A 230,686-nucleotide genomic window follows, 5' to 3' on the forward strand; every position below is an offset into this window, starting at 1 on the left:
TATGTACTCGGTGCGCTGGTCACCGTGGCGCTGCTGGTGTACCTGGTGGTGGCCTTGTTAAAAGCGGAGGAGTTCTGACATGACCTCCCAATCCATCATGTTGCTGATCGCTTTCCTGGCGGTGCTGCTTGTGCTGAGCTATCCGCTCGGAAAATTCATCGTGCAGGTCGCCGGCGGTTCTTCCGACCATGCCCCGGTGCCTGGCTTCGGCTGGTTCAACCGCGTCGAGCAATGGCTGTACCGCTGCGCCGGCATCCAGGCCAAGTCCGAAATGAACTGGAAGCATTATGCGCTGGCGCTGCTGCTGTTTAACACCATAGGCGCGCTGGCGACTTATGCCTTGCAACGCTTGCAGGTCTGGCTGCCGCTGAATCCGCAGCATTTTGCCAACGTCAGTCCCGACTCCTCGTTCAATACCGCGGTCAGCTTCATCTCCAATACCAACTGGCAGGGATATGCCGGTGAAGGCACGATGAGCTACCTGACCCAGATGCTGGTGCTGGCAGTGCAGAATTTTTTCTCCGCAGCCACCGGCATCGCGGTTGCGTTTGCCTTGATTCGCGGTTTTTCGCGTCATTCGGCACAGTCTATCGGCAATTTCTGGACCGACATCACGCGCTCCACCGTCTATATATTGCTGCCGCTGTCGGTGATTTTCTCGGTATTCCTGATCAGCCAAGGCGTGATCCAGAATTTCGACTCCTATAAAGACGCCAACATCGTCCAGTCCCTGGATTATCAGCAGCCTAAGATCGGCGCCGATGGCCAACCAGTCAATGACGCCGCAGGCAAGCCGGTGCTGGAAGCCGCCAACACCAAGGTGCAGACTTTGGCGATGGGTCCGGTGGCGTCGCAGGAAGCGATCAAGATGATAGGCACCAACGGCGGCGGTTTCTTCAACGCCAACTCGGCCCATCCTTATGAAAATCCGACGCCGCTGTCGAATTTCATGCAGATGCTGGCGATCTTCCTGATCCCGGCCGCGCTGTGCTTCACCTTCGGCTTCATGGTCGGCGATATCCGCCAGGGCTGGGCGGTGCTGGCGGCGATGACGGTCATCTTCGTCATCATGACCGCAGTAGTCATGTATGCAGAACAGCAGGCGCATCCCGGCCTGACTGCGATGGGCATCGACCAGGGCCAGAGCCTGCTGCAGTCCGGCGGCAACATGGAAGGCAAGGAAACCCGTTTCGGCATCAGCGCCTCGGCGCTGTTTGCAGCGATCACCACGGCCGCTTCTTGCGGCGCGGTGAATGCCATGCACGATTCGTTCACGGCATTGGGCGGCCTGGTGCCGATGGCTCTGATACAAATGGGTGAAGTGGTGTTCGGCGGCGTCGGTTCCGGCCTGTACGGCATGCTGGTGTTCGCCATCATGGCGGTGTTCATCGCCGGCCTGATGATCGGCCGTACCCCGGAATACCTGGGCAAGAAGATCCAGTCGTTCGAAATGAAAATGACCTCGATCGCCATCCTGGCGACGCCGATGCTGGTACTGGGCGGCACCGCGATTGCAGTGATGGCGACGGCAGGCGTGGCCGGCATCCTGAATCCCGGCGCCCATGGCTTCAGCGAAATCCTGTATGCGTTTTCTTCTGCAGCCAACAACAACGGCAGCGCGTTCGGCGGCCTGTCTGCCAACACGCCGTTCTATAACGTGATGCTGGCAATTGCGATGTGGTTCGGGCGATTCATCATCATCGTCACGATCCTGGCGATGGCCGGTTCGTTCGCCGCCAAGAAGCGGCTGGAACCGAACTCCGGAACCATGCCTACCCATGGCCCGCTGTTCATCGTATTGCTGATCGGTGTCGTGGTGCTGGTAGGGGTGCTGAACTATGTACCGGCCCTGGCGCTTGGTCCCGTCGTTGAACATCTGCAGATGTTTGCACATTAAGATAGAAGAAGGAACATCATGTCTCGCACTAATCTGACGCTCTTCGATTCCGCGCTCATGGGCCCGGCCATCGTTGCATCGTTCAAAAAACTGGCGCCGCAAACGCAGCTGCGCAACCCGGTCATGTTCGTGGTGTATGTCGGCAGTATCCTGACCACGCTGCTGTATTTCCAGGCCCTGACCGGCAAGGGCGAGGCCAGCCCGGCTTTCATCCTGGCGATCTCGGTCTGGCTCTGGTTCACCGTGCTGTTCGCCAATTTCGCCGAGGCGCTGGCGGAAGGGCGCAGCAAGGCGCAGGCGGAATCGCTGCGCGCCTTGAAGCAGACCGTTTCCGCCAAAAAGCTGGAAAACGGCAACAAGCCCAAGGGCCAGCTTAGCAACTGGTCGGCCACCCCGGCCAGCAACCTGCGCAAGGGCGACGTCGTGCTGGTGGAAGCCGGCGACGTGATCCCGGTCGACGGTGAAGTCATCGAAGGCGTGGCCTCGGTCGACGAAAGCGCGATTACTGGCGAATCTGCGCCGGTGATCCGCGAATCCGGCGGCGACTTTTCCGCTGTCACCGGCGGTACCCGCATCTTGTCCGACTGGCTGGTGGTACGGGTCAGCGTCAACCCAGGCGAAGCCTTCCTGGACCGCATGATCTCGATGGTGGAAAGCGCCAAGCGCCAAAAGACGCCTAATGAAATCGCCCTGACCATCCTGCTGGTGGCGCTGACCATCGTGTTCCTGCTGGTAACCGTTACCTTGCTGCCGTTCTCGCTCTTCAGCGTGACCGCCGCCAAATTCGGCACGCCGATCACCATCACGGTATTGGTGGCTTTGTTGGTATGCCTGATCCCGACCACCATCGGCGCCTTGCTGTCCGCCATCGGCGTGGCCGGCATGAGCCGCATGATGCAGGCCAATGTGATCGCCACCTCCGGCCGTGCGGTGGAGGCCGCCGGCGACGTCGACGTGCTGTTGCTGGACAAGACCGGCACCATCACCCTCGGCAACCGTCAGGCTTCAGCCTTCATTCCGGCGCCAGGCATCACCGAGCAGCAACTGGCCGATGTGGCGCAACTGGCTTCGCTGGCCGATGAAACACCGGAAGGCCGCAGCATCGTGGTGCTGGCCAAGCAGCGCTTCAACATCCGTGAACGCGAGATGAATTCCCTGCACGCTAGCTTCGTGCCGTTCACTGCGCAAACACGCATGAGCGGTATCGATATTGGCGACGCCGGCAAAATCCGCGCCATCCGCAAGGGTTCCTCGGAAGCCTTGAAGAACTACATGGCCGAACTGGGCCAGCCGTTCCCGGCCGAAGTGGCGCACAGCGTCGACGACGTCGCCCGCCGCGGCAGCACGCCGCTGGTGGTGGTGGACGAAGGCGTGGTGATGGGTGTAGTCGAACTGAAGGACATCGTCAAGGGCGGCATCAAGGAGCGTTTTGCCGAACTGCGCCGGATGGGCATCAAGACCGTCATGATCACGGGCGACAACCGCCTGACAGCCGCATCGATTGCCGCCGAAGCTGGGGTTGACGACTTCCTGGCGGAAGCGACGCCGGAAGACAAGCTCAAGCTGATCCGCAGCTACCAGTCGGAAGGCCGGCTGGTGGCGATGACCGGCGACGGCACCAACGACGCGCCGGCGCTGGCCCAGGCCGACGTCGCGGTGGCGATGAACAGCGGCACGCAGGCGGCGAAGGAAGCCGGCAACATGGTCGACCTTGATTCGAACCCGACCAAGCTGCTGGAGATCGTCGAGATCGGCAAGCAGATGCTGATGACGCGCGGCGCCTTGTCGACCTTCTCGATCGCCAACGATATCGCCAAATATTTCGCGATTATCCCGGCGGCCTTCATCACCACCTATCCGCAGCTCGCCGCGCTTAACGTGATGCACCTGGCCAGCCCGTCGTCGGCCATCATGTCCGCGGTCATTTTTAATGCCCTGATCATCGTGGTGCTGATTCCGCTGGCGCTGAAAGGTGTCCGCTACCGGGCGGTCGGCGCTGCTTCGCTATTGCGCCGCAACCTGCTGATCTACGGCCTGGGCGGCATCATCCTGCCTTTTATCGGTATCAAGCTGATTGACATGATTCTGTCGGTCATGCACCTGGTGTAATTAGGAGTATAGAAATGAAATCCGCATCCACAACAACGCTGCCGCCGGCAAAACTGGCGGCCAATTCGAAAGTAACAACGTCGAAAACGGCTTCGCAGGGCGTATTGCGCCCGGCACTGGTGCTGTTCGTCAGCCTGACAGTCCTGTGCGGAGTGATCTATCCGCTGGCCGTGACCGGCATCGGCAAGGCGGTCTTTCCTGACCAGGCGTCTGGCAGCCTGATCGTGCAAAACGGCAAGCTGATCGGCTCGCGCCTGATCGGCCAGGAATTTTCGGCGACCAACTATTTCTGGGGCCGATTGTCGGCTACCAGTCCGATGCCGTACAACGCCCAGGCTTCCGGCGGCTCCAATTTCGGGCCTAGCAATCCGGCTTTGATAGACGCGGTCAAGGGGCGGGTCGACGCCCTGAAGGCAGCCGATCCGGGCAACACGCTGCCGATCCCGGTAGACCTGGTGACTGCCTCCGGCAGCGGCCTGGATCCGGAAATCAGCCTGGCGGCTGCCTATTACCAGGCCGGACGCATTGCGCGCGAACGCAAGCTGAGCGTCGATACCGTGCACGGCCTCATCGACAGCCTGCAGCTGCGGCGCAGCCTGGGCTTCTTCGGCGAGCCGCGCGTCAATGTGCTGGCGTTGAACCTGGCGCTTGATCGGGCAACCCAGCGCCAGCAGCCGGCCGCAAACTAAGTTTCGCCACCCATTTCATTCCATAAGGGATAGTGCTCGCAGGACTGGCCGTACAGCGAGCGGCCAGCTTATACACGTCCATGTTTCTTCGGGTTTGAAATAACACCACGCTATCTTTGTCTTATCTGGAACATATGAAGAAAATCATCTATTTTGCTGGCTTGCTTTCCGTCATCGGCATTACCGCCTTCACTGCAAACTGCTCGCAGGCTGAAGAAGCTGTCCCGGACAATTCGCTGACGTTCAATGCCAGCCTTGTCTCCGACTATCGCTTCCGCGGCATTTCCCAGACACGCCTGAAGCCGGCCCTGCAAGGCGGCGCGGACTACAGCAACAATCCTACCGGCCTGTATGTCGGAACCTGGCTGTCGACCCTCAAATGGGTCAAGGACAGCGGCGGCGACGGCAATATCGAATGGGATGTCTACGCCGGCAAGAAAGGCAATTTCACCCAGGACCTGAGCTATGATTTCGGCGTTCTCACGTATATCTACCCATCCAACGATCTGCATCCGGATGCAAATACGACCGAGCTGTACGGCCAGTTGGGCTACGGTCCCGCCTATATCAAGTATTCGCAGTCGCTGACCGACCTGTTCGGTGCAGTTAACAGTAAAAACAGCGGCTACCTGGATATCGGCGCCAATATCGACGTCAGCAACGGTTACACGGTCAACCTGCATGGCGGCCATCAAACCGTGAAGAATAATTCGGCGCTGAGCTATAACGACTGGAAAATCGGCTTGACCAAGGATTTCGGTTTCCTGTCCGGCAGCGTGGCCGTGATCGGCACCGATACCAACAACTATGTGGGGCCGGCGCCGGATCGTAAGAATCTGGGCAAAACCGCGCTGGTGGTATCGGCAACCAAGACGTTTTAATATTGGCCGGCAGGCTGTTTTAACGGTGCAGGCCGGAAGAGACATGGTCTTCCGGCCTGTTCGCCATTGCGGCCGAAGCCTGGCGAACAATTTAAATCGCTTTCAGGGTATCGTGACGGTAGGCGGGGTCTATCTATAATTAATCTACAATTAGCGGTGGATTTTGCATAACCGTATATCGATAGCTTTCATAAGGCAATAAGTGTCTTCACCCTATTCAAACGACGATCTGCGTCCGGATCCGGATGCTTTGCTGGCGCGGCTGCAGGTGCAGGAGAGCCTGGTCGGGCGGGGCAAGCTGCGCATCTATTTCGGCGCTTCCGCTGGCGTCGGCAAAACCTACGCCATGCTCAGCGCCGCGCACAAGCTGCATGGCGAGGGGCGCGACGTCTTGGCGGGAGTGATCGAAAGCCACGGCCGCGCTGAAACCGCTGCGTTGCTGAACGGGCTGGAGCTGCTGCCCATGAAGCAGGTCGCTTATCGCGACAAGCATCTGCCGGAATTCGACCTTGATGCTGCCTTGCAGCGCAAGCCATCGCTGGTACTGGTCGATGAACTGGCGCATTCCAATGCAGCCGGCTCGCGCCATCCGAAACGCTGGCAAGACGTGGAAGAATTGCTGAACGCCGGCATCGACGTTTTCACCACGCTCAATGTCCAGCATCTGGAAAGCTTGAACGACGTGGTGGGCGGCATCACCGGCATCCGGGTCGCGGAAACCTTGCCGGACACTGTATTCGACGCCGCCGATGAGGTGGTGCTAGTGGACCTGCCGGCTGACGAATTGCTGAACCGGCTGAAACTCGGCAAGGTTTACAAGCTGCCGCAGGCAGAGCGCGCCTCGCGCAATTTTTTCCGCAAAGGCAACCTGATCGCGCTGCGTGAACTGGCTTTGCGCCGCACCGCGGATCGCCTGCAGGGCGATGTCCAGGCCTACCGGATCGAGAAATCGATAGGCGCGGTATGGCAGACCGACGCCGCCTTGCTGGCCTGCGTCGGCCCTTCGCCCAATGCCGAACACGTGATCCGCGGCACTGCGCGGCTGGCGACCCAGCTCAACGCCGAATGGCATGCGGTATATGTCGAGACGCCGAAACTGCAGCGCCTGCCTTCCGCCAAGCGCGAGCGCATCCTGAAGACGCTCAAGCTGGCGCAGGACCTGGGAGCGACCACAGCGGTACTGGCCGGCAGCGAAGTAGCTGAGGTCGTCGCAGGCTATGCACGCAGCCACAATTTTTCGAAGATCATCATCGGCCGCAGCCAGCGCCGCTTTCCCTGGCAAGCCAGCCATTCCGCGCGGATCGCGGCCCAGGCGCGCGATATCGACCTGATTGCCATCGGCGCAAGCTCGGCCAGCACTGCGGAAAAAGCGGAGGAGGGCGTCGGCGGCATCCTGCCGCGGCACCTGCCGATGCAGGGCCGGATCGAATGGTGGGGTTACGCCTGGGCGCTGGCGGTATGCGTGCTGGTGACGTTGCTGGCGACGCCGATATTGCCGTTTTTCGACCTGGCCAACATCGTCATGCTGTACCTGCTGGCGGAAGTCCTGATCGCCATCCGCTACGGCCGCGGGCCGGCAATTTTTGTCGCCTTGCTGAGCATCGCTTCCTTCGATTTCTTTTTCGTGCCGCCGCGCTTTTCGTTCGCGGTCAGCGATTTCCAGTACCTGCTGACTTTCGGCGTGATGCTGGCGGTCGGCCTCACCATCACTCACCTGACTTCAGGGCTGCGCTACCAGGCGCGGATCGCCTCCGACCGTGAAGCGCGTTCGCGCGCCTTGTTCGAATTCGCGCGCGCCTTGTCGGGCGTGCTGCAGACGGAACAGATCTTCGAGACCAGCGGCCAGTTCCTGCAACGCAGTTTCCAGGCCAAGACCTTGCTGCTGATACCCGACGAAGCCGGCCGGTTGAGCTTGCCGGCAGTGATACCGGACGATGTGGCCCATGTCGCCGCGGCGCTCGACATGGGTATCGCCCAGTGGGCTTTCGACAATGCCAGCAGCGCCGGCATCGGCACCGATACCTTGCCGGCCAGTAGTTATCTCTATCTGCCTTTGGTGGCGCCGATGCGCACCCGGGGCGTACTGGTGATCTTGCCGCACAACCGGCGCTGGATCCTGATCCCGGAGCAGCAGCAACAGCTGTACACCTTCGCCACCTTGACCGCGATTGCGCTGGAGCGCGTGCATTATGTCGAAGTGGCGCAAGACGCCCTGGTGCGGATGGAGTCGGAACGTTTGCGCAATTCCCTGCTGTCGGCACTGTCGCACGATTTGCGTACGCCGTTGACGGCCTTGATCGGTCTGTCCGAATCGCTGGTGCTGTCGAAACCGCCGTTGCAGCAGCACCAGCAAGTGCTGGCTACCGCGCTGCACAGCGAAATGCTGCGCATGAGCGCACTGGTGACCAACCTGCTGGACATGGCGCGCATCCAGAGCGGCGAGGTCAAGCTGAATTTGCAGTGGCAGCCATTCGAAGAAGTGGTCGGCAGCGCATTGCGCGCCAGCGGTTCGGCGCTGCATGGGCACCAGGTCGAGATCCGGGTTGCGCACGAGTTGCCGCTGGTCCATTTTGATGCCGTGCTGATCGAACGCGTGCTGTGCAATTTGCTGGAGAACGCCGCCAAATACACGCCGGCCGGCTCTCATATTGTGTTGGCTGCGGCAGTCAACGCGCGCTTCCTGACGGTTACCATCGCCGATGACGGGCCGGGACTGCCGAGCGGCATGGAAGACACGATATTTGAAAAGTTCACGCGCGGCGAGCGCGAATCGGCCAAGCCCGGCGTCGGGCTGGGACTGGCGATCTGCCGTGCGATAGTGGAAGCCCACGGCGGCACTATCCGCGCCCACAGCGGCCGCCATGGGACAAGCGGCGCCGAGTTCATCTTTACCATTCCGCTCGGCGCGCCGCCCAGCATGCCGGACCTCGAAGAACATGAACCGAGCGCCGGCAGCATGGAAAAAGACTCGGAGAAAACATGACGATGCAACCGACGCCTGTAGCACTGCTGGTCGAAGACGAACCGCAGATCCGCCGTTTTGTGCGCGCAGCCCTGGAAAGCGAGGGCTGGCAGATTTTTGAAGCAGCCACCATGCAGCGCGGCCTGATCGATTGCGGCACCCGCAAGCCGAACCTGGTGATCCTCGATCTCGGCCTGCCGGACGGCGATGGCGTCGATTTCATCCTGGATGTCAGGAAGTGGTCGCGGGTGCCGATCATCGTGCTGTCGGCGCGGGTCAATGAAACCGACAAAATCAAGGCGCTCGACGCCGGCGCCGACGATTACCTGAGCAAGCCGTTCGGCGTCGGCGAACTGCTGGCGCGGGTGCGCGCCACATTGCGCCGGCAGCACCAGCCGCTGGCCGGCGACGATGGCCTGATCCGCTTCGGCGATGTCACGCTGGACTTGCAGGCGCGGCTGGTGACCAAGGCGCAGGAGCAGGTGCACCTGACTCCGACCGAGTATCGCCTGCTGTCGGTGCTGGTCGCCAACGCCGGCCGGGTGGTGACCAATCCGCAGCTGCTGAAAGAAGTGTGGGGGCCGTCGCATTCGGAGAGCGGGCACTACCTGCGGATTTATATGGGACACTTGCGGCAGAAACTGGAAGACGATCCGGCCCAGCCCAAGCACTTGTTGACGGAAACCGCGGTCGGCTACCGGATCCTGCTGTCCCAATAAAGGCTAATGAACGAGAAAAACGGAGAAGACAATGAGCAGACCGGAATGCATCAAGCACTGGCAAGAGATCCAGGGCGCGGACGACTCCAGCTATCCCGGCAGCGCCGAGCTGATGGCTATCGGTTCGCCGTTCGGCCGTGTTTTCGGCCTGAACCGCCTCGGCATCCATCATGAGTTGCTGCAGCCGGGCCGCCGCACTTCCTGGCCGCACGCCGAGAAGACCGAGGAAGAATTCGTCTACGTCATCGAAGGTACGCCGGATGTCTGGCTGGACGGCCATCTGCACCGGCTGGCGCCGGGAGATGGCGTCGGCTTCGCACCCGGCACCGGCCTTGCGCATACCTTCATCAACAATACCGAGACCGATGTGCGCTTGCTGGTGGTGGGTGACCGCTTCCGCGCCGACAACCAGGTTTATTACGCCCTGCACGCGCAGCGCAATGCTGAGATCGGCGAACAGCTTTGGCTGGATGTGCCGAAACAGCCGCTGGGTCCGCATGACGGTTTGCCGGACAAATTGCGGGAATCCAACGGGCCGTTCTGAAGGTGGGGGAGGCCGATCCGGGACAGCGCAAGTTGTCCTGAAGGGCAAGCAGTCATCGTACCTCCTGCCAAATTCCTGGAATAGGTGTAAACTATCGCTCAGACAGATGCAAACTGCTTGCATCTGTCTTTTTGTTTACCCTACGGTTATCGGCAGTGCCACGTACTCTTCTCATTCCGCTCATTGTCGCCTGCGCGCTGTTCATGGAAAACATGGATGCGACAGTGATTGCCACCTCGTTGCCGGTACTGGCGCGCGACCTCGGCCAAGATCCCCTGACCCTGAAACTGGCGTTGACTTCGTATGTGGTCGGCCTCGGCGTGTTCATCCCGATCAGCGGCTGGGTCGCCGACCGTTTCGGCGCACGCACCGTGTTCCGCGCCGCCATCCTGGTGTTCCTGAGCGGTTCGCTGATGTGCGCCGCTTCGAGTTCACTGGCGGCATTTGTCGCGGCGCGCTTTTTGCAAGGCATAGGCGGCGCCATGATGGTGCCGGTGGGACGTATCGTTATTTTCCGTTCGGTGCCGCGTACCGATCTGGTGAAGGCCATTAGTTACCTGACCATTCCATCCCAGCTGGGACCGGTGATCGGGCCGCCGCTGGGCGGTTTCATCACGACTTATTTCCACTGGCGCTGGATTTTCCTGATCAATGTGCCGATCAGCATCCTCGGCATGTACCTGGCCAGCCGCTATATCGAGAATTACCGCTCCGACGACCTGCAGCCGCTCGACATGAAGGGTTTTGTGCTGTCGGCTATCGGCAGCACCTTGCTGATGCTGGGCCTGTCGCTGATCGACGGCGAGCTGCTGGCGCCGGAGTGGGCATTCGCCATGTGCGTGCTGGGCGGCCTGACCTTGTACGTGTATTTGCTGCATGCAAGGCGCGAACCGTTTCCGCTGCTGGACCTGCGCCTGCTGCGGATTCCGACGTTCCGCGCCAGCGTCATCGGCGGCTCGTTGTTCCGCATCGGGCTGGGCGCGGTGCCGTTCCTGCTGCCGCTGGCGCTGCAGGTAGGGTTTGGCATGAATGCTTTCCATGCCGGCACCATCACTTGCGCCTCGGCCTTCGGCGCGATTTTCATGAAAGCCATCGGCACTTCGGTCTTGCGCCGTTACGGCTTCCGTTCGGTGCTGATCTGGAATGCGGTGCTTGCCGGGCTGGCATTGGCTTCGTACGGCTTGTTCACGCCGACCACGCCTTACCTGGTGATGATGGCGGTGGTGCTGCTGGGCGGGTTTTTCCCTTCGATGCAATTTACCTGCCTCAATACGATGGCTTACGCCGACCTCGATAGCGCCGACGTCAGCCGGGCCACCAGCCTGGCCAGCGTGGTGCAGCAGATTTCCTTGGGTTTGGGAGTGACCATCGGCGGCCTGGCGGTGCATCTGTCGAGCCGTTTGCAGGGGCACTCGACCATCGTGGCGGCGGATTTCTGGCCGGCCTTCATTGTCATCGGCCTGTTTTCGTTGGCGTCGATTCCGGTCACCCGGCACTTGCCTTTGAATGCGGGCTCCGCATTGACCGGACACAAGCCAGCTTGATATCGCCGCCGCTATCGGGACACCGAGGTATCCCGATAGCGGCTTTAACTTAAACTTCCGCGATACGCTTGGCGATATGCGCCAGCGCTTCTTCCACCTGGTCGACCAAGATCAGGCAAAGATCTCCCGGCGCCAGGTGCGACAATGCGGTATCGATGGCGACGAATTCGCCGTTGATTTCTTCGGTTGACGTGGTGCGGCGGGCGTTTTGCAAACCTTCGCGCAACAGGCCGAGCACCTCGCCGTCGGCGCGGCCGCGCTGGCATTGGTCTTGGTACAGGATCACCTGGTCGAAGGCGTCGCCCAGGATTTCTGTCTGGTGGCGGATATCGATATCGCGCCGGTCGCCGGCGCCGCTGATGACCACCGAACGGCGTTTGGCCGGCATGCTGTCGATGGCTTTCACCAGCGCCTGGATCGCATCCGGGTTATGGCCGTAGTCGGCGATCAGGGTCGCGCCGCGGTAGTCGAATACATTGAAGCGGCCTGGTGCGGTAGCGGCATCGTTGATGAAGGTGCTGAGGCCGGCGCGGATCACGTCCCAATCCAGGTCCAGGGCCCAGGCGGCGGCAATCGACGCCATGGCGTTTTCGATCTGGAAGCCGATGGCGCCGTTGCGCGTCAGCGGGATGTCTTGCAGCAAAATCCGGTGTTCCTGCTTGCCCTTGGCGGCGACGATGGCGTTGCCGTCCTGGTACACCACGCGGTGGCCTTGCGCACGATGGGTGGTCATCAGCGGGTGATGGAAATCGTGGGCGAAAAAAGTGACCGAGCCGGTGCAAGATTTGGCCATGCTGGCGACCATGGGGTCGGCCGCATTGAGGATGGCATGGCCGCCAGGCGCGACGTTTTCGACGATCACGCGTTTCACCACGCTCAGGTCTTCCACCGTGCTGATATAGCTCAGGCCGAGGTGGTCGCCCATGCCGATGTTGGTGACCACGGCGACATCGCAGCGATCGAAGCCGAGGCCCTCGCGCAAGATGCCGCCGCGCGCGGTTTCGAACACGGCGGCGTCGACGTCGGGATGCATCAGGACATTGCGGGCGCTGCGCGGACCGCTGCAGTCGCCGGTATCGATGCGCTGCTGCTCGATGTAGACGCCGTCGGAATTGGTCATGCCGACGCGCAGCCCCTTGCGCCCCAGCAGGTGGGCGATCAGGCGCACGGTAGTGGTCTTGCCGTTGGTGCCGGCTACCGCTACCAACGGAATGCGGCCGTTGTCGCCGCTGGCGAACATGGTCGACATGATGGCAGCGCCGACCGCTCGGCCTTTGCCGTAGGAAGGGCTGATATGCATGCGCAAGCCAGGCGCGGCGTTGACTTCGACCACGCCGCCTTCCTGTTCTTCCAGCGGCTGGTGGACGTTGTTGCAGACCACGTCGACGCCGCAGATATCGAGTCCCACCATTTGCGCCGCAGCCACGGCGCGTGCCGCCAGTTCCGGATGGACATCTTCGGTGACGTCGGTCGCGGTGCCGCCGGTGCTCAGGTTGGCGTTGTTGCGCAAGACTACACGCACGCCTTGCTGCGGAATCGAATCCGCAGCGTAATTCTGTTTCGCCAGGGTGGCCAGGGCGATCGCGTCAAAGCGGATCTTGGTCAGCGAAGTGGCATGGCCGTCGCCGCGCAGCGGGTCGCGGTTGACCTGGTCTACCAGCTGGCTGATGGTGCGCACGCCGTCGCCGATCACTTGCGGCGGATCGCGGCGGGCGGCGGCGATCAGCTGGTTGCCGACCACCAGCAGGCGGAAGTCGTGTCCCGGCAGGTAACGTTCGACGATCACTTCCGAGCAGATCTTGGCCGCCACTTCGAACGCAGCCATGACTTGTTCGCGGGCGGTGATGTTGACCGCCACGCCTTTGCCCTGGTTGCCGTCGCGCGGCTTGAGCACCACCGGGCCGGCGATTTCCTGGGTCGCGGCCCAGGCTTCTTCCGCGCTGGACACCACTCGACCCATAGGCACCGGGACGCCGGCGGCGTTCAGCAGTTTCTTGGTCAGGTCCTTGTCCTGCGCGATCGATTCCGCGATGGCGCTGGTATGGTTGGTTTCTGCGGCCTGGATGCGGCGCTGGCGGCTGCCCCAGCCGAACTGCACCATGCTGCCGCTGGTCAGGCGCCGGAATGGAATCCCGCGCATGACTGCTGCCTGCACGATGGAACCGGTGCTAGGCCCGAGGCGGACGTCTTCATCCAGTTCCTGCAAGCTGGCCAGTGCGCCGGCCAGGTCGAACGGCTGGTCGTCCAGCGCTGCCTGGCACAGTTGCTGCGCCAGCTGGAACGCCAGCCGGCCGACTTCTTCTTCGGTATATTCGACGATGACCTGGTAGACGCCGCCTTCCAGCGTCGGCACCGTGCGGCTGAAGGTGACCGGGCACCCGGATTCCGACTGCAGCCCGAGCGCTGCCATTTCCAGCGCATGCGCCATCGACACTACTTCGTTCTTGCTGCCGGCCTCTAAAAAACCGATCTTTGGAAAGCGTTCACGCAGCCTGGCTTCGAAACCGGCGATGCCGGCAATGGCGCGCTCGACATCGGGACAAGACACAATGGCTTCGATAGCGGTATGTCGGCTCCACAGATTGGGGCCGCGAAGTACTCGGATACGTGATACGTCCATCAACAGGTTTTCCCTATTATTACCAATAATTACTAATAAAAAAGCAGGATCGGCAGCAGCCGTCCTGCTTAGCTTTTTAAGCCATTTCGAAGGTCTCTATCCCGGCACGGATCAGATCGTGAGAGATGTCCAGTGCCCATGCTGCCGCCACTGCCGCCAGCACGTTTTCCACCTGGAAGCGGTCCTTGCTGCGGGCAATCAGCGGCACGGTGGTGATATCGGCCAGCAGCATTTCATTCTTGCCGACCGCCAGCATGATCTGGTCGTTGCGGACAAATACTGCACGCTTGTCTTGCTCCAGCTGTTCGGCGATCACCGGCAGGGTAGGGGACAGGCCAAAGAAAATCACTTCGCCGTCGCACAGCGACGCCATGCCCGCTACCAGCGGATCGGCGGCATTCAGCACGGCGACGCCGCTAGGCAGCACGACATCGACCTGAGTGCGGGTGACCTTGACCATTTCCTCGGCGTCGTTGATGTAGTACTGCGGCGAACTGTCGCCGGCGGCGATATTGGTGACGACGCCGACCTGGCAGCGGTCGTAGACCAGGCCTTCCGACAGGATGGTATCGTGGCTGTTCTCGAACACCGCCGCTTCCACCGCACGGTTGATCAGTACCCGTTGCGCCGACTCCCAATTGGCGCGGTCGCCTTTTTCGACTTGGCGTTGGGCGAAATACAGGCCGTCGCCGCAAGCCAGGCCGACGTGGTTGCCGCTCAGGTGCAGCTGCCAGGCAATCAGGCGCGAGACCGTGGTCTTGCCGTGGGTGCCGGTGACGCCGACGATAGGGATGCGGCCATTGTTGGCGGCGGCAAACAAGTGTTCGATGATGGCGCGGCCAACCGGGCGCGGCCGGCCTTCGGCCGGTTTCAGGTGCATCAGCAGGCCGGGGCCGGCATTGACTTCGACAATCGCACCGCGCTGTTCTTCCAGCGGCCGGGAAATATCTTCGGCCACCAGGTCGACGCCGGCGATATCCAGGCCTACCACGCGTGCGGCGAGCGAGGCTGCGGCGGCGACGCTGGGGTGGACCAGGTCGGTAACGTCGATGGAAACGTTGCCGTTGCGCTGGATCAGTACTTGTTTGCCTGCGGGCGGGATCGATTCGCCGTTGAAGCCTTGCCGTTCCAGCTCCACGCGCACCACCGGTTCATCGTCCAGCAGCACCAGGCTAAGCGGGCATTCTTCGAGTTCGCCGCGGCGCGGGTCGGAATTGATCTGGCTGTCGATCAGCTGGCGGATGGTCGACTTGCCGTCGCCGCTGATGGACAGCGGTTCGCCGCGCGCAGCTGCCGCCAAGCGGCCGCCGACGATCAGCAGCCGGTGCTCGTTGCCGCGGATGAAGCGCTCGACGATCACGCTGCTGCCTTCTTGTAGCGCCAGCGTGTAGGCGGTTTCGATCTCGGCCTGGGTATTGAGGTCGATGAAGACGCCGCGGCCATGGTTCGCATCGGAAGGCTTGACCACCACCGGCAAGCCGATGTCTTCCGCCGCTTCCCAGGCTTCGGCGGCGCTTTCCACCAGTTGTCCTTCCGGCACCGGCACGCCGCAAGCCTGCAGCAGGCTCTTGGTCAGGTCCTTGTCGCTGGAGATGCTTTCGGCGATGGCGCTGGTCTGGTCGGTTTCCGCGGTCCAGATGCGGCGCTGGCGGATGCCGTGGCCGAGCTGCACCAGGTTGCCTTCGGTCAGGCGGAATGAGGGGATGCGTCGTTCCTCCGCTGCTTCCACGATGCAGGCCGTGCTTGGGCCCAGGCAGCGCGAATCCACCATGCTGCGCAGTTCGGTGATGGTGGCGGGAACGTCGAACGGCTTGTCTTCAATCGCTGCCATCACCAGGTCGCGTGCAGCGTGCAGGGCGGCGCGGGTGACCTGTTCGTGGCGCGCGCGCACGGCTACCTTGTAGACGCCGCGCACCGAAGTGCTGCGCGCCTTGCCGAAACCGCCGGGCATGCCGGCCAGGTTTTGCAGTTCCAGGGTGACGTGTTCGAGGATGTGGCCGGGCCAGGTGCCGTCTTGCAGGCGCTGGACAAAACCGCCGCGTTCGCCGTAGCTGCAGCGATGTTCGATCAGGGTAGGCAACCAGCTGGTCAGGCGCTGGTTGAAGCCGGGCAGGGTATTCGAAGGGAAATCTTCCAGTTCGCCAATGTCGATCCACGCCTCAAGGGTCGACCGGTAGGTCCAGATGTTTGGTCCGCGTAGCGACATGATGCGGAGAATTTCAATGTTTTTCATGAGTGAGCAATGAGGCTATGCAATGGGGGCTGCGTTAGTGCTGAAAATATTCTTGTTTTTTCTTTATGTCGGTTCAACACCCTGTAACTATTCTTAACGCGCTTATGCGCGCATTGGTTTACAGAAGCTCACTTAAAATAGCAAAATGATAGGAGAATGGTAACGAAATGTAACGTTTCTGAAAAACACGATAGGATATAATACTTGCGGCAGACGATGTGCGCCATTTGAGGCGATTTCACACAAAATTCAATCCGGTCCGTGCATGCGGACACACCATGCCGTTTAGATGAAAAGCAACCCCTTATCCCCTGTGCCTACCTCCGGTAATTATTTATCCTATATCCTCTCCGCCGATTTACGTGCCGAAGTGACAACACTACTGGCCCCGGCCGAAGAGGTATTGGCGTCGCTGCAGGTCGATCTTAACGCTTCGCTGCATTTCGCGCGCGGCACGGTGCTGCTTACCAATCGCCGCGTGCTGGCCAAGATGGAACAGGACAGCAGCTGGCGCGAATGGGCTTACCGGCCGGGTCTGAGCCTGAGCCACCACGACCATGCCGGCGTCGGCAGCCTGGAACTGTACGATGAGCAGCGGCAGCTGGCCTGCTGGCGCTACACGCTCGGCCTCAACCTGGAAGCGCTGCGCCTGATCAAGGTTTTCGAGCAGCAGCGCGACGATTACCTGGCCGGACGTTCCGCCGCGCGCCAGGAGCAGGCGCTTTGCCCGCAATGCCAGGCGCCGCTGCCGCCCGGCAGCGACGAATGCCTGATCTGCCCGGAAAAGGGCGAAGCGCCGTCTTCGACCTGGGCCCTGTTCCGGCTGGCGCGTTTTGCCACGCCGTACAAAGGCATGCTGCTGCTGGGTTTCATCCTGATGCTGATCTCGACCGCCGCCACCCTGGTGCCGCCCTACCTGATGGGCCCCTTGATGGATAACGTGCTGATTCCTTATCAGAACGGCAAGCCGATCAATTACGACCTGGTCAAGCTCTACCTGTCCGGCCTGCTGGCGTCGGCGCTGGTGGCCTGGAGCCTGGGCTGGGCCCGCACCTATATCCTGGCGCTGGTCAGCGAGCGCATCGGCGCCAACCTGCGCACCACCACTTATGAACACCTGCTGCGCCTGTCGCAGGAGTATTTCGGCGGCAAGCGCACCGGCGACCTGATGGCGCGCATCGGTTCCGAAAGCGACCGCATCTGCGTCTTCCTGTCCTTGCACCTGCTGGATTTCGCGATCGACGTGCTGATGATCGTCATGACTGCGGTGATCCTGTTCTCCATCAATCCCTGGCTGGCGCTGGTGACGCTGGTGCCGCTGCCGTTCATCGCCTGGATGATCCACCTGGTGCGCGACCGGCTGAAGCACGGTTTTGAAAAGATCGACCGCATCTGGGCGGAAGTGACCAACGTCCTTGCCGACACCATCCCGGGGATCCGCGTGGTCAAGGCGTTTGCCCAGGAAAAGCGCGAAGCCACGCGTTTCCGCGACGCCAACCAGCACAACCTGCTGGTCAACGACCGCGTCAACAAGATCTGGTCGCTGTTCTCGCCGACGGTCACTTTGCTGACCGAAGTCGGGCTGCTGGTGGTCTGGGTGTTCGGTATCTGGCAGGTCTCGAAAAACCAAATCACGGTCGGTGTGCTGGCCTCTTTCCTGGCTTACATCAGCCGCTTCTATACCCGTCTCGATTCGATGAGCCGGATTGTTTCGGTGACGCAAAAAGCCGCGGTCGGCGCCAAGCGCATTTTCGAAATCCTGGATCACGTATCGAGCGTGCCGGAACCGGCCAACCCGGTGCACCTGGAGCATGTGAAAGGCGCCATCGAGCTGCGCAACATCGGTTTCCGCTACGGCAACCGGGCGGTGATGCGCGACGTCAACCTGACCATCGCGCCGGGCGAGATGATCGGCTTGGTGGGCCATAGCGGCTCCGGCAAGAGCACGCTGGTCAACCTGATCTGCCGTTTCTACGATGTGTCGGAAGGCGCGATCCGGATCGATGGCGTCGATATCCGTTCCATGCCGATCTCGGAATACCGCCGCAACATCGGCCTGGTGCTGCAAGAGCCATTCCTCTTCTTCGGCACCATTGCGGAGAATATCTGCTACGGCAAACCGGAAGCCACGCGCGAAGAAATCGTCGCCGCCGCGCGCGCCGCCCATGCCCATGAATTCATCCTGCGCCTGCCGCAAGGCTACGATTCGCTGGTCGGCGAACGCGGCCAGGCGCTGTCCGGCGGCGAGCGCCAGCGCATTTCGATCGCGCGCGCCTTGCTGATCGATCCGCGCATCCTGATCATGGACGAGGCTACCTCCTCGGTCGACACCACTACCGAAAAAGAAATCCAGAAAGCGCTGGATAACCTGGTGCAGGGCCGCACCACGATTGCGATTGCCCACCGCTTGTCGACCTTGCGCAAGGCGGACCGCCTGGTAGTGCTGGACCGCGGCCAGATTGTCGAAGTCGGCAGCCACGACGAACTGATGCTGCGCGAGGGCGCTTACTACCGCCTTTACCAGGCGCAGCTGCGCAATGCCGATACCGAGCCGACCCTGGTCGATGAAGATAGCGAAGACAGTGACGAGAGGGCCGCATGACCATCCATGATTTCAAACTCAGTTACAACGCCTTCGGCCGTCTGGTGTATACCGCCGCCGGCGGCGAGGTGCATGAAGGCGTGGTGCCGGTGCGCGCCTTTCCTATCGGCGCGCCGGACGATGGTATTTCGCTGGTGAACGGCGACGGCCAGGAGCTGGCCTGGATTTCACGCCTGAGCGATTTGCCCGATGCTACCCGGGCCATGGTTGAAAAAGAACTGGCGAGCCGTGAATTCATGCCGGAAATCCGCCGCATCCAGCGCGTTTCCAGCTTCACTGCGCCGAGCACCTGGTACGTGGAAACCAATCGCGGCGATGCTTCTTTCACGCTCAGGGGCGAAGAGGATATCCGCCGTATCGTGGCGACCAGCCTGCTGATCGCCGACAGCCATGGGGTGCAGTTCCTGATCCGCGATACCCAGGCGTTGGACAAGGCCAGCCGCAAGATTTTGGATCGTTTCTTGTAATTTACACAGGCAGGTATTCAATAATTAACCAGATCGGCGATTTGCTCCCATCACCATGAATCTATTCGCGTCCCCGGTATTTGTACATAACATAGTCGCGATAGTCATGATTATCGTCGTGCTGGTGGTCGGTGTGTTTTACATTCGGGATCTATCCCGGTGCCTGCAGTTGATTAGCCCAAAAAACAGAGCGCTTCCTCCATGGAGTGTCTGGCTGCTGCCTGTGCCCATATTTTCGTTTTTATGGAATTACGTTCTGATTTTCAAAATAGCCAAGTCTTTGCACTCTGAAAATCTTCAACGCAATATCAAAATACAGAAAATCCAAACCGGGCGCGATATCGGCATTATTTACGTAACCGTCACCCTGCTATGCATGTTCGTTCCGGAACAAAAAACGTTCCTGGGCCTGTTTGCCGGGATGTGCTGGATCGGACACTGGATAATTTTACGTCAGCAAATCAATGAATTGCGGCTTGCAGCCAGCTCGATTCCATCGATGGAAGAAGTTGAGCGTAGCTCGCTAAGTTAGGCGGCTCCGAAGCAGGCGAATTAAGAAATTGCCGCCTGGGATCCATATCATCTTAGAACTGCTCGTCCGCGCCAAGGTAACGCCATTGCCCTTCCGGCAAATTTCCCAGCTTCACGCCGCCGATACGCACCCGTTTCAATCCCAGCACCTTGAGGCCGACCATATCGCACATGCGGCGGATCTGGCGTTTTTTACCTTCGCGTAAAGTAAAACTCAACTGGTCGTCGTTCTGCCATTTGACGATCGCCGGCTTGAGCTTCTTGCCGTCCAGCGTCAGGCCGTGGTTGAGGCGGCGCAGTTCGGCGTCGGGCAGCTTGTCGCCCTTGGTGTAGCGCACCCGCACCAGGTATTCCTTGTCGACGCTGGTTTCTTCGCCGATCAGATGCTTGGCGATGCGGCCGTCCTGAGTCAGCACCAGCAGGCCGACCGAGTCAATGTCGAGGCGGCCGGCGGGCACCAGGCTGCGCAACTGGGTCGGATGGAACAGGGTTGGCGAGCGGTCTTCGCTCCAGCGGTTGGCTTCCTTGATCAACGCCACCGCCGGCTGGTAGCCGTCTTCTGCCTGGCCGCTGACGTAGCCGACCGGCTTGTTGATCAGGATGGTGACGCGTTTCGATTGTTCGGCCGCGGCCTGGCGCTCGACGCTGATGCGCTGGCTGGGCAGGACTTTGCTGCCGAGTTCCGATACGACGACGCCGTCGACCCGGACCCAGCCGCGGGCGATCCACTCATCGGCTTCGCGGCGCGAGCATAGCCCGAGTTCTGACATGCGTTTGGAAAGGCGTAATGGTTCGGTCATGAGGTGCAAAAAATAAGAGGGATAAAAATGGATCAGATATGCAGCGCGTCCAGCAGGTCGGTTTCAAGCTGGATCTGCAGGCGCGCATGGTTGAGCGCATTGCCGTCGACCAGGAACACGTCTTCGACCCGTTCGCCGAGCGTCATGATCTTGGCGGTATGCAGGTTGATCTTGTGCTTGGCCAGCACGCTGGCGACCGAAAACAGCAGCCCGGTGCGATCGTTGGCGGTGATCGACAGCAGGTAGTACTGGCCGCGCTCGTCGGGGCGCAGGTCGACCGTCGGCGTTACCGGGAAGGTGCGCGACAGGCGCGACAAGCGTCCCTTGGATGGCGCCGGCAGCGGGCTGTCGGTTTGCAGCATCAGCGTCAGCTCATGCTCGATCAGGTTGATGATGTCGCGATAGTGCTTGGCGAACAGCGGCGCGCTGATCAGGAAAGAGTCGAGCGCGTAGCCGTGCCGGGTAGTCTGGATCTTGGCGTCCAGGATGCTGAAATTCTTGCTGTCGAAATAGCTGCAGATGCGGATGAACAGGTCGTTCCGGTCCTTGGTGTAGACCGCGACCTGCAAGCCTTCGCCGATCGGCGCCAGGCGGCATTTGACGATCGGGCTGGCGCTGTCGGTCTGGTTGTAGAAGGAGCGGGTTTGCCAGGCGATGTCGGACGCGTCGTGGCGCAGGAAATAGGCGACGTCGAGCTGGCGCCACAGGGTTTCGTGGGCGTCTTCCGGCAAGCCGTACAGGCGCAGGGTTTTCAACGCCTCTTCCTGGCGGTTTTTCAGTTCGCGGTCGGCCGACGGCGTTTCGCCGCCGAGCACGCGCAAGGTCATGCGGTACAAGTCTTCCAGCAACTTGCCTTTCCAGGCATTCCATACCTTGGGACTGGTGCCGCGGATGTCGGCCACGGTCAGCAGGTAGAGCGCGGTCAGGTGCCGTTCGTCCTTGACCGTATTGGCAAAGTTGAGGATCACTTCGGGATCCGACAGGTCCTGTTTTTGCGCCACTTGCGACATGGTCAGGTGATGCTCGACCAGGAACACCACCAGCGCCGTGTCCGCCGGCGGCAAGCCGTGCTGCTGGCAGAAGTGCAGGGCGTCGGTCATGCCCAGCTTGGAATGGTCGCCGCCGCGGCCCTTGGCGATGTCGTGGAACAAGGCGGCGACATACAGCAGCCAGGAGCGCGGGAAATTGGCGATCAGCTGGCTGCAGAACGGATATTCATGCGCATGCTCGCTCATCGTGAAGCGGCGCACATTGCGCACCACCATCAGGATGTGCTGGTCGACGGTGTAGACATGGAACAGGTCGTGCTGCATTTGGCCGACGATGCGCCGGAAGTTCGGCAGGTAGCGGCCCAGGATGCTGGTCTGGTTCATGCCGCGCAGCGCGTGGGTGATGCCTTGCGGCGCCTGGATGATCTGGATGAACAGCGAGCGGTTGTGCGGATCGCGGCGGAAGCTGTTGTCGATCTTGACGCGGGCGTGCCACAAGGCGCGCCGGGTGCGCGCGGTCATGTCCTTCAGTTCGCTGTGCTGGGCCAGCAGCAGGAACAGCTCCAGCATGGCCGACGGCGTGGTCTTGAACAGGTCGTCGTGGGCGATGTCGATCAGGCGGTTCAGATGGTTGAAGCGGTCGTTGATGCGTTGCGGCACCATCGGTTGCGGGAACAGTTGCACTTCGATGTTCTGCAGCAGGATGGTGTTGAGCTGGGTCACCGCCTTGGCTGCCCAGTAATAACGCTGCATCAGGTATTCGCTGGCGCGCCGGGTTTCGGTAGTCTGGAAGCCGAGCGCTTCGGCGATCGGGGTCTGGACGTCGAATACCAGCCGGTCTTCGCGGCGGTTGGTGTAGATGTGCAGGCGGATCCGGATATCCTTGAACGCGCGCTCCTGGCGCGCCAGCTGGCGCGCTTCGGCGGCCGTGATCAGGCCGCGCTGGGCCAGCTTGGGCCAGGATTCGCCGAGGCCGGCGGCCTTCGCCACCCACAGGATCACTTGCAGGTCGCGCAAGCCGCCCGGGCTCTCCTTGCAGTTCGGTTCCAGGCTGTACGGCGTATCTTCGTATTTGACGTGGCGCTGGCGCATTTCCAGGATTTTTCCCTGGAAAAAGGCGCAGGCGTCCATGGCGGCGTTGCAGCGTTCCTGCAGCTGCAAGAACAGCGGGTGGCTGCCGCTCACCAGCCGCGCTTCCAGGAGGCTGGTCTGGACCGTGATGTCGGCCGCTGATTCGCTCAGGCATTCGTCCACGGTGCGGATGCTGTGGCCGATTTCGAGGCCGATATCCCAGAACAGCTGCACCAGCTGTTCCAACCTGCCTTTCAGCGCCGCATCCGGGCTGGCCTCGAGCAGGATCAGGACGTCGACGTCGGAATGCGGGAACAGCTCGCCGCGGCCGTAGCCGCCGACCGCCACCAGCGCTGCGCTGGCCGGCAGTTCCAGCATTTTCCAGGCTTGCGTCAGGGCGATGTCGACGCTGCGCCGCAGCGCCGTCAGTAGTTCGCCGGGTTTGCCGTCCGCCAGGAAGGCTGAGATGATGGTTTGCCGCTCGCTTCTAAGCTGGTTTTTGAGTGTGGCGGCAAGAGTCGTCATGTAGGTGCGGGGCGAATACGGCTCAACTAAGCTGCAGCGGCAGCTTGTTGGATGAATGCCGGCGGCGGCGGCGTACCCTCGGAAACGGTCAGCACTTCGTAGCCGGTTTCAGTCACCAGCACGGTGTGTTCCCATTGTGCCGACAGGCTGCGATCCTTGGTCTTGATGGTCCAGCCGTCGCCCATTTCGCGGATATCGCGGCGGCCGGCGTTGATCATCGGTTCGACCGTGAAGATCATGCCGGCTTCCAGCCGCTCCAGCGTGCCCGGACGGCCGTAGTGCAATACCTGCGGTTCTTCGTGGAATACCTTGCCGATGCCGTGGCCGCAGAATTCGCGGACTACGCTGTAGCCGGCTTTTTCGGCGTGCTGCTGGATCACGTAGCCGATATCGCCCAGGTGCGCGCCGGGTTTGATCTTGGCGATGCCCAGCCACATGCACTCATAGGTGATGTCGCCCAGGCGCTTGGCCATGATCGACGGTTCGCCGACATAAAACATGCGGCTGGTGTCGCCATGGTAGCCATTCTTGATGACGGTAATGTCGAGATTGACCACGTCGCCGCTTTTCAGCACCTTGTCGCCCGGGATGCCGTGGCAGATGACGTCGTTGACCGAAGTGCAGATGGCTTTCGGATACGGCGTGTAGCCAGGCGGGCAGTAATTCAGCGGGGCAGGGATGGTGTCTTGCACATTTGTCATGTATTCGTGGCACAGGCGATCCAGCTCGCCGGTGGTGATGCCGGCCTTGACAAAGGGCGTGATGTAGTCGAGCACCTCTGAGGCAAGCTTGCCGGCGATGCGCATGCCGGCGATGTCCTCAGCGGTTTTAATGGAGATGGAAGTCATGAAATAGGAAATGCGTAGGAAAATTCGTAGGAAAAATCGAGAAAATTCGGTGAATTCTTTAGCAAAAGGGGTAAAAACACCCGGATTCAGTCGATATCGGTCTATGGGCGATTATAAACGAGGCCAGCCGGATGCGCTTAAAGATATGCCTCGCGGCGCTTGAAGAAACCCGGGGTTTTGGGTTACAATCTTGGGTTAGCTCGAATTGCTATTGGGCTATATCGATGTTTGTGTAGTTTATTTTATGTGTCAAAACGCGAATTCACTCGAAAAGGGTGCTGTGTTTGTCTCTCGACAAAGGCGGTGACTGAGTGGGTTCCAGACCAAACCCTGGAGAAAATTATGTCCGTAACAATGCGTGAAATGCTGGAAGCCGGTGTCCACTTCGGTCACCAAACCCGTTTCTGGAACCCAAAGATGGCGCCATTCATCTTCGGTCACCGCAACAAGATTCATATCGTCAACCTGGAAAAGACCCTGGGCATGTACCAAGAGGCGATGAAGTACATCCGCCAATTGTCGTCCAACCGCGGCAACATCCTGTTTGTCGGCACCAAGCGCCAAGCGCGTGAAATCGTTGCTGCCGAAGCAGCACGTTCGGGTTCGCCTTTCGTCGACCAACGCTGGTTGGGCGGCATGCTGACCAACTTCAAGACCATCAAGACATCGATCAAGCGCCTGAAAGAAATGGAAGCATCGATCGAAGACGGTTCGGTCGAGAAGCTGAGCAAAAAAGAAGGCCTGATGTTCCAGCGCGAATTGATCAAGCTGCAAAAAGCCATCGGCGGCATCAAGGACATGGGCGGCATTCCTGACGCCATCTTCGTGATCGACGTCGGTTACCACAAAGGCGCCATCACTGAAGCCGCCAAGCTGGGAATCCCGGTCATCGGCGTGGTTGACACCAATCACTCGCCAGACGGCGTGACTTACGTTATCCCTGGCAACGACGACTCGTCCAAGGCAATCGCCCTGTACGCTCGCGGTGTCGCCGATGCTATCCTGGAAGGCCGTGCCAATGCAGTGAACGACGTGGTTGAAGCAATCAAAGGCGCAGCCGGCGATGAGTTCGTTGAAGTCAACGACCAGGCTTAAGCCCTGAATCTGAGGTTTCATACTTCAGAATAAAAAGGGGGCGTGGTTGCCCCTTTTTTTGTATCACTTGCAGGTGTTTTACCCGAATTCATATCTGAATATATTTTGAATGATGGCGCTGGAAGGCCGGCTGCGGATTACTGCGGCGGATAGCTGTACATCACCGGTATAGCGACCGGCACGGCGCCACTTGTTAGGAGAATAGTATGACGGCAATTACAGCAGCACTGGTAGGCGAACTGCGCGCAAAGACTGATGCGCCTATGATGGAATGCAAAAAAGCGCTGACCGAAGCTGGCGGCGACCTGGACAAGGCAGAAGAAATCCTGCGCGTGAAACTGGGCGGCAAGGCTTCCAAGGCCGCTTCCCGCGTGACCGCTGAAGGCGTGGTCGCAGCTTACATCGCCGGCGGCGTCGGCGCCCTGGTGGAAGTCAACTGCGAAACCGACTTCGTTACCAAGAACGACGATTTCCTGGCTCTGGCGAATGCCTGCGCCAAGCTGGTTGCGGAAAACAACCCGGCAGACGTGGCCGCCTTGTCGGCCATGCCGCTCGACGGCAGCACCGTTGAAGCGACCCGCGCTGCCCTGATCGGTCGCATCGGCGAAAACATGTCGATCCGTCGTTTCACACGTTTCGATACTGCCGCCAAGCTGGTTTCCTACCTGCACGGCACACGTATCGGCGTGATCGTCGAATTCGACGGCGCTGACGAACAAGTCGGTAAAGACGTGGCGATGCACATCGCTGCGATGAAGCCGGTTTCCTTGTCTTCGGACCAGGTGCCTGCCGACCTGATCGAAAAAGAGCGTTCGGTAGCGACCCTGAAGGCGGCCGAATCGGGCAAGCCTGCAGATATCGCGACCAAGATGATCGAAGGTTCGGTGCAGAAATTCCTGAAGGAAGTGTCCCTGCTGAACCAGACTTTCGTCAAGAACGACAAGCAAACCGTTGAACAGATGTTGAAGGCAGCCAACACTAGCGTCAAATCGTTCACCATGTTTGTGGTCGGCGAAGGCATCGAGAAGAAACAGGATGACTTTGCTGCAGAAGTTGCAGCGACAGTTGCTGCGGCCAAGCAGGCGTAAGCAAGAATACGGGCCGAAAGGCCCGTTTTTTTGGCTCTGAGGAATTTTCTTCCCAAGCCAAGGACTAAGGGATGCCTTGCTGAATTGCTGCCTCGTATCCAGGGGAAGCCGCAGGAACCGGCGCCGTGCATTCTAAATCGCGGCGGTAGTGGATTTTGCTGCGGTTTGGCCTGACAATGGCGCTGCAGTCCTTCAGCACTACACAAGGCATCGACCAATATTTATTTCAATCGGAAAGCCATAAGGGGCCCAGACCATGACAAAACCAGCTTATAAGCGTGTTCTCCTGAAACTCTCCGGTGAGGCCCTGATGGGCGATGACGCCTATGGCATCAATCGTGCGACGATCGAGCGCATGGTGGCCGATGTCGCCGAAGTGGCCAAGTTGGGCGTTGAACTGGCGATCGTGATCGGCGGCGGCAATATTTTCCGCGGCGTGGCGCCAGGCGCCCAAGGCATGGACCGCGCTACCGCTGACTATATGGGCATGCTGGCCACGGTGATGAACTCGCTGGCGCTGGCAGACGCCATGCGCCAGGTAGGCATCACGGCGCGCGTGATGTCGGCGATCAGCATCGAACAGGTAGTAGAACCATACGTGCGGCCTAAGGCGCTGCAATACCTGGAAGAAGACAAGATTGTCATTTTTGCAGCAGGCACCGGCAATCCGTTTTTCACCACTGACACTGCAGCGGCATTGCGCGGTTCGGAAATCGGCGCCGAAATCGTCCTGAAAGCGACCAAGGTTGACGGCGTCTACAGCGCGGATCCCAACAAGGACCCAACCGCGACCCGTTATTCGCATATCACTTTCGACGAAGCGATCACCAAGCACCTGCAAGTCATGGATGCTACCGCCTTCGCCCTGTGCCGCGACCAGAAGCTGCCGATCAAGGTGTTTTCCATCATCAAGCCGGGCGCGCTGAAGCGTGTCATCCTGGGCGAAGATGAAGGCACTTTGGTCCACGTTTAAATTATTTGCCCAATTTGTAATATTTGTGCAAATCGCTTGCACAAATTGCTGGCGCAAATCGCTGGCATCAATAAGTATGAGTTAATTTAAAAAATCACCCGTTTTCGAAGAGGAGAACAGCATGAGCATTGCTGACGTCAAAAAGAATACCGATCAAAGAATGCAAAAGTCGCTTGAGACTTTGCGCGCCGACCTGGCGAAAGTACGCACCGGCCGCGCCCATACCGGCATTCTCGACCACATCATGGTGGAATACTACGGTAGCCCGACCAACCTGAGCCAGGTCGCCAACGTGACCCTGATCGATGCCCGCACCATCGGCGTGCAGCCGTTTGAAAAGAAAATGGTTGCAGTGGTCGAAAAGGCCATCCGCGAATCCGACCTCGGCCTGAATCCGGCCACCCAGGGCGAAATGATCCGGGTGCCGACGCCGCCGTTGACGGAAGAGCGCCGCAAGGAAATGGTGAAGCTGGTCAAGGGTGAAGCGGAAGATGCAAAAATTGCAATCCGCAATATCCGCCGCGACGCCAATGAAGGCTTGAAGAAGCTGGTCAAGGACAAGGAATGTTCGGAAGACGACGAACGCCGCGCACAGGATGACATCCAGAAGCTGACCGACAAGTTCGTGGCTGAAATCGACAAGCAAGTGATTGATAAAGAAAAAGAGATACTGACGGTGTAATCAGGGCAGATACTGTATCTCCGAGGTACAGTACCTGTCTGCCGCTTTTCCGGTAGTTCTTCTGTTGTTTATTTCATTACCTATGGCCCATACAAGTTCCACGCAAACGCTACCAGCAATTCCGACGGTGCCGCGGCACGTTGCCATCATCATGGACGGCAACGGCCGCTGGGCGACCAAACGGTTTTTGCCGCGTTTCGCTGGGCATGGCAAGGGCGTCGAGGCAGTGCGGACGGTGGTCGAGGCCTGCGTTGCGCGCGGCGTCGAATACCTGACGCTGTTTGCTTTCAGCTCGGAAAACTGGCGCCGTCCGGCCGACGAAGTGTCTCTGCTGATGCGTCTGTTCGTGGTGGCGCTGGAACGCGAAGTCAGCAAGATGCACGCCAACGGCATTCGCCTGAAAGTGGTCGGCGACCTGAGCCGTTTCGACGCCAAGCTGCAGCAGATGATCGATAACGCCGAGCGCAAGACGGCCGGCAACACCACCCTGACCGTGACCGTCTGCGCCAATTACGGCGGGCGCTGGGACGTCATGCAGGCAGTGCAGAAAATGCTGGCCGCGCGCGGCGCCGATTCTGCCCAGGATGCCTCGGTGTTTTCCGAGGAAGAGCTGGCGCAGCACCTGGCCATGGCCTATGCGCCGGAGCCGGACCTGTTCATCCGCACCGGCGGCGAGCAGCGCATTTCGAATTTCCTGCTGTGGCAACTGGCGTATAGCGAACTCTATTTTACCGATACCTATTGGCCCGATTTTGGCGCCGGCGAGCTGGACCAGGCGATTGCCTCCTATCAGCAGCGAGAGCGCCGTTTTGGACGCACCAGCGCACAATTGCTGGAACAGGCCTCCTGATGCTGAGAACGCGCGTCATCACGGCCTTGCTATTATTGGCAGTCCTGCTGCCGATCCTGTATTTCAATTATTTCCCCGCATTCGCCGTCGTTTCGACGCTCTTTTTTGCCGCCGCCATCTGGGAAAGCGCCAGGATCTTCGGCGCTGCTCCTAAAGCAGCCCTGGCCTGGGGCCTGGCGGCGCTGATCCTGTTTGCCGCCATCATGTACTACGGCAGCGGCCCGGATATCCGCCTGCTGTTCATCCTGTGCGTGGCAATCTGGGTTTTGCGTTTTGTGCCGGCGCTGGGTTTCGGCCTGCCGCCGCTGGCCAGTTTCGCCAACCGCATGGTCGCGGGCACCTACGCGATTGCCATTTTCGGCTGTTTCCTGGCGATTGTGGTGCTGTTCCATCACTCGCCCATGTACCTGTTGTCGGTCCTGGTGATCGTCTGGATGGCGGATATCGGCGCTTATTTTTCCGGCAAGGCTTTCGGCCGCCACAAGCTGGCGCCCTCGATTTCTCCCGGCAAGTCCTGGGAAGGAGCCATCGGCGGCTGGATCCTGGTGCTGCTCATGATGTTCGGTTTCAGCCTGGCGCCGGCCCTGTCTGAGACCTTCCCGGTGCGCCTTCTGGCCACCTGGGGCTGGACCGGACTGCTGGCGGCGGCGACCGTGCTGGTGGCCGCCAGCGTGGTCGGCGATCTGTTCGAGTCGCTGCTCAAGCGGCGCGCCGGCATCAAGGACAGCAGCAACCTGCTGCCTGGCCACGGCGGCGTGCTGGACCGGGTCGATGCATTGATCCCGGTATTGCCGCTGGCTGCCTTATTGAGTTTCTGGTTTTAGGTCGTATGCAAAATATTACTATTCTCGGCTCCACCGGTTCGATCGGCATGTCGACGCTGGATGTGCTTGCGCGCCATCCCGAACGCTATTCGGTCTATGCCCTGACCGCCCACAGCCGGGTCGAGCAGCTGGCCGAGCAATGCTTGCGCTTCAAGCCGCAGCTGGCCGTGGTCGGCAGCGCGGCGGCGGCGCAGCAGCTGAGCGCCTTGCTGCAAGAACAGGCGCCCGCGATCGAAGTGCTGTTTGGCGACGCTGCCCTGTGCCAGGTGGCCAGCGCCGAGGCTTGCGACACGGTAATGGCCGCCATCGTCGGCGCTGCCGGCCTGGCGCCCAGCCTGGCTGCGGCCAGGGCCGGCAAGAAGATCCTGCTGGCGAACAAGGAAGCGCTGGTCATGTCCGGCCAGCTGTTCATCGATGCGGTGAAGCAAAGCGGCGCCGTGCTGCTGCCTATCGATAGCGAACACAACGCGATTTTCCAATGCCTGCCGCAAGGCTACCAGCGCCAGCCGGCCGCGCTTGGCGTAGAAAAGATCCTGCTGACCGCGTCCGGCGGCCCGTTCCTGCATCGGGCCGTGGAGACGCTGGAGTCGGTCACCCCGGAAGAGGCGGTCGCCCATCCGAACTGGGTCATGGGACGCAAGATTTCGGTCGATTCCGCGACCATGATGAACAAGGGCCTGGAAGTGATCGAAGCGCACTGGCTGTTCGGCGCCGCCGCCAGCCAGATCGAGGTGGTGATCCACCCGCAAAGCGTGATCCACTCCATGGTGTCTTACATCGACGGCTCGGTGCTGGCGCAACTGGGCAATCCCGACATGCGCACCCCGATCGCCTATGCACTGGCCTATCCGGAACGGATCGCGTCCGGCGTCAGCCCGCTGGACCTGACCGTAGTGGGGCAGTTACAATTTAGCCGTCCCGACCTGCAGCGTTTTCCCTGCCTTAAACTCGCGTATGATGCATTGCAGGCAGGCGGTTCGGCTGCTGCAATATTGAACGCCGCGAATGAAGTGGCTGTCCAAGCTTTCCTAGATGGAAGAATCGGGTTTCGCATGATTGATCAACTGATAGCGCGCACCATGGATACGTTGCCGCTGTGCGCAGTAAGCGATATCGATTTGTTGCTTGAGCAGGATCTTCTAGCGCGCCAGACGGTTCACTCTTTCCTGAACGCATAAATCGTACAAATGGCCCTCCTGCAAACCGTCCTCGCATTTGTCGTCGCCCTTGGCTCCCTGGTCATCATCCACGAGCTTGGCCACTATGTGGTCGCGCGTTTGTGCGGGGTCAAGGTGCTGCGTTTTTCGGTGGGGATGGGCAAGGTCGTTTTCTCGCGCAAGTTCGGCCCCGACCAGACCGAATGGGCGCTTTCCATCCTGCCCCTGGGCGGTTACGTCAAGATGCTCGATGCGCGCGAGCAAGACGTGAGCGGCTTGTCGGCGCAGGAACTGAAGCGCGAATTCACCGGCCAGTCGGTATGGCGGCGCATGGCGATCGTGGCGGCCGGCCCGCTGGCCAATTTTGCTCTTGCCATTTTGCTATTTGCTGGCCTCTACATGCATGGCGAGATGGAGCCGACGCCGAGGATGCGTACCGTCGCCGAGCATACCGCGGCCTACCAGGCCGGCTTGCGCGGCACGGAACTGATTACCGCCGTCAACGGCGAGGCGGTCCAGACCTGGAATGAATTGCGCTGGAAAGTCATGCAGGCGGTAGTCGACAAGGTGCCGGTCCAGCTCGAGGTTCGACGGTCAAATCCAGGGCCTGCGGGCGGCGGACTGCTGGACACGGTCAAGCTGTCGACCGATGGTCTCGGCGCCAAGGACCTGGAGGGCGATTATCTCGGCAAACTGGGCATCAAGCTGGCGCTCGGCAAACCGATCCTGGCCAAAGTCGATCCCGTCGGTCCTGCCATGAAAGCGGGTTTGCTGGCCGGCGACCAGATCACGGCGATCAATGGCGCGCCGATAGCTGACAGCACGGCTTTCATTGCCACTGTAGGCGCTTCGGCGGGCAAGCCTTTGACGCTGACAGGGTTGCGAAATGGCAATATCTTTACTACGGATGTCACGCCGGAAGCGCAGTCGACGAAGGACGGAACGATAGGCCGGATCAAGGTCGAATTGTCGTCCACGATGCCGGAGATGGTGCTGTCCAGCAGCCCGCCGTTGCAAGCTCTTGCCAAAGGGGCAAAACGGACTTGGGACAGCAGTGTCCTGACCCTGAAAATGCTGGGTAAAATGATTGTCGGCGAGCTTTCCTGGAAAAATATCACCGGCCCCATCACCATTGCCGACTATGCAGGCCAGACTGCGCGCATCGGCGCATTCAGCTACCTGAGCTTTATTGCCTTCATCAGCATCAGCCTGGGCGTCATGAATTTGCTGCCCATTCCGGTGCTAGACGGCGGTCATTTGCTGTATTATTCGCTGGAAGTTTTGACTGGACGTCCCATTCCCGAGCGAGTTGGTGCTATTGCACAACGCGCGGGCATTGGTATTTTGATGACGTTGATGATGGTCGCCATGTTTAACGACATCGTTCGGCTCATATTTTAAGTTCTCTCTCTTGTCTGACAATCGTGGCAGGCAAGGACATTGATAAAAAACGATCGCTAATGAAATTACATTCTGAGCACTTCCCTTTGTCGATTCTTCCCCGTCGTTTGATTGCTGCTGCCGCCTTTGCCGTGTGTTCGGGCCAAGCGCTGGCGGTGCAACCGTTTGTGGTCAAGGATATCCGCATTGAAGGTATTCAACGCACCGAGGCCGGCACCGTTTTCAGCTACCTGCCGGTGCGCGTAGGCGAGACCTTCACCGATGAAAAAGGCACGGCGGCGATCAAGGCGCTGTACGCGACCGGTTTCTTCAAGGATGTCCGGGTTGAGTCCGAAGGCGATGTGCTGGTGGTCATGGTGGAAGAGCGGCCATCGATTGCCGGCGTCGATTTTTCCGGCATCAAGGAATTCGACAAAGACCAGCTGACCAAGGCCCTGAAGGAAATCGGCGTTGGCGAATCGCGCATTTTCGATAAGGCCCAGGTTGACCGCGCCGAGCAGGAACTGAAGAAGCAATATCTGTCGCGCGGCCTGTACGGCATGAAAGTGACGACTACCGTGACGCCGATCGAGCGTAACCGGGTCAATGTGACATTTGCAGTGGATGAAGGCGAAGTCTCGCGCATCAAGGAAATCCGTTTCGTCGGCAACAAGGAGTTTTCCGACAGCAAGCTGCGCGACCAGATCAAGCTGCGTTCGCCGGGCTGGTTTACCTGGTACACCAAGGCTGACCAGTATGCAAAAGAGAAATTGTCGGGCGATATCGAAACCCTGCGTTCGTATTACCTGAACCGCGGTTATATCGAGATGCAGGTGGAATCGACCCAGGTCTCGATCACTCCAGACAAGAAAGACATCTACATCACCATCAATATCAACGAAGGTGAAAAATACACCGTTTCCGATATCAAGATGGAAGGCGAGATGTTTGGCCGCGAGGACGAACTGCGAGCCTTGATGGAGCTGAAAAAAGGCGAAGTATTCAACGGCGAAAAGCTCAACAACAGCACCAAAAAGATGTCGGAGCGGCTGGGCAATTTCGGTTATGCGTTCGCCAACGTCAACGCCAATCCGGAGCTGAACCGGGACAAGAAAGAAGTCGCGTTTACCATCATGGTCGACCCTGGCAAGCGCGTCTACGTGCGCCATATCAACGTTGCCGGCAACACCAAGACGCGCGACGAAGTGGTGCGCCGCGAATTCCGCCAGTTCGAGGATTCCTGGTACGACGGTTCGAAGATCAAGCTGTCGCGCGACCGGGTTGACCGCCTGGGCTACTTCAAGGACGTCGGCATCGAAACGCCGGAAGTGCCGAACACTTCCGACCAGGTCGACATCAACATGGCGGTCACTGAAAAACCGACCGGCAACATCCAGGTCGGCGCCGGCTTTTCGCAGCAGGACAAATTGAGCCTGTCCGGTTCGATCCAGCAGCAGAATGCTTTCGGCAGCGGCAACACCATCGGGCTCGACGTCAACACCAGCAGCTACTCGCGGGTGGTTGCGCTGTCCCAGACCAATCCTTACTTTACCGATGACGGCATCAGCCGCACGTACGACGTGTACTACCGCACCGTGCGTCCGTCGCAGTACACCACCGGCGACTACAAGGTGCGGACCATCGGTAGCGACATCAAGTTCGGCGTGCCGTTCTCGGAACTGGATACGGTATTCTTCGGCATCGGCGTGGAAAACACCAGCGTCTCGGCCGATGCTTCCAGCCCGCTGCTGTACCAGCAGTATGTCTCGGACTTCGGCAGCGGCAAGCTGGTCGACAGCGGCCTCGGTTATAGCGTGCTGCAGAACCCGGCGACGGCAACCACCAACAGCTTCCCGCTGACGGCTGCATGGCAGCGCGACAGCCGCGACAGCGCCCTGGTGCCGACCAAAGGCCGCTACCAGCGCGCCAGCCTTGAAATTTCCGCAGTAGGCACCTTGCGCTACTACCGCGCAAGCTACCAGCACCAGTACTTCCAGCCTCTGTTCAGCAATGCCGTGACCTTGGCCATGAACGGTGAAATCGATTATGGCCGCGGCATCGGCGGCAAGCCGTTCCCGGTGTTCAAGAACTACTATGCCGGCGGTATCGGCACCGTGCGCGGTTTTGAAGGCTCGACCCTGGGCGTCGGCACCAACGTCGACCAGTACGGCGATTCGATGGGCGGCGCCTCGCGGGTGTTCGGCAACCTGGAAGCGCAGTTCCCATTCCCGGGTTCGGGCAGCGACCGCACCCTGCGCTGGTTCACCTTCCTCGACGGCGGCCAGGTGTATGCCGACAAGGCGCCGATGCAGTTGAGCGAGTTGCGTTATTCTACCGGCATCGGCTTGAGCTGGGTGTCGCCTATCGGTCCGCTGAAAATCAGCTACGGCAAGCCGCTGAATGCGAAACCTACCGACAAGCAGCAATCCTTCCAGTTCCAGCTGGGTACCGGTTTCTAGTGTGATGCATCAAACAATGAATGGTGCACAATTGCAGATTCTGGCAAGAGTGGCATAATGCACAAGTTGCATCATTTGAATTGCGGAGAATAGTGTTGAAATCTCTAATTAAAACCTTTACATCATTGCCAACCGCCGGATTGCTGGCGGTATGCTTATTGTCGGCGGCCCCGGCGCGCGCAGATGAAGGTTCGAAAATCGCCTTCGTCAGCAGCGAGCGCATCTTGCGCGAGGCGACTCCGGCCAAGGCTGCCCAATCCAAGATCGAAGCCGAATTTTCCAAGCGCGACAAGGACCTGCAAGACCAGGCGACCCGCCTGAAAGGCATGGCAGACAAGCTGGACAAGGATTCGGCCGTGATTTCGGAAACCGAGCGGATCAAGCGCCAGCGCGAGTTGAGCGACCTCGACAAGGATTTCCAGCGCAAGCAGCGTGAGTTCCGCGAAGACCTGAACCAGCGCCGCAACGAAGAGCTGGCGATCGTGCTGGAGCGCTCGACCAAGGCGATCAAGCAGATTGCCGAAGCCGAGAAATACGATATGGTGTTCCAGGAGGGCGGGGTGTATGTCAGCCCGCGCATCGACATCACCGATAAAGTATTGAAAATCCTCAATAAGTAAATTCATTCTGTTAAGGCCACTATGAGCATTCGGCTAAAAGAACTGGTCGAAAGCTTGGGTGGCCAACTGATCGGTGATGCGGATACCCAGGTAACCGGCATTGCGCCGGTGAGCGACGCCAGCGCATCGCAGATTACCTTCTTGTCCAATCCCAAGTTTCGGCCCCAGGCAGCGCAAACGCAGGCGGCGGCCATTATCCTGTCCGCGGCGGACGATGCCGTGGTCGGCGCGGATTACCATGGCGCACGGATTGTCGCCGCCAATCCTTATGCGTATTTTGCGCGGGCGGCGCAGTTTTTTGCTGCCAGGAACGCGATCCCCGTCATTCCCGGCATCCACCCGGCGGCTACTGTCGACCCCGCTGCCCAGGTTGCTGCGACTGCCTATATCGGCGCCAATGCGGTAGTCGGCGCCGGCGCTTCGATCGGCGACAAGGTCCAAGTCGGGGCCGGATGCGTGATCGGCCGCGGCGTCGCGATAGGCGAGGGGAGTTATCTGTATCCCAACGTCACGATTTATGACGCTTGCCAGGTCGGCCAGCGCGCCATCATCCATTCAGGCGTCGTAATCGGCGCCGACGGCTTCGGTTTTGCCAACGATGGCGGGGCCTGGGTCAAGATTCCACAGACCGGGCGGGTGCTGATCGGCGACGACGTCGAAATCGGCGCCAACACCACCATCGACCGTGGCGCCCTGGCCGATACAGTGATTGAAGAAGGGGTCAAGCTGGACAACCAGATCCAGATCGCCCATAACTGCCATATCGGCGCGCATACTGCGATTGCAGCCTGCGCCGGGATTGCCGGCAGCGCCAGGATAGGCAAATATTGCTCGATCGGCGGGGCGGCGATGATCCATGGCCACATTACCATCGTCGATCACGTGCATGTATCGGCGGGTACGCTGGCACTGCGCTCGATTTCCGAGCCAGGCCAATACACCGGTTTTTACCCGATTGCCAAACACGGCGACTGGGAAAAATCTGCTGCTTTGGTGCGCAACCTGAATACAATGCGTGAGAAAATCCGGGCTCTGGAAAAATCCATTCAACAGCTCACCAAACAGTTACCGCAACAGCTTACTGAAAAAGATAATGAATAGTCCAAACCAAACGCTAGACATCAACCAGATCAAGACCTACCTGCCGCACCGTTATCCGCTGCTGCTGGTTGACCGCGTATTGAATTGGGAAAGCGGCAAGTCGATCACGGCGATCAAGAATGTCACGATCAATGAAGAGTTCTTCAACGGCCATTTTCCCAACAAGCCGGTGATGCCTGGCGTCCTGACCATAGAAGCCCTGGCGCAGACCGCCGCGCTGCTGTCGTTCCTGACCGAAGGCCGCAAGCCGGACGAAAATACCGTGGTGTATTTCCTCGGCATCGACAAGGCCCGTTTCCGCCGCCCGGTCGAGCCTGGCGACCAGATCAAGCTGGAAGTCGAGATCGTGCGCGTAGTGCGCGGCATCTGGAAATACAAGGCGGTCGCCAGCGTCGACGGCGAGCTGGCGGTAGAAGCCGAATTCATGTGCACCATGCGCACCGCGGTCAGCCCCGGCGCTGCTGCGACTGTGGTGGTGGATGCCAGCCCGTCAGAGTGACTCCATGACGCGCATTCACCCTACGGCCGTCATCGATCCCAAGGCGGCCCTCGACAGTTCCGTGGAAGTCGGCGCCTATACGGTGATCGGCCCCAATGTAGCTATCGGCGCCGGCAGCAAGATCGGGCCGCATGCCGTGATCGAAGGCCACACCACGATCGGACGCGACAATTCGATTTTCCAGTTCGGCTCGATAGGCGCTGTGCCGCAAGACAAGAAATACGCTGGCGAACCGACCCGGCTGGAAATCGGCGACCGCAATACCATCCGCGAGTTCGTCACCCTCAACCTGGGCACCGTGCAGGATGGCGGCGTCACCCGCATCGGCGACGACAACTGGGTCATGGCCTACGTCCACGTAGCGCACGATTGCCAGATCGGCAGCAATACCACGATCGCCAATAACGCCACGCTGGCCGGCCACGTCCATATAGGCGACTGGGTGCTGCTCGGCGGCTTTACTACCGTGCACCAGTTCTGCCGTATCGGCGCCCACGCGATGACAGCCTTTACCGCTGCGGTCAGCCAGGACATCCCGCCGTTCGTGACGGCCGCTGGCAACCGCGCCGAACCTGCCGGCATCAATAGCGAAGGTTTGCGCCGCCGCGGTTTCAGCAGCGAGCAGATCATGACGATCAAGCGTGCCTACCGCATCATTTACCGTTCCGGCCTGGCGCTGGAAGATGCCTTGGCCGCGCTGGCGCAGGAAGAGCTCAAGGCTCCCGCGTCTGCCGAATACCTGAAGCTGATGCGCGATTTCATCGCCGGTTCCGCGCGCGGCATCATCCGCTGAACATGGCGGACACCGACTCCAGCACAGCAATCGCCATGGTCGCCGGGGAAAGTTCCGGCGATTTGCTGGCCAGCCGCCTGCTGTCCGGGCTGCGGCCGCACCTGCCGCAGGCGCGCATGTACGGCATCGGCGGCGCCAGGATGGCGGAGTACGGTTTTATCAGCGACTGGCCGATGGAAAAACTGTCGGTCAACGGCCTGTTCGAAGTGCTGGCTCACTACCGCGAGCTCAAGGGCATCCAGATAACGCTACGCGATCGCCTGCTGGCGGACAAGCCGGATGTGTTCATCGGCGTCGACGCCCCTGATTTCAATTTCGGCTTGGAGGCGCAGCTGCGCCAGGCCGGCATTCCCACCGTGCATTTCATCGGGCCTTCGATCTGGGCCTGGCGCGGCGGCCGCATCAAGAAGATCGCTCGTGCGGCTTCGCACATGCTGGTCATCTTCCCGTTCGAAGAAGAAATTTATCGTAAAGCCGGCATTCCGGTGACTTACGTCGGCCATCCGCTGGCACAGGTGATCCCGATGGTGCCGGATGTCGCCGCGGCGCGCAGCGCGCTCGGCTTGCCTGCCGATGGCAGGGTGGTGGCGATCATGCCCGGCAGCCGCATGGGCGAGCTGAAGCACAATACGATAGCTTTTGTGCAAGCCGCCAGGATACTGGCGCAGCGTGATCCCGGCATGCGTTTCATCGCGCCCATGGCGGGCGAGAAACAAAGCAGGTTTTTCCGCGAGCTGGTCAGCCAGGCCGGCTTGCAGGACCTGCCTATCCAGCTGCTGGACGGGCAATCGCACACAGCCATGGCGGCAGCCGATGCAGTGCTGGTCGCTTCCGGCACCGCTTCGCTGGAAGTCGCTCTCTACAAGAAACCGATGGTGATCGCCTACAAGATGATGCGCGCCACCTGGGAAATCCTGCGCCACATGAGTTACCAGCCGTGGATCGGCCTGCCGAATATCCTGGCGCGTGAATTCCTGGTGCCCGAACTGCTGCAGCACAATGCCACGCCGCAAGCGCTGGCCGATGCGCTCTGGGCGCAGCTGGAAGATCCGGCGCGCCAGGAAATGCTGCGGCAGCGCTTTACCGCCATGCATCACGCTTTGCTGCGTGACACCGCCAACGAAAGCGCGCAAGCTGTATTGCAAGTGATTGAGCAGAACCGTCGGCAACCTCGACGTACATCGCCGGCCTGATCCGGCGCACCTATTTGTACTGAATGCCGTGACCTTATTGCCGTGAAATTATCCGATCCCAATTTTTCTCTCTTTACCTACGACGGCGAAACCATCTGCGGCGTCGATGAAGCCGGCCGCGGCCCTCTGGCCGGACCGGTGTTTGCCGCCGCCGTGATACTCGATCCGGCACGGCCGGTCAGCGGCTTGCGCGATTCCAAGAAGCTGACTGCCGAACGGCGCGAGCTGCTGGCCGGACAAATCAAGGCCAATGCGCTGGCCTGGGCCATCGCCGAATGTTCCGAAGTTGAAATCGACACGCTGAACATTTTGCAGGCAACCATGCTGGCGATGCGGCGCGCGGTGGAAGGACTGTCGATGCTGCCGACGCTGGCGCTGATCGACGGCAACCGCTGCCCGCAGCTCAGCATCCGTTCCGAAGCCATCGTCAAGGGCGACGACAAGGTGCAAGCCATTTCGGCGGCGTCGATCCTGGCCAAGACAGCGCGCGACGCCGCGCTGCAGCTGTTGCACGAACAATATCCGCACTACGCATTCGATCAGCACAAGGGTTATCCGACTGCGCTGCACATGGAGCGGCTGCGCCTGCATGGTGTGTCGCCAGTGCACCGCAAATCCTATGCACCGGTGCGGGCATTACTGGCGATTGTTCCCGGCGGAGCAGCATCATGAAAAGCATCACCTCGTCCGCCAATCCTTTATACAAGGAACTCAAGCAGCTGGCGACCAGCGCTCAGGCGCGGCGCAAGGCTGGCCGTACGTTGCTGGACGGGATCCACTTGACCGAGTCCTATTTGCAGCATGGTGGTAAGCCAGAACTATGCGTCGCCAGCGAAACTGCGCTGTCGCATGCCGAGGCTGCGGCGGTGATCCGCCAATGCCAGGCAGCGGCGGTGCAGTGCGTGGTGCTGCCGGACGGCCAGTACCAGGCGTTGAGCCAGGTCGAACACGGCGTCGGCCTGCTGTTCGTGATTGAAACGCCGAAAACGGCGATGCCGGCAGCGCTGGCCCAGTCCGCCGTGCTGCTCGACAACCTGCAGGATCCAGGTAATCTCGGTTCCGTCCTGCGCAGCGCCGCCGCCGCCGGCATCAAGCAGATCTATTGTTCGGAAGGCAGCGCGTCCGCATGGTCGCCGAAAGTCTTGCGGGCAGGAATGGGCGCGCATTTCATCCTGGATATCTTTGAAGGCGTCGACCTGGCTGCGCTCATAAAGGCGACGCAGGTGCCGGTATTCGCCACCAGCTCCTATGCCACCCAAAGCATCTACCAGGCCGATCTCAGCGCGCCGCTGGCATGGCTGTTCGGCCACGAAGGCCAGGGCGTTGCGGAAGATCTGTTGCAGCTGGCCGGCCAGCAAGTCGTGATTCCGCATCGCGGCCAGATGGAATCGCTGAATGTTGCTGCTGCAGCAGCGGTATGTTTTTTTGAACAGCTGCGGCAAACCAGTTAGATCTACAAGTAGTTGATATCTTTCTTCCTCTTTAGAACCGCGGGCGCTATCCATCAATAATTTATTACGCCTGCTGTGCTTGCGATATGGCTACATGTCGCCAGTAAACATCACATTCCAATTCTGTTTTTTAATACCATTGTTTGTCAGATTTCCGACTATTACCGCGTAAGTAAATGTCGGATTTTTCATTTCAAAATCTATTATTGTTTTTGTAATTATTCGCCGATTGAAGCGACTATATTGAAGGCCAAGTAGCCAGGTTATCTGGCGTCAGCGCTGCTTTGCCGGCAGTGACGCCGACGGAGTTATGGCAGCCAGAAGCTGCACAAGCAGTAGCGTAATCTGGTAGCAACCCCGGCTGTCCTGCAATGGGACCGCCGGGGTTGTTCAGGCCGTCTATCCATCAGCAGGTGGACCCCAAGCAAGTTTTTCCCGTTTGCCTGACTGATTTTTCCTATTCTGACGAGGTCATGCTCCTTTATTCATTTTAATTGCAACAAGTGCAATAAAATGGATTATTGTTATTGTCGTTTTTCCATTTTTTTGTCACGTATATTTTCTCTTGATCTTAGCTTAAGGAGCAATGAGATTTAATGAGTTCCAATAAAAAGAAATCAGGCGCATGGATCGATCTGGATGAATTTGGCCCCGCAGTTTCGATGGCCGATGCGCTCAGGTCCAATGCACAAAGTCCGGCCAATGACATGTTCGCAGCGGTTGACGGCGTGGCCGCAGGATCCACGTCAGTGCCCGCTGACAGTGTTCGTAAGGATGCTGAACTTGAGGTAGTTCCGGTGAGCCGGGTCGCTGCTCTTGATCGGCCAGCTCCATTGCCGTCCAATGCCGTTACCCATATCTTGGACAACGGCCCGCTGATGAGTTCGGCTTATGTCGACCAAGCCGGCGGCTGGGGAGCCACAATGGCTCCGCCCGGATCGGCGACTGCAGTCGAGTTGGTCGAGGAAGCGGCGCTCCCCGATATTACCGACGAGCCATCATTCCCACCCGTCCAAGGGCCGGAGCGTCCCGGCTTGCCGCCTGTCATCGAGCAGGCATTTGATACTTTCGGCAGAACCGGAGTCGTCGCCAACGGCGGCGCTACGGATGATGTCGCGCCGCTGTTCAGCGGCCAAGCCGAGCCGTTCACCCAGCTGATGATCTTCGACAATGGCGTCCATCTTGGCGACGCCACGACAGGACAGGACGGCCAATGGCGGTTTAACGTGATCGAACCGCTGGCGCAAGGCGAGCACGTATTCACCGTGGCCGGTGCGGGCCTGACGTCCGCACCGTTCACGCTGACGATAGGCGCTCCGGATTCCGCCAGGCCGGTGATCGATCTAGTGCTTGACAACATCGGCGCAACGGCGCAACTGGCCAGCGGCGACACGACCGACGATGCGCGGCCGGCCTTCCATGGCCGTGGAGAGCCAGGCACGCTGCTGGAAATCTACGACCATGGTGTGTTGGTCGGCAGCCTGCCCGTGGGGCTGGATGGCCGCTGGAGTTACACCGATCATTTCGACCGGCTTAGCCCGGGCGAGCATGTATTCACCCTGGTTGGCGCCGGCGTGGCCTCTGAACCGTTTGTGCTGCACGTGGCGAATGTCCCTGCGGCGCCGGCGCCAGTGATCGACAGCGTTGTCGGCCAGGCTGGCGACATCGCCAGCGGCGCTGTGACGGATGACAATCGTCCTGTGTTCAACGGTCGCGGCGAGCCGGATGTGCTGGTGCGGCTATACGATGGCGAACTGTATCTGGGCGCGGCCATTGCCGATGAAAACGGCAACTGGACGTTCCAGCCGGGAGAGCATGCGCCGTTAAGCGATGGTGAGCATGTATTCACTGCCGCTACCGGTGGCGACAGCTCAGCGCTTTTTGTGCTGCATATCGCTACTTCTACAGCAGAAGGGGAGGCGCTTGCCTTGCCGGCAGCTGAAGAGGGACTTGGTAGTTTGGTGTTGGCTGACCTGCTGCAACCCCCGGCAAAGGAATTGTTGGCGGACCAGAAGAGCGGCGATGTTGTAGATACTTGCTTCGTCAAAAACGCAATCGCCGATGGCGTGGTTTTGCCGGTAGCAATGCCGGCGGAGCTATGGCTGCAAGATGCTGCACCAGCCATGACATAGCGCCGACAGATTTTCTGCCCACGCTGAATTTTCTCCTCGGATAATCGATGCCCCGCGTGGGCACAGGTGCCCACCCTACCAAGGCCTGCAGTCGGCCCCGTCGGGTCGCTAGAATGTCCGTATATCCGGCTTGATATCCTGCAAAATCGTCGCCGCGATTTCTTCAATCGACTTGGTGGTCGACGACATCCAGCGTATCCCTTCGCGCCGCATGATTTTTTCCGCTTCGTTCACTTCATAACGGCAGTTCGCCAGCGCCGCATATTTGCTGCCAGGGCGGCGTTCGTTGCGGATCTCCGACAGGCGGTCGGCGGCGATGGTCAGTCCGAAAATCTTTTGCTTGTACGGCAACAGGCCGCTAGGCAGTTTGTCGCGCTCGAAATCTTCCGGAATCAACGGGTAGTTGGCGGCCTTGACGCCGAACTGCATGGCCAGGTAGAGGCTGGTCGGGGTCTTGCCCGAGCGTGAGACGCCGACCAGGATGACATCGGCGTCGGCCAGGTTCTTATGCGACTGGCCGTCGTCATGCGCCAGCGAAAAATTGATGGCTTCGATCCGGTTCTTGTATTCGTCGGTATTGGCCGTGTTGTGGGTGCGGCCGATGGTATGGGTGGACTTCACGCCCAGTTCCCGTTCCAGCGGTTCGACAAATGTCTGGAACAGGTCCATGTGCATGGCCTTGGCCTGCTGGATCACTTTCGACAGGTCGGCTTTGACCAGCGTTGAAAACACGATCGGCAGCTTGCCGTCCGCCACGCATGCTTCGTTGATCTTGCGGGTGGCGTCGTAGGCTTTGTCGAGGGTATCGATGAACGGCAGGCGCACTTGCTTGAAACGCAGCTCGAACTGGGTCAGCACCGAGTGGCCGAAGGTCTCGGCGGTGATGCCGGTGCCGTCGGAAACGAAGAACACGGTGCGATTGGCGGGGACCAGCGGTGCGGGAGCGGCATTTAGCATAATGTTGTCGAAAATAAAGTAAAAATAAAAAGCAAGGCGCCGCCCAAGGACAACGCAAGTACCGCGGCGCCGCCGAAACTTTTAACCGAGCACCGACTCTAGCTTACAGGCCGTTGCATACCGCCATGTGCGCCTGTGAACCCTAAATTGGCATAAAATGGCAGCCAACCGAATATTTAAGCTACCTGACGAAGAATAACAAAAAGCCAAGGGCGGCGAAGGCAATTGTGAAGATTTCTTATCATCAAACTAGAGGTTGTTATGTCCAATGCAATACAGATGGGTGCTACCCAGGGGGCGGCTTACGTCATCTCCTTTGAAAATTTGCGGATGACCGATGTCGATTCCGTCGGCGGCAAGAACGCATCGTTGGGTGAAATGATCAGCCAGCTGGCCGGCGCCGGAGTACGGGTGCCGGGCGGTTTTGCCACCACGGCGCAGGCATTCCGCGACTTCCTGTCGCACAGCACGGATGGCGGCCCGGCCTTGGCCGACCGCATCGCCGAGCGCCTGGCGACCTTGAACATCGAAGACGTGCGGGCCCTGGCGCAAGCCGGCGCCGAGATCCGTCAATGGATCGTGGAAACACCGTTCCAGCCGCGCCTGGAACAGGAAATCCACGCCTTCTACAAACGCCTGGTGGAAGATTCTTCCAGCGAGATGTCGTTTGCCGTGCGTTCTTCCGCCACTGCGGAAGACTTGCCGGACGCGTCGTTCGCCGGCCAGCAGGAAACCTTCCTCAACGTGGTCGGCATTGAAAACGTGCTGGAAGCCATGAAGCATGTGTTCGCCTCGCTGTATAACGACCGCGCCATCTCTTATCGCGTGCACAAGGGTTTTACCCACGCCGAAGTGGCGTTGTCGGCCGGCGTCCAGCGCATGGTCCGTTCCGATGTCGGCGCCGCCGGCGTCATGTTCACCCTGGATACCGAATCGGGCTTCAAGGACGTGGTGTTCATCACATCGAGCTACGGCCTGGGTGAAACCGTGGTGCAGGGCGCGGTCAATCCCGACGAATTCTACGTGCACAAGCCGATGCTGGAGCAAGGCAAGCTGCCTATCATCCGCCGCAACATCGGCTCCAAGCTGATCAAGATGGAATTCACCGGCGAAGCCAAGGCCGGTCTGTCGGTCAAGACCGTCGATGTGCCTATCGAGCTGCGCAACCGTTATTCGCTGAACGATAGCGAAATCGTCGAACTGGCCAAATACGCCACCATCATCGAGAAGCACTATGAGCGTCCGATGGATATCGAATGGGGCAAGGATGGCCGTGACGGCAAGCTGTACATCTTGCAGGCGCGTCCGGAAACCGTGAAGTCGCAGGAAAAATCGACCGACGCCCAGCAGCGTTTCAAACTCAAGGGCATCGGCAACGTGCTGACCCATGGCCGCGCCATCGGCCAGAAGATCGGCGCCGGTCGCGTGCGGGTGATTCATGACGCTTCCGAAATGGAAAGAGTGCAGCCGGGCGACGTGCTGGTAGCCGACATGACCGATCCTAACTGGGAACCGGTGATGAAGCGCGCTTCGGCGATCGTCACCAACCGCGGCGGTCGTACCTGCCACGCCGCGATCATCGCGCGTGAACTGGGCGTACCGGCGGTAGTCGGCTGCGGCGACGCCACCGATGTACTGAAAGACGGCACGCTGGTTACCGTCTCCTGCGCCGAAGGCGACGAAGGCAAGATCTACGACGGCCTGCTGGAAACCGAAGTCACGGAAGTGGCGCGCGGCGCATTGCCTGAGCTGCCGTTGAAGATCATGATGAACGTCGGCAATCCGCAGCTGGCGTTCGACTTCCAGTCGATCCCGAACGGCGGCGTCGGCCTGGCGCGGCTGGAATTCATCATCAACAACAACATCGGCGTGCATCCGCGTGCGATCCTGGAATACCCGAACATCGACGCCGACCTGAAGAAGGCGGTCGAGTCGGTAGCGCGCGGCCATGCTTCGCCCAAGGCGTTCTACGTCGACAAGCTGGCCGAAGGGATTGCCACCATCGCTGCCGCGTTCTGGCCGAAAAAAGTGATCGTGCGCCTGTCCGACTTCAAGTCGAACGAGTACAAGAAACTGATCGGCGGATCGCGTTACGAGCCGGATGAAGAAAACCCGATGCTCGGTTTCCGCGGCGCTGCCCGTTACCTGGCGGCCGATTTTGCCGAAGCATTCGAAATGGAATGCCAGGCGATGAAGCGCGTGCGCAACGACATGGGTCTGACCAACGTCGAGATCATGGTGCCTTTCGTACGGACCCTGGGCCAGGCTGAAAAGGTCATCGGCCTGCTGGGCAAGAACGGCCTGGTGCGCGGTGAAAACGATTTGCGCGTCATCATGATGTGCGAAGTGCCGTCGAATGCCATCCTGGCTGACCAGTTCCTGGATTACTTCGACGGCTTTTCGATCGGCTCCAACGACCTGACCCAGCTGACCCTGGGCCTGGACCGCGATTCCGGCATGGAATTGCTGGCAGCCGACTTCGACGAACGCGATCCGGCTATCCTGGCTTTGCTGGAGAAGGTCATTGCGACCTGCCTGGCCAAGGGCAAGTACGTCGGCATCTGCGGCCAGGGCCCATCGGACCATCCTGATTTTGCCGAGTGGCTGATGAAGCAGGGGATTGAATCGATTTCGCTGAATCCGGATTCGGTGATTGATACCTGGCAGAAGCTGGCTGCCGCACAATAAGCTTTCAGTAAGTGTATAAAAATCCTCCTCGCCTGTATTCAGGCGAGGAGGATTTTTTATGTGCGACGAGTTTGCCGCTTTATAGTTATTCCACGCGCTTTCGCCACATCGCTGAGCGACGCGATAAATACATCGGGATTGTCGTCTGCCGATGCTTCAATAAGATAGGCGGTAATGATTTCATCGTTATCCAGAAATTCCGCAGCGTCGAATGGGAAGAATGTTTGCTTCATGCTTTATTCCTTAATGAACCGAAATCGCAAGCATGTTTGACTTTCTCCTAGTCTTTTAAAATGGTCAAATAATTACTTTGATTTGGGCTTGTTTTAGGGGGAATACTTAGAAAAGTATTCAATGCACTCATCACGCGTTCAATGACCCCTTGCCAGTCTCCTGTTTGCTCCTGTCTGAACAATCTTGCACTCGGATACCAGGGACTATCCTCGCGATCCAGCAGCCAGCGCCAGTCCGGCACCCAGGGCAGCAGGATCCAGACCGGCACTCCCAAGGCACCGCTCAAATGGGCGACGGAGGTGTCGACGCTGATGACCAGGTCGAGATTGGCGATGATCGCGGCAGTGTCGTCGAAATCGGCAATGTCGTGGGCGACCACCCACAGCTTTGGTGTTTGCTGCACATAGGCGTGATCCGAAGCCCTGATGTCTTTCTGCACCAGGAAAAAATCCGCGCCTTCCAGTTGCAGCAGTGGTGCAAATTCCTGCAGCGGCATGGAGCGCCTGTGATCGTTGGTATTGCCGGCGTTGCCTGAACCGACCAGGCCGATTTTCAGTTTGCCGCCGGCGAAATCCTGGCGTTTTCTCCAGCTTTCTTTTTTCCCTGCGTCTGCTGTGAAATAAGAGGGTGGGGCCGGGATGGTCGCCAGTTCGGTCTTGAACACCAGCGGCAGGCTCATCAATGGCGTCTGGTAATCCACCGGCGCGAACTCTTCACCTATGGCGATCACCTGGAAATTTCCCATGGTCTGAGTAATTGTTTTCAGCGCAGGGTCGACCTCCAGCACCACCTCGGCCCCCAGCGCCGCGACCAGCATGGCGTAGCGGCAAAACTGGATGGTGTCGCCCAGGCCCTGTTCCGACCATAACAAGATGCGCTTGCCGCCGATGGCTTGCCGGCCAAGCCACAACGGAATTTCGGTATGGCGCGGAAAATCCGCATTGCCTTTCTTCCATCGGTATTCATAGCTTTGCCAGCCGGCTTCGAACTGCCCCAGCACTAGCTGCGACAACGATTGATTCGACAATGCATCCGCGTAGCCGGCTTGCAGGCCGATGGCGCGCTGGTAGCTGTCGAGTGCTTGCTGGTGGCGGTTCATGCGGCTCAGGGTCAGGCCGTGGTCGCCCCAGGCTTCGGCATTGCCGGGCGCCAGCGCCAGGCCGGTTTCATTGTCGCTCAGGGATTCGGCGTAGCGTTCCAGCTTGTGCAGGATAACCGCACGGTCCAGCCAGTAGGCTGCGGTTTTCGGCGCCAGCGCGATGGCGCGGTCGAGGCTGGCAAGGGCATCGGCATAACGCTCCAGCTTGTCCAGCGCCAGGCTCTTTTTATACCAGCCGTCGGCCATGGCCGGCTGCAGCGCCAGCGCGCGGTCGAAATGAACCAGCGCTTCTTCATGCTGCTGCAACTGGTACAGCAGGGCGCCCTTGTGGGCCCAGCCGTCGGCGTAGTCGGGCCATGCGGCCAGCGTCTGTTCGATGCATTCCAGCGCTTCCCGGCGGCGCTGCAGGCTGAGCAGGGTCACGGCCTTGGCCAGCAGGATCTCGGGCTTGACATAACCCAATGCGATGATTTTTTCATAAGCGCGCAGGGCGGCTTCGAACTGGTCCGATTCAAACTGCACCCGGGCCAGTTTGTAGTACAGCGAGACATTCTTGTCGTCCAGCGCCAGCGCTTGCCCGAACAGCTGCACCGCTTCGCTGCGCTGGCCAGTGGCGGCGCAGATGACGCCGAGGATATGCAGGGCGTCGAAATTCTTCGGCTGGCTCGTCAGGATATCCTTGAGCGAGCGTTCGGCATGGGCGGTATTTCCGTTCTGGAAATCCTTGTATGCTTGCTGGATAAGATGCATCGTACTCATTGCGTGCTCATTTTGTATTCTTGTGTGACTGGTTGAGAGCGGCTTGGGCCAACCGCAATTCATGGAAAGGGGAGCATAGCACCGGATCGGCGGTCATCGGCTTTGGCGGAGCGAACGAAATCCGGTGTGAGTTATTGTAACTTCAGTTGTCAGATGGATTACACTGTGTGTTCTACATAACGGAGAGGGTCATATGGCCGGATGGGTGATGTGGATGTTGGCGGCTGGTCTGCTGGTGGTGATGGAACTGTTCACTACGACCTTGTATTTGCTGATGGTGGCGATTGGGCTGGCCGTCGGCGGCGTCGCCGCGCTGATAGGGTGGGGCGTGGAGTGGCAATTGCTGGTTGCCGCCGTGGTGGCCCTGGTTGCCACTTACCTTTTGCGGCGGAGCAAATTCGGCCGCCGCACCAAGGTCCAGGCTGAGCGCGATCCGAATGTCAATCTCGACATCGGGCAGTCGATCACGGTCGAACAATGGCAGCAGGATGCCGGTGCGGCCGGTTATACGGCGCGTGTCAAGTATCGCGGCGCGATGTGGGATGTCGAACTGGCGCCGACGGCAAATGCGGATGGGGGGCTGTTTTTCATTCACGAGATACGCGGCAGCCGGCTGATTGTCGGCAACAGCCCGGGCCAACACTGATCGGTCTCGGCTTTCGCTGTCATGCGGCGAATGACTGTTTTAATTCATAAGGGAAAAAATCATGTTCGGAAGCGTCTCGTTAGTCTTGCTGGTGATTGTCATCATATTTATTGCCAAGACAATCAAAGTGGTGCCGCAGCAGCATGCCTGGGTGGTTGAGCGCCTGGGCAAATATCATGCAACCCTGGGGCCGGGCTTGAACATCGTGGTGCCGTTCGTCGACCGCGTCGCCTACAAGCACATCCTGAAGGAAATCCCGCTGGACGTGCCGCCGCAAGTTTGCATCACGCGCGACAATACGCAGTTGCAGGTGGACGGCATCCTGTATTTCCAGATTACCGATGCGATGCGGGCATCCTACGGCTCGTCCAACTACATCGCCGCCATCACGCAGCTGGCGCAAACCACGTTGCGTTCAGTAATCGGCAAGATGGAACTGGACAAGACATTCGAAGAGCGTGACCACATCAACACTACCATCGTCAGCGCCATCGACGAATCCGCCGCCAACTGGGGCGTCAAGGTGCTGCGTTATGAAATCAAGGACCTGACGCCGCCGAAGGAAATCCTGCACGCGATGCAGGCGCAGATCACCGCCGAACGCGAGAAGCGGGCGCTGATCGCCGCCTCGGAAGGCCGCAAGCAGGAGCAGATCAATATCGCGACCGGTGAGCGCGAAGCGTCGATCGCCAAGTCCGAAGGCGAGAAGCAGGCCTCCATCAACCGCGCCCAGGGCCAGGCCGCGGCGATCCTGTCGATTGCCGAAGCCAGCGCCGAAGCGATCCGCAAGACTGCGGCTGCGATCCAGTCGCCTGGCGGTTCGGATGCCGTCAACCTGAAAGTGGCCGAGCAGTATGTGGCGGCGTTCGGGCAATTGGCGAAAACCAATAATTCGATCATCGTGCCAGCCAACCTGGGCGATATCAGCGGCTTGATCGCCACTGCCTTGCAAGTGGTCAAATCCCAGACCAAGTCTTAATCGGCAATAAAAAAAGGGCGGGCCGGCGAAATGCATGTTTCGCCGGCCCGCCTTTTTTGTTGCGATCGTTTATTGGCGTCGCTTCAACGCCGGTGCTGCTTCATCGCAGCCTGGACTTCCCGTTCGCCGTCGCGTTGCCGCTCGGTGTCGCGCTTGTCATGCTGCTTCTTGCCCTTGGCCAGGCCGATTTCGCATTTGATGCGGCCGCGCAGGTAGTGCAGGTTAATCGGCACCAGGGTATAGCCGGAACGTTCGACCTTGACGATCAGTTTCTTGATTTCCTCGGCATGCAGCAGCAGTTTGCGGGTGCGCACCGCTTCCGGATGGACGTGGCTGGAGGCGCTGAGCAGGGCGCTGATGTGGGCGCCGAACAGGTAGATTTCGCCGTTGCGGACGATAACGTAGGCTTCTTTCAGGTTGGCGCGTCCGGCGCGGATGGACTTCACTTCCCAGCCATGCAGCTCCATGCCGGCTTCGAAACGCTCTTCGATGAAGTAGTCGTGGAAGACTTTTTTGTTGTCAATAATGCTCATGTATTAGGAAAATCGCGCAGGTCGGTTAAAATTTCAAGTTGTGATTCTATCAAACGGTTGATATTCAATGGCAGTAGTGCATAAAACGGTTCTTTTGGGATATAGCGCTGAACAGATGTTTGCGCTGGTCGACCGGGTCGAAGACTACCCGCAATTCCTGCCATGGTGCGGCGGGGTGGAGGTGCGTGAACGCGATGCCGGCAAGCTGGTGGCGACGCTGAATATACATTACCACGGCATCAAGCAATCGTTTACTACGGAAAACACCAACACGCCGCCTACCAACATGCAGATGCGGCTGGTGGAGGGACCTTTCAAGCAGCTCGACGGCAACTGGAACTTCAAGGCGCTGCGGGCCGACGCTTGCAAGATCGAATTCGACCTGCATTATGAATTTTCCAACCGCATCCTGGAAAAGCTGATCGGACCGGTATTCAGCATGATCGCCAACAGTTTCGTCGATTCCTTCTGCAAGCGCGCCGATGCGGTGTATGGCCGCCATGACTGAGACGGTGGCCGGCGAGATGCTGCTGATACAGATACAGGTCTGCTACGCCAGCCCCGGCGTGCAGGCTTTGAAGCAGCTGTCGGTGCCGGCCGGGACACTGCTGCATGACGGCATCAAGCGCAGCGGCCTGCTGGAAGAGATACGTGAAATCGACCTCAGCTGCTGGCGGGTCGGCATCTACGGCAAGCTGAAGACGCTCGATACCGTGCTGCGCGACCAGGACCGGGTTGAAATCTACCGTCCGCTGATCGCCGATCCGATGGAGTCGCGCCGCAAGCGGGCCGATAAAAAAGCCCGCTGAAGGCGGGCCTGTCGGGGTTTGCTGCCTTATTGGCAATCGTTCAAGGTTTCCCGGTTCTGCGCATTTTGCTGCGCCCGCTGCTGGTCGCTCATGAATGAGCGCTGGCCGTTGGCGTCGGTCTGGGCAACCCTGGCGCCGGAATCCAGGGTGCGCTGGTTGGCGCGGGCGCGGGCGCAATTCTCTGCCTTGTTGGAGGCCAGCTTGGCTTCCTGCTCGGCCTTCTTGTTCTTCTCCGCCAGTTCGGTCTTGCGCTTTTGGAACGCTGCATTCTGTTCGGCGACGGTCGGCGGCGCTTTTGCTTCCGGCTTGCTGTCCGCGGCGGCGTCGGCGGCGGCTCCAGGCTCTTCTTCGGCGGCGCCGCGCGGCAGGCTTTGGCTCGGCGTTTTCAGGATGCGCTTGTTCGGCACCGAGGAGGGCGGCGGCATGTCTGAGTACTGCTTCACGCCTTTTTCATCCAGCCACACGAATTGCGCCAGGGCGGACGTCGCCAGGCTGAGCAAGACCATTGCTGCGGCGGCGGAAAAGACATGTTTCAGGCGGATTGCATTCATTGCTGTTCCTTGGGGCGATAGAAGTAGATTGAGCGCAGATTTCGCCATGTTTCACTAGCTGTGTCAATTGATCGGTAGTGCTTTGTGGAAATATTTTCTCCGTTGTGGCTAAAATTGCGCAACGTTAGGCGAGTTGTCCGGTTTTCTGTATAATTCGCTTTTGCGCCTATAGGAAAAACTATGCGTCTACTTCAGAAAGCACTCACGTTCGATGACGTGCTGTTGGTCCCCGCTTATTCGGACGTCCTCCCCAAAGACACCACCCTTAAAACACGCCTGACCCGCAATATCGATATCAACATCCCGTTGCTGTCGGCTGCGATGGACACCGTGACTGAAGCGCGGCTGGCGATCGCCATGGCGCAAGAGGGCGGCATCGGCATCATCCACAAGAACCTGACCGCGCAGGAACAGGCGCGCGAAGTCTCCAAGGTCAAGCGTTTCGAATCCGGCGTGGTGCGAGACCCGATCACGATTCCGCCCAACATGCGCATCCGTGAAGTGATCGCCTTGTCGGAACAGCACGGCATCAGCGGTTTCCCGGTGGTCGACGGCAACCGCCTGGTCGGCATCATCACCAACCGCGACCTGCGTTTTGAAGAAGAGCTGGAGGCGGAAGTCAGCGCCAAGATGACGCCGCGCGACAAGCTGGTCTACGTCAAGGACGGCGCCGACCTGTCGGAAGCCAAGCGCCTGATGAACAAGCACCGCCTGGAGCGCGTGATGGTGGTCAACGACGCTTTCGAGCTGCGCGGCCTGATCACGGTCAAGGATATCCAGAAATCAACATCGCACCCGCTGGCATCGAAGGATAGCCAGGGCAAGCTGCGGGTCGGCGCCGCGGTCGGCGTCGGCGCCGACAACGAAGAACGCATCGAACTGCTGGTGAAAGCCGGCGTCGACGTCATCGTGGTCGATACCGCGCACGGCCACTCCAAGGGCGTGCTGGACCGCGTCAAATGGGTCAAGCAGAATTTCCCGCAGGTGGAAGTCATCGGCGGCAATATCGCCACCGCTGCCGCCGCCAAGGCATTGGCTGACCACGGCGCCGACGGCGTCAAGGTCGGCATCGGCCCTGGCTCGATCTGCACCACGCGGATCGTGGCCGGCGTCGGCGTGCCGCAGATTTCCGCCATCGCCAATGTCGCGCAAGCGCTCAAGGGCACGGGCATTCCATGTATCGCCGACGGCGGCATCCGCTTTTCGGGCGACATCGCCAAAGCGCTGGCCGCCGGCGCCTCGACCGTAATGATGGGCAGCATGTTCGCCGGCACCGAAGAAGCGCCGGGCGAAGTGATCCTGTTCCAGGGCCGCAGCTACAAGTCGTACCGCGGCATGGGCAGCCTGGGCGCGATGTCGGACGGCTCCGCCGACCGCTACTTCCAGGATTCGGCCAACAAGGCAGACAAGTTCGTGCCGGAAGGCATTGAAGGCCGGGTGCCTTACAAGGGCAGCGTCCTGACCATCTTGTACCAGCTGATCGGCGGCGTCCGTTCTTCCATGGGTTACTGCGGCTGTGCGACGATCGACGAGCTGCGCGAAAAAGCCGAGTTTGTGGAAATCACTTCAGCCGGCATGCGCGAGTCGCATGTCCATGATGTGCAGATCACCAAGGAAGCGCCGAACTACCGTACTGACTGATCGAAGAGATACCGATCTTGTCCAGGAACGCGCCACCTGTGGAGTACACCACAGGTGGCGCGTGCAGTTTAAAGATTCTCATTTTTGCTAAATCAGCTACCAGGCATCCACCATGCACTCAAAAATCCTCATCCTCGATTTCGGCTCCCAGGTTACCCAACTGATCGCACGGCGCGTGCGCGAAGCTGGTGTGTTTTCCGAGGTTTATCCCTACGATGTGTCCGACGAATTCGTCCGCAACTACGGTGCTTCCGGCGTGATCTTGTCGGGCGGCCCGAATAGCGTGACCGACGGCGATACGCCGCGCGCGCCGCAAGCGGTGTTCGAGCTGGGCGTGCCGGTGTTCGGCATCTGCTACGGCATGCAAACCATGGCCGAGCAGCTGGGCGGCAAGGTCGAGATGGGCAAGGTGCGTGAATTCGGTTACGCCGAAGTGCGCGCGCGCGGCCATACCGCGCTGCTGAAAGATATCAGCGATTTCGTGACGCCGGATTCGCATGCCATGCTGAAAGTCTGGATGAGCCATGGCGACAAGGTCAACGCCATGCCGCCGGGTTTCAAGCTGATGGCATCGACCCCGAACTGCCCGATCGCCGGCATGGCCGACGACGAGCGCAGGTTCTACGCGGTGCAGTTCCATCCTGAAGTCACCCACACGGTGCAGGGCGAAGCGATCCTGACCCGTTTTGTCATCGACATCTGCGGTTGCAAGCCGGACTGGAACATGCCGGACTACATCGCTGAAGCAGTCGAGTCGATCCGCAAACAGGTCGGCAGCGACGAAGTGATCCTGGGCCTGTCCGGCGGCGTCGACAGCAGTGTCGCCGCCGCCTTGATCCACCGCGCCATCGGCGACCAGCTGACCTGCGTCTTCGTCGACCACGGCCTGCTGCGCCTGGACGAAGGCAAGATGGTGATGGAGATGTTCGCCCAGAACCTCGGCGTCAAGGTGATCCATGTCGACGCCACCGCGCAATTCATGGGCCACCTGGCCGGTGTCACCGATCCGGAAGCCAAGCGCAAGATCATCGGCCGCGAATTCGTCGAAGTGTTCCAGGCCGAATCGGCCAAGCTGCAGAATGCCAAATGGCTGGCGCAAGGCACGATCTACCCGGACGTCATCGAAAGCGCCGGCAAAGGCAAGAACGCCGCTCACACCATCAAGAGCCACCACAATGTCGGCGGCCTGCCGGAAACCCTGAACCTGCAGCTGCTGGAACCGTTGCGCGAGCTGTTCAAGGATGAAGTGCGCAAGCTGGGCGTCGCGCTCGGCCTGCCGCATGCCATGGTGTACCGTCATCCGTTCCCGGGCCCGGGTCTGGGCGTGCGCATCCTGGGCGAAGTCAAAAAAGAATTCGCCGACCTGCTGCGCCGTGCCGACGCCATCTTCATCGAAGAGCTGCGCAACACCAAGGACGACCAGGACGAAACCTGGTACGACAAGACCAGCCAGGCGTTTGCGGTGTTCTTGCCGGTCAAGTCAGTCGGCGTGATGGGCGATGGCCGTACCTACGAATATGTGGTGGCCTTGCGCGCGGTGCAGACGCAGGATTTCATGACTGCGCATTGGGCTCACCTGCCGCATGAGTTGCTGGGACGGGTGTCGAACCGCATCATCAATGAAGTGCGCGGGATCAATCGGGTGGTGTACGATATTTCGGGTAAGCCGCCGGCGACTATCGAGTGGGAATGATCCGATGTCTAGCACTCGCTAGTACTCAGAAGTAAAAAATGCCTGAAAGCCCGCGTAAATGCGGGCTTTTTTGCTTTTTGGTTCGGCATTGGCTGGTACGCTAACATATAGCTCCAACTGCTCACGGAGCAACAGTCAGGCGGAAATCGTCGTTTAAAGCGTGCCTTCGCTGCTGCGTGAGTCCCCTCGAGGCGGCACCAATTCCTCCCTTCGCGGCCGTCGCTCTATTGCACGCAGGACCGCGCGTAAGAGTGAGTAATCCTATTCAAACGCCCCAAATATTGGCGGAAATTCCTACATTATTTTAAGGATTGTCTGATTGAAATTCATTCTGACATTCTTCACTATTGCAATTAGAAAATTAAATCAACACCTCTCTAAGCAAATAGCTAATGTTGTGACAAGAGACGTTGTATGAAGTTTTTTACAGTGCAACTAGCCGGCATTATTCGATATTTCGGATTTGTTTTCAGACGACGAATACGTTAATAAAGTTGAAAATCTTATGTACTAAATCGGGCTTTATTCAGACTAACCGAGCCGACTGTACTGGGCATCAATCGTCAACACGAAGCGCAAATTCTACTTATTCTGTGCGACGCGGCTCATCTCTAATATCTGACCTCATTGCATAGAGGGCAGATGAAAAAAGAAAAGAATAGGCGGGAACGGTTGGTGCTGCCATATGCTCTTGCGGTTTTTTGCATTCATTGACAGCGATTTTATCTGCGATGGGCCAAAGACGTCTTCGCAAGCAATTTTTCACCACGTAATTTAGCGTAAGACACTGGGAGTACAAGTTTTTCAGACTGTGTTTGCCGCAAGTTATTCACTCGAGTAGATCCATGAATCGCAAACATAGCCGCAAACATGTCAGCCGTTTTCCTTTGTCAGTCGTTTCCGTAGCCGTCTTGAGCACGCTTGCAGCCTGTGGCGGCGGTGGCGGGGGTTCCAGCAACTCCGATGGCGTCCAGCCGCCGGTGCCCACCAACGCGGCGCCAGTCACAGCCGCGCCGAGCGTAACGGTCCCGACCCTGAGCTCCAGCGATCCGAGCAACGCCAATGCTGCGCACGCGCGCGGCATCACCGGGGCCGGCGTGACGGTAGCAGTGGTCGACACGGATTTCAATGTCTCCGATCCGGAGTTTGCCGGACGCTTGACCAAATACGTCTATGCCAGCGGCGGCGCCGGTAATTCGCACGGCAGCGAAGCGGCGGAAGCGCTGGGCGGCAGCAGCTACGGCGTGGCGCCGGCAGTCAACATGCTGGGCGCCGCGGTCGGCACCGGCGGTGAAAACGTCACTTTGAATGCCTCGGTTTACCAGGACTTGTTCAACAAGGGTGCGCGTCTCTTCAACCAGTCGAACGCCTTTGGTTCGATTGCAACCCCCGGCGGTAGTGGCCCGACTTTCTACAATATCTATCAGCCTTTCGTGAGCAAGGGCAGCTTGTTCATCTGGGCCGCGGGCAACGATGGCAGCGCCCATCCCAGCCTGACGGCGGGCTTGCCGGCCCTGTATCCCGACCTGCAAAAAGGCTGGCTGGCGGTGGTGGCGGTGAATGCCGCCGGCGGCGCTCAGGGATACAGCAGCAGCGACACCACGCCGGGGGTGATTTCCAGTTATTCGAACCGCTGCGGCGAGGCCGCCAACTGGTGCCTGGCGGCGCCTGGCGATTTTATCTCGGCCACGGCAGGCCGCCGGGTCTACGGCACCTCGTTCGCGGCGCCGGCGGTAACCGGCGCGGCTGCCCTGGTGCAGCAATCCTATCCCTGGATGAATGCCGACCAGATCCGGCAAACCATTTTGTCCACGGCAACCAGCATGGGCGATACAGCTACTTATGGCTGGGGTCTGCTGAACGCCAGCAAAGCCGCCAACGGCCCAGCCTTGTTCGATACCAGGCTGACCTTGGGCGGTAACTTCGTCGCCAGTTTCGATTCCGCCAGCTCGACCTTCGCCAACAATATCGGCGGCAATGCCGGCCTGCTGAAAGACGGCAGCGGCATGCTGACGCTGTCCGGCAACAACACATACAGCGGCGCCAATGAAATCGCGAAAGGCACGCTGAACGTCACCGGATCGGTTGCTTCCGCAGTTACCATCGACAGCGCCGGCGTGCTGTCCGGCGACGGCGGCCGCATCGGCGGCAGCGTCTCCAACAGCGGCCGTCTCAGCAATACCGGCGGCGGCATGACGATTGCCGGCAACTACACGGCCACCGCCAGCGCGGTGCTGGCCAACCAGTTCAATTCGACCTTGACCGTAGGCGGCAGCGCCACGCTCGGCAATTCGCACCTGGTGGCGACCACGCCGGCCGGCAGCAGCGATCCGTCCGGCTACGTGGCGCAGCAGGTCGGCGTCAAAGGCAAGGTGTTGACCGCAGCCAGCGGCGTATCCGGCGTGTTCCAGGATGTGTCGTTCGAACACGACGGCACGGTTTTCAACCCGGGCACCTTCTTGAACGCGACGCTGGCTTATACCGCCAATGAAGTTGACTTGAGCATTGCGCGCAACGACGTCAAGGCGGTTGCAGCGCACGCGTTTGCCGCCGACCCTACACGCACCAACAGCGCCGCCAACGTCGAGACCGGCCTCAAGGCGGCCGACGCCATGGCTGCCAGCGGCAACACCGGCGGCAACAACAGCGCCTTCCTGAACAGCGCCGCGGCGCTGCAGCGCACGGCGGACATCGCTGCCGCAGCCCAAGTGTTGGACAGCTTGTCGGGACAGATCTATGCCTCGTCGCAGGCGCTGACTTTCCAGCAGTCGCAAGCCATCAACCGTGATTTGTCGAATCGCCTGGCGCTGCTGGGCAGCCCGATTTCATCGGGTGCCAAGGCCGGTTTGTGGGCCAGTGTGATCGGCGCCACCGGTAAGCTCGGCCAGTCCGGCTATTCCTCGGCCGATACCTCGACCTGGGGCGGCCAGTTCGGTTTCGATACGCACCTGGACGACAAAGCGATTGTCGGCGCTGCGCTGTCGTACTCGGAAAGCAAAGCCAGCTTCGACCGTTTCGGCGGCGCCGCCAACAGCCAGGATGCCGGCTTGTCCCTGTATGGCCGCTATGCGCTCAGCCATGACGGCATCTACGTCTCCGGCCGCGCCGGCATCGCCCGCGTGACCAGCAAGATCAATCGCAACGTGATCCTCGGCAGCGAGGTCGACAGCCTGTCCGCCAACCATACCGACAGCATGATTTCGGCCTATGCCGAAACCGGCTACGTGCGCCAGCTGTCGGCGACATCGACCTTGACGCCGTTTGCCGGCATCAGCTACGACCGCCTCAAGCGCGGCGCGTTTACCGAAACCGGCAGTCCCTTCGGCCTCACTGCCGGCAGCAGCAGCTACCACCAGACTGCGAGCGTGCTTGGCTTGCGCGGCGACGCCGGCTTCGACTGGCTGGGCGGCCATAGCAACATACAGGCTTACGCGGCCTGGCAACACGGTTTCAACAGCGGCAATCTGGATTTCAACGCGGCCTTCGTCGGCGCGCCGGCTGCCGGCTTTAACGTGCAAGGCATCGGTCTGGCGCGCAACAGCGGCTGGGCCGGTATCGGCATCATTACTGCAGTCAGCCGTAACTGGAGCTGGTACGGTAATTACGATGCGCAGTTCGGCAAGGGCGGTATAGTCAACAACGTGTTCTCGGTAGGTGCTCGCATGGCCTTCTGACTATGCATATCAATGGTTCCGGCGGTCGTTCTGTGGATCAACACCCGTTTCTGGCGCATTCGATCAAGCTAGGTGCGATCGAATGGGAAAATCTTGCAGTGATGACTGCCAGTATGGTTCGACCTGTCCAGGAAAATGATCCCGCAACTCTAGCTGGATTGCTTGGCGCCGATGTAATGTCGTGATACGACGTAGATATCGACGCCCATTTCACAAGCTGGGCATTCCGGAGGGGGCAGTTACCGGTGCTTGCGTTGTAACGGTGGCATCTGCCTCGATCAAGGCCGCTTCTTGCGGCTATTTTTACGCCCTGATATTGTCGTCTTGCCATGAAAAGCCGCCGGCCATGACCCGCTGCGGCCAGTTTCCCCCCACGCCTGTCCTGGTGACTAAATGAACTGGTTTTAACGCAGTTCGTAAAACCGCCAAGTCCTCAGGCCGCGCGAGGTTCGCGGCAAAATCGATTGCATCACTGGAACGCAAATAACGCAGTTTACATTTTAAAGAGAATGTATTACATTGGTCCAGCCAATAGACCGGTATACGAAGTGGTAGCTGATTAACATGATCAAAAAATAATATTTGGAGACTGTTATGAATCTGGATGAAAAGCAACTTTTTGCTATACCAAAACAGGCGCCGTGGACAATAACGGTAGTAGCGCTCCCCCCAACTGCTGCAACACCTGTCGCGCCGCCACCATCAACTACGCCGCCAGTAGTTACGCCACCTGTTACGCCGCCGGAAGATTGCTGAGTTACCAAAGGATTGGCATAGAAAGCAGAGATATGCGTCGATCAGCCTTTGCGCAATAAGCGGCTGACAATGGATCAAATGACGGTGATCAAAAAAATGGAGATAGATATGACACGACATAAAATAACTACGTTAATTCCGGGGCGCTCCCGAGGTAACACGTCTGTGAGCAACTTGCCCTCGAGCCCGTCGCGTCGAAAGGTATTGACGCAAATTACGGCCATGGCAGCGTCGCCTCTATTGGCTGCCTGCGGTGGCGATGAGAATTCGGCCTCGGCCATGTCCTCTCCTTCCGGCAAAATCGCTACGCAATACAAACCTCTGGTTATGGCGCCTATTGCTGCAATTGCAAATATTGCGAGTCAAAACCTGTTCTATCAGACCGCCGGCAGCGACTGGGCCAGCACCTGGCTGCCGATCGGCAATGGCCGCGCAGGCGCCATGCTGGCGGGCGGAGTGCTGCTGGAGCAGGTGCAATTCAATGAACAGAGCTTGTGGGCCGGCACCAACAATTTTGATGGCGGCGCCTACGACATTTCCGGTTTTGGCAGTTATCAGAATTTCGGCAGCCTGTCGCTGTCCTTTGGCGCCAGCTTGCCGCCGGCGATCAGCTCGCCGAATGTCAGCGCCAGCGCCTCCAGTTCAGGCGAGGGCGTCTTGTCCACCGTGGACGGCAATCTCAGTACGAAATGGTGCATCGTCAGCCCGCCGAACCTGGTCACCTGGCAAGCGGCGCTCTCCGCTGCTGCCGTCGTTTCTGCTTATACGCTGACTTCTGCCAACGATGTGCCGGCAAGGGACCCGCTCCAATGGGTAGTATCCGGTTCCAACAACGGCAGCAGCTGGACCGTGCTGGATAGCCAGAATTTCACAGCCACTCCGTTCGCCGGCCGCGGCCAGACCAATAGCTATGCGTTTTCAAACAGCACTGCTTTCCGCTATTACAAGATCGATTTCACCGTGTCGGCAGCCGCGCTCAACGACGGCCATTTCCAGATTGCGGAAATCGGCCTGAACGGTGTCAACCTGTCGCAAAACCCGTCAACGCAGCCGCTGTATGTGTTTTCGCCGTCCGGTCACGGCATGGGTGCGCTGACCAGCTCCGGCAGCCAGCGCATCGACAGTTCGGTCGACGGCAATGCAAATACCAAATGGTGCGTGTTCGTGAATCCGGGCGACATCGTGCAATGGCAGATCGATCTCGGCGCGGCGCAAGCCATTTCCAGCTACGCGCTGACCAGCGCCAATGATGTTCCCGCGCGCGATCCGCAAGCCTGGACGCTGGCCGGCTCGAACGATGGCGTCAGCTGGACGCCGATGGACAGCCAGTCGAGCGCGCCGTTCGCCTCGCGCGGGCTGCAGAAAACCTTTGCGCTGCGCAGCTCGACCGGCTATCGCTACTGGCGCTTTAATTTCGATACGTCCAAATGTCCGGCCGATGCGGGTTCCGGCGATCCCAAAACCGGCCACTTCCAGGTAGCAGAGATCGTATTGAGCAGCGCGACGTTTACCACCGCGGGCAAAGCCATCGCCTGCGAATACCAGCGCCGCCTGAATCTGCAAAACGGTCTGCAGACCACCAGCTATCTGTATGGCGGCAATTACTTCATCCGCGAGACCTTTGCCAGCAAGGTCGACAATGTGATCGTCATGCAGCTCAGGTCGGAACAGCCGGGCGGCTTGTCCGGCCTGTTGCAGCTGACCTCGGGGCAAAGCGGCGATGCCATAACGGCGCTGGTTTCGGCCGGTGAAGAAAGCCTGTCCTTCAGCAGCAGCCTTGCCAACAATGCTCTCAACTATGCTGCCAAGATACGCTTGATCCGTACCAATGGCAGCGCTGCGCAAAGCGGCGCGGGCATCCAGTTCAGCGCTTGCGACAGCATTCTGCTGCTGCTCGATGCCAGAACCAATTACGCGCCAAGCTATAGCGGCGGCTGGCGCAGCAGCGGCGTTCCGCTCACTGTGGTGAACAGCACCCTGAGCGCGGCCGCGGCGCAATCGTTCGCCGCCATGTATGCCTCGCACTACTCGGATTTCCAACCATTGATGACCGCGGTCGACGCCAACTGGGGCAACAGTAGCGCGACATTGACAAGCCTGCCGACCGATCTGCGCCTGAGTGCTTACAAGAGCACCGCCGGCGGTAAAGATCCGACGCTGGAACAGTCGCGTTTCCACCTGGGCCGCTACCTGCTGGTCAGCTGTTCGCGCAAGGGCGGCTTGCCGGCCAATCTGCAAGGGCTGTGGAACAACTCCAACAATCCGCCATGGTTCAGCGACTACCACAACGACATCAACATCCAGATGTGTTACTGGTCGGCGGAATCGACCGCCTTGTCGGATTGCCACCTGCCGTTGTCCGATTACATCGTCAACCAGGCGCCGGCTCTGCGGGTATCGACGCAGGCAAACTTTCCCGGCAGCAGCGGCTGGGCTGCACGCACCAGCCAAAGCATCTTCGGCGGCGGCAGCTGGGAGTACTTCACCCCGACCAATGCCTGGTACATGCAGCATATGTGGGAACACTATGCCTTCAGCCAGGACATGAATTATTTGCAGACGGTTGCCTATCCAATGATCAAAGAGGTGGCCCAGTTCTGGACCAGTGGCGGGCAGCTCGTCAAAAATCCGGCAGGCCAGTACCTGGTCGCCGCGAAACCCAAGAATGCGAAAGTAAGCAATTCGGGTTCGCCGGAACAGGGGCCGGCCGAAGATGGGGCAATGTTTGGCCAGGAATTGGTGTGGGATGTATTCCAGAATTTCCAGAAAGCCACCAGCGCCTTGGCCAATGCCGGTTTGACTCCTGCCGGCGACAGTGCGTTGCTGGCCACGGTGCAAGCCATGCAAGCAAAGCTTGCACCGAACCTGATCGGCGCCAAAGGGCAGTTGCAAGAGTTCCAGGAAGACTATGAATCCAACCCGACTTTAGAGGCGAACCAGGGATTAAGCCTGACCCATCGCCACACTTCGCATTTGATTGCGCTGTATCCAGGCAGTCAGATTACACCGTCCGCCACGCCGGCCTTGGCGCAAGCGGCCAAGGTTGCGCTGCTGGCGCGCTGCGGCCTGCCGCTGGGAACCGCCTCCGGCCAGGTAGTAGCGGCTGATGTCAGTAGCGACAGCGCCGCCTCGTGGCCCTGGACCTGGCGTTGTGCCTTGTTCGCGCGTCTGGCCGATGCCGAGAACGCGCTAGTAATGATCCAGGGCAGCTTGCAGCGGAACACGATGCCCAACCTGTTCACCGCCATGATGCCGGAAACCTTCCAGATCGACGGCGACCTCGGCATGCCGGGAGCGATGACTGAGATGCTGCTGCAAAGCCATGAAGGCGTGATCGTGCTGTTGCCGGCCTGTCCCGCGGCCTGGCAGACGGCGGGCTCATTCACCGGCTTGCGCGCCCGGGGCGGCTACAAGGTCAGCTGCGCCTGGAGCAACGGCACGGTGACTTCGTACAGCATCATTGCCGACAAGGCGCCGAGCAAAGCGGCGGTAAAGGTCAGCGTCAATGGCGTGGTGAGCAGTATTGTCCCGGCATGACGGTCGCCTCGTGCATCGAGGTTTCGCCGTCAAGCGCAACTCCAATTGGGGCGTAGCCGTCAATGCCTGGCGGAAATTCACGATGATTTATTTTGCAACGTAGCTGTGATAAGGGGAATGAGAGTGAATTAAATTCATTTAGGGGATTCGGCAGCACATGGTGCGTAAGAAAAAATCAGATCAAACAAAATTTAACTATAAGGGAGATGCAACATGACAAAGAATACATTGCAGTGCATGCAGGCGGCGGCCGCCATGCTGATCGGCGCGGCCTGCAGCCAGGCCCAGGCGCAGACCAGCGTCACCATCTACGGCCGGGTCGATGCCGGCATCGATTACCAAAGCAGCGTTGCCCTGAAAGACGCGAATGGCAAACCGACCGGACAGACCGGCGGCAAGCTGGCGGCTTCCGGCAATCAGTGGGGCACCAGCATGATCGGTTTCAAGGGTACAGAAGACCTGGGCGGCGGGCTCGGCGCCTTCTTCCTGCTGGAATCCGGCTTCGACGCCACAAAAGGAGTCACCAACGGCAGCGCCTTGTTCAATCGGCGTTCGTATGTCGGCCTGAATGGCGGCGCCGGTTCGATCAAGTTCGGCAAGAACCTGTTCATCGTCAATGACGTCTGGTATCTCGATCCGACCGGTCAGCAATTCATGGGCACCGCCAGCCTGGTCAAGGGCCGCAACTGGCCCGGCGCCAACAATGTCATCGAATACCAGACGCCGACCTGGAGCGGCTTCAACGCTACTGCCCAGACCAGCCTGGGCGAACAGGCCGGCTCCGCCAAGAATGGCCGCAGCGACGGCATCTCCCTGGTGTACACCAATGGCGGTCTTGAATTGCGCGGGATTTACGACGTGATTCGCGATACCAACGGGCGCTATACCGATATCTATACGGCTTCGAAGGATCTGATCGTCGGCGGCACCTATACGATAGACAAGCTGAAACTATATGCCGGTTACGAGAATATCTCGGCGCCGGACACTGCAGCGCCTTCCGATCCGGACAAGCTGAATCACTACTGGATCGGCGCCAACTATATGCTGACGCCAGCACTGACCCTGATCGGCGGCGCCTTCCACGCCAAAATCAACCATGACGCCGGCAGCGCCAGCCTGTTCATGGTCGGCGCCAACTACAACCTGTCGAAACGCACCTTGCTGTATGCGGCCGTCGGTACGGTGCGCAACAAGGGCAACGCCGACTTCGGCACGGAGTTCGACAGTCCTTTGCCAGGACATGCGCAAAACGGCGGTTATGCCGGCATCAGCCATACGTTCTAAGCCAAGCATCGTTTGTCTCGCCGATCTTGCCGGATCTCCGAGGTTAGAGGCCGCACTTATTCTCCTGAAAGTGCGGCCTCTTTTTTTGATGAAACATGGATCTTGATCTATAAATTAAAACCTTCAATTTGACGGTTTGAGTCAAAGGTCGCCACCCTCGTTGAGCTAGGCCCGCGCCTATTGGCGGCATGGCTTCAAAACAAAAAATCCCGGAAAAAATTGAGTGCTACGAATTTGCTACAGCAAATTCTGGGAGAGATAACTGGCGCAGGGTTTCAGTCGGGGGGATTTTAAAGACTATGGCGTATTTCTCAATACAGACTTCCGCCTAAGGTCTTCGGTCGTTTCCCCATTTCCATCATGTCGCCAACCCGGTGGCTTCAGTAAGCAGGTCAAAACTTCGCGTGCGGTTCGTGCCATTTTCAGATCGTGAGCTAGCTTTCTCCACTCGTCGAATTCGATGACGAGCAGATTGTAAGTTTTGACAGGCGTTACGAATCCGAAGCGACATGGCACATCGGCTCTCTCGCTGATGTACGTACCAAAGAGGCGATCAAAGATAATCAGCACGCCGCCGTAATTTCCGTCTAGATATTCTAGATTCGACGCATGGTGCACGCGATGAGCCGACGGCGTGTTAAGCAGCCACTCCAACGGTCCGAGGCGTGGAATCCAGGTTGCGTGGATCCAGAACTGATATAAGAGATTGAGCGACAAGAACATCATGACAATACGCGGCGGCATGCCGAGCAACGGAGCAAGCATGAAGAACAGTAACGAGCCCGTAAGACGCCCGGTCCATCCAAAACGGTATGCTGCCGACAAATTGAGCTGATTGGGCGAATGGTGAACAGCATGGGTACACCAGAACCATCGCACTCGGTGCGCCATGCGGTGATACCAATAATAGAAGAACTCTTGCCCGACAAAGCATGCAAGCCAGCCACTCCAATGGGACATTGGCAACGTCCATAGCCGATGTCGCCAGAACCAATCCATCATATCAATCCAAAACAGCAATGGGAGCAACCAGTGCAATGGATATTCGCGGATTAGGAAATCGACCACTGATACGCAAGCCGCCTTCCAGTCATAAGCATCTGTCCCTAGCGTAATCGATAGTACGATTGCCTCGACGATTGAAGACAGCAGGACTATGACGACAGAAAATTTGAGGATTGTGGACAAAACGCTCACGGTATTTCACCAGTAAAGAGATGTGGAGAAGCGTAACGCTGAGATTTTTCTATGGTAACTAGTTTCGGGATGAATGTCGCAAGAAGTCGGCTACCTAAAAGAGGCAATGTGGAATCAAAGGACCATCAAGTCCAACTGGAGACTAATTTGCAGTATTTTTTTAATGCGCCTCCCATTTTTTTTTGCAATATTCATATATGTCATTGATTTTATTGACTATGTGATTGTTGTTAATGGAGTCGATCTCGCGCTATCGTGAGTGGTGCCGGATAGCAGGGCGCCGGAAATCAGAGGTTATCGGGGCAGGTCTTTGGCCCAAATCTGTGAATAGCCGGACGTTCTATAGAAATAAAACATGGGCGAAATTTAGGCGAAAACGGAGACGTTTCCAGCTGTCCCCAGACCTAGCTGCGTTTGCGCGGTCGGTGGTGGTCTGGAGTGGCTTGTAATTATGTTTGCCGCATTATCTGCTGATATTTTCAATATGGTATTTTTCATGGTATTTGATGGCGGTGTAACAGGTAGAGTCAATTAAACATTGGGTATTTTCTGTTAATTGATAATTGAGCGGGAATGATCTGATGCAGCTGTCCCAACAGCGGGGCTATGTTCACGCAGGTGCCATAACAAGCATTGTCGACAGTGCTTGCGGGTATGCCGCGTTGACCAGGGCGCCGCCCGGTTGCGATGTGATCACAGCCGAGTTCAAGATCAACTTCATGCGGCCGGCGATTGGCGAACGGTTTTTGGCAATCGGGAAGGTACAGACTTCAGGTAAGCTGCTTGCCGTCTGCACAGGGGAAGTCCGGGCCTTGTCGGGAACTGCGTGGAAAGTGGTCGCTATCATGCAGGCAACGATCGTCAACATCAGTGCTTGACGCCTATGCGCCATCAAGTCGAGAGGAGTGCAAGTATGCCGCAGAGCACGATACACGGATTCGCCCACGATCAATTTTCGGCCGCAAGGGAAGCCTTCGAAGCCAACTTCACCAACGGCGAGGAACTGGGCGCCTCGTTCTGCGCCACGGTGGAGGGCGAGACTGTGGTCGATCTCTGGGGCGGCTTCGCGGACGAGGAGAAGACCCGTCCCTGGGCCCGCGATACCATCGTCAACGTATACTCCACCACCAAGACCATGACGGCGCTGACCGCGCTGCTGCTGGCTGACAGGGGCGAACTCGATTTCACGGATCCGGTCGCCAGGTACTGGCCCGAATTCGCCGCCAACGGCAAGGACCGCATCACCGTGGCCCAGTTGATGAGCCATTCCTCCGGCCTGTCCGGCTGGCGCCCGGCTGTCAGCGGCGCGGATTTCTACGATTGGGACAAGGTGACTTCGATGCTTGCCGCCCAGGCGCCGCTGTGGGAGCCGGGGACGGCCTCCGGTTACCATGTCTACACCTTCGGCTTCCTGATCGGCGAGGTGGTGCGCCGCATTACCGGCAAGAGCCTCGGCACGGTGTTCCGTGAAGAGATCGCGCAGCCGCTGGGAGCGGACTTCTGGATCGGCCTGCCGGCATCGGAAGACCATCGCGTGGCCGACCTGGTGGGGTTTGAGCTGCCGCCCAGCACAGCCGATTTGCAGCTCACCGAAGTCCAGAAAATCACTTTTATCGACACCCAGACCGACGTGCCATCGACCCGCACCCGCGCCTGGCGCGGCGCCGAGATTCCGGCCGCCAACGGCCATGGCAACGCCCGTTCGATTGCCGAGATCCACGCCCTGCTGGCCAATGGCGGCGTCGCCAAGGGCAAGCGGATCATGTCCGAGGCAGGTAGCCGCAAGGCGCTGGAGCAGCAGATTGAAGGGGCCGACCTGGCCATGCGCGGCGTGCAAGTCCGCTTCGGCCTGGGTTTTGGCCTGCCAAGCCCGATCCTGAGGCTCGCGCCGCCACATCCCAACTCTCTTTTCTGGTCTGGCGGCGGCGGTTCCTTCATCCTCATCGATGTGGATGCACGCACCACCTTTTCCTATGCCATGAACAGGATGCAGCGCGCCATGGTCGGCGACGAACGCTCCTTCCGCATCATCCGGGCCATGTGGCAAGGGCTGGATGCCGGGGCAGCTTAAGTCAACGGTTTACACTGAATTTACGATGTACTCGCGCAGCCATTGGTGCGCGGGATCGCGATGGCAACGCTCATGCCAGAGCATGGCCATCTCGTAGCCCGCCACCTCGACAGGCGGCTCGACAACTTGCAGATCACCGGCGTCGCGCACCAGGCGCGAAGGCAGCATCGCCACTAGGTCAGTGTTCGTCAGCACTGACCTGACAAACAGGAAGTGCGGAACGGAAAGCACTACCCGGCGCGCCACGCCTGCCTCCAGCAGCGCTTCATCGGTGACGCCATGAAATCCTCCGCCGTCCGGCGACACGATTACGTGATCAAGCTTGCAGAATTGCGAAAGCGTAGGACGTTTTTTCAGGCGCGGATGACCTGCGCGGCCGACCAGGACGTAGCGCTCGCTAAAGAGCGTTTGACGCCGCAGTCCTGGCGGCGATCCTTCGCTAGTGTGGAAAGCAAGATCAATGTCCCCCTGTTCCGCTTGCCTGGCTATGCGCGGAGGAACCAGCTCAAGGACCGCCAGCCGGGTGCCAGGCGCCGTCGAACGCAAGCCGCTCAACGCAGGCAGTACGATTGTCGATTCGCCGTAGTCGGTCGCGGCAACGCGCCATGTCTGGCTGGCCTGGGCCGGGTCGAAAGGGCTGGCGGGCGATACCGCGTGCTCGAGTGCAGCAAGCGCCAGCCGCAAAGGTTCGCGCAGCTCGTCGGCCCGCGCGGTGGGCCGCATTCCTCGTGGTCCGGGCAACAGCAGCGGATCGCCAAAGATATCCCGCAGCTTGGCGAGATGGACGCTGATCGATGGTTGGGAAAAGTTAAGGCGTTCCGCCGCGCGGGTCACATTGTGTTCCGTCAGCAGGACATCCAGTGTCACCAGCAGGTTCAGGTCGAGTCGTCGGAGATTAATCATGGTAATACCTGGAATATTGAGAATTCATTTTTAATATACCTGACAAAGACCTAAGCTGCTTGTTCCTCATCCTTGAAAGCGCAACCATGAATATCCTTCTCGTCTATGCCCATCCTGAACCAAAGTCCCTGAACGGCTCGCTCAAGGACTTCTCGGTCAAGCACCTTGAGGATGCCGGCCACACCGTTCAGGTATCGGATTTGTACGCAATGAATTGGAAAGCGTCGCTTGACGCGGACGACAGCACGGATCGGCAAGCCCGGCCGCCCGGCATGCGCTTCGATCCGTCGCTTGACTCCAAGCGCGCGTTCGAAAATGGCCTGCAAAGCAAGGACATCGCGCTCGAACAGGACAAGCTGCGTTGGGCGGATGCTGTCATCCTGCAATTTCCCCTGTGGTGGTTCTCGATGCCGGCGATCCTGAAAGGCTGGGTAGAGCGCGTTTATGCCTTTGGCTTTGCATATGGCGTAGGGGAACACTCCGACGCGCGCTGGGGTGACCGCTATGGTGAAGGCACGCTTGCGGGAAAACGTGCAATGCTGGTCGTCACTACGGGCGGATGGGAGTCTCATTACAGCGCGCGGGGCATCAACGGCCCGATAGACGATATTTTGTTCCCGATCCAGCATGGAATACTGTATTACCCCGGTTTTGATGTTCTGCCGCCGTTCGTGATTTATCGCACAGGCCGGACTGACGAAGCGAGATTTGCAAAGATCCGCGATGCGCTTGGCCAGCGTCTTGACGATCTTTGGACGACAGCGCCTATACCGTTTCGCCCGCAAAATGCCGGTGCGTACCACATCCCTGAGCTCACGCTGCGGCCAGATGTTGCGCCGGATGTGGCCGGGTTTGCGGCGCATACCGCATGAGCAGGCTTAACTGATGCCCATTCGCTCGTTCCACTTGGCGATATTGACGCCTTTTGCAAGAAGCCATAGGCACAATGACGATTCGCCGATCAATGGCAGAACCAGGATGGCGGGCGTTATCAGTTCCGCGAACGCCGGGAAAAAAAGCGCGGAAAAGCAGGCGACCAGGTAAGCCAAGCCGGCAAGTTGCATCAATATGCCTATGAATTTGGGCAGGTAGCCTGACCTGAAAATCAGGTAGCCATCGACGAGGCAGCCACAGCCAAAAAATATCAGGGCGATGTTAAAGGCAATGCCATGCGAGGCAAGGGCAAGATCCGCGAGGACTTGCAGCTGCCGCGGTTCAAATGCTTTCAGATAGCCGGCATTGCCCAATATAGGCTCTACCAACAATAGAAACAGCTTGCTGATGGCCTCGGTTGCAAGGGACACCAGGTTAAAAAATACGGAAAGCAGGATCAGGCTCTTGTTTACTGGTCTGAGCAGCAGATAAAACACCCATGTCAGCGCAACGGCGCATAAGGGCACGATCAGGTTGCCGGCGACGCTGAGGCGCCACAGTAGCGGCGAGGCCATGATGTTTTGCGCCGTTGCCGCGGCGTCGCCCGGCATGACCAGCCGGTTCATGACGAATCCCTCGGCGAGTCCGCCCAGCACTATGATTGCCAGGTACAGCATGCCGCCCATGCGTGCGTACACTTGGGGGGAAGCCTCGATGGTTCTATTTGTCATGACAGTTTCGCTTGCTACAGAGAAGATTCAATAGAGCCCTGTGAAAATCCGCTTTTTCGCAGTTCCAACAAACGTTGACGCCCGCGTGAAAGCACGTTTGTGCCGAATCGCTAGCCATGGGGACGATTCTAAGGGGTTTTGCAAGGAATACAGGGAGGAAATGATCTGGCGTCCGGTATTTGTTAATATACGAAGGTGAAAAATGCTCCAAAGCCCACATGAATGCGGGCTTTTTTGTTTTTTGCCGCTAGCCGACAGTACGTTTTCAGGCGAACGCGACAATTTGGCAATGGCGCATATGTTTTGATTCCCTGTGCTTGCCAAGGTTGGCCGGGCCAGGCAGTTCCGTATTTCTAAAATTCACCATGAAAAAGAACATCAAGAAGATCATTTTTTGCTTGAGCTGCGCGTCGCCGGCGCTGCTGCACGCAGCCGAGCTGGAGCAGCAACTGGCGCGCTGCTCGGTATTGGGCGACGCCAGCGCGCGGCTGGGCTGCTTCGATGCCCTGGCCAAGGCTGCCGCGGATGCGCCGGTTCCCGCTGCTGCTGTCGATTCCCAGGCTGTGTCTGCCTCGCCGCCGGCCTCAGGCGTCGCCAAAAAGGCAAGCGAACCGGGCGAGTCGCCGATTTCGCATACCGTGCAGAGCTGGGAACTCGATCCCAGTTCCAAACGCGGCGTGTTCGCCCTCAAGTCCTACCTGAGCAACTACGTATTGCTGGCCAATTACAGCAGCTCCACCAACGACGCGCCGTTCGCCAGCGACGCCAACGGACTCAAACCGCAGCACACGGAATTGACTTACCAGCTCAGCTTCAAGATGAAGATGGCGGAAAACGTCGCAGGCAGCCCGGTCGACCTGTGGCTGGCCTATACCCAGCAAAGTTTTTGGCAGGCATACAACCGGACCGATTCCAGTCCGTTCCGCGAAACCAATTACCAGCCTGAACTGATTGCAACGCTGCCATTGAGCATGAAGATCGGCGATTTCAATTTCCGCTACCTCAATTTCGGGCTGGTGCACCAGTCCAACGGCCAGTCCTCCACCTTGTCTCGCAGCTGGAACCGTTTTTATACTGAACTAGGCGCCGAATACGGCAACCTGGCGCTGTCGGCGAGGATCTGGAAACGCCTCGACAATGCAACCGCCAACAACGACAACATCGATATCGTCGACTACATGGGCCATGGCGATGTGCGCGCCATCTATCGCCAGGACGGTCATGAATATTCGTTGACGGGGCGCCGCAATTTCCGGACCGGACACGGTGCGCTCGAAGCCGGCTGGGCCTTTCCGGTCACGACCAATCTGAAAGGTTACCTGCATCTGTTTTCGGGTTACGGCGAAAGCCTGATCGATTACAACTATTCGCAAAAATCCATCGGCGCCGGCTTTTTGGTCGATTTCTAAAGCGCCGCTCCGGTTCATGGGATGTGCAGATCTGGAAAAATATCGGTCTTGTGAGGTGTATCGCACTGTCGATTTACGGTTTGTGCCTATACTTGTCTCATGGGCAAAATCTATATCGGCATCTCCGGCTGGCGTTATGCACCCTGGCGCGGCGTATTTTATCCGGATGGCCTGAGGCAGGCCGACGAGCTGGCGTTCGCATCGCGCGCCTTGCCGTCGATCGAACTCAACGGTTCGTTTTACGCGCTGCAACGGCCCGAAAGCTACAGCGCCTGGTACCAGGCAACGCCGCCGGGATTTGTCTTCAGCCACAAGGGCAATCGTTTCATCACCCACATCCAGCGCTTGCGCGATATTGAAGGGCCGCTGGCGAACGTGTTCGCTTCCGGCGTCTTCAACCTGCGCGAAAAGCTGGGACCGTTCCTGTGGCAGTTACCGCCCAGCTTTCGCTATGATGCCGAACTGGTCGAACATTTCCTCAGCCTGCTGCCGCACGATACGGAGCAGGGACTTGCGCTGGCGCGTCGTCGTGAACCGCGCATGCACGGCCACAGCGCGCTGGCCATCGACAAGAAACGCAAGCTGCGCCACGCGATGGAAATCCGCCATGACAGCTTCATCGACGAATCCTTCATTGCCCTGCTGCGCAAATACCGTGTGGCGCTGGTGGTGGCGGACGCGGCCGGGAAATGGCCTTACCGGGAAGACGTGACCGCGGATTTCATGTACCTGCGCCTGCATGGAGAGAAAGAATTGTATTCGGGCGGTTATACCGAAGAAGCGATTGAGCGCTGGGCGGAACGGATTCGCGCCTGGAGCAAAGGCGCGCAACCGAGAGAAGGCAAATTGATTTCCGTTACCGCACCGCCGCAGCGGGCCAGCCGTGATATCTACTGCTACTTCGACAACGACGTCAAAGTGAAAGCGCCGTTCGACGCGCGCCGCCTGATCGACAAGCTGGGACTGGAGCTGGACCTGGCGCCGCTCGGCGCTCAGAGCGGCTCGTAGCCTGCCTTCCTTAAAACGCTGATCTGCTGTTTCCCTTGCTTGCGAAGAATATCGTATTCGTAACAATAATCGTGCACCCCATTTTCGTCGGGCTCGCTCTTCTCGATATGGTGCGTGCTCGTAATTTCCATACGTTCCTCTGCGCGTCATGGCGTTTCCTGGATTATACGGCGCGGGCGCGCTCCCGCTGTGCAAGAAAGGCGTAGACTGATATCCCTTTTCATGAACGCACCACACCACATGCCTGAACAGTTTTTTTTACCAGGCTTCGAAGCGCCGCCGCAGCCGACCGACCGCTTGTTCTTCGCGCTCATCCCGCCGCCGGACGCCGCCGCAGCCATCGCCCGGCAGCGAGGATTGCTGCGCGATCAGTATGGCGTCAGAGGGAAGCCGATCGGGATCGGCCGGCTGCATGTCACCTTGAGTCACCTGGGGGATTATCTGAGTTTTCCGCAGGACCTCGTCAATGCCGCGATGACAGCGGCGGCGAGCATCAAGGCAGCGCCGTTCGAGGTGGTGTTCGATCGTGCCGGAAGTTTTCGCGGCAGGCCGCGCAACCGGCCTTTGGTCTTGCTGGGCGGAGATGGTGTCGGCGCTCTGGCAGCATTTCAGCAGGCTCTCGGCGGCGCGCTGGAAACGGCAGGAATCGGTAAAGCCAATGCGCACTACACTCCTCATGTGACTCTGCTGTACGACAATCGTTTTATTCCGATGCAGGCGATTGAACCCATCGCCTGGAGAACCAGCGAATTTGTCCTGGTGCACAGCCTGCTTGGCCAGACGCGCCATATACCGCTGGCGCGCTGGCCGCTGTTGCCCTGATTCAGCCGCGGCCGAGCAGCGCATTGTGCGCTTGTTCTTTGTCGTGCGGTTCCAGCTCAACGAGATATTGGATTCTCCCCGCGATCATGGTCGCGACCGGCAGGCCGTCGCGGAACAGTATGCGGTTGCCGGCCAGCGCCGGGATTTTCTCGCCGGGCAGCAGGGTGCCGGCCAGGTTGAGCGGATCGACCGCCGAGATGCGGACCAGGCTGCCGTCGGCAGGACGCCGCCGTACTTCGCGCAACAGCGGGATGGCTTCCGGCAAGGCGAACTGCTCGCCCGCCAGGCCGCCGACAAAACGTCCGCCGCGGATATTGCCGCGCGCTTCCAGGCGATGAAACACCGGCAGCAGCTCGCGCCATGGCGGCAGCCAGCGTGCTTCCCGTTCCAGCAGGCGCCAGAATACAACGCCGTAGCGGCGCAGCAGTACCTGCGCAATGTGTTCCAGCGCCTCCGGATCGCTGCGCGCTTTCTTGTTGGCGATGGCCGCCAGGCCGGCATTGATGCCGCTGTCTGCACGCCGCACCAAGGCCCAGCGGCCGGCTTCTTCCATGCCGCTGGGCATGGCGCTGCGCCGGCGCCGGCCATGGCTGTTGCGTTTGGCTGCCGGCAGCAGCAAGGCGCGCAGGCCGGAAAAACTGTCGGCGTTGACCAGGCCGGTCGCCACCAGCTCGCCCAGCGCGGTTTCCAGTTCAACCGGCAGCAAATGCGTATCGCTGAGCAGTTCGTCGAAGAACATTGCGCCGTCGCGCAGCAGGGCTGCGTGGACTTTTTGCGCGCGCGGCGATATTTCCGTTTGGCCGGCGAGGTTGGGCAGGCCGTTCCAGATACCCAGCTGGCGCCGCGGCAAGAGCACGATAGGCGTACTGCGCAGCGGCCCGCCCGCAGCGCGCAACGGTCCGGCGATGCGGGTCCAGACCAGTTTGCCGGCGCGGCACAGTTCGTCCAGCCACGCGCTGGAATAGTCGCCCAGCCTAGCGGGCAGCATATCGTTTTCCCAGGCGCCGGCGGCTGCTTCAAATCCCTCCAGCTGGGAAACGATGGAGGGCAGCGCATCCCGTCCTTGCAGCCGTGTATCGGGAGACAGATGCTGCCAGTCGAACAGGAAGCGCATGAAATCCTGCCGTTCGACCGGTTCGATTTCGCGCCGCAGCTGCTTGATGGTGTAGCGATGGATGCGCGCCAGCAGTTGCCGTTCGCACCATTCCTCGGACTCGGCGCCTGGCGTGAAGCGGCCGCGCAGGACATAACCTTCGGCTTCCAGGCCGGCCAGCGCAATGGCTACGGTGGCGGCCGGCAGGCCGAGCGGTTGCGCGATCCTGGCTAAGGTTTGCGGTCCGAAACCGCTCAACCTGGCGCGTACGATTTCGCGGATGGCGTCGTCGCGGTTCCAGTCCTTGCGGTCATGTTCGGGCAGCTGCAGCGGCGGGCTGGAATCCGACTGCGGATAGGCAGCCTGCAGACAGGCCAGGCGTTCCAGCGGCACCCACAAGCTAAGCTCGCGGTCGATTTGCATGCGGGTCGCGCGGCCGCTGCGCGCCAGCGCTTTGAGCCAGTCGTTCCAGCCGTCCTCGGCGCTGGCCTCGGTTTGCGTAATGCAAGCCAGACTCATCAGCGCTTCATGCATTTCGTCGGCATCGCGCACATGCGGCCAGGCTTCCTCGCTGACGCTGGCGATGGCGTCGCTGTCCAGTGCGCTAAGATCGTCGGCCGCCGCCGGATCGCTCCAGCGCCGGCTAAGCACCGCCTGGGTGCGCCGTTCTTCCAGCGGCGCATCGTCGAGGAAGGCGTAAGGCCGTGCGTTCAGCACTTCCATGGCTAGCGGCGACGGCGCCGGCAGGTCGCGCGCGACCAGGTGCAACTGTCCTTGTTCGATGCGTTTTAGCAGAACCAGCCAGCCGTCGCTGTCCATCGCTTCGTGCAGGCAGTCGTCTATGGTTTGCTCGACCAACGGATGGTCCGGCAGTTCGCGTTCGCCCACCACGTTTTCGAGGCAAGCCGCCTGGTCCGGAAATACCGCGGCCAGCAAGTCGTCGCTTTTCATCCGCTGCAGCTGCGGCGCGACCTTGCGTCCGCCGCTATAGCGCGGCAGCGCCAGCGAGGTGGTGGCATTCCAGCGCCAGCGCACATTGAACAGGGGCGCGTCGAGCAGGGCCTGGATCAGCACATGCTCGGCGTTGCCGGAGCGCAGATAGCGCCACACTTCGTCCAGGACGAAACTGTGGCTGGTCGAAAGCGAGAGCACGATGGCGTCTTCGGTGGCGGCCGCCTGCAGTTCAAAATTGAAGGTGCGGCAAAAGCGCTTGCGCAGCGCCAGCCCCCAGGCGCGGTTGATGCGGCTGCCGAAAGGTGAATGCAGTACCAGCTGCATGCCGCCTGATTCGTCGAAGAAACGTTCCATCGCCAGCGTGTCCTGCGTCGGCAGCGCACCCAGCGCGGCGCGGGCGCGCGCCAGGTAATCGACGATCTGGCGCGCCGCGCTGTCGTCGATGCCGACCTGTTCTACCAGCCAGTCGATGGCAGCGTTCAGGTTCGGCGTTTGCTCGCCATTGACTGGGTCGCCCGCGAGCAAATGGTCGATCTCGGCGCGCAGTCGTGCGACGCCGGCTGACAACTCATCGCTGCGGCCGGGCGCCTCGCCCAGCCAGAACGGGATACTGGGCGCGGCGCCATGGGCATCCTCGACCCGCACGCGGCCGGTTTCCACCCGCAGGATGCGGTAGGAGGTATTCCCCAACTGGAACACGTCGCCTGCAATGCTTTCTACCGCGAAGTCTTCGTTGACGGTGCCAATGGCTAGTCCTTGCGGCTCCAGCAGGACGGTGTAGTCGGCGTTGTCGGGAATCGTGCCGCCCGAAGTCACCGCGGTCAGCTTGCTGCCGCGCCGGCCGCGCAAGGTGCCGGCCACCGTGTCGCGGTGCAGGTAGGAGCCGCGCACGCCATGGCGGCTGGCATAGCCTTCGGCCAGCATGTGCAGGATCGCGTCATAGCGCGCACGCTCCAGTCCGGCATAAGGTTCGGCGCGGCGGATCAGGGCGAACAGCGCATCTTCGCTCCATTCCTGGCATGCGACTTCGGCTACGATCTGCTGCGCCAGCACGTCCAGCGGCGCGCGCGGGATGCTCAGCGCATCGAGTTCGTCGCGGCGCACGCAATCGAGCAGCGCCGCGCATTCGACCAGGTCGTCGCGTGAGGTCGGGAACAGGCGGCCCTTGGGCATGCCGCCGACCTGGTGGCCGGAACGCCCCACGCGTTGCAGCAGGGCGGCGATGCTGCGCGGCGAGCCGACCTGGCACACCAGTTCGACATCGCCGATATCGATGCCGAGTTCCAGCGAAGCGGTGGCGATCAATACCCGCAGCTCGCCGCGTTTGAGGCGTTGTTCGGCGTCCAGCCGGTGCTCCTTGGCGAGACTGCCATGGTGGGCGGCGACGGCCGTCGGCCCGAGCCGTTCGGCCAGGTGGCGCGCGGCGCGCTCGGCCATGCGCCTGGTATTGACGAATACCAGCGTGGTCCGGTGCAGCGCCGCCAGTTCCGCCATGCGGTCGTAGACCCGGTCCCAGACGTCGGTAGCCATCACCGCTTCCAGCGGCACCGGCGGCAGTTCAAGCGCCAGGTCGCGGCGGCGGATATGGCCGACATCGACGATGGCGCAATCGCCGGGCGCACCGTCCGTCGATCGCCCCACCAGGAAAGCGGCGACGGCTGACAGCGGTTTCTGGGTCGCCGAGAGACCGACGCGGGTAGGCGGCCTGGGACACAGGGCGTCCAGCCGCTCCAGGCTGAGCGCCAGGTGGCTGCCGCGTTTGCTGCCGGCCACGGCATGGATTTCGTCGACGATTACGGTGCTGGTGGCGGCCAGCATGGCGCGGCCGCTGTCGGAGCAGAGCAGCACATACAGCGATTCCGGCGTGGTCACCAGGATGTGTGGCGCGCGCTTGCGCATGGCCTGCCGTTCCTGTGCAGTGGTGTCGCCGGTGCGTACCGCGGTGCGGATGCCGGGGTCGGGCAGTCCCATGCGCACCAATTCGCGGGCGATGCCTTCCAGCGGCGCCTGCAGGTTGATGCGGATATCGTTGGACAGGGCTTTCAGCGGCGAAACGTAGACCACGCTGGTTGCGTCCGGCAGCACGCCGCCGTGGGCCAGGCTTTTGCGCACCAGTTCGTCGATGGCCGCTAAAAATGCGGTCAGCGTCTTGCCGGAGCCGGTCGGCGCCGCGACCAGGGTCGGACGCCCGCCGAGCAGCAGCGGCCAGGCCTGCTGCTGGGCTTCGGTGGCGCCGGCAAAGGTACTGCGGAACCAGGCTGCGACGGCAGGATGGAACCGCTGCATGACGTCGTTGGTTGGGCGTGCCGGCGGCACCGGCGGACGCAAACATGCATCGTCAGGCAGTGGGAGGGGACGCGGGAGGGCAGCTTTAGATGACGTTTTCACAAGAAGACTTCTCCATGGCGACAATTTTATCGCCGTTTCTGGCCCCAGGCAGAATGACGGCTTGGTCCGCGCATGCGCCTGCCGCCGCAGCCTGCATATCGCGGCGATAGCCTTTCTAGGCTAAAATACAGCGTTTGGCCGGCATCTGCTTATGTATTGATTACGTATTGTTGGCAGAAATGCGGTTTTCCTGCAAACCGGCCACTCTCCCACACCAGCGAAAAATCGTCGTTTTTTGATAGTGAAAATGACGGAAAACTGCGAGTATTGACAGTGTCAGGCCCGATATCCATGCGGATTTTCCGCGGCTGACGAATATATGCGAGAAGCACCGTGACCTACAGCATCAAGGAAATTTTCTACACATTGCAAGGCGAAGGCACCCATGCCGGCCGCCCTGCGGTGTTTTGCCGCTTCAGCGGCTGCAACCTGTGGAGCGGCCGCGAAGAAGACCGCAGCACGGCGGTCTGCCAGTTCTGCGATACCGATTTTGTCGGCACCGACGGCGAGGGCGGCGGCAAGTTCAAGGATAGCGCGGCGCTGGCCGATACCATCAATGCGCTCTGGCCCGAGACTTACGCCGCCAGCAAATTCGTGGTGTTCACCGGCGGCGAACCGTTGCTGCAGCTGGATGCGGCGCTGATAGACAGCATGCACGCGGCCGGTTTCGAGATCGCCATCGAAACCAACGGCACGCTGCTGCCGCCGCCGGGCATAGACTGGATCTGCGTCAGCCCGAAGATGGGTTCGGTGCTGAAGCTGCGCAAGGGCAATGAGCTGAAAGTGGTGATCCCGCAGGTCGGCCAGTCGCTGGCGGCATACGAATCGCTTGATTTCGAACATTTCTATGTGCAGGCCATGGACGGCCCGCAACTGGCGCACAATCTGGAGCTGGCGATTGAGACCTGCAAGCGCAATCCGAAATGGAAGCTGAGCCTGCAAACCCACAAGCTGCTGCAGATTCCCTGAACAGATTTTTTAAAGAACCTTTTTACCTATGCTTACCATCACCCGCAAACTTGAATTCGACGCCGGCCACCGGATTCCCGACCACAAGAGCCAGTGCCGCAACCTGCACGGCCATCGCTATACGCTGGAAATCACTCTGGTCGGCGCCGTGATTGAAGTCGAGGGCAGTTCCGACAACGGCATGATCATGGATTTCTCGGACATCAAGACGCTAGCGAAGCAACATCTGGTGGATGTTTGGGACCACGCGTTCCTGGTCTACGAAAAAGACACGGCGGTGCGCGATTTCCTGGCGACGCTGCCGGACCACAAGACCGTCATCATCGACCGTATCCCGACAGTGGAAAACCTGGCGCGCACCGCCTACGATATCCTCAAGGCGGCTTACAAGGACCATTACGGCACCGGCCTGCACTTGCAAAAACTGGTGCTGCACGAAACGCCCAATTGCTGGGCCGAGATTTCCGAAGACCGTTGAGCGGCCCTGCCTATGACGCGTGACGCCATTTATATGCGGCAAGCCATTTCCCAGGCGCGCAATGCCTGGGCCTTGGGCGAAGTGCCGGTAGGCGCGCTGATCGTGAAAGACGGGCAGATCATCGCCACCGGCTTCAACCAGCCGATCGGCAACCACGATCCCACCGCGCATGCGGAAATCATGGCGCTGCGCGCAGCCGCTGCCATCCTCGGCAATTACCGCCTGCCCGGTTGCGAAATGTATGTCACCCTGGAACCGTGCGCGATGTGCGCCGGCGCCATGATGCATGCGCGCCTGGCGCGTGTGGTGTTTGGCGCCAACGACCCGAAGACCGGCGCCTGCGGATCGGTGCTCAACCTGTTCGAACAGGAGCAGCTGAACCATCACACCGAGCTGACGGCTGGCGTGCTGGCAGAGGAATGTGGCACACTACTCAAAGAATTTTTCGCCGAACGCCGCCAAGCCCAACAAAAACAATCGTGACCGAACCTGTCCAAGCACTTTCCAAGAAATCCATCGGCGTCGCGCTGATCGCACCTGGCGGCTACGCCTCCGACGAAGCAGCGCTGGCGCGCGGCATCCTGGCGTTGCAAAGCCAGGGCTGCGTGGTCTATGACTACTACGATCCGGCCGCCAAATACCAGCGTTTCGGCGGCACCGACGCCGCGCGGGTGGGGCAGATCTACGAGGCAATCGATAATCCGCAAGTACAGATCGTGCTGGCGATACGCGGCAGCTACGGCATGTCGCGTTTGTTGCCAATGCTGGATTTCGAGCGCCTGGCCGCCAGCAAGAAGATATTTGTCGGCCATAGCGACGTCACCGCGCTGCACCTGGCTTTGCTGGCGCAGACCGGAGCGCCCAGCTTTGCCGGGCCGATGCTGTGCAGCGATTTCGGCGAGGCCGAGCTGAGCGAGTTGACGATGTCGCATTTCTGGGAGTGCCTGCGGCAGCCGGAACAGGTGCTGCAAGTCAGCGCCGCCGGCAACCCGACGGTCAACGCCAGCGGCACCTTATGGGGCGGCAATCTGGCGATGCTGAACCACCTGGTCGGTACTCCCTACCTGCCGCAGGTCGACGGCGGCATCCTGTTCCTGGAAGATATCGGCGAGCATCCGTATCGCATCGAGCGCATGATGCTGCAGCTGCAATACGCCGGCATCCTGGAGCGGCAGCAGGCGATTGTACTGGGCGATTTTTCCAACTATCGGCTGGCCGAGCACGACAACGGTTACGATTTCGATGCCATGCTGGCTTACCTGCGCGCCCACATAGCGGCACCGATACTGACCGGTTTGCCGTTTGGCCACATCCGCGACAAAGTGACCTTGCCGGTCGGCGCGCAGGCGCAATTGCTGTCGGATGCAAACGGCTTTCAACTGACCACCCAGAATCCGCTTACCCTGGCGCCCTGATTCCCGCAGGCAGAGGGCGCCTGCTCTCTAATTAATTTGACTCTGACCCTAATTTATTTGGTGGCGGCGAGCAGCCATTCTCTGAAGGCTTGCATCGCGGGGGTGGCTTGTTTTGATTTGAGGCGGGTCAGCCAGTAACTGCCGCTGGCGATTTCGATGTCGAACGGGCGCGTCAAGCGGCCATGCTGCAGTTCGCGGGCGAACATGCGGGCCGGCAGCAGCGCTACGCCGGCGCCTTGGGCGGCGGCTTCGGCCATGGTGAGCGAGGAATCGAATACGGTGCCTCGCAGCAGTGGACAGGGCAGGGCAGCGGCGGCGAACCAGGCGGCCCATTCGTCGGTGCGGTAGGAGCGCAGCAATATTTGTCCGGCGAGGTCGGCCGGGTCGCGCAGGAAAGATGCTACCGCGGGCGAACACATCGGCGACAGCGGCGCCGCCAGCAGCTCTTCGGCTTCCGTCGAATGCCAGGCGCCGTCGCCGAAACGGATGGCGTAATCCAGACCTTCGCCGGCGATGTCGACCCGGTTGTTGTTGGTGAACAGGCGGAAATCGACGAATGGATGGGCTTGCTGGAAATCGCGCAGGCGCGGGATCAGCCAGCCGACGGCGAAGGTGCCGACCGCGCCCACGGTCAGCACTTCGCGCAGCCGGCGGCCGTCGCCAAATTGCTGCAGCACAGCCCCTATGCGTCCGAACGATTCCGCCAGCACTGGCAGCAGGGCGATGCCCTCGTCGGTCAGCGCCAGCCCGCGCGGCAGCCGGCGGAACAGTTGCACGCCCATTCTTTCTTCAAGATTTTTTACCTGCTGGCTGATCGCGGCTTGCGTGACGTTCAGCTCGGAAGCCGCGCGGGTGAAGCTGAGCAAGCGCGCCGAGACTTCGAAAGCGCGCAGGGAATTCAAGGGGAGGTGCATGGTGTTTCTCCATCTTTGCAATAGTATTTCTTATGTCTTGCCTTGGATATTGTAGCTTGAGCGATGGCCGGGTCAACGTTATCGTTGATGCCCTGTTCACTACATCCAGAGGGAAAACATGAAACGACGCCAGTTTGCCGGAAACCTGGGAGCTGCTCTAGGAGCACTGGTCCTGGGTAGCTACACACAGAAATCCTGGGCCTCGGCAGCTGCCGCAGCCAAGCCGGCCGCCGATCCTGTCGCCGGGCAATTGCGCCAGATAGAGGCCAAAAGCGGCGGCCGCCTCGGTGTTGCCATCCTCGACACCGTTACCGGCCAAAGCCATTCCTACCGCGGCGACGAGCGGTTTCCGATGTGCAGCACCTTCAAGTTGCTGGCAGCCGGATTGACGCTGCATCGCGTGGATCAGGGGCGGGAGCAACTGGCGCGGCGCATCCGCTTCGAGAAGGCCGATCTGGTCCCGTATTCCCCTGCCACCGAGAAACATGCCGGCGGCGACGGCATGTCGGTGGCGGAACTGTGCGAAGCAACCCTGACACTGAGCGACAATACCGCCGCCAACCTGCTGCTGCACAGCTTTGGCGGCCCGCCTCAGCTGACGGCCTACCTGCGCTCCCTGGGCGACAAGGTGACCCGGCTCGACCGCATCGAGCCGGACCTCAACCAGGCCACCCCGGGCGATCCGCGCGACACCACCTCGCCCAGCGCGATGCTGTCCACCATGCAACAGCTGCTGCTGGGAAATGCCTTGTCGGCCGATTCGCGCAAACAGCTGACCACTTGGCTGCTGGCGAATAAAACCGGCGACAAGCGCTTGCGCGCCTTGCTGCCGGCCGGCTGGCGCGTGGGCGACAAGACTGGCTCCGGCGCTTACGGCAGCACCAACGACATCGGCATGCTGTTCCCGCCCGGCCGGGCGCCGCTGCTGGTAGCGGCTTACCTGACCGGGACCAAGGCGTCGGAAGCAACGCGTAATGCAACCCTGGCGGAAGTCGGGCGGCTGGCGGCATCGCTGGCGGCGAAGTAAGGCGACAGGCTGGAAATTCGGTCGAATTCATGGAAATAGTGGCGGCAGGCGTTGGTTTTATACCGGTTCATGCAGTGCACAAATGTGGATACCGCGGGGGATACTGTATAATGCCGCGACTATCTAACCCCATGATTCAATTAAGAAAAGACCAAATCAAAGATGTTGTCCACCGCAAATATCACGATGCAGTTCGGCCCCAAGCCGCTGTTTGAAAACATTTCCGTCAAATTCGGCGATGGCAACCGTTATGGCCTGATCGGCGCCAACGGCTGCGGCAAGTCGACCTTCATGAAGATCCTGGGCGGCGACCTGGAGTCGTCGGGCGGCAACGTGATGCTCGATCAGAACGAACGCCTGGGCAAATTGCGCCAGGACCAGTTTGCGTTTGAAGAAATGCGCGTGCTGGATGTAGTGATGATGGGACACACGGAAATGTGGGCGGCGATGGCCGAGCGCGACGCGATCTACGCCAATCCGGAAGCCACCGACGACGACTACATGAAGGCGGCCGATCTGGAAGCCAAGTTTGCCGAATACGACGGTTATACCGCTGAAGCGCGCGCCGGCGAACTGCTGCTGGGCGTGGGCGTCTCGATCGACCAGCATCAAGGCCCGATGAGCAATGTGGCGCCGGGCTGGAAGCTGCGCGTGCTGCTGGCGCAGGCGCTGTTTTCGAATCCGGACATCCTGCTGCTCGACGAGCCGACCAACAACCTCGACATCAATACCATCCGCTGGCTGGAAGATGTGCTGAACCAGCGCAATTCGACCATGATCATCATTTCCCATGATCGCCACTTCCTGAACCAGGTGTGCACCCACATGGCCGACATGGACTACGGCACCCTGAAGGTTTATCCAGGCAATTACGACGACTACATGCTGGCTTCCTCGCAAGCGCGTGCGCAGCAGCTGTCGGTGAATGCCAAGGCCAAGGACAAGGTCGCCGAACTGCAGGATTTCGTGCGCCGTTTCGCGGCCAACAAATCGAAGGCGCGCCAGGCGACGTCGCGCGCCAAGCAGATCGAAAAAATCAAGGTCGAGGATGTCAAGCCATCGAGCCGCGCCAATCCTTTCGTGCGTTTCGACGGCGAGAAAAAACTGCATCGGCTGGCGGTGGAAGTGCAAGGCATCAGCAAGGCCTATGACCGGCCGATTTTCAAGAACTTCAGCATCATGGTTGAAGCCGGCGAAAAAATCGCCATCATCGGCGCCAACGGCGCCGGCAAGACCACCTTGTTGCGCAGCATCGGCGGCAGCGACATCGCTGGCCTGGCGGCCGACAGCGGCCTGGTGAAGTGGGCGGAAAACGCCAACGTCGGCTATATGCCGCAGGATCCGACTGAAGATTTTGCCACCGACAAGACGCTCACCGACTGGATGGGACAATGGACCCAGGAAGGCGACGATGACCAGGCGGTACGTTCCAGCCTGGGCCGCCTGCTGTTCAGCGGCGACGACGTCAAGAAATCGGTCAAGGTGTTGTCCGGCGGTGAAAAGGGCCGCATGATGTACGGCAAGCTGATGCTGGGCCGCCATAACGTGCTGCTGCTGGACGAGCCGACCAACCACATGGACATGGAGTCGATCGAGTCGCTCAACATCGCTCTGGAAAAATATGCCGGCACCCTGATCTTCGTCTCGCATGACCGCGAGTTCGTCTCGTCGCTGGCTACCCGCGTATTGGAAGTCAAGGAAAACGAAGTGGTCGACTTCCAGGGTTCCTACGAGGATTACCTGAGCAGCCAGGGCATCGAGTAAATCGCAGGGCGCGGGAATATTTCTGCGCCATGAAGTAAAAAAAGCGTGGCAGATAAACTCTCTGCCACGCTTTTTTTTTTTATCACCGCATCACTTACGGCTGCGGCCGTTCGCCCAGGTACAGCAGCTGGTCCAGCCGCCCGCGCAGGCTGCGGGCGATTTCCTCGCCCTTGGCCTTGAGCACCGCCTCCAGGTATTGCTGGCGCAGTTCGCGGAAATCCTGGATGCTGCTGGCGCGTTCGACCTTCAGTTGCAGGCCGTAGCCGCGCAAGCCGATCATGCTCTTGATGGTGTCGTTGTAAAAGTGATAAATCGCTTCAAACTGGGTTTGTCCCGGTGGCAGCACCTGCTCGGCCGATGCGGGCGCGGAGGGCGGCGGCACGCTTCTCGATGCGGGGGCTTCAGTTGGGGTAGGGCTGCTGCCTGCGCTTGCCTTGGCGCTGCCGCTATCGGCGCTGGCCTGGATCAGGCCGGCTTGCAGCAACTCGTCCAGGTGTTCCTGGCCCAGGCCCAGGCCGGCTACCTTGCGCAGCAATTCTTCGTTGCTGGTCTTGCCGTCCACCAGCAGCAGCAGCGTACGCAGGCGCGGCGCCACGGCCTGGCCGCGTGTTGCTATTTCGGTACGGCCGCGATCGGTTTTGTCGAAAATTATCATGTTGTCCCTGTGTTCTTATAGTGCATCCAACAAAATGCTCGGACATTCAGCCCGGCAGATTTTTGTTTATGACAATTGTTAAATCATAGTACGGGAGTTCATTCTTGCTTGCAATAAGGATATGCTCACACGCAATGTCAAGGTTGGCGGTAGAATTCCTGTCCCGATGCCTCCCGATTGCTGCTGAAAAATATCTTGTTGCGCCTTCTGTCGTATCATTGCGTATTACCGCAGCTCATGACCCTCTCACCCATCGTAGCCATGCAAACCCACGCCATCAAAACCGTTGAATTCGAGCGGCCGCAAATGGACTCAGGCAGCAGCGCAGGTACTAGCTGTACCGCTCATGCCTGGGCTCGCGTCCCAGATACTCCCACCCCCGACCAGAAAATCGCTCTCAAGGAGCGCATCAAGCGCCTGCTGAAAGAACAGCAGGCGGTGCTGGTCGCACATTATTACGTCGATGGCGATTTGCAGGACTTGGCAGAAGAAACAGGTGGCTGTGTTTCCGATTCGCTTGAGATGGCGCGCTTCGGCCGCGACCATCCGGCCAAGACGCTGGTGGTTGCCGGCGTCAAGTTCATGGGCGAGACCTCGAAAATCCTGAGTCCGTACAAGCGCGTGCTGATGCCCGACCTGGACGCCACCTGTTCGCTCGACCTGGGCTGCCCGGCCGACCAGTTTTCCGCTTTTTGCGATGCGCATCCGGACCGCACCGTGGTGGTATACGCCAACACCAGCGCCGCGGTCAAGGCGCGCGCCGACTGGATGGTGACATCGTCCATCGGCCTCGACATCGTGGCCCACCTGCACGCGCAAGGCAAAAAGATCTTGTGGGCGCCGGACAAGCACCTGGGCGGCTACATACAGAAACAGACCGGCGCCGACATGCTGCTGTGGCAGGGTTCCTGCCTGGTGCATGACGAGTTCAAGGGCGTCGAACTGGAACTTCTGCGTCAGCAGCACCCGAACGCCAAGATCCTGGTGCATCCGGAATCGCCGGAAGCGGTGGTGGCGCAAGCCGATGTGGTCGGCTCCACCACCCAGCTGATCGCCGCGGCCCAGAACCTGGACGCCGACGAATTCATCGTCGCCACCGATAACGGCATCCTGCACAAGATGCGCATGGCGGCGCCGGGCAAACGCTTTATCGATGCGCCGACCGCCGGCAACAGCGCCACCTGCAAGAGCTGCGCCCATTGCCCATGGATGGCGATGAACGGCTTGCAGAACCTGGCCGATGTGCTGGAATTCGGCGGCAATGAAATCCACGTCGACGCTGAAACCGGCCGCAAGGCAGTGGTCTGCATCGACCGCATGCTGGATTTCGCGGCCCAGCGCAAAGCCAATGTGCGCCCGTCCAGCGATCTGGCGCAAGAACAAAAACTGTTTTCAGGAATCGGTCCCGCATGAGTACATCTGTCAGCAACTCGGTTAGCAAATCAGTTAGCAACTTAGAGAATCGTTTCGCGCCGTTTGACGCCGCGCTGCAAACGGCGTTCGACAACAATATCCTTACCGCGATTGCCGAAGACGTCGGCAGCGGCGATTTGACCGGCAAGCTGGTTCCGGAACAACAGATGGTCAAGGCGCGCGTGATCGTGCGCGAACAGGCTGTGCTGTGCGGTGCGCCGTGGTTCGAAGCCGTGATGCTGCAGCTGGATGAGCGCATCCGCATTGACTGGTCATATGCCGAGGGTGACCTGATGAGCGCGGACAGCCAGGTCTGCCTTATCGATGCGCCGGCGCGGGCTTTGTTGACCGCCGAACGCGGCGCCTTGAATTTCCTGCAGCTGCTGTCCGGCGTGGCCAGCGCCACCCGCGTCTACGTCAATGCCATTGCCGACACCAAGGCGCATATCCTCGATACCCGCAAAACCTTGCCTGGCCTGCGCCTGGCGCAGAAATACGCAGTCCGCGTCGGCGGCGGGCACAATCAGCGGCTGGCCCTGTACGACGGCATCCTGATCAAGGAAAACCATATCGCCGCGGCCGGCGGCATTCCCGCCGCGATGCAGGCGGCGCACAAGCTGGATGCGGACGTTACGGTACAGATCGAAGTGGAAAACCTGGTGCAGCTGGATGAAGCGTTGAGCGCTGGCGCCAACTCGATCCTGCTCGACAACTTCAGCCTCGACGCCATGCGCGACGCCGTCAAGCTGACCGACGGCAGGGCATTGCTGGAAGCGTCCGGCGGCATCAATATGGACACGGTGCGGGCCATAGCGGAAACCGGCGTCGACCGGATTTCGATCGGCAGCCTGACCAAGGATATCCGGGCGACCGATTATTCACTGCGGATTATTGGATAAAACGTATTGACTGGCTGCGCAACGGAGGTGTTGCGCTCAGTGAATGAGCTTTGCCGCAGCGAACGCCAGGGCCGTCAATGAGACGGCTGTTCCGATAAACCATCTTAGAAGAGTAGCCTCAAGCTTGGACACATCTTCTTTGGTGGCCATATGGTCCAGGCGTGTTTCAATGCGCGTCAGGCGATCACGCGTTACGCCGGCAAATTCTTCAAGTTTGATGATTCTGCTTTCCATACAGGGATGTTAACTGCGGCTTGTCCCGGGATCAAGCCCTCCAGCCCGCGGTTTGAATCGCTTTAGGTATTTACCGTATAGGCTGGGAAGGGCAAACGACCCAGCCTATACGCTATGTCGCCGGGTATGTTACTGGACTTTCCCTTGAGCAAAATCCATGATCAGCCGCGTCGATAAATACAGGCGCGGGACGATAGTGTTCAGCAAGACGTATTCGGCATCGTTCGAATGTGCGCCGTAACCGCTCAGCCCCATTCCTTCCACCACGGCTGCTTTCGATTTCAACGCCGCGAACGCCGCATCGGTGCCGCCGCCGCTGGCTACGTCTACTACGGTCATCGGCAGGCCCAGTTCCTGGTAGATCTTCTGGCCGTAAGCCGAGACGGCGCGCGAAGCGGCGTTGGTTTCCAGCGGCGGCCGCCGCATTTCAAATGTCAGGTGCACCTTGGCGTCCGGGATCAGCTGTTTCTTGACGCGTTCCTGCAACTGTTCCTGCAACTGCTGGAAGTCGCTCACCTTCAAGGCGCGGGCATCGGCCTGCGCACTGGCGCTGGCGGGAATCACGTTACGGTTGGTGCCGGCCTGCGCCACGGTCCAGTTCAGCTTCAGGCCGCGTTCCGGCTGTGACAAGAAACTCAGCTGCAGCACCTGGTGCGACAGTTCATACAGGGCATTGACGCCTTTTTCCGGCGCCGCCCCGGCGTGCGAGGATTTGCCTTCGACCTTCAGGTAGGCAGCTGCGATGCCGCTGGTCGCCAGCCGCAGCTGGCCCTGGGCGCCGCCGCCTTCATAGGAAAACACTGCGTCCTGTTCGGCGCCCAGCTTGGTGTGCAGGCTGCGGCCGCCGGGCGAGCTGATTTCTTCGTCGCCGTTAATCAATACCGTCAACGTATCGTAGTCCTTGAAACCGATTTTCTGCAGGATGGCGATGGTGTGCAGTATGGTGGCGACGCCTTGCTTGTCGTCGGCGATGCCGAGGCCGTAGGCCTTGTCGCCGTCAACCCGGAACTGCTGGTCCTTCAGCATGCCGCGCAGGTACACCGTATCCATGTGCGCGATCAGCATGATCTTGCGCTTGCCGGTGCCCTTGAAAACCGCGTGTACGATCTGTCCGATCTTTTCCGGGGTGTCGCCCATCCGGTAGATTTCCGGCGCGTCCAGCAGTTCGGCCTTGCCGCCCAGTTGCGTCAGGCGATCGCGGATCAGGGCGGCGATCCTGGCCAAGCCTTCAAGGTCGCCGCTGCCCGATTCGATGTTCACCAGGTCGCGCATGGTGTCCATCATCGCCGGTTTTTCTTTTTGCGCCAGGTCGTACGCCTGCGCCGCCGGCGCCGCGTGCGCCAGGCCGGCGCTCAATGCCAGCGTCGGGAAAAGCAGGGCGGCGAGCAGGTTTTTTTTCAGGGAAAAGGTTGTCTGTTTCAACTTCTGTCTCCGTTGGTTTGAATGAGATACCGCATGAGGCACAGCGTTTTTTGTTGCTAGAGCTGCTGCAGGTTGGCGTCACGCGTCTCGCGCATGCACAGCACCGCCGCCAGGCTGAGCGCCGCAGCCACCGACACGTAGGCGCCGACATAAGCCAGGCCGCCGCGCTGCGCCAGCAATTGCGCGATATAGGGCGCCACCGATGCGCCGAGGATGCCGCCGATGTTGTACGCCACGCCGGCGCCGGTATAACGCACGCTGGTGGGAAACAGTTCCGGCAGCAGGGCTCCCATGGGCGCAAAAGTGACGCCCATCAGGAACAGGAAGATGATCAGGAACAGGGCGATCGCTACGATATTGCCGCTGCCGAACAGCGGTTGCATGGTGAAGCCCGCCGCGATCGCCGCCAGCGTGCCGACGATCAGCACCGGGCGCCGGCCGAAACGGTCGCTGGCCATGGCCGAGAATGGCGTGGCCAGCGCCATGAACACCACGGCCAGGCACAGTAGCGCCAGGAATTCCTGGCGCGGGATATGCAAGGTAGTGACGCCGTAGGACAGCGAGAACACGGTCGCGATATAGAACAAGGTGTAGCAGACAATCATTGCAACAGCACCTAGCATGACTGGCCGCCAGTGATGCTGGAACAGGGTGACGGCCGGCATTTTCACGCGCTGGCGTTTCTCCAGCGCTGCGGCAAACACCGGCGTTTCAGCGATCTTCAGCCGCACATACAAACCCAGCACCACCAGCACCGCGCTGAAAATGAAAGGGATGCGCCAGCCCCAGCTCTTGAACTGTTCATCCGACAGGCTCAAGGCCAGGGCGAGGAACAACCCGTTCGCCATCAGGAAGCCGACCGAAGGACCAAGCTGGGGGAACATGCCATACCTGCCGCGTTTCCCCGGCGGCGCATATTCGGTGGCCAGTAGCGCTGCGCCGCCCCATTCGCCGCCCAGGCCTATGCCCTGGGCAAAACGCAGCACGCACAGCAAGATCGGCGCCAGCGCACCGATAGAAGCGTAGCTCGGCAGGAAACCGATCAGCGTGGTGGCCACGCCCATCACCAGCAGCGACAGCACCAGCGTCGATTTGCGTCCGATGCGGTCGCCGAAATGGCCGAACAGGAAGGCGCCGACCGGGCGCGCGATAAAGGCGATGCCGAAGGTGACGAACGCCGACAGCGCTTGCGCCGTCGGCGAGTCATGCGGGAAAAATACCGGGCCGATGACCAGCGCCGCCGCGGTTGCGTAGACGTAGAAATCGTAGAATTCTATGGCGGTGCCAATGAAGCTGGCGAAGATCACGCGCCTGGCGCTGTTCTGCGCAGGGCTTGGGGCAGATGTGATTTGCTGCGACGCTGCACTCATCGTTTCTCCTCATTATTTTAGTTTGAGGTCCAAGCATAACCGAGATGAAACGGAAGCGACACTGTTGCAGGTTCGACCAGCTAGGTCAGCGGCGCCGGCAGCCGCTGCAGCACCCGTACCTCGGAATCGAAGATGATCCAGGCCTGCACCGCGAAGCCGGCCAGCGCCAGCACCAGGCAGGCCGGTTCGCCCCAGCGCGCGCCGACCAGGCCGCCCAGCGCGGCGCCGATCGGCCGCGCGCCAGTATTGACCGTCAGGAAAATCGCCGATACCCGTCCCAGCATGGCGCCGGGCGTGACGGTCTGGCGCAGCGTGGTCGAGGTGATGACCCAGATGATCGGGCCGACGCCGAACAGGAAGAAGGCCGCGGCCGCCAGCACGCCGCTCGGCACCGCCAGCGTCGCTACCATGGTGAGCGCCGCCAGCACCGAGATCGCCGGACCGATCTGGATCGCGCGGCCGAACGGCAGCCTGGCCACTATCCGCGGCGTCAGCAGGGCGCCCAGCATCATGCCGACGCCATAGGCGCCGAGCGTCATGCCGACTTCGCCGGCGCTCAGGCCGAGCTTGCGCACCGCGTACGGTACATAGGCAGCCTGCAGTACAAACCAGGAGATGTTCCAGGCCACGGCGGTCAGCAGGATCGGCCGCAGCAGGTTGTCGCGCCAGACCATGTGCGCGCCGTCGCGCAGCTCCAGCAGCGGATGGCGCGGCGCTGCCGGCGCGCGATGCGGTTCGCGCAGTTGCAACAGCAGCACGACGGCGGTGCCGGACAAGATCGCCGCCAGCACGAACGCGGTCGAGGCGCCGGCCCACGAAGTCAGCGCGCCGCCGAGGGCAGGGCCGGCGGCAAAGGCAGCGCTGCGCGCCAGCTCCAGCCGGCCGTTGGCTTTCGCCAGCAGCTCGCGTCCTACCAGCGCCGGCACGATGGCAGGCGCGGCGACGCTGAAACCGACAGTGCCGACAGCGCCGATGAAGCCGAGCACCGCCAGCAATCCGATCGAAAGATGGCCGGACAGGAGCGCCGCCAGCACACCCAGCAGAGCCAGCATGCGCAGCACCTCGGCGGTCACCATCAGGCGTTTGCGCGAGGTGCGGTCGGCCAGCAGGCCGAACGGAATCGACAGCAGCAGAAACGGCAGCGACTGCACCGCGGCGAGCGTACCGATCTCGCCCGGCCCGGCGCCCAGCAACAGCACCGCCATGATAGGCGTGGCCGCCAAGCTGAGCTGTTCGGCCGATTGCGCGGCAAGATTGGACCAGGTGAGGGCGACCAGCGAACGGGGCAAGACCTGAGGGAGTTTTGACGTCATGGAATTCTTATGGTGTTCTTGGAGCACGGAAGTGTCGCACCGTCTCCGGCGGCGAGCACTCCGTTTCTTGGTGCGCAATTCGTATGCGTCGCGCGCGCGGACGAGTTAGCGGCGCTCCGGCGTCAGCACGCTAGGCAAAGCCTTGGCCAGCGTTTCCGGGTAATCCTGGCTGTAGTGCAGGCCGCGGCTCTCGTGACGCGACAAGGCGCTCTCGACGATCAGCGACGCCACCTGCACCAGGTTGCGCAACTCGAGCAGATCGCGGCTGATGCGGAAGTGCGCATAATATTCGTCGATTTCTTCCTTGAGCAGGCGGATCCGGTGCTGGGCGCGCTCCAGGCGTTTGTTGGTGCGTACGATGCCGACGTAATTCCACATGAAGCGGCGCAATTCGTCCCAATTATGGGAGATCACCACTTCTTCGTCGGCGTCGGTCACACGGCTTTCATCCCAGGCCGGCAGCGAGACGGCTTTCGGCTTCTCTTGCTGGGCGATGAACTTGGCGGTGGCGCGGCCCACTACCACGCATTCCAGCAGCGAATTGCTGGCCAGGCGGTTGGCGCCATGCAAGCCGGTATAAGCGGTTTCACCAACCGCATACAGACCGGGCAGGTCGGTGCGGCCATTCAGGTCGGTGACGATGCCGCCGCAGGTGAAATGCACCGCCGGCACTACCGGGATCGCCTGCTTGGTGATGTCGATGCCGAGCTCCAGGCAACGGGCATAGATGGTGGGGAAATGTTCTTTCAGGAATTCCGGCGACTTGTGGGTGATGTCGAGGTCGACGTGGTCCAGGCCGCGTTTTTTCATCTCGAAGTCGATCGCTCGCGCCACCACGTCGCGCGGCGCCAGCTCGGCGCGCTCGTCGTGCGACGGCATGAAGCGCATGCCGGCATCGGCGCCTTCGGTATCCGGCAATTTCAGCACGCCGCCTTCGCCGCGGATGGCTTCGGTGATCAGGAAAGACTTGGCGTACGGGTGGTACAGGCAGGTCGGATGGAACTGGATGAATTCCATGTTGGCGACCCGGCAGCCGGCGCGCCAGGCCATGGCGATGCCGTCGCCGGTGGCGCTGTCGGGATTGGTGGTGTACAGGTAGACCTTGCCGGCGCCGCCGGTGGCCAGCACCGTGTGGTTGGCGGCCAGGGTCAGCACCTTGCCAGTCTTGACGTTCTTGGCGTACAGGCCAAGGCAGCGCGGTGCGCTTTTGCCGGTTTCGCCGGTAGCTACCTTCTTCGACGTGATCAGGTCGATCGCATAGTGATCTTCCAGCAGCGTGATGTTCGGGTGGGCGCGCACCTTTTGTTCCAGCGTCACCTGCACCGCATGGCCGGTGGCGTCGGCGGCGTGGATGATGCGGCGCTGGCTGTGGCCGCCTTCGCGCGTCAGGTGGAAGCCCAGCTCGGCGCTGGTGTCGGGTGTAAACGGCACGCCCTGTTCAATCAGCCATTCGATGGCTGCGCGGCCATTCTCGACGATGAAACGGGTCGCGCTTTCATCGCACAAGCCGGCGCCGGCGACCAGCGTGTCGTTGATATGCTGTTCATGACTGTCGCCGGAATCCAGCACGGCGGCGATGCCGCCCTGGGCCCAGTTGCTGGCGCCGTCGAGCAGCGCGCGTTTGGAGATGACGGCAACCTTGTTGTTTTCGGCAAGATGCAGTGCGACCGACAGGCCGGCCAGGCCGCTGCCGATAATGGCGACATCGAATTTCATGATGGATGCTTGGTTATTGTTTTAATCCGGATCGCCCCAGGGTCTGGGGCGATGTCTCTACTACCCTCTGCTACCGTGCTGCCGTGCCGCCAATTATTCCACGATTACCGGTTTGACTTTGGCCGCCGCCTGTTTGGCCCGGATGCGCGCGGTCTCGACATCGTCAGCCGTGGCCAGCGCCACGCCCATGCGCCGGCGCGCAAAGGATTCCGGTTTGCCGAACAGGCGGATATCCACGCCCTGTACCCGCAGCGCGTCGGCCACGCCTTCAAACGCGATGCCCTTGGCGTCATGCTGGCCATAGATGACAGCCGAAGCCGCCGGGCTGCGCAAAGCGACGTTGACCGGCAGGCCGAGGATAGCCTTGGCGTGCAACTCGAATTCGCTTTGCTGCTGGCTGGCCATGGTCACCATGCCGGTGTCGTGCGGGCGCGGGCTCACTTCGGAGAACCAGACCATTTCGTTCTTGACGAACAGCTCGACCCCGAACAGGCCGAGGCCGCCCAGGTTGTCGGTGACTTTCTTGGCGATATCGCGCGCCCTGAGCAGCGCTTCCGGATGCATCGGATGCGGTTGCCAGGATTCGACGTAATCGCCTTGTACCTGGATGTGGCCGATCGGCTCGCAGAAATGGGTGGCGATGCTGCCGTCCTGCTGCAGCGCGCGCACCGTCAGCAGCGTGATTTCATAATCGAAATCGATGAAGCCTTCGACGATGACGCGGCCCGAATCGACCCGGCCGCCGGCGGCGGCATAGGCCCAGGCCGCTTCGATTTCATCGGCACCGTCGATCTTCGACTGGCCCTTGCCGGAAGACGACATGACCGGCTTGATCACGCACGGAAAGCCGATTGCCGAGCAGGCGGCTTTCAGTTCGTCCAGGTTATTGGCAAAGCGGTAGGGCGAAGTCGCCAGCGCCAGCGTTTCGCCGGCCAGGCGCCGTATGCCTTCGCGGTTCATGGTCAGCCAGGCGGCGCGCGCGGTGGGAATCACGGTGACCTTGCCGGCGGCTTCCAGCGCGACCAGGGTTTCGGTCGCAATCGCTTCGATTTCCGGCACCACCAGGTCAGGTTGCTCTAGCGCAATCAGCGCTTCCAGCGCGGCGCCGTCGGCCATGTTGATCACGTGCGAACGGTGCGCGACCTGGTGGCCGGGGGCGTTCGGGTAGCGGTCGACGGCGATCACTTCGACGCCCAGCCGCTGCAGCGAGATGATGACTTCCTTGCCGAGTTCGCCGGAGCCCAGCAGCATGACTTTGGTGGCGGAAGGGGAGAGCGGAGTGCCGAGTGTGGTTGGTGTCTTCATATTGGAAAGGAGTTGCAGCGCCCGGTTGCCCTGCGCCGCGAATGTGCGTTAGTCGTTGATCGGTGAGGTGGGTGAAGGCGGTAAAAAATTCGTAAAGAGGATATTTTATCGTTGGCCAACGCCTGACAATAGCAAATATCAAGGCGCAAGGACAGTTGGCAAAATGAAAAAAGCCGCCAGAATCATCCGGCGGCTCGTCTTGCGCTGCTCAGGCATAGCCGTAAGCATATGCCATATCTTTCATTAGCGCTCGGCTTGGTAGATATCGTAGTCCTTGGTTTCCTTGACAAACAGCATGCCGATCACGAAGGTGGCGATGGCGATGACGATCGGATACCACAGGCCGTAGTAGATATCGCCCTTGAACGCCACCAGGGCGAAGGCGGTGGTCGGCAGCAAACCGCCGAACCAGCCGTTGCCGATGTGGTAAGGCATGGACATCGAGGTATAGCGGATGCGGGTAGGGAACATTTCCACCAGCATCGCCGCGATCGGGCCGTAGACCATGGTCACGTAGATCACCAGGATGAACAGCAGCAGCAGCACCATCGGCTTGTTCATCTGTTCCGGATCGGCCTTGCTTGGATAACCCGCGCCCTTGATGTCGCCGGCCAGTTCAGCCGAGAACGCCTTGTCCTTGGCGGCGGCGTCTTCTTTCGACAGGCCTTTGGCGTCATACGACGTCAGGACCTTTTCGCCGATCTTGATGGTGGCCACCGAACCGGGAGCGCCAACGACGTTCTCGTAGTTCACCGAGGCTGCCGACAGCTTGGCTTTGGCGATGTCGCAGGACGATGTGAACTTCTTGGTGCCGGTAGGATTGAACTGGAACTGGCAGGTGGCCGGATCGGCGGTGACGATCACCGGTGCATTTTTCAGCGCGGCTTCCAGCGCCGGATTGGCGTAGTGGGTCAGGCCGGAAAAGATCGGGAAGTAGGTCAGCGCTGCGATCAGGCAGCCGGCCATGATGATAGGCTTGCGGCCGATCTTGTCGGACAGCGTGCCGAAGACCACGAAGAACGGGGTGGCCAGCAGCAGGGCCAGGGCGATCAGGATGTTGGCGGTCGACATGTCCACCTTCAGCGATTGCGTCAGGAAGAACAGCGCATAGAACTGGCCGGTGTACCAGACCACGGCCTGGCCGGCGGTCAGGCCGATCAGGGCCAGGATCACCAGCTTCAGGTTTTTCCATTGGCCGAAGGCTTCCGTCAGCGGCGCCTTGGAGGTCTTGCCTTCAGCCTTCATCTTGGCGAAAGCCGGCGATTCGTTCATCGACAGGCGGATCCAGACCGATACTGCCAGCAACACGATCGAGACCAGGAAAGGAATGCGCCAGCCCCATGACGAAAACGCTTCTTCGCCGACGGCGCTGCGTACGCCCAGGATCACCAGCAGCGACAGGAACAGGCCCAGCGTCGCGGTAGTCTGGATCCATGAGGTGAATGCGCCGCGCTTGTCGTCCGGCGCATGCTCGGCGACGTAGGTCGCCGCGCCGCCGTACTCGCCGCCCAGCGCCAGGCCTTGCAGGATGCGCAGGGTGATCAGGATGATGGGAGCGGCAATGCCGATCGTGGCGTAGTTCGGCAGGATGCCGACGATGAAGGTCGAGGCGCCCATGATCAGGATCGTCACCAGGAAGGTGAACTTGCGGCCGATCATGTCGCCCAGGCGGCCAAATACCAGCGCGCCGAAGGGACGCACGATAAAGCCCGCGGCAAACGCCAGCAATGCAAAGATGAAGCCGGTATTGGGATCGGTGCCGGAGAAGAACTGCTTGGCGATGATGGCCGCAAGCGAACCATACAGGTAAAAGTCATACCATTCGAATACGGTGCCCAGCGACGAGGCAAAGATGACTTTGCGCTCCTCCGGTGTGATGCCTCGTGCAGCAGGTTTAAGCCCGCCAGCGGTAGGTTGTGTTGTGGCCATGCCGGTCTCCTTGATTATTTATATTTGGTACAGCTGAATTGGAGTGTGCAGGCGAAACCTTACGCGGGACTTGCTTGAAACTTACGAGAAACTTACGCGGGAGAAATGCCGGGAAGGAGAAGTTGCTACCTGTCAACATTGACAGCTATGCGAAAATTCTGGAAGCGCTACAATGGCTACGTCTTCTACAACTCTCCCCGAGTTTGGATTCAGCCCGTGGCCGCAAGGTTTCACGGGCTTTTTTTCGGCTGTCGGCATGGATAAAACCGGCAGTTGTCATGGGGCAGTCATGCCGCTGTCATGTTAGGCGGGTAGGATACGAGGTGTTGATTTAGTGCTCACTTATAAAGCCCGGCCAAGGTTTTTCGACAAGTGTCTTGCCATCAGCAGGTTGGCCGGTAGCCTCGATCACCGGCACCAATTTTGTTGCATCCCGATCAACCCGCCGCCGTAAGGTGTTCGGGTTTTTCGTTTTCCGGCCGTTATAATGTTTTATCCACGGTCCACCGCCGTTTACCCCGGAAAACCATGCAAATTCCAGCAGATGATTTGACCGAGATTGTTTTGCCGGAAATGCCCGAGTCCATTTTCCGGGCCGGTTTGCGTTATTCGGTCGACGCCGGGCAGCTGGACCGGCTGCGGGCCAGCGGCATTGTCTTGCCCGACACCCTGGCGCGAGCTGTGCTGAAACGCCAGGTGGAGTTCGCCGCCGGCAGGTTCTGCGCCCGCGAGGCGCTGCAGAAGCTCGGCCACCACGGCGCGGCGACGCTCGCCATCGGCCAGCATCGGGCGCCGCTGTGGCCCGCCGGCTCCCTGGGCTCGATCAGCCACGGCGATGGCCTGGCAATTGCTGTGGCCACCAGCAGCCGCGAATGGCGCGGGTTGGGCATCGATATTGAGCGGATGCTCACCAACGAAGCGGCGCAACCGCTGCATGAACACCTGATGAAAGCGCCGGAACTAGCCGTCGGCGAGGCAGCCGGCTTGTCCCTCGGCGATTGGCTGAGCCTGGTCTTTTCGGCCAAGGAAAGCCTGTTCAAGGCGCTCTATCCTTTTGTCGGGCGCTATTTCGATTTCCTGGATGCCGAAGTGTGCGAATTGCAAGAACAGCAATCCAGCCTCACGTTAAGGCTGGCGGCAACCTTGTCGCCATCATGCGTCAAAGGCAGCTTGTACAGCATCGGCTACAGTTATTTTTCCGGCAATGTAGCGACGCTGTGCCTGTTCTGACCTTAGCGTCAATTGGCGCCAGGCACTGGATATTTGCGAGGCGGCATCTATAATAAAAAGTCTTCTGGAGGGTTTTATGAAGGCTGCCAAGATCATCGAGATGTGGGGTAGGGCAAGTCGCCAGGTACCGCTCACCAGCGACGACGATATCGTACAGATGTTTGCCAACGAAATCGCAAAATTGTCTTACAAGCTGACAGAGGAAGAACTGTACCGGCTGATCGCGGTGGGAGCGCTGGTTTACCAGCGCGGTTTCCGCGAATTCGACGGCAACATCATGGCGGACCTGCTGATCAGGACCTTGCGCGACGGTGGCCGAGCGTAGAGCGGATCCGGTTCCGCTCCATTCCCGTTTCTCCAATAAAAAAGCCTGCTTCCTCACCGGTCGCAGGCTTTCAGAATGTTGGCTAAAGCTTTGACGGGGTGCCTAGACGGGGTCGCTTAGACCCGTACGATTTTTTCGCCGGTCTGGTCAATCACGAATTTTCCTTCCGCATACGGAGTCAGCGCACGTCCGTCCGCCAGCTTGTAGATTTCACGTCCCGGCAAGGAAGCGACGGTGCCGTTTGCAGCAGCTCTTTCAATCGAGTCTTTGTAGCACTCGACATGATAGGCGTTCCCTGTTTCTTTGCCTTTGGCGTCGAATTTTTCTGTTAAATCCATAAAATGTCTCCTTGTGCGCGAGGTTGGAATACCTGCGGTCACGATACCAGATTTTATTTAACGATTGTAGTAATCAATGCATTCGTCCGGCATCGCGCCTGCCCGCCTGGCCGCTATCCATTGCCGCTATCCTCCGCGGCGCGTACCATGAGGGTCGCAGCAAGGCAAATTCTACAGAGGAAGCAGTAATGAACGACGGTTTGACAAGAGATGAATACGACGCCCTGGAACAGATCCGCAAGGGCGCGCACGGCAGGGTGACTGCCTGCGTGGCAAGGAACACCAAGCGCCTGGCCGGACTCAAGTACATTGCATATGAAAAGAACGGCGGCCTGTCATTGACCGAGAAAGGGCAGCAGACTCTGTTCATCAGGAATTGCATTGAAGGCCTGCGCGCCGTGGCCAGCGATCCTGGCGCCAAGCTGGCGGCAGACGTCGCCATGTTCCTTGGGAAAAAAGGGCATGTCAGCGCCCGGCCTGCCGGCGACGGTTACGATATCACCGAAAAAGGGCGCGAATCCCTGGCGGATATTGATTCTTCGGCTACTTGAACGGCCATAAGGCGGCCGCCAACGTTATGCCCGGAGTATCAAGCTTGTGCGCTTAGTAAAAAGTCATATAAATCAAACACTTGATTAAAATCTTTGCAGGTTATCCACAGGACTGTCCACAATTTCTGTGGGTAACTTTGAGCGATGGCTTATTTGCCTTCCGGGCTGAATCATCATGAATCCACGGAGAACACCATGCCCATGCTGAACATAGGCCTTTTAGGCTACGGCTTTGCCGGCGCCACCTTCCATGCGCCGCTGATCGGGCACTCGGGCCGCACCGCGCTCAGTGCGATCGCCAGCAGCCAGGCCGAGGCCGCCGCCCAAGCCTGGCCGGAAGCGCGCATCGTTGCCGGTCTCGACGCTTTGCTGGCCGATGACGGACTCGACTGCATCGTGATCGCAACGCCGAACGACACCCATTTTGAATTCGCGCGGCGCACGCTGGCTGCCGGCAAGCATGTGGTGGTCGACAAGCCGGTCACCCTGAGCGCGGAAGAGGCGCGCATCCTGGCGCGCACGGCCGCCGACAGCAAGCTGTTGCTGGCGCCGTTCCATAACCGGCGCTGGGACGGCGATTTTCGCACCGTGCAGGCGCTGATCGCCAGCGGCCGGCTTGGCCACATCACGCATTTCGAGTCGCATTTCGACCGGTTCCGGCCTGCGGTGCGGCAACGCTGGCGCGAGGACGCGTCAAACGGCGGCGGCCTGCTGTACGACCTTGGACCGCACCTGGTCGACCAGGCGCTGACATTGTTCGGCGCCCCGCAAAACGTCAGCGCGACTATCGGCACCTACCGCGAACAGGCCAAGGCCGATGACTATGTCCATCTGCAATTGGGGTATGCGGACAAGCAGGTGGTATTGCACGCCAGCGCCCTGAGCGCGCTCGAAGCACCGCGTTTCACCATCCACGGCCGCCGCGGCAGCTATCTGAAAACCGGGCTCGACAGCCAGGAAGACCAGCTCAAGGCCGGTTTGCGCCCCGGGCAGCCGGGCTGGGCCAAAAACCCGCCGGGCCTGATCCGGGAAGTTGAGGGCGAGCTTGACCTGCGTGGCGAACTGAGCACTCTGGATGGCGCTTATGTGGAATTCTATCGGGCGCTGGCTGCCTCGATCCAGGATGGCGCGCCGTTTCCGGTTACTGCTGATGCCGCGGTCGGCGTTGCCGAAATCCTCGAACTGGCGCGCCAAAGTAACGGGGAAGGCCGCCGCCTGCCTTATGCGGCGACTGGATGGTAACGCTATCATCCGGGTGAATAACTGTTATGCGTTAAATAAATTGGCTGTCCTTGGGCCGGGTCTATATAGTTGTACCTGTCTCCTCCAACACCTCCCAAGGTTTGGATTCAAGCCCGCGCCGCAAGGTCTCGCGGGCTTTTTTTTGCCTGTGGGATTTGCGGTAAATGCGCAGCCTTCGGCTTTCGCTTGCATTTCCTGAAAGATCTGTGTATAATTCAGAAATTGCCTGTCGCACATGACGAAGTTTAAAGCGAATTCAAAGCGATCCGGGCCAATACAAGAGTAGATTCATTACACGTCGGAGCCACTTTCCAGATAGGACTGGGTTTCGGGAATCTTCTCCTGTATTGAAGAATATGAAAACCTGCTTACCTCACGGTCGCAGGTTTTTTTGCGTTTTGATACCGTATTTTTACTATATTGCGGTGCGCCATATTTCGCTTTATAGTGGATTCGTCTCCTCCAACCCCCTATGGTTTGGATTCAGCCCGCGCCGCAAGGCTCTGCGGGCTTTTTTTTGCCTGTCGGAAAAGAGAAATCAAGCCAGGGGCTTGGCCCCGGCCGGTGATTTGTTGTCAGGCAGTGACGTTGAGTGAGATTAACTATCACACGTCCCCGCTGTCTGCGGACCTCACTGGTGCGGCTTGATCGTCCGGCTGCGCTGCAATCGGGCGTCGGAACGGGCATTGCGGTTGTAGCTCGACAGGAAACCGCGTGTCTTGAGTTCCTTGTGCAGCAGGAAAGCGGCGAGCAGGGCGGCAAAAGTGATGGAGGCGAGGATGATTAGCATTTTTTGTCTATCTTTCGAGTGATGCCCGATAGCAGCAAAATTCGCGCCAGCTATGCCGTTTCAGCTATCCTGGTGCGCCATCAGGGTATCCAGCAGCCAGCCGCCGGCCGGCCCCAGCCCGCGCTGGCGCGACCATACGGCGTCGACCTGTATGCTTTTCGGCCAGCCGCGCACCTGCAATTCGAGCAGGCTGCCGGCGGCAAAACGCTTGGCCATCCAATGCGGCAGTTCGGCCCAGCCAAAACCCAGTTCCGTCATTTCCAGCAGCAGCAGGTAGCTGGAGGCGGTCCAGCATTTGCCGCGCCGGCGCTGCACAGCATCGTCGGCAAAGGTGCTCAGGCGCAGTTCGCGCGCCGCATGCAGCATCTCGGTCGAGATATGCCTGGCTTTCGCCAGCGGGTGCTGCTTGCCGACATACAGGCCGATCGCCGAACGGTCCGGCACCGATTCAAAGCCGATATCCGGCGGATAATCCGCTTGCGCCGCCACCAGTCCCAGGTTGGCGCGTCCTTCCTGCACCAAAGACACCACGTCGTTACGCTCCGCAATCATGCATTCCAGCTCCAGCTCGGGATAGCGCTGTTCGAAACTGGTGAGGATATGCTCGAAGCGGTCCGACTGGTAGGTGTCGGACAGCACCAGCGTCAGTTGCGGCTCCAGTCCGCCCGCCAGCCGGTGCGCCGATCGTTGCAGCCGGTCGGCGGCCTCCATCACCTGCTGCGCGTGGACCAGCATGGCCCGGCCTTGTTCGGTCAGCGTCGGGCGGCGGGTGCTGCGATCGAACAAGGTCAATCCAAGGTCGATTTCCAGGTTGGCGATCGCTTCGCTGACGGTGGATTGCTGTTTGCCCAGTTTGCGCGCTGCGGCGGAAAACGAACCCAGCGTGGCGGCTTCGGCAAACATGAAGAGCGTTTCCAGCGAATGGCGCATGGCTTTCCTATATATCGGTTTATCCGATGGTTATCAGTTTTATAGTATCAGGAAAGTCGAAGAAAATAACCCCATCGGATCTTTCTGAGCAATGGAGGTTATATGAATGCGAATAAAACATGGCGCGAGCGTGCCGTCCACGCGCTGATTTTCGAGGTGCTGGCGGTGGCGCTGACCGCGCCGGTATTGTCGTGGGTGATGAAGATGCCGATGGCGCACGCAGGTTTGCTGACGCTGATGATCTCGCTGGTGGCGATGACCTGGAACATGATTTTCAACAGCCTGTTCGACCGCATCGAGCGCCATTGGCGCCTGGTCCGCACCATGGCCATGCGCATGGTGCACGCCACCGCGTTCGAAGCCGGACTGGTGGCGATCGTGGTGCCGCTGGTGGCGTGGTGGCTGGACATGAGCCTGCTCGATGCGCTGATCCTCGACATCGGCTTGCTGCTTTTTTTCCTGCCTTACACCTTTGTCTTCAACCTGGCGTACGACAAGCTGCGCGCTACCCTGTTGAAGAAGCGCATATTTGCCGGCTCGTGACTATCCATCGCATGCAGGTAATGCATGCGGTGGAACAAAAGCAGGGCCTTGGAATTACTGGAAGTAGCCGCTGCCGATAACCAGCGGCTTGCCGACGATACCGGCGCTGATCAGACGCCGTGCGACGCCTTCGATTTTGGTCTGGAACGCCCGGTAGGTGCCGAGCAAATCGAGCTTGGGGTCTTTCGAATGCGACAGGTCCGAGAGTGTGGTTGCCGGCACCAGGCATTGATACTGCTGGAATTCGACCGTCACCGAAAACAGGATGCCGGCATTGGTCAGGCGAGGTGCGGCAAGTACGTTGTCCATCATGGTCTCCACGATAATACGGTTGCGCAGAGTCAGACGGGATCGATAGGGCAGACTATCTGGCTGCTTATCCATGATGCCCGGAAACCTGCCGGCTGGCAAGGACAATACGGGGTTGCAGGCTGCAGCTGGAGAGGCTGCCGGATCAGTGCGCCATGCAGTAGCCATCCAGCTCCAGCAACAGCTGCTGTTTAGCGGCTGCCGGCAGGAATGTAGCTTCGAACGCATTCCGCGCCAGCATCACCAGCTCGGTGCGGCTCAAGCGCAGCGACGCCGCCACCGCCAGGAAATTGGCGTTCATGTAGCCGCCGAAATAGGCCGGATCGTCGGAGTTGACGGTGACCGCCAGGCCGGCGTGCAGCATGCGCGCCAGATTGTGCTTGCGCATGTCGTCCACCACGCACAGCTTGAGGTTGGACAGCGGGCACACCGTCAGCGGAATGCGCTGCTGCGCCAGCCGCTTCATCAGGGCCGGATCTTCCTCGCTGCGCACGCCATGGTCGATACGCTCCACATGCAATACATCAAGGGCGTCCCTGACGTACTCCGGCGGACCTTCTTCGCCGGCATGGGCCACCAGGTGGAAACCGAGTTCGCGGCAGCGCGCGAAGACGCGGGCGAATTTTTCCGGCGGATTGCCGCGTTCAGCCGAATCCAGGCCTATGCCTATCCACAGGTCGCGATACTGGGCGCGCAAGGGCAGCGCTTGCTCCAGCGTGGCGAACGCTTCTTCTTCCGACAAGTGGCGCAGGAAGGACATGATCATGGCGCTGCTGAAACCGTGCCTGTCGCGCGCTTCGCGCAGGGCGCGGGCGATGCCGGCGAATACGACGTCGATGCCGATGCCGCGTTCGGTATGGGTTTGCGGATCGAAGAAAATCTCGGAGTGGCGCACATTGTCTGCCCGTGAGCGGGCAATGTAGGCCATCGTCATGTCGTAGAAATCCTGTTCAGTCTGCAGCACGGCGGCGCCGGCGTAATACAGGTCGAGAAACGATTGCAGGTCGGTGAAGGCGTAGGCGGCGCGCAGCTCTTCTACCGAGGCGTAGGGCAGTTCGACATTATTGCGTTGCGCCAGCGCGAACAGCAATTCAGGTTCCAGCGTGCCTTCGATATGCAGGTGCAATTCCGCTTTCGGCAAACCTTCGATGAAGGAGATCAGGTCGGCAGCGAGCGGCGGGGTGGTGCTGATTGAATTCATGAGTACGTCCATGGTTAACGGGAGAAAATCAGGAGAAAATCAGGAGCCAATCCTCAATTTTACAGAATTGCGATACAGCCCCCTCCGTTTACCAATTTCCGGTCAACTTTTCTTCAATGCGATGCCCCCAGAAACTGCTGCAGTTCGATGGTCTTGGGGTTGGCGAAAATTTCTTCCGGCGGCCCGATTTCATGCACTTTCCCTTGGTGCATGAACACCACGCGATCGCAGACTTCGCGCGCAAACCGCATTTCATGGGTCACCATCAGCAAGGTCATGCCTTCCTCCGCCAGCCCGCGCACCACCGCCAATACTTCGTTCACCAGTTCCGGGTCGAGCGCAGAGGTGATTTCATCGCACAGCAGGGCTTGCGGCTGCATCGTCAATGCGCGTGCGATCGCCACCCGCTGCTGCTGGCCGCCGGACAGCTGGTCAGGATAGGCGTCGAATTTTTCCGCCAGGCCGACCCGCGCCAGGTTCTCCTGCGCCGACTTGCGCGCCTCGCTCTCCGTGCTGCCCTTGACGATCATCGGCGACAGCATCACGTTGCGGCCGACCGTCAGGTGCGGAAACAGGTTGAACTGCTGGAAGATCATGCCGACTTTCAGGCGCAGCGCCCGCAGCTCCAGCTCAGTCTTGCCCAGGTGCGCGCCGGCGACGCTGATATTGCCTTCGTCTATGCTTTCCAGACCGTTGATACAGCGCAGCAGGGTGCTTTTGCCGGAGCCGCTCTTGCCGATGATGGCGATCACTTCACCGGCTTCGACATCGAGCCTGATGCCCTTCAGCACCTGGTTGTCGCCGAAGCTTTTTTTTACGTTGTCAATGGCGATTAGCGGCATTGAATTTCCTTTCCAGAGACTGGCTGTATTTGGACAGCGGCCAGCACAGCGCAAAATACATCAGCGCCACCAGTGCATACACGGTGAACGGCTGAAACGTGGCGTTGGTGATCATGGTGCCGGCTTTCGACAGTTCGACGAAGCCGATGATGGAGGTCACCGCCGTGCCTTTGACGATCTGCACGCTGAAGCCGACCGTAGGCGGAATCGCGATGCGCAGCGCTTGCGGCAGGATCACATGGCGCATCTGTTGCATGTAGCTCATGGCCAGGCAAGACGATGCTTCCCACTGGCCGCGCGGGATGGCGTCGACGCAGCCGCGCCAGATTTCCGCCAGGAAGGCGCTGCTCCAGCACGTCAGCGCCAGCGCGGCGGCCAACCAGGCCGGCACTTCCAGGCCAAACAGGGCGAGGCCGAAAAAAGCCAGGAACAGCTGCATCAGCAAGGGCGTGCCCTGGAACAGCTCGATGTACATCTTGGTCAGGCGGCGCAGCCAGGCTTGCTTCGAGGTGCGCATGAACAGGACGATCAGTCCCAGCAGGCCGCCCAGGGCGAACGACGCCAGCGACAGCAACACCGTCCAGCGCAGCGCCAGCAGCAGGTTGCGCACGATATCCCAGACAGAGAATGTAATCATGTAGCCTCCCTGGCTGCGGGCCGGCCGAACAGACGGTCGCCGGCCAGCCGCAGCAGCTGCCGCAGGCCGATCGCCAGCAGCAGGTAGATCGCGGTCGACAGCAGGTAGGATTCAAACGAACGGAAATTGCGGCCCTGGATGAAGTTGGCGGCATACGCCAGTTCTTCCACCGCAATCTGCGAACACACGGCGGAGCCGAGCATCACGATCACTACCTGGCTCGACAGCGCCGGCCAGATTTTTTGCAGGGCGGGGGGCAGGATCACATGCCGGAATATCTGCATCCTGGTCATCGCCAGGCTCAGGCCTGCTTCGACCTGGCCGCGGGCGACGGCAGCGATGCCGGCGCGGATGATTTCGCAGCTGTAGGCGCCGAGATTGATCACCATCGCCAGCAGCGCCGCTTGCATTTCGCCGATCTGCACGCCTATCCCCGGCAGCCCGAAGAAAATGAAAAACAGCTGGATCAGGAACGGCGTGTTGCGGATCAGCTCAACATAGGCGCTGACCAAAGGCCGCAACCAGCGCGGTCCCTGGGTGCGGGCCCAGGCGCCGAAGATGCCGACCGCCACGCCCAGCACGCCGCCGATGGCGATCAGTTCAATCGTCACCAGCACGCCTTTGACCAGCACGGCGGGATAATCGAACGGCGCCAGGAAATCGAAGTGATAACTCATGTCTGCCTTAGGCTAGTCAATGCGGCAAGCGGCGCTTACAGGTTGGCCGGTAAAGGCAGGCCCAGCCACTTCACGCTCAGCGCATTCAGCTCGCCATCCTTCTTGGTCTGCGCCAGGATCGCGTTGACCTTCTCCAGCAGTTTCGGTTCGTCCTTGCTGAGGCCGATCGAGCATGGTGAATTCTTGATCAGGAATTTGGTTTCGGGTTTCTTCGGCGGATTCTTGGCGATGATTGCTGCCGCCACCACGTTGCCGGTCGCTACCAGCTGCACCTGACCCGAGAGGAAGGCGCTGATGGTGCCGTTGTTGTCTTCGTAGCGCTTGATGGTGGCGCTGGCAGGAGCAATCTTGGTCAGTTCCAGGTCTTCCACCGCGCCGCGGGTCACGCCCACGGTCTTGCCGGCCAGGTCGGCCGCGCTGCTGACCTTCTGGTCGGCGCCGCCGAACACGCCGTTATAGAAGGGAGCATAGGCGTCGCTGAAGGCGATCACTTTTTCGCGTTCCGGGTTTTTACCCAGGCTGGAAATGATCAGGTCGACTTTCTTGGTTTGCAGGTAGGGCACGCGATTGGCGCTGGTGACCGGGATCAGTTCGATCTTCACGCCCATTTTCTTCGCGATCAGGGTGGCGACGTCAATATCCAGGCCCTGCGGCTTGAGGTCGCTGGTGACCGAACCGAACGGCGGGAAATCCTGCGGCACGGCGACTTTCAGTACGCCGCTCTTGACGATGTCCTCGAGCGCATCGGCCCGCGCAGTGCTGCTGAACAGGGTGGCAGCAGCAGCCAAGGCGAACAAAATTTTTGGAAACTTCATGTTAAAACTCCTTCAGCGGGGGTGATGTTGCAAAGTCGGCATTCTCGGAAAGCGGGGCCAGCGCCTGTCGTAGCGGCGACAGGGAATCGCTGCGCAGCGATTGGTCCAGGCCTGCTTCGACATTGCATAAATGGTTGTGCATCAGTTGTTCCGCCAGTTCCAGGTCGCCGGCTTCCAGCGCGGCGACGATGCCGACATGTTCGGCGCAGGATTGCCGGGCGTGGTGCGAGGACTGGTATTGCATGGCGGTCAGGGTAGTGCGGGTAGTGAGGTCGCGCAGGGTGTCGGCCAGCAGGGTATTGCCGAACGATTCGCACAGGCAGACATGGAAATCGCCCAACAGGAAGCTGCGCGTGGCGACATCCTCGCCTTCCAGCGCAGCCTGTTCGCGCTCGACATGCTGGCGCAGCTTGCGGATGGCGTCGGCGCCGATCGGCCGCGCATGGCGCAGCAGCCCCAGCTCCAGCACCCGGCGCGCTTCGAAAGCGTCGCGCGCATCTTCCGGGGTCGGCTCGATCACATACCAGCCGCGGCGCGCGCTGACGGTGACGATGCCGCGCGTCACCAGGCGCGTCAAGGCCTCGCGGATCTGGGTGCGGCTGACCCCGAACAGTTCCGCCAGCTGCTGCTCTCCCAGCCGGGTGCCGGGAGCGAGCTTGCGCGCCAGCATCGCTTCGGTAATCCGTTCGGCGATTTGGGTGGACGATTTGGCGGCGGCGGTCATGCTGCTGTATCAGCAAGTCGTATGCCAGCCGCCTTCCTGGACTGATGCACCTATCTGATATACAAGATTGGTGTATCAGTTCACCAAATTGGTTAGTGCTGCCGATTATTGTCACTAAAAGTCACTAAAAAGGGGCGCGGCTGCGCTTTTTTGGCACTTCATTCGGCACCTGTCAGCATTGCCCGCCGCTGATATAAAATCGGAAACATCAATCAATACTGAACCAGGACCAAGAACATGACTCAGATAGTGAACGCCGATTTTGCCAATGCCCGCCACGCCAGCGCCATCGTTGAACTGTTGAACGACTACGCCATGGATGCCATGGGCGGCGGCCAGCAACTCGCCGATTTTGTCAAAAGCAACCTGATCGCCGCCATCAGCAAAAGGAAGGATGTTCACGTGGTGCTGGCTTTTGTCGACGACGAGCCGGCGGGAGTGGCGATCTGCATCGAGGGTTTTTCGACATTCGCCTGCCAGCCGCTGCTGAATATCCATGACCTGGCGGTCGCCGGAAAATTTCGCGGCCGCGGGATTTCCAAGCTGCTGATGGCGCAGGTGGAGCAGGTGGCGCTGGGCCTGGGTTGCTGCAAGATCACGCTCGAAGTGCTGGAAGGCAACCTGCGCGCCCAAGCGCTGTACAAGTCGACCGGGTTTGCCGGCTACGAACTCGATCCGGCTATGGGCAAAGCCATGCTGATGCAGAAAAAACTTTAGTGTCCTGAGTTAGAAGTTCGTCGAAGAAAAGCGATGAAATCGGTGCCATGCGTCGTTGCAAATACTCGCAAGGGGCCACACCCTTGCTCCGTTTTGCGCCTAGCCTGACACCGATTTCATCACTTTTCTTATTCAACGAACTTCTAACTCAGGACACTAATCCGACGCCAGCCGGGATCAGCGGAGGCGGCGCCGGATTTGACCAACCAATGGAAGTCCATGGATGAATCCGAGCATTTTCCCTGAACTGCAATATCTGGAAACCAGCCTGTATGTGCTTGGAGCCGCCTTGCTGGCAGCAGTGCTGGCCGGCGTGCTGCATCGCGTCGGCATCATGCTGCTGCGGCGGCTGGTGCGCAACCGGCCCTACATCACCAACGCCAGCTTTATCGCTTACCGCGCCAGCCAGGTGTGTCTGATGCTGTTCGCGGTGCGCCTGGTGCTGACCGGGGCGCCGGACGATACGCCATGGCTGGTGCCGCTGTCCTACCTGACCTCGGTGGCGCTGATCGTCGCCTTGACCTGGCTGGCGATGCGCTGCATCCGCGCCTTGAGCGCCACCGTTGTCCAGCTCAATCCGGTCAGCGCCGCCGACAACCTGAAAGCCCGCCGCATCCTGACCCAGACCAGGGTGCTGACGCGCAGCGCCTACTTCATTGCGGCGCTGCTTGGCCTGGGGTTTGTCTTGCTGACCTTGCCCGGCGCGCGCCAGTTCGGCGCCAGCCTGCTGGCCTCGGCCGGGGTGGCGGGACTGGTCGCCGGTATTGCGGCGCGGCCGGTGCTGGGCAATTTCATCGCCGGCATGCAGATCGCGTTTTCGCAGCCGATCCGCATCGACGATGTCCTGATCGTCCAGGGCGAGTGGGGGCGGGTCGAAGAAATCACCGGCACCTTCGTGGTGGTGCGGATCTGGGATGAACGGCGCCTGATCGTGCCTTTGCAGTGGTTTATCGAAAATCCCTTCGAGAACTGGACCCACACCTCTTCCACCATCCTCGGCACGGTGTTCCTGTGGCTGGATTTCGGCGTCCCGGTGCCGGCGGTGCGCGCCGAGTTCGAGCGCATCTGCAAGCAATCTTCCTTGTGGGACGGCCGGGTTTGCGTCTTGCACGTGACCGACGCCAACGAACGCGCCATGCAATTGCGGCTGCTGGTCAGCGCCAGGGATTCCGGCACCGCCTTCGACCTGCGCTGCGCCATCCGCGAAGCCATGCTGGCGTTCATCGCCGGGAACTATCCGGACAGCCTGCCGCGGTTGCGCGCGGCGCTCGATGCGTAGGGTGGGCAAGTTTTTTTGCCCACGCGTGAACTCACACCACGTACATGCCATTCCGGTGCCGCAGTATCTACTCCGGGTCACGCGTGGGCACAGGTGCCCACCCTACGCAAGCCTGCCACACTCACCGATGATCCACTGGCGGAACAAGTCGATGGCGGCGGTCGTCCGCTGTGCGTTGGGGCGCACCAGGAAGTAGCCATTATCGGTTTGCACCGGGCCGGCGGCGGCGCGCACCAGCTGGCCGCTGCGCAGCAAATCCTCGACCAGCGGCAGCCAGCCTAGCGCCAGGCCCTGTCCGGCGATGGCGGCCTGGATCACCAGCGGATAGTTGTTGAAACTGAGGTCGTGTGCGCCATCGCTGGCCGCCAGCCGGTGGCGGGCGAACCAGCTGTCCCAGCTCAGCCAGCGCGTCGGCTCTTCGCTTTCCAAATGGAGCAGCGGTAATGCGGTCAGTCTGCTGATATCTTCGCCTGCGGCATGGCTGGCCAGGAAACCCGGGCTGCATACCGGAATCACGATTTCGGGCAACAGCAGTTCCGCCTCGCAGCCCGGCCAGTGGCCGGCGCCGAAAGCGATCGCGACGTCGACCGCTTCCTCGCGGATATCGAAAGGCTTTTGCGAAGTCACGATGCGTACATCGAGGTCGGCCACCAGTTTGCGCAGGGCGCCCAGCTGGGGCATCAGCCAGTAAGCCGCGAAGCCGAAGTCGGTCGCTACCGTCAGCACCCGGCGCGAACGCTGTGCGCGGATGTGCGCCACGGCGGCGCCGATGGTGCCGAGGCTTTCGTGCACTGCCTCGAACAGCCGCACGCCGTCGGCGCTCAGCGAAACGCCACGGTGGGCGCGCTTGAACAGAGGTACGCCCAGGTCTTCTTCCAGCAAGCCGATGCGGTGGCTGACCGCCGGCTGGGTGGTGCCGAGTTCTTGCGCCGCCGCGGTGAAATTCAGGTGGCGGGCTGCGGCTTCGAAGAACACCAGGCTTTGCAAGGGTGGTAGGCGGTGCGGTTTAGCCATAATCTCTCTTTATGGATGCATAACGATTTGTGGGCTTCACACCCATGAAATCACGATGCTAGACTAACTCGTCGCATAAAGCCAATCAATGCCAGGAGAGAGAACGATGAGCCGCAAGCCGAATATTCTGATCTTGATGGCAGACCAGCTGACGCCTGCCGCACTGGCGGCATATGGCAACCAGGTCTGCCAGACGCCCAACATCGATGCGCTGGCGGAGGGTGGCGTGGTGTTCGATTCCGCCTACACCAACAGCCCGCTGTGTGCGCCGTCGCGCTACGTGTTCATGGCGGGCAAGCTGCCTTCGGCGATCGGCGCCTACGACAATGCCGCCGAGCTGGGCGCGGAGGTGCTGACCTTCGGCCATTATTTGCGCCACGCCGGCTACCGCACCATCTTGTCCGGCAAGATGCATTTCTGCGGCGCCGACCAGTTGCACGGCTTTGAAGAGCGGCTGACCACCGACATCTATCCGGCGGATTTCGGCTGGACCCCTGACTGGGACCATCCAGATCAGCGCCCGAGCTGGTACCACAATATGGGCTCGGTGATCGACGCCGGGCCTTGCATACGCACCAACCAGCTCGATTTCGACGAAGAGGTGGTCGCCGCCGCCCGCCAGAAACTGTTCGACATTGCGCGCGATGGCGATGAGCGCCCGTTTTGCATGCTGGTCTCGCTGACCCACCCGCACGACCCCTACGCCATCCCCGAGCAATACTGGAACCTGTACCGGGACGAAGACATCGACATGCCGCGGGTACACCTGGCGCCCGGACAGCTCGATCCGCACTCCCGGCGCCTGCGCCACGTCAGCGACATGGACCGCACCCCGGTCACGGAACAGCAGGTGCGCAACGCCCGCCGCGCCTACTATGGCGCGGTTTCCTACGTCGACGAACAGATCGGCCGCATCCGGCAGACGCTGGAGCAGACTGGCATGGCCGACGACACCGTCATCCTGCTGCTGGCCGACCATGGCGACATGCTGGGCGAGCGCGGACTCTGGTACAAGATGAATTTCTTTGAAGGCGCCGCCCGCATACCGCTGATCGTGCATGCGCCGGAGCGTTTCCGGCCACGGCGGGTGGCGGCGTCGGTCTCGCTGGCCGACATCTTGCCGACCCTGGTCGACCTCGCTTTCGACGGCGCCGCGCCGCCGTATCCCGAAACTATCGACGGCCGCAGCCTGCTGCCGCACCTGCAAGGCAGGGCCGGGCATGACGAAGTGATCGGCGAGTATTGCGGCGAGGGAGCGCTGGCGCCGATCGTGATGATACGGCGCGGCCCCTACAAGTTCATCCACTCGCCGGTCGATCCCGACCAGCTCTACCATCTTGCGCGCGATCCCGACGAGTTGAAGAACCTGGCGACCGATCCGGAATCCATGGCCGTGCTTGAGCAATTCCGCCAGGAAGCCGGCCATCGCTGGAACCTGTCCAAGCTGCATGAGCAGGTAGTCGCCAGCCAGCGCCGGCGGCGCTTCCACTTTGCGGCGCAAAGCACGGGCACGGCGCGGCACTGGGATTACCAGCCGGTGCAGGACGCTAGCCTGCGTTTCATGCGCAACCATATCGACCTTGACGCGCTGGAGGCGATGGCGCGTTTTCCGGCGGTTTCGGGTAAATAAGCAGGTAAATAAGCAGGTAAATAAGCTGGAGGGCAGCATGCCAAGAAAAGGTATTCCATCGGGTATTCCAGTGATGCTGGCCTGCCTGCTGTTTTTGCATCAGGGCGCTTTTGGGGCGGAGGCTGACGCTTGCAAGCTAGTGCGCATGGCCGATCCCGGCTGGAGCGACATTACCGCAACCAATGCCATCGCCGGCATCTTGCTGGATGCGCTCGGTTATGAGCAGAAGGTGGACCACCTGTCGGTTCCCATCACTTTCGTCGGCTTGAAAAAAGGCCAGATCGATGTCTTCCTCGGCAACTGGATGCCGGCGCAAAAGCCGCTCATGGAAACCCAGCTCAAGGATGGCGCCATCGACGTCCTGCACGCCAACCTGGTCAATGCCAAGTTCACGCTCGCGGTTCCCAGCTACGTCGCTGCCGCAGGCGTCAAGTCTTTCAGCGACCTTGCCAGGTTCGCCGACAAATTCGACAGCAAGATTTACGGCATCGAAACCGGCGCGCCGGCCAACCAGAACATCAAGACCATGCTGGCGGCCAAGTCGTTCGGGCTGGACAACTGGAAACTGGTGGAGTCGAGCGAGCAAAGCATGTTGAGCCAGGTCGCGCGCAAAGTCTTGGCCAAGGAGTGGATCGTATTCCTGGCCTGGGAGCCGCACCTGATGAACACCCGTTTCCAGCTCACTTACCTGGATGGCGGCAATGCCTATTTCGGCCCCAACTACGGCGGCGCCACGGTGAACACGCTGGCGCGCAAAGGTTATGCGGCGCAGTGCCCGAACAGCGGCCGGCTGTTCAGCCAGCTTGAGTTCAACGTCGACCTGGAAAACAAGATCATCAGCGACGTGCTGACGCAGAAAGTGGATGCGAAGACCGCCGCGGCGCGGCAGTTGAAACAGCACCCCGAGCTGTTGCAGGCATGGCTAAATGGCGTCAAGACACGTGGCGGCGAAGATGGTTTGCCGGCAGTGAAGAAGATGCTTGGCTTGAACTAGCGGCAGTCTCGCAGTAGGGTGGGCAGGTTTTTCTGCCCACGCGGACGCTCGAGCTCAAACGAGCAAGATTCCGCGTGGGCACAGGTGCCCACCCTACATGGAGCCCGTCAACCCGTATTGCGCAAACCGGCGGCGATGCCGTTGATGCTCAGGTGGATGCCGCGTTTGACCCTTTCTTCCGTCGTGCGGCCGGCCGCGGTCACGCTGCGGTGGCGCTTGATCAGTTCCACCTGCAAGTGGTTCAGCGGATCGAGGTAGGCGAAGCGGTTCTTGATCGAACGCGCCAGCAGCGGATTGCCCGACAGGCGGTCCTTGGAGCCGGTGATGGCCGACAGGATGCTGCTGGTGCGCTCGTGTTCATCGACGATGCGCTTGAAGATGCTGTTGCGCAGCTTGCGGTCGGTGACCAGCCCGGCATAGCGCGAGGCCACAGCCAGGTCGGTCTTCGACAGCACCATGTCCATGTTCGACAGCAGGGTGGCGAAGAACGGCCATTCCTTGTACATGGCGCGCAAGGTCGCCAGCTTCTGGGTCTTGAGCTTGCTGTCCTTTCCCTCTTCCAGCCAGCTTTCGATGGCGCTGCCGAAGCCGTACCAGCCCGGCAGCAGCAAACGGCACTGGCCCCAGGAAAAGCCCCAGGGAATCGCGCGCAAGTCTTCGATGCGGCGCGTCGATTTGCGCGAGGCAGGGCGCGAACCGATGTTCAGTTCGGCGATCTCGGCAATCGGCGTCGCCGCAAAGAAGTAGTCGGTGAAACCGGGGGTTTCATAGACCAGGTTGCGGTAGGACTGGTAAGCGCGTTCCGACAAACCATCCATCAGCTGTTCGAATTCGCCTAGCTTCTTGGTTTGCCTGGCGTCGGCATTGTTAGGCATCAGGCTCGCTTCCAGCGTCGCCGCCACCAGCAGCTCCAGGTTGCGGCGGCCGATTTCCGGGTTGGAAAACTTGGAAGCGATGATCTCGCCTTGCTCGGTCAGGCGGATCTGGCCGTTGACGGTGCCCGGCGGCTGCGCCAGGATCGCCTGGTAGCTCGGGCCGCCGCCGCGGCCGACGGTGCCGCCGCGGCCATGGAACAGGCGCAGCTTGACGCCGGCGCGGTCGAATACGCGCACCAGCTGGATCTCAGCCTTGTACAGCTCCCAGTTGGAAGTCAGGAAACCACCGTCCTTGTTGGAGTCGGAATAACCCAGCATCACTTCCTGCAGCTTGCCTTGCTTGGCGATCAGCCGCTCCACAGGCGCCAGGGCCATGAACTGCTCCATGATGGCGGCGGCGCGGCGCAGGTCGGGAATGGTTTCGAATAGCGGGATCACCATGACTTCCAGCTCGCCGACGGCAGCCTTGCCCTTGCCCGCAACGGCATCAGGCCGCAGCAGGCCGGTTTCTTGTTGCAGCAGCAGGACTTCCAGCAAGTCGGACACAGTCTCGGTGTGCGAGATGATGTAGTTGCGGATCGAGCGCGCGCCGTAGCGCTGGCGCATCTCGCCGGCGGCGCGCAGGATCGACAGTTCGGACACGGTCTCGTCGGAATACTCGATGTACGGCGAGTACAGCAGGCGCGGCTTGGCCAGTTCGGCCAGTAGCAGGTCGATCTTCTGTTCTTCGCTGAGCTTGTCGTAAGCGCCTTCCACCTGGGCCTGGGCGAACAGCTCGGTCAGCACCCGTTCGTGGACGTCGGAACTCTGGCGCATGTCGAGCGAGGCCAGGTGGAAACCGAAAATCTCGGAAGCGCGCTTGAGCGTCGCCAGCCGCGGCTTGACCAGTGCGCTGCCGTGGTGGGCGCGCAGCGAATCTTCGACGATCTGCAATTCCTGGGTAAATTCCTGCGGCGTCGCATAGTGGGCGGCGGCGCCGACTTCCTGGCGCAGGATGTTGGTGGCGCCCAGCTCGCGCGCGGTCGAGGCCAGCCGTGCGTAGATGCCGATCAGGGCGCGGCGGTAAGGTTCGTCGGAACGATGGTCCGAGGTGTCGGGCGAACTTTCCGCCAGCGCCAGCAGTTCCTGGTTGACGCTGACCATCAGGGTCGAGACCGACAGCTCCGCGCCCAGCGCATGTACTTCTTCCAGGTAAAAATCAAAGATGGTGGTCGATTGCCGCGACAGCGCGCGCTGCATGGTGCCGGCGTTGACGTTGGGATTGCCGTCGCGGTCGCCGCCGATCCAGCTACCCATCTGCACGAAGGGCGCCAGTTCGGCATTGGCGCCGCCGCTGGGCTGGCGCGCGCGGGTCGGGAACTGGGTGGCGATTTCGCCTTCGATGTCGTCATACAGCGCCGGCAGTTCGCGCAGGAAGGTGATGCGGTAGTAGGACAGGGCATTCTCGATTTCGTCCGCTACCGTCAGCTTGGTATAGCGCAGCATGCGGGTTTGCCACAGGGTGGCGATGCGGCCGCGCAGCAGTTCGGTGTTGTCGCGCAGTTCTTTCGCGGTCAGGGGACGGTCGCGCTCGGCCAGCAGGCGGGCGATCTCGCGCTCCGCATCGAGGATGCTCTTGCGCTGCACTTCGGTCGGGTGGGCAGTCAGGACCGGCGAAATCAAGGCATCTTTCAGGAAGCTGCGCACGGTGGCGCCGGAGACGCCGGCGTCATCCAGCTTGCTCAGGGCATGCGCCACGCTGCCGGGCTGGGCTGCCGATCCGGCCAGCAAGTGGGCGCGGCGGCGCCGGTTATGGTGCTGATCCTCGGCGATATTGGCCAGGTGCGAGAAATAGGAAAATGCGCGCACCACCGAATTGGTCTGGTCGCGCGTGAGTTTCTTGAGCAGCTTGTCGAGGTCGGCGCCGGCCTGCGGATCCGATTCGCGCCGGAAGCGTACCGCCGTCTGGCGTATGGTTTCCACCACTTCAAATACCGCGTCGCCCTCCTGATCGCGCAGCACGTCGCCCAGCAAGCGGCCCAGCAGACGGATATCTTCTTTGAGCGGAGCATCTTTATTGGGAGCGGGTTTTTTTACCTGGACAGCAGAATTCAATTGTTTTGCCATAATGAACGAGTGCAATCAGTTTTTCTGGGGTGGGGACGAAGGGTTTGGAACCGGTTGGGCGGGTGCTGTCTATATAAGTCTTTTGATATAAGCTGAACTGAGGCAATGCGCTGGAACAGTACACTGCACATGCTAAAATCCAGTGCGCCGCCTAGTTAAAATCTGAAAGAACTTGTGTCGAAAATATCCCCCCCTTCCAAGTTGGTGATCGCATCGCGTGAAAGCCCGCTGGCCATGTGGCAAGCGGAACACGTGCGCGAACGGTTATCTGCATTATATCCAGACTGTAATATAGAAATCCTCGGTATGACCACCCGCGGCGATCAAATTCTTGATCGTACCCTGTCCAAGGTCGGTGGCAAGGGCCTGTTCGTCAAGGAACTGGAAGTGGCGATGGCGGAAGGCCGCGCCGACCTGGCGGTGCATTCGCTCAAGGACATGCCGATGGAGCTGCCGCCCGGATTTGTGCTCAGCGCCGTGCTGGAGCGCGAAGATCCGCGCGATGCGTTTGTGTCGAACGACTACGCCAGCCTGGAGCAGCTGCCTGCCGGCGCCATCGTCGGCACCAGCAGCCTGCGCCGCCAGGCCTTGATCGCCGCGCGCTTCCCCTTGCTGCAGATCAAGCCCTTACGCGGCAATCTCGGTACCCGCCTGGCCAAGCTCGACCGCGGCGAATATGCCGCCATCATCCTGGCCGCGGCCGGCCTCAAGCGGCTTGGCCTGGCCGACCGCATCACGGCCCCGATCGAGCCCGAGCAGAGTTTGCCGGCGCCGGGGCAGGGCGCGATGGCGATCGAGATCCGCGCCGACCGCGCCGACCTGCAGGAAATACTCGCGCCCCTGAACCATTTGCCTACGGAACTGGCGGTCACCGCTGAGCGCACCTTGTCGCGCGCCTTCGGCGGCAGCTGCCAGGTGCCGCTGGCGGCGTTTGCCACCATCGACGGCGACCAGATGCGCTTGCGCGCAATGATCGCCACGCCGGACGGCCTGCGGGTCGCCGTTGCCGACGCCAGCGGCGCCGCCGACGCACCGGAAGTGCTGGGAGAAACCATTGCCGCAGCGCTGGAGGCGCAGGACGCCGGAGCCATCCTGGCGCTGTGCAAGGAGGCCTAGTGCCACTAGCGCCGCCAGCGGGCAACTCTGCCTTGCGCCCGGTCATCATCACCAGGCCGCTGCAGCAAGCCTCGGCGCTGGCGCGGCAGATCGCGGCGCGCGGCCGCCAGCCGGTGGTTTTCCCCTTGCTGGAAATCCTGCCGCTAAACGATAACGCGCCGTTGCAAGCCGTCCTCGGCGAGCTCGCCGACTTTGCGCTAGTGGTGTTTGTCAGCCCGAACGCCATCGATGCCGCATTTCGCCATATCGCCGGCTGGCCTCGGCAGTTGCCGATCGGTATCGTCGGCGAGGGCAGCAGGGCGGCGCTGGCGCGCCACGGCCTGACGGCGCACAACACCACCATCTTCAGCCCGCCCGATCCGGCCAGGACCGATTCCGAAGGTTTGCTGCAGGCGCTCGACCTTGATTCCTTGCGCGGCCGCCAGGTATTGCTGGTGCGCGGCGAAAGCGGCCGCGAATTTTTTGCCGACAGCTTGCTGGCGGCGGGTATCAAGGTGCAGGCCGTAGCTGCTTACCGACGCCAGGCGCCGGTGCTCGATGCCTCCTTGAGAACCCGCCTGCAATTCCTGCTGGATACCGAAAACGACTGGATATTGACCAGCTCGGAAGCGCTCAGGCACCTGGTCGACCTGGTGCAAGCGCTTGCGGGCGGCGCCGGTGTTGCAAAAATCCAACAGCAGAAACTCCTTGTCCCGCATGCCCGTATTGCCGAAACGGCACATACGCTTGGATTTACTGACGTTACTCTGACCGGCTCAGGCGACGAACGGCTACTCGACGCGTTACAATTCCCGCTATGAACGAATCGATACCCACCCCAGAATCGAACCAGCCTGCTGGTCCTGCCGTCAGCGCCACGGCATCGCCACCGTCGCAGCCGGTGCTGCAGCCTTACAAGTTCACCCAGGACAAGAGTCCGAAGCGCTCGCTTGGCCTGGTGTACGGCATATTGCTGCTGCTGGCCCTGCTGCTGGCGGCGCAATGGTGGGTGATGCACAACGAGAACGGCAAGCTGCGCCAGGAACTGGCGCGCCGCCTGCAGGCGGGCGACAGCATCAATACGGAAACCAAGGTGCTGGTGAAGTCGGTGCAGGACGAGTCGAAGGAACTGCAAGGCAAGGTCAGCGTGCTGGAAAACAAGCAGGTCGAATCGCAAAGCCAGCAACTGGCGCTGGAGCAGCTGTATAAAGACCTGTCGCGCAACAGCGATGACTGGACCCTGGCCCAGGTGGAAGACGTGCTGTCGACCGCCAGCCAGCAATTGCAACTGGCCGGCAACGTCCAGGGCGCACTGATCGCACTGCAGAACGCCGACAAGAACCTGTCGCGCTCCGACAAGCCGCAATTCATCATCGTGCGGCGCGCCATCGCCAGCGACATCGAAAAACTGAAGGCCTTGCCGACGCTGGACGTCACCGGCATCGCCGTGCGTCTCGACAGCATCATCGGCCAGATCGACGGCATGCCCTTGCTGTCCGATGAAAAACCGATCGTCGGCATCAGCAAGCCGAATAACCAGGCCGTGGTCGGTGGGCCTAAGGCCGCCGGTTCCGGCAATATCGCCAAAACCCAGGTGGCGGCGGATGCCGTGGTGACCGACTGGAAAAACAGCCTGAAGGACAAGTGGCAAAGCTGGAGCAGCGAGATGTGGACCGAAATCAGCCAGCTGATCAGGGTGCGCACCGTCGATACCCCCGACGCCTTGCTGCTGTCGCCGACCCAGGCCTACTATGCCCGGGAGAACCTGAAGCTGCGCCTGCTCAATGCCCGCCTCGGCCTGCTGTCGCGCAACGAATCAGCATTCCGCAGCGACCTGATCGCCGCCCAGGAAACCATCACCAAATATTTCGACACGCGGGCCAAGCAGACCCAGACCGTGCAGACCTTGCTCAAGCAGGTCCAAAGCAGCAATCTTTCGATCACCATGCCGGCGCTGGATAGCCCGGCGGCGATCCGTACTTACAAAGGCAAGCCATAGTCCTATGCGATTCTTTCTCCGGCTTGTTGCTCTGTTTGCAGTCGCCATCGGCCTGGCCGTGCTGGCGCGTTACAACCCCGGTAATGTGGTGATGTTTTTCCCGCCGTACCGGATTGACCTGTCGCTGAATTTTTTCGTCATTTCGCTGGCGATCCTGTTCATCATCCTGTACGTGCTGATCCGGGCGATCCGGGTCACCCAGAAATTGCCGGGGCGGGTGATCGGTTACCGCCGCCACAAACGCGAAACCACCGCCAACAACGCCTTGCGCGATGCGCTCAAGTCCCTGTTCGAAGGCCGTTTCGGCCAGGCTGAAAAAGCCGCCACGCGCGCCGCCGAACTGCAGGACAACCTGGGCGTGGCAGCCTTGATCGGCGCCCGCGCCGCCCATCGCATGGGGCAGCCGGAACGGCGCGACATCTGGCTGGCCAGCATCGAAGACGACGAGCCGCTGAAAACCGCGCGCCTGATCACCACCTTGGATCTGCTGGTGGATGAGCACAAGTCGCAGGAAGCACTGCACACCGTCAATGAATTGAACGCGCGCGGTACGCGCCATATCCACGCCTTGCGGCTGGCGCTGAAAGCCAACCAGCAAGCCAAGAACTGGCCGGAAGTACTGCGCCTGGTGCGCACCCTGAACAAACACGACGCCTTGCATCCGGCCCTGTCGACGCGCCTGCGCGAGCTGGCTTACGACGGCTTGCTGTCGGATGAAGCGCACGACGCCGAATCGATCACCCGGCTGTGGGGCACGGTGCCGAACGAAGACCGCACCAAGCCATTCATCGCCATGCGCGGCGCCCAGGCGTTCAACAAGAGCGGCCTGCACGCTGAAGCGCGCGCCCTCGTCGAAAAATCGCTGGCGACAGAGTGGGACCAGCGCTTGCTGGCAGTCTACCGTGACGCTGCTGCGGCTGAGGCATCGCCCGAGCTGTTGTCGCAAATCGAGCACTGTGAACACTGGGCCGTCAGGGCCCCCAACGACCCAGAGCTGGCGCTGACCCTGGGCACATTCTGCTTCAAGCAAAAATTATGGGGCAAGGCCCAGCGCCATCTGGAGCAGGCTTTGTCGGATGCGGTAGCGCCGGCCACGGTGCGCGAAGCGCATCTGAAACTGGGACAATTGCACGAGGCGATCGACCAGCAGGCGCTGGCAGCCGAGCATTATCGCCAGTGCGCGCTGGCTACCACGCTGTAACGGAAACATCGCTGTAGCCTTGCGCTACGCTGAAATGGGGCAGGGGTGATTACGCAGTCTGGGAGCGTAAGACCCTGTCCCTTTTTTCTTGGCCGCCGCTGTTTTCAAAGATTGAGTTGCTGCGATTTTGTTGAAAGCGCAATCGTCGCCTATACTTGTAATCCGTCATTACCCATGAAAGAGATTCATTGAACAACCTGTTATTGGTTATCGCAGCATTATTTCTGGTAGCGCTCAACGGCTTTTTTGTTGCTGCCGAATTCGGTTTAGTCAAATTACGCCAGACCCGTATCCGCGCCATCGCCAAGACCCAAGGCCTGCGCGGGCGCATCCTGGCGATAGTGCATCGCCAGCTGGACGCTTACCTGTCCGCCTGCCAACTCGGTATCACGCTCGCCTCGCTGGGCCTGGGCTGGATCGGCGAACCGGCGTTCGCCAGCCTGCTGCAGCCGGTGTTCGGCTGGATCGGCATCAGCTCGCCGGAACTGATACACGGCATTTCCTTCTTCTTCGCCTTCTTCCTGATCTCCTTCCTGCACATCGTGATCGGTGAACTCGCGCCCAAGACCGTCGCGATCCGCAATCCCGAAGTGATAGGGCTGTGGTGCGCCTTGCCCTTGTACGGTTTTTACTGGGCCATGTACCCGGCGATCTGGGCGCTCAATGCCAGCGCCAACTGGATCCTGCGCATGGCCGGCCTGGCTGGCGCTCACGGCCATGATGCACAGTATTCGGCGGATGAGCTGAAGCTGATCCTGCGCGGCAGCCATGCCGGCGAAAAATTCAACCGCGACGAATGGAACGTGCTGGCGCAATCGCTGGATTTCAGCGAGCTCGAAGTATCCGACCTGATGCGGCCCATCAACGAGATCACGGCCCTGCACCAGGCGCGCAGCTTGCAGGAAAACCTGCAGACCATCTATCGCCACCGCTTTAGCCGCTATCCTTATTTCGACCAGAGCGGCGTCAATGTGCTGGGCGTGATCCATCTCAAGGATCTGTTCATCGCGCAGCAGGAAGGCAAGTCGATCGAGAGCCTGAACGCTTATCTGCGGCCGGTGGAATACGTATCCTCGCGCATGCCGGCGCTGGAACTGTTCCGCCGCTTCCGCACCGGCGCGCCGCATTTCGCCATCATCGGCAAGAAGGGCAGCAAGCCGGAAGGCTTCATTACGCTGGACAACCTGCTGGGCGCGATGGTGGGCGAGATCCGTGACGAATTCCGGCGCAACGACAACGAATGGAGCCGCCTCGACGACGGCACTCTGCTGGGCAAGGGCAGCCTGCCTATCTTCAGCCTGGAGCGGATACTCGGCATCGACGTCGCGATCGAGGGCGATGAAGATGTCGATTCGGTCGGTGGCCTGATCATGGCCAAGCTGGGCGACCTGCCGCATGAAGGACAGAAGATCGGGTTCGACGGTTTTGACATCGTGGTCAAGAAAATGAACGGGCCGCGGATCGTGCTGGTCAAGGTTTATCCGGCGGCGCGTGCGGTCGATGCTGAATAGGCACCATGCTGATTGCGATTACATCGAAGAATATCCATAGTTGATTCGTCCCTGAAAAAGAAGGGACCGGGGTTGACAGCCTGAATTGCAAAAAACGCACAAGCCGCGCAATGCGGTGGCGGGGAGCCTTGGGGCTGCTGGTTTTACTTTTTGCACCGGTCTGTCAACCTTGCCATCTGCCATCCCCTCAGTCTGAATGTGGAAAGCGGCCTCACAGCGACTCTGGAGATCGCTATAACCTGCATCACACGTCCCCCCAATTTTCGCAATAGTCGCTCGATCAGAGCATCAGCCTTATTCTTTATTGGTCGACGAGTTGCGGCCGGAGCGTTGTCTGAGCGCCGGGAGTCATATGGATATTCTCAACGCCTTGCACGTGAAGGCCAGGGAGCAGGTGCTGTCTAATTGAGTTCAGTGTTGCATATAGTATAAGATAGTTGCAAAAGCGAACGGCTTTGACGTATCTTTGTTGAGTAATCGATTGACTCAACATGTTGGCGCTCCAGTCTAAGCGAACATGTGTCGTTGCAAGACCTGACTCCGGCCATGTTCAATCATTATTTTGTACTCTTACCTGAAGATTTTATGCGCCTGAAAATAATCACGATTTCCATTGCGATAAGTTTGCTCATTGGGGCTTGTAGTACGCCATCGAACAACGTGATAACAACAAGAGCCAAGACGAAACCATCTACTTGTGGACGACCCGCCTATCCGAGAGCGTCCATGGCCGCTAAAGAAACTGGGGTTGTAGATGTGAGCCTGCATATTTCCAAAGAAGGGCGAGTTATAGAAACAAAAATCGCGAGCTCTAGTGGACATCAAAGATTAGATTCAACAGCCGCTCTAGCAATGAGAGCGTGCGAATTTGTACCTGCCACTGTGAATGGCGTAGCTATAGATTCGTGGGAAAAGATGAGATGGATTTGGCGCACTGAATAAAGCCATCCAGCTTGAAAGGCCGCGATCAGAAGCGGCCGGTCGTAAGTCATCATTCGATAATGAATAATCATGACTATTCTTGAAACAAAGCGGTTGAAATTGATCCCATTTTGCGACGACCATCTTGCTGGTTTAACCGCGATTAATAGTGACCCAGAGGTCATGACTTACATCGGCAACGGCGCCCCAATGTCTGAGGCTGACAGCCAAGCAATGATCGATCGCGTAAAACCGAGATGGACTTCGCACGGATTCTCATGGTGGAGTGTTTTCCGTAAAGACGACAATCTGATGATTGGTGCGGCGACATTGCAACCGTTGGCTGCTCAGACAGGTGCTGTCCCGGAAATCGGTTGGAGGTTAAGGCGAGACTGTTGGGGGAAGGGTTATGCGACTGAAGCTGCTGAACGGATCGTTTTGTTCGCAAAAGAACTGGGCATTCCTGAAGTGGTTGCCGTGGCAAATCCTGGCAATATTGCCTCCATTGCAGTGATGGAGCGGCTTGGCATGCAGTACCGCGGCATCGAAACCCACTACAACGCTCCATGCGCTGTCTACCAGGTAAGCTTGCGCTTGAAGACGGTTCAAGAGGCGGCAGCGCCGTTGTCGCAGGCTGGCGAAGGCCATTGACGGCGCCGACTATGGTGAACGGTAAGCAAGGAAAGCAGAGTTATCCGCGCGCTCACCGCGAGGAATGAAGCTGTATGGAAGGCTTAGGCTTCGGGTTCCTGGCAAACCGCTTCGATGTTGTGCCCGTCGGGACCAATCACAAAAGCTGCATAGTAGTTCGCGTTGTATTGCGGGCGCGGACCAGGCGCACCATTGTCTTTGCCACCCGCTTCCAGGGCCGCGCGATAGAAAGCGTCGACCTGCTGGCGGTTCTCGGCCGTGAACGCCAAGTGAAGATGCGCCGGCCTCTCCTCGGTTTGGTACAGGCACAATGAAGCCTTACTCTTTGGGCCAAGAAGCTCGACGCCATACGTCGGCGGCCCCTCCGAAACAACAGCTACGCCGAGCGGTTCGAGTGCCTTGAGGAAGAATATTTTGCTCACCGCATAGTCGCTGACGCCGAATTTGACGTGGTCAAACATGAGTTCTCCTGAAGAGTACGGGCCTGCGCCAGGCCCAACCAAGACGTTTGCCATAGAGGCTTATTTGGCAATTGTACCGTGTAACTCGGCCACACTGGCCCGAGCCCTATGCAATTTTTTGTAGCTGTCGATCAGGCGCTGGTGCCTGTCGAGACCCTCCAGTTTCATACTCGTTGGCGTCAGCCCGAAGAAGCGCACGCTGCCGTCCACCGACCCCATTACCGCATCCATCCGGGCGTTGCCAAACATCCGGCGGAAATTGACCGCGTAATCGTCCAGTTCCAGCTCGTCATCCAGCTGCACCTCCAGCACCACATTCAAGGCCTGATAAAACAATCCGCGCTCGGCCGAGTTGTCGTTGTATTGCAGGAAGGCTTCCACCTGCTCTTGCGCCTCGTCAAATTGCTGCAAGGCGAGATGAATCAGCAGCTTCAGCTCGAGAACCGTCAGTTGCCCCCAGTCCGTATTCTCGTCAAATTCGATACCGATCAATGTCGCGATGTCGGAATATTCATCGAGCTCATTGTTATCCAGACGCTCAAGCAGCGCTTCCAGGCTGGCATCGTCCAGGCGATGCAGATTCAAGATATCGACGCGGAACAGCAGCGCCTTGTTGGTGTTATCCCAGACCAGATCTTCTATCGGGTAAATTTCCGAATAACCGGGCACCAGAATCCGGCAGGCTATGGCGCCTAAATTGTCATACGCCGCCATATACACCTGTTTGCCCATGTCTTCGAGAATACCGAACAAGGTCGCGGCTTCCTCGGCATTGGAGCTGTCTTTCTGACCCTGGCTGGAAAAATCCCATTCCACAAAATCGAAATCCGCTTTGGCGCTGAAAAAACGCCATGACACAATGCCGCTGGAATCGATGAAGTGTTCGACAAAGTTGTTTGGCTCTGTCACGGCTTCGCTGGCAAAGGTGGGCCGAGGCAATTCGTTGAGGCCTTCAAAACTGCGCCCCTGCAGCAATTCCGTCAGGCTGCGCTCCAGCGCCACCTCCAGGCTTGGATGCGCGCCGAACGAGGCAAACACGCCGCCGGTGCGCGGGTTCATCAAGGTGACGCACATCACCGGGTACACCCCGCCCAGCGAGGCATCTTTCACCAGCACCGGAAAACCCTGCTCTTCCAAGCCCTGAATGCCGGCCAGAATGCCAGGGTATTTCGCCAGCACTTCCTGCGGCACATCTGGCAGTGTGATTTCACCTTCCAGGATTTCGCGTTTTACCGCCCGTTCGAAAATCTCCGACAGGCATTGCACCTGTGCTTCGGCCAGCGTGTTGCCGGCACTCATGCCATTGCTGACGTACAGGTTTTCGACCAGGTTGGACGGGAAGTACACCACCTCGCCGTCCGACTGCCGCACATACGGCAGCGAACAGATGCCGCGCTGTACATTGCCGGAGTTGGTGTCGACCAGGTGCGAGCCGAATAAATCGCCGTCGGGATTGTAAATTTGCAGACAGTACTCATCCAGAATTTCAGCCGGCAGCGCATCTTTACGGCCAGGCTTGAACCAGCGCTCGTTCGGGTAATGTACAAACTCCGCGTTGGCGATGTCTTCGCCCCAAAACGCGCCGGCGTAGAAATGGTTGCAATTGAGCCGCTCGATATACTCTCCCAACGCCGACGCCAGCGCGCTTTCCTTGGTCGCTCCCTTGCCGTTGGTAAAACACATCGGCGAGTGTGCATCGCGGATATGCAGCGACCACACATTGGGAACAAGATTGCGCCACGAAGCGATTTCAATCTTGATGCCCAAGGCCGCCAGAACGCCCGACATGTTGGCGATGGTTTGTTCCAGCGGCAGATCCTTGCCGACAATATAGGTGCTGGCGTCAGAAGCCGGCTTCAACGTCAGCAACGCCTGCGCATCGGCATCCAGGTTCGCGACCTCTTCAATGACAAATTCGGGCCCGGCCTGCACCACCTTTTTCACCGTACAGCGCTCGATGGAGCGCAAAATTCCTTGGCGGTCTTTGGCGGAGATATCCGCCGGCAACTCAACCTGAATCTTGAAAATCTGCTGGTAGCGGTTTTCCGGATCAACGATATTATTCTGCGACAGGCGGATGTTTTCGGTAGGAATATTGCGAGTTACACAATACAGCTTCACAAAATAAGCTGCACACAAGGCCGACGAAGCCAGAAAATAATCGAAGGGACCAGGCGCAGAACCATCGCCCTTGTAACGGATAGGCTGGTCGGACACTACCGTGAAGTCATCGAACTTGGCTTCAAGACGCAGCTTGTCGAGAAAATTGACCTTGATTTCCATGGGGGAACTCTAAAAATGATGTAGGCGCTATTATCCGTCGCCGCGCCGGTACCGTGCAATGTATCGATGGTTTTCTCAAACGTTGTCGTAAACGGGTGATTTGCCGGGCGAACGCCATGGCGCGGCAGATGGTTGGAAGCGGTGAACTTCCATGCGCCATGGCGATATCCAAGGCAGCGCCAAGTGCAGTTGCACCAGATGGAATCGCCGCGAGTTCCGCCAATTCAGAGCTGCATCATCACAGCATCACAGATGCCATAGATGCCCTTCGAGGGTAAAAGGCCGGTTCAGGCGATCGGCGGCCTGCCAGCGAAAACCGCCAATTGAGCGTCGAAAGCACGCTTGTAGGCGGGCCGCGCTTCGCCCTGGGCGACATAGGCGGCCAGGTTCGGATATTCATCCAGCATGCCCGATGCTTTCAACCTGAGCAGCACCGTCACCATCATCAGGTCGCCCGCGCTGAACGCGCCATCCAGCCATTCGGCATCGCCAAGGCGATCGGAAAGTTCGCCCAGCCGGTCGCGGATACGATTCTTGACGAGAGGCAGGCGCTGCTCGTACCAAGCCTTGTCGCCCTCCAGGAACTTGGCGGTCTGGAGATCAAGAATCGGCGGCTCAACGGTGTTGAGCGCGGCAAACATCCATGTGATCGCGCGTGCGCGGGCATTCGCATTGGCAGGTAGCAAGCCTGCATGGCGCTCTGCGATATGGAACACGATCGCGCCCGACTCGAACAGGGCAAGATCGCCTTCTTCATAGGTCGGAATCTGCCCGAAAGGATGAAGCGCCCGATGTGCGGGTTCCTTCATCGCACCGAACGAAACCAGGCGAACCTCGTAAGGTTGGGCGACTTCTTCAAACGCCCAGCGGACGCGCATGTCACGCGCAAGCCCCTTGCCGCCATCGGGCGACCGTTCAAAGACCGTAATAGTGGGGATCATTGGAAGGGACATGGCGATTTCTCCTTTGCTGGATGTCTGGTCGAGTGCCGGATACGGATTTTTTACTGTGCACTTACTAGACGTTCGAGATAGGGCTAAATCGACATCCCTGAGCTATTTTTTTGCTAATCCTCAAATCTACGGAAAAATCGCCCCCAGCCTTACCGCCCAGCCCGCCATCGGCGTACCCGACCAGGCATTCCGGTTAAACAGGTAAAGCCGCTGGCTGCGCAGCTTGTTCGGCCAAGGTTGTTCATCCAGCGACAAGCCAAGGCTAGGCTGGCATTCCGGACGCGGGAAGCGGCCTTCTTGATTCAGGACGTCGCGCATGCGGCCGGCGTCGCCGCTCATGCGGAATGCGATCGGCACTACCTCGTCGGCCGGCAGGTCGGCCAGCCAGGCGTCGCCCACGCACCATGAAGCCAGCGCCGTGATCGACAAGGCGACATTGGCCGGCAGGGCGTCGCGGCTGCGTTTGACGACGTCCGCCAGGAACGGCTTCTGGCTATGCATGACTTCGAAATCGAGCTGCACCACCTGGCTCGGACTGCGGGCTGCGGCAGCTACCACGGCGTTGACGATAATCTTTTTCTGTTTTTCATTCAGTTGCGGTTTACGCGCGCCGCGCGCCATATCGATATGGACGATGGTGACCAGCGGCGCTTTTTGCTGCACGCGGTTTTGCGCGTACCAGGCCGGCGGCAGCTGCAGGGGTTGCTGGCGCCGGCGCACGCTGGCGCTGCCGTCGCGCAGCAGGATGGTGGTGTCCAGCACCGCAACGCCCATGCGCTGCTCCTGGATGGACGGCGCCGGCTGGTTATCGGCGCCGCCTTTCAGCGTTGCCTGGCGGGCGCTGCCGCTGATCCAGGCGCGGACATCGTCCGGCCGTTCTCCTACCCACAGCATCAGCGGCGGCAAAGCCGACAACGCAGCCTGGCGGCTGGCGAACGCCGGCGCTGCTTCTGCGGCGGCCGGTTTGGCCGGTTCGGTTTTGGCGAGCAGGGCGCTGCTGCCTGCCAGCAGCAACAGGCAGGACAGGCAATGCTTCAGGCCCAGGCGCGAGGCTGGCTTCGACAGGAAATAGATTGTGCTCAAGATGACTTTCAGGATTGAGTGCGGCTGCCGGCTTGCACCTGGCAAAAAGGGCAAGACGCGTCGTTTCCCGTCTTACCCTTCTGGTCAGGCTCGGCAACCGCAAGCTGTTACTGCATGAACCAGCCGTGGCTGACCACGATCGATTGTCCGGTCAGCGCGTTGGACTCAAAGCCGCCGAGGAAAATCGCGGTTTGCGCGACGTCGTGGGTGGTGGTGAATTCGCCGTCCACGGTGTCTTTCAGCATCACGGTCTTGATCACTTGCTCTTCGGTGATGCCGAGTTCCTTGGCTTGCTCGGGAATCTGCTTTTCCACCAATGGCGTGCGGACGAAACCTGGGCAGATGACGTTGGCGCGGATCTTGTCTTTTGCGCCTTCCTTGGCCACCACTTTCGCCAGGCCGATCAGGCCGTGCTTGGCGGTGACGTACGGCGCTTTCAGCGGCGAGCCTTCATGCGAGTGCACCGAACCCATGTAGATGATGGCGCCGCCGTTGCCCTTCTTGATCATTTCGCGCATGGCCGCGCGCGTGGTCAGGTAGGCGCCGTCGAGATGGATCGCCAGCATCTTTTTCCAGTTGTCGAGGGTCGAATCGACTACCGGGGCGATTATCTGGATGCCGGCGTTGCTGATCAGGACGTCGATGCTGCCGTAAGCGGCGACCGCATCGGCGATGCCCTTGTCGACCTGCGCTTCGTCGGTAACGTTCATGGCGACCGCCATGGCGATGCCGCCGGACTGGCTGATCTCGTTGGCGGTAGCGGTGGCGGCGTCGAGCGCGAGGTCGGCGATCACGACCTTGGCGCCGGCGCGTGCGTATTCGATGGCGATTTCCTTGCCGATGCCGCTGGCGGAACCGGTAATCAGGGCAACTTTATCTTTGAGTGACATGGCTATTCCTTTACTTGTTTATTTACTTGTTTATTTACTTGTTTATTGAGGTGCTTATTTGGCGAGGTAATCAAAAGCGACCGTGCCCAGCGGCAAGGTCAGGTCGGTCAGGATATGTACTGCGGAGATCACCTCCAGCACCGGCAGGTCGGCGATCGGGGCCAGCGCATGCGGATGCAAGTCTAGCGCGCCAGGGCCGCTCCAGGCGCCTTTGACGGTGATGTCGGTCAAGCTGTACTGTACCAGTTCGCAGATGCGCGGGGTGCCGTCCACATGCGGGATGATCTTCAGCAGGAAGCTGGGTGCTTCCAGCGACTTTTTTACCGCGGCGCTGTCGAGCGTCTTGTGCTTGTAGCCCATGGTGCCGGTGGCGATGCGGAAATCGCTGTAGTCCAGCGTGCCCATCAGGGTGTCGGTGTGCACCTGCAGTTCCGGGCTGCCGAGCTTTTTCGGGAAACCCCACAGTTCGCGGCCGCCGGCGATTGGCGGGTGGTCGTTCAGGTACATATTGTGGACGTAACCGCCGGCCACGCCGTTCAGGGTCACCGGTATGACCTGTCCCGATTCGCAGTAATGACCGAAGCCGGTCGAGTCAGGCATCTTGATGAATTCGAACTTGACGATGGGCTCGACGAACTGCAGCGGCGCCGGAATCATTTTCTTGAGGGCTTCCGGGTCGGTGCGGTAGGTGATGATCAGGAATTCGCGGTCGACAAAACGGTAGGGGCCGGGCGGAAAGGCCGGATTGTGGATCGGCATTGCAAAGGCGTTGTCGCGTACTTCGTTTTCAGTCATGTTTCTTCCTCGCTATGAAAGGACTTGCTGTAATACGGCTTGTCTGAGACAGGCAAAACAGGCGAAAGGTTGCCATTACTTTTCCGCGCATTTCACCGGGCAAAAATTCCGGCTCCGGCGCAAACCACGGGATTGGTAAAAAGCAATCTAGCCACATACGTCTGCACCCAAGCAAGATACACACCCAATATGACAAGACTATCTCAGGTATTGCCTGATAAATATCTCATGAGGAATTTACTTAAAGATCAATACAGAACAGAATGACGATCAAGGTTGCCAATTCAAGAGATTGCGGCAAACGTATCGAACAATGATTGCACAAAATGCAATTTCATGCCGGCGAACGTAAATAAGCTTGAGTGATGTTAACGTTATCAGCTAAAGTTGCGCTCTTTTTTCTATCTTTTCCTGCTTGGGGTCATCCAGGGAAGATGCAAGGACAAGACCGTCGATGGACGTAAGCGGTATGATCGGCGCTGGCTGCATGTGCACAATGTTATGGTTAGCAGCGCGGCCAGCAGCGATATTCTAAAAAAAACGTAATCTAATGGAGAGGACAAATGGCAAAACCAGCGCTCTACAAATCCCTTTATGTGCAAGTATTGACCGCCATCGTGATCGGCGTTCTGCTTGGGCATTTTTATCCGGAAACCGGCACCGCAATGAAGCCGCTCGGCGACGGTTTCATCAAGCTCATCAAGATGATCATCGCACCGGTGATTTTCTGCACCGTGGTGATCGGCATCGCCGGCATGGAAGACATGAAAAAGGTCGGCAAGACCGGCGGCCTGGCCCTGCTGTATTTTGAGATCATGAGCACCGTGGCCCTGATCCTCGGCCTGGTGGTGGTCAATGTCTGGCATCCGGGCACCGGCATGCACGTCGACCTGAGTTCGCTCGATACCAAGAGCATCGCCGCCTACACCGGCCCGGGCAAGATGGAGTCGACGGTCGACTTCTTCTTCCACATCATCCCGAGCAGCATGATCGACGCCTTCGCCAAGAACGAGATCCTGCAGGTGCTGCTGATCGCGATACTGTTCGGTTTCTCGCTGCATAAATTCGGCGGGCGCGGCACGCTGGTGTTCGATTTCATCGAAAAATTCTCGCATGTGCTGTTCGGCATGGTCGGCCTGATCATGAAGGTCGCACCGATCGGCGCCTTCGGCGCGATGGCTTTCACCATCGGCAAATACGGCGTCGGCTCCTTGCTGTCGCTGGGCCAACTGATGGGTGCTTTCTACCTGACCTGTTTGCTGTTCATCTTCGGCGTACTGGGCGTGGTCGCCAGGGTGCACGGCTTCAGCGTCTGGAAGTTCGTCAAGTACATCAAGGAAGAACTGCTGATCGTGCTCGGCACGTCGTCGTCGGAATCGGTGCTGCCGCGTCTGATGGGCAAGCTGGAAAACCTCGGCGCCAAGAAGTCGGTGGTCGGCCTGGTGATCCCGACCGGTTATTCCTTCAACCTGGACGGCACCTCGATCTACCTGACCATGGCCGCGGTCTTCATCGCCCAGGCGACCGATACGCCGATGTCGCTGATGCAGCAGTTGACCTTGCTGGCAGTCTTGCTGCTCACTTCCAAGGGCGCTGCAGGCGTCACCGGCAGCGGTTTCATCGTGCTGGCGGCGACCTTGTCGGCGGTTGGCCATGTGCCGGTTGCAGGCCTGGCGCTGATCCTGGGCATCGACCGTTTCATGTCGGAAGCGCGTGCGCTGACCAACACCATCGGCAACGGCGTGGCGACGATCATCGTGGCGAAGTGGACCGGCGAACTGGATGAGCAGCAATTGCATCGCCAGCTGGACAACAAGGGCATCGATGCGGAGCAGGAATTGGCCAAGCATGATGCTGCGGTTGAGCAGGCGGATCAGCGCAGCCATTCGTAAGTTGTAGGGTGGGCAGATTTTCTGCCCACGCTGAATTCGCTTGTCGAATGATGGGGGTTCCGCGTGGGCACAGGTGCCCACCCTACATAAAAAAGGAGATGCAATCGCATCTCCTTTTTTTACGCCTGCGGCTTGCCGGATCAGTTCAGCTTGACCGCATGCTCCCGCGTTTCATGGAACACCACCTGCGGCCAGCGCTCCTGCGTCAGGCGCAGGTTCACGCCCGAACTCGCCAGGTAAGCCATGTTGCCGGCAGCGTCGTAGGCAACGTTATGGCCGGCCGAGGATTTCTCGAAATCGGCCAGGATCTTCTTGTCGTCGCAGGTGATCCAGCGCGCGCTGCTGATGCTGGTGCCTTCGAACACGGCATCGACGCCGTACTCGTTGAGCAGGCGGCTGGCCACCACTTCGAACTGCAGCACGCCGACGCCGCCCAGCACCAGGTCGCTGCTGGTGACCGGCTTGAAGACCTGGATCGCGCCTTCTTCGCCGAGCTGCTGCAAGCCCTTGTGCAACTGCTTGATCTTGAGCGGGTTGCGGATCCGCACCGAGCGGAAGAAGTCCGGCGCGAAGTAGGGGATGCCGGTGAACTGCAGCATTTCGCCTTCGGAGAAACTGTCGCCGATCTGCATGTTGCCGTGGTTGGGCAGGCCGATGATGTCGCCGGCGTAGGCTTCTTCCACCTGTTCGCGGCTGGAGGCCATGAAGGTCACCACGTTCGATACCTTGATCTCGCGGTTCAGGCGCAGGTGCTTGATTTTCATGCCGCGCTGGAAGTGGCCGGAGCAGACGCGCAGGAAAGCGATGCGGTCGCGGTGCGCCGGGTCCATGTTAGCCTGGATCTTGAACACGAAACCGGAGAAGCTGGCTTCTTTCGGTTCCACTGTGCGCACGGTGGCGTCGCGCGAGCCTGGCGGCTGCGCCCAGTCGATCAGCGCATTGAGGATTTCGCGGATGCCGAAGTTGTTGATGGCGGAACCGAAGAATACCGGGGTCTGCACGCCGGCCAAGAACGCTTCCTGGTCGAACGGATGGGAAGCGCCGTGCACCAGTTCGACTTCCATCCGCAACTGCTCGATTTCGCGCGGGAACATTTCATCCAGGCGCGGGTTATCGATGCCCTTGATAACTTCAAATGTCTGGTCAGCCTTGTCGTTACCGGCGGCGAACAGCAGGATTTCGTCGCGCAGCAGGTGATACACGCCGCGGAAGGTCTTGCCCATGCCGATCGGCCAGGTCACCGGCGCGCACTGGATCTTCAGCACCGATTCCAGCTCATCCAGCAGCTCCAGCGGATCGCGGGTTTCGCGGTCCATCTTGTTCATCAGGGTGATGATCGGCGTATTGCGCATGCGGCAGACGTTGAGCAGCTTGATAGTCTGGGTTTCGACGCCCTTGGCGGCGTCGATCACCATCAGCGCCGAGTCGACTGCGGTCAGCACGCGGTAGGTATCTTCCGAGAAGTCCTGGTGGCCCGGGGTGTCGAGCAGGTTGACCACGTGGTCGCGATATTCGAACTGCATGACCGAGCTGGCGACCGAAATACCGCGCTGCTTCTCGATGTCCATCCAGTCCGAAGTCGCATGGCGGCCGCTCTTGCGGCCTTTGACGGTGCCGGCCAGCTGGATCGCGCCCGAAAACAGCAGCAGTTTTTCAGTCAGCGTGGTTTTGCCGGCATCCGGGTGGGAAATGATGCCGAATGTGCGGCGGCGCGCCACTTCAGTGGCGATCTGTTCGACAGAGACGTTATGGGCGACGATGTCGGCGGCGTCATTGTCGACGCCACTCAGGTTCGGCTGCTCGGAGACGGGTTCTTGCATGATGCGTGGTTCAAGCGGTCTCGGCCGCCTGCCTTGAGAATAATGAATGCGGAAAAGAGAAGCTGCCTGCCGGCTGTTGTTGCAGCCGCATATTCGCAGTTTCGATAACCCTCGATTATAACGTATGTCGTGTGCCGCCAGCATTGCCAAAACGGCCATGGCTGACGGTCATTCGCGACTGGCATTGCAGATATTGTCGTTCTACTAATTATGGGCTGGGCAAAACAGTTGATGATATGCAGCGGCTGCAGCTATGGCGGTCTGTATAATTCCATCCTCATGTCAGTATCAGAATCCAACAAACCATCGCGGCCAGCAGACCGCCCAAGTTCCCAGCGCAGCGCTGGCCGTCCATCCCAGCCGCGTCCGGCATCGCCACGCCCCGAGCCTGTGCGGCCATTGCCTGAGCGCAATCCGTTGCCGCCGGTCGTGTTCCCCGAGGAACTGCCGGTTTCCGGCAAGCGCGGCGAAATTTCGGCGGCGATCGCAGCCAACCAGGTGGTCATCGTCTGCGGCGAAACCGGTTCGGGTAAAACCACCCAGCTGCCGAAGATCTGCCTGGAGCTGGGGCGCGGCCAGACCGGCATGATCGGCCATACCCAGCCGCGCCGGATCGCCGCATCCTCGACCGCCAAGCGCATCGCCCAGGAGCTCAACTCGCCGCTGGGCGAGCACGTCGGCTACAAGGTGCGTTTCAACGACACCCTGAGCAAGGGCGCCTGGATCAAGCTGATGACCGACGGCATCCTGCTGGCCGAGACCCAGACCGATCCCTTGCTGCGCCAGTACGACACCATCATCATCGATGAAGCGCACGAGCGCAGCCTGAACATCGATTTCCTGCTGGGCTACCTGAAGCAGCTGCTGCCGAAGCGTCCGGACCTGAAAATCATCATCACCTCGGCTACCATCGATGCCGACCGTTTCGCCCGCCATTTTGGTACGGCGGACAAGCCGGCGCCGGTAATCGAAGTGTCCGGCCGGCTGTACGCGGTCGAAGTGCGCTACCGGCCGGTCGACAATGCCGACCGCAGTGGCCTCAGTCCTGCCGCAGGTACGGCTGCAGCCAAGCCGAATGCGCCGCAAAATGCGGCTCAGCGCGACCGCGAGCAACGCGACCTGATGGATGCGGTGGTGGACGCGGTCGACGAGCTGGCGCGCATCGGCTCCGGCGATGTGCTGGTGTTCCTGCCGGGTGAGCGCGAAATCCGCGACGCCGCCGAAGCGCTGCGCAAGCACCATCCTGCCCACGTCGAAATCCTGCCTTTGTTCGCCCGTCTGTCGGCGCAGGAGCAGGAACGCGTATTCAAGCCGTCCAACGCGCGCCGCATCGTGCTGGCTACCAACGTGGCCGAAACTTCGCTGACCGTGCCGGGCATCCGCTATGTGGTGGATGCCGGCCTGGCGCGGGTGAAACGCTACAGCTACCGCAACAAGGTCGAGCAGCTGCAGATCGAGCCGATCGCGCAGTCGGCGGCCAACCAGCGCGCCGGCCGTTGCGGCCGGGTCGCCGCCGGCGTCTGCATCCGCCTGTACGAAGAACAGGATTACCTGCAGCGGCCGAAATTCACCGAGCCGGAAATCATGCGTTCGTCGCTGGCTTCGGTCATCTTGCGCATGAAATCGCTGCATTTGACCGATGTCGAAACCTTCCCGTTCATCGAACCGCCGCCGGGCCGCGCGATTGCCGACGGCTACCAGCTGCTGCAGGAACTGGGCGCGGTCGACGACAACAACCAGCTGACCAAGACCGGCCGCCAGCTGGCCAAGTTGCCGCTCGATCCGCGCGTCGGCCGCATGATCCTGGCGGCGCTGGATAATGTCTGCCTGAGCGAAATGCTGGTCATTGCCGCCGCCTTGTCGGTGCAGGACCCGCGCGACCGGCCGCTGGAAGCGCAGGGCGCGGCCGACCAGGCGCACAAGAAATTCGCCGATGAAAAATCCGAATTCCTGAGCTACCTCAAGATCTGGAAATGGTTCGAAGACGCGATTGAGCATAAGAAAACCAACCGTCAGCTGATGGATAACTGCCGCGCCAATTTCCTGTCGCAACTGCGCTTGCGCGAGTGGCGCGATGTCCATTCGCAGCTGCTGACGATCGTACGCGAGCAGGGCTGGCGATTGAACGAAGCGCCGGCTACCTACGAGCAGCTGCATTGCGCCTTGCTGACCGGTTTGCTCGGCAACGTCGGTTTCAAGGCCGACGAAGATTCGCACTACCTGGGCGCGCGCGCCATCAAGTTCTACCTGTGGCCGGGTTCGCATTTGTCGAAGAAGGCCGGCAAGTGGGTGATGGCGGCCGAACTGGTCGACACCAGTCGCCTGTATGCACGCTGCATCTCCCAGATCCAGCCGGAATGGCTGGAGAAGGTCGGCGCCCACCTGCTGAAGAAATCGTACGGCGAGCCGCGCTGGGAAAAACGCACGGCGCAGGTCTCGGCCTCGGAGCGCGCGACTTTGTACGGGCTGGTGGTGTATAGCCAGCGCCGCATCAATTTCGGCCTGATCAATCCGCAGGAAGCGCGCGAGATATTCATCCGCGATGCGCTGGTCGGCGGCGAGTTCGAAACCCGGGCGCCGTTCTTCGCCCACAACCAGAAACTGATCCGCGAGATCGAGAACCTGGAGCACAAGTCGCGCCGGCTGGATGTGCTGGTGGATGACGAACTGATTGCGGCCTTCTACGACAAGCTGATCCCGGCCGATATCTGCAACGGCATCGCGTTTGAAAAATGGCACAAGGACATGAGCGTGCAGACGCCCAAGCTGCTGTTCCTCAACCGTGACGACCTGATGCGGCATGAAGCGGCCGGCATCACCACCGAGCTGTTTCCGAAAGTGATGCGGGTGGCCGGCATCGAAATGGCTTTGTCCTATCACTTCGAGCCAGGCACGCCGCGCGACGGCGTGACGCTGACGGTGCCGCTGTATGCGCTGAACCAGGTGTATGTCGACCGCTGCGAATGGCTGGTGGCCGGCATGCTGAAGGAGAAAGTCCATCTGCTGCTGAAATCCTTGCCGCAGAAGATACGCCGCAATTGCGTGCCGCTGCCCGACTATGCCGCCGGTTTCTGCGAGCGGATACAGGCGCGCCATGTGTTCGGCCACGGCAACCTGCTGGATGCCTTGATGGCGGACATCCGCACCGAAACCACCGTTGCCGCGCGCAGCACCGATTTCAAGCTGGAGACCTTGCCGGCCCATCATTCGATGAACTTCAAGGTGGTCGACGAGCACGGCCGCCAGCTCGACATGGGGCGCAACCTGGCGGCGTTGCAGGCCGAATTCGGCGGGCAGGCGCGCGAGAGTTTCCAGCGGCTGGCGAGCGTGACGGTGGCCGACGAGGCGTCGGTCCCGGCGAACGATGTGGCGCAAGCAACGGGGAAAACCGCGGCGCCGGCGGCAACCCGCGTTACTGCTCAACCAGCGGCGAAGGCCGCCGATGGCGCCAACGCACAGTTCAGCAACCTGACCGCCTGGACCTTCGGCGAACTGCCCGAACTGCTGGAAATCCAGCAAGGCAAGCAGACCCTGATCGGCTTCCCGGCGCTGGTGGATCGGGGCACGCATTGCGACCTGGAAGTCTTCGACGATCCTAACGAGGCAGTGCGGATCCATCATCTTGGCCTGCGCCGGCTGTTCGCCTTGCAGCTCAAGGAACAATTGAAATTCCTCGAGAAAAACATCCCCGGCCTGCAGCAGATGGGCATGCAGTTCCTGGCGCTGGGATCGCAGGAAGAACTGCGCGACCAGATCATCCATGCCGGCCTGGAACGCGCCTGCCTGCAGCTGCCGTTGCCGCGGACCGCGGCTGAGTTCGCGCAGCGCAAGGAAGAGGGCAAGTCGCGCCTGGGTTTGCTGTGCAATGAAATTGCGCGCCTGGCGGCGCTGATCCTGGCCGAGTATCACGGCTTGCCGAAGCGTTTGCAGGGCGCCAAGGGCCATCCGCAGGCGGTGGCCGACATCCAGGCGCAGATGCAGTCGCTGGTCAGCAAGCGTTTCATTGCCGACAATGACTACGCCAACCTGACCCATTTCCCGCGCTACCTGAAGGCGGTCAACGTGCGGCTGGAGAAATTGCGCGCCGACCCGGCCCGCGATACACGGCTGATGACGGAGTGGGCGCAAGTGGCGACGCCGTGGCAGCGCGCGCAAAAGGACCGCAGCGGCAAAAGCGATCCGAAACAGGCTGAATTCCGCTGGCTGCTGGAAGAGCTGCGGGTGTCGCTGTTTGCGCAGGAACTGCGGACTCCGATGCCGGTTTCGGTCAAGCGCTTGCAGAAAGTATGGGAAACCATGCAGCGTTAGAAGCAATAGCCGGCCGGTAGCGCGCCAATTCCCTGTTTTAAAAGGGATTTCGCGTAAAATTGCGCCAAATACACACCATAAACCGTTGCAGTAGAAGAAGGAAATACGCGATGAGCATCAAATCCGACAAATGGATACGCCGCATGGCGCAGGAAACCGGCATGATCGAGCCGTTCGAGCCGGGCCAGGTGCGCGAGGCCAACGGCCAGAAAATCGTGTCTTACGGCACCTCGTCGTACGGCTACGATATCCGCTGCGCCAACGAATTCAAGATTTTCACGAATATCAATTCGACCATCGTCGATCCCAAGAATTTCGACGAGAAATCGTTCGTCGATTTCAGCGGCGATGTCTGCATCATCCCGCCCAATTCGTTTGCTCTGGCGCGCACCATGGAGTACTTCCGCATCCCGCGCAGCGTGCTCACCATCTGCCTCGGCAAGTCGACCTACGCGCGTTGCGGCATCATCGTCAACGTCACCCCGTTCGAGCCTGAGTGGGAAGGTTACGTCACGCTGGAGTTTTCCAACACGACGCCGCTGCCAGCCAAGATCTACGCCGGCGAAGGCTGCGCCCAGGTGCTGTTCTTCGAAAGCGACGAAATCTGCGAGACGTCGTACAAGGACCGTGGCGGCAAGTACCAGGGCCAGCACGGCGTAACATTGCCGAAGGCCTGAGATGCCCAAGAACAAGCGCCCCGTGCCAAGGAAATCCAGCGTTTCCCCCGAAGACAAGGATGAAGCCGTCACCCAGCAGCTGTGCGACCTGGCGATCGACCTGGCCGAGCAGGATGGGGACGAAGCCGAAGGCGTTGCCGCCGGCGCTGTCTTGCAGCAGGCCGGCATCGATTTTCACAAGATCATCAAGAAGAACCTGCAGCAAAAGAAGGATGACATCCTGTATGACGCGATCGAGCGCACCAAGTATGCCGATCTCGACGCCTGGCGCTTCCTGAAAGAGCAGGTTGAAGAAGCATCGGAGATCCTGCTGGTGCGCCGCGATGAAGGCAAGGTGCTGGAGCTGAATGCGTTCGTGGTGCCGTTCTTCGCGCACGCTCGCGGCGGCCTCAAGCGCGAGCAGTGCTTCCAGGACCAGGAAGCCTTCGATGCGCTGTCGGCCAGCTTCAAGCAGGCGCAGCTGGAGGGGCCGGACGCCACCGTCGTGCTGGTCAGCCACGCCTACCATTTGGATGAAATCGACAGTATCCGCTACAGCCATCTGTTTGAAATGAACCGCGATGCGTTCGGCGCCATGGCCGACAAGAAGCTGGCGGCGACCGCCGCCATCGAACGCAGCATCAGCGGCTGGCCGGAAAACCTGTTCGGGCCGGACGACGACGCGGTCGAACTGCGTTTCTTGCTGGGCTTTTCGCTCAAGGCGACCGACGATGCGTTTTATGCGGTGCCGGAGGACGAAGCCGCCGCCGACGTTTACTTCGGCGCGCGGGAACAGCGTTTCCACGGCTGGACCGAACAGGTCGCGCCCTTGCTCAAGCGTTGCCTGGTGACCGACGGCAGCGAAATCGATCTGCATTTCCTGTACCAGGACCTGTTCCACGGCGGCAAGGAGCGCGGCATTGCCGAGTACTTCACGCTGCAGATGATGTCCGAGCTGAACCATGGTCTCGACCAGCACGGCGTTGCGCCTTCCGACGCCAGCGCGGTGGTTGGTCCGGCCGATGTGCGCGGCGAGATGGTGTTGCGAGTGAATTTATATAGCAAGGACGGCGCTGCGCTGGCCTCTTCGGAGAAGCCGCTGGCAGCCGGCGCCGACCTGCAGATGGAAGTCGACGATACCTACGACGCGCTGCGCACCATCGGCGTCACGACGCTGGCGGTGGCAGTGCGGTTTGAAGCGGACGGACGGCCGTCCGAAGTGCAAGCTTACGAAGTCGCCTAGACGAAGCGGCTTGACGGGCAGGGTGGGCACAGGTGCCCACCCTGCCAGAGTTGTTTAGAGATGCATCACATGTTGGAGAATCAAGTGACTGAAGACGACGCAAAGAAGATTGCCACCCATCGCCATTACAAAGGCGGCTTGTACCGCTACATCGGCCTGGCAAGACATTCTGAAACTGAAGAAGCCATGGTGGTCTACGAGCACCTGTGGCCGCATGCGCCGGGCCTGTGGGTGCGGCCGGCGGAACTGTTCAACGGCTTGCTGGACAACGGCGCACGGCGATTCGCGCCGCTGTAAAGCCAGAATCAGAGGTATAAAAAAACCGGGAGGCTCAATCGAGCCTCCCGGTTTTTTATTAGCTGTGCTTGCTGCAGCGTTACTGCCGCACGCAATCCACGAAGTAATCGCGTTTGCCATTCACTTCGCGCTTCACCAGGCCGTGCACGTCGGTTTCGAAGCCCGGGAATTTCTCGTTGAAATCGCGGGCAAACTTCAGGTAGTCGACGATGGTCTTGTTGAAGCGTTCACCCGGGATCAGCAGCGGGATGCCCGGCGGGTACGGCGTCAGCAGGATCGAGGTGACGCGGCCTTCGAGCTGGTCGATAGGGACGCGGTCGATTTCGCGGTGCGCCATCTTGGCGAAGGCATCGGACGGTTTCATGGCCGGCTGCATGTCGGACAAATACATTTCAGTGGTCAGGCGCGCCACGTCGTATGATTTGTAGGTTTCATGGATCTGCTGGCACAGGTCGCGCAAGCCGAGCCGCTCGTAGCGCACGTTCTTGCCGTGGTTGGCGGCGGCGAACTCAGGCAGGATACGCCAGATCGGCTGGTTCTTGTCGTAATCGTCCTTGAACTGCTGCAAGGCGGTCAGCAACGTGTTCCAGCGGCCCTTGGTGATGCCGATGGTGAACATGATGAAGAACGAATACAGGCCGCATTTCTCGACAATAACGCCGTGCTCGGCCAGGTACTTGGTGACGATCGAGGCCGGGATTCCGCTCTCGCCGAACTTGCCTTCCAGCGACAAGCCAGGCGTGACGATGGTGGCCTTGATCGGGTCGAGCATGTTGAAGTTCGGCGCCAGGTTGCCGAAACCGTGCCAGTCGTCTTCGGCACGGATGACCCAGTCTTCGCGGCTGCCGATGCCGTCTTCCGAAAAGCTGTTCGGTCCCCACACCTGGAACCACCAGTCCTTGCCCCATTCTTCGTCGATCTTCTTCATGGCGCGGCGGAAATCGAGCGCTTCCAGGATGCTCTCTTCCACCAGCGCAGTGCCGCCCGGCGCTTCCATCATGGCCGCGGCGACGTCGCAGGAAGCGATGATCGAGTATTGCGGCGAAGTCGAGGTATGCATCAGGTAGGCTTCGTTGAAAGCGTCCTGGTCCAGCTGCACGCTCTCCGATTCGCGCACCAGGATCTGCGAGGCTTGCGACAGGCCGGCCAGCAGCTTGTGGGTCGACTGGGTCGAGAAGATCATCGATTTCTTGGCGCGCGGACGGTCCTTGCCGATCGCATGCATGTCTTTGTAGAAGTCGTGGAAAGTCGCATGCGGCAGCCAGGCTTCATCGAAGTGCAGGGTATCGATCTCGCCGTCCAGCATGTTTTTCAGCGTCTCGACGTTATAGATCACGCCGTCGTAGGTCGACTGCGTGATGGTCAGGATGCGTGGCTTCTTGTTGACCGCTTCGCGCGCAAACGGATTGGCTTCGATTTTCTTGCGGATGCTTTCCAGCGTGAATTCTTCCAGCGGGATCGGGCCGATGATGCCGAGGTGGTTGCGGGTCGGCATCAGGAACACCGGAATCGCGCCGGTCATGATGATCGAGTGCAGGATCGATTTGTGGCAGTTGCGGTCGACCACCACGATATCGCCGGGGGCGACGGTGGAGTGCCACACCATCTTGTTGCTGGTGCTGGTGCCGTTGGTGACGAAGTAGCAGTGGTCGGCATTGAAGATGCGCGCCGCATTGCGTTCCGAATCGGCGACCGGGCCGGTATGGTCGAGCAGCTGGCCGAGTTCTTCCACCGCGTTGCAGACGTCGGCGCGCAGCATGTTTTCACCGAAGAACTGGTGGAACATCTGGCCGATAGGCGATTTCAGGAAGGCGACGCCGCCCGAGTGCCCCGGGCAGTGCCAGGAATAGGAACCGTCTTGCGCATAATGCACCAGCGCGCGGAAGAAGGGCGGCGACAGACCGTCCAGGTACGATTTGGCTTCGCGGATGATATGGCGCGCGACGAATTCCGGCGTGTCTTCGAACATGTGGATGAAGCCGTGCAGCTCGCGCAGGATATCGTTGGGGATATGGCGCGAGGTGCGGGTTTCGCCGTACAGGTAGATCGGGATGTCGGCGTTCTTGTGGCGGATTTCCTCGACAAAGGCGCGCAACGATTTCAGCGCGTGGTCGGTTTCCTCGAACGAACCGGCGCCGAACTCTTCGTCGTCGATCGACAGGATGAAGGCCGATGCCCGCGATTGCTGCTGGGCGAACTGCGACAGGTCGCCGTAACTGGTGACGCCCAGCACCTCCATGCCTTCTGCCTCCATGGCGTCGGCGAGTGCGCGGATGCCCAGGCCGGAAGTATTTTCGGAACGGAAGTCTTCGTCAATGATGACGATGGGGAAGCGGAATTTCATCAAGGTCTCCAGGAGACGGTGGTTGATAACAAGGCTGCTGCGTAGGGTGGGCACATCGCTGCCCACGCGTGACCGTCATAACCGGAGTGCGGGCCCGTGGCACCGAAACAGCTATGTACATGCAGTGAATTCACGCGTGGGCACGATGTGCCCACCCTACGAGAAAGCCGAATTTTCGCAGATATGCACGGATTAGGGGATAAAGATGAGGGAAATCCTGCAGAAAACAACAGATGTCATTCCATCATCGGCACGGGTCAGCTGCTGGCCACGCTAAGCTCGGGCGAAAGCCGCTGGTACACCACAAAAGCGTAGTCGAAACCGTTGGCCTCGGAGTGATGGGTTTCGCGGGAGATTTCCTGCCATTGCGACGGATCGCGCGCCGGGAAAAAGGCGTCGCAGTCGAAGCTGTGCTGGATTTCGGTGACGATCAGGCGCTGCGTCAGGTCCTGCGCCGCGGCATAGATCTCGGCGCCGCCGATGATGAACGCCTCGGCGTCGCCGACCATGACGGCTGCAGCGGCCAGCGAAGGCGCGCTTTCGACGCCGTCGTGGCGCCAGCCGGGATTGCGGGTGATGACGATATTGCGCCGCTGCGGCAGCGGCCGGCCTATCGATTCAAAAGTCTTGCGGCCCATGATGATGGGATGGCCCGAAGTAGTGCGTTTGAAATGCGCCAGGTCCTCCGGCAGATGCCAGGGCAGGGTGTTGCGGATGCCGATGCCGTTGCGGGCGTCGGTCGCGACAATAATGGTGAGGCGAGGAGTCATGGGCGCTGGTGCATGGGCCTGTTGATTTACAGGCTGGGTAAAAAAGGGTGATATTACTATAAAGTCCTAGAAGGAACTTTGTCGGCTTGGTATTGCTCTTAAATGCCAGGGCCTGTTAACCTAGGGGCAGGGATTTTCTTCATTTTCGCTCGTATTGTGTTATTTTGCTGCCGATTTGGCAATATTCGCCATGGCGCAGTCCTTGCATGGCAGGTGATGCAGGCGTCAATACAAAGCGTTGCCAACTAGTTTCTTGATGGATATAAAAAATTATAGAACACTGATAAACTACCGCCTACTCTCGAGGCTGCCAGCGCTGGCGCACTCGAGCAGGTCATAACAGCAGTGTCAGATGGGAATCCAATGCATTTAAATTTGTTTCAGCGGACGCCGTCGGCTCTAGCACGGGTACGCTCAGTCATCCTGCCGGTCGCCTTGTTGCTGCCGTGGATGGGCGGCAATGCTTTCGCCTTCGATTTCAACAATGTTGCCAAGCAGGCAAAGGAACTGGCGGCCAGTTCGTATAGCAAGCCGGAAGGCAACTTGCCGAAAGAAATCAGCAATCTCGATTACGAGCAGTACAAGGATATCCGTTTTTTGCCGGAAAAATTTACCTGGCGCAGCCAGAAACTGCCCTTTGAACTGGCGTTTTTCCATGAGGGATACGCCTTCGACCAGCCGGTCAAGATCAGCGAAATCAACGGTCAGAGCGTGAAGGAAATCCGGTTCGACCCGAATGACTTCGATTACGGCGGCAACAAGGTCGATCCGCGCAAGCTGCGCGGACTGGGTTTCGCCGGCTTCCGCGTGCATTACCCGCTCAACACCAGCAAATATAAGGACGAAGTGTTGTCCTTCCTCGGCGCCAGTTACTTCCGCGCCTTGGGCAAGGACCAGACCTACGGGCTGTCGGCCCGGGGCCTGGCGATCGACACCGGCCTGAGTTCAGGCGAGGAATTCCCGCGCTTTACCGAATTCTGGGTCGAGCGGCCGAAGGCCAGCGACAAGGAACTCACCATCTATGCCTTGCTCAATTCGCGCCGTGTCACCGGCGCCTATCGTTTTGTGCTGAAGCCGGGCTCGGACACCACGGTCGATGTCAAGGCCCAGCTGTACCTGCGCGAAAACGTCAGCAAGCTGGGGCTGGCGCCGCTGACCAGCATGTATCTGCATGGCGACAACCAGCGCTCGCAAGGCGAGGATTACCGGCCGGAAGTACACGACTCCGACGGTTTGTCGGTCGCCTCCGGCACCGGCGAGTGGATCTGGCGGCCGCTGGTCAATCCGAAGCGGCTGCTGGTGACGTCTTATTCGCTGAGCAACCCGGCCGGTTTCGGCCTGATGCAGCGCGACCGCGATTTCGGCAGCTACCAGGACCTCGACGCCAAGTACGAACGGCGTCCCAGCGCCTGGATCCAGCCCAAGGGCAACTGGGGCAGCGGCAGGGTAGAGCTGGTGCAGATCCCGACGCCGGATGAAACTAACGACAACGTGGTGGCGTTCTGGGTGCCGGAAAACGTGCCCAAGGTTGGTCAGCCTTTCAATCTGGAATACACTTTGTCATGGCAGAAGGAAGCCGAAAAGCGGCCGCCCCTGTCATGGGTGACGCAGACCAGGCGCGGTTTCGGCTACCAGAAGAAGAGCGACGACAACAGCATCGGCCTGGTGGTCGATTTTGACGGCCCGGTATTCAAGAAACTGTCCGACAAAGTGCAGCCAGAAGGCGTGGTCAGCGCCGACGACAACGGCAAGGTGCTGGAGACCAAGGTGTTCCGCAACGAGGCTACCGGCGGCTGGCGCATGACGGTGCGCGTGCGGCGCAACGAAGACAACAAACCGGTCGAACTGCGTGGATTCTTGCGTGGCGGCAGCACAACCTTATCTGAAACCTGGAGTTACATATTACCGCCCAACTAGACAGGCAATTGCCTACAGCGTTACATATGGGCCTGCCGGATAATTGTGATCGCTATCTGGATCGCCTGCCTTTGTCGGCGGAGCGGCGCGCGAATTTGTCCAAGCAGCTGGCGGCGGATGGCGCTGCGCCGATGGCTGCCTTGCACCGGGCCCTGGCCGGAGATGCGGGCACAGGTGCAGCGGCGGACCTTGCCAACCCCGCCTATGGATCGGTGGCGGCACGCTTGCAACTGGCTTTTACGCAGGCGCCGATTGCGGGCCAGGCCGGCCCGGCCGATGCAGCCGACCGGCATCAGATGCCGGACATCAGCACCGATGACATCGGCCGCGCTCGCATCGCCATCGCACCGCCGTTGCAGCGTACGCCGATCGTGGCCCATCCCTGGGGAACCCTGAATCCGCTGGTGCGCTGGATCGAAACCGCCAACAAGCAATTCGACCTGCGGCCGCGCGCCAAGCAGCGGCGCCATAAGAAGCCCGCGCGCTCGACCGAGCTGCCGCAGCCGGAGCCGTTGCCGGTAGCCGAGGTCGACAGCCATGACCAGCACAAGAGCAAGTCGCGCGGCAACCTGCGGCGCATCGTGCTGCTGTTGCTGATGCTGGCGCAGACGGCAATGGCGACGTATTTCATGAGCGCAGTGCTGCCGTATCACGGCGACAAGCCGCTGGAACTGGTCACGCTGGGCTTGTTCGCGCTGTTGTTCTGCTGGGTTTCGGCCGGCTTCTGGACTGCCATGGCCGGTTTCCTGGTGCTGATGCGCGGCACCGACCGTTATGTGATTTCGCGCGAAGAAGCCGCCCCCGGGCCGATCCCGGCCAGCGCCAGGACGGCGATCGTGATGCCGATCTGTAATGAAGACGTCACCAGGGTCTTCGCCGGCCTGCGCGCCACCTACGAATCGGTTGCCGCCAGCGGCGAGCTGGACCGGTTCGATTTCTTCGTCCTGAGCGACAGCGGCGACAGCGATATCTGCAGCGCCGAACTGGACGCCTGGGCCAGCCTGTGCCGCACCATAGGCGGCTTTGGCCGCATCTTCTACCGCCACCGGCGGCGCCGCGTAAAACGCAAGAGCGGCAATATCGACGATTTCTGCCGGCGCTGGGGCGCCAACTACAGCTACATGATCGTGCTCGACGCCGACAGCGTCATGAGCGGCAGCTGCCTGACGACGCTGGTGCGCCTGATGGAAGCCAATCCGACCGCCGGCATCGTGCAGACCGCGCCGCGCGCCGCCGGCCGCGACACCTTGTATGCACGCATCCAGCAGTTTTCGACGCGCGTGTACGGCCCCCTGTTTACTGCCGGTCTGCACTACTGGCAGCTGGGCGAATCGCACTATTGGGGCCACAACGCCATCATCCGCCTGCAGCCGTTCATGGAGCACTGCGCCCTGGCGCCGCTGCCGGGCGAGGGCGCCCTGGCCGGTGAAATCCTGTCGCATGACTTTGTCGAAGCGGCGCTGATGCGGCGCGCCGGCTGGGGCGTGTGGATCGCCTACGACCTGGCCGGCAGCTATGAAGAAATGCCGCCCAACCTGCTCGACGAACTGAAACGCGACCGCCGCTGGTGCCAGGGCAACCTGATGAATTTCCGTCTGTTCCTGGCGCGCGGCATGCATGCGGTGCATCGCGCGGTGTTCGTCACCGGCGTCATGGCTTACCTGTCGGCGCCGCTGTGGTTCCTGTCGCTGATGCTGTCGACGGTATTGCTGGCGGTGCATACGCTGGTGGCGCCGGAATATTTCGTGACGCCTGGCCAACTGTTCCCGGTCTGGCCGGAATGGCATCCGGACCGGGCCCTGGCCTTGTTCAGCGCCACCGCCACCTTGCTGTTCTTGCCTAAGGTGCTGAGCGTGGTGCTGATCTGGGCCAAGGGCGCGCGCGAATTCGGCGGCGCCATACGCCTGACGCTCAGCATGATCATGGAACTGCTGTTTTCGATGCTGCTGGCGCCGGTGCGCATGCTGTTCCATACGCGTTTTGTGATCGGCGCTTTCCTGGGCTGGACCATCAGCTGGAAATCGCCGCCGCGCGAGGATGCCGAGACCAGCTGGGGCGAAGCGATGCGCCGCCACGGCGGCCATACGCTGCTGGGCCTGTTGTGGGGCGGCGGCGTGTATTGGCTGGAACCGGGTTTCCTGTGGTGGCTGTTGCCTATCGTCGGCTCGTTGATGCTGTCGATTCCTTTGTCGGTATTCTCCAGCCGGGTGACGCTTGGCCGCAGCTTCCGCCACGCCCGCCTGTTCGTGATTCCGGAAGAGGTCGACCTGCCGCCTGAACTGGCGGCCACCACCGTCTACAACGACAATGGCAAGGTGCTGGCGCAATTCAACGATGCGGTGATTGATCCGGTCATCAACGCCTTGGTGTGCGCAGCGGTCAGCGCGCGTCCGGCGGTGCCGGCCAGCGCCCTGGCGGCGCGTGCGGCGCTGCTGCAGGCTGCATTGAAAGGCGGCCCCGACGGTTTGTCGCCGCGTCAAAAGAATGCATTGCTGGACGATCCCCTGACCTTGTCCCAACTGCATTTCGAAGTCTGGAATTCGGAGCAAGCCAACCGGCGCTGGCAGTCCCTGGCGCGCTGAGCCAGCTCATCGTTCTAATTCAATAAGGAGCACCATGTTACGACGTGATTTTCTGAAGGCGTCGGCGGCTCTCGCTGCCGCCGGTTTCCCAGCTACCTCGCTGCTGGCCGCGGCAACCGCGCCGGCGCAACTGAAATTCCTGGGGCAGCCGCAAGCCTTTGATTACGCCTGGCTCAAGGGCCATGCCAAACAACTGGCCGGCAAAGCCTATGAACCGCCGGTGAACCATATTCCGCCAGAGGTCAAGGCGCTCGACTGGGATCAGTACCAGGCGATCAGCTACCGTGACGGCCATGCTCTGTGGGGCGAGGAGCAGCTGCGTTTCCAGGTCAAGTTTTTCCACCTTGGCCTGTTCTTCAAGAGCCCGGTGCAGATCTACGAATTGAAGAACGGCCAGGCGCAGGAACTGGCTTACGACTCGGCGATGTTCAACTACGGCAAGAGCGGCCTGAAAGCGGACCACATGCCGAAGGACCTGGGTTTTGCCGGCTTCCGTGTCAATTTCCATACCGATCTCGAACGCGACATCACGGCGTTCCTCGGCGCCAGTTATTTCCGCGCGGTCGGCGCCGAGTGGCAGTATGGTTTGTCGGCCCGCGGCCTGGCGATCGATTGCGGCATGGACAAGCCGGAAGAATTTCCGATGTTTACCAGTTTCTGGCTGGAGCGTCCGGCCAAGGATTCAGGCAAGCTGGTGGTCTACGCGCTGCTTGATTCGCCTAGCGTCGCCGGCGCCTATCGTTTCGAGATCCAGCCTTCGGCCACCATGGTGATGGATGTGGACGTCGCGCTGTACCCGCGCAAAACGATCGAGCGCATGGGCGTGGCGCCGCTGACCAGCATGTTCCAGTACGGCGAGAACGACCGCCGCATCGGCGCCAGCGACGACTGGCGTCCGGAGATCCACGATTCCGACGGCCTCGCCATGCAGCGCGGCAACGGCGAATGGATCTGGCGGCCGCTGACCAATCCCGAACACCTGCGCTTCAACGCCTACCAGGATGAGAATCCGCGCGGTTTCGGCCTGCTGCAGCGCGACCGCAATTTCGACCACTACCAGGATGACGGCGTGTTCTACGACCGCCGCCCGAGCCTGTGGGTGGAACCTAAATCGGGCTGGGGCAAGGGCGCGGTACAATTGGTGGAAATCCCGACCGCCGACGAAACCTTCGACAACATCGTCGCCTTCTGGAACCCGGCCGACAAGCCGCAGGCAGGGCAGGAGCGCTTGTTTGCCTATCGCCTGCACTGGGGCAGCAAGATGCCGTTCTCGCCGCCGCTGGCGCAGGTTGCCGCGACGCGTACCGGCATGGGCGGCGTCGTCGGCCAGAAGCGCACTTATTATTCACGCCGTTTCGCGATCGATTTTGCCGGCGGCGACCTGGCCCTGCTGGGCAAGGACGCCAAGGTCAAGCCGATGATCAGCGTCTCGCGCGGCAAGGTTGAAATTACCTCGGCGCGTCCGCTGGATGCGATCCACGGTTATCGCGTGATGTTCGACCTGAAGCCGACCGACGATAGCGTCGAGCCGATTGATATCCGGGTTTACCTGGCGGCGGACAGCCAGCCGTTGAGCGAGACCTGGCTGTACCAATGGACCCCGCTGGCGCCGGCCAAGCGTATTTTCTAAGTGGCGCGGGCGGCCCGGACGCCGCCCCGCGCGTTGCTGAAGCGCCCGCAGCGAGCGTAGGACGTTCGCCGTTTTTGCGCGCGAGCCTGCCGGCGCGTCGACCGCTGCCGCGGTTGCGATGCGGCGCGCTGTCTGCATTCAGAAGCGCCTGATAAATTTACAATATACTGTTGGGCTTGGGCTAGCTTTTGCCCTGCCTATTTTTGGAGCATTTCCATGTTTGGTTGGTTCGAAAGACTGTTGTATCCGTATCCGGATGCGGTCATGACGCCGCCGCCGCGCGGTTTTTTTGCGTTTGTCTGGGCCTGCACCAAGGGTTTGCGGCCTTATATCATTGCCATGACCTTGCTGACCGCTGTCACCGGCGCGTTCGAGGCTCTGCTGTTTGCCATGATGGGACGGATCGTCGACTGGCTGGGCCATGTCGAACCGGCCAATTTGTGGAGCCACGAAAGCAGCAACCTGCTTTTATTGGCGGGGGTGCTGCTGGCCAGTCCGGTGGTCGTCGCCTTGCAAAGCATGTTCAAGCAGCAGGCGCTGGCGGGCAATTTCCCGATGCTGCTGCGTTGGAAATTTCATCGCCTGATGCTGAACCAGAGCATGCATTTCTACCAGGACGAGTTTGCCGGCCGGGTCGCCACCAAGGTCATGCAGACCTCGCTGGCGGTGCGCGACGTCTGCATGATCCTGTGCGACATCCTGGTATTCGTGGTGATCTATTTCGTCACCATGGTGGCGGTGGTCGGCAGCTTCGACGGCTGGATGCTGGTGCCGTTCCTGAGCTGGCTGGTGTTGTATGGCCTGGCCCTGTATTACTTTGTGCCGCGCCTGAGCAAGGTCGCCAAGGCCCAGGCCGATGCGCGTTCTCTGATGACCGGCCGGATTACCGACGCCTATACCAATATCGCCACCGTCAAGCTGTTCTCGCACGCTGGCCGCGAGGCTGGTTATGCGCGTTCGGCGATGCAGGAATTCCTGCAGACGGTGCATGGCCAGATGCGGTTGGTGACTGGCTTTGAAATCGTCAACCATGTCTTGAGCATGCTGCTGATCCTGAGCACGGCCGGCGCCGCGCTCTGGTTGTGGACGCAAGGCCAGGTCGGGATCGGCGCGGTGGCTGCGGCGACGGCGATGGCGCTGCGCCTGAACGGCATTTCGCATTGGGTCATGTGGGAATTCGCCTCCTTGTTCGAGCAGGTCGGCACGGTGCAGGACGGCATCAATACTTTGTCGCGCCAGCAGGCTGTGCAAGACCAGGCCGACGCCAAGCCGCTGCAAGTGAAGCAGGGCACGCTGGATTTCGAGCGGGTCGGATTCGCCTATGGCGGCGAGCGGCCGGTGATCGACCAGCTGTCGCTGCACATCCGTCCCGGCGAAAAGATCGGCCTGGTGGGCCGTTCCGGCGCCGGTAAATCGACTATCGTCAACCTGCTGCTGCGTTTCTATGACGTTGAGCAGGGCCGCATCCTGATCGACGGCCAGGACATTGCGCATGTCACGCAGGATAGCTTGCGGGCGCAGGTCGGCATGGTGACGCAGGATACGTCCTTGCTGCACCGTTCGGTGCGCGACAACCTGCTGTACGGCCGTCCTGACGCTACCGACGCCGACATGCTGGTGGCGGCGCAGCGGGCCGAGGCGCATGACTTCATCCTGACCTTGACCGATCCCAAGGGCCGCACCGGCTACGACGCCCATGTCGGCGAACGCGGCGTCAAGCTGTCCGGCGGCCAGCGCCAGCGGATAGCGATCGCGCGCGTGATGCTGAAAGACGCGCCTATCCTGCTGCTGGATGAGGCCACCAGCGCGCTCGATTCGGAAGTCGAGGCAGCGATCCAGGCCAGCTTGTACCGGCTGATGGAAGGCAAGACGGTGGTGGCGATTGCGCACCGCCTGTCGACCATCGCCGCCATGGATCGCCTGATCGTGCTCGACAAGGGCCGCATAGTGGAAGAGGGCGATCACCGCAGCCTGCTGGAACACGGCGGCCTGTATGCGCGCTTGTGGGCGCACCAGAGCGGCGGTTTCCTCGGCGAAGAAGTGGATGAAGATGTGCTGCCGGGCGAAACCCAGGCTGCACTGGCTTGAAACAAATCCAAAAAGCGCTGCTCATTCGTTGTTTGTTGTTCCTGAAATTTGATTATTCCCGAGTTTGCACCGATGACTGTTGAACCGACCGATAAATCCCCTTTGCCAACCGCGTTCGGCCATTCCGGCCGGCGCTGGCTGACTGCAATCCTGGCGCTCCTGATTGCAGCAGGGGCGGGCTTTCTGGTCTTGAAGGCGTTCGGCCAGCGGCCGCCGCCGGCGCCCAAGCCGGCGCCGGTGCGGTTGCAGACGGAAACGGTGCGGCGCGGCGATATCGAGCAGGCGGTGTTCGCCAGCGGCAAACTGCAATTGCATAAATACAGCGACGTCGTGGCCCAGGCGTCGGGCCAGATCAAGGATGTGCTGGTATCGGTGGGCGATGAAGTCAAGGCTGGCAAGATAGTGGTCGAGATCACGCCGACCCTGCCCTCGGCGCGGCTGGAAAGCAACCGCGCCCAGCTGGCGCGGTTGCAGGCGGAACTGGCGGACCAGCGCGCCCAGCTTGATTTTGCCGAGCTGCAGTACAAGCGCCAGACCCAGCTGAAGGCGGAAAACGCCACGCGCGAGGAATCGTTCGAATCGAGCCGCATGAGCATGTATTCGGCAGCGGCCCGGGTGGAAGCGATCAATGCCCAGATCCGCCAGACCGAAAGCACCATGAAGGACGACGAAGAAACACGCAGCCATACCCAGGTAGCGGCGCCGATCAGCGGCACCGTGGTGTCGGTGGCGGCGCGTCCGGGCCAGGTGATCGGCGCCGGCCAGACCGTGGCGCCGCTGCTGCGGATCGCCGACCTGGGCCGGCTGACGGTGCAAGCCCGGGTGGCGGAAATCGATGTGCCGCTGCTGCGCAAGGGAATGACAGCCTATTTCACTACGCCGGGTTATCCGGGCAAGCACTGGGCCGGCAAGTTGCGGCAAGTGGTGCCGGTGCCGGCCGACAGTTCGGGCGAACAAGGCAAGCAGACTTTCTACAACGTCCTGTTTGAAGTCGACAACCCGCAGCAGGAACTGATGAGCGGCATGAGCGCGCAGGTGCGCTTTGTGCTGGCGCAGGCGCGCGATGCGGTGTTGCTGCCGGCAGCGCTGCTGGGCAAGCCGGACACCGACGGCAATTATCTGGTGAACGTGGCCGGCGCCGGCCAGCAAGTCAGTCCGCGCAAGATAAAAATCGGCATCCGCAACGAGCAGACGGCGCAGGTGCTGTCGGGCCTGGAGCCGGGCGAACAGGTGGTGACCGGTGCGGCGGCAGCTGCTGCGGCGCCGGCTGCGGTCAAGAGCGCTGCATCGGCGGCAGCATCCGCGCCCAAGGCACGCTGACGGAGCCGCCGATGAATCATTCATTCTCTCGTCGCTGGTCATCCATGGCAGCATGCGCCAGCGCGCTACTGCTGTCGGCTTGCGCCAGCCAGATCGATATCCGGGAGCCGACGCCCAGTGTCGAGATCCCGCAAAGCTGGGATCTGTCCGCCAATACCGGTGAGCAGGACTGGCCCGACAGCGGCTGGTGGAAACGTTTCGGCAGCGACGAATTGAGCCAGCTGGTGGCGCAAGGGCAGGCCAGCAACCTGGAAATTGCCGCCGCCATCTCGCGCGTACGGCAGGCCGAAGCGCAGGCGCGGATTGCCGGCGCGCCTTTGCTGCCGAATGCGGATTTTTCGACCAACGTCAACCGTGCGGTGCCGCTTGCCTCCAGCGGCAGCGCCGTGACCTCTACCAGCGGCCTGGTCGAGATCGGTTATGAAGTCGATTTCTGGGGCAAGAACCGGGCCGGGCTGGCGGCTGCGGAAGCGTCCTTGCAAGCCAACCGTTATGACAGGGAAACGGTGGCGCTGACCGTCACCAGCGGCATCGTCTCGACCTACCTGCAAGTATTGTCGCTGCGCGACCGCATCGAAATCGCCCAGCAAAACGTCGACAATGCGGAACGCGTGCTGAAGCTGGTGGCGGCGCAAAGCCGCGCCGGTTCTGCTTCGCCGCTGGACCTGGCGCGGCAGCGTTCGGCGGTGGCTGGGCAAAAAGCCGTGATTCCCGACCTCAAGCAGCAAGAGCGCGAGGCGCAGACCGCGCTGGCAATCCTGCTGGGGCGGCCGCCGCAGACCTTTACCGTCAACGAGGCGGGACTCGCCAAGATTCTGCTGCCGCAGGTGACGCCTGGTTTGCCGTCGGAACTGCTGTCGCGCCGTCCCGATATCCGCCACGCCGAGGCTGAGCTGGCGGCCGCCAACGCCAACGTCGCCAACGCCCGCGCCGCGCTGTTTCCCAGCATTCGCCTGACCGGTTCGGCCGGGGGGCAGAGCAATGCATTGCTGTCGCTGTTCAACGGCCCCAACATGCTGGCCAACTTCGGCGCCGGACTGGTGGCGCCGATATTCGACGCCGGCCGCCTGAACAGCCAGCGCGACCTGGCGATTGCGCAGAAGCAGGAGCTGGTGCAGATCTATCGCTCAACCGTGATTGCCGCGCTGTCCGAAGTCGACACGGCGCTGGGGCAAATCCGCAGCCTGGACGAGCAGCGCAAGCTGAAAGTCACGGAAATGGAGCAGGCGCGCTTTGCTTTCGAATTGTCGGAAATCCGTTATCGGGTCGGCGCCGAAGATTTGATGACGGTGCTCGATACCCAGCGTTCGCTGTCGGAAGTGCAGAACGAACTGGGCCAGATCAAGCTGAAGCGCCTGAAAGCTACGGTATCGCTGTATAAGGCCCTGGGCGGTGGCTGGCAGGACGTGCATGGCAGCCCTGCCGCCGCTGAGCCTGTAACGCAGGGCAGCTAGAGCTGCTTACACCGCGACCGGCGCCTTGATGTGCGCTTGCGGGTGGTAATCGACGATTTCGAAATCCTCGAAACGATAATCGAAAATCGAGGCCGGATGGCGCTTGATTTCCAGCCGCGGCAGCGGGCCCGGAGTGCGCGACAGCTGCAGCTCGACCTGCTCGGCATGGTTGGAGTACAGATGGCAATCGCCGCCGGTCCAGATAAAGTCTCCCACTTCCAGCCCGCATTGCTGCGCCATCATGTGGGTCAGCAGGGCGTAGGAGGCGATGTTGAAGGGCACGCCAAGGAAGATGTCGGCGCTGCGCTGATACAGCTGGCAAGACAGCTTGCCGTCGGCCACGTAGAACTGGAAGAAGGCATGGCAGGGCGGCAGTTTCATCTGGGGGATATCGGCGACATTCCAGGCTGAAACGATCAGGCGGCGCGAATCGGGGTTGCTCTTGATCTGCTCGACCACTTGCTTGATCTGGTCGATATGCTGGCCGCCCGGCGCTGGCCAGGAGCGCCACTGATAACCGTAGATCGGGCCCAGGTTGCCGTCGCTGTCGGCCCATTCATCCCATATTTTGACGTCATTGTCTTTTAGGTACTGGATATTGGTCGAGCCGTTGAGAAACCAGATCAGTTCATGGATGATCGAGCGCAGGTGCAGCTTCTTGGTGGTCAGCAAGGGAAAGCCGTCTTGCAGGTTGAAGCGCATCTGGTAGCCGAACACCGAGCGGGTACCGGTGCCGGTGCGGTCGGTCTTGACGGCGCCGTGCTGTTGCACATGGCGCATGAGATCTAGGTATTGGCGCATTTTTTTGTAATAGCTGAAACGGATCATGAGATTGTAACGCATTGCCGCCGGCGGATCGCGGCGCGGCCGATCCGGCACGGCCCGGCACGCTTCGGAATTGTCATAGCAATATCAGCGATGTCGTTTTGCTCTCGCCGCCCATCTTTGTCGTGCGCACAGACGATAAATGATTGATAATCAAAAACCGGTGCAGGTGGTTTTTGCCGGCCACCGCATTTGGGCGTCGGTTACAAATTAATGATTTTAGCTATGAACTTTTTGCGGGGGGTCTTCTCGAAAGCTGTAGACCTTTGTCTTATATGGTCATTTTCATTGTATATCGAAGCGCTGACCCGTTAGTGCAAGCAACACCTTCCAGGAGACCCCATGCTTAAATCAGAGAATTCGTTTTTCGGCGGCAAGCGAGAAACACCGACACCAAACTCCCCGTTCAGCGCCAGCAGCAACCTGACTTCCGGCAGCACCTCCATTCCAAAGGCGAACAATCCTGTGAGCACTCCAGCCAGTCATTCCGCATCCAGCACCAATGAAGTCGGCAGCAAATTGATCGTCGGTCCGAACATCAAGCTCAAGGGCGTCGAAATCACCGATTGCGATACCTTGGTGGTTGAGGGCCGGGTTGAAGCGACCATGAATTCGCGCGTGATCCATATCGCAGAAAAAGGCGCATTCAAGGGTTCGGCTGAAATCGACCTGGCTGAAATCTACGGTGAATTCGACGGCGACCTGACCGTCCGTGAAAAACTGGTGATTTATTCGACCGGCAAGGTTTCCGGCAAAATCCGTTATGGCAAGGTTGTCATCGAAGAAGGCGGCCAGCTGACCGGTGAAGTGCAAGTCGGCACTTCGTCATCGTCGTCCAGCAGCAAGCCGGCTGCGGTTACCGCCGTAGCATAAGGCCCGTACTCCGGCTGAGCGGCCTGCGAGCAAGGCCGGCAGCCCGTCCGGCCGTGGATAGCGGCCGGTGCTGTCTGTTTGCGAAAAAAACCAGGGTGGCGACAAGGCCGCCCTGGTTTTTTTGTCATGTGCATGCAGGCATGCGACAATAGCGGTTTTAGCGCAACGCTAAAGCGCTTCCCGCCTTACACAAAAATATGAGCTATCCAGAATACATCCTCACCTTGTCCTGCCTCGACCAGCGCGGGATCGTCCATCGCGTTTCCGGTTTCCTGGCTGACCATGGCTGCAATATCATCGATTCGGCCCAGTTCGGCGACGCCCAGTCGCAGCTGTTTTTTATGCGTGTGCATTTTTCGTCCGAGGATGTAGCGGTTGCCGAAGAGGGGCTGAGGGCGGAATTCGCAGCACTGGCGGACACCATGCAAATGCAATGGCAACTGCATGATGCGTACAAGAAGCCGCGTCTGATGCTGATGGTGTCGAAAATCGGGCATTGCCTGAATGACTTGCTGTTCCGCTACAAGAGCGGTTTGCTGCCGGTGGAAATTTCAGCCATCGTTTCCAACCATACCGATTTCTACCAGCTGGCCGCCAGCTACAACATCCCCTTCCATCACCTGCCGTTGGCTGCAGGCGCTTCCAAGGAAGCCAAACAGGCGCAGGAAGCCAAGGTGCTGGACATCGTCGAAGCCAACAACATCGACCTGGTGGTGCTGGCGCGCTACATGCAGATCCTGTCGCCGGCCATGTGCACCGCGCTGACGGGACGCGCCATCAATATCCACCATTCCTTCCTGCCCAGTTTCAAGGGCGCCAAGCCTTACTACCAAGCACATGAACGCGGCGTCAAGCTGATCGGCGCCACCGCCCATTTCGTCACCGGCGACCTCGACGAGGGACCGATCATCGAGCAGGACGTGGCGCGCGTCGACCACGCGATGGAGCCGGACACCTTGACGGCAATCGGCCGCGACGTCGAATGCGTGGTGCTGGCACGGGCGGTGAAATGGTTTGTCGAGCACAGGATTCTGCTCAACGGGCACAAGACGGTAGTATTCAAGTAAGCAAAAAAACGGCCCTGATCGGGGCCGTTTTTTATTGCGTCATTTATTACATCATTTGATGTATCGGTGTGAGAACGCTCAGCGCAGCGCATCCACCAGCTTTTCCAGCTTGACCGCATCGGCGCTGAACTGGCGTATGCCTTCCGACAGTTTTTCAGTAGCCATCGCATCGTCGTTCAGCATGGTGCGGAAAGTGGTTTCGTCCAGGTCGATTTTCTTCAGATCGCTCTGCTGCGCTTCTTCAAGGTTGAGCTTGCGGCTGACCGGCGCTTCGCTCTCCGCCAGTTTCTGCAGCAGGTCGGGGCTGATGGTGAGCAGGTCGCAGCCGGCCAGTTCGACGATTTGCGACGTATTGCGGAAGCTGGCGCCCATGACTTCGGTGGCGTAGCCGAATTTGCGGAAGTAGTTGTAGATCTGCTTGACCGACTGCACGCCTGGATCGTCGGCGCCGGTGTAGTCCTGGCCGCTGGATTTCTTGTACCAGTCATAGATGCGGCCGACAAACGGCGAAATCAGCTGCACTTTGGCTTCGGCGCAGGCAATCGCCTGCGGCAAGGAAAACAGCAAGGTCAGGTTGCAATGGATGCCAGCCTTCTGCAGCACTTCGGCGGCCCGTATGCCTTCCCAGGTCGAGGCGATCTTGATCAGCACGCGCTCGCGGTCGATGCCGGCAGCTTCATACAGCTTGATCAGGGCGTGTCCTTTGTCGATGCTGCCTTGGGTATCGAAGGACAGGCGCGCATCGGTTTCGGTGGAAACCCGGCCCGGGATGATTTTCAGGATTTCCTTGCCGAAGGTGATCAGCAAGTGGTCGATGATGTCGGCAGTCGACAGCTGCGCGTGTTCCTTGACTGTCTGGCTCAGCAGCGGCTGGTATTCCGGCTTTTGCACCGCTTTCAGGATCAGCGACGGATTGGTGGTGGCGTCGCGCGGCGCAAATGCCTTGATAGACTGGAAATCGCCGGTATCGGCAACGATGGTGGTGTATTGCTTGAGTTGTTCGAGTTGGTTCATGGCAGCGTAGAAGGACAGGGACGGTTAATCGGAAGTACTGCGCGGAAGTACTGCGCGGAAGTACTGCGCGGAAGTACCATGCGAAAATACTGCGCCGGGATGCAGCGCGAGAATACTGCGGAAATTCCGTCCTACCATTCTACGCAATTTACAGCGGTTTGCCACGCATGGACAGATCAGCAATATCCTGCGTGGCTGCGGTCCATGCGTTCAGCTGATGCGTTCTTCGGTCTTGGCGTCAAACAGGACTGCTTTCGACAGGTCGAACGCCAGCTGCATCTGGTCTTTCGGCTTGGCCGCTGCGCGCGGGTGGGTGCGGCAAGTCACGCGAGCGTTGTTGAAAGTGGTGAACACCAGCGTGTCAGGACCGGTCGGTTCGGTCAGCTCCACGGTACAGCCGACTTCGGTCGGATGGTAACGGCCGTTGCTGTCGCTGACTTCCGAACCGCGCGCGCTCAGGGCGTCCGTAACATGTTCCGGACGGATGCCGAGGATGACTTCACGGCCGATCCAGGAAGCGATTTGCGGATCCTGCGCTTGCACCGGCGCCAGCGGCAGCAGGGTTGTTTGCCCGGCGTGCTCGAGTTCGAATGCCGGGCCATGGCCATTGGCGACCAGCTTGCCGCGCATGAAATTCATCGATGGCGAACCGATAAAGCCGGCGACAAACAGGTTGCTTGGATTGTCGTAGATTTCCTGCGGGCTGCCGAACTGCTGCACCACGCCATCCTTCATCACGGCGATACGGTCGCCCAGGGTCATCGCTTCGATCTGGTCATGCGTGACGTAGACGATGGTGCTGCCCAGGCGCTGATGCATCAGCTTGATTTCGGCGCGCATCTCGACCCGCAGCTTGGCGTCCAGGTTAGACAGCGGTTCGTCGAACAGGAACAGCGACGGATCGCGCGCGATGGCGCGGCCCATGGCGACGCGCTGCCGTTGCCCGCCTGACAGCAGGGCTGGCTTGCGGTCCAGCAGATGGGTGATCTGCAAGGTAGTGGCGACGCGGTCGACGATCTGTTTCTGTTCCGCTTTCGGCACCTTGCGGATGCCCAGGCCGAACGAAATGTTCTCGCGCACCGTCATGGTCGGATACAGGGCATAGGACTGGAACACCATGGCGATGTCGCGTTCTTTTGGCGCGACATCGTTGACGCAGCGGTCGCCGATCATGATCTGTCCTTCGGATACCGTTTCCAGTCCGGCGATCATGTTCAGCAGCGTCGATTTGCCGCAGCCCGAGCCGCCGACCAGGATCAGGAACTGGCCGTCTTCGATTTCCAGATCGATGCCCTTCAGGACTTCATTGCCGTTCGGGTAAACCTTGCGCACATTGCGAATTGATAAGCTTGCCATCTTTAGATGATTCCTTAAATAATTTATTTATTAGCAACTGCAGCTGACAACCGCCGCGGCGCAGGGCTGCGGCGGTTGCTGTTAGCCCTTGACCGCACCGGCAGTCAGGCCGCGCACAAAATATTTACCCGCCAGCAGATACACCACCAGCGTCGGCAAGGCGGCAATGATGGCCGCCGCCATGTTGACGTTGTATTCAGTCACCCCGGTAGAAGTATTCACCAGGTTGTTCAGGGCCACCGTCACCGGCTTGGCGTCGGAACCGCCGAACACCACGCCGAACAGGAAGTCGTTCCAGATTTGCGTGAACTGCCAGATGAAACAGACCATGAAAATCGGCAACGACAGCGGGAAGATGATTTTCCAGTAGGTCATGAAGAAACCCGCGCCATCGATGCGGGCGGCCTTGACCAGTTCTTCCGGCACCGTCACATAGTAGTTGCGGAAGAACAGCGTGGTGAACGCGATGCCGTAGACGATATGGACGAACACCAGGCCGGGCGTGGTGTTGGCCAGGTCGACCATGCCCAGCAGGCGCGCCATCGGCAGGATCACTACCTGGAACGGGATGAAGCAGCCCACCATCAGCGCGGTGAACAGGATTTCCGAACCGCGGAAGCGCCAGTGCGCTAGCACATAGCCGTTGAGGGAGCCGACAAAGGTCGAAATCAGGACCGCCGGCACCGCCATCTTGATCGAGTTCAGGAAGAACGGCTCCAGGCCGTTGCAGTCGACGCCGGTACAGGAGCTGCTCCAGGCCTTGCTCCAGGCGGCGCCGGTAGGCGACACGGGAAAGGACAGCAAGTTGCCGGAACGGATTTCATCCAGCGTTTTTACCGAGGTGCTCAGCATCACGTACAGCGGCGCCAGGTAGTACAGCGCACACAGGACCAGCAAGATGTAAATGACGATGCGGCCGATGCTCAGCTTGCTGTTTTCGTTATAGATGGTGTTGCTGGTGCTGTCAGCGGCCATTGCGCGCTCCTTTGGTTTCCAGGTACATCATGGGCACCAGCACTGCCAGTACGGTGGCCAGCATCATCATTGCCGATGCCGCGCCAAGGCCAAGTTGACCGCGTGTGAAAGAAAACTGATACATGAAAATTGCCGGCACGTCGGAAGAAGTGCCAGGGCCGCCGGCAGTCAGCGCCATCACCAGGTCGAAGCTCTTGATGGCGATATGCGCCAGCACCAGCAGCACGCTGAAGAACACCGGACGCAGCGCCGGAATGACGATGCGGCGATAGATGGTCGGCAAGCTGGCGCCGTCGACCATGGCAGCCTTGATGATGCTGTCGTCGATGCCGCGCAGGCCGGCCAGGAACAAGGCCATCACGAAGCCCGAGGATTGCCAGACGCCGGCGATCACCACGGTATAGATGGAGAAATCGGAATTGACCAGCCAGTCGAAATGGAAATTGGCGAAGCCCCAGTCGTGCATCATTTTTTCCAGGCCCAGGCCTGGATTCAAGATCCATTTCCAGGCGGCGCCGGTGACGATGAAGGACAGCGCCATCGGGTACAGGTAGATGGCGCGCAATGCGCCTTCAGCGCGGATTTTCTGGTCCAGCAGGATCGCCATGAAGAGGCCGATCGCCAGGCAGAACAGGATGAACAGGCCGCCGAAAATGCCCAGGTTGGCGGCAGCTACCCACCAGCGGTCGAGGGCGAACAGCGTGGCGTATTGGTTGAAACCGGAAATCTCGTAATTCGGCATCATGCGCGAATTGGTCAGCGACAGCCAGGCGGTGACGCCGATGAAGCCATACACGAAGACCAGAGACAGGATGATGGTGGGTGACAATACCAGGCGTGGCAGCCAGGCATCGGCGATTGCCGCAATGCGCCCTTGCTGCTTGGGCGTGTGGCTTGGACTCCCGGCAGCCGCGGCTGTATAGGGGAGGGTGTGATCGGACATGCAAATCTCCTGAAGCAGGATCAGAGCCGGCCTCGGCGGTGCAGTATTGGCACCGCCGGACACGGCGGGGGCCGAATCGATGTTACTCGCTTCGGCCCCGGTTCTCTTTTACTCTAAAAAATACACTAGGCAAACAGCAAAAATACTTTAATTTATTGTGTCTTTGCTGCTTTTGCCAGCGCCTGTACTGCGGCCTGCGAAGTCATGTTCGAGTGCATGAACTTGGAAACCACGTCGAACATGGCGCCCTGTACCGCAGAGCTGACAGCCATGCCGTGCGCCATGCTTGGCTCCAGCGTGCCGGCTTTGCTGGATGCGGCCATGTCGTCCATCGACTCGATGGCGCAGCTGTCGAACTTGGTGCGCGGGATGTCAGGGCGGACCGGGATCGAACCCTTGTTCAGGTTGAACACTTCCTGGAATTCCGGGCTCATGATGGCGGTGGCCAGGGTCAGCTGAGCTTTTTGCGAATCAGGATTCTTGACCTTGAACATGGCGATCGAATCGATGTTGTAGGTGTACGACTTGGCGGTGCCTGGAGCTGGTGCGCACAGGAAGTCCTTGCCTGGCTGCTTGCCGGCAGCGGTGAATTCGCCCTTGGCCCAGTCGCCCATGAACTGCATGCCGGCCTTGCCGTTGATGACCATTGCAGTCGCCAGGTTCCAGTCGCGGCCAGGAGCGTCCTTGTCGATGTAGCCCTTGATCTTGCCCAGCGTATCGAAGGTCTTGACCATGGTCGGGCCGGTCAGGGTGGCCGGATCGAGCTTGACCAGCGCCTTGTTGTAGAAGTCGGCGCCGCCTACGCCCAGCGCAACGGTTTCAAACACGGTCGCATCTTGCCAAGGCTGGCCGCCTTGGGCAACGGCGATGAAGCCGGCTTTCTGGATCTTGTCTGCAGCGTCGAAGAATTCAGGCCAGGTGGTCGGCACTTTGGCGCCGGCTTTTTTCAGGACTTCAGGGTTGATCCAGAGCCAGTTGACGCGGTGCACATTGACCGGCGCCGCTACGTAATGGCCTTGGTACTTCATGGTGTTGGAAACCACTTTAGGCAGCAGCGAATCCCATTTGCCTGCGGTAGCCGCGGCATCGATGTTCGCCAGCACGCCTTCCTGGCCCCATTCCTGGATCGACGGGCCCTTGATCTGGGCTGCTGTCGGCGGGCTGCCTGCGATGACGCGGGCTTTCAGCGCGGTGGTGGCGTTTTCGCCAGCGCCGCCGGCAACCGCAAAGTCCTTCCAGGTCACGCCCTTGGCTTCCATGATCTTTTTCAACTCGGCGACTGACTTGGCTTCGCCGCCCGATGTCCAGTAATGCAGCACTTCGACTTCAGCCGCGTGTACCGCGGCGGCGCTGGACAGCAGTGCAGTAGTTGCGAATACCGATTTTATTATTTGATTCAGTTTCATTCTTGTCTCCTATGTTGAGAAATAGCCTGCAATAAATACTTGATCCGATACTTTATTACCTGATGATAATCCTTGCAAAAGCTTGCCGGCGCCATATAGCGGCTATCGGCAAGCCCGACACGGCTTTGCTGCTCCCACTTCAAACTACTGCATGTACACAATGGCCGGGCACGGTTTGATCCCTGCGCAATTATCGGCCCGTGTGTATCATGTGGAAAACTAGTAAAACTACATGCGATCTTGAGTTTTCCTGTAAATATCCGGGAATTACTCCTTACGCCGCTTGTAATTGTAGTAATGCTACATTAATATTGCAATATAAGTTTTTTATTTATTACAAAAATTTTGATGCAGCCCACTATTCCTTTTACTTTCACGCTGTTCGGAGCGACCGGCGACTTATCGATGCGGAAGATACTTCCGGCGTTGTTTGTTGCCCATCGAGAAGGGAAGCTGCATCAGGACGGTCGCATCATTTGCGTCGCCAAGCAGGATTTCAGCCAGGAAGACTACCTGGCCTGGGTCAGCAAAAGCGCTATCCCGTATGTAAAGAGCGGGGTAGACGAGGCGCACTGGCAGGGATTCCTGGCGCGTATTACTTACCTGCCGCTGGATTTGCTGGACCGTCCCGGTTACCAGGTGCTGGCTGATGCGCTGGCTGCCAGCAAGGCGGTGTCGGTGTTTTACCTGGCGACGTCGCCCGCGCTGTTCGAGCCGATCTGCGCCAATCTTGCCGCCAGCGGGATCGACCTGTCGCAGGCGCGGCTGGTGCTGGAGAAGCCTCTGGGCCACGATTTGCTGTCGTCGCGCGCGATCAACGATGCGGTAGCCCGGGTCTTCGCCGAAGACCAGATTTATCGCATCGACCATTATTTAGGCAAGGAAGCGGTGCAGAACCTGCTGGCCCTGCGTTTTGCCAATTCCTTGTTTGAGCCGCTGTGGCGGCGCGAATCGGTGGCGCATGTGCAGCTGACGATCGCCGAGCAGCTGGGAGTCGAAGGCCGCGGCGAGTTCTATGACGCCACCGGCGCCATGCGCGACATGGTGCAGAACCATCTGCTGCAATTATTGTGCATGGTGGCCATGGAGCCGCCGACCTCGCTGGATGCGGATGCGGTGCGCGACGAGAAATTGCGGGTATTACGCGCGCTCAAGCCGTTTTCGGCGGAAGACATGGAACTCAAGGCGGTGCGCGGCCAGTACGTGGCGGGCGCAGTCGACGACAAATCGGTGGCGGCATACCGGCAGGAGCCGGGAGTGGGGGCAGAATCGCAGACGGAAACCTTCGTCGCCCTGCATGCCGAGATCAATAACTGGCGCTGGGCCGGCGTGCCGTTTTTCCTGCGCACCGGCAAGCGCCTGGCGCAGCGTACGGCGGAAATCGTGATCACTTTCCGGCCTATCCCGCACGCCATCTTACCGATGCCGGGCGGCTTGGCGGGGGGCAGCAGCAATCGCCTGGTGATCCGCCTGCAGCCGGATGAGTCGATTCAGCTGCACTGCCTGGCCAAACAGCCGGGCGACGGCATGACAGTACAGCCGGTGGCGCTGGACCTGGCGTTCGACCAGGCGTTCAAGCAGCGCCGGGCGGAAGCCTATGAGCGTCTGCTGCTGGACGCCATCCGTGGAAATTTGTCTCTGTTTGTGCGGCGCGACGAACAGGAAGCCGCCTGGCGCTGGGTCGAGCCGCTGCTGCGCCATTGGCAAGCCAGCTCCTCTCCGCCCAAACCGTATATGGCAGGCAGCTGGGGGCCGACCGCATCGTTCGCCATGATGGCGCGCGCCGGCGCCCAATGGCCGGAAGATCGTTGAATTCCTGACCGAAAAATTTGAGAAGCGTGGCATGGCGAAACAGTCGCCGCCGCCCATCCTACTAACAGTATTTAAGTGAAAGTTTTACACCATGTCTTCATCCACGATCATGAGCGCTAGCGAGAATCCGGCAACTAGCTATCTGGATGGCCCGCGTCTGCTGGCGGACGTCGGCGGCACCAATGCGCGCTTCGGGCTGGAGCGGGCGCCAGGCCAGATCGATTCGATTCAGACCTTGCGCTGCGCCGATTACGCCGAGTTTGCGCTGGCGGTGGAAGCCTACCTGTCGGGCAGCGAACATCCGCAAGTGCGGCATGCGGCGATCGCCATCGCCAATCCGGTGCAAGGCGACGATATCAAGATGACCAATCACGATTGGGAATTTTCGATAGAAACCACGCGCCGCCGCCTGAATCTGGATACGCTGCTGGTGGTCAACGATTTCACTGCGCTGTCGATGTCCTTGCCGCACCTGGAGCAATCGCATTGCATCCAGGTCGGCGGCGGCAGGGCGCTGAGCGGCGGCGTGGTAGGCCTGGTCGGCGCCGGCACCGGGCTCGGCGTCGGCGGCCTGATTCCTACCGAGGGCCGCTGGATCGCGCTGGGCAGCGAGGGCGGCCACGTCACGTTTGCGCCCAGCGACGCGCGCGAGGCGGCGGTGCTGGCTTACTGCTGGCGTACTTATTCGCACGTTTCAGCCGAGCGCCTGGTTTCCGGCCCCGGCATCGAAATGATTTACCAGGCTTTATCTGATATGCAGGGCGTCGCCAAGCCTGAGCCTTTGCAGACGGCGCAGATCGTCGAACGCGCGCTGCAAGGCCAGGACGGCCTGTGCATGGAAGTGGTAGAAGTCTTTTGCGGCATGCTGGGAACGGTGGCGAGCGATGTCGCGGTGACCCTGGGCACGCTGGGCGGCTTGTACATCGGCGGCGGCGTGGTGCCGCGCCTGGGCGAATATTTCGCGCGTTCGCCGTTCCGCGCCCGCTTCGAGAGCAAGGGGCGTTTCAGCAACTACCTGGCAAGAATTCCTACTTTTGTGATTACCGCGCCGTATCCGGCGTTTGTCGGCGTCGCCGCGATTCTTTCCGAGCACCTGGGCGGCGGCAACGCCGTGCCTATCCTGGAAAAGATCCGCAAGGCGCGCGACCAGTTTTCACCGGCCGAGCAGAAGGTCGCCAGCCTGATCCTGGCCCACCCGCGCGCCGTGATGAGCGAGCCGATTTCAGAAATCGCCAGGCGCGCCGACGTCAGCCAGCCGACCGTGATCCGTTTCTGCCGCACCATGGGCTGCCAGGGGCTGGCCGATTTCAAGCTGAAGCTGGCTTCCGGCGTCACCGGCACGGTGCCGGTCGCGCACAGTCAGGTGCATGTCGGCGACTCCTCGCTAGATGTCGGCGTCAAGGTGGTCGACAACACCATTTCCGCGATGATGGAAGTGCGCGACAACCTCAACGCCGATACCTTGTCGCGTGTGATCGAAGTATTGAGCCAGGCCAGCCGCATCGAGTTCTACGGCTTCGGCAGCTGCGGCCTGGTGGCTGAAGATGCGCAACAGAAGTTCTTCCGCCTGGGGATTCCCTCCTCGGCGTATACCGATCCGCAGCTGCAGGAAGTTTCCGCCGCCATGCTGAAAAGCAGCGACGTGGTGGTGGTGATTTCGAATTCGGGACGTTTGCGCCACCTGGCGCCGGCGGTCGAGGTCGCGGTGCATTCCGGCGCCACCATCATTGCCCTGGCGCCCAGCAATTCGCAACTGGCCAAGCGCGCGCATTACACGCTGGCGGTCGAGCATGACGAGAGCAGCATGATGCACATCCCGATGGTGTCGCGGATCCTGCTGCTGCTACTGATCGATGTAATGGCGGTAGGCGTGTCGCTCAACCGCTCCAGTCCGTTTGCCGAGCTGCAGCGCCAGGCCAAGCGCGGCATCCTGACCCATATCGCCTCGCTGGGCGAATCGGACAGCGACAAGATCACCGCCGAAGGCGATGGCAAGCCGGCGCAATCGAAACGCAGCGACCAAGAGGTGACCTTGTCGCCGAATGTCATTTCCCATATCAAGTAACAGCCCTTGCCGCTTATTTTCTTCTTCGAGGAAAGTAGGCGGCGCCTGCCGGTGCTTCCGCCATCTCCCATACGCTTCTGTCGCCCCTGTATTGGTTCAGGCAAGCATGTAAACCGTTCGCCCATAAAAAATGCCCATCCGCACGCGAATGGGCAAAATCTGGGAGTTACCCAGGGACGTCTCTCACTAATGCCACTCACGCGGCAAGCACAACGGTAGTGCTGGCAGGCTCAACCGACGCGCCGAGCTCAAGCGGCGCGCCAGCTGCTTCCTGCTGTCTTAGAACGAGTGGCTGATACCAGTGTAGAACGTGCTTTGGTTCTGTCCAACCAAACCATCGCTGCTGCCGGTTTGAACTTGGAAATCGGTGTTCGAACCGTTGCGGATGGTACCGACGCTTGCGTACAGCAGAGTGCGTTTCGACAGGCTGTAGTTGGTGCCGACCATGAACAGGTTTGCGCTGCCGACGTCGTGGTTAAGCTTGACGTGGTAAGCCGCGCCGATCAGTGTCAGGGCTGGTGTCACCTGGTAGTTGGCGCCGAGCCAGAACTGGTTGGCTTTGTTAGCTGAAGCCATGCTTCCTGCGACCGCCGTCGAAGTGTCCTGCGCCGGCGCCGAAATGTTTTGCCAGCCAGCGAACAGTTTCGCTGGACCGAAGGTCACGTTGCCGCCGACAGTGATTTCCTTCGAACGCGAGAACAGGTCGTTGTATTCACCGCTTTGGCTGCGCGCTGTGTCGTACATCGCCAGCAATTCATAGGTTGGCTGTACAAAACCGACTGCGATGCCAGTGCTGTTGCCGATGTTGGAACCGGTTGGTCCGCGTGTGAACGAACCTGCAGCTTCGCCAGCGCCGTACATGACGTGCACGTAGAGGCCGCCCATGTCAGGCGTGATGTACTGGATCTGGTTGCTGGTTTGCGGCCAGTTGCGGCCTTTGAACAGAGTCGAGGTACTCATGTTCTGTTGGCCGGTAGGATCGATGCTCCATACCCGGTCGCTTGGCAGTGCCAGGTCGCGACCGATTTTTACAGTACCGAGGCTGCCGTTCAGGCCGACGAAAGAACGACGTGTCCACAAGCCCGAGCCGCCGTTGACTTGGCCGTTGCTGGCGTCAAAGCCGTTTTCCAATGTGAACAGGGCTTTCAAGCCGCCGCCCAGATCTTCAGTGCCCTTGATACCGAACATGCTGGTACCCCATTCGTTGCCGCCGATGCCCCATTGGCCGCCGCGGGTGATGCTGCCATCTGCATTTTTGTTGACTTGATTGCTCTGGTAGTTGATGCCGGCGTCAACGCGACCGTAGATGGTCACGTTGGTTTGAGCTTGGGCTTGGCCGACAAGGGCGCAGGCCAGGGCAGCTGCAACCGCGAGTGGCTTGGCCAACGGTAGGGCTTTCAGAACAGATTTTCTCATTTCATCTCCTAAGTAAAAATGTGGCGTTGACCACTGCTTTCCGAGTCTTGTGTAGCTCGAAATTCTTGAACCGGGCTTTCGTTATTGCTTGTTGTAGTGCCGATTTCTTTGTTGTTAAGGATGGTAAACCGGTTTGTGAAATTTTTGTTTTATTTGTGTAGTTTTACTATATTTCTGTTGCTAATTTACAGCACCGGCAAAATTTTCATGCATCGTTTGCATAGTTGTGGCAACAGAAAGTCCTATCAAGAAATGCCCTTTTTTGGTGATTTTTTTATTTGTTTTTATATGGAAAAATTTTTGTCTGTATTTTTACTACAAGTAATTTAGATACATTTATCTTGCGCTGCGGGGTAAGCAGATTGTCAGCTCAGATTTTTTCCAACAAGGCGCGGACTTGAGCCAATTGCGGTGGTTTGGCCCCGGCATTGAGGCAGGCGGCAGAACCGCAGGCGATCGAAAAGCGCAGATGCTGCAGCCAGTCAGGCGCCGCGGGCTGGCCAGATGTTGCAGGTGCAGCAGCGGCTTCCTGTATCAGCGAATAGATCAGTCCGGCAATGCCGGCGTCGCCCGCGCCGACCGTGTCGACCACGGTGATCGGCGGCGGCGCCACTTGCCAGTACTGGTCGCCGGCATGGATCGCGGCGCCTTGCGAGCCCAGCGTCAGCAATACGGTTGCGGCCGGATTGAAGCCGCGCAGCGTTGCCAGCGCGGCTTCGGTGTCGTCGGTGCGGAACAGGCCGGCCAGGTCTTCATCCGAGACTTTGATCACATCGGCCAGCTGCGCCATCTTTTTCAGCACCGGATCGTAGCGCTGGTCCATGACATTACGGAAATTCGGGTCGTAGCTTATTTTCACGCCGCGGCTGTGCAGGTCCTCGGCCAGTTCGATCAGGCGTTCTGCCAGCGGCGAGCGCGTCAGGCTGATGCCGCCGAAGTGCACCCATGACGCCGCCTGCTGCCAGCCGTCCGGCAGCAGGCCGGGGTCGAACGACAGGTCGGCGCTGTTGTCGCCGATGAAATTGTATTGCGGCGGCGTGGTTTCATAGACCACCGCCAGCAGCGGCGAGCGCGCGGCCCGCTGCAAGAAACGCAGGTCGAGCCCGGCCGCCTGGCTGGCGGCGTGCAATTCGTCGCCGAACCAGTCCTGGCTGATGGCGCCGGCAAACGCCGAGGAAACGCCGAGGCTGGCGGCGGCGCGGGCCACGTTCCAGGTCGAGCCGCCGGTCTTGCTCAGCCACTGGTCGGCGCCGACCCGTATCAGGTCGGTCAGGGCTTCGCCGGCGCTGATGAATTGGGGAAAGGGGAGAACGGGTTTGTCAGACATAACGGCATCCATGCAATGTGTAGTGTGATTTTTCTAGTGCGACTTATTTTTAGTACGATTATTCGAGCGGACTGCCGACCGCGGCCAGCGCTTCCAGGTAGGCGCCCATCGGATGATAGAAATCGGTCTTGCCGTGCGGCGGTTTTTCCGGACCATAGCGCAGGTTGTCTTGCCGCAGGATGCGGTACCAGCCGCCGCGTTCCTGGTCGATCAGATGCGCGCTGCTGTATTGCCACAGTTTGTTGTAGTAGTCCCAGTAAGCCTGGTTGTTGCTGCGCGCCGCCAGCAAAGCCGCGGTAGCCAGCGATTCGGCCTGCACCCAGAAATACTTGTCGCCGTCGCAGACGCTGCCGTCCGGCGCCAGCCCGTATACCAGGCCGCCGGATTCCCGGTCCCACGCGGCCGGCATGGTGACGTCGAACAGCGCCCGGGCGCGCGGCAGCAGCCAGCCGGCGTCGCCTTGCAGGTGCGCGCGATGGCGTTCCAGCAGCAGCAACAGCTTGGACCATTCAGTCATGTGGCCGGGCTGGAAACCCCACGGCCGGAACATGTTGCTGCTGTCGTGGCGGTTGTATTCCCAGTCCACGCTCCAGTCGGCGTGATAGTGCTCCCAGATCCAGCCGTCCGCCAAGGCGGCCTGGCGCACCGCGATGTTGTGCGCCAGCAGTTCGGCGCGCTGCAGGTAGCGCTGTTCGCCGGTTGCCTCAAAGGCGGCGATCAGCGCTTCGCAACTGTGCATGTTGGCGTTCTGGCCGCGGTAAGACGACACCACGCCGTCGGGCGTTGCTTCATCGGCGTACAAGCCGTCCGCTGCCGACCAGAACAGTTTCTCCATCAGGTCAAAAGTGGCGGCGATACCATCGGCGGCTTCGTCGATGCCTATGCGCAGGGCGTGGGCATGCGCCAGCAGCACGAACGCCAGGCCGTAGCAATGCTGGGTGCGGTCGACGGCGACGCCGTTTTCCAGCACCCAGGCATAACCGCCGTAAGACGGCTGCCAATGCCGCTGCTGCAAGAAGCGCAAGCCGTGGCGCGCGGCCTCGCGATATTCTTCCTTGCCGTCGAGGCGCCAGGCCAGGGCGTAGCAAAACACCATCCGGCTGCTGTTGACCAGGTGCCGGCTGGCGCTGTCGTAGACGCTGCCGTCATCGTTCAGGTAATGAAAAAAACCGCCGGCGGGATCGATCGCGCGCGGATGGAAGAAGGCGATGTCGCGCCGCATCCTGTCGCGCAGGAATTCCGCATCGCGGTAGTCGGCTTGGGTGGCAGCCGGGGTGGGATCTTGTCTCATGTTTATATTTTTTATGGATGCATCGTCGGCGCTAAAGCACTGTCAACGAAAAAACGAATCGAACTGCATGTCGAACTGCTGCAAGGCTTTTTGCGCGTTCTGCATTTTCTTGCGGAATTCCGGGCCGCGCTTGAGCGCCAGGCCGACCGCCAGGATGTCGATCACCACCAGGTGCGCCAGGCGCGCCGAGATCGGCGTGTAGGGATCGGTATTGAAACTGAGGTCGATCGGCACCAGCACCGTGGCCAGTTCCGCCAGCGGCGTGCCGCTGGGACCCAGCACGATGATGTCGGCGCCGCCTTTTCTTGCCAGCTGCACGCTGCGCAGCAGGGCCGCGTTGCCGCCGCGCTGCGAGATGGCGACCACTGCATCGCCCGGCTGCAGCAGCGATGCGGCGATACTGTGGATGTGCGGATCGGAGTAGGCGACGGTGGGGACGCCGGAACGGAAGAATTTGTGCTGGGCGTCCGCCGCCACGATACCGGAAGTGCCCTGGCCGTAGAATTCGATCTTGTTGGCCTTGAGCAGGACATCCAGCGCCTTCTGGATGGCGTCGGCGCTCAGGTGGTTGCGCAGGTCGAGCAGGGTGTTGATCGAGCGGCTGCAGATCTTGTTGACCAGGTCGGCCGCGATATCGTCCTGCGCCAGCATTTCGTTGGCGCCGGGCAGCGCCACCGCCAGGCTTTGCGCCAGCTTCAGCTTGAAATCGTGCCAGCCTTCGTAGCCGATGGCGCGGCAAAACCGCACTACCGTCGGCTCCGATACTTGTGCGTTCTTGGCCAGGGCGGTGATGTTTTCTGCCAGCGCCAGCTGCGGATTATCGAGAATCGTCAGCGCGACCTTTTTCTCCGACTTCGACAGCAAGTCGATCTGGGTCCGGATCGCGTCCAGCAGCATTGTCATTCGAGTCCGGCCCGCTCAGAGTTCTGGCAGCGCTTCTTCGCGCCATTGCAAACCGTCGCGCGCAATCAGGGCGCTGGCCGCGGCCGGGCCCCAGGTGCCGGCGGTGTAAGGAATCGGATCGTCTTCTTCCTGGTCCCAGAATTCCAGGATGGGCTCCACCCATTCCCATGCCGCTTCCAGCTCGTCGCTGCGCATGAACAAGGTCAGCTGGCCGCGCAAGACATCCAGCAACAGCCGTTCGTAAGCTTCCATGCGCGGCGATTTAAAACTCTCGCGGAAATTCAGTTCCAGTTCGACCGGTTTCAGGCGCATGCCGTCGCCTGGCGTCTTGGCCATCAGGTTGAGGGTCAGGCCTTCGTCCGGCTGCAAGCGGATCACCAGGCAGTTCGGCTCGAAACTGCTGTTCGGCTGGGCAAAAATCGAATGCGGGATGGTTTTGAAGCGGATCACGATTTCCGCCAGCGAATCGGCCATGCGTTTGCCGGTGCGCAGGTAAAACGGCACGCCGGCCCAGCGCCAGGTATCGACTTCGGCCTTGAGGGCGACAAAGGTTTCGGTACGCGAGTGCGGATTGGCGTCGGCTTCCTTGCGGTAGCCCGGCACGGCGACGCCTTCGACGTGGCCGGAACGGTATTGGCCGCGCACTACGTTTTGCGCGAGGGTAGTCGGAGTGAAGTTTTTCAGTGAACGCAGGACTTTCAGTTTTTCATCGCGGACGGCATCTGGCGTGATCGATACCGGCGGTTCCATGGCGACGATGCACAGCAGCTGCAGCAAGTGGTTCTGCAGCATGTCGCGCAAGGCGCCCGAGGTTTCGTAGTAGCCCATGCGGTTGCCGACGCCCAGTTCTTCGGCAATCGTGATCTGCACGTCGGAAATCCATTCGCGGCGCCACAGCGGCTCGAACAATACATTGCCGAAGCGCAGCGCCAGCAGGTTTTGCACCGTCTCTTTACCGAGGTAGTGGTCGATACGGAAAATCTGCGATTCGGCAAACACCTCGCCGACTTCGGCGTTGATCTGCTTGGCGCTGGCGAGGTCGCGGCCCAGCGGTTTTTCCAGCACTACGCGCGAGTTGGAGGTAGCCAGGCCGCAGGCCGCCAGGTTCTTGCAGATTTTCGAAAACAGGCTGGGCGGCGTCGCCAGGTAGAACACATTGGTGATTGCGTGGTCGGGCCGCATGGCTTCCACCAGCGCCTTGTAGGAGGCAGCGTCGGTGGCGTCCATGGCGACATACTTGATGCGCTTGCAGAAACGCTGCCAGACGGCGGCGTCCAGGGCTTCCTTGCTGACGTGCGGCTTGGCGTCCTGCTCTACATGCTTGAGGAAATCGGCGTCGCTGCTTTCATGGCGCCCGATGCACAGGATGCGCGCGCCTGGCGGCAAGTCGTTAGCGCGGTCGCGCGCATACATTGCCGGCAGCAGCTTGCGCATTGCCAGGTCGCCGGTGCCGCCAAAGATTGCCAAATCGAATTCTGCAAGAGCCATGATATTTAAGACCTATAAGTTGCTACCGCTAGTGAGAGATAGATGCAGGAGGGTGGGCGCAGTCTTGCCAGCGCCTTTTCATCCTGCCAAGAAAATATAACTCCGTTATGACAAAGCCCTACGCGCCATCGCAATCAGGCCGCTGGTCGAACTGTCGTGCGCATTTCCTTGGGGAGCAGGAGCCGCGGTCAGTTCGCCCAGGATGTTGCTGGCCAGGACCTTGCCCAGTTCGACGCCCCACTGGTCGAAGCTGTTGACGTCCCAGATCACGCCCTGGACGAACACCTTGTGTTCATACAAGGCGATCAGCGCCCCGAGGCTGGCCGGCGTCAGCGCTTCCATCAGGATCGTGTTGCTGGGGCGGTTGCCGGGGAAAATGCGGTGCGGCAGCAGGGCGGTGACCTGGTCGGCCGGCATGCCCTTGGCTTGCATTTCCGCCTGCACTTCGTCCGCATGCTTGCCGCGCATCAGCGCTTCCGACTGGGCGAAGCAGTTGGCCAGCAGTGCGGCTTGATGGCCTGGCAACTGGTGGCTGGCATGCAAGGTGGCGATGAAGTCGACCGGCGTGATGTCTGTGCCCTGGTGCAGCAATTGAAAGTAAGCATGCTGGCCATTGGTGCCGACATTGCCCCAGATGATCGGACAAGACTCTGCTTCAAGCGTGCGGCCGTCGAGGCTGACGCGCTTGCCGTTGCTTTCCATTTCCAACTGCTGCAGGTAGGAAGGGAAATTGCCCAGGTCCTGGTGGTAGGGCGCGATCGATACCGAACGGTAATCGAAGAAATTGCGGTACCAGACGCCCAGCAAAGCCAGGATCACCGGCATGTTCTGTTCCAGCGGCGCGTCCTGGAAATGCCGGTCCATGGCGTGGGCGCCGGCCAGGAATTCGCTGAACTGTTCGAAACCGACCGCCAGCGCAACCGGCAGGCCGATCGACGACCATACCGAATAACGGCCGCCGACCCAGTCCCAGAACGGGAACATATTGGCGGCATCGATGCCGAACGCGGTGACGCCTTCGACATTGGTGGAAACGGCAACAAAATGCTTGCGCAGATCGGACTCTTGGGCGCCGGCTGCATTTTGCAAAAACCAGTTGCGCGCGGAATGCGCATTCATCATGGTTTCCGCGGTGGTGAAGGTTTTCGAGGCGATCACGAACAGCGTGGTTTGCGGATCGACTTGCTGCAGCACGGCGTCAAGGTCGTCGCCGTCGACGTTGGACACGAAGTGCAGCTTGAGGTCGGCCCGCTGGTACGGACGCAGCGCCTGGCATACCATCTTGGGGCCGAGGTCGGAGCCGCCGATGCCGATGTTGACGATGTCGCTGATCGGTTTGCCCGTATAACCGAGCCATGTTCCGGAACGAACCGCGGCGCTGAAAGTCTGAACCCTTTCAAGCACCGCGTGGACGTCGGCGCTGACCTGCTGGCCGTCCAGTTCCAGCGCAGGTTGTTGCGGCGCTCGCAAAGCGGTATGCAATACGGCGCGGTTTTCGGTAGTGTTGATTTTTGCGCCGGCAAACATCGCCTGGCGGCGGGGTTCGAGCTGGCGTTCGCGCGCCAGGGCAAACAGGTGGCCCATGGTCTCGGCGGTCACATTGTTTTTTGCATAATCGAGGAACAGGCCGGCTGCCTTGAGAGAGAACTGTTCAAAGCGAGACGGAGAGGCGGCGAACAGCTCGCGCAACGAGGTTTCTTTGATTGCTGCGTAATGTGCATGCAAGGCTTGAAAGCTGGCGGTAGTATTAAGCGCTGGTTGTGACATATCCGGAGTCTTTATTGTCGGTCGGGAATTTATACGACTATACAACAGTTATCGGTAATTTCACTACAAAATATTTTGCAGCATGCTTGTTTAGCGCGGCTTTGCGGTCCGCGCCGGCCAGGCAACCTGTGATTTTCTCCAGATAACGGTCATGGCTTGTCGTATGGCTAAGAGTGTTGCGTCATGGGTAGGCCGAGCTTGCCGTAAAAAGACGGATGAAGGCAGGCAGGGGTGGAAAAAAGGGCGGTAAATTAGCGTTGCCGTATTATTTTGTAGTAAAATTTCAAATTCCTACTGTTTCAAGGATCAAATCATGTCTGTTCAAGCCAGCGTCGCCAAAGTCACCGAACGTATCGTTGCGCGCAGCCAGCCTTATCGTAGCGCTTATCTGGCGCGCCTGGAGCAGGCGCGCCGTCAGGATGTGCAGCGCGGAGCGCTCTCGTGCACCAATCTTGCACACGGTTTCGCCGCATTTCCAACGAATGATAAATTGAGGTTGAAACAGGACAAAAGTTCATCGGTCGCGATCGTATCTTCGTATAACGACATGTTGTCCGCGCACCAGCCGTTCGAGCACTATCCGCAAATCATCAAGGATGCGGTCCACGCGGCCGGCGGCGTCGCCCAGTTTGCCGGCGGTACGCCAGCGATGTGCGATGGCGTGACCCAGGGCCAGCCGGGCATGGAATTGTCCCTGTTCTCGCGCGACGCGATTGCGATGGCGACGGCGATTGCGCTGTCGCACAACATGTTCGATGCCGCGGTCTATCTTGGCATCTGCGACAAGATCGTGCCGGGGCTGCTGATCGGCGCCCTGCATTTCGGCCACCTGCCGGCGGTGTTCATCCCCGGCGGCCCGATGACCAGCGGCATGACCAATAAAGAAAAGGTAAAGATCCGCCAGCTCTACGCTGAAGGAAAAATCGGCCGCGCCGAATTGCTGGAGGCGGAAGCCAAGTCTTACCACAGCGCCGGCACCTGTACTTTCTACGGCACCGCCAACAGCAACCAGATGCTGATGGAAGCGCTGGGCCTGCACCTGCCGGGCTCGGCATTCATCACGCCGAACACGCCGCTGCGCGCGGCCCTGACTGCCGAAGCGGGGCGCCAGGCCTTGAAAATCACCGATCGCGGCGACCAGTACCTGCCGGTCGGCCACGTGGTCAGCGAGAAGAGCATCGTCAACGCTATCGTCACCTTGCTGGCGACCGGCGGTTCCACCAACCATACCCTGCACCTGGTGGCGATCGCCAAGGCTGCCGGCATTGTCATCGACTGGAACGATTTCGATGCGCTGTCTGCCGTGGTGCCGCTGGTCACCCGCATCTATCCGAACGGCGACGCCGACGTCAACCATTTCCACGCTGCCGGCGGCACCGGGTTTGTGATCCGTGAACTGCTGGATGCCGGCCTGATGCATGAAGACGTCAAGACCATCCTTGGCGACAGCCTGCGCGCGCATTGCGCCGAACCTTTCCTGGAAGGTGAATCGGTAGTGTTCAAGCCGGCGCCGGCAGTCAGCGGCGACGATTCGGTGCTGCGCACCGCGACCGCGCCGTTTTCCGCCGATGGCGGCCTGCGGCTGCTGACCGGCAATCTGGGACGTTCGGTCATCAAGATTTCCGCAGTCAAGAAAGAACATTGGGTAGTGCAGGCGCCGGCGCTGGTGTTCCATTCGCAAGAGGCGTTCATGAAAGCGTTCCGCGCCGGTGAACTGGACCGCGATTTTGTCGCGGTACTGAGCCATCAAGGTCCGCGCGCCAACGGTATGCCGGAATTGCATGCATTGACGCCGGCGCTTGGGATTTTGCAGGATGCCGGCCGCCACGTAGCCTTGATCACCGACGGCCGCATGTCAGGCGCCTCAGGCAAGGTGCCGGCGGCGATCCACGTAACGCCGGAAGTCCTGGCCGGCGGTCCGCTGGGCCTGGTGCGCGACGGCGACATGATCCGCATGGATGCCGAGCAGGGTATACTGGAAGCCTTGGTGCCAACCGAAGAATGGGCGCAGCGCCAGCCGCTGACGCTCGACCTGACTGCCAACCACGTCGGCATGGGCCGCGAACTGTTTGCGATGTTCCGCACCACAGTGAGCGCGGCGGAAGAGGGCGCCACCAGCTTCGGTTTGCCGCCTGTCTTGCATGATCAGGAAAGCGCCGAACAACAACCACAGAAAGCCACGATATGACATCCACAAATCTCCTTTACGGCAACCAGCTGCTGGACATCATGCGTGCATCGCCGGTGATCCCGGTGATTGCGATCGACGATATCGAGCATGCGGTGCCACTGGCCAAGGCCCTGGTCGCAGGCGGGATTCGCGTACTCGAAGTGACCCTGCGCACGGCGCATGGCTTGCCTGCCATCCGCGCCATTGCGGAGCAGGTGCCGGGTGCGATTGTCGGCGTCGGCACCTTGACCCAGGCTGACGAGTTTGTCGCCGCGCGCGACGCCGGCGCGGTGTTCGGCGTTTCTCCCGGCTTGACGCCGGCCTTGATCGCCGCCGCCAAATCCAGCGGCCTGCCGCTGTTGCCTGGCGTGATGACGCCATCCGAAGTGATGGCGGCGCGCGAAGCCGGCTTCCGCCAGCTGAAGCTGTTCCCGGCGGTGCCGGCGGGCGGCGTCGGCATGCTGAATGCGATTGCCGGTCCTTTGGGCGACGTCACGTTCTGCCCGACCGGCGGCATTTCGCTGGAAACGGCGCCGGATTTCCTGGCCTGCAAGAACGTTGCCTGCGTCGGCGGTTCCTGGCTGACGCCGAAGGACGTGCTGAAGTCCGGCGACTGGGCGCGCATCACCGCCCTGGCCGCGGCCGCCAGCAAGCTGCGCAAGGCGCTCTGATCTTTTCCCTTCCCGCCATCGCAGTCATGGTTCACCAACCGTGACTGCTGCGGCGACAAGCTGTACTCCCTCCCTCTCTCTCTCTCTCTCTCTCTCTCTCTCTCTCTCTCTCCTGGTTTTTCCTGTCGCTGCGCTAATCCCGGCTAGAAATCCGGCCCTTGGCCGCCAAATGGTATTCATTGTTATAAATTGAATTGCGTATATTGATAGTATTTAACTATATTTCCCATTGGAAATTATCAATATGCAAAGATGTTTTGGAACTCCATAATTTGCCGGCGTATCCCCGCACATGACAAAAACATTGAGGCCAAATCATGAATATATCCAGACAGTTCCCACTCTCGCGCATCGCGGCGCTGGGCTTAGGCGCATTGCTGGCGTCCGGCGTCGGCGCCCAGACCATGACGCGCGACAACGGCTCGCCGATCGGCGATAACCAGAATTCGCAAACCGCCGGCCCGAACGGTCCCGACGTGCTGCAAGACACTCACCTGATTGAAAAGCTGCAGCGCTTCGACCGCGAACGCATTCCGGAACGGGTGGTCCATGCACGCGGCACCGGTGCTGCCGGCGAGTTTGTCTCCGCCGGCAACCTGTCCGAGCTGACGCGCGCCAGCGTGTTTGCCGCAGCCGGCAAGAAGACGCCTGTATTCGTGCGTTTCTCTACCGTGATCCATCCCAGCGGCTCGCCTGAAACACTGCGCGATCCGCGCGGCTTCGCCACCAAGTTCTACACCGACCAAGGCAACTGGGACCTGGTTGGCAATAACCTGCCGATCTTTTTTATCCGCGACGCCATCAAGTTTCCCGACATGGTCCATTCGCTGAAACCGTCGCCGATCACCAATGCGCAGGATCCGAACCGCTTCTTCGACTTTTTCAGCCACCAGCCGGAAAGCACCCACATGCTTACGCGGGTGTATTCCGACCTTGGCATTCCGGCTTCTTACCGCATGATGGATGGCAACGGCGTCCATGCATTCAAGATGGTCAACGCCCAGAACCAGGTCAGCTATGTGAAATTCCACTGGAAGAGCCAGCAAGGCATAAAGAACCTGACCCGCGCCGAAGCGGCCAAGGTGCAAGGCGAAGACTTCAATAACCTGACCGACGACCTCTACGGTGCGATCAAGCGCGGCGAATCTCCGAAATGGGACCTGTACATACAGGTGGTCAAGCCTGAAGACTTGGGCAAATTTCCTTTCAATGCACTGGACGACACCAAGATCTGGCCTGGCATTGCCGAAACCAAGATCGGCACCATGACCTTGAACAAGGTGCCGGAGAACTTCTTCGAAACCACGGAATCGGTCGCCATGGCGCCGTCGCACCTGGTGCCCGGCATCGAGCCGTCGGAAGACCGCATGCTGCAAGGCCGCCTGTTCTCCTATGCGGATACGCAGTTCCATCGCCTGGGCGCAAACAACCAGCACCTGCCGGTCAATCAGCCGCTGACGAAAGTGAATAACTACAACTCCAACGGCGCCGGTACTGCAGTCAATCCGGTTGGAGACGTCAATTACCAGCCTTCGCGCCAGCCCGGCAGCTATGCCGAAGATGCGCAATACAAAGGGGTGCAGACGCCGTTGAGCGGCACTACGCAACAAGCGCGTATCGCCGTCACCGACAACTTCACCCAGGCCGGCGATTTCTATCGCTCGTTGTCGAAACAGGAGCAGGAAAACCTGATCGGCAATCTGGCCAGCGACCTGGTCAAGGTCAGCAACCCGGAAATCAGGCAAACCATGCTCAGCCATTTTTACAAGGCTGACGCCGATTACGGCACCCGCCTGACTGCCGCGGTAAAGGGCAACCTGGCCGACGTCCAGGCGCGGGCTAAAAAGCTCGAGGGTTAATCGGCAGGTTTAACTCGCCGCGTACGACCAGGGCGCCCTGGTCATTTCCCCTTCAAGACGCCGCCAGTTGGCCATGGCGGCGTTTTCGACAAGCTGTCTCCATCTCTGACTTCCCTTGCTTTTTATTGTTATAAAAATCAGATTTATCTGACATTCATACCGTAAATCCTATGCTATCGTGCTCTTCAGACATTCGGGTAATAGCTTTCGCAAATCTCATTACTGGACGTCATCAAGAAAATTGACTATAATGGCAAACGCTCAACAATATGGTGCTGCCTCAACGGCGCCTTTTTGGGTTTCGTGACTCGCGTCAGCGGGTTGTCTCACGCTTCGGCTACGCCGGAGTTTCACCAAAGTCGGGGAATTCCTCGCATTCTTTGCCGCCCCATGCGGCAGTCGGCTTGTTCAATGTCCTCCCCGCGGGAAGACCGGACGAGATCATAAAAAATTGATTTGTATGTCGCGCCGACAGGTTTCGTGTCGTTTCGTGTTTGGCGGTCATGCAATACGCAGCGGAAAAGAAAAACCGTTTGCGCGCCCGCAGGCAAAAAAGCCGGCGTGCCGCACCACGAGTTTTCAGCCGCTGCCTATGCAAGGGAGTAAGCATGACCAATCGCTATCGCAACGCCATGATCGGCGCCGCCGTCACATTGCTGGTGGTGGCCGCCATTGGCTGGTCGATCGGCCCCGCGGTGATCCATCAGTACCAGGGCGACCTGATTTATTACACCGGCCGTCACCTGGTCCTGGTCGGCTGGTCGATGTCGCTGGCGCTGCTGTGCGGCATTCCAGCCGGCATCCTGCTCAGTCGCCCTTACTTTTCGCGCCATGCCGAAAAGTGGATGCAGATCTTCAATATCGGCAACACCATTCCCTCCATGGCGGTGCTGGCGCTGGCGCTGGCCCTGTTCGGCATCGGCGACAAGCCGGCCATCCTCGCCTTGTGGCTGGCTTCGCTGCTGCCCATCGTGCGCAATACCTATGAAGGCTTGAAGCAGGTTTCGCCGGCGATGAAAGAGGCGGCCAAGGGCATCGGCATGAAGCCGCTGCAGGTGTTGTTCCGGGTCGAGCTGCCGAATGCCTTGCCGATCATCGTCGGCGGCGTCCGCACCGCGCTGGCGATCAATGTCGGCACCGCGCCGCTGTCGATCCTGATCGGCGGCGAGAGCCTGGGCGGCCTGATCTTCCCGGGCATCTACCTGAACAACCACGGCCAGCTGCTGCTGGGCGCCACCGCTACCGCGGTGCTGGCGCTGATGCTGGACGCGATCGTCTCGCTGGGCAGCAATGCCTACCTGAGCAAGCGCGGTCTGCTGCGCTGATCGCCATCTATCTGACAAGGAAACAAAATGCATAAATTCCGTATAACGGCCTTGCTGGCTTTCATGCTCAGCCTGCTCGGCACGACGCCGGCCAGCGCGGCCGACCTGGTGGTCGGCGGCAAGAACTTCACCGAGCAATTGATCCTGTCGTCCATGACGCAGCAGTACCTGCGCGCCAAGGGTTACGCGGTCGACCTGAAGAACGGGCTCGGCACCACCATCATGCGCCAGGCGCTGGAAAGCGGCCAGATCGATATCGTCTGGGATTACACCGGCACCGCCCTGGTGGTCTACAACAAGATAGACGAGAAGCTGGACCGGGACCAGTCCTATCAACGGGTCAAGGAACTGGATGCGTCGAGGAAGCTGATCTGGCTGCAGCCATCCGAGCTGAACAATACCTATGCATTGGCGGTGCCGCAGCAACGCGCCGAGGAAGAGGGCCTGAACACCATCGAAGACCTGGCGAACAAGATCAGGCAGGCGCGCCAGCAGGATCCCGATAAAAAATACCTGATGGGGATGGATTTCGAATTTGCCTCGCGGCCGGACGGCCTTGAGCCGCTGCAGGCGCTGTACGGCTTCAGCCTGGACCGCAGCGAAGTCAAGCAGATGGATGCCGGCCTGGTGTACACCGCCTTGCATAACGACCAGCTCAATGTCGGCCTGACCTATTCATCCGACGGCCGGGTGCAGGGCTTCAACCTCAAGCTGCTGGAGGATAACAAGGGCTTCTTCGCTTTTTACAGCGCGGTGCCGGTAGTGCGCAAAGAAATCCTGGACGCCAATCCCAAGCTCGCCGAACAGCTGAACGCGCTGTCGGCCAGGATCGATACCGCCAAGATGACCGAAATGAATAAAAAAGTGGATATCGACCAGTTGCCGATAGCCCAGGTCGCCGCGGATTTCCTGCGCAGCGAAGGCCTGACGCAGTGAATGCTGCAGTGAACGTTTTCCTTAAGGACGCCCCATGAATTTCTTTGACTACCTGTTGAGCGCCTGGCCCGAAATCCTGCATCTCACCATCCAGCACCTGATGCTGGTGGGGATAGCGGTCGGCCTGGCGATCCTGATCGGCGTGCCGCTCGGCATCGTCATGATCCGCCACCGCTGGCTTGCCAGCCCGATGATGGGCCTGGCGACCGTGGTCCTGACCCTGCCGTCGATCGCCTTGTTCGGCCTGATGATCCCGCTGTTCTCCCGCTTCGGCCAGGGACTGGGGCCGCTGCCGGCGATCACCGCGGTCTTCCTGTATTCGCTGTTGCCGATCATGCGCAACACCTACCTGGCGCTGGACGGCATCGACCACGGCATCAAGGAAGCCGGCATCGGCATCGGCATGACTTTCTGGCAGCGCCTGCGGCTGGTCGACCTGCCGTTGTCGGTGCCGGTCATCCTGGGCGGGGTCCGCACCGCCGTGGTCATGAACATCGGCGTGATGGCGGTGGCGGCGATCATCGGCGCCGGCGGCCTCGGCGTCCTGATCCTGCACGCCATCAGCCAGAGCAACATGCAAAAACTCGTCGTCGGCGCGGTAATGATCAGCGTACTCGCGATTGTCGCCGACATGCTGCTGCAAGTCCTGCAGCGGCTGCTTACACCGAAAGGAATGCAAAAATCATGATTCAACTCGACCAGCTCAGTAAAGTATTCACGCAAAATGACGGTAACCAGGTCAAGGCAGTGGACCAGGTTAACCTGACGGTTGCCGAAGGAGAGATCTGCGTATTCCTGGGGCCATCCGGCTGCGGCAAGAGCACTACCTTGAAAATGATCAACCGCCTGATCGCGCCGACTTCCGGCCGCGTGCTGCTGGATGGCGAAGACACCACCGGCCTGGATGAAGTCAGCCTGCGCCGGAAAATCGGCTATGTGATCCAGCAGGTAGGCCTGTTTCCCAACATGACCATCGAAGAAAACATCACCGTGGTGCCGCGGCTGCTAGGCTGGGACAAGAAGCGCTGCCACGAGCGCGCCACCGAACTGATGGCGATGGTGGCGCTCGATCCCAAGCGTTTCCTGAACCGTTATCCGCGCGAGATGTCGGGCGGCCAGCAGCAGCGCATCGGCGTGATCCGGGCGCTGGCGGCCGATCCTCCGGTATTGCTGATGGACGAGCCGTTCGGCGCGGTCGATCCGATCAACCGTGAATCGATCCAGAATGAATTTTTCCAGATGCAGCGCCAGTTGAACAAGACCGTGATCATGGTCAGCCACGACATCGACGAAGCCATCAAGCTGGGCGACAAGATCGCGATTTTCCGCGCCGGCAAGCTGGTGCAGGTGGACCGCCCGGATACCCTGCTGGCGCGTCCCAAGGACGAGTTCGTCGGCTCCTTCGTCGGCCAGGATGCGACCTTGAAACGGCTGCTGCTGGTGCGCGCCGGCGATGCCGCCGCCACTTCGGCGACGGTGCTGGAAGACGCCAGCATGGCGGCCGCGTATGGCGTGATGGACGATAACGACTACCGTTATGTCACCGTCACCAATGCCGCCAACCACGCGCTCGGCTACGTCGCCAGGCGCGACGCGCGCGGCGGGCAGGGCGCTTGCATCGACAAGATGAAGCCGTTTACGGTCAGCGCCGCGCCGGACGAAAACCTGCGCGTGGTGCTGTCCAAGATGTACAAGCACAGCACCAGCTGGATGCCGGTGATCGACCAGGACAACAGCTACCTGGGCGAGGTGACTCAGGATTCGATCGCCGATTATCTGAGCTCCGGCCGCACGCGCGCTTAAGCGCTTAGGGTCCCGGTAGGGAAATACACGGGGTTTACGCCATTGGGCGTAAACCCCGTGTTGCATTTACAATGTACGGCTTTGCCAGCCTCATTTCAAAATCCATGACCAGGTACCCAAGCGATTCCCCCGGAGCTAGCGCATGACGGCTGGCGTGATTGCTTTGGTACTGTGCGCAGCCTTGCTGCACGCGTCCTGGAACGCCATGCTGAAAAGCAGCGGCGACCGTTTATGGGCCATCACCCTGATGACCATCGGCTCCGCGGTGGCGTCGATTCCCATCGTACTCTGGGCGCCGTTGCCGGCGCTTGCCAGCTGGCCTTATATCCTGATGTCGGTGGTGCTGCATGCCGGTTACAACCTCTTTTTGGTGCGCGCTTATCGGGCTGGCGATTTCGGCCAGTCTTATCCGATTGCGCGTGGTTCCTCGCCGTTGCTGGTGTCGCTTGGAGCGGCCTTGTTTGCCGGCGAGCAGTTGGGAATCCTGACCTTGGCCGGGGTGGTGCTGATCTCGGCCGGCATCATCAGCCTGGCGCAAATCAAATTCAGGCGCGGCAGCAGTGTGGCCGGCAGCCGCCAGTGGGATGCGCCGCTGTCGGCGTTTACCACCGGTGTGTTCATTGCCGGTTATACCATCGTCGACGGCCTCGGTTCGCGCCTGGCCGGCAGCGCCGCATCCTATGCCGGCTGGATGTTCCTGCTGGACGGCTTGCCCTTGTTGATGATTTACCTGTCGATGCACGGCAGCCTGCGAATTGCCTTGCGCGAGCGTGCTACCTGGAATGCGCTGGGCGGCGGTGCGATGTCGCTGCTGGCCTACGGCATCGTGATCTGGGCGATTACGCTGGCGCCTATGGGGCCGGTGTCGGCCTTGCGTGAAACGTCCGTGCTGTTTGCGGCGCTGATCGCCCGCATGTTCCTGGGCGAGGCGCTGACCTTGCGCAGGCTGTTGTCATGCGCGGTGATTGCGCTGGGCGCTGTGATGCTGGGGTGGTCGGCTTGAATTGACGTTGGCGATGAGCCAATAAAAAAGGCCGCTGGAAATTTCCAGCGGCCTTTTGTTTATTGCGGAGATTGCGAGGCGATCATCAAGATCGCCCGGCTTGCCGACTGCTGCTTAGCGGTCGCCAAACGAGCGACGGGCGCCGCTGTCGTTCGAACGGTTGCCTTTGTAGCCGCCGCCACCGCCGTCTTTGCGTGGTGCGCCTGGCTTGCTGAAAGTACGGCCGCCTGGTTTAGCAGGGCCGCCACGGTTGTCGCCTGGTTTCCAGCCGCCTGGTTTGTGGTTCGAGCGCGGAGCCGAAGCCGAACGCTTTGGTTCGAAACCTTCAACCACATCGACCGGGATCAGTTGCTTGGTGAAACGTTCGATACGCTTGACGTTGACGCCTTCAGCGTGGTTCACCAGCGATACGGCAACGCCGTTACGGCCGGCACGGCCGGTACGGCCGATGCGGTGGACGTAGTCTTCCGGGAATTTCGGCAGATCGTAGTTGAAGACGTGGGTGATGGCAGGAACGTCGATACCGCGAGCGGCGACGTCGGTAGCAACCAGCACACGGACTTGACCGCGACGCAGGCTGTCCAGGGTGCGGTTACGCGCGCCTTGGTGCATGTCGCCATGCAGGGCGGCAGCAGCGAAACCGGCGATGTTCAGGCGGTCGGCGATCGTGTCGGCATCACGCTTGGTAGCAGTGAAAACAACTGCCTGGTCCATGGTGACGTCACGCAGCAGGTGGTCCAGCAGGCGATTCTTGTGCGACAGGTCGTCGACGAAGTGAACCTTCTGTTGGATGTTTTCGTGCTTGGTGGCCGAGCCGGCGATCTGGATGATCATCGGGTTCTTGGTGATGCGTTTTGCCATGTTGCCGACGACGCCGTCCAGCGTAGCCGAGAACAGCATGGTTTGACGCGACTCAGGCGTAGCGTCAACGATTTTTTCGATATCGTCGATGAAACCCATGTCCAGCATGCGGTCAGCTTCGTCCAGCACCAGGATCTGCAGTTGCGAGAAATCGATCTTGCCCGATTCCATGTGGTCGATCAGACGGCCAGGCGTGGCCACCAGGATTTCCGGGTTCTTGGCCAGCAATTGCATCTGCTTTGGATAAGGCATGCCGCCCAGGATCGAGATCGCCTTGACGCGCTTCATGTGCGAACCGTACTTGTCGGTTGCGGTTGTTACTTGCAAAGCCAGTTCGCGGGTCGGTGTCAAGACCAGCATCTTTGGCTGTGCCGGCTTGAAGCGTGGACGCTCGCCGCGTGAACGGGAGGCTTGCATTTCTTGATTCGGGGTTTTGCCTGCGGCAGCCGGAGCAACTTGTTGCTCGGAGGCGAATTTGTGCAGCGCAGGCAGCATGAATGCTGCGGTCTTGCCGGAGCCGGTTTGCGAGGAAACCAGCAGGTCACGGCCTTCGATGGCAGCAGGGATGGCTTGTTCTTGAACGCCTGTCGGTTTTGTGTAGCCAGCTTCGGTCAGTGCTTTGATAACGGACGTGTGGAGGCCTAGTGATTCAAAAGTCATTTTTTTCTTTCGTAAAGTGCAGCGTCATGAACTACAGACAATCGCTATGCGATGAATGCAGCGAACGCAAAAAAGCAACGCCAACCAACGAAATGACTAAGAAACAAATACAAAGAAATTTCGGCACAAAAGCTTTGCGCCGGGACGGTGTCAGGATCGACACACAAGGCGGGAGGGCTTTTACAATGCGATGTCCCAATTTGAGGCCAGGACACGCTTAGGCTTGCGCAGCTACTTATTGTTTTTTACAGCGTTGCCGGATCGGGATCAGGCAACTTGCTGTCTGCGTTCGTTATTGCAACGCAGCACAGAATAATACAATACTTTTACAATCGATGCACCTTATTCATGCGATTGCCGCAAATTAGCCCTGGTTTGCAGCAGCAACGTTGTTTGTGGCGCATTTTTAATGCATAACGCATTAATATATAGATAACTATTTTCAATTCGGCAATCAAGCAGCTTAGGGCGCCGCAAAAAAAGCGCCCAGCTATGCCGGGCGTTTTTAACAATACCGCAACTGCGCGCCGGATTATTCGGCGATGCCGCCCACCACATGCGAGAAACCGCCGTCGACATAGGTGATTTCACCGGTAATGCCGCTGGACAGGTCCGACAGCAGGAATGCGGCGGCATTGCCGACGTCTTCCACCGTCACATTGCGGCGCAACGGCGCGTGCTCGGCGACAAAACCCAGGATCTTGCCGAAACCCTTGATGCCGCTGGCGGCCAGGGTCTTGATCGGCCCGGCCGAAATGCCGTTCACGCGTATGCCCTTGGGACCCAGCGAACCCGCCAGGTAACGCACGCTGGCTTCCAGCGACGCCTTGGCCAGGCCCATCGTGTTGTAGTTGGGGACCACGCGTTCCGAACCCAGGTAGGTCAGCGTCAGCAGCGCCGAATTCGGGCGCAGCATCGGCAGCGCTGCTTTTGCCATCGCCGGGAAGCTGTAGGCCGAAATATCGTGCGCGATCTTGAATCCTTCGCGCGACAAGCCGTCGAGGAAATCGCCGGCGATCGCATCGGCAGGAGCGAAGCCGATGGCGTGCACCAGGCCGTCCAGGTGCTCCCAGGATTTGCCGAGGTCGGCAAACAGGGCGTTGATTTGCTCGTCGCTGCCGACGTCGCAGTCAAAAATCAGTTCGCTGTCGAATTCCTTGGCGAAATTGGTGATGCGCTCCTTGAAGCGCTCGCCTACATAGGTGAATGCCAGCTCGGCGCCTTCGCGCTTGCAAGCTTGGGCAATGCCGTAAGCGATCGAACGGTTGGATAGCAAGCCGGTGATCAGGATTTTTTTGCCTTGCAGGAATGCCATATTGACTCCAGATGTGCGCGCCATTGATGCCGCTGGCGCTGGGTGTGATTCTTGTTGAACAGGGCAAGATTGTAGGGGTTAGCCGCGCTCACGGCAACTCTGGCAGTTTTACCAGCAGCCATGCATTTTTGATATCGGATCCGGATTTGAAAAAAGACCCATGCGCACGAGGCGGCTGGGTCTTTCTGATCCGGCGTTGCAGAAAAAATCAGCCGCGCGCGCCGCGGGAAGAGGCCAGGACCACCGGTTTGGTGTTCTTTTTAGCCGCTACCTTGTTCTTGCTGCTGCGGCTGGTGCTTGCGGTTGCCTTGTGGTAACGCACGTTGCCGGCTTTCTTGCTGCCGGAGTTCGACGCCACCATCCGGTTCGGCACTTGCAGCTGCAGGCTTTGGCCGCGGCTGACGCCGTCGCGGTGCAAGCCGTTCCAGGCTTTCACTTGCGCCACGCTGACGCGATAGCGCGAGGCGATCGAAGCCAGGGTATCGCGCTTGCCGACCTTGACGTAGATGCGGCGGGTTTCGGGAGCGTCCGGGGTCACTGCCATGGTGGCGTTGTCAGCCACTTCGGCCGTGATGTCGCTGCTGGAAGCTTCGGTTTTCGGCACCAGGATAGTGGAGCCGGCCTTGAGCAGCATGCGCGGCGGAATGTGGTTGACTTCGCGGATGATGGCCGGCGTAGTGTCGAAGCGGGCGGCGATGGTTTCAATCCGCTCGCGGGCGCTGCTGACGGTATGCGAGGTCCAGGAAGACAGCGTCTGGGTCCATTTGGTCAGGTTGTTCTTGAATTTCTCTGCATTGCTTTCCGGCAGCAGGATCTTGGTGTCGCTGCTGCCGATGATCACCGGGCGGTTGAATTGCGGGTTCAGGGCCTTGAATTCATCCAGCGACAGTTCCGCCAGCTGGGCCGCTACCTTGACGTCGATATCGCGGGTCTTGCCGATGGTGACGAAGTAAGGCTGGTTGTCCACCTTGGGCAGCGCGATGTTGTACATCTCCGGCGCTGCAATGATGTTCTTGACGGCTTGCAGCTTGGGAACGTAATTGCGGGTTTCCGCCGGCATCAGCGGCGCCAGGCTGTTGAAGTCGATCGGCAGGCCGGCGGCCTGGTTCTTGTTGATGGCGCGCTGCACCGAGCCTTCGCCCCAATTATAGGCGGCCAGCGCCAGCTGCCAGTCGCCGAACATGCCGTACAGCTTTTGCAGGTAAGTCAGCGCGGCGTCGGTAGAGGCCAGGACGTCGCGCCGGTCATCCTTGAACATGTTCTGCTTGAGATTGTAGTCGCGCCCGGTAGCCGGCACGAACTGCCACATGCCGGCAGCCTTGGCGCTGGAATAGGCTTGCGGATTGAACGCCGATTCGATGAACGGCAGCAAAGCCAGCTCAGTCGGCATGCCGCGTTTTTCCAGTTCCTGCACTACGTGGAACAGGTAGCGCGAGGCGCGCACCGTAGTGCGTTCGAAATATTCCGGGCGGGCGCTGTAAAAATCGGTCTGGCTGACTACCTGCTGGTTGTCCAGGTCAGGGATGCCGAAACCCTTGCGGATGCGCGCCCAGATATCGACCTGTTCCATGCCGAGCATGCCGGCGCTGGGGTCGTTCGGGTCGATCAGGCTGAAAGTGGGGGTATAGATGGAAATGTCGTTGGCCTGGGCCAAGAGCGGAGTGCCGAAAAAAGCGAGCGCGGCAAAAGCGAAAGTCTTGAGTTTTAGCTGGTACATGGGTTCAATTTATGTGACCGGGATGTAATCAACCGGTAATAATGGATTAGACGCAGTGTACGTAAGGCGGTTTTCTCCCGTCAAGCAAAAATTGCACTGTTACAAGCGATAAGTGATTGATTTATCAGGTATTACTTTTAATAAATCGATATGCGGAGACTATCTAACCAACAATCACAATAAATGACGTTAATAGGTCTCCCGGCCAGCCGGATCACTTGAAATTGTTTTTCCATTCGCGCAGGGCGGCGAATGCCTCCACCGGATCGGATTGCCGGCCGTCGATGCGGCCGCTGGCCTGCAGGCTGGCGACAATGGCCGGCTGCCGGTAACGCAGGAAGGGGTTGGTGGCGATTTCCAAGGCGATAGTCGACGGCACGGTGGCTTGCTGGCGCGCGCGTTTGGCCTGTTCGCTGGCCATGCGGGCGACCAGGTCCGGATTGTCCGGTTCCACCGCCAGCGCAAAGCGCAGGTTGGCGACGGTGTATTCGTGGGCGCAATACACCTGGGTGTCTCCCGGCAAGCTGCTCAGCTTGCCCAGCGAATCGACCATCTGCGCCGGGCTGCCTTCGAACAGGCGGCCGCAGCCGCCGGCAAACAGCGTGTCGCCGCAAAACAGCCAGGGCTGGCCATGCGCCACATAGGCAATGTGGCCGCTGGTGTGGCCCGGCACTTCCAGCACCGACAAGGTCACCCCCAGTTGCGGGACGACGGCGGTATCGCCTTCGCTGAGTTTCTGGCTGACGCCGGCGATGTCTTCGCCGGCAGGGCCGAATACCGGGATGTCGAAGTGCCGCAGCAAAGTTTGTACGCCGCCGACATGGTCAGCATGGTGATGTGTCAGTAAAATAGCGACAAGTATCAGGTCGTGGGCAGCAAGCGCGGCCAGGATCGGCTGGGCATCGCCGGGATCGACCACCGCCGCATGGCGGCCATCGTGAATCAGCCAGAGATAATTGTCGTTGAATGCCGGCACCGCCAATACGCTTAACGACTTATTTAATGGTTCTCTCATTGATTTATCAATTAAGGCAGGCATGGCAAATCCGTCGTCAGAAAAGTCCATTATAGCGCTCGGCCCCTGGCTGCAGACGCCCACCGGCAGTTACATGCTGGAGTGGGAGCAGGCGCGCCTGGACGCGATGACGGCGGATATCTTCGGCTTCAACGCGATGCAGATCGGCGTGCCGCAAATCAAGTCCCTGCAAGCGAACCGCATGCGCCACAAATGGCTGACGGACAGCCGCCTGCCGGCAGCGGGCGAAGCGCAATCCGGCGTGGTGGTGACCCACGATTTCGCCGAACTGCCGTTCGCCTCGCAAAGCCTGGACCTGGTGGTGTTGCCGCATGTGCTCGAGTTCGCCGCCGAGCCGCACCAGATCTTGCGCGAGGTCGAACGGGTGCTGATTCCGGAAGGGCAGGTTATCATCACCGGTTTTAATCCGGCCAGCTTGTGGGGCATCAGGCAAACCGCAGGCCGCATGTCGGGCGTGCATTTCCTGCCGCAGAACGCCGAATTCATCAGCCTGCTGCGCCTGAAAGACTGGCTGAAGCTGCTGAACATGGAAGTCAACCGCGGCCACTTCGGCTGCTACGCGCCGCCGTATACCAGCAGCAAATGGCTGCATCGCTTCGCCTTCATGGAAAAGGCCGGCAACCGCTGGTGGCCGTATTTCGGCGCGGTATATATCGTGCAGGCGATCAAGCGGGTGAAGGGCATGCACCTGGTCGGCCCGGCTTTCAGCAAACAGGTGATCAAGGCAGCGCGCGGCGTGCCGGCCACCAACAAGATACACAAGACGGACCGCAACGGCGCTGAGTAGTCAGGGCAGCGGTCTCAAATATAACAAGCAGCGAAAGACAGTATGGACAAAGTAGAGATATATGCCGATGGCGCCTGCAAGGGCAATCCCGGCACCGGCGGCTGGGGTGCGCTATTGGTGGCGGATGGCAAGGAAAAGGAATTGTTTGGCGGCGAACGCAATACGACCAATAACCGGATGGAGCTGAAAGCGGTGATCGAGGCCTTGACCGCCCTGACTCGTCCCTGCGAGGTGACGGTGTATACCGACAGCCAGTATGTGCAAAAAGGGATCAGCGAATGGATCCACGGCTGGAAAGCGCGCGGCTGGAAAACCGCAGCGCGCGAACCCGTGAAAAACGTCGACCTGTGGCAGGCGCTGGACGCCGCGCAGGCCCAGCACAAGATCGAATGGAAATGGGTCAGGGGCCATGCCGGCCACGTCGGCAACGAGCGCGCCGACCAGCTCGCCAACCGCGGCGTGACCACGGTTGTATAACACCGCCACGGCCGCATTGGCTGAGGCGCGCTACTATTAACATATGTTTGTATTGAAGATTAAGTGACCATGCGACAAATTGTTCTGGATACCGAAACCACCGGCCTCAACCCGCGCACCGGCGACCGCGTCATCGAAATCGGTTGCGTCGAGTTGCTGAACCGGCGCTTGACCGGCAATAATTTCCATCGCTACATCAACCCCGAGCGCGATTCGGAAGAAGGCGCGCTGGCAGTCCACGGCTTGACCACTGCTTTCCTCAGTGACAAACCGAAGTTCGCCGAAATATTCGACGAGCTGCGCGAATACACGCGCGGCGCCCAGGTCATCATCCACAACGCGCCGTTCGACCTGGGATTCCTCGACGCTGAATACAAGCTGCTAGGCAAGGGCACATTTTCCGGCGATGTCGCCGGCGTCATCGACACCCTGGTGCAAGCCAAGGAAATGTATCCCGGCAAACGCAACTCGCTGGACGCCCTGTGCGACCGCTACGGCATCTCCAACGCCCACCGCACCTTGCACGGCGCATTGCTTGACTCCGAACTGCTGGCCGAGGTGTACCTGGCAATGACGCGCGGCCAGAACAGTTTCAGCATCGACCTGGGAGCAGGGCATGGCGATGCGGACGGCGGCGGTGCGGCGCTGGAGCTGCTGCCGCTGGCGGGGATCGTGGTGCGCACCGCGAATGCGGAAGAACTGGCCGAGCATGAGCTGGTGCTAAATGGTTTGGACAAGGACGCTAAAGGCGCCTGCATATGGCGCCAGCCGGCGGTGGATGCCGCTGAAAATCCGCCGCAAAACTGATCTTGCAAAAAATTCACACAAGACACTAGCCACGAACCGGATTTGCCATTATAATTTCGCTTCTTTAGGCGCGTAGCTCAGCTGGTTAGAGCACTACCTTGACATGGTAGGGGTCGTTGGTTCGAGTCCAATCGTGCCTACCAGTATTCTCAACGTTTGCGGGGATGCTGGGACAAATTTGGGGCAATTTCGAATTTGTTTGTAAGTGAATATCAGTGGAATGGAAGCGCAGTATGGCTTCCATTTTTGCTTTCTCCCTCCCGCGATCTGCGGAATCAATCCACTTAGCGTACACAGTAAAAAGCATCTTGGCATTGGCATGTCCCATCTGCCGGCTGATGTAGGTCGGGTTCACGCTGGCCATTAAGGCGGTTGTCGCATATGTATGCCGGGTTTGGTAGGCACGGCGCATCCGAATCCCCAGGGGCTTCAGTGTTGGCCTCCAATAATGGTCGCGCTGGCTGCGTTCGTCGTGCCATGGGCGAAGCGTGACAGGATTTTCAAATATTTCATCCGACTTCAGGAACGTAAAGGCTTTTTGCGCTTGCAGAACGGCGATTACTCGTTCAACCAGGTCGACGTCGCGGATTTCATGAGTCTTGAGGCTCTTGAGCTGTCCCTTGAACGTCCGAGCCCGCTCAACGCGCGCGGTGCCATGATTCCAATCGACGTTGCCCCAACGCAATGCAATTAGTTCTTTATGGCGCATGCCGGTCATAAAAGCAAACTCGAAATAGTTCGCTATCCGCAGGTCGTAGTGCTCCCGCATATGAGAAAGAATCCATTCCATCTCTTCTGTCGACAGAGGGTCCGGCACGGCCTTTTGGTGCTTTCCGTTCTCGATGCCTTGCATCGGATTGACCAAGTCGCTGATCTCGCGTCCGGCAAGCGCAAAAACACCTCTGAGCGGGATTAGGTAGTTATTACAAAGCTTGGCGCTTGGCCAAGGGTGAGAGCCCACCACCGCTGCGATTTTGCCGTAGCTGAGCGACTCGATCGCGCTGTCGGCGCCGAGTTTGCTTTGCCAAAACTTTAGTGCTAGCGAATACTGGGAGAGCGTGGCGGCAGCTAGCCGCCCCTTGGTCTGAAGCCACAGATTGCACATTTCTTCAAGTGTCCGTACAGCGGAGCCCATTTTTCCGGCATTGGGTGAATTCGAAAAAAACTCGCCATAGACAAAACTACCGAGCTCCATCTTGCGTTTGATTTGCTCGACCATTCGCTCAGCGAATTTGATATTCGGAGCGGTTGGTTTCAGGTCCAGCGTTTCCCGGCAACGAACCCCGCGCCAGGTAAATGACACCCGAATAGCTGATTCACGAATCTCTATACCGCTGCCTTTACGCCCTTTACCCATTTGTAATACTCCTGCATATTCATTGTTACGTGGCCATCCGGCGCGCGCCGATGATGTGTGCCCTCGATCCAGACGCCATCCTCGATTTTTCGCCTGACAGCCTTATCTCTGTAACCGGTCAGTGACGAAAAAACATGGATAAGCACCCATCTTACCTGTACAGCGGGGCTGTCCATCATTTCACCCAGCCTTTCAATTGGCGGAGGCTGGTGTTTGCATTTCTGCAAAGAAATTGTTGTTCTTTCATGCTACGATTCCTCCTAAAAACAGGGGGAATGAATGGTTCAAGCGTCCAAACAAAATACGGCTAAAACAGCGGAAAAGGCCGATTGGGAAGGTCGGTACCTGGAAAACCATCGCATCGAAACGTTTAAATCGACTATTTCGCTTTCTACTGAGATCATTAAATACTTGACTTTGCTGAATGGCGGAGCTGTGGCCGGCATGCTGACGACGCTCGATAAGCTCACCAAGATTTTGTCGGTCGGCACAATTCGCTGGGCTGTGGCGTGTTTTGTTGTTGGGCTCGTATTTAATGGCTTCGGGGTATTTGCGCTTTATTTCTCTCAGACGGTCGCGTACAAGGAGTTTTCCATGAGACCAGATAGGCCGAGTCAGCGCAGACAATTGATAGGAGCAGCTATGTTTCAAGTGTTTAGTTTGATGTTTTTTTGCTTTGGAGCGCTCATATCCGTGGAAGGCCTTCAGACATAGCGTTAGCCAATCTTTTGATTCGATTCTTGCCGATGTGATAAAGGGCCTTCAGACAATAACGAGGATGCAGGATGAAACTTATCGAAAGGTTTTGCTGGGTGTTTTTTGCTGCATGCGCTCTTGTCGAATGCCACTGGGTGCTTCATTACGGCATTAAAGCTGCGGGATGGAAGGAACCTGACGCTAACGGATGGGCGTCTTGGGTGCAGGCTGTCGGGTCGATTTTTGCAATAGCTGGTGCATGCGGCATTGCTATCTATCAGCGATTTGACGAAAGACGAGTGCGCGCAGAAGAGCAAACTCGATCCGATATGATCGCTGCTAGGATTTGTCATAAAGTAGCTACAGATGCTTGTCTCGTCCTCTATAACATTGCAAAAAAATTTGAAGAGCGGCTTGTCGATGCCTCTATACATATAGGTGCAGAGCGGATTGAAGATGTTCAATTTTCTCTTCGTACATTGGCACGCAAAGAGCTCGCCGCCGATCTTTATTCCCTTTTGCTGGAGCTGCAACGAGAGGTCGCCTACACACTTACTGATGTTCGCCGCGAAAGCCCATTGGATCCAGACACGCATGCCGAGGTATGCAGAAAATCCAGGGCACGGCATAAGAAAGGGAAAATCATTAGGGACGCCATTGGTAAAATCGCGGCCGAGTATGGGGTTTCGAGCATATAAAAAATATGGATGGTAGTTTATTGATCTGCTTCTAGAATTATTAAAGAAACTGGCGTCCCGGTCCTCAACGTACCCTATGTGCTCGGTCGGATAATTATTGTGTGAAGAGAGCATGGTTAGATGTCCAATTCTTCGATAACCATGTCGCGGGCGATAGCGCAGAGATCAGCCAAGGATAAGCCATTTTTTGCTTCCTTTGTCAGCGGTAGAGGTGATGGTTTGGCATTCATGCTGCACCGCCTTTCGTGAGATGCTTTCCTTCTTCCCGCACTAAAGAAAGCAGCTCCTTCAGCTCTTCAGCGAGGCCTCGGGCAAGCCAAAGAACATTCTCTTGAATGTCGTCGTTATAGTTTCTGAAGGAAGTGGTAGCGTCGCCTATTGTTAGAAGGAGGAGGGCAGACAGTTGCGCCAGTACATCCGGAGGGCTACTTTCTCCAGAAATGGACGCAGCTGTTAAGCAATTGATTCGGAGTCAGAAGAGGATGCCGCAACAGCTCGGGCGGCTCAGGCATTCATCAAAGATAATGGGATGGCGCCGTAAGTGCTGTACCGCCGTACGATTCATATGGCTTCTTGAATCTATTGGATATGTTGAAATTCAAGATCGTCAAAGTATCACAACAAGCCAGCACCGAAAGAAGCAAAAAGAAAACTATCAAATGGGCGATTTTATTGCGAAATGCATTTTGAATTTCATTGCATCTCAAACTGCCTGTGGCGTAGTGTCTTCAGCATATGACACTTGAATGTCGTAGCCACCTCGAACGAGAAGTTTGGAATTACAGTTGTGACAGCCAAAAGAAACCATCATCCTATTGTCTTCCCGAGCCTTTTGGAGGATAAATTTCTTCCCATTCTGGTAGCAATTTGGGCAAAGCCAATGCGTTGGTTCGATGGATCCGCTTTGTTTTTTAAGCGCGTACACGAAACATCCGGTCCATGGAGAAACAAGAAGATAGTTTTTTTTTGTTTCTTCCCATGCTTTTACTTGAGCAATTTCTTCTTTAAGCGAGCGTATTTCCTCAATTAGCGAAAATTGCGCGGATTGAGCCCCAAGTGCATTGCTTTGGGCAGAGAGAATCACTTGCTGAAGCTCAATGGCCTTAGCATTGACCTCAGCCATCGTTTTAAGTTTACTCATGCCGATAGCAATATCTGCGGCGGTCTTTAGGCCAGTAACCGCACCTTGGAGCAAAGCCATATCAACCATGATTTTTCCTGGAGTAGTAAATGAACGGACATCGGAGTGATTGCGCCACGAATTGCATGGGAACGCCAGAAATGCTTGGCCCTTGCAATTGTGGTTATGCTAAAGCTGAGCATAAATTCTGGACATGCGGCTATCATTTCGCACGTATTTTGGTCTCGTACCTACGAATGAATTTCCGGTTGTGGATAGGCCGGATATTTTCGAGACTGTAAGAAAATCCCAATCATGGCCAGATACACGATGTAAGCCTTGTACTTGATAGCAAGATAAGACATCGTGTCCGACCGTCGATTGGCCTACAGCATGTGGTTCAACAATACGCGTAATGCCTTTGTAGGTAAGAGATAAGACCTGCCTGTTGTTGATCGCATCGATGATGGTTTGCAGCAGCATATTTCCTCCCAAGGCAACTAAGTAAATTGCTATGCCAGTAATTTATTTCTAAAGCGTATACTTCCGAAAGAAGCTTGGAAATATTTCACTGCTTTTCCCTGAGCAATCTGGGAATCCAAGCAGGTTGTGGCGCTTCAGATTTTGACCTACCTTCGAGTATGGCGCGCACAACAACTGGGCTTCCTACAGCATTGACGTAAAATGGGATGGCCATTTCTCTGAGAGCTTCGATTTGCTTAGATTTCATTTTTCGTCCAGTCAAATGGGCAATTTCATCTGCTTCCAAAAACATCGTCATGTCTGATTCCTTTATTCTTTGAGAAACGTTTACCAGCTTTATGTAAGCGGCTCAATCTTCTCGGTATTTAGTTTGGCGCACCGGTAATGCTAAGTGCCGCATTAACTCGGCAATTGCCTGAGCAAGTTTTGTGACGGCTGATTCTGTCATTGAATCGGCACCATCTTCTTAATTTCCACCACCTACAATCGCGGTATTTGTTCTCTGACTGCTGGCGCCATGGTCAAGTGCATTATTTAATCTGCGATGCCCGATCTCTCGTCGAGATTGGTTGACCAGCAGCGCCTTATCAATCTCCGAAATTGGGATGTATTCGAGCTTGTTCAGCGGAAGGCGCCCCCCCGCACCATTCTACCCACGGTCTGAGCGGACAATCCGAGCATTTGCGCCGCCTGCATCTGGGTGACCTGGGAACGCCGAGGATGCTGCTCGGCATAGAATTGGGCGCCACGCCTAGCACACTCTGTCAAAATTTCTTCAGTAACCATATTTTGTCTCATCTATTTTTCTGAAAAATGGTGGTGTCCGCTTGGGAGTGATTCCAAGTTTTCGGAAGGTATTTTCGAGCGCGGACTCCCCGATTGACGATACGCGAATTGTAGGTGTGTCTTGTGAGCTAATTTTTGCTCGCTCGATGTGTGTGCATCGGCACGATTCCATATATGCCAGAACGCTGCTTTCTTGAAAATAATCCTGCTGCGAATGCGGTAGCATCGGGCCGCTCGGAGCAGCGAGTTCATAAATCATTCGATTTGATATACCTAACAAGATCGCGGCATCGCCCGCAGTTATTGAATCTTCCATCGTATACCTCATAACCGAGTCTTTTAAAGTTGCATCTTATCTTTTGATATAGGCTAGTATATTTGTCAAATTAATATTCGTTCATAGGGACATCGCATGAGTTTTCCAAAGTGCCGAGGTAAATCGAACAGGATGAATTTAACCAAGACCTATGATGTGACGCCTGTGGCGCATGTGATGTTGCTGCCCGGGCAAAAATTTGAAGGCTGTTGTGAAGTGATTGAAACTGAATGCTATACCTTTTCCTATGCCAATAAATCTGATCTGAACGATATTGGCTTGTTCCACGTAGGTAAGCACTGTGCCAATGATTTTATAAATTTTTCAGGAAAAGTGGCGCCGCCGTTGTTTAATCCTTTAACCTCTGTCGGCGTCCATGGCAGGAGCGGTACGGGTATAGCTGGAGGTGGGGGAGTAGCTAGTGTTCTTTGTCCGCTTAACAAAGAAATTTACGAGGCGATAAGCATTTTGACGTTAGCATGGGGACCTCCAAGAGCCCCGCTTCAAAAATTTCTGACCCATCTTTCAATCAATCCATCGGTGCCGATGTCACATTCAGACGTGCAGCATCTGAATAATATTATTGGCAAAATCGCCGGCCGGACGTTGACTAAAATTATCGCGCAACTAGGCCAAGGCCTCCCTAATATACGTGCGTTTACTTTTCCTCTGGTGGGTACAATTTTGGCAGCAAACGCGAAACCAAACAATTTCTAGGAGGTAGTAGCTATAGACGTAAAAAAACCCACCAGCTGGCGGGTTTTTGGTCTGTTTTATTTACTTAATCCTTGTTAGGGTAGGGCGACCGGTTGTTGGCCCTTTCGGATCTTCAGGCGGCGACACAACAGGTTTTTCAGTAGGTGCTTGAAGCAGTTCTATTATTTTTTTTGCGCCAGCAATACTATCCAATGGGTCACTTTGTGCAAGATGCTGTTCTCTTCGATAATCGGCTTTTACTCGTAAAACATGTAACGAACTCATCAATGCACCGATTTTTCTTGAGATTTTAGCTTTTTCTGAATCTCTATTGATAGTTGGGTTTTTGAGTTGCTCATGAAGATTTTGGTGTTTGCCACCCCTGCTATTGGGTTGCAGGCTTCCAGGTGAGCTGAGGCTCATGTGAAAAGCTTCACCATCTTGATAGATAGAGTAATAGGCCCGCGATAAAACACCACGTAGATCCGCCTCGCAGTCTGCGTTAGAAAATGCCTTTTCCGCAGCCGCAAGAAGATCCGTCGCACAAACGCTCATCGCGCACCAGCTCCCGAGAAATTAATCTGCAGTCCCGATGGGATATTGAGAGACATTTGACCAAGTCGATCGATAAAATCCAAATAGAGATCGACCGCTCTATCGGAAGATGTTGGTAGGCTGTAGGTAAGCAGAGTCGTACGCAACACTCCTGGCAAATCGATAACTTCAATTTCCGGGCAAGTTCCAATATAAAACATTTTTTCATCTTGAAGCACGGATCCGACAACATCCATCAGTTGTCCAATCTGCACATCAGAAATCTCGAATTCATTGAGCATTTTTTCGGCATTCTCTATGATGTCCATGGGTATGCTTTCAAGATTTGTTAGCGACATCTTTTTTGCGTTTTGTAAAAAAGATGCAACCTGTCGGATAGCTCCACAGCTTAAGCCCAACTCAAAATCCTTCGTAAAATTCCCGGTATTTGGCCCCGAATACTTTGCATATAACGGTTGCGCCTCAAGACAGAGGCCCATATTCGCCATGAGTCCAATCTCACAGCTTGCTACAAATTCTGGTAAGTGCAAATCTCGGAGAGCCTTAAGCGCTAAAGAATTTTCTCCTGCAATTGCAAGCAGAACAGCCCTCAGACGTGTTGCTTGGGGGGCTTGCTCAATTCCTACCTTATCAATTTCCCGTAGTGCAGAGATGAAATCTGCTGAATCTTTGGAAACGAAGGTATGAAGCGCGATTAATTTATCAATTTTTTCATCGAGTTCAGTAAGAATTGTTTTGGGTACTAAATTCATACACTCTTTAAAATAAGATGGCAAACAGGCAAAAGAAGATTTTTCGTTTTTGCAAAAAAACTAGATTATTGACGCTCGAGCGCATAGAAAAATTGCACTCTGCTCAAATATTGGCAAATTAGCTAAACCGCCGCTCTCGATGAGTCAGCTAGCAAATATGCGCAAATAGTAGCACAACTAATTATTGCGCTTATTCCTTAGTGTAAAAAAAGTCAATCCAAAACTGATGCCATTTTCGTGTGGCAAATTTTGTTCAGTAATTTACTTGATTTAGTGCAAAAAATGCCACATGAGTTCCAGTCGTACCCAATGACGCATGGGCTGCTACTAGAGAATGTCGCCGTGCGCCCATGACCTCCCTAACATTTGGAATTGTGTGGGAAGTTGTTGTTATGGAATGGATTTGCATTTTTATGGTGTATACGGCAATATTTATTTTGTTAATTAGCAACAATAAATGAGCATGTATTTATTTTTTGAGTCATTTCTGCAAAAGATGGCAGTGCGGTTGTGCCGTATATCGAGGGCGACAAAGAACGAAGTGTCCATACAGGGTTTGCATGGTGATGCATGGGAGGCGGGTAGTATATGCCGTAGGTCTTTTCACTCGATTCGCCGATAGCGAGTTGCCTATCATCACCGATGCCTAAATCGAGCGTTGAGCGTTTACCTTTATGAGGGATCAGCCTAATTTCTTTGACTTAGCGGAGCCTAAATTTGATTTCAACGGAGTTACAGTGACCCTTCTAAATTCCAAGGCTATGGATCGAGTGTAGTCAGTCTGCTCGGCCATTGGTAATCATTTTCATCTGTTTAGTTATGGAAAAAAATAATGGTCCGTCAGTCATCTTGACAAGCTACCTACTAGTATGTAGAGTACTCAGAATGAAATCCAACAACACATCCGACCAAATCATAAATTGCGCCCGTTCGCTGATAATTTCCGGTGGCTATAACGGCTTCAGCTACGCCGACATTGCCAAAGTGGTTGGGGTACGCAATGCGACTATTCATCATCACTTCCCAACCAAATCCAATTTGGTTCGAGAACTTATAGTTGATTATCGAGGGGAAGTTCAGCTGGGCCTGGCTGAATTGGAGCGTAACGTCCCTGAACCAGCCGAGCAGCTTCGTGCGTACATTCATTATTGGGAATCCTGCATCGCTGACGCTACTGCTCCGTTCTGCGTATGTGCATTGCTCGCAACTCAATTGCCAGTTCTTCCCGAAGAAGTTGCGTTCGAAGTACGAGCCCATTTTCGGACTCTGTCGGCCTGGTTGACCTCTGTCCTGGAGCGCGGTGTTGCACAAGGCAACATTCGACTAACAACGTCCGCCAAAGTCGAGGCCGAAAGTTTTATGGCCACGGTTCATGGCGCAATGCTTTCGGCACGCGCTTACGACGACGCGAAGATATTCGGCGCAATAACCCATCCACTGCTGGAGCGTCTTCTGTAAATCTGAAATTTCATCGATAGGGGTTAATTTCGCCCAGTTACCTGCCAACTAGTAGGGAGGTTTCTGGATGATTTCGATCTCTTAATTAGCAGCGTCATTTTGTCAATATACGAAAGGAATTTATTATGTTTGGGATAACGCCTCTAGGCTGGTTACATACAATCGGCAGCCTGCCTGCCATACCTTTAGTCATCTATATGTTTGTACGGTATGGCAGGATTGCGCCTCGCAGTGCTCCGGGCATTGCGTACTTTATTTCGATGCTGATAGGCGCGACTACGGTATTCCTTGTTGCACATCAGCCAGTGAGCTATGGCATTGCCATTGCTACGATTCTGCTTTTGGTGACCGGTTACGGAATAGCCCGCATTGCTTTCGTTGGGCGAGCGGCCATTTACATCGAAACCATCAGCCTCAGCCTTACTGCGTTCTTATTGATGGTTCCCACTGTAAGCGAGACGCTACGCCGCGTTCCGGACGGCCATCCATTCGTAACTGACCTAAAGTCGCCACTTCTTCTTGGGTTTCAGGGCGGTCTGTTCGTCATTCTTATCGTTGGAGTGACTGCTCAAATAATGTTCCTGCGCAAAAAAGGAGGGACAATTGAGCTTAAGCCGCAAAGATGACGCAGGAACATCTAAAAATATCCTGATGCGAAATCTGCATTGGGTCGTTTACTAGCCTAGCTAGCAGGTGCCAGTTGATCATGGCGTACTGCGTGGTCAACGAGGTCCGCCGCAGTCGATCAGATCAAACCGGCGCAGATGCACTCGCACCTGAGCCTGCAGCAACCGGTACTTGCCCTTAGCGGACGCAATTCCAGAAAGGTTGTACATGAGCACACAAACCCTGCTGCTTTCGGTCTTCAAGTATAAAGCTTGGGCCAACGAGGGACTCTTCGCTGAACTCGCAAAGGTCGATGCAGTGACTCGCCAATCGGAGCGACACTCTGTGATTCGCCTCTTGAACCACATATACATCGTTGATCGCATCTTCGCGGCCCATCTGTCAGGGGAAGTGCACGGCTACACAGGAATTAACACGCCGGAGACCCCGACAATCGAGGAACTACGCTCTGCGGTGGTGAAATCAGACCGCTGGTATGTGGAATATATCGGGAAACTGGCAGCGGAACGGTTTCCGGAAAGGCCCCGGTTTACGTTTACGGACGGCGTGTCAGGATGCATGTCGCGCGAGGAAATGCTTGTTCACGTTGCCACTCATGGTGACTATCATCGTGGAGCCATAGGGCTGCTCTTGCCCCAGGCTTCCGTGCATCCTTTCACGGTCTATTTGCATAAGGCCGAATCGCGTTGACGCAACAGTGATAAGGCCATCCTATTGGCTTCAGTATGGCAAAATACCCAGTTCACGCACGGGCATTAGCGATGTTCATGAGAAAGCGCTACGCTCAGGTCCTGCGGCAATGCATCGCACAAGTCCCTATCGAAATCACCTGCCGCGAGGAGCAAGTTCTAATGTTGATGCAGACGCTGCAAGACGGGGTTGATTCATTCCAGGTCTCGGTGCACGAAGCCGCAACAGGTTCTCCGGTGGTTCTTTTCGCTGTGGGGGCGGGTGGTCAGCCAGAACGTCACTCTACGCTCCTGGACTCCTTGGCTGAGTCCGGTTGCATGGTCGTTGCACCGCATTTCGAGCGGCTTGCTTCGACTACTCCAAGAGAGGAAGAATTGACTCTCCGGGCAAGACGCCTTTCTTTGGCACTCGACGCATTCGTTGGGCCCTCCGCAAAAGCGATAGGAGTAGGGCATTCGATTGGTGCAGCCACCCTCGTCGCCATGGCGGGAGCTCAAATGTGGTTAAGGCTCGGTCGGCGCGTCAGCATCGCAGCGGACAGCCGTTTGGCTCGTCTAGCCCTCCTGGCGCCGCCAACCGGATTCTTCCAGGCTCCGGCAGCACTTGATGCGGTGCGAATTCCAGTTTTGGCGTGGGTAGGGTCGGCGGATAGCATCACCCCTCCGGCCCAAACCGAATGGCTGGCACGCGCCATGCGCGATTGGAACACTGTTGATGTCCGCATCACAGAAGGAGCCGGCCACTTCTCGTTTATGGACATTCCCCCGCCACACACAACGGAGCCGCTACCCAACAAGCATGCGTTTCTCCGAGAGTATTCGAGCGAGATTTGCAAGTTCGTGGTTGGTTAGTGGCGTTGTGCCAAAGATGAAATTTTTAGGAGTTGCGCATATGAGCAATCTGGATTGGAGCCCAGTCACGCATGAGAGCTGTAGCAGCGTGAAAGGGCCTTTTTACCATGGCACTAAATATCGTCTCGAAATAGGCGACCTGCTGGTGCCAGGTTTCGCATCCAACTTCGAGGAGGGACGGGTCTCAAACAACGTCTATTTCACTGCTCTCTTGGAGCCGGCTGTGTGGGGTGCGGAATTGTCCACCTCGCTTGCCGGAGCGGAGGACCGTGGGTACATCTACATCGTCGAACCCACAGGCACCTTTGAGGATGACCCAAACCTGACAAACAAGCGATTTCCCGGTAACCCGACACAATCCTACCGTACGCGCCACCCCGTGCGAATCGTTGATGAGGTGAAGGATTGGACGGGACACCCGCCGGAAGTGCTTCAGCAGATGCTCGATGGTCTCAAAGAAAAAATGCGTCAAGGCTTAGCCCCGATCGAAGACTAGCGGATTACTTCTGAGCTACCTCGGCGAACTCTTTTCGGTACTGCGAGAGATTGCTTTGGGTCGTAATCAGTTATTCGCATTTGGTGAATAACGTGTTAAATTTTCTAATTGAACTTGGGACAAATTCAGGGATAAATGGCGGAATTGTTGGGGTGTCGAGGGGCAGGCCCTCCTATGAGGACTCGCCTCCTGTCGAAGTTGATCATCACAAGAAAGGGAACGAAATTATGGCTACGAACACAGTTCGGTTTCACCGCGTGCTCCGGGCGCCCCCGGAGAGAATCTACCGTGCGTTTCTTGATGCCGACGCGATGGCCAAATGGCTTCCGCCAAATGGTTTCACTGGCAAGGTCCATCATCTCGACGCCAAAGTCGGCGGCACTTATAAAATGTCGTTTACAAATTTCTCGACGAAAAATAGCCATTCCTTTGGCGGAGAGTATCTCGAGCTGATACCCAACGAACGAATTCGGCATTCGGACAAATTCGACGACCCTAATTTGTCCGGGGAAATGCAAACGACGATTTCTCTGCAGAAGGTCTTCTGCGGCACCGAAGTAAACATTGTGCAGGAAGGCATACCGGCAGTCATTCCGCCTGAGGCTTGTTATCTCGGGTGGCAGGAATCGCTCACTCTTCTGGCGCAATTGGTTGAGGCCGAGATTCCTGAGTAATAAATGGCGAGCCGATGCTTGGGCGCGGTGGATACCGTTTTTCTTCAGCATCGGCGCCGCTGGCGTTTCTATAGAGTCTTGACCCACTCCATGGCGCCATCCGCAAACTTGCGAAGCAGGCGAGACAAGTTGCGCACGTCTTCGGTTTCCCAATCCGCAAGCAAGGCCTGAATGATTTTCTGGCGCGCAGCATCCAGCGCAGCTGTCATGGCCCGACCCTGATCCGTGATGATCGCCGCGCGCACCCGTCCGTCCTCTGGACTTGGACAACGCGCCACCAGCCCCAGGCCCTCCAGCTTTGCTATCTGTCGACTGACCGTACTGTGGTCCCGTCCTGCTAGTTCCGCCAGTTCAACGATACCAAGAGGCCCCAGCCGGTCGATCCGGACAAGCAGCGGAAAAAGCGCACGGTCCAGATCGACACCTGCGGCTTCAATAAGAGCACTATCGGGTTGCGGGCGATTCAGCACGCCCGCGAGGTCCAGCATTGCTTCGCGCAACTCGCGGATTTCTTTTTTCATGAAACTCAACTCCTGACCAGATTTTTATTATGTGTATAATACACGTATATTCGGTTGCCGAATCCCGGATACACCGATGCTCAGATACGCCGATGCCCAGATACCTGACCAAGGAGAATCGATATGAAAGCAGCACTCGTCCAAGAACCCGGCACAACGCCGGTTTACGCCGACTTCGCCGAGCCGGCCGTCACTGAAGGCACGGTGCGCATCGCGGTGGTAGCGTCCGCGCTGAGCCATCTCACGAAAACCCGGGCATCGGGCAAGCACTATAGCTCCACCGGGAAGTTTCCTCTTGTGCCGGGTGTCGACGGCACCGGCATTCGCGAAGACGGGACGCGCGTCTATTTCGTGCTGCCTGAAGCACCCTCTGGCGGCATGGCTGAGTACTGTGTCGTCAAGGCGACGCATTGTATTCCTTTGCCGGCGGCGCTGGATGATGTGACAGCGGCGGCAATCGCGATTCCGGGGATGTCGTCATGGGCAGCCTTGCTTGAACGTGCCAAGCTGATCAAGGGGGAAACCGTGCTGATCAATGGTGCGACAGGCGTATCGGGTCGTCTCGCAGTGCAAATCGCGAAGTATCTGGGCGCCGGCAAAGTCATCGCTACCGGACGGAATGCGGAAGCCCTGCAATCTTTGCGAGCTCTCGGCGCCGACGTTACGATCAGCCTTGCGCAGGACAACGAGGCGCTGGAAAGCGAATTCCAAGAACAGTTCCGAGATGGTATCGACGTCATTCTCGACTACCTTTGGGGGCAGAGCGCCGAGCTGTTGCTGGTGGCTGGCGCCAAAGCGGCGCCGGAGGCGGTCCCGGTCCGTTTTGTCCAGATTGGAGCGGTGAGCGGGCCAACCATCACTCTTCCAGGTGCGGCGCTCCGGTCATCGTCGATCGAACTCATGGGCAGCGGTTTAGGCAGCATTCCGATGCCGCGCATCTTCGATGCGATTGAACAGCTGCTCAAGGCCACGATTCCGGGCGGCCTCAAGATCGCAACCAGGCCGGTTCCCTTGTCCCAGGTGGCAGATCACTGGCTAGGCGATGAAAGCTCGACCCGGACTGTATTTACGACCGGCTTGCGGCCGTAAGGCAGGTTGCCCGTTTGCGGTCTGTTTAGCTACGCAGCATATGCCACCCAGCCTTTGATGCTCAAGCCGGCATAAAAAAGGCTGGCATCCGAAAATCCGGCGCCTTCAAGCATCGTCACCTCTTCCTCAGGCGACAGAATTGTCAGCCTGGCGCCGATTGCTTCGCGGCTGGCCTGCCCATGGGCCGGGTCTGCTCCCTCGGGGAGGCCATAGGCGACATGGCGAGCTATCCATTTCGAGCGCTCAGGCTCCGTCTGCGGGAAGCTCAGGTGGACCAGGATGAACGGTGCGCCATCCTTCAGGCGGCGCCGAAGCTCTTTCAGGGTTTCGAGACGTTGTTCGCGTGAGATGAAATGGAAAGTCAATATGCATGTGGCGGCGTCAAAAAGCACCTCCGGTGCGCTGCCAATGTAGCCTTCATGCAGGCGCACCCTCGCGTCATGCGGACTAATCACCCGTCTGGCCAGTCGGAGCATGTCGGCCGACGGGTCCACGCCATCGAATGACCATCCTGGATGCGCATCCGCCAGTGCCTTGATTTCTTGCCCGCCGCCAGCTCCCAGGACCAGCACGCGTCCGTCGGCAGGCATTTGCTCGGCGAGTAAAAGTGGCACCATGCGATGAAGGCTCAAGTAGCCCGGAACCTGCCGTGGCGGCCCTTCGTTATAAGAATCCACGGTGCTTCCGGAAAAAGCAGGGGCGCTATTATTGGGCATGGATATTCTCTGGGTTAATGACTTTGCGGTGCCCCTTGCAATGCAGTTGAGCCTCGGCGCGGACGGTGGCGAGAGTTATTTTGCGAAAGCGGAAAATCAGCAACCGTTTTTACTCTCGCAACATATGTTGTTACATAAAATCCGACATGTCAAGGCTATGGCGCCATGGATCCGAACACTAGCAGCTGGCGTCCTGTGAGGAATAACTCTTGGATTGGCAGCGTGTTATCCGCCGTCCGTCATCCTATTGGTAATCCGGCATGAACCTCTGGAGCGTGGCCCGCGAGGAGTCGCCATCCATCTGGATGCGGTAGAAGTAGCTTTTGTCGGTCTTGAGGTCCTGCTCTGTAACAGCCAGCGAGCGCGTGTCGGACGAATCGGTTGGTGCGGCGCCGAAAATATGTTTGCCGGGCGTGAGCATGAACTCTACTTTTTCGCCGGGATTCAGCGAGGCTGCTTTTTTGCCGTCTATGTACAGATGTTGATATGCGCCGCCAGAAAGTCCGGCATCTCTCACAAACACTGCACGGGCGCTGTTCGCCAGCGGCAGCGCATCAGCGCGAAATACGCGTTCCATCGGTACCGACCGGGCATTGTTGATAGGAGGCGGGGATGTGGCGCAGCCGCCGGCCGAAATTAGTACAGCGAATGCAAGCAATATGTTTTTCATTTGTACTCCAAACAATTGATTGTCAAAAACTAATTTGCAGCATAACCGATAGCGCATTTTTGCCAAAATAGTTTACGCGAGTCTCCAGGGTTGACCTCATCAAGATCACCAACTGCCGCTGTTCGAATGTACTGCCGCAGCAAGGGGCGTTTTTTGGAGAAATTAACGATATCCCTGATTTGCAAAAAATACTGTTTCCTGCAATGATCGCCGGTCGGCAATGCCAGAGCAATGCCCCTTTTGAATCAGTCGATCTTGATGCTCCAAGTGAAATGAACCGCCATGCGTTACCAGGGAAAAATCGCCAATTGGAAGGACGACCAGGGTTTTGGTTTTGTCGTCCCGAACGGCCGCAAGGAAAGAGCTTTTGTGCACATCAAGGCTTTCGCCGGCCGCTCGCGCCGGCCGGCCGATGGCGATCTCATCACCTATGAGTTGATCATGGACGAGAAGGGACGTTTCCGCGCTGACCAGATCAGGTTTGCTGGTGAGAGGACAGCATCGGCGGCTCCCTCTGGAGCCGGATGGTTTGGCCTTGCCTTTACCGCTTTGTTCTTCTGTTTCTTGCTGGTGGCCGCATTGATGACGTGGATTCCGCTGGCCGTGCCCGCCCTCTATCTTGCGGCAAGCGTCATTGCCTTTTTTGCGTATGCCTTCGACAAGGATGCAGCACAGAACAAACGGTGGCGAACCAAGGAGAGCACGCTGCACTTGCTGGGACTTGCCGGCGGCTGGCCGGGCGCTTTACTGGCCCAGAAAACCATGCGCCACAAATCGAAGAAAGTAGAATTCCAGGCAGTATTCTGGATCACCGTCATCCTGAATTGCTGTGCGCTCGGCTGGATTTTGACCAGGTCAGGCGCCGGTTTTCTGCGGTCCGCCATTGTCCTGGGGGCATGAGCGTTTTGCCCGGACCGCTGGAACTACCCGTCAGACAAGCGGTTCCATTCCCATGCGCTGGTACAGCCGGAGCGCTCCCGAGGGATTGTCGATTTCCACTTTGAGTTCGACATGAGACGCGCCGCGTTGCCTAAAACATTCAAACGCATGCAAGAGTAGGGCTTCTCCCAAACCGCGCCGGCGCCATTTCGGGTTGACCGCCAGATCCTTGATGTAGGCGCTGGTCCAGCATTGCGCGATGCCGGCTATTTGCTCCTCGTCATCTACCGCCATAAAGAATAATGCTGGATCGAATTCCGGATTGCCCCGGAGAGCTGTCCACCACGGTTCGAAGGGAGGGATGTTTCCACCGCCTTGGGCGAAGGCGGATGCAAGAAGTCCATGGGCGCCGATGGCGTGCTTGTCTGGATCAAACATTTCGAGCCTGATGCCTGCTGGCCAACGAGCATCATACGAAGTCTGGTCCAGGATCTTGCGCAGATGGAAATAAGGGCGGGGATTCATGTCGAGATATGGTTGGCAAAAAATAACATGTTGGCAATGCTCGGTATCGCACATACGACCATGGAGCTTTCCGATAGATTCAAATTTTAGATCGGAGACTATCATGCCAGCCAAGCGAAATTTTTCCCAGTCCACATTGATTGATTGCAAGGCAATACGGCAACTTGCCCTGGCGCTTTTTATCTCTGGCGCCTCATTGGCAGCAACGGCGGCCGGCAATTCGCAAGATGCGAATGCGCGCTACCAGGCGGAACGGGCAGCCTGCCTGAACGGGCAATCGAACCAGGCGCGCACGACTTGTCTGCGTGAAGCCGGCGCGGCTTTGCAAGAGTCGAAAAGAGGCCGTCTCAGCGACGACCAGGCGGCGGATCAGAAGAATGCCTTGTTACGATGCAACGCCTTGCCGGCCGATGACCGGGACGCCTGCCAGCGCCGCATAGCGGGCGAAGGCACGACTACCGGCAGCGTGCTCGATGGCGGTGTGCTGCGAGAGCTGACCGTGCCTGATCGCAAATAGGCGCGCCACCGTTGCGGATGGAAATGGGCCGGCTTGGCAGCGGTTACGGGTATTGCCAAGTCGGCCAACACCATGCCGCGCTGTTTGCTGCTTGCGCGGGCTGGATGTTTCATTGGTAAATATTTAATACACCGTTTTCATGCGTTTAAATGCGGCTAAATGCATGAAAATTTTGAACTTGCGAAACGGGCGCGATGTCTTATTCCATCAGCTCCATCGCAGGCGTCCGTGTGGCTTCAGGGCAGGCGCGGCAGTGATTATTCAATACTGAGATGGGAATGCTGGTTTTACCACCTATTTTCAGGAGAGAAGAAAATGCGAATTTCCTTTCTCGGTGCAATAGTTCACGATCCCAATTCCAACAGCGTCATCATTCCAGTCGTAATCGATAACAAGCTGACAAAATGCAATGTCACCAAGGAATGCCTGGATAATAAATTCTATGCCGGGCCGCAGCCTGAAGACCGGCTGGCGACATACCGCGGCCACAAGGTCGAGATCCAGATAGCGCTAGCCCACAAGCTCAGGGCGACAGGACGCCGCAACGGCGTTACGTTGTTGGCTGACGATTTTAACGATTAGACAATCCTTCACTGGCGGATGTGGTGATGACGGTCGGCTACGCCTTGGATGACCTAGTTAAGCAAGGCAAGGTGGTTGCCGATAGGCCGGCGGGGCGTATATCGAGCGCGAACTATTCAAGAAACCGGGAAGCGCACGGATAGAATATTCACTCGCAAGCAGTGGCGGCAATCGATTAACATGTCTGGTCTGCCGACCAATATCCCTATCCGAGCCATATGAAATTACCGATCGCCATAATCATAGGCTGCGTCATCATCGCAATCGCCATATTCCTGGGTCTTACCTACGACAAGCGCACATGGATGGAGTCATGCACCAGCGGTAACGAACTTTTCCTCAAGGACCAGACCACGCAGACCTGCGAACTGCAATACGTCAAATCCAGAAAATAAACTGCCTGGCGCGACAGCTTGCCTGTTTGCGCCAGCCTTCCGCGAAAAACACCTCATCTTTCGGTTAGCGCCAGCTTGACCGCCAGGGCGCCGAACGCCGCCGCAAAACCGCCCCGCATCCAGGCCATGACATGCGGCCGCGACACCACGCGGTCGCGCATGACTGCGGCAAACACGCCATAAACTGAAAAAATGACGAAGGTAGCCAGCATGAAAGTGCCGGACAGCTCCAGCATGCGCAGCAGCGGATGCGCGTCCTGAGGGCTGACGAATTGCGGCAAGAATGCAACGAAGAAAATCGACAGTTTGGGATTGAGGATATTGATGAGGACGCCGTCGACGATCACGCGCAGGTCCGAGCGTTTGTCTTCGACGCGGTCCACCCGCAATGCGCCTTTTTCCCGCAGGGAGTTCCATGCCATGAACAGCAGGTAGGCGATGCCCGCATATTTGATGGCGTTGAAGGCGAGCGCGCTGGCGTGCAGGATCGCGGCCAGTCCGAACATGGCGGCGCCGAGGTGCGGCAGGATGCCCAGCGTGCAGCTGAAGGCCGCCAGGACGCTGGCTTTTGCTCCGCGCGACAGGCCGGCGGACAAGGTATAGATCACCCCGGTGCCGGGCGATGCGACGATGATCAAGGTCGTCAGCAGGAATCCGAGCGTCATGGGATGCTCCTCAATGGGTTGAGTTTGCGGGTTGGATCGCTGGTCGCGATTGCAAAGTCTATCATTGAAAACCGGTTTGAATCCCGGGGTACAGCCGTAGGGAAAGGAGGAGGGGCTATGCGAGAGATAAATGCATTGGCACAAAACCTGACAATGGCAGCGAGTCGAGGCTTCCAGTCATGTTTGCCGCATGCCATGCCTGGACTTTACTGGCCGGTCCCATGCTGGCGAAACCAGCGGACACCGTCCAGCGTTGTGCAGGCAAGTCTTGCGACGCCAGGCATTTTAGTCGAAAGCTGCAGGACAGCTTTCGAGGTCTAGCACTCGTAATCGAGTTTCAGGGATTTTGAATGTTGGACGCCTGCTTGCCTTTCGGGCCTTGGGTAACATCGAATGTTACTTTCTGGCCCTCTTTGAGCGTCTTGAAACCTTCCATGTTGATCGCGGAGAAATGCGCGAACAAGTCTTCGCCACCATCGTCCGGCGTAATGAAACCGAAACCTTTGGAGTCGTTGAACCACTTAACAGTACCTGTTGCCATAATGATCTTTCAAATGTGTTAGCTACGGGCCAAGGTTAGTAGCGTCAAGAAAATGCTTCTGTACGTTAATTAACATAGCGCCGCGGGTCGGGCCGAAAACAGGGTGCGTCCCGGCATCGATAAGTATCCTCCTAAATTTCTGTTTTTGCCAAGAGAGTTGCCGAAATAATACAGATATCTACCGATTTGATATCTGCCGCCTCTTAGCGAACGTTCGCCAGCGCTTCCAGAAACTGCCCGCACCACCAGTGCACATCGTATTTGCGCACGTTCTCCAGCAACGCGGCATGGCGCGCCTGGCGTTCCGCCAGCGGCATTTGCAGCGCGCGCTGGATGGCTTGCGCAGTGCCTGGAATGTCATAGGGATTGACCAGCAGCGCTTCCTTCAATTGTTCGGCGGCGCCGGCAAAACGCGACAGCACCAGCACTCCCGGATCGGCGGCGTCCTGCGCCGCGATGAATTCCTTTGCGACCAGGTTCATGCCGTCGCGCAGCGGCGTCACCAGCGCCACGTCGCAAGCCTGGTACAAGCCGGGCAGCCGGCGCCGCGCCACGGCGCGATGGATGTAGCGTATCGGCATCCAGTCGAGGTCGCCGTAGTTGCCGTTGATGGCGCCGCACAGGCTTTCCAGTTCATGCTGGATGTCGCTGTAGGCATCGACATCTTCGCGGCTGGGCGCGGCTATCTGGAGCAAGGTCGCGCTGTGCCGGTTCTCGGGATATTCCTTGAGCAACTCGCCGAAGGCGCGGATGCGCTGCGGCAGTCCTTTCGAATAATCGAGGCGGTCGACCCCGATCAGCAGCCGCCGGCGCGAATATTCGCGGCAGGTGGTTTCATAGGTTTCCTGCGATTCGCGCGCCCGCCCCAGGCGATGGAAGTCGTCGATGTCGATCCCGATCGGAAACGCGCCGGCTTGCACCGTGCTGTTGAAGGCGCGGAACTGGCCGACGCCGACGGTTTCCGCGGTGGCTTCGGCTTTCACGTAGTGGGCGAAATTCAGCAGGTCGGCCTCGCTCTGGAAACCCACCAGGTCATAGGCAAACAGGGCGCGCATCAGCCATTCGTGGGATGGGATCGCCGCCAGGATCTGTTGCGGCGGCAGCGGGATGTGCAAAAAGAAGCCGATCTTGTTGCCGCAGCCCATGGCGCGCAGTTCGGCCGCCAGCGGGATCAGGTGGTAGTCGTGGATCCAGATCATGTCGTCCGGCTTCAGCAGCGGCATCAGCTTGCGCGCGAACAGATGGTTGACGCGGCGATAGCCGCTCAGGTAGCCGGACTCCAGGCTGGCCAGGTCCAGCCGGTAATGGAAGATCGGCCACAGCACGCCGTTGGCGTAGCCGCGGTAATACGCGTCGTGGTCTTCCTGGCACAGGTCCAGTTCGGCCAGCGTCACCGGGCCGGCCTGGTGCATCCGCAGTTCTCCTTCGCCGGGCGCGCCGTCCTTGACCACGGTGCCGCTCCAGCCGAACCACAGGCCGCCGGTTTTCTTGAGGGTTTCGCCTAGCGCCACTGCCAGACCTCCTGCCGCGGGTTTGCGCGGATCAGCGAGTCGGTTGGATACTACGACCAGGCGGGACATGGGCAGATTCCTTTCTTGTTGTGGATAATGGATGCAGCAATCGACGGATATTCAGATGGCGCTCTCCCAGGCGGCGGAAAGGCGCATGGCGCAGTTGATGATGCCGACCATGGAATAGGTCTGGGGGAAGTTGCCCCACATTTCGCCGGTCACCGGATGGGTATCTTCCGACAGCAGCCCCAGGTGATTGCGGGTGGCCAGCATGGTCTCGAAAATTTCGCGCGCCTGCTCTTTGCGGCCGATGCGCGCCAGCGCATCGATGCGCCAGAAGGTACAGATATTGAATGCCGTTTCCGGCCGGCCGAAATCGTCGGGTGCTTCATAGCGCCGCATGTAAGGGCCGTCGCACAGATATTTTTCGAGAGCGTCGACGGTGGCGATGAAACGCTGGTCGGTCGGCGCAACCAGGCCAACTTCCACCATCAGCAGCACGCTGGCGTCGAGGTCGCGGCCGCCGAAACTTTCGGCATACGCCTGGCGCTCCTCATTCCAGGCTTCGCTCAGGATGCGCTGGCCGATGGTCGTCGCGCGCTCGTGCCAGTAGGCGGCGCGTTCGCCCAGCTCCAGTTTGCTGGCGATCTTGGCCAGGCGGTCGCAGGCGGCCCAGCTCATCAGCGCCGATGACGTATGGATGCGGGAACGGGTGCGCAGCTCCCACATGCCGGCGTCCGGCTGGTCATACAAGGTAAAGGCGCGCTCGCCGCAGGCTTCCAGATGCTGGAACTGTTCGACGCCGGAGCGGTGCAGTAGCCGCTCGTCGTGGAACGACTGCGCCGCGCCGAGCACGATATTGCCATAGACGTCATGCTGGAAATGCTCGTAAGCCTGGTTGCCGACGCGCACCGGCTGGTGGTTGCGGTAGCCGGGCAGGTGGTCCAGGGTGACTTCCGGCAGCGCTTCTTCCAGGCCGATGCCGTACAGCGGCTGGATATGGCCACCGGCGCTCCTGACGACGACATTGCCGAGCCAGCGCAGGTAGTCTTCCATGGTGCCCAGTTCGGACAGGCTGTTGAGCGCGCGCACCACAAAAAACGCATCGCGCAGCCAGCAATAGCGATAATCCCAGTTGCGCGCGCTGCCCGGCGCTTCCGGCACGCTGGTGGTCATCGCGGCGACGATGGCGCCGGTGTCTTCGCACAAGGACAGCTTGAGGGTGATGGCGGCGCGGATCACGGCGGCCTGCCATTCCAGCGGCGTCGCCAGGGCACGGCTCCAGCTGCGCCAGTAAGCCAGGGTTTCCTGTTCGAAGGTGCGGGCGGTATCGCCGATGCCGTTGACCAGGGTTTCGTCCGGCCCCAGGAGAAAGTTGTAGGGCCGGCTCACCACGAACGAGGTTTCCGCCAGTAGGTAGCTGATGGGAGCGTCGGTATTCAGGCGTAGGGTCTGTTCCGAGCCGACATAGCGCAGGTGGTTGCTGCCGCGCGTGATCACCGGTATTTCGCGGCCCCAGTCGAAACGCGGACGCAGCAATATGCGCAGGCGCGGCGCGCCGCTCAGCGGATGCAGGCGGCGCACCAGGGTCAGCGGCCGGAAGAAGCGGCCGCGGCTGGGAAAGCGCGGGGCGAAGTCGGTAATCTCCACGCCTTGCCCGAGGGTGTCGAACAGGCGGGTGTGCAGCACGGCGGTGTTCGGTTCATACCATTGCTCGCTATGGGAAAAATTCTCCAGTTGGAAACTCCACAAGCTGCCGTTTTCGCTGGGGTCGAGCAAGGCGTTGAATACCGGGTCACCGTCGAAGCGGGGCAAACAGCACCAGACCACGCGCCCGAGTTTATCGATCAGCGCATTCAGCGCGCAGTTGCCGACGACGCCGAGGTCGAGGGAGGAAGTGGATGGTATGGCGCTAACTTCAATCGCAGCGGCAGCGGCCAGCGTTTCGGTGGCCGACACTTCGGTAGGTGGCTTGGTCATGACTTCCCTTCGATTATTATTGTGAGCGCTCCAGAACCTGCGCCAGCATGCTGCGTACCGCGGCCGGGCTGGCGATACGCGCGCGCGCCAGGCTGGGGCCAAGGCCTACCTTGATGCCGAGGCCGCCAGCCGTTTCCGACTGGACCCAGGCAAAACCGACTTCATCGGTGATGTCGTCGCCGATGAACAGCGGGCGGCGGCCGGCAAACGGCGCTTCCTCCATGAAAGCTGCAATCGCCTTGCCCTTGTCAGCGTCGGCCGCCTTGGCTTCGACCACCATATTGCCGCGCAACAGCGAAAATCCTTGCTCGTGGGCCAGGGCTTCGCTCATTGCCTGCACGCATATCTGTTCCAGGTGCGGAGCGCGCCGGTAATGCAGCGCCAGCGCGCCGCGTTTGACTTCCAGCAGCAGGCCGGCATGCTGCAGCGTCAGCGGCTGCAGGCAAACCAGCAAGCGTTCGATGTCGGGCACCGCCAGCTGCGTCATGCGGCCATCGGCGCTGCGGCGCTCGGCGCCGTGCACGCCGGCCACGGGCAAACGCAAGGGGGAAAGAAAATGGTCGATCTGCTTTAACGGACGGCCGCTGACAATGGCCAGCGCTCCGTTTGCAGCGTGTTGAAGCCGTTGCAAGGTTGTTATCAGATCTGGCGGCAGCACCACGCTTTCCGGCAGCGGGGCGAAATCGACCAGGGTATTGTCGAAGTCCAGAAACAACGCATCAGCGGCAAAGTCGTAGTCACGATTTTGTAGAGGCATGTTATGTATGGTGGCGGAACGCCGGAATAGTTCCATGACAAAAGTGACAAATAATAATTTGTCATCAAGGCCAGGCTGAAAAAAACGCTCAGGAAACGGGCGGCGGCGCTGTCGATGCGCCGCCCGCGCTTGCTTTTATAGTTGCGCTTTCATTGCTGCCGATTCCATCGCGGCATTGCGCTCTTCGCTGGCTTCGATCGGATCGACTATGTCGTCGCTCGCCGCTGCCGCGCGCTCGGCGGCAGCAATGGCCGGATCCAGGCCGGCGCCGTATTCTTCCTCGTCGTCGCCTGGCGGCTCCAGCATGTCTTTCAGCATGGCGCTCAGCTCCGGCGTATCCCACGGTTCGCCATGGCGTTTTTTTACCGTGATGTAGTGCCTCACTTCTGCATCTTGCTCCGGAGTCAACGGCAGCCCCCGGAAGCTGCTCTTGGGTTCAATGTCGGTCATGATGTCACTCCCGCGTTGCACTGGCTGGTGTGGGGTTTCATGGTTTGCGAAACGCCACACCAAGAGTGTAGACCTATTGCGCGGGCTAGTGGGGCCCTTCGGCGGTTTTATCGCGCCGCACCGGCCATTTGCGCCTTTGCTTACAGTTTTGGAATGCGGATGCGGCTTACCATCAAGGCGCCGGACAGGGCGAACATCAGCACCAGCGGGTGGAACTGGAAGCCGGCGACGTACACCACGCCCAGCCACAGCTGTTCGCCCAACGCGTCGTGCCAGGCAGCGGCCGCCAGCACCACGACCAGCAGCAGGGAAGTGGGGATCGGCGTGCCTTCGAAATATTTGACTTTGTCGCCGCCTTCGGAAAGTTTTTCGGAAGTGACGTTGTAGCGCGCCAGGCGCGAGACGCCGCAAGCGACAAAAAACACCAGGATGATGCGGTCCACCAGCCCCTGCATGCCGCAGCCATAGGCAATGATCGCCGGCGCCACGCCAAACGAGATGATGTCGGCCAGCGAATCGAGCTCACGCCCCATGGCCGAGCTCTGCGCGCGCCAGCGGGCGATGCGGCCGTCCAGCACGTCAAACACCAGCGCCGCCGGAATCAGGCTGCAGGCCAGGAGGATGTGCAGCACTTCGCGCGTCTGCAGATAGGTCATCACGGAAAACAGGGAGCCGACGCCGCAGAACGCGTTGCTGAGCGTGAACCAATCGGCGAGATGGAATTCACGTATCATCGAAAAAGGCTTAGGTCTGGTCATTGATTCAATCCGGATGTGATAAAAAAAAGGTGGGGCGATCAATTGCCCGCACCAAATTTATCACATACGGCGCGCCAATCCGAACCTGAATCTCCGATCTAGCGCGATGCTACCTTGGTAAGTGCCGGCTGGGCGCGGTACAAGGCAGGAAACAAGCGCTTCAGATCATCGATCTTGGGCAGGTCGTTGACGACGATATAGGGGTAGCCAGGATTACGCGTCAGGAAATTCTGGTGATAGGACTCGGCAGGATAGAAGCCGTTGAAAGCCTCTATCCGTGTCGCCAGCGTTTTGCCGAACACTTTGCTTTTGTCGATCTGTCCGACATACGCCTGCGCCAGGTTGCGCTGCATGTCGTTGGCGGGAAACACCGCTGAGCGGTACTGGGTGCCGGAGTCAGGCCCCTGGCGATTCAATTCGGTCGGATCGTGGGCCACCGAAAAAAATATCTGCAGCAGCCTGCCATACGTGACCTGGGCAGGATCGTAAGTGATCTGCACGGCTTCCGCATGTCCGGTATCGCCATCGCTGACCCGGTCGTAGCGTGCTGTATCGCGGCTGCCGCCGGCGTAGCCCGACACCACGTCAGTCACGCCGCGCACATGCTGGAACACGCCTTGCACACCCCAGAAGCAGCCGCCGGCGAAGACCGCCGTCTCCGTGTGCGCAGTGGCTGGCGGCTGTTCGTCGCTGGCAGGCGGCGGCACGACTTTCGCCGTCTCCGACGAGAACGCCGCATTTTGGCCGAGCAGCACGGCAAGTCCGAGCCCGCATGCCGCCAGCAATCCCTTGGCCCAGGGATTGGCAACTGCTTGCCGCCTGGTTTTGCTTGATAAGTTATCCATGACATCCATCCTCTTCGATATGATCGTTTTTTTGCAGCATCGATGGTTAGTCGGCAGAGCCCGGATTTCCTTACAGGGGGGATGGATTTGTCTCTGCAGATTTCGCAGTTCCAGCATACACCCTGGCTGGAACGCCGGCTCGATGTTGCTTTGCCAATTCGTCCGTGGCAACATGCTGCGACGTATTTTGTGTCTTGGGTTCTGAAAGAGAGCGTATGACTGTATTGATGTTGAGGCCGCCTGTCGCAGCGGATTATGCCGCTGTCGCCACCTGGATCCCCGATGCCGCGGCCTGCGTGCGCTGGGCCGGCCCGCAGCTGGCGTATCCGTTTGACGCCGGCGCATTGCCGCAATTGCTGGCGGTAGAGCACGGCGCCAGTTACGCGCTGTGCGGCGCTCACGGTGCTTTGCTCGGGTTCGGCCAGTACCGCTTGCGCCAGCCTGGAACGGCGCACTTGTGCCGTATCATCGTTGCTCCCGAGGCGCGCGGCCAAGGCATGGGCAAGGCGTTATGCCGCTTGCTGATTGACGAAGCAAGCCGGGCGACCGCAGCGGACGCCGTGACGCTGCGTGTTTATCGCGACAACCTTGCCGCTTACGCCCTATATCTAGAGTTGGGGTTTGTCCCGACCGACGAGGAAGCGGACGCCGAAGCGCTCATGATGAAATTGACGCTCAAGGCCTGACCGCCGCCGATGGCAGCGGCGCGCGCAGGAAGGCTGCCCTGAGCCTGGCGTTCACCGGTTCCGAATAGAAGCGGGCGACCAGGCCGGCGACGATTGCCGAAAGCGCCAGGAACAGGACCAGCAGGGGCAGCTTGTAGCCATAAGCCATGGTCCCGCGCGGTATGAAGCTGCGCATCAGCCCAAGTACGATGATGTGGAACAGGTACAGCTCATAGCTATGCCTGCCGAGCCAGCGCACCCCGGCCAGTAGCCGGTTGCGCTGTAGCCAGGCGGGTGTGGCGCGGCCGCCGGATCCCGCCAGCAGGACGGCGGTGCCGGCTGCAACCAGGCTGAAGCCGAACACCTCATGGCCATCAATGCCGCGCAGGTAAGTGGCGGCAACCAGACAGGCCGCGGCAACCTGGATCAGCGCTCCAGCCTTTCCTTGCAAGCGGTTCCTGGCAGCAAACAAGGCAGCGCAGCAGCCAAAGGCAACGGCGTCGAAACAAGCCGCGTAGGCGTACATGAAATAGATTTCGTCAGCGGCGTGGAAGCTGCGGTAAACCGGGCCGGCCGCAATCGCCAGGATCCATACCGAGGCGATGGCCCAATCGCGTTTCAAGCCGAAACAGAGCAGCGGAAACACAAGATAGAACATCTCTTCCACTGACAGCGACCAGTAGATATTCATCGCATAGTTGAAATACCACGCATGCTGCATCAGCACGTTGTGCCAGAAGGTCAGGACAGACAAGACTGCGAGCGGGTAGCCGACATCCGGCCAGCCGTGCTCGGCGGAATTCATGAAAGCGGGCTGGCCGTGCAGTCCCAGGATGACGATGGCTGCAAGCGCCACCAGCAGGCACGGCATGATCCGCGCCAGGCGGAACACATAAAAGCGGGGCAGGTTGACCTCGCCGAGGCTGCCATAGCGTTTGATGGCGGTCGAGGTGATCAGGTAGCCCGAGATCGCAAAAAACATCGTGACCCCGTAGTTGCCGTTGACCGCAACCGCCTTGATGGCTTCCTTGGAAAACAGCAAGGCCAGCGGACTGTTGGTGAGCGCGTAGGACAGATGGTAGTGGAGGACCAGGACCAGGCTGATGGCGATCCCTCTGAGCAGATCTATCCTGAAGTTGCGCGAGTCATCAAGAGCCATTGGGTTTTTTCCAGAATGATGGGAACTGCGGGGCCGGCAAGCATCATAAACGTAAACTGCGACTTAAATTGCGCTGGCAGGCGGCGGCAGCAAATGCAATTGCGCGTATTGCAGCAGCATGATGGTCTTGCCGTCGGCGATTTCGCCGCTGACTATCATCTGCAGCGCTTGCTCCAGCGGTAATTCCAGCACCTGGATATCTTCGCCTTCCGCATGCAGGCCGCCGCCATCGCTGATGCGCGAGCCGGGATCATATTCGGCGACGAAAAAATACAGCTTCTCGGTGACCGAACCCGGGCTCATGAAGGCTTCGAATATCTTGCGCACTTCCGTCACCCGATAGCCGGTCTCTTCCTCGGCTTCTGCCTTGATGCGCTCTTCAGGGCTGGCCTGGTCCAGCAGGCCGGCCGCGGTTTCGATCAGGAAGCCGTCATGGCCGTTGCCGTAAGTGGGGAAGCGGAACTGGCGGATCAGGATCACGCTGCGCCGTTCGCGGTTGTACAGCAGGATGGTGGCGCCGTTGCCGCGGTCGTAGGTTTCGCGTGTCAGGGTCTGCCAGCTGCCGTCGCTGCGGAGGTAATCGAAGGTGGTTTTCTGCAGCAGGTACCAGTCGTTCGACAATACTTCGACGTTGCGGATCTTGACTCTGTCTTGCATGTAGGTCTCCTGGCGGTGCGGCGATGAACTTGCGTTTCGGAAATTTATCATGCAGTATCGTTAAATATCAAGAAAAAACGTGCAAACGATGCGCAAGAACCTATGCTGACACTGCAACGCAAACAATATTTACTGGAAATCCTGGAGCGCGACGGCCAGATCGTCGCCAGGTCGCTCAGCGAACAGCTCGGGCTGTCGGAGGACACCATCCGACGCGACTTGCGCCAGCTGGCGAAAGAAGGGCTGCTGCAGCGGGTCCATGGCGGCGCCTTGCCGGCATCCGCGGCGATGGCTCCGTTCGTTGAGCGGCAGCAGATTTCAAGCGACGCCAAATCCGCCATCGGCCGCGCTGCTGGCGCCATGATCCAGCCGGGACAGGTGGTGTTCATCGACGGCGGCACCACCGCAGTGCAACTGGCGCGGCAGCTGCCGCCGGCGTTGCGGGCGACGGTGGTGACGCACAGTCCGTCGATTGCGCTGGAGCTGGTCGGGCATGCCCACATTGAAGTGATCATGATCGGCGGCCGCCTGTTCAAGCATTCGATCGTCAGCGTCGGCGCGAGCGCAATCGAAGCCATCGGCCAGATCCGCGCCGACCTATATTTCATGGGAGTGTGCAGCCTGCATCCCGAGGCGGGCATCAGCACCGGAGATTTTGAAGAGGCGGCCGTCAAGCGTGCGCTGAGTAATGCGGCGGACCGGACCATCGTGCTGGCGTCGCCCGAAAAACTGAATACCGCGTCGCCTTACCGGATAGCGCCTTTGTCCCAGGTCAACGGAATCGTGGTCAATGCCGGGGTGGCGGAAACCTTGGTTGCCCCGTATCGGGAAATGGGAATAACCGTCACCCTGGCATAATCGAAGCTATGCATTACACCGATCTTCCAGATTTCATTCATGAGCTTGTTGTCCTGCGTCCGCTGAGTCGGTCGGACGCAGCCGCGTGGTACACCTATCTGACCATGCCGCACGTGCTCGACCATACCAGCTGGGATCTGCGTTCGGTGGATGAACTGATGCAGAAATTCGATGCTTTGGAATCACCGGACCCGGCTTCAGAAATGCGCCTGGCGATTGTCCTGCGCGACTCTGGCGAGCTGGTCGGTACGATCGGTTTCCACAGCGTGTCGCCGTTGCACAAGACTGTGGAGATCGCTTATGATCTTGCGCCGGCTGTCTGGGGCAAGGGCATCGCCTCGACGGCATGCAGTGTCGTGGCGGAGTGGGGTTTCTCGCGTCTTGGCGCCGTCCGTATCCAGGCTACCGTGCTCGATTCGAATACGCGTTCCGCCAGGGTTTTGGAAAAATGCGGTTTCCAATGCGAAGGTTTGTTGCGCAGTTTCCGCATGGTGCGCGGCCGCCCGCGCGATTTCTGGATTTACTCCCGCCTCAATCCGCACTCCGCGGTTGCAGAAACCTAGATAGCGTCAGTCATACTCGCCCTGGTCGTCGTCGGCGAGCACAGTCGCGGCATTGTCTCCTAGCAGGTAGCGCGGTCCTGTGCCGCGCCGTTTTGCGGCATCGTCGGGATTGTATAGCGCACATTTTTTCAGCGAAAGACAGCCGCAGCCGATGCACGATGTAAGCTGGTCGCGCAATGCTGTCAGGGTATCTATGCGCTGCTGAAGCAGTGGGTGCCAGGAACGCGAGAGCCGCTCCCAATCCTGTCTGGTTGGCGTGCGTTTCTGCGGCAATGTCGACAAGGCCGCCTTGATTTCTTCGAGGCTAAGGCCGACTGTTTGCGCCACGCGGATGAAGGCGACCCGGCGCAACACGTCCCGTGAGAACTGGCGCTGCCGTCCGCTTTCGCGTTTGCTGCTTAACAAGCCCTGTTCTTCATAGAAACGCAAGGCGCTGGCGGCCACGCCGGAGCGTTTCGCCAGTTCGCCGATGGTGATCAAGATCTCGCTCATGCGGTTTCCCTGAAAGTTATAGAGTTCAAGTTTACTTGAACTTTATGATGGCCGTGCATGGTGGCTCCGGTTATTTTCAGAACACTCATTCAGTACCAGGGAAGATCCATGCTAGATTCTCGGTTCAGTGCATGAATTCATGGGAGGTACGTATTGCCAGCATGACGCAGTATCCTCATTTGCAATTCGGTAGTTGAGCGCGACGGCCCAACGCCGCTTCACTCCAAGCTCGGATCCATAGCAATGATTAGCGCCATCCAAACTGTCGAGCCTCAAGATATTCCAGAACTGCGCAGTTTCATGGAACGCGTCATGCGCTCTGAGCGCGTATTCGACGATCTCAGCCTGCAAGCTGAGCTTGTCCAAAACGTGAATCAGAATCTTGACTGGTGGTCGATGAATAGCGATGAATGCTGTCATCTCAAATTCATGCGGGACGGACAGATTGCCGGAGTGGTGTTGGTGAAAAATTTCTGGAACCTGTGCAGTTTGTTCGTGGCGCCGGAGCTGCATCGGCAGGGTATCGGTCGGCAGCTTGTTGTTGCGGCCATTCAGCATTGCCGCAATTTTACTGACAGGTCGTCGATTCGACTCAATGCCGCGCCCAATGCAGTTGTTTTCTATGAAGCAATCGGCTTCTTGCCGGCAAGCAGTACCAGGATACTTCCTCCTGGATTTAAACCCATGGAATTTCATCTATGAAGCACGGTGTCTTCGGAACCGGCCTGCCGATTTAACCTAGCATTTGGCAAAGAACATTTTTGTCTTGGCGTCCTTGCGTTCCTTGTCTATCCATTCCTTGGTCTGGACCGGGCTTTGCTGCGCGCCGGTCCGCCCGCCACGGGCGATGCGTTCATCGTCCATCCTGTCGAGTTCGCTGACACGGTCTTGCAGGCGCCGGCATTCTTCGCTGGCCTGCGGTTTTGCCGGATCCAGCGATACGCGCGGGCCGGCTTCCTGCGCCTGGGCGACGGCAAGGCTGGCCGCTGCCAGCACCATGGCAGCGGCGAGGGTTTTATGGATTGTCATGGTCGTCATTAAATTGATGCTCCTTTGAATCCAGGCGCCGGCGCTGGCCTTTGCCTGTCGTTATGCTGCGCCGCGGTTAGCGGTGATGGCGGTCGTCGTCGCGGCGGTCGTAGCCATGGCGGTCGTCGCCACGGCGGCCGTCGCCACGGTGATAGTCGCGCCTGCCGTCATATCCGCCGCGATGGTCGCCGCGCTGCCAGCCGCCGCGGCGCAGTTCCCAGCCGTTACGTCCCTGGCGCCATTCCGGTCGGTTATACATATAGCCGTTGCGCGACCTTTCCCAGTGCCCGCCAGCCCAGACGTGGTGGCGGCCATCCCAGTTCCAGTATCCGGGCGCCCACATATAGCCAACGCGCGGCGGCGGCATCACTTCGTATCTTGGCGGCGGTGGCGGCGTGCCGATGATGATGTTGACGCCGACTTGCGCCATGGCCTGAGTCGGCACTAAGGCGGCGGCGCTGACGGCGGCGAGGGCAACTGCGCAGAGCAAACGTTTCATGGAATTTTCTAGTGTGGTTGGATTGCGCTAACTATACCTGCGAACGTAAACCGGCCAAGCAATGATGCAATTAATTACATTCATTTATAACTGGCGCCTAAATGCGGTTTCGCTTATATTTATGTATGTGTGCATACATAATTCAGGAATTTGCCAACATGCAGGATTTCCGCGGACAGATGATCTTGAAAGCTATCCAGCTTTTGCCGACGCATGGTTACGCCGGCATCACGCTGATGCATGTCGCCCGTGCTTGCAACGCCCCCAGAGGATCGCTTTATCATTATTTCCCGGGAGGGAAGGATGACTTGATGGCGGCAGTGCTGGAGGCGGCCAAGGAGTACAGCTTGGGCACCTTCATCACTTCCTGCTCGCGCGCGCCGGAACTGCAGGCTTACATCGCCGACATGGGCAAGGCCTTGTCGGCCGCCCTCAGCAAATCCGGCTTCGAACTCGGTTGCCCGGTGGCGGCGATTGCGATGTCGACTGAAAAGACCCATGTCCTGAATCAAAGATGCAAGGCCATTTATGCCGACTGGCGTGTGGCGCTGCAAGCAAGACTGCAGGCTTACGGCTTGCCGTCCCGTGAGGCCGCGGTGATGGGGCTGAACATCCTGAATACCTTCCAGGGAGCGCTGCTGCATGCCCGCATGGCGGGTTCCTGCGAACCGATCGATCAGGCTGCGCTGCTGCTGCAACGGGATATCCGGCAACGCAGCCATTAATCCGACAATCCGATACCTACCGGAGCAATCAATATGAACCTGTTTCTGCGTCTTTTTTATGTGTTGCTCTCGTCTTTCTTCCGTCCGCGGCTGGCCGTCGGCAAGAGCGTCAGCGAAATCAGCATGCTGACCATGCCCAACGATCTCGACATCAACCTGCACGTCAATAACGGCCGTTACCTTACCTTGTGCGACTTGAGCCGGGTCGATGTGTTTATCCGCACCGGGCTGGCGCGGGTCATGATCAGGCAGGGCTGGATGCCGATCATCGCCGAGCACACGATGACTTACCGCAAATCGCTGGGCATGTTCAAGAAATTCAAGGCGACGCTGGAAATCACGCACTGGGATGAAAAGTATTTTTTCATGACGCATCGTTTTTCCGTGAATGGCACGATCATTGCCGACGGTACTTCCAAAGGCGTGGTGAAAGGCAAGCAAGGCGTGGTTCCGCCCGATGCGGTGATCGCCGCGGTGCTGGCTGCAAATGGCGGCGCCGTGCTGCGATGAAACCTGGCGGCAAGTGGTAAAGTTTCTCTTTGCCGGACATCCACAAACGATCTCATGCCGCATGCTGGCATGCGTTGGTTTTCAAGGCGCATTTTCGGCGACCACTATCGCCGCAGGCGAACAGCCCTATCTGGTCGCGCATATCCAGACCCCGGCCGGACCGCGCCAACTTGGCGGACCGGCAGGTTTCACCGCCAAATAACTCTCCCCCCCCACCTGAGTCATCTGCCAGCCGTCCTGACGGCTGCCGCGCGCGCCGCATCTGGCGAGAATTCCTGCTTGTCAGGATTTTGTCAGCTTTCCTTCAGGTTCCTGACAGGATAGCCCGGTAGCCTGTGCGGGTCCCGGTTTGCTGGGACTGTACCTACCTTCGGTGCTGCGGCGGACGGCATGTGTCGCCGTCCGCAAGATCCCTGCGCCGCTCTTCAGCCGCGCTGACCCAAACCGGTGCCGCCGGCGATGTCCGGCAACTGTCCCGGTTGAAAAAAAACGGCATTCCGCCCTCCGGACAGCGATCTGGCCAGGGGCTGACGTGAACCACAATCTCTTAACACGAGCACGATCATGAACAAGAATATTTTCCGGCGAAAACCCTTGATGGCCCTTGCCGTCGTCATCCTGATTGCCGGCAGGCTTGCCTTCGTCGTATTCGACAGCAAGGCGTCCGCGCGCGCTGCCGACACCGAATCGGCCGTGAACTTCATCAGGCAAGGCGAGCGCATCGCCATTCCGGAGCATTCGCCGTTGCGGCAGCGCCTTGCGGTGCAGGCGGTGGCGGCGCTGGATGCGGCGCATGTGCTGGAACTGCCGGCGCAGGTGGAAGCAGATCCTGCCCGCACCATTAATATCCTGCCGCCGGTGGCCGGCAAGGTGCTGGAATTGAAGGTGGGCCTTGGGGATCGCGTGCGCAAGGGGCAGCTGCTGCTGGTGATGGCTTCCGGCGATTTCGCCCAGGCTAGCGCCGAACTGCAAAAAACCCGCGACGCCCTGCAGCTGGCCAAGCGCGCGCTGGAGCGGCAACGCGGCGTGCAGCAGGCCGGCGCCGGCGCCGCCAAAGACCTGGAGCAGGCGGAAAGCGCTTATGTCCAGGCTCAGGCTGAATTCGCCAGCGCCGATACCCGTCTCAAGTCGATCGGCGCCGCCGGCAGCAGCGGCCAGCGCCTGAACGTGGTCGCGCCGGATGCCGGCAGCATCACCGAACTGGCGGTCGGCGCCGGGCAATCGGCCAACGATACGAACGCGGTCCTGATGACGATCGCCAACCTGGAACACGTCTGGATCACCGCCAACGTGCCGGAAAACATGCTGGCATCGATCAGGAAAGGGCAGGCGGCCAGCATCAGCCTGCCGGCATACCCTGGCGAGCAGTTCCAGGGCAAGGTGTCGTTCATCAGCGACGTGCTGCAGGCCGATACGCGCCGGGCGCTGGTGCGCATCAGCGTACCCAATGCCGATGGCAGGTTCAAGCCGAACATGTTTGCCAACGTTTCTTTTGCCGTGGCGCAGGCAGCAGCCCCTTCAGTGCCGCCATCGGCGCTGCTGATGAATAACGAAAACACGACCGTGTTCGTCGAGGTCGCGCCCTGGACATTCGTCCGCCGCACCATAGAAACCGGCAACCAGGAAGACGGCAGCGTGCGCATCGAGAGCGGATTGCAGGTCGGCGAGCGGGTTGTGACCAAGGGCGGGGTGCTGCTCAATGATTAACAATATCGTTCGTTACTGCCTGCAGAAGCGCTATGCCGTCATCCTGGTGACCTTGATGGTGGCGCTGTTCGGCTACTACTCGTGGACCCGGATGGCGGTCGAGGCTTATCCCGAGCTGTCCGATGTCACCGCCCAGGTGACGACCCAGGCGCCCGGCCTGGCTGCCGAAGAAATCGAACAACAGATCACCATCCCGCTGGAGCGCGAACTGAGCGGCACGCCCGGCCTGGCGCACATGCGTTCGTCCAGCACTTTCGGCTTGTCGCTGATTACCCTGACATTCAAGGACGGCGCCGAAGATTACTGGCAGCGCCAGCGCGTCAGCGAGCGCATGGCGCAGGCGAAACTGCCGGCCGGCATTACGCCAGGCCTGGATTCAGTGACCAGCCCGGCCGGCGAGATCTATCGTTATACGCTGGAATCCGACAGCAAGAACCTGATGGAACTGTCCGAAATCCAGCGCTGGATCGTGATCCCCGAGCTGCAGCAGGTGGCGGGCATCGCCGAAGTCGGCAACTTCGGCGGCCTGACCATGGAGTACCAGCTGGAGGTCGACCAGAAGCAGCTGGAGCGCTACGGGGTTTCGCTGTCCGATGTGACGACCGCCATCAACGACAACAACGCCAACGCCGGCGGCAGCCGTATCACGCGCGGCGAACAGAGTTACGTGGTGCGCGGCATCGGCCTGATGCGCAGCCTGACCGACCTCGGCAACGTGGTGGTCAAGCAGACCGGCGGCGTGCCGGTGCTGGTGCGTGACCTCGGCAAGCTGCAGTACAGCCACCAGGAAAGGCAGGGCATCCTCGGCAAGGACAATAATCCCGACACCATCCAGGGCGTGGTCAAGCTGCTGAAGTATGAAAACGCCTCGGAGGTCATCAAGGGCGTGCACGCCAAGGTGGATCAGCTGCAAACGCGGCTGGCGGCGATGGATGTCAAGCTGGTGCCGTATATCGACCGCGACGACCTGATCCAGATGACCATCCACAAGGTCGGGCGCACCGTCATGGAAGGCGTCGGCCTGGTGTGCATCGTGCTGATCCTGTTCCTTGGCAGTCCGCGCAGCGCGCTGGTGGCTGCGGTCACGATCCCGCTGGCGCTGGTGGCGGTGTTCATCATGATGTACCTGACCAAGATGCCGGCCAATCTGTTTTCCCTCGGGGCGCTGGATTTCGGCATCATTGTCGACGGCGCGATCGTGGTCACGGAAGCGATACTGCGCCGGCGCGAAGCCCGGCCCGACGCCGAGCTGACCGAGACCGACGTGCGCGACGCCACCACCGAAGTGATCCGTCCGATCTTCTTCGCCACCCTGATCATCATCATCGCCTACCTGCCGCTGTTCGCTTTCGAGCGCGCCGAAGGCAAGCTGCTGTCGCCCATGGCTTTCACGGTGGCGTACGCATTGATCGGGGCGCTGTTGTGCAGCATCGTGCTAGTGCCCGGCCTGGCTTACATGGCGTTGCGCAAGCCGCGCCGGATTTTCCATAACAAGCCGCTTGAATGGCTGGGCGCCGCTTACCGGAAAACCCTGGGGCGCCTGCTGCAGCATCCGCTGGTTTCGTATGGCATCGGCGCAGCGGCGCTGGCCGGGGTGATCCTATTGGGCGCCGCTACCGGCCGCGAGTTCATGCCGAACCTGGACGAGGGCACGCTCTGGCTGCAAGTACAGATGCCGTCCGGTTTGTCGCTGGAGCAGGGCAGCGAAATGGCCAGCGAATTGCGCCGCACCTTGCTGGAGTTTCCGGAGGTGTCTTATGCGGTGACCCAGCTCGGCCGCAGCGATGACGGCACCGATCCGTGGACGCCCTCGCACATGGAAGTGCCGGTCGGCCTGAAACCCTACAACACCTGGGCCAGCGGTGAAAGCAAGGAACGGTTCGTGCGCCGGCTCAACGTGCGCCTGGCGCAACTGCCGGGCCTTTCCGTCGGCATCAGCCAGCCGATCAGCGACGGCGTCAACGACGCGGTGGGCGGCGCCCACAGTCCCTTGGTGATCCGCGTGTACGGCGACGATTTCAAGGAGCTGCGCCGCATCGGCAACCAGATCGTCGAGGTGCTGCATGGCGTGCCCGGGTCCGCTGACGTGGCGATATTCCAGGAGCCGCCGGTGCCGCAGGTGGCGATCGACATCGACCGCGCTGCCGCTGCGCGCCTGGGCATCAACGTGGCCGATATCGCCGACCTGATCCAGACCGGCATCGGCGGCGCGCCGGTCACCCAGCTATATGTGGCGGACCGGGTGCATGACGTTACGGTGCGATTTCCCAAGAGTAGCCGCAACAGTCCGGAGGCGCTGGGCCAGCTGCTGCTGACTGCCGCCGACGGCGCGCGGATTCCGCTGGCGCAGGTGGCGCATATCCGCACCACCACCGGCGAGAGCACGATCGCCCATGAAAACACGCATCGCCAGCTGACGGTGCGGCTCGACTACGCGGACCGCGACCTGCAATCGTATTACAAGGATGCGCAGGCGCAGGTAGCGCAGAAGGTGCATTTCGATAAAACCAGATACCGGCTCGAATGGGCCGGGCAGTTCGAGAACCAGGAACGGGCGCAATCGCGCCTGGTGCTGGTGTTCGGCCTGGTGCTGGGCCTGATGGCGGTCATCCTGTATGCGGGTTTCGGCAAGCTGCGGCAGGCATTGCTGATCCTGGGCGTGGTGCCGCTGGCGGCGCTGGGAGGCTTGATTGCGCTGCGGGTCACCAACGGCACCATCAACGTGGCGACCGGGGTCGGCTTCATCGCGCTGTTTGGCGTCGCGGTGCAGAACGGCATCATCATGGTTTCCAATATCAACCGGGTCCGGCGCCAGGGCCTGGCCTTGCTGGAGGCGGTGCTGGCAGGCGCCAGCGAACGGTTCCGCCCGGTGCTGATGACGGCCACCGTGGCATCGGTCGGCATGCTGCCGGCGGCCCTGGCGACCGGCGTCGGCACCGATGTCCAGCGCGGCCTGGCGACGGTGGTGGTGGGCGGCCTGATAGTCGCCACCATGCTGACCTTGTTCATCCTGCCGGCCTTTTATTACAGGCTGGAGAGCTGGGTCGAGAAACGCCACGGCGTAAGCAAAGAACATGACGGCCGCTGAGGCGGACCGGATCAACATTGGCAGGTGAAAAAATGAGCACAATAAAATTCAATCTGAAGACGCCGGCGCTGGCAGTGTTGCTGGCGCTTGCAGGCTGCGCCGCCGGCCCCGATTTCAGACAGCCGGATGCGCCGCAGGTGCAGGGCTACACCGGGCAGCCGCTGCCGGAAAAGACTTCTTCCGCGGTTACGCTGGGCGGCGATGCCCAGCAGTTCGTCGCCGGCATGGACATCCCCGCCCAGTGGTGGACGCTGTTCAACTCGCCGGCGCTGAACGCGGTGATCGAGGAGGCGATCAAAGCCAGTCCCGATCTGCAATCGGCGCAAGCCGCCTTGCGCGCGGCGCAGGAAGAGGTATCGGTGCAGCGCGGGGAGTATCTGCCCAGCGTCAACGCCAGCCTGGCGCCGACCCGGCAGAAGGAGCGGACGTCCGACGGCGAGGCGAAGTCGCCGTTCAACCTGCACACGGCCCAGGTCAGCGTGTCTTACACGCTGGATGCATTCGGCGGCAACCGCCGCCAGGTGGAGGGTTTGCTGGCGCAGGCCGAGCAGCAGAAGTTCTTGCTGGAGGCGGCTTACCTGACACTGACTTCTAATGTGGTGGATGCGGCGGTGCAGGAGGCCGGATTGCGGGCGCAGATAACTGCCACGCAGCAGGTGCTCAAAGTCCAGGCCGGATTGCTGGAGCTGTTGCAGCGTCAGTATGCCTTGGGCGATATTGCGCAAGCCGACGTCCTGACGCAGCAGG

At 59.5% G+C, this 230,686-nt stretch carries 199 protein-coding genes, 1 tRNA gene and 2 pseudogenes (2 of these 202 running past the window's edge); 119 read left to right on the forward strand and 83 right to left on the reverse strand.

Going from position 1 to position 230,686, the window contains the following annotated elements; all coding sequences use genetic code 11:
* From kdpF to CFU_RS06815, 9 genes are all read left to right on the forward strand, one after another.
* Positions 1–78, forward strand: the 3' portion of a protein-coding gene (gene kdpF, locus CFU_RS06775) for a K(+)-transporting ATPase subunit F (RefSeq protein ID WP_041741419.1). 12 nt of this gene lie to the left of the window's left edge; only the last 78 of its 90 coding nucleotides appear in the window; its start codon lies off the left edge, out of view; it ends in the stop codon at positions 76–78.
* Between the two features lies 1 nt (position 79).
* A complete protein-coding gene (gene kdpA / locus CFU_RS06780) occupies positions 80–1,897 on the forward strand; it encodes a potassium-transporting ATPase subunit KdpA (RefSeq protein WP_014005302.1) in 1,818 nt (605 codons plus the stop codon).
* An 18-nt stretch (positions 1,898–1,915) separates the two neighbouring features.
* Positions 1,916–4,006, forward strand: a complete 2,091-nt coding sequence (gene kdpB, locus CFU_RS06785) for a potassium-transporting ATPase subunit KdpB (protein ID WP_014005303.1) — start codon at positions 1,916–1,918, stop codon at positions 4,004–4,006.
* Between the two features lie 14 nt (positions 4,007–4,020).
* Positions 4,021–4,695 (forward strand): potassium-transporting ATPase subunit KdpC, encoded by a 675-nt coding sequence (kdpC, locus tag CFU_RS06790; protein ID WP_014005304.1) that lies wholly within the window; start codon positions 4,021–4,023, stop codon positions 4,693–4,695.
* 134 nt (positions 4,696–4,829) lie between these two features.
* The gene (locus tag CFU_RS06795) at positions 4,830–5,576 is read left to right on the forward strand and encodes a TorF family putative porin (protein WP_041741420.1); all 747 of its coding nucleotides are present in this window, start codon (positions 4,830–4,832) and stop codon (positions 5,574–5,576) included.
* Positions 5,577–5,778: 202 nt separating this feature from the next.
* Positions 5,779–8,559 (forward strand): two-component system sensor histidine kinase KdpD, encoded by a 2,781-nt coding sequence (gene kdpD / locus CFU_RS06800; protein ID WP_014005306.1) that lies wholly within the window; start codon positions 5,779–5,781, stop codon positions 8,557–8,559.
* Positions 8,560–8,561: 2 nt separating this feature from the next.
* The gene (kdpE, locus tag CFU_RS06805; RefSeq protein WP_041741421.1) at positions 8,562–9,257 is read left to right on the forward strand and encodes a two-component system response regulator KdpE; all 696 of its coding nucleotides are present in this window, start codon (positions 8,562–8,564) and stop codon (positions 9,255–9,257) included.
* Positions 9,258–9,288: 31 nt separating this feature from the next.
* A complete protein-coding gene (locus CFU_RS06810; RefSeq protein ID WP_014005308.1) occupies positions 9,289–9,801 on the forward strand; it encodes a cupin domain-containing protein in 513 nt (170 codons plus the stop codon).
* A 203-nt stretch (positions 9,802–10,004) separates the two neighbouring features.
* Positions 10,005–11,345, forward strand: coding sequence for an MFS transporter (locus CFU_RS06815; RefSeq protein WP_238531446.1), 1,341 nt, complete (start codon positions 10,005–10,007; stop codon positions 11,343–11,345).
* Positions 11,346–11,394: 49 nt separating this feature from the next.
* On the opposite strand, the gene cphA (CFU_RS06820) is transcribed toward CFU_RS06815, so the two are convergent.
* Together cphA (CFU_RS06820) and cphA (CFU_RS06825) are read right to left on the reverse strand one after the other, a co-directional pair.
* Positions 11,395–13,965 carry a cyanophycin synthetase gene (gene cphA, locus CFU_RS06820; protein WP_041741422.1) on the reverse strand — a complete coding sequence of 857 codons (2,571 nt, stop codon included), beginning with the start codon at positions 13,963–13,965 and terminating at the stop codon, positions 11,395–11,397.
* A gap of 76 nt (positions 13,966–14,041) precedes the next feature.
* Positions 14,042–16,198, reverse strand: coding sequence for a cyanophycin synthetase (gene cphA, locus CFU_RS06825; protein ID WP_014005311.1), 2,157 nt, complete (start codon positions 16,196–16,198; stop codon positions 14,042–14,044).
* A 289-nt stretch (positions 16,199–16,487) separates the two neighbouring features.
* Between cphA (CFU_RS06825) and CFU_RS06830 the strand changes: the two genes are divergently transcribed.
* The 3 genes from CFU_RS06830 to CFU_RS06840 all read left to right on the forward strand — a co-directional run bounded on the left by CFU_RS06830 (position 16,488) and on the right by CFU_RS06840 (position 19,799).
* Positions 16,488–18,800 (forward strand): ABC transporter ATP-binding protein, encoded by a 2,313-nt coding sequence (locus CFU_RS06830; protein WP_014005312.1) that lies wholly within the window; start codon positions 16,488–16,490, stop codon positions 18,798–18,800.
* Complete coding sequence (locus CFU_RS06835) at positions 18,797–19,267, forward strand: DUF1854 domain-containing protein (RefSeq protein ID WP_014005313.1); 471 nt, start codon at positions 18,797–18,799, stop codon at positions 19,265–19,267. The genes CFU_RS06830 and CFU_RS06835 overlap by 4 nt, the downstream gene beginning before the upstream one ends.
* Positions 19,268–19,373: 106 nt before the next feature.
* Entirely contained in the window at positions 19,374–19,799 is a 426-nt protein-coding gene (locus CFU_RS06840) for a hypothetical protein (protein ID WP_148264775.1), read from the forward strand.
* A 52-nt stretch (positions 19,800–19,851) separates the two neighbouring features.
* Here the strand turns inward: CFU_RS06840 and CFU_RS06845 are convergent, their stop codons facing one another.
* The 3 genes from CFU_RS06845 to map are packed head-to-tail and all read right to left on the reverse strand — an operon-like array spanning position 19,852 to position 24,031.
* The gene (locus tag CFU_RS06845) at positions 19,852–20,598 is read right to left on the reverse strand and encodes a pseudouridine synthase (protein ID WP_041741424.1); all 747 of its coding nucleotides are present in this window, start codon (positions 20,596–20,598) and stop codon (positions 19,852–19,854) included.
* 32 nt (positions 20,599–20,630) lie between these two features.
* Positions 20,631–23,183, reverse strand: coding sequence for a [protein-PII] uridylyltransferase (locus tag CFU_RS06850; RefSeq protein WP_014005315.1), 2,553 nt, complete (start codon positions 23,181–23,183; stop codon positions 20,631–20,633).
* Positions 23,184–23,209: 26 nt separating this feature from the next.
* Positions 23,210–24,031: a type I methionyl aminopeptidase gene (gene map, locus CFU_RS06855; RefSeq protein ID WP_014005316.1), complete on the reverse strand. Its 822-nt coding sequence runs from the start codon at positions 24,029–24,031 to the stop codon at positions 23,210–23,212.
* 342 nt (positions 24,032–24,373) lie between these two features.
* Here map and rpsB point away from each other — a divergent pair, with 342 nt between their 5' ends.
* The 17 genes from rpsB (at position 24,374) to CFU_RS06940 (ending at position 42,328) form a co-directional block, all read left to right on the forward strand.
* Positions 24,374–25,126: a 30S ribosomal protein S2 gene (gene rpsB / locus CFU_RS06860; RefSeq protein ID WP_014005317.1), complete on the forward strand. Its 753-nt coding sequence runs from the start codon at positions 24,374–24,376 to the stop codon at positions 25,124–25,126.
* 206 nt (positions 25,127–25,332) lie between these two features.
* Positions 25,333–26,214, forward strand: coding sequence for a translation elongation factor Ts (tsf, locus tag CFU_RS06865; protein ID WP_014005318.1), 882 nt, complete (start codon positions 25,333–25,335; stop codon positions 26,212–26,214).
* A gap of 256 nt (positions 26,215–26,470) precedes the next feature.
* Positions 26,471–27,187, forward strand: coding sequence for a UMP kinase (gene pyrH / locus CFU_RS06870; RefSeq protein WP_014005319.1), 717 nt, complete (start codon positions 26,471–26,473; stop codon positions 27,185–27,187).
* Between the two features lie 121 nt (positions 27,188–27,308).
* Positions 27,309–27,869 carry a ribosome recycling factor gene (gene frr, locus CFU_RS06875; RefSeq protein WP_014005320.1) on the forward strand — a complete coding sequence of 187 codons (561 nt, stop codon included), beginning with the start codon at positions 27,309–27,311 and terminating at the stop codon, positions 27,867–27,869.
* A gap of 82 nt (positions 27,870–27,951) precedes the next feature.
* A complete protein-coding gene (gene uppS / locus CFU_RS06880; protein ID WP_041741425.1) occupies positions 27,952–28,719 on the forward strand; it encodes a polyprenyl diphosphate synthase in 768 nt (255 codons plus the stop codon).
* Positions 28,719–29,543, forward strand: a complete 825-nt coding sequence (locus CFU_RS06885) for a phosphatidate cytidylyltransferase (protein WP_014005322.1) — start codon at positions 28,719–28,721, stop codon at positions 29,541–29,543. The genes uppS and CFU_RS06885 overlap by 1 nt, the downstream gene beginning before the upstream one ends.
* A gap of 5 nt (positions 29,544–29,548) precedes the next feature.
* Complete coding sequence (gene ispC, locus CFU_RS06890) at positions 29,549–30,721, forward strand: 1-deoxy-D-xylulose-5-phosphate reductoisomerase (RefSeq protein ID WP_014005323.1); 1,173 nt, start codon at positions 29,549–29,551, stop codon at positions 30,719–30,721.
* Between the two features lie 9 nt (positions 30,722–30,730).
* Positions 30,731–32,101, forward strand: a complete 1,371-nt coding sequence (gene rseP, locus CFU_RS06895; RefSeq protein ID WP_014005324.1) for an RIP metalloprotease RseP — start codon at positions 30,731–30,733, stop codon at positions 32,099–32,101.
* A 59-nt stretch (positions 32,102–32,160) separates the two neighbouring features.
* On the forward strand, positions 32,161–34,539 hold the full coding sequence (gene bamA / locus CFU_RS06900; protein WP_041741426.1) for an outer membrane protein assembly factor BamA: 2,379 nt from the start codon (positions 32,161–32,163) through the stop codon (positions 34,537–34,539).
* Positions 34,540–34,634: 95 nt separating this feature from the next.
* Positions 34,635–35,159 carry an OmpH family outer membrane protein gene (locus CFU_RS06905; RefSeq protein WP_041741427.1) on the forward strand — a complete coding sequence of 175 codons (525 nt, stop codon included), beginning with the start codon at positions 34,635–34,637 and terminating at the stop codon, positions 35,157–35,159.
* A 21-nt stretch (positions 35,160–35,180) separates the two neighbouring features.
* A complete protein-coding gene (gene lpxD, locus CFU_RS06910; protein ID WP_014005327.1) occupies positions 35,181–36,260 on the forward strand; it encodes a UDP-3-O-(3-hydroxymyristoyl)glucosamine N-acyltransferase in 1,080 nt (359 codons plus the stop codon).
* A complete protein-coding gene (fabZ, locus tag CFU_RS06915; protein WP_050808497.1) occupies positions 36,253–36,759 on the forward strand; it encodes a 3-hydroxyacyl-ACP dehydratase FabZ in 507 nt (168 codons plus the stop codon). Before lpxD ends, fabZ begins: the two co-directional genes overlap by 8 nt.
* A 4-nt stretch (positions 36,760–36,763) precedes the next feature.
* Positions 36,764–37,552 (forward strand): acyl-ACP--UDP-N-acetylglucosamine O-acyltransferase, encoded by a 789-nt coding sequence (lpxA, locus tag CFU_RS06920; RefSeq protein ID WP_041741428.1) that lies wholly within the window; start codon positions 36,764–36,766, stop codon positions 37,550–37,552.
* A 2-nt stretch (positions 37,553–37,554) separates the two neighbouring features.
* On the forward strand, positions 37,555–38,745 hold the full coding sequence (lpxB, locus tag CFU_RS06925) for a lipid-A-disaccharide synthase (RefSeq protein ID WP_014005330.1): 1,191 nt from the start codon (positions 37,555–37,557) through the stop codon (positions 38,743–38,745).
* A 42-nt stretch (positions 38,746–38,787) separates the two neighbouring features.
* Complete coding sequence (gene rnhB / locus CFU_RS06930) at positions 38,788–39,417, forward strand: ribonuclease HII (protein WP_014005331.1); 630 nt, start codon at positions 38,788–38,790, stop codon at positions 39,415–39,417.
* Positions 39,414–40,196, forward strand: a complete 783-nt coding sequence (locus tag CFU_RS06935; protein ID WP_014005332.1) for a TrmH family RNA methyltransferase — start codon at positions 39,414–39,416, stop codon at positions 40,194–40,196. The genes rnhB and CFU_RS06935 overlap by 4 nt, the downstream gene beginning before the upstream one ends.
* A 596-nt stretch (positions 40,197–40,792) precedes the next feature.
* On the forward strand, positions 40,793–42,328 hold the full coding sequence (locus CFU_RS06940; protein WP_014005333.1) for an Ig-like domain-containing protein: 1,536 nt from the start codon (positions 40,793–40,795) through the stop codon (positions 42,326–42,328).
* A 108-nt stretch (positions 42,329–42,436) separates the two neighbouring features.
* On the opposite strand, the gene ppsR is transcribed toward CFU_RS06940, so the two are convergent.
* A complete protein-coding gene (gene ppsR, locus CFU_RS06945; RefSeq protein WP_014005334.1) occupies positions 42,437–43,285 on the reverse strand; it encodes a posphoenolpyruvate synthetase regulatory kinase/phosphorylase PpsR in 849 nt (282 codons plus the stop codon).
* Between the two features lie 330 nt (positions 43,286–43,615).
* On the opposite strand from ppsR, the gene ppsA reads away from it, so the two are divergent.
* Positions 43,616–45,973, forward strand: coding sequence for a phosphoenolpyruvate synthase (gene ppsA, locus CFU_RS06950; protein ID WP_041743087.1), 2,358 nt, complete (start codon positions 43,616–43,618; stop codon positions 45,971–45,973).
* A gap of 56 nt (positions 45,974–46,029) precedes the next feature.
* On the opposite strand, the gene CFU_RS24815 is transcribed toward ppsA, so the two are convergent.
* The gene (locus CFU_RS24815; RefSeq protein ID WP_014005336.1) at positions 46,030–46,206 is read right to left on the reverse strand and encodes a DNA-binding protein; all 177 of its coding nucleotides are present in this window, start codon (positions 46,204–46,206) and stop codon (positions 46,030–46,032) included.
* Between the two features lie 47 nt (positions 46,207–46,253).
* Positions 46,254–48,065: a tetratricopeptide repeat protein gene (locus tag CFU_RS06955; protein ID WP_190275229.1), complete on the reverse strand. Its 1,812-nt coding sequence runs from the start codon at positions 48,063–48,065 to the stop codon at positions 46,254–46,256.
* A 193-nt stretch (positions 48,066–48,258) separates the two neighbouring features.
* Here CFU_RS06955 and CFU_RS06960 point away from each other — a divergent pair, with 193 nt between their 5' ends.
* Entirely contained in the window at positions 48,259–48,711 is a 453-nt protein-coding gene (locus tag CFU_RS06960) for an NfeD family protein (protein ID WP_014005338.1), read from the forward strand.
* Between the two features lie 61 nt (positions 48,712–48,772).
* Entirely contained in the window at positions 48,773–49,690 is a 918-nt protein-coding gene (locus CFU_RS06965; RefSeq protein WP_014005339.1) for an SPFH domain-containing protein, read from the forward strand.
* An 83-nt stretch (positions 49,691–49,773) separates the two neighbouring features.
* Here CFU_RS06965 and smpB read toward each other — a convergent pair whose 3' ends face one another.
* Positions 49,774–50,223, reverse strand: a complete 450-nt coding sequence (gene smpB, locus CFU_RS06970) for an SsrA-binding protein SmpB (protein ID WP_014005340.1) — start codon at positions 50,221–50,223, stop codon at positions 49,774–49,776.
* 67 nt (positions 50,224–50,290) lie between these two features.
* On the opposite strand from smpB, the gene CFU_RS06975 reads away from it, so the two are divergent.
* Both CFU_RS06975 and CFU_RS06980 read left to right on the forward strand, forming a co-directional pair.
* A complete protein-coding gene (locus tag CFU_RS06975; protein ID WP_014005341.1) occupies positions 50,291–50,731 on the forward strand; it encodes a type II toxin-antitoxin system RatA family toxin in 441 nt (146 codons plus the stop codon).
* On the forward strand, positions 50,706–51,032 hold the full coding sequence (locus CFU_RS06980; protein WP_014005342.1) for an RnfH family protein: 327 nt from the start codon (positions 50,706–50,708) through the stop codon (positions 51,030–51,032). The genes CFU_RS06975 and CFU_RS06980 overlap by 26 nt, the downstream gene beginning before the upstream one ends.
* A 26-nt stretch (positions 51,033–51,058) precedes the next feature.
* Here the strand turns inward: CFU_RS06980 and CFU_RS06985 are convergent, their stop codons facing one another.
* Entirely contained in the window at positions 51,059–51,583 is a 525-nt protein-coding gene (locus CFU_RS06985; protein ID WP_041741430.1) for a DUF4124 domain-containing protein, read from the reverse strand.
* Positions 51,584–51,763: 180 nt separating this feature from the next.
* On the opposite strand from CFU_RS06985, the gene guaB reads away from it, so the two are divergent.
* The 5 genes from guaB to CFU_RS07010 all read left to right on the forward strand — a co-directional run bounded on the left by guaB (position 51,764) and on the right by CFU_RS07010 (position 64,171).
* On the forward strand, positions 51,764–53,224 hold the full coding sequence (gene guaB / locus CFU_RS06990) for an IMP dehydrogenase (protein ID WP_014005344.1): 1,461 nt from the start codon (positions 51,764–51,766) through the stop codon (positions 53,222–53,224).
* Positions 53,225–53,336: 112 nt separating this feature from the next.
* Positions 53,337–54,917, forward strand: a complete 1,581-nt coding sequence (guaA, locus tag CFU_RS06995) for a glutamine-hydrolyzing GMP synthase (protein ID WP_014005345.1) — start codon at positions 53,337–53,339, stop codon at positions 54,915–54,917.
* Between the two features lie 845 nt (positions 54,918–55,762).
* On the forward strand, positions 55,763–58,591 hold the full coding sequence (locus CFU_RS07000) for an autotransporter serine protease (protein WP_238531411.1): 2,829 nt from the start codon (positions 55,763–55,765) through the stop codon (positions 58,589–58,591).
* 1,035 nt (positions 58,592–59,626) lie between these two features.
* Positions 59,627–62,884 (forward strand): glycosyl hydrolase family 95 catalytic domain-containing protein, encoded by a 3,258-nt coding sequence (locus tag CFU_RS07005; RefSeq protein ID WP_190275230.1) that lies wholly within the window; start codon positions 59,627–59,629, stop codon positions 62,882–62,884.
* A 213-nt stretch (positions 62,885–63,097) separates the two neighbouring features.
* Entirely contained in the window at positions 63,098–64,171 is a 1,074-nt protein-coding gene (locus CFU_RS07010; RefSeq protein ID WP_041741432.1) for a porin, read from the forward strand.
* A 297-nt stretch (positions 64,172–64,468) separates the two neighbouring features.
* Here CFU_RS07010 and CFU_RS07015 read toward each other — a convergent pair whose 3' ends face one another.
* Positions 64,469–65,368: a sterol desaturase family protein gene (locus tag CFU_RS07015; RefSeq protein ID WP_014005349.1), complete on the reverse strand. Its 900-nt coding sequence runs from the start codon at positions 65,366–65,368 to the stop codon at positions 64,469–64,471.
* Between the two features lie 587 nt (positions 65,369–65,955).
* On the opposite strand from CFU_RS07015, the pseudogene CFU_RS07020 reads away from it, so the two are divergent.
* A pseudogene (locus tag CFU_RS07020) lies at positions 65,956–66,246 on the forward strand (PaaI family thioesterase); the annotation flags it as partial.
* Positions 66,247–66,281: 35 nt separating this feature from the next.
* Positions 66,282–67,439: an EstA family serine hydrolase gene (locus CFU_RS07025; RefSeq protein ID WP_041741433.1), complete on the forward strand. Its 1,158-nt coding sequence runs from the start codon at positions 66,282–66,284 to the stop codon at positions 67,437–67,439.
* A gap of 9 nt (positions 67,440–67,448) precedes the next feature.
* Here CFU_RS07025 and CFU_RS07030 read toward each other — a convergent pair whose 3' ends face one another.
* Positions 67,449–68,342, reverse strand: a complete 894-nt coding sequence (locus CFU_RS07030; RefSeq protein WP_014005352.1) for a LysR family transcriptional regulator — start codon at positions 68,340–68,342, stop codon at positions 67,449–67,451.
* An 86-nt stretch (positions 68,343–68,428) separates the two neighbouring features.
* Here CFU_RS07030 and CFU_RS07035 point away from each other — a divergent pair, with 86 nt between their 5' ends.
* Entirely contained in the window at positions 68,429–69,214 is a 786-nt protein-coding gene (locus CFU_RS07035) for an NAD(P)H-dependent oxidoreductase (RefSeq protein WP_041741434.1), read from the forward strand.
* A 6-nt stretch (positions 69,215–69,220) separates the two neighbouring features.
* Here the strand turns inward: CFU_RS07035 and CFU_RS07040 are convergent, their stop codons facing one another.
* Positions 69,221–69,901 carry a DUF4386 domain-containing protein gene (locus CFU_RS07040; protein WP_202946138.1) on the reverse strand — a complete coding sequence of 227 codons (681 nt, stop codon included), beginning with the start codon at positions 69,899–69,901 and terminating at the stop codon, positions 69,221–69,223.
* A 410-nt stretch (positions 69,902–70,311) separates the two neighbouring features.
* Here CFU_RS07040 and CFU_RS07045 point away from each other — a divergent pair, with 410 nt between their 5' ends.
* From CFU_RS07045 to CFU_RS07055, 3 genes are all read left to right on the forward strand, one after another.
* Positions 70,312–71,355: a phospholipase A gene (locus tag CFU_RS07045; RefSeq protein ID WP_050808501.1), complete on the forward strand. Its 1,044-nt coding sequence runs from the start codon at positions 70,312–70,314 to the stop codon at positions 71,353–71,355.
* 99 nt (positions 71,356–71,454) lie between these two features.
* Positions 71,455–72,363: a DUF72 domain-containing protein gene (locus tag CFU_RS07050; RefSeq protein ID WP_014005356.1), complete on the forward strand. Its 909-nt coding sequence runs from the start codon at positions 71,455–71,457 to the stop codon at positions 72,361–72,363.
* A gap of 222 nt (positions 72,364–72,585) precedes the next feature.
* On the forward strand, positions 72,586–73,185 hold the full coding sequence (locus CFU_RS07055) for a 2'-5' RNA ligase family protein (protein WP_238531412.1): 600 nt from the start codon (positions 72,586–72,588) through the stop codon (positions 73,183–73,185).
* A 1-nt stretch (position 73,186) separates the two neighbouring features.
* On the opposite strand, the gene CFU_RS07060 is transcribed toward CFU_RS07055, so the two are convergent.
* Entirely contained in the window at positions 73,187–77,518 is a 4,332-nt protein-coding gene (locus CFU_RS07060; protein WP_148264959.1) for a DEAD/DEAH box helicase, read from the reverse strand.
* A gap of 435 nt (positions 77,519–77,953) precedes the next feature.
* Between CFU_RS07060 and queE the strand changes: the two genes are divergently transcribed.
* From queE to ldcA, 4 genes are read left to right on the forward strand one after another with little or no spacing between them, the layout of a single operon-like run.
* Positions 77,954–78,589, forward strand: coding sequence for a 7-carboxy-7-deazaguanine synthase (gene queE, locus CFU_RS07065; protein ID WP_014005359.1), 636 nt, complete (start codon positions 77,954–77,956; stop codon positions 78,587–78,589).
* A gap of 28 nt (positions 78,590–78,617) precedes the next feature.
* A complete protein-coding gene (queD, locus tag CFU_RS07070) occupies positions 78,618–79,067 on the forward strand; it encodes a 6-carboxytetrahydropterin synthase QueD (protein WP_014005360.1) in 450 nt (149 codons plus the stop codon).
* Between the two features lie 12 nt (positions 79,068–79,079).
* Positions 79,080–79,550 (forward strand): tRNA adenosine(34) deaminase TadA, encoded by a 471-nt coding sequence (gene tadA / locus CFU_RS07075; protein WP_014005361.1) that lies wholly within the window; start codon positions 79,080–79,082, stop codon positions 79,548–79,550.
* On the forward strand, positions 79,547–80,482 hold the full coding sequence (gene ldcA / locus CFU_RS07080) for a muramoyltetrapeptide carboxypeptidase (protein ID WP_014005362.1): 936 nt from the start codon (positions 79,547–79,549) through the stop codon (positions 80,480–80,482). The genes tadA and ldcA overlap by 4 nt, the downstream gene beginning before the upstream one ends.
* A gap of 53 nt (positions 80,483–80,535) precedes the next feature.
* Here the strand turns inward: ldcA and CFU_RS07085 are convergent, their stop codons facing one another.
* On the reverse strand, positions 80,536–81,396 hold the full coding sequence (locus tag CFU_RS07085; protein ID WP_041741436.1) for a LysR family transcriptional regulator: 861 nt from the start codon (positions 81,394–81,396) through the stop codon (positions 80,536–80,538).
* A 118-nt stretch (positions 81,397–81,514) separates the two neighbouring features.
* Between CFU_RS07085 and bla the strand changes: the two genes are divergently transcribed.
* Together bla and CFU_RS07095 are read left to right on the forward strand one after the other, a co-directional pair.
* Complete coding sequence (gene bla, locus CFU_RS07090; RefSeq protein WP_014005364.1) at positions 81,515–82,423, forward strand: class A beta-lactamase; 909 nt, start codon at positions 81,515–81,517, stop codon at positions 82,421–82,423.
* A 162-nt stretch (positions 82,424–82,585) separates the two neighbouring features.
* The gene (locus CFU_RS07095) at positions 82,586–84,187 is read left to right on the forward strand and encodes an ABC-F family ATPase (RefSeq protein WP_014005365.1); all 1,602 of its coding nucleotides are present in this window, start codon (positions 82,586–82,588) and stop codon (positions 84,185–84,187) included.
* A 94-nt stretch (positions 84,188–84,281) separates the two neighbouring features.
* On the opposite strand, the gene CFU_RS07100 is transcribed toward CFU_RS07095, so the two are convergent.
* The gene (locus CFU_RS07100; protein ID WP_014005366.1) at positions 84,282–84,842 is read right to left on the reverse strand and encodes a hypothetical protein; all 561 of its coding nucleotides are present in this window, start codon (positions 84,840–84,842) and stop codon (positions 84,282–84,284) included.
* A 261-nt stretch (positions 84,843–85,103) separates the two neighbouring features.
* Here CFU_RS07100 and nadA point away from each other — a divergent pair, with 261 nt between their 5' ends.
* Both nadA and nadC read left to right on the forward strand, forming a co-directional pair.
* Complete coding sequence (nadA, locus tag CFU_RS07105) at positions 85,104–86,255, forward strand: quinolinate synthase NadA (protein ID WP_041741437.1); 1,152 nt, start codon at positions 85,104–85,106, stop codon at positions 86,253–86,255.
* Positions 86,252–87,154, forward strand: coding sequence for a carboxylating nicotinate-nucleotide diphosphorylase (nadC, locus tag CFU_RS07110; protein ID WP_014005368.1), 903 nt, complete (start codon positions 86,252–86,254; stop codon positions 87,152–87,154). The genes nadA and nadC overlap by 4 nt, the downstream gene beginning before the upstream one ends.
* 36 nt (positions 87,155–87,190) lie before the next feature.
* On the opposite strand, the gene CFU_RS07115 is transcribed toward nadC, so the two are convergent.
* The 7 genes from CFU_RS07115 to CFU_RS07145 all read right to left on the reverse strand — a co-directional run bounded on the left by CFU_RS07115 (position 87,191) and on the right by CFU_RS07145 (position 96,443).
* A complete protein-coding gene (locus tag CFU_RS07115; RefSeq protein ID WP_041741438.1) occupies positions 87,191–87,388 on the reverse strand; it encodes a hypothetical protein in 198 nt (65 codons plus the stop codon).
* A gap of 129 nt (positions 87,389–87,517) precedes the next feature.
* Positions 87,518–88,777, reverse strand: a complete 1,260-nt coding sequence (locus CFU_RS07120) for a M20/M25/M40 family metallo-hydrolase (RefSeq protein WP_050808728.1) — start codon at positions 88,775–88,777, stop codon at positions 87,518–87,520.
* Positions 88,778–88,866: 89 nt separating this feature from the next.
* On the reverse strand, positions 88,867–90,180 hold the full coding sequence (locus CFU_RS07125; protein ID WP_014005370.1) for an MFS transporter: 1,314 nt from the start codon (positions 90,178–90,180) through the stop codon (positions 88,867–88,869).
* A gap of 80 nt (positions 90,181–90,260) precedes the next feature.
* The gene (locus tag CFU_RS07130; protein WP_041741440.1) at positions 90,261–91,493 is read right to left on the reverse strand and encodes an MFS transporter; all 1,233 of its coding nucleotides are present in this window, start codon (positions 91,491–91,493) and stop codon (positions 90,261–90,263) included.
* A 105-nt stretch (positions 91,494–91,598) separates the two neighbouring features.
* A complete protein-coding gene (gene nadB / locus CFU_RS07135; RefSeq protein WP_014005372.1) occupies positions 91,599–93,209 on the reverse strand; it encodes an L-aspartate oxidase in 1,611 nt (536 codons plus the stop codon).
* A gap of 93 nt (positions 93,210–93,302) precedes the next feature.
* Positions 93,303–94,514: a formate-dependent phosphoribosylglycinamide formyltransferase gene (gene purT / locus CFU_RS07140; RefSeq protein WP_014005373.1), complete on the reverse strand. Its 1,212-nt coding sequence runs from the start codon at positions 94,512–94,514 to the stop codon at positions 93,303–93,305.
* A 243-nt stretch (positions 94,515–94,757) separates the two neighbouring features.
* Positions 94,758–96,443, reverse strand: a complete 1,686-nt coding sequence (locus CFU_RS07145) for an MFS transporter (RefSeq protein ID WP_014005374.1) — start codon at positions 96,441–96,443, stop codon at positions 94,758–94,760.
* Positions 96,444–96,971: 528 nt separating this feature from the next.
* Between CFU_RS07145 and CFU_RS07150 the strand changes: the two genes are divergently transcribed.
* Entirely contained in the window at positions 96,972–97,673 is a 702-nt protein-coding gene (locus CFU_RS07150; RefSeq protein WP_050808502.1) for a 4'-phosphopantetheinyl transferase family protein, read from the forward strand.
* A 76-nt stretch (positions 97,674–97,749) separates the two neighbouring features.
* Complete coding sequence (locus tag CFU_RS07155) at positions 97,750–97,998, forward strand: hypothetical protein (RefSeq protein ID WP_014005376.1); 249 nt, start codon at positions 97,750–97,752, stop codon at positions 97,996–97,998.
* Between the two features lie 116 nt (positions 97,999–98,114).
* On the opposite strand, the gene CFU_RS07160 is transcribed toward CFU_RS07155, so the two are convergent.
* A complete protein-coding gene (locus tag CFU_RS07160; RefSeq protein ID WP_041741441.1) occupies positions 98,115–98,336 on the reverse strand; it encodes a hypothetical protein in 222 nt (73 codons plus the stop codon).
* A 188-nt stretch (positions 98,337–98,524) separates the two neighbouring features.
* On the opposite strand from CFU_RS07160, the gene CFU_RS07165 reads away from it, so the two are divergent.
* A complete protein-coding gene (locus CFU_RS07165) occupies positions 98,525–98,887 on the forward strand; it encodes a hypothetical protein (protein ID WP_041741442.1) in 363 nt (120 codons plus the stop codon).
* 195 nt (positions 98,888–99,082) lie between these two features.
* On the forward strand, positions 99,083–100,129 hold the full coding sequence (locus tag CFU_RS07170) for an oxidoreductase (protein WP_041743094.1): 1,047 nt from the start codon (positions 99,083–99,085) through the stop codon (positions 100,127–100,129).
* A 631-nt stretch (positions 100,130–100,760) separates the two neighbouring features.
* Here CFU_RS07170 and CFU_RS24820 read toward each other — a convergent pair.
* Both CFU_RS24820 and CFU_RS07175 read right to left on the reverse strand, forming a co-directional pair.
* Positions 100,761–100,919 carry a hypothetical protein gene (locus CFU_RS24820; protein WP_014005380.1) on the reverse strand — a complete coding sequence of 53 codons (159 nt, stop codon included), beginning with the start codon at positions 100,917–100,919 and terminating at the stop codon, positions 100,761–100,763.
* A 60-nt stretch (positions 100,920–100,979) separates the two neighbouring features.
* Positions 100,980–101,849 carry a LysR family transcriptional regulator gene (locus CFU_RS07175; protein WP_014005381.1) on the reverse strand — a complete coding sequence of 290 codons (870 nt, stop codon included), beginning with the start codon at positions 101,847–101,849 and terminating at the stop codon, positions 100,980–100,982.
* 102 nt (positions 101,850–101,951) lie between these two features.
* Between CFU_RS07175 and CFU_RS07180 the strand changes: the two genes are divergently transcribed.
* The gene (locus CFU_RS07180) at positions 101,952–102,392 is read left to right on the forward strand and encodes a multidrug/biocide efflux PACE transporter (RefSeq protein WP_014005382.1); all 441 of its coding nucleotides are present in this window, start codon (positions 101,952–101,954) and stop codon (positions 102,390–102,392) included.
* 54 nt (positions 102,393–102,446) lie between these two features.
* Here the strand turns inward: CFU_RS07180 and CFU_RS24825 are convergent, their stop codons facing one another.
* The 7 genes from CFU_RS24825 to CFU_RS07215 all read right to left on the reverse strand — a co-directional run bounded on the left by CFU_RS24825 (position 102,447) and on the right by CFU_RS07215 (position 107,597).
* Entirely contained in the window at positions 102,447–102,704 is a 258-nt protein-coding gene (locus CFU_RS24825; RefSeq protein ID WP_082814660.1) for a DUF1488 family protein, read from the reverse strand.
* Between the two features lie 142 nt (positions 102,705–102,846).
* The gene (locus CFU_RS07190) at positions 102,847–103,902 is read right to left on the reverse strand and encodes an adenosine deaminase (RefSeq protein ID WP_041741444.1); all 1,056 of its coding nucleotides are present in this window, start codon (positions 103,900–103,902) and stop codon (positions 102,847–102,849) included.
* Between the two features lie 113 nt (positions 103,903–104,015).
* The gene (locus CFU_RS07195; RefSeq protein WP_014005385.1) at positions 104,016–104,744 is read right to left on the reverse strand and encodes an amino acid ABC transporter ATP-binding protein; all 729 of its coding nucleotides are present in this window, start codon (positions 104,742–104,744) and stop codon (positions 104,016–104,018) included.
* On the reverse strand, positions 104,725–105,381 hold the full coding sequence (locus tag CFU_RS07200) for an amino acid ABC transporter permease (protein WP_014005386.1): 657 nt from the start codon (positions 105,379–105,381) through the stop codon (positions 104,725–104,727). The genes CFU_RS07195 and CFU_RS07200 overlap by 20 nt, the downstream gene beginning before the upstream one ends.
* Positions 105,378–106,058 (reverse strand): amino acid ABC transporter permease, encoded by a 681-nt coding sequence (locus CFU_RS07205; RefSeq protein ID WP_014005387.1) that lies wholly within the window; start codon positions 106,056–106,058, stop codon positions 105,378–105,380. Before CFU_RS07205 ends, CFU_RS07200 begins: the two co-directional genes overlap by 4 nt.
* Before the next feature lie 35 nt (positions 106,059–106,093).
* A complete protein-coding gene (locus CFU_RS07210; protein ID WP_014005388.1) occupies positions 106,094–106,873 on the reverse strand; it encodes a transporter substrate-binding domain-containing protein in 780 nt (259 codons plus the stop codon).
* A 1-nt stretch (position 106,874) separates the two neighbouring features.
* Positions 106,875–107,597: a GntR family transcriptional regulator gene (locus tag CFU_RS07215; protein WP_014005389.1), complete on the reverse strand. Its 723-nt coding sequence runs from the start codon at positions 107,595–107,597 to the stop codon at positions 106,875–106,877.
* 237 nt (positions 107,598–107,834) lie between these two features.
* Here CFU_RS07215 and CFU_RS07220 point away from each other — a divergent pair, with 237 nt between their 5' ends.
* Entirely contained in the window at positions 107,835–108,314 is a 480-nt protein-coding gene (locus tag CFU_RS07220) for a GNAT family N-acetyltransferase (RefSeq protein ID WP_014005390.1), read from the forward strand.
* A gap of 223 nt (positions 108,315–108,537) precedes the next feature.
* Positions 108,538–109,593 (forward strand): mechanosensitive ion channel family protein, encoded by a 1,056-nt coding sequence (locus tag CFU_RS07225; RefSeq protein ID WP_014005391.1) that lies wholly within the window; start codon positions 108,538–108,540, stop codon positions 109,591–109,593.
* 102 nt (positions 109,594–109,695) lie between these two features.
* Here the strand turns inward: CFU_RS07225 and CFU_RS07230 are convergent, their stop codons facing one another.
* Positions 109,696–110,607 (reverse strand): choline sulfate utilization transcriptional regulator, encoded by a 912-nt coding sequence (locus CFU_RS07230; RefSeq protein WP_014005392.1) that lies wholly within the window; start codon positions 110,605–110,607, stop codon positions 109,696–109,698.
* A gap of 106 nt (positions 110,608–110,713) precedes the next feature.
* Between CFU_RS07230 and betC the strand changes: the two genes are divergently transcribed.
* Positions 110,714–112,237: a choline-sulfatase gene (gene betC / locus CFU_RS07235; protein WP_148264779.1), complete on the forward strand. Its 1,524-nt coding sequence runs from the start codon at positions 110,714–110,716 to the stop codon at positions 112,235–112,237.
* Positions 112,238–112,310: 73 nt separating this feature from the next.
* On the forward strand, positions 112,311–113,231 hold the full coding sequence (gene choX / locus CFU_RS07240; protein ID WP_041741446.1) for a choline ABC transporter substrate-binding protein: 921 nt from the start codon (positions 112,311–112,313) through the stop codon (positions 113,229–113,231).
* A gap of 107 nt (positions 113,232–113,338) precedes the next feature.
* On the opposite strand, the gene ppc is transcribed toward choX, so the two are convergent.
* Positions 113,339–116,212, reverse strand: coding sequence for a phosphoenolpyruvate carboxylase (gene ppc / locus CFU_RS07245; RefSeq protein ID WP_014005395.1), 2,874 nt, complete (start codon positions 116,210–116,212; stop codon positions 113,339–113,341).
* A gap of 234 nt (positions 116,213–116,446) precedes the next feature.
* On the opposite strand from ppc, the gene hemC reads away from it, so the two are divergent.
* The 7 genes from hemC (at position 116,447) to CFU_RS07275 (ending at position 123,590) form a co-directional block, all read left to right on the forward strand.
* Positions 116,447–117,328 carry a hydroxymethylbilane synthase gene (gene hemC, locus CFU_RS07250; protein ID WP_050808729.1) on the forward strand — a complete coding sequence of 294 codons (882 nt, stop codon included), beginning with the start codon at positions 116,447–116,449 and terminating at the stop codon, positions 117,326–117,328.
* Positions 117,328–118,128 (forward strand): uroporphyrinogen-III synthase, encoded by an 801-nt coding sequence (locus CFU_RS07255; protein WP_148264780.1) that lies wholly within the window; start codon positions 117,328–117,330, stop codon positions 118,126–118,128. Before hemC ends, CFU_RS07255 begins: the two co-directional genes overlap by 1 nt.
* On the forward strand, positions 118,125–119,306 hold the full coding sequence (locus tag CFU_RS07260) for a uroporphyrinogen-III C-methyltransferase (protein ID WP_014005398.1): 1,182 nt from the start codon (positions 118,125–118,127) through the stop codon (positions 119,304–119,306). The genes CFU_RS07255 and CFU_RS07260 overlap by 4 nt, the downstream gene beginning before the upstream one ends.
* 4 nt (positions 119,307–119,310) lie before the next feature.
* Positions 119,311–120,507: a heme biosynthesis protein HemY gene (locus CFU_RS07265; RefSeq protein ID WP_014005399.1), complete on the forward strand. Its 1,197-nt coding sequence runs from the start codon at positions 119,311–119,313 to the stop codon at positions 120,505–120,507.
* A gap of 188 nt (positions 120,508–120,695) precedes the next feature.
* Entirely contained in the window at positions 120,696–122,018 is a 1,323-nt protein-coding gene (locus CFU_RS07270; protein ID WP_014005400.1) for a hemolysin family protein, read from the forward strand.
* A gap of 726 nt (positions 122,019–122,744) precedes the next feature.
* Positions 122,745–122,960: an energy transducer TonB gene (locus tag CFU_RS25520; RefSeq protein ID WP_190275231.1), complete on the forward strand. Its 216-nt coding sequence runs from the start codon at positions 122,745–122,747 to the stop codon at positions 122,958–122,960.
* A gap of 69 nt (positions 122,961–123,029) precedes the next feature.
* Positions 123,030–123,590 carry a GNAT family N-acetyltransferase gene (locus tag CFU_RS07275; protein WP_014005401.1) on the forward strand — a complete coding sequence of 187 codons (561 nt, stop codon included), beginning with the start codon at positions 123,030–123,032 and terminating at the stop codon, positions 123,588–123,590.
* Between the two features lie 83 nt (positions 123,591–123,673).
* Here CFU_RS07275 and CFU_RS07280 read toward each other — a convergent pair whose 3' ends face one another.
* From CFU_RS07280 to CFU_RS07305, 6 genes are all read right to left on the reverse strand, one after another.
* Entirely contained in the window at positions 123,674–124,051 is a 378-nt protein-coding gene (locus tag CFU_RS07280) for a VOC family protein (protein ID WP_041741448.1), read from the reverse strand.
* A gap of 60 nt (positions 124,052–124,111) precedes the next feature.
* Entirely contained in the window at positions 124,112–126,334 is a 2,223-nt protein-coding gene (locus CFU_RS07285) for an OsmC domain/YcaO domain-containing protein (protein WP_014005402.1), read from the reverse strand.
* A 287-nt stretch (positions 126,335–126,621) separates the two neighbouring features.
* Positions 126,622–127,287, reverse strand: a complete 666-nt coding sequence (locus CFU_RS07290) for a glutathione S-transferase family protein (RefSeq protein WP_014005403.1) — start codon at positions 127,285–127,287, stop codon at positions 126,622–126,624.
* Between the two features lie 126 nt (positions 127,288–127,413).
* On the reverse strand, positions 127,414–128,370 hold the full coding sequence (locus CFU_RS23240; protein WP_050808505.1) for a hypothetical protein: 957 nt from the start codon (positions 128,368–128,370) through the stop codon (positions 127,414–127,416).
* A 107-nt stretch (positions 128,371–128,477) separates the two neighbouring features.
* Positions 128,478–129,260 carry a 3-hydroxybutyrate dehydrogenase gene (locus CFU_RS07300; protein WP_014005405.1) on the reverse strand — a complete coding sequence of 261 codons (783 nt, stop codon included), beginning with the start codon at positions 129,258–129,260 and terminating at the stop codon, positions 128,478–128,480.
* Between the two features lie 54 nt (positions 129,261–129,314).
* Positions 129,315–130,055 carry an acetoacetate decarboxylase gene (locus CFU_RS07305; protein WP_014005406.1) on the reverse strand — a complete coding sequence of 247 codons (741 nt, stop codon included), beginning with the start codon at positions 130,053–130,055 and terminating at the stop codon, positions 129,315–129,317.
* 563 nt (positions 130,056–130,618) lie between these two features.
* On the opposite strand from CFU_RS07305, the gene CFU_RS07310 reads away from it, so the two are divergent.
* The gene (locus CFU_RS07310) at positions 130,619–131,947 is read left to right on the forward strand and encodes a dicarboxylate/amino acid:cation symporter (RefSeq protein ID WP_014005407.1); all 1,329 of its coding nucleotides are present in this window, start codon (positions 130,619–130,621) and stop codon (positions 131,945–131,947) included.
* A gap of 140 nt (positions 131,948–132,087) precedes the next feature.
* On the opposite strand, the gene CFU_RS07315 is transcribed toward CFU_RS07310, so the two are convergent.
* The gene (locus CFU_RS07315; RefSeq protein ID WP_014005408.1) at positions 132,088–133,767 is read right to left on the reverse strand and encodes a peptide chain release factor 3; all 1,680 of its coding nucleotides are present in this window, start codon (positions 133,765–133,767) and stop codon (positions 132,088–132,090) included.
* 279 nt (positions 133,768–134,046) lie between these two features.
* On the opposite strand from CFU_RS07315, the gene hrpA reads away from it, so the two are divergent.
* The 4 genes from hrpA to CFU_RS07335 all read left to right on the forward strand — a co-directional run bounded on the left by hrpA (position 134,047) and on the right by CFU_RS07335 (position 140,271).
* Positions 134,047–138,075, forward strand: a complete 4,029-nt coding sequence (hrpA, locus tag CFU_RS07320; RefSeq protein WP_041743100.1) for an ATP-dependent RNA helicase HrpA — start codon at positions 134,047–134,049, stop codon at positions 138,073–138,075.
* A gap of 110 nt (positions 138,076–138,185) precedes the next feature.
* On the forward strand, positions 138,186–138,752 hold the full coding sequence (gene dcd / locus CFU_RS07325; protein ID WP_014005410.1) for a dCTP deaminase: 567 nt from the start codon (positions 138,186–138,188) through the stop codon (positions 138,750–138,752).
* Between the two features lies 1 nt (position 138,753).
* Positions 138,754–139,974: a DUF2863 family protein gene (locus CFU_RS07330; protein WP_014005411.1), complete on the forward strand. Its 1,221-nt coding sequence runs from the start codon at positions 138,754–138,756 to the stop codon at positions 139,972–139,974.
* 84 nt (positions 139,975–140,058) lie between these two features.
* Entirely contained in the window at positions 140,059–140,271 is a 213-nt protein-coding gene (locus CFU_RS07335; protein ID WP_041743101.1) for a DUF1653 domain-containing protein, read from the forward strand.
* Positions 140,272–140,350: 79 nt separating this feature from the next.
* Here the strand turns inward: CFU_RS07335 and CFU_RS07340 are convergent, their stop codons facing one another.
* Positions 140,351–142,615: an arginine/lysine/ornithine decarboxylase gene (locus CFU_RS07340; protein WP_041741452.1), complete on the reverse strand. Its 2,265-nt coding sequence runs from the start codon at positions 142,613–142,615 to the stop codon at positions 140,351–140,353.
* Between the two features lie 257 nt (positions 142,616–142,872).
* A complete protein-coding gene (locus tag CFU_RS07345) occupies positions 142,873–143,385 on the reverse strand; it encodes a dihydrofolate reductase (RefSeq protein WP_014005414.1) in 513 nt (170 codons plus the stop codon).
* 363 nt (positions 143,386–143,748) lie between these two features.
* On the opposite strand from CFU_RS07345, the gene CFU_RS07350 reads away from it, so the two are divergent.
* From CFU_RS07350 to CFU_RS07375, 6 genes are all read left to right on the forward strand, one after another.
* Positions 143,749–145,302, forward strand: coding sequence for a glucan biosynthesis protein G (locus CFU_RS07350; RefSeq protein ID WP_081466428.1), 1,554 nt, complete (start codon positions 143,749–143,751; stop codon positions 145,300–145,302).
* A 26-nt stretch (positions 145,303–145,328) separates the two neighbouring features.
* Complete coding sequence (gene mdoH, locus CFU_RS07355; protein WP_190275248.1) at positions 145,329–147,884, forward strand: glucans biosynthesis glucosyltransferase MdoH; 2,556 nt, start codon at positions 145,329–145,331, stop codon at positions 147,882–147,884.
* Positions 147,885–147,918: 34 nt separating this feature from the next.
* Positions 147,919–149,514: a glucan biosynthesis protein gene (locus CFU_RS07360; RefSeq protein WP_014005417.1), complete on the forward strand. Its 1,596-nt coding sequence runs from the start codon at positions 147,919–147,921 to the stop codon at positions 149,512–149,514.
* A gap of 216 nt (positions 149,515–149,730) precedes the next feature.
* Entirely contained in the window at positions 149,731–151,602 is a 1,872-nt protein-coding gene (locus CFU_RS07365; RefSeq protein ID WP_014005418.1) for an ABC transporter ATP-binding protein, read from the forward strand.
* A 72-nt stretch (positions 151,603–151,674) separates the two neighbouring features.
* Positions 151,675–152,922, forward strand: a complete 1,248-nt coding sequence (locus CFU_RS07370) for an efflux RND transporter periplasmic adaptor subunit (RefSeq protein WP_050808506.1) — start codon at positions 151,675–151,677, stop codon at positions 152,920–152,922.
* An 11-nt stretch (positions 152,923–152,933) separates the two neighbouring features.
* Positions 152,934–154,376 carry an efflux transporter outer membrane subunit gene (locus tag CFU_RS07375; protein WP_014005420.1) on the forward strand — a complete coding sequence of 481 codons (1,443 nt, stop codon included), beginning with the start codon at positions 152,934–152,936 and terminating at the stop codon, positions 154,374–154,376.
* A gap of 6 nt (positions 154,377–154,382) precedes the next feature.
* Here the strand turns inward: CFU_RS07375 and CFU_RS07380 are convergent, their stop codons facing one another.
* Positions 154,383–155,177: a thymidylate synthase gene (locus CFU_RS07380; protein WP_041743103.1), complete on the reverse strand. Its 795-nt coding sequence runs from the start codon at positions 155,175–155,177 to the stop codon at positions 154,383–154,385.
* Between the two features lie 366 nt (positions 155,178–155,543).
* Here CFU_RS07380 and CFU_RS07385 point away from each other — a divergent pair, with 366 nt between their 5' ends.
* Positions 155,544–156,074: a bactofilin family protein gene (locus CFU_RS07385; RefSeq protein WP_014005422.1), complete on the forward strand. Its 531-nt coding sequence runs from the start codon at positions 155,544–155,546 to the stop codon at positions 156,072–156,074.
* 197 nt (positions 156,075–156,271) lie between these two features.
* Complete coding sequence (purU, locus tag CFU_RS07390; RefSeq protein WP_014005423.1) at positions 156,272–157,141, forward strand: formyltetrahydrofolate deformylase; 870 nt, start codon at positions 156,272–156,274, stop codon at positions 157,139–157,141.
* Positions 157,142–157,219: 78 nt separating this feature from the next.
* Here the strand turns inward: purU and tal are convergent, their stop codons facing one another.
* The 5 genes from tal to CFU_RS07415 form a co-directional block, all read right to left on the reverse strand.
* Entirely contained in the window at positions 157,220–158,155 is a 936-nt protein-coding gene (tal, locus tag CFU_RS07395) for a transaldolase (protein WP_014005424.1), read from the reverse strand.
* A gap of 210 nt (positions 158,156–158,365) precedes the next feature.
* The gene (locus tag CFU_RS07400) at positions 158,366–159,511 is read right to left on the reverse strand and encodes an ABC transporter ATP-binding protein (protein WP_014005426.1); all 1,146 of its coding nucleotides are present in this window, start codon (positions 159,509–159,511) and stop codon (positions 158,366–158,368) included.
* A gap of 81 nt (positions 159,512–159,592) precedes the next feature.
* Positions 159,593–160,486, reverse strand: a complete 894-nt coding sequence (locus tag CFU_RS07405) for a carbohydrate ABC transporter permease (protein WP_014005427.1) — start codon at positions 160,484–160,486, stop codon at positions 159,593–159,595.
* The gene (locus CFU_RS07410; RefSeq protein WP_041741455.1) at positions 160,476–161,429 is read right to left on the reverse strand and encodes a carbohydrate ABC transporter permease; all 954 of its coding nucleotides are present in this window, start codon (positions 161,427–161,429) and stop codon (positions 160,476–160,478) included. Before CFU_RS07410 ends, CFU_RS07405 begins: the two co-directional genes overlap by 11 nt.
* Before the next feature lie 152 nt (positions 161,430–161,581).
* Positions 161,582–162,835 carry an ABC transporter substrate-binding protein gene (locus CFU_RS07415; protein ID WP_014005430.1) on the reverse strand — a complete coding sequence of 418 codons (1,254 nt, stop codon included), beginning with the start codon at positions 162,833–162,835 and terminating at the stop codon, positions 161,582–161,584.
* A 348-nt stretch (positions 162,836–163,183) separates the two neighbouring features.
* On the opposite strand from CFU_RS07415, the gene zwf (CFU_RS07420) reads away from it, so the two are divergent.
* Both zwf (CFU_RS07420) and CFU_RS07425 read left to right on the forward strand, forming a co-directional pair.
* Entirely contained in the window at positions 163,184–164,647 is a 1,464-nt protein-coding gene (zwf, locus tag CFU_RS07420; protein WP_041741458.1) for a glucose-6-phosphate dehydrogenase, read from the forward strand.
* Between the two features lie 91 nt (positions 164,648–164,738).
* On the forward strand, positions 164,739–166,712 hold the full coding sequence (locus CFU_RS07425; RefSeq protein WP_014005432.1) for a glucokinase: 1,974 nt from the start codon (positions 164,739–164,741) through the stop codon (positions 166,710–166,712).
* A gap of 279 nt (positions 166,713–166,991) precedes the next feature.
* Here the strand turns inward: CFU_RS07425 and CFU_RS07430 are convergent, their stop codons facing one another.
* From CFU_RS07430 to pgi, 6 genes are all read right to left on the reverse strand, one after another.
* Positions 166,992–168,128, reverse strand: coding sequence for a porin (locus CFU_RS07430; RefSeq protein ID WP_014005433.1), 1,137 nt, complete (start codon positions 168,126–168,128; stop codon positions 166,992–166,994).
* A 370-nt stretch (positions 168,129–168,498) separates the two neighbouring features.
* On the reverse strand, positions 168,499–169,455 hold the full coding sequence (locus tag CFU_RS07435; RefSeq protein WP_041741460.1) for a carbohydrate kinase family protein: 957 nt from the start codon (positions 169,453–169,455) through the stop codon (positions 168,499–168,501).
* Between the two features lie 58 nt (positions 169,456–169,513).
* The gene (locus CFU_RS07440; RefSeq protein WP_014005436.1) at positions 169,514–170,746 is read right to left on the reverse strand and encodes an AGE family epimerase/isomerase; all 1,233 of its coding nucleotides are present in this window, start codon (positions 170,744–170,746) and stop codon (positions 169,514–169,516) included.
* Positions 170,747–170,788: 42 nt separating this feature from the next.
* On the reverse strand, positions 170,789–171,643 hold the full coding sequence (locus CFU_RS07445; protein WP_041741462.1) for an SIS domain-containing protein: 855 nt from the start codon (positions 171,641–171,643) through the stop codon (positions 170,789–170,791).
* Between the two features lie 21 nt (positions 171,644–171,664).
* Positions 171,665–173,137 carry a glucose-6-phosphate dehydrogenase gene (gene zwf / locus CFU_RS07450; protein WP_014005438.1) on the reverse strand — a complete coding sequence of 491 codons (1,473 nt, stop codon included), beginning with the start codon at positions 173,135–173,137 and terminating at the stop codon, positions 171,665–171,667.
* A gap of 105 nt (positions 173,138–173,242) precedes the next feature.
* Positions 173,243–174,904, reverse strand: a complete 1,662-nt coding sequence (gene pgi / locus CFU_RS07455; protein ID WP_041741463.1) for a glucose-6-phosphate isomerase — start codon at positions 174,902–174,904, stop codon at positions 173,243–173,245.
* A 313-nt stretch (positions 174,905–175,217) separates the two neighbouring features.
* Between pgi and edd the strand changes: the two genes are divergently transcribed.
* The 8 genes from edd (at position 175,218) to CFU_RS07495 (ending at position 184,671) form a co-directional block, all read left to right on the forward strand.
* Positions 175,218–177,092, forward strand: a complete 1,875-nt coding sequence (gene edd, locus CFU_RS07460) for a phosphogluconate dehydratase (protein ID WP_014005440.1) — start codon at positions 175,218–175,220, stop codon at positions 177,090–177,092.
* Positions 177,089–177,745, forward strand: coding sequence for a bifunctional 4-hydroxy-2-oxoglutarate aldolase/2-dehydro-3-deoxy-phosphogluconate aldolase (locus CFU_RS07465; RefSeq protein ID WP_050808507.1), 657 nt, complete (start codon positions 177,089–177,091; stop codon positions 177,743–177,745). The genes edd and CFU_RS07465 overlap by 4 nt, the downstream gene beginning before the upstream one ends.
* Positions 177,746–178,062: 317 nt before the next feature.
* Positions 178,063–179,604 (forward strand): catalase, encoded by a 1,542-nt coding sequence (locus CFU_RS07470; protein ID WP_014005442.1) that lies wholly within the window; start codon positions 178,063–178,065, stop codon positions 179,602–179,604.
* 632 nt (positions 179,605–180,236) lie between these two features.
* Complete coding sequence (locus tag CFU_RS07475) at positions 180,237–180,929, forward strand: ABC transporter permease (RefSeq protein WP_041743106.1); 693 nt, start codon at positions 180,237–180,239, stop codon at positions 180,927–180,929.
* Between the two features lie 27 nt (positions 180,930–180,956).
* The gene (locus tag CFU_RS07480) at positions 180,957–181,865 is read left to right on the forward strand and encodes a glycine betaine ABC transporter substrate-binding protein (RefSeq protein WP_014005444.1); all 909 of its coding nucleotides are present in this window, start codon (positions 180,957–180,959) and stop codon (positions 181,863–181,865) included.
* Positions 181,866–181,899: 34 nt separating this feature from the next.
* The gene (locus CFU_RS07485; RefSeq protein WP_014005445.1) at positions 181,900–182,553 is read left to right on the forward strand and encodes an ABC transporter permease; all 654 of its coding nucleotides are present in this window, start codon (positions 181,900–181,902) and stop codon (positions 182,551–182,553) included.
* The gene (locus CFU_RS07490) at positions 182,550–183,668 is read left to right on the forward strand and encodes an ABC transporter ATP-binding protein (protein ID WP_014005446.1); all 1,119 of its coding nucleotides are present in this window, start codon (positions 182,550–182,552) and stop codon (positions 183,666–183,668) included. The genes CFU_RS07485 and CFU_RS07490 overlap by 4 nt, the downstream gene beginning before the upstream one ends.
* Positions 183,669–183,810: 142 nt before the next feature.
* On the forward strand, positions 183,811–184,671 hold the full coding sequence (locus CFU_RS07495) for a DMT family transporter (RefSeq protein ID WP_014005447.1): 861 nt from the start codon (positions 183,811–183,813) through the stop codon (positions 184,669–184,671).
* 114 nt (positions 184,672–184,785) lie between these two features.
* On the opposite strand, the gene CFU_RS07500 is transcribed toward CFU_RS07495, so the two are convergent.
* The 4 genes from CFU_RS07500 to gloB all read right to left on the reverse strand — a co-directional run bounded on the left by CFU_RS07500 (position 184,786) and on the right by gloB (position 190,239).
* Positions 184,786–186,192, reverse strand: a complete 1,407-nt coding sequence (locus CFU_RS07500; RefSeq protein ID WP_014005448.1) for a DEAD/DEAH box helicase — start codon at positions 186,190–186,192, stop codon at positions 184,786–184,788.
* Between the two features lie 532 nt (positions 186,193–186,724).
* On the reverse strand, positions 186,725–187,507 hold the full coding sequence (gene fabI, locus CFU_RS07505; protein ID WP_041741465.1) for an enoyl-ACP reductase FabI: 783 nt from the start codon (positions 187,505–187,507) through the stop codon (positions 186,725–186,727).
* A 208-nt stretch (positions 187,508–187,715) separates the two neighbouring features.
* Complete coding sequence (locus tag CFU_RS07510; protein WP_014005450.1) at positions 187,716–189,224, reverse strand: transglycosylase SLT domain-containing protein; 1,509 nt, start codon at positions 189,222–189,224, stop codon at positions 187,716–187,718.
* A 214-nt stretch (positions 189,225–189,438) separates the two neighbouring features.
* The gene (gloB, locus tag CFU_RS07515) at positions 189,439–190,239 is read right to left on the reverse strand and encodes a hydroxyacylglutathione hydrolase (RefSeq protein ID WP_014005451.1); all 801 of its coding nucleotides are present in this window, start codon (positions 190,237–190,239) and stop codon (positions 189,439–189,441) included.
* A gap of 22 nt (positions 190,240–190,261) precedes the next feature.
* Here gloB and CFU_RS07520 point away from each other — a divergent pair, with 22 nt between their 5' ends.
* From CFU_RS07520 to CFU_RS07535, 4 genes are all read left to right on the forward strand, one after another.
* Complete coding sequence (locus CFU_RS07520; RefSeq protein WP_041741466.1) at positions 190,262–191,047, forward strand: class I SAM-dependent methyltransferase; 786 nt, start codon at positions 190,262–190,264, stop codon at positions 191,045–191,047.
* Positions 191,048–191,089: 42 nt separating this feature from the next.
* Positions 191,090–191,524 (forward strand): ribonuclease HI, encoded by a 435-nt coding sequence (gene rnhA / locus CFU_RS07525; RefSeq protein WP_014005453.1) that lies wholly within the window; start codon positions 191,090–191,092, stop codon positions 191,522–191,524.
* A 69-nt stretch (positions 191,525–191,593) separates the two neighbouring features.
* A complete protein-coding gene (dnaQ, locus tag CFU_RS07530) occupies positions 191,594–192,331 on the forward strand; it encodes a DNA polymerase III subunit epsilon (protein WP_041741468.1) in 738 nt (245 codons plus the stop codon).
* A gap of 66 nt (positions 192,332–192,397) precedes the next feature.
* Positions 192,398–192,474, forward strand: a tRNA-Val gene (locus CFU_RS07535).
* A 200-nt stretch (positions 192,475–192,674) separates the two neighbouring features.
* Here the strand turns inward: CFU_RS07535 and CFU_RS25525 are convergent.
* Positions 192,675–193,688, reverse strand: a pseudogene (locus CFU_RS25525) (Arm DNA-binding domain-containing protein); the annotation flags it as partial.
* Between the two features lie 279 nt (positions 193,689–193,967).
* On the opposite strand from CFU_RS25525, the gene CFU_RS07555 reads away from it, so the two are divergent.
* Together CFU_RS07555 and CFU_RS07560 are read left to right on the forward strand one after the other, a co-directional pair.
* Positions 193,968–194,402 (forward strand): hypothetical protein, encoded by a 435-nt coding sequence (locus CFU_RS07555; protein WP_041741472.1) that lies wholly within the window; start codon positions 193,968–193,970, stop codon positions 194,400–194,402.
* Between the two features lie 71 nt (positions 194,403–194,473).
* Positions 194,474–195,082, forward strand: coding sequence for a hypothetical protein (locus CFU_RS07560; RefSeq protein WP_041741473.1), 609 nt, complete (start codon positions 194,474–194,476; stop codon positions 195,080–195,082).
* Between the two features lie 703 nt (positions 195,083–195,785).
* Here CFU_RS07560 and CFU_RS07565 read toward each other — a convergent pair.
* From CFU_RS07565 to CFU_RS24835, 3 genes are all read right to left on the reverse strand, one after another.
* Entirely contained in the window at positions 195,786–196,292 is a 507-nt protein-coding gene (locus CFU_RS07565) for a hypothetical protein (protein WP_050808508.1), read from the reverse strand.
* Between the two features lie 478 nt (positions 196,293–196,770).
* Complete coding sequence (locus CFU_RS07570) at positions 196,771–196,983, reverse strand: DUF4224 domain-containing protein (protein ID WP_041741475.1); 213 nt, start codon at positions 196,981–196,983, stop codon at positions 196,771–196,773.
* A gap of 477 nt (positions 196,984–197,460) precedes the next feature.
* Positions 197,461–197,787, reverse strand: a complete 327-nt coding sequence (locus CFU_RS24835) for a hypothetical protein (RefSeq protein ID WP_190275232.1) — start codon at positions 197,785–197,787, stop codon at positions 197,461–197,463.
* A 96-nt stretch (positions 197,788–197,883) separates the two neighbouring features.
* On the opposite strand from CFU_RS24835, the gene CFU_RS24385 reads away from it, so the two are divergent.
* On the forward strand, positions 197,884–198,504 hold the full coding sequence (locus CFU_RS24385; protein ID WP_148264782.1) for a hypothetical protein: 621 nt from the start codon (positions 197,884–197,886) through the stop codon (positions 198,502–198,504).
* Positions 198,505–198,564: 60 nt separating this feature from the next.
* Here CFU_RS24385 and CFU_RS24390 read toward each other — a convergent pair whose 3' ends face one another.
* Together CFU_RS24390 and CFU_RS07580 are read right to left on the reverse strand one after the other, a co-directional pair.
* Positions 198,565–199,038, reverse strand: a complete 474-nt coding sequence (locus tag CFU_RS24390; protein ID WP_148264783.1) for a hypothetical protein — start codon at positions 199,036–199,038, stop codon at positions 198,565–198,567.
* Positions 199,035–199,790 carry a hypothetical protein gene (locus tag CFU_RS07580; RefSeq protein WP_041741476.1) on the reverse strand — a complete coding sequence of 252 codons (756 nt, stop codon included), beginning with the start codon at positions 199,788–199,790 and terminating at the stop codon, positions 199,035–199,037. Before CFU_RS07580 ends, CFU_RS24390 begins: the two co-directional genes overlap by 4 nt.
* An 885-nt stretch (positions 199,791–200,675) precedes the next feature.
* On the opposite strand from CFU_RS07580, the gene CFU_RS07585 reads away from it, so the two are divergent.
* The 6 genes from CFU_RS07585 to CFU_RS07610 all read left to right on the forward strand — a co-directional run bounded on the left by CFU_RS07585 (position 200,676) and on the right by CFU_RS07610 (position 204,586).
* Positions 200,676–201,248, forward strand: a complete 573-nt coding sequence (locus CFU_RS07585) for a TetR/AcrR family transcriptional regulator (RefSeq protein ID WP_041741478.1) — start codon at positions 200,676–200,678, stop codon at positions 201,246–201,248.
* A gap of 125 nt (positions 201,249–201,373) precedes the next feature.
* Positions 201,374–201,874, forward strand: coding sequence for a hypothetical protein (locus CFU_RS07590; protein ID WP_041741481.1), 501 nt, complete (start codon positions 201,374–201,376; stop codon positions 201,872–201,874).
* Between the two features lie 208 nt (positions 201,875–202,082).
* Positions 202,083–202,565, forward strand: coding sequence for a DinB family protein (locus CFU_RS07595; protein WP_041743110.1), 483 nt, complete (start codon positions 202,083–202,085; stop codon positions 202,563–202,565).
* A gap of 35 nt (positions 202,566–202,600) precedes the next feature.
* Entirely contained in the window at positions 202,601–203,416 is an 816-nt protein-coding gene (locus CFU_RS07600) for an alpha/beta hydrolase family protein (RefSeq protein ID WP_238531413.1), read from the forward strand.
* Between the two features lie 40 nt (positions 203,417–203,456).
* Positions 203,457–203,912, forward strand: coding sequence for an NAD(+)--rifampin ADP-ribosyltransferase (arr, locus tag CFU_RS07605; protein WP_050808510.1), 456 nt, complete (start codon positions 203,457–203,459; stop codon positions 203,910–203,912).
* Between the two features lie 227 nt (positions 203,913–204,139).
* Positions 204,140–204,586 carry an SRPBCC family protein gene (locus CFU_RS07610; RefSeq protein ID WP_041743113.1) on the forward strand — a complete coding sequence of 149 codons (447 nt, stop codon included), beginning with the start codon at positions 204,140–204,142 and terminating at the stop codon, positions 204,584–204,586.
* A 68-nt stretch (positions 204,587–204,654) separates the two neighbouring features.
* Here the strand turns inward: CFU_RS07610 and CFU_RS07615 are convergent, their stop codons facing one another.
* Positions 204,655–205,107 carry a MarR family winged helix-turn-helix transcriptional regulator gene (locus tag CFU_RS07615; RefSeq protein WP_041741482.1) on the reverse strand — a complete coding sequence of 151 codons (453 nt, stop codon included), beginning with the start codon at positions 205,105–205,107 and terminating at the stop codon, positions 204,655–204,657.
* Between the two features lie 123 nt (positions 205,108–205,230).
* Between CFU_RS07615 and CFU_RS07620 the strand changes: the two genes are divergently transcribed.
* Complete coding sequence (locus CFU_RS07620) at positions 205,231–206,196, forward strand: quinone oxidoreductase family protein (RefSeq protein WP_014005456.1); 966 nt, start codon at positions 205,231–205,233, stop codon at positions 206,194–206,196.
* Positions 206,197–206,225: 29 nt separating this feature from the next.
* Here CFU_RS07620 and CFU_RS07625 read toward each other — a convergent pair whose 3' ends face one another.
* Both CFU_RS07625 and CFU_RS07635 read right to left on the reverse strand, forming a co-directional pair.
* Positions 206,226–206,912 (reverse strand): class I SAM-dependent methyltransferase, encoded by a 687-nt coding sequence (locus CFU_RS07625; RefSeq protein ID WP_014005457.1) that lies wholly within the window; start codon positions 206,910–206,912, stop codon positions 206,226–206,228.
* 244 nt (positions 206,913–207,156) lie between these two features.
* Positions 207,157–207,582: a hypothetical protein gene (locus CFU_RS07635; protein WP_050808511.1), complete on the reverse strand. Its 426-nt coding sequence runs from the start codon at positions 207,580–207,582 to the stop codon at positions 207,157–207,159.
* A gap of 282 nt (positions 207,583–207,864) precedes the next feature.
* Between CFU_RS07635 and CFU_RS07640 the strand changes: the two genes are divergently transcribed.
* Positions 207,865–208,482, forward strand: coding sequence for a DUF1294 domain-containing protein (locus CFU_RS07640; RefSeq protein WP_014005458.1), 618 nt, complete (start codon positions 207,865–207,867; stop codon positions 208,480–208,482).
* Positions 208,483–208,512: 30 nt separating this feature from the next.
* On the opposite strand, the gene CFU_RS07645 is transcribed toward CFU_RS07640, so the two are convergent.
* Positions 208,513–209,136, reverse strand: a complete 624-nt coding sequence (locus CFU_RS07645) for a GNAT family N-acetyltransferase (protein ID WP_238531414.1) — start codon at positions 209,134–209,136, stop codon at positions 208,513–208,515.
* Positions 209,137–209,182: 46 nt separating this feature from the next.
* On the opposite strand from CFU_RS07645, the gene CFU_RS07650 reads away from it, so the two are divergent.
* Both CFU_RS07650 and CFU_RS24840 read left to right on the forward strand, forming a co-directional pair.
* Positions 209,183–209,503 (forward strand): hypothetical protein, encoded by a 321-nt coding sequence (locus CFU_RS07650; protein ID WP_014005460.1) that lies wholly within the window; start codon positions 209,183–209,185, stop codon positions 209,501–209,503.
* Between the two features lie 315 nt (positions 209,504–209,818).
* Complete coding sequence (locus CFU_RS24840) at positions 209,819–210,085, forward strand: DUF1488 domain-containing protein (RefSeq protein WP_041741488.1); 267 nt, start codon at positions 209,819–209,821, stop codon at positions 210,083–210,085.
* Between the two features lie 448 nt (positions 210,086–210,533).
* Here CFU_RS24840 and CFU_RS07660 read toward each other — a convergent pair whose 3' ends face one another.
* From CFU_RS07660 to msrA, 8 genes are all read right to left on the reverse strand, one after another.
* Positions 210,534–211,145 (reverse strand): LysE family translocator, encoded by a 612-nt coding sequence (locus tag CFU_RS07660; RefSeq protein WP_041741490.1) that lies wholly within the window; start codon positions 211,143–211,145, stop codon positions 210,534–210,536.
* Positions 211,146–211,482: 337 nt separating this feature from the next.
* A complete protein-coding gene (locus tag CFU_RS07665) occupies positions 211,483–211,686 on the reverse strand; it encodes a cold-shock protein (RefSeq protein WP_014005464.1) in 204 nt (67 codons plus the stop codon).
* 203 nt (positions 211,687–211,889) lie between these two features.
* Complete coding sequence (otsA, locus tag CFU_RS07670; protein ID WP_014005465.1) at positions 211,890–213,266, reverse strand: alpha,alpha-trehalose-phosphate synthase (UDP-forming); 1,377 nt, start codon at positions 213,264–213,266, stop codon at positions 211,890–211,892.
* A gap of 51 nt (positions 213,267–213,317) precedes the next feature.
* Positions 213,318–215,177, reverse strand: coding sequence for a glycoside hydrolase family 15 protein (locus CFU_RS07675; RefSeq protein WP_014005466.1), 1,860 nt, complete (start codon positions 215,175–215,177; stop codon positions 213,318–213,320).
* 16 nt (positions 215,178–215,193) lie between these two features.
* Positions 215,194–215,934: a trehalose-phosphatase gene (gene otsB / locus CFU_RS07680; protein ID WP_041741492.1), complete on the reverse strand. Its 741-nt coding sequence runs from the start codon at positions 215,932–215,934 to the stop codon at positions 215,194–215,196.
* Positions 215,935–216,069: 135 nt separating this feature from the next.
* Positions 216,070–216,384 (reverse strand): hypothetical protein, encoded by a 315-nt coding sequence (locus CFU_RS07685; protein ID WP_041741495.1) that lies wholly within the window; start codon positions 216,382–216,384, stop codon positions 216,070–216,072.
* A 140-nt stretch (positions 216,385–216,524) separates the two neighbouring features.
* On the reverse strand, positions 216,525–217,142 hold the full coding sequence (gene pssA, locus CFU_RS07690) for a CDP-diacylglycerol--serine O-phosphatidyltransferase (RefSeq protein WP_041741496.1): 618 nt from the start codon (positions 217,140–217,142) through the stop codon (positions 216,525–216,527).
* Between the two features lie 98 nt (positions 217,143–217,240).
* Positions 217,241–217,996 carry a peptide-methionine (S)-S-oxide reductase MsrA gene (msrA, locus tag CFU_RS07695; protein WP_425304689.1) on the reverse strand — a complete coding sequence of 252 codons (756 nt, stop codon included), beginning with the start codon at positions 217,994–217,996 and terminating at the stop codon, positions 217,241–217,243.
* 206 nt (positions 217,997–218,202) lie between these two features.
* Between msrA and CFU_RS07700 the strand changes: the two genes are divergently transcribed.
* Positions 218,203–218,673 (forward strand): GNAT family N-acetyltransferase, encoded by a 471-nt coding sequence (locus CFU_RS07700; protein ID WP_041741498.1) that lies wholly within the window; start codon positions 218,203–218,205, stop codon positions 218,671–218,673.
* Here CFU_RS07700 and CFU_RS07705 read toward each other — a convergent pair.
* Both CFU_RS07705 and CFU_RS07710 read right to left on the reverse strand, forming a co-directional pair.
* The gene (locus CFU_RS07705; protein WP_014005471.1) at positions 218,663–219,811 is read right to left on the reverse strand and encodes an acyltransferase family protein; all 1,149 of its coding nucleotides are present in this window, start codon (positions 219,809–219,811) and stop codon (positions 218,663–218,665) included. The genes CFU_RS07700 and CFU_RS07705 overlap by 11 nt on opposite strands.
* Positions 219,812–219,874: 63 nt before the next feature.
* Entirely contained in the window at positions 219,875–220,468 is a 594-nt protein-coding gene (locus CFU_RS07710) for an NUDIX domain-containing protein (protein ID WP_041741499.1), read from the reverse strand.
* A gap of 102 nt (positions 220,469–220,570) precedes the next feature.
* On the opposite strand from CFU_RS07710, the gene CFU_RS07715 reads away from it, so the two are divergent.
* Both CFU_RS07715 and CFU_RS07720 read left to right on the forward strand, forming a co-directional pair.
* Complete coding sequence (locus tag CFU_RS07715; protein WP_014005473.1) at positions 220,571–221,326, forward strand: DeoR/GlpR family DNA-binding transcription regulator; 756 nt, start codon at positions 220,571–220,573, stop codon at positions 221,324–221,326.
* An 8-nt stretch (positions 221,327–221,334) separates the two neighbouring features.
* A complete protein-coding gene (locus CFU_RS07720; protein WP_014005474.1) occupies positions 221,335–221,889 on the forward strand; it encodes a GNAT family N-acetyltransferase in 555 nt (184 codons plus the stop codon).
* 6 nt (positions 221,890–221,895) lie between these two features.
* Here the strand turns inward: CFU_RS07720 and soxR are convergent, their stop codons facing one another.
* Positions 221,896–222,381, reverse strand: a complete 486-nt coding sequence (gene soxR, locus CFU_RS07725; RefSeq protein WP_014005475.1) for a redox-sensitive transcriptional activator SoxR — start codon at positions 222,379–222,381, stop codon at positions 221,896–221,898.
* A gap of 243 nt (positions 222,382–222,624) precedes the next feature.
* Between soxR and CFU_RS07730 the strand changes: the two genes are divergently transcribed.
* Positions 222,625–223,083, forward strand: a complete 459-nt coding sequence (locus CFU_RS07730; protein WP_041741502.1) for a GNAT family N-acetyltransferase — start codon at positions 222,625–222,627, stop codon at positions 223,081–223,083.
* Positions 223,084–223,119: 36 nt separating this feature from the next.
* Here CFU_RS07730 and CFU_RS07735 read toward each other — a convergent pair whose 3' ends face one another.
* The gene (locus CFU_RS07735) at positions 223,120–223,419 is read right to left on the reverse strand and encodes a hypothetical protein (RefSeq protein WP_014005477.1); all 300 of its coding nucleotides are present in this window, start codon (positions 223,417–223,419) and stop codon (positions 223,120–223,122) included.
* 67 nt (positions 223,420–223,486) lie between these two features.
* A complete protein-coding gene (locus CFU_RS07740) occupies positions 223,487–223,909 on the reverse strand; it encodes a YXWGXW repeat-containing protein (RefSeq protein WP_014005478.1) in 423 nt (140 codons plus the stop codon).
* A gap of 158 nt (positions 223,910–224,067) precedes the next feature.
* On the opposite strand from CFU_RS07740, the gene CFU_RS07745 reads away from it, so the two are divergent.
* The 6 genes from CFU_RS07745 to CFU_RS07770 form a co-directional block, all read left to right on the forward strand.
* Positions 224,068–224,634 (forward strand): TetR/AcrR family transcriptional regulator, encoded by a 567-nt coding sequence (locus CFU_RS07745; protein WP_041741503.1) that lies wholly within the window; start codon positions 224,068–224,070, stop codon positions 224,632–224,634.
* 33 nt (positions 224,635–224,667) lie between these two features.
* Positions 224,668–225,144, forward strand: coding sequence for a thioesterase family protein (locus tag CFU_RS07750; RefSeq protein ID WP_014005480.1), 477 nt, complete (start codon positions 224,668–224,670; stop codon positions 225,142–225,144).
* 61 nt (positions 225,145–225,205) lie between these two features.
* Positions 225,206–225,346, forward strand: coding sequence for a hypothetical protein (locus CFU_RS25155; RefSeq protein ID WP_238531415.1), 141 nt, complete (start codon positions 225,206–225,208; stop codon positions 225,344–225,346).
* A gap of 362 nt (positions 225,347–225,708) precedes the next feature.
* Complete coding sequence (locus tag CFU_RS07760; protein WP_014005481.1) at positions 225,709–226,851, forward strand: efflux RND transporter periplasmic adaptor subunit; 1,143 nt, start codon at positions 225,709–225,711, stop codon at positions 226,849–226,851.
* Positions 226,844–229,939 carry an efflux RND transporter permease subunit gene (locus CFU_RS07765; RefSeq protein WP_014005482.1) on the forward strand — a complete coding sequence of 1,032 codons (3,096 nt, stop codon included), beginning with the start codon at positions 226,844–226,846 and terminating at the stop codon, positions 229,937–229,939. Before CFU_RS07760 ends, CFU_RS07765 begins: the two co-directional genes overlap by 8 nt.
* A gap of 32 nt (positions 229,940–229,971) precedes the next feature.
* Positions 229,972–230,686, forward strand: partial view of an efflux transporter outer membrane subunit gene (locus CFU_RS07770; protein WP_041741507.1) — the 5' end (the start) only. The gene runs 761 nt beyond the window's last position; the window shows 715 of its 1,476 coding nt (coding positions 1–715); it begins with the start codon at positions 229,972–229,974; its stop codon lies beyond the right edge, outside the window.

Source organism: Collimonas fungivorans Ter331, from assembly GCF_000221045.1.
Classification (GTDB): Bacteria; Pseudomonadota; Gammaproteobacteria; order Burkholderiales; family Burkholderiaceae_D; genus Collimonas; species Collimonas fungivorans_A.

Excerpts from the sequence above, each read along its gene's own strand:
- kdpA (WP_014005302.1), top strand. The coding sequence starts at position 80 with ATGACCTCCCAATCCATCATGTTGCTGATCGCTTTCCTGGCGGTGCTG.
- kdpB (WP_014005303.1), top strand. The coding sequence starts at position 1,916 with ATGTCTCGCACTAATCTGACGCTCTTCGATTCCGCGCTCATGGGCCCG.
- kdpC (WP_014005304.1), top strand. The coding sequence starts at position 4,021 with ATGAAATCCGCATCCACAACAACGCTGCCGCCGGCAAAACTGGCGGCC.
- CFU_RS06795 (WP_041741420.1), top strand. The coding sequence starts at position 4,830 with ATGAAGAAAATCATCTATTTTGCTGGCTTGCTTTCCGTCATCGGCATT.
- kdpE (WP_041741421.1), top strand. The coding sequence starts at position 8,562 with ATGCAACCGACGCCTGTAGCACTGCTGGTCGAAGACGAACCGCAGATC.
- CFU_RS06810 (WP_014005308.1), top strand. The coding sequence starts at position 9,289 with ATGAGCAGACCGGAATGCATCAAGCACTGGCAAGAGATCCAGGGCGCG.
- CFU_RS06815 (WP_238531446.1), top strand. The coding sequence starts at position 10,005 with ATGGAAAACATGGATGCGACAGTGATTGCCACCTCGTTGCCGGTACTG.
- cphA (WP_041741422.1), bottom strand. The coding sequence starts at position 13,965 with ATGGACGTATCACGTATCCGAGTACTTCGCGGCCCCAATCTGTGGAGC.
- cphA (WP_014005311.1), bottom strand. The coding sequence starts at position 16,198 with ATGAAAAACATTGAAATTCTCCGCATCATGTCGCTACGCGGACCAAAC.
- CFU_RS06830 (WP_014005312.1), top strand. The coding sequence starts at position 16,488 with ATGAAAAGCAACCCCTTATCCCCTGTGCCTACCTCCGGTAATTATTTA.
- CFU_RS06835 (WP_014005313.1), top strand. The coding sequence starts at position 18,797 with ATGACCATCCATGATTTCAAACTCAGTTACAACGCCTTCGGCCGTCTG.
- CFU_RS06840 (WP_148264775.1), top strand. The coding sequence starts at position 19,374 with ATGATTATCGTCGTGCTGGTGGTCGGTGTGTTTTACATTCGGGATCTA.
- CFU_RS06845 (WP_041741424.1), bottom strand. The coding sequence starts at position 20,598 with ATGACCGAACCATTACGCCTTTCCAAACGCATGTCAGAACTCGGGCTA.
- CFU_RS06850 (WP_014005315.1), bottom strand. The coding sequence starts at position 23,183 with ATGACGACTCTTGCCGCCACACTCAAAAACCAGCTTAGAAGCGAGCGG.
- map (WP_014005316.1), bottom strand. The coding sequence starts at position 24,031 with ATGACTTCCATCTCCATTAAAACCGCTGAGGACATCGCCGGCATGCGC.
- rpsB (WP_014005317.1), top strand. The coding sequence starts at position 24,374 with ATGTCCGTAACAATGCGTGAAATGCTGGAAGCCGGTGTCCACTTCGGT.
- tsf (WP_014005318.1), top strand. The coding sequence starts at position 25,333 with ATGACGGCAATTACAGCAGCACTGGTAGGCGAACTGCGCGCAAAGACT.
- pyrH (WP_014005319.1), top strand. The coding sequence starts at position 26,471 with ATGACAAAACCAGCTTATAAGCGTGTTCTCCTGAAACTCTCCGGTGAG.
- frr (WP_014005320.1), top strand. The coding sequence starts at position 27,309 with ATGAGCATTGCTGACGTCAAAAAGAATACCGATCAAAGAATGCAAAAG.
- uppS (WP_041741425.1), top strand. The coding sequence starts at position 27,952 with ATGGCCCATACAAGTTCCACGCAAACGCTACCAGCAATTCCGACGGTG.
- CFU_RS06885 (WP_014005322.1), top strand. The coding sequence starts at position 28,719 with ATGCTGAGAACGCGCGTCATCACGGCCTTGCTATTATTGGCAGTCCTG.
- ispC (WP_014005323.1), top strand. The coding sequence starts at position 29,549 with ATGCAAAATATTACTATTCTCGGCTCCACCGGTTCGATCGGCATGTCG.
- rseP (WP_014005324.1), top strand. The coding sequence starts at position 30,731 with ATGGCCCTCCTGCAAACCGTCCTCGCATTTGTCGTCGCCCTTGGCTCC.
- bamA (WP_041741426.1), top strand. The coding sequence starts at position 32,161 with ATGAAATTACATTCTGAGCACTTCCCTTTGTCGATTCTTCCCCGTCGT.
- lpxD (WP_014005327.1), top strand. The coding sequence starts at position 35,181 with ATGAGCATTCGGCTAAAAGAACTGGTCGAAAGCTTGGGTGGCCAACTG.
- fabZ (WP_050808497.1), top strand. The coding sequence starts at position 36,253 with ATGAATAGTCCAAACCAAACGCTAGACATCAACCAGATCAAGACCTAC.
- lpxA (WP_041741428.1), top strand. The coding sequence starts at position 36,764 with ATGACGCGCATTCACCCTACGGCCGTCATCGATCCCAAGGCGGCCCTC.
- lpxB (WP_014005330.1), top strand. The coding sequence starts at position 37,555 with ATGGCGGACACCGACTCCAGCACAGCAATCGCCATGGTCGCCGGGGAA.
- CFU_RS06935 (WP_014005332.1), top strand. The coding sequence starts at position 39,414 with ATGAAAAGCATCACCTCGTCCGCCAATCCTTTATACAAGGAACTCAAG.
- CFU_RS06940 (WP_014005333.1), top strand. The coding sequence starts at position 40,793 with ATGAGTTCCAATAAAAAGAAATCAGGCGCATGGATCGATCTGGATGAA.
- ppsR (WP_014005334.1), bottom strand. The coding sequence starts at position 43,285 with ATGCTAAATGCCGCTCCCGCACCGCTGGTCCCCGCCAATCGCACCGTG.
- ppsA (WP_041743087.1), top strand. The coding sequence starts at position 43,616 with ATGACCGATGTCGATTCCGTCGGCGGCAAGAACGCATCGTTGGGTGAA.
- CFU_RS24815 (WP_014005336.1), bottom strand. The coding sequence starts at position 46,206 with ATGAAGCAAACATTCTTCCCATTCGACGCTGCGGAATTTCTGGATAAC.
- CFU_RS06955 (WP_190275229.1), bottom strand. The coding sequence starts at position 48,065 with ATGAGTACGATGCATCTTATCCAGCAAGCATACAAGGATTTCCAGAAC.
- CFU_RS06960 (WP_014005338.1), top strand. The coding sequence starts at position 48,259 with ATGGCCGGATGGGTGATGTGGATGTTGGCGGCTGGTCTGCTGGTGGTG.
- CFU_RS06965 (WP_014005339.1), top strand. The coding sequence starts at position 48,773 with ATGTTCGGAAGCGTCTCGTTAGTCTTGCTGGTGATTGTCATCATATTT.
- smpB (WP_014005340.1), bottom strand. The coding sequence starts at position 50,223 with ATGAGCATTATTGACAACAAAAAAGTCTTCCACGACTACTTCATCGAA.
- CFU_RS06975 (WP_014005341.1), top strand. The coding sequence starts at position 50,291 with ATGGCAGTAGTGCATAAAACGGTTCTTTTGGGATATAGCGCTGAACAG.
- CFU_RS06980 (WP_014005342.1), top strand. The coding sequence starts at position 50,706 with ATGCGGTGTATGGCCGCCATGACTGAGACGGTGGCCGGCGAGATGCTG.
- CFU_RS06985 (WP_041741430.1), bottom strand. The coding sequence starts at position 51,583 with ATGAATGCAATCCGCCTGAAACATGTCTTTTCCGCCGCCGCAGCAATG.
- guaB (WP_014005344.1), top strand. The coding sequence starts at position 51,764 with ATGCGTCTACTTCAGAAAGCACTCACGTTCGATGACGTGCTGTTGGTC.
- guaA (WP_014005345.1), top strand. The coding sequence starts at position 53,337 with ATGCACTCAAAAATCCTCATCCTCGATTTCGGCTCCCAGGTTACCCAA.
- CFU_RS07000 (WP_238531411.1), top strand. The coding sequence starts at position 55,763 with ATGAATCGCAAACATAGCCGCAAACATGTCAGCCGTTTTCCTTTGTCA.
- CFU_RS07005 (WP_190275230.1), top strand. The coding sequence starts at position 59,627 with ATGTCCTCTCCTTCCGGCAAAATCGCTACGCAATACAAACCTCTGGTT.
- CFU_RS07010 (WP_041741432.1), top strand. The coding sequence starts at position 63,098 with ATGACAAAGAATACATTGCAGTGCATGCAGGCGGCGGCCGCCATGCTG.
- CFU_RS07025 (WP_041741433.1), top strand. The coding sequence starts at position 66,282 with ATGCCGCAGAGCACGATACACGGATTCGCCCACGATCAATTTTCGGCC.
- CFU_RS07030 (WP_014005352.1), bottom strand. The coding sequence starts at position 68,342 with ATGATTAATCTCCGACGACTCGACCTGAACCTGCTGGTGACACTGGAT.
- CFU_RS07035 (WP_041741434.1), top strand. The coding sequence starts at position 68,429 with ATGAATATCCTTCTCGTCTATGCCCATCCTGAACCAAAGTCCCTGAAC.
- CFU_RS07040 (WP_202946138.1), bottom strand. The coding sequence starts at position 69,901 with ATGGGCGGCATGCTGTACCTGGCAATCATAGTGCTGGGCGGACTCGCC.
- CFU_RS07045 (WP_050808501.1), top strand. The coding sequence starts at position 70,312 with ATGAAAAAGAACATCAAGAAGATCATTTTTTGCTTGAGCTGCGCGTCG.
- CFU_RS07050 (WP_014005356.1), top strand. The coding sequence starts at position 71,455 with ATGGGCAAAATCTATATCGGCATCTCCGGCTGGCGTTATGCACCCTGG.
- CFU_RS07055 (WP_238531412.1), top strand. The coding sequence starts at position 72,586 with ATGAACGCACCACACCACATGCCTGAACAGTTTTTTTTACCAGGCTTC.
- CFU_RS07060 (WP_148264959.1), bottom strand. The coding sequence starts at position 77,518 with ATGCAGCGGTTCCATCCTGCCGTCGCAGCCTGGTTCCGCAGTACCTTT.
- queD (WP_014005360.1), top strand. The coding sequence starts at position 78,618 with ATGCTTACCATCACCCGCAAACTTGAATTCGACGCCGGCCACCGGATT.
- tadA (WP_014005361.1), top strand. The coding sequence starts at position 79,080 with ATGACGCGTGACGCCATTTATATGCGGCAAGCCATTTCCCAGGCGCGC.
- CFU_RS07085 (WP_041741436.1), bottom strand. The coding sequence starts at position 81,396 with ATGCACCTCCCCTTGAATTCCCTGCGCGCTTTCGAAGTCTCGGCGCGC.
- bla (WP_014005364.1), top strand. The coding sequence starts at position 81,515 with ATGAAACGACGCCAGTTTGCCGGAAACCTGGGAGCTGCTCTAGGAGCA.
- CFU_RS07095 (WP_014005365.1), top strand. The coding sequence starts at position 82,586 with ATGTTGTCCACCGCAAATATCACGATGCAGTTCGGCCCCAAGCCGCTG.
- CFU_RS07100 (WP_014005366.1), bottom strand. The coding sequence starts at position 84,842 with ATGATAATTTTCGACAAAACCGATCGCGGCCGTACCGAAATAGCAACA.
- nadA (WP_041741437.1), top strand. The coding sequence starts at position 85,104 with ATGCAAACCCACGCCATCAAAACCGTTGAATTCGAGCGGCCGCAAATG.
- nadC (WP_014005368.1), top strand. The coding sequence starts at position 86,252 with ATGAGTACATCTGTCAGCAACTCGGTTAGCAAATCAGTTAGCAACTTA.
- CFU_RS07115 (WP_041741438.1), bottom strand. The coding sequence starts at position 87,388 with ATGGAAAGCAGAATCATCAAACTTGAAGAATTTGCCGGCGTAACGCGT.
- CFU_RS07125 (WP_014005370.1), bottom strand. The coding sequence starts at position 90,180 with ATGAGTGCAGCGTCGCAGCAAATCACATCTGCCCCAAGCCCTGCGCAG.
- CFU_RS07130 (WP_041741440.1), bottom strand. The coding sequence starts at position 91,493 with ATGACGTCAAAACTCCCTCAGGTCTTGCCCCGTTCGCTGGTCGCCCTC.
- nadB (WP_014005372.1), bottom strand. The coding sequence starts at position 93,209 with ATGAAATTCGATGTCGCCATTATCGGCAGCGGCCTGGCCGGCCTGTCG.
- purT (WP_014005373.1), bottom strand. The coding sequence starts at position 94,514 with ATGAAGACACCAACCACACTCGGCACTCCGCTCTCCCCTTCCGCCACC.
- CFU_RS07145 (WP_014005374.1), bottom strand. The coding sequence starts at position 96,443 with ATGGCCACAACACAACCTACCGCTGGCGGGCTTAAACCTGCTGCACGA.
- CFU_RS07150 (WP_050808502.1), top strand. The coding sequence starts at position 96,972 with ATGCAAATTCCAGCAGATGATTTGACCGAGATTGTTTTGCCGGAAATG.
- CFU_RS07155 (WP_014005376.1), top strand. The coding sequence starts at position 97,750 with ATGAAGGCTGCCAAGATCATCGAGATGTGGGGTAGGGCAAGTCGCCAG.
- CFU_RS07160 (WP_041741441.1), bottom strand. The coding sequence starts at position 98,336 with ATGGATTTAACAGAAAAATTCGACGCCAAAGGCAAAGAAACAGGGAAC.
- CFU_RS07165 (WP_041741442.1), top strand. The coding sequence starts at position 98,525 with ATGAACGACGGTTTGACAAGAGATGAATACGACGCCCTGGAACAGATC.
- CFU_RS07170 (WP_041743094.1), top strand. The coding sequence starts at position 99,083 with ATGCCCATGCTGAACATAGGCCTTTTAGGCTACGGCTTTGCCGGCGCC.
- CFU_RS24820 (WP_014005380.1), bottom strand. The coding sequence starts at position 100,919 with ATGCTAATCATCCTCGCCTCCATCACTTTTGCCGCCCTGCTCGCCGCT.
- CFU_RS07175 (WP_014005381.1), bottom strand. The coding sequence starts at position 101,849 with ATGCGCCATTCGCTGGAAACGCTCTTCATGTTTGCCGAAGCCGCCACG.
- CFU_RS07180 (WP_014005382.1), top strand. The coding sequence starts at position 101,952 with ATGAATGCGAATAAAACATGGCGCGAGCGTGCCGTCCACGCGCTGATT.
- CFU_RS24825 (WP_082814660.1), bottom strand. The coding sequence starts at position 102,704 with ATGATGGACAACGTACTTGCCGCACCTCGCCTGACCAATGCCGGCATC.
- CFU_RS07190 (WP_041741444.1), bottom strand. The coding sequence starts at position 103,902 with ATGAATTCAATCAGCACCACCCCGCCGCTCGCTGCCGACCTGATCTCC.
- CFU_RS07195 (WP_014005385.1), bottom strand. The coding sequence starts at position 104,744 with ATGCCGCTAATCGCCATTGACAACGTAAAAAAAAGCTTCGGCGACAAC.
- CFU_RS07200 (WP_014005386.1), bottom strand. The coding sequence starts at position 105,381 with ATGATTACATTCTCTGTCTGGGATATCGTGCGCAACCTGCTGCTGGCG.
- CFU_RS07205 (WP_014005387.1), bottom strand. The coding sequence starts at position 106,058 with ATGAGTTATCACTTCGATTTCCTGGCGCCGTTCGATTATCCCGCCGTG.
- CFU_RS07210 (WP_014005388.1), bottom strand. The coding sequence starts at position 106,873 with ATGAAGTTTCCAAAAATTTTGTTCGCCTTGGCTGCTGCTGCCACCCTG.
- CFU_RS07215 (WP_014005389.1), bottom strand. The coding sequence starts at position 107,597 with ATGACCGCCGCCGCCAAATCGTCCACCCAAATCGCCGAACGGATTACC.
- CFU_RS07220 (WP_014005390.1), top strand. The coding sequence starts at position 107,835 with ATGACTCAGATAGTGAACGCCGATTTTGCCAATGCCCGCCACGCCAGC.
- CFU_RS07225 (WP_014005391.1), top strand. The coding sequence starts at position 108,538 with ATGAATCCGAGCATTTTCCCTGAACTGCAATATCTGGAAACCAGCCTG.
- CFU_RS07230 (WP_014005392.1), bottom strand. The coding sequence starts at position 110,607 with ATGGCTAAACCGCACCGCCTACCACCCTTGCAAAGCCTGGTGTTCTTC.
- betC (WP_148264779.1), top strand. The coding sequence starts at position 110,714 with ATGAGCCGCAAGCCGAATATTCTGATCTTGATGGCAGACCAGCTGACG.
- choX (WP_041741446.1), top strand. The coding sequence starts at position 112,311 with ATGCTGGCCTGCCTGCTGTTTTTGCATCAGGGCGCTTTTGGGGCGGAG.
- ppc (WP_014005395.1), bottom strand. The coding sequence starts at position 116,212 with ATGGCAAAACAATTGAATTCTGCTGTCCAGGTAAAAAAACCCGCTCCC.
- hemC (WP_050808729.1), top strand. The coding sequence starts at position 116,447 with ATGTGGCAAGCGGAACACGTGCGCGAACGGTTATCTGCATTATATCCA.
- CFU_RS07260 (WP_014005398.1), top strand. The coding sequence starts at position 118,125 with ATGAACGAATCGATACCCACCCCAGAATCGAACCAGCCTGCTGGTCCT.
- CFU_RS07265 (WP_014005399.1), top strand. The coding sequence starts at position 119,311 with ATGCGATTCTTTCTCCGGCTTGTTGCTCTGTTTGCAGTCGCCATCGGC.
- CFU_RS25520 (WP_190275231.1), top strand. The coding sequence starts at position 122,745 with ATGGCCGCTAAAGAAACTGGGGTTGTAGATGTGAGCCTGCATATTTCC.
- CFU_RS07275 (WP_014005401.1), top strand. The coding sequence starts at position 123,030 with ATGACTATTCTTGAAACAAAGCGGTTGAAATTGATCCCATTTTGCGAC.
- CFU_RS07280 (WP_041741448.1), bottom strand. The coding sequence starts at position 124,051 with ATGTTTGACCACGTCAAATTCGGCGTCAGCGACTATGCGGTGAGCAAA.
- CFU_RS07285 (WP_014005402.1), bottom strand. The coding sequence starts at position 126,334 with ATGGAAATCAAGGTCAATTTTCTCGACAAGCTGCGTCTTGAAGCCAAG.
- CFU_RS07290 (WP_014005403.1), bottom strand. The coding sequence starts at position 127,287 with ATGTCCCTTCCAATGATCCCCACTATTACGGTCTTTGAACGGTCGCCC.
- CFU_RS07300 (WP_014005405.1), bottom strand. The coding sequence starts at position 129,260 with ATGTCACTCAAAGATAAAGTTGCCCTGATTACCGGTTCCGCCAGCGGC.
- CFU_RS07305 (WP_014005406.1), bottom strand. The coding sequence starts at position 130,055 with ATGACTGAAAACGAAGTACGCGACAACGCCTTTGCAATGCCGATCCAC.
- CFU_RS07310 (WP_014005407.1), top strand. The coding sequence starts at position 130,619 with ATGGCAAAACCAGCGCTCTACAAATCCCTTTATGTGCAAGTATTGACC.
- CFU_RS07315 (WP_014005408.1), bottom strand. The coding sequence starts at position 133,767 with ATGCAAGAACCCGTCTCCGAGCAGCCGAACCTGAGTGGCGTCGACAAT.
- hrpA (WP_041743100.1), top strand. The coding sequence starts at position 134,047 with ATGTCAGTATCAGAATCCAACAAACCATCGCGGCCAGCAGACCGCCCA.
- dcd (WP_014005410.1), top strand. The coding sequence starts at position 138,186 with ATGAGCATCAAATCCGACAAATGGATACGCCGCATGGCGCAGGAAACC.
- CFU_RS07330 (WP_014005411.1), top strand. The coding sequence starts at position 138,754 with ATGCCCAAGAACAAGCGCCCCGTGCCAAGGAAATCCAGCGTTTCCCCC.
- CFU_RS07340 (WP_041741452.1), bottom strand. The coding sequence starts at position 142,615 with ATGAAATTCCGCTTCCCCATCGTCATCATTGACGAAGACTTCCGTTCC.
- CFU_RS07345 (WP_014005414.1), bottom strand. The coding sequence starts at position 143,385 with ATGACTCCTCGCCTCACCATTATTGTCGCGACCGACGCCCGCAACGGC.
- CFU_RS07350 (WP_081466428.1), top strand. The coding sequence starts at position 143,749 with ATGCATTTAAATTTGTTTCAGCGGACGCCGTCGGCTCTAGCACGGGTA.
- mdoH (WP_190275248.1), top strand. The coding sequence starts at position 145,329 with ATGGGCCTGCCGGATAATTGTGATCGCTATCTGGATCGCCTGCCTTTG.
- CFU_RS07360 (WP_014005417.1), top strand. The coding sequence starts at position 147,919 with ATGTTACGACGTGATTTTCTGAAGGCGTCGGCGGCTCTCGCTGCCGCC.
- CFU_RS07365 (WP_014005418.1), top strand. The coding sequence starts at position 149,731 with ATGTTTGGTTGGTTCGAAAGACTGTTGTATCCGTATCCGGATGCGGTC.
- CFU_RS07370 (WP_050808506.1), top strand. The coding sequence starts at position 151,675 with ATGACTGTTGAACCGACCGATAAATCCCCTTTGCCAACCGCGTTCGGC.
- CFU_RS07375 (WP_014005420.1), top strand. The coding sequence starts at position 152,934 with ATGAATCATTCATTCTCTCGTCGCTGGTCATCCATGGCAGCATGCGCC.
- CFU_RS07380 (WP_041743103.1), bottom strand. The coding sequence starts at position 155,177 with ATGCGCCAATACCTAGATCTCATGCGCCATGTGCAACAGCACGGCGCC.
- CFU_RS07385 (WP_014005422.1), top strand. The coding sequence starts at position 155,544 with ATGCTTAAATCAGAGAATTCGTTTTTCGGCGGCAAGCGAGAAACACCG.
- purU (WP_014005423.1), top strand. The coding sequence starts at position 156,272 with ATGAGCTATCCAGAATACATCCTCACCTTGTCCTGCCTCGACCAGCGC.
- tal (WP_014005424.1), bottom strand. The coding sequence starts at position 158,155 with ATGAACCAACTCGAACAACTCAAGCAATACACCACCATCGTTGCCGAT.
- CFU_RS07400 (WP_014005426.1), bottom strand. The coding sequence starts at position 159,511 with ATGGCAAGCTTATCAATTCGCAATGTGCGCAAGGTTTACCCGAACGGC.
- CFU_RS07405 (WP_014005427.1), bottom strand. The coding sequence starts at position 160,486 with ATGGCCGCTGACAGCACCAGCAACACCATCTATAACGAAAACAGCAAG.
- CFU_RS07410 (WP_041741455.1), bottom strand. The coding sequence starts at position 161,429 with ATGTCCGATCACACCCTCCCCTATACAGCCGCGGCTGCCGGGAGTCCA.
- CFU_RS07415 (WP_014005430.1), bottom strand. The coding sequence starts at position 162,835 with ATGAAACTGAATCAAATAATAAAATCGGTATTCGCAACTACTGCACTG.
- zwf (WP_041741458.1), top strand. The coding sequence starts at position 163,184 with ATGCAGCCCACTATTCCTTTTACTTTCACGCTGTTCGGAGCGACCGGC.
- CFU_RS07425 (WP_014005432.1), top strand. The coding sequence starts at position 164,739 with ATGTCTTCATCCACGATCATGAGCGCTAGCGAGAATCCGGCAACTAGC.
- CFU_RS07430 (WP_014005433.1), bottom strand. The coding sequence starts at position 168,128 with ATGAGAAAATCTGTTCTGAAAGCCCTACCGTTGGCCAAGCCACTCGCG.
- CFU_RS07435 (WP_041741460.1), bottom strand. The coding sequence starts at position 169,455 with ATGTCTGACAAACCCGTTCTCCCCTTTCCCCAATTCATCAGCGCCGGC.
- CFU_RS07440 (WP_014005436.1), bottom strand. The coding sequence starts at position 170,746 with ATGAGACAAGATCCCACCCCGGCTGCCACCCAAGCCGACTACCGCGAT.
- CFU_RS07445 (WP_041741462.1), bottom strand. The coding sequence starts at position 171,643 with ATGCTGCTGGACGCGATCCGGACCCAGATCGACTTGCTGTCGAAGTCG.
- zwf (WP_014005438.1), bottom strand. The coding sequence starts at position 173,137 with ATGGCTCTTGCAGAATTCGATTTGGCAATCTTTGGCGGCACCGGCGAC.
- pgi (WP_041741463.1), bottom strand. The coding sequence starts at position 174,904 with ATGTCACAACCAGCGCTTAATACTACCGCCAGCTTTCAAGCCTTGCAT.
- edd (WP_014005440.1), top strand. The coding sequence starts at position 175,218 with ATGTCTGTTCAAGCCAGCGTCGCCAAAGTCACCGAACGTATCGTTGCG.
- CFU_RS07465 (WP_050808507.1), top strand. The coding sequence starts at position 177,089 with ATGACATCCACAAATCTCCTTTACGGCAACCAGCTGCTGGACATCATG.
- CFU_RS07470 (WP_014005442.1), top strand. The coding sequence starts at position 178,063 with ATGAATATATCCAGACAGTTCCCACTCTCGCGCATCGCGGCGCTGGGC.
- CFU_RS07475 (WP_041743106.1), top strand. The coding sequence starts at position 180,237 with ATGATCGGCGCCGCCGTCACATTGCTGGTGGTGGCCGCCATTGGCTGG.
- CFU_RS07480 (WP_014005444.1), top strand. The coding sequence starts at position 180,957 with ATGCATAAATTCCGTATAACGGCCTTGCTGGCTTTCATGCTCAGCCTG.
- CFU_RS07485 (WP_014005445.1), top strand. The coding sequence starts at position 181,900 with ATGAATTTCTTTGACTACCTGTTGAGCGCCTGGCCCGAAATCCTGCAT.
- CFU_RS07490 (WP_014005446.1), top strand. The coding sequence starts at position 182,550 with ATGATTCAACTCGACCAGCTCAGTAAAGTATTCACGCAAAATGACGGT.
- CFU_RS07495 (WP_014005447.1), top strand. The coding sequence starts at position 183,811 with ATGACGGCTGGCGTGATTGCTTTGGTACTGTGCGCAGCCTTGCTGCAC.
- CFU_RS07500 (WP_014005448.1), bottom strand. The coding sequence starts at position 186,192 with ATGACTTTTGAATCACTAGGCCTCCACACGTCCGTTATCAAAGCACTG.
- fabI (WP_041741465.1), bottom strand. The coding sequence starts at position 187,507 with ATGGCATTCCTGCAAGGCAAAAAAATCCTGATCACCGGCTTGCTATCC.
- CFU_RS07510 (WP_014005450.1), bottom strand. The coding sequence starts at position 189,224 with ATGTACCAGCTAAAACTCAAGACTTTCGCTTTTGCCGCGCTCGCTTTT.
- gloB (WP_014005451.1), bottom strand. The coding sequence starts at position 190,239 with ATGAGAGAACCATTAAATAAGTCGTTAAGCGTATTGGCGGTGCCGGCA.
- CFU_RS07520 (WP_041741466.1), top strand. The coding sequence starts at position 190,262 with ATGGCAAATCCGTCGTCAGAAAAGTCCATTATAGCGCTCGGCCCCTGG.
- rnhA (WP_014005453.1), top strand. The coding sequence starts at position 191,090 with ATGGACAAAGTAGAGATATATGCCGATGGCGCCTGCAAGGGCAATCCC.
- dnaQ (WP_041741468.1), top strand. The coding sequence starts at position 191,594 with ATGCGACAAATTGTTCTGGATACCGAAACCACCGGCCTCAACCCGCGC.
- CFU_RS07555 (WP_041741472.1), top strand. The coding sequence starts at position 193,968 with ATGGTTCAAGCGTCCAAACAAAATACGGCTAAAACAGCGGAAAAGGCC.
- CFU_RS07560 (WP_041741473.1), top strand. The coding sequence starts at position 194,474 with ATGAAACTTATCGAAAGGTTTTGCTGGGTGTTTTTTGCTGCATGCGCT.
- CFU_RS07565 (WP_050808508.1), bottom strand. The coding sequence starts at position 196,292 with ATGGTTGATATGGCTTTGCTCCAAGGTGCGGTTACTGGCCTAAAGACC.
- CFU_RS07570 (WP_041741475.1), bottom strand. The coding sequence starts at position 196,983 with ATGACGATGTTTTTGGAAGCAGATGAAATTGCCCATTTGACTGGACGA.
- CFU_RS24835 (WP_190275232.1), bottom strand. The coding sequence starts at position 197,787 with ATGGAAGATTCAATAACTGCGGGCGATGCCGCGATCTTGTTAGGTATA.
- CFU_RS24385 (WP_148264782.1), top strand. The coding sequence starts at position 197,884 with ATGAGTTTTCCAAAGTGCCGAGGTAAATCGAACAGGATGAATTTAACC.
- CFU_RS24390 (WP_148264783.1), bottom strand. The coding sequence starts at position 199,038 with ATGAGCGTTTGTGCGACGGATCTTCTTGCGGCTGCGGAAAAGGCATTT.
- CFU_RS07580 (WP_041741476.1), bottom strand. The coding sequence starts at position 199,790 with ATGAATTTAGTACCCAAAACAATTCTTACTGAACTCGATGAAAAAATT.
- CFU_RS07585 (WP_041741478.1), top strand. The coding sequence starts at position 200,676 with ATGAAATCCAACAACACATCCGACCAAATCATAAATTGCGCCCGTTCG.
- CFU_RS07590 (WP_041741481.1), top strand. The coding sequence starts at position 201,374 with ATGTTTGGGATAACGCCTCTAGGCTGGTTACATACAATCGGCAGCCTG.
- CFU_RS07595 (WP_041743110.1), top strand. The coding sequence starts at position 202,083 with ATGAGCACACAAACCCTGCTGCTTTCGGTCTTCAAGTATAAAGCTTGG.
- CFU_RS07600 (WP_238531413.1), top strand. The coding sequence starts at position 202,601 with ATGGCAAAATACCCAGTTCACGCACGGGCATTAGCGATGTTCATGAGA.
- arr (WP_050808510.1), top strand. The coding sequence starts at position 203,457 with ATGAGCAATCTGGATTGGAGCCCAGTCACGCATGAGAGCTGTAGCAGC.
- CFU_RS07610 (WP_041743113.1), top strand. The coding sequence starts at position 204,140 with ATGGCTACGAACACAGTTCGGTTTCACCGCGTGCTCCGGGCGCCCCCG.
- CFU_RS07615 (WP_041741482.1), bottom strand. The coding sequence starts at position 205,107 with ATGAAAAAAGAAATCCGCGAGTTGCGCGAAGCAATGCTGGACCTCGCG.
- CFU_RS07620 (WP_014005456.1), top strand. The coding sequence starts at position 205,231 with ATGAAAGCAGCACTCGTCCAAGAACCCGGCACAACGCCGGTTTACGCC.
- CFU_RS07625 (WP_014005457.1), bottom strand. The coding sequence starts at position 206,912 with ATGCCCAATAATAGCGCCCCTGCTTTTTCCGGAAGCACCGTGGATTCT.
- CFU_RS07635 (WP_050808511.1), bottom strand. The coding sequence starts at position 207,582 with ATGAAAAACATATTGCTTGCATTCGCTGTACTAATTTCGGCCGGCGGC.
- CFU_RS07640 (WP_014005458.1), top strand. The coding sequence starts at position 207,865 with ATGCGTTACCAGGGAAAAATCGCCAATTGGAAGGACGACCAGGGTTTT.
- CFU_RS24840 (WP_041741488.1), top strand. The coding sequence starts at position 209,819 with ATGCGAATTTCCTTTCTCGGTGCAATAGTTCACGATCCCAATTCCAAC.
- CFU_RS07660 (WP_041741490.1), bottom strand. The coding sequence starts at position 211,145 with ATGACGCTCGGATTCCTGCTGACGACCTTGATCATCGTCGCATCGCCC.
- CFU_RS07665 (WP_014005464.1), bottom strand. The coding sequence starts at position 211,686 with ATGGCAACAGGTACTGTTAAGTGGTTCAACGACTCCAAAGGTTTCGGT.
- otsA (WP_014005465.1), bottom strand. The coding sequence starts at position 213,266 with ATGTCCCGCCTGGTCGTAGTATCCAACCGACTCGCTGATCCGCGCAAA.
- CFU_RS07675 (WP_014005466.1), bottom strand. The coding sequence starts at position 215,177 with ATGACCAAGCCACCTACCGAAGTGTCGGCCACCGAAACGCTGGCCGCT.
- otsB (WP_041741492.1), bottom strand. The coding sequence starts at position 215,934 with ATGCCTCTACAAAATCGTGACTACGACTTTGCCGCTGATGCGTTGTTT.
- CFU_RS07685 (WP_041741495.1), bottom strand. The coding sequence starts at position 216,384 with ATGACCGACATTGAACCCAAGAGCAGCTTCCGGGGGCTGCCGTTGACT.
- pssA (WP_041741496.1), bottom strand. The coding sequence starts at position 217,142 with ATGACCAGACCTAAGCCTTTTTCGATGATACGTGAATTCCATCTCGCC.
- msrA (WP_425304689.1), bottom strand. The coding sequence starts at position 217,996 with ATGGATGTCATGGATAACTTATCAAGCAAAACCAGGCGGCAAGCAGTT.
- CFU_RS07700 (WP_041741498.1), top strand. The coding sequence starts at position 218,203 with ATGACTGTATTGATGTTGAGGCCGCCTGTCGCAGCGGATTATGCCGCT.
- CFU_RS07705 (WP_014005471.1), bottom strand. The coding sequence starts at position 219,811 with ATGGCTCTTGATGACTCGCGCAACTTCAGGATAGATCTGCTCAGAGGG.
- CFU_RS07710 (WP_041741499.1), bottom strand. The coding sequence starts at position 220,468 with ATGCAAGACAGAGTCAAGATCCGCAACGTCGAAGTATTGTCGAACGAC.
- CFU_RS07715 (WP_014005473.1), top strand. The coding sequence starts at position 220,571 with ATGCTGACACTGCAACGCAAACAATATTTACTGGAAATCCTGGAGCGC.
- CFU_RS07720 (WP_014005474.1), top strand. The coding sequence starts at position 221,335 with ATGCATTACACCGATCTTCCAGATTTCATTCATGAGCTTGTTGTCCTG.
- soxR (WP_014005475.1), bottom strand. The coding sequence starts at position 222,381 with ATGAGCGAGATCTTGATCACCATCGGCGAACTGGCGAAACGCTCCGGC.
- CFU_RS07730 (WP_041741502.1), top strand. The coding sequence starts at position 222,625 with ATGATTAGCGCCATCCAAACTGTCGAGCCTCAAGATATTCCAGAACTG.
- CFU_RS07735 (WP_014005477.1), bottom strand. The coding sequence starts at position 223,419 with ATGACGACCATGACAATCCATAAAACCCTCGCCGCTGCCATGGTGCTG.
- CFU_RS07740 (WP_014005478.1), bottom strand. The coding sequence starts at position 223,909 with ATGAAACGTTTGCTCTGCGCAGTTGCCCTCGCCGCCGTCAGCGCCGCC.
- CFU_RS07745 (WP_041741503.1), top strand. The coding sequence starts at position 224,068 with ATGCAGGATTTCCGCGGACAGATGATCTTGAAAGCTATCCAGCTTTTG.
- CFU_RS07750 (WP_014005480.1), top strand. The coding sequence starts at position 224,668 with ATGAACCTGTTTCTGCGTCTTTTTTATGTGTTGCTCTCGTCTTTCTTC.
- CFU_RS25155 (WP_238531415.1), top strand. The coding sequence starts at position 225,206 with ATGCTGGCATGCGTTGGTTTTCAAGGCGCATTTTCGGCGACCACTATC.
- CFU_RS07760 (WP_014005481.1), top strand. The coding sequence starts at position 225,709 with ATGAACAAGAATATTTTCCGGCGAAAACCCTTGATGGCCCTTGCCGTC.
- CFU_RS07765 (WP_014005482.1), top strand. The coding sequence starts at position 226,844 with ATGATTAACAATATCGTTCGTTACTGCCTGCAGAAGCGCTATGCCGTC.